This window comes from Rhizomonospora bruguierae (genome assembly GCF_018397995.1).
In the GTDB taxonomy this organism is placed as follows: Bacteria; Actinomycetota; Actinomycetes; order Mycobacteriales; family Micromonosporaceae; genus Rhizomonospora; species Rhizomonospora bruguierae.
This window is the reverse complement of sequence record NZ_BBQH01000011.1, coordinates 1-227,321: the sequence shown is the minus strand read 5'-3', so window position 1 is coordinate 227,321 and position 227,321 is coordinate 1. Positions and strand designations below refer to the sequence as shown.

Sequence of the window (227,321 nt, the reverse complement as noted above, 5' to 3'; positions counted from 1 at the left end):
TCATCCGGGGCCTGCCGCGCGAACTCGACGAGGCGGCCCGCATCGACGGCGCCGGCCACTTCCGCACCTACTACCGCATCATCCTGCCGCTCATGACCCCGGCGCTCGCGGCCACGGCGATCTTCACCTTCATCTGGACGTGGAACGACTTCTTCACCCAGTTGCTCTACCTGACCAGCCTGGACAAGAAGACCGCCGCCGTCGCGCTGAACATGTACCTCGACGCCTCGAGCACCTCCGACTACGGCGCGATGTTCGCCATGTCGGTGATCTCGTTGGCGCCCCTGTTCTTCGTCTTCCTGTTCGGCCAGCGGTGGCTCATCCGGGGCATCGCGACGACCGGCATCAAATGACCCGCCGCGCCGGCCGGCAGGTACCCGGCAAAGGAGTCCGCAATGGATAGTCCCACCCTCTCCTGGCTGCGCGTCGACGGCGACCGGCTGCGCGACGAGGCCGGCGCGGTCGTCCGGCTGACCGGCTTCGGCCTGGGCGGCTGGCTGAACATGGAGAACTTCATCACCGGCTACCCGGGCAACGAGCAGAACATCCGGCGGGTGATGTTCGAGGCGATGGGGGAGGAGGCTTACCGCGCCTTCTTCGACGAGTTCCTCGAGGGCTTCTTCACCGACGCCGACGCCGCGCTGCTGGCCGGCATCGGACTCAACTCGGTGCGCATCCCGGTGAACTACCGCCACTTCGAGGACGACGCGGCGCCCTTCGCGCTGAAGGAGGAGGGGTTCGCCCACCTCGACCGGGTGATCACGACGCTCGCCCGGCACGGCCTCTACTCGGTCATCGACCTGCACGCGCTGCCCGGCCGGCAGAACGAGCACTGGCACAGCGACAACGCCACGCACATCGCGGAATTCTGGGCGCAGCGCCACTTCCAGGACCGGGTCGTGCACCTGTGGGAGGCGCTGGCCGACCGGTACCGCAACCGGCCGGAGGTGGCCGGCTACAACCCGATCAACGAGCCCTCCGACCGCACGGGCCGGGTCCTGCCCGCCTTCTACGACCGGCTGGAGAAGGCGATCCGGGCCATCGACCCGCGCCACATCCTGTTCCTGGACGGCAACCGCTACTCCAGTGACTTCTCGGTCTTCGAAGGGTCCGACCCCCTGCCCAACACCGTCTACACCGCACACGACTACGCCCTGCCCGGCATCGCCGGGGACGCCACCGACTACCCGGGCACCGTGCGCGGCGAGTACTTCGACCGGTCGGTGGTCGAGCGGGCCTTCCTGCGCCGCACGACGTTCATGCGCGAGACCGGCACACCGATCTGGATCGGTGAGTTCGGCCCGGTCCACCCGCGGGAGCAGGAGTGGCGGTACCGCCTGCTGCGCGACCAGCTCGACATCTACCGCGACCACGGCGCCAGCTGGGCACTGTGGACCTACAAGGACATCGGGTTGCAGGGCATCGCCTACGCCAGCCCGGACAGCGGCTACCTGCGCCACGTCAAGCCGATCCTCGACACCAAGGCGCGGCTCGGCGTCGACGCGTGGGCCGGGCGGGACGACAACGTGCGGGACATCCTGGACCCCATCGAGGCGCTCTTCGACCGCGAGTTCCCCGAGTACCAGCCGTGGCCGTGGGGGCGCCGGCAGCACATCGCCCTGCTGGTGCGGCACATCCTGCTGGCCGAGCCGCTGGCCGAGCGGTACGGCGAGCTGTTCCGCGGCGTGCCGCCCGAGCAGGCACGGGAGCTCGCCGCGTCGTTCCGGTTCGAGAACTGCGTCCTGCGCGACGGCCTGGTCGAGACGCTGCGCGCGCACCTGGCCGCCGAGCACGCCGGCGAGCAGGCCACCGAGCAGCCGGACCGGTGAGCGGGGCCGACGGGACCGTGGACATCCTGCTGGCGAGGCTGCGGGCCAGCGACCCGCTCTCCCGCGTCGCGCTGCCGGTCGGGTCGCCGGGGGTCGCCGCGCTGGAGCAGGTCGCCGCCCAGGGCGTGCGGATGGCGGCGACCGGCGGCCCGCTCGAGGAGGTCTGGCACCGCGGGCTGCACGAGCTGGTCGCGGCCTGCGTCCAGCCCGGGCCCGGCGGTGCCGGCGTGCTGCGCGAGGGCGGCGCCTACCGCGGCACCTGGCTGGAGAGCACGGGCACGATCAGCGCCGAGGTGCTGGGCCGGTTCCTGCCGGCGGTGGCGACCGGGACGTTCCTGCTCTTCGCACACGGCATCCGCGAGGACGGGCTGCTGCCCTACCGGGTGAACGACGCGGGCCCGGCGTACCGGCAGATCCAGATCGTCACCCCCCTCGCCCGGTCGGTCTGGAACCACCACACCCTCACCGGCGGGGATCCGGCGGTGCTGCGCACGCTCTACGACGCCATGGCCCGCAACGACGACTGGCTCGCGCGGCACCGCGACACCCGCGGCACCGGCTGCGTCGAGGCGTTCTGCACCTTCGACACGGGCCACGACGCCTCGCCGCGCTTCTGGCACATGCCGGACACCACGCACGGCGACGACCCCACCCGGTACCACCCGGACTCACCGCTCCTGCCGCTGCTCGCCCCCGACCTGACGGCCAACGTGGCGTGCCAGCGCGCCTACCTCGCCCGCATCGCCGCGGCGCTCGGCGAGGACCCGGCGCCGTGGGCGGAGAAGGCCGCGCGCAGCACCGCCGCCCTCTTCGAGCACTGCTACGACCCCGCGGACGGCATGTTCTACGACCGCGACCGGCACGGCGAACTCGTGCGCGTGCAGTCCGATGTGCTGCTGCGCGTGCTCGCCTGCGAGATCGACGACGGTGTCGGCGGCGGCGGTGACGGCGGTGCCCGCGGTGGCGGTGTCGACGACGGTGTCGGCGGCGGCGGTGACGGCGCTGCCCGCGGGGAGGCGTTCTTCGCCGGGGCGCTGCGCCGCTACCTGCTCAACACCCGCAAGTTCTTCGCCCGCTACCCCTTCACCTCGATCGCGCTGGACGACCCGCGCTTCTCGCACGACTTCTCCCGCAACTCGTGGGCCGGCCCCACGAACTTCCTCAGCCTGATCCGGGCGCCGCACGCCTTCGAGCACCACGGCCACCACGTCGAGCTGACCTGGGCGACGATTCCGGTGCTGGCGGCGGTGAGCCGGATGACCCGGTTCCCGCAGACGCTCAACTCCTGGACCGGCGAGCAGGGCTTCACCGAGCAGTACTCGCCCGCGATCCTGTGGACCCTCGACGCGGTCGAACGCCTCGCCGGGGTGCTGCCCCGCCCGGACGGCGAGGTGTGGTTCACCGCCCTGCTCCCGTCCAACATGGACTACACCGGCGTCGCCGACGCCGTGGCCTACGCCAGGCGGGTGAACGCGTCGACGTACGAGTTCGTGCACGACGCGACGCGGGCCGTGCTCTACCGCAACGGCCGCGAACACGCGCGCTTCCCGCACGGCTGGCGCCTCGTAACCGACCGGTCCGGGAGGCTACGCGCGGTCGTCGGCATGTCCGCCCGCACGGTCGCGGGCACCCTCACCACCGAGGACTACCGCGTCGACCTGACGGTCGCGGGCAACGAACGGATCGAACTGGACGACGCTGGGGGCGTCGTGACCCGCACGGCGGTCGGGGTGGTACGCCCGACCAGCTGACGAGCCGACACCGCCGCACCCGTGCGCCCTCGCCGAAGCGGCGTCGCCCGGCGGTAACGCTACGAGTCCGTCATCGCATCGGGGCGAGGTCATCCTCGCGGCGGTAGCGGCCGATCTCGATCCTGGTGGCCAGCCCGTCTCGCACGCCGAACCGGATCGCCGCCAGGGGATGGCCCCCGGGCGCGATGACGGCGCCCACCGCCCGTTGACGACCAGCGGAACACGGCGTACACCCGCTGCGGCGGCAGCGACCGCAGTCGCGCGGCGATCAACCGCCCCCTCCACCGCACGCTGCTCCGCGCCGGCGGCCGACGCGGTGCGCAGCAGGTTCGTCACGAGACCGCGAGACCGCGAGACGGCAGGGGTGGCTGTACGCGTTCCGCACCCGCGCCACGGTCGACTGGGCGGCAACCGGGCCGGCCTCTGCTATTGACAGGCCAGAAACGCTGGTGAAACATGGGGCAACCGGTTGCAGCAACCGATTGCTGCAACCGGTGGCCGAGGAGGTGATGCCGGATGACCAGGTCCGGTTCCGTCGAGCCCGCGCGGCTGACCATCTACGACGTCGCGCGGCACGCCGGGGTTTCCTCCTCGACGGTGAGCCGGGTGCTGGCGGGTCGGGGCACGGTCTCCGAGGCGACCCGGCAGCGGGTCCTGGGCGTGGCGCGCGAGCTGGGCTACCGGCCGAATCATGTGGCGCGCAGCCTCGCCCGGCAGGACAGCGACGCGGTGGCCGTGCTGCTGCCGGACATCGCCAACCCGTTCTTCCCGAGTCTGGTGAAGGCGCTGCAGGACGAGGCGCAGCACCGCGGGTACACGGTCATCCTCGGCAGCACCGGCGACGACCCGGACAACGAGCGCCGGTACCTGGACACGATGCTCTCCCGGCAGGTGCGCCACGTGTTCGTGGTGGGCCTGAGCCTGCCGAAGGCGGAGGTCGAGGAGTACGCCAGGGCGGGCCTGACCTTCATCGGGCTGGACCGCGGCGTCGCCGGCGGCAACGGCTACCTGGTGCAGTCGGACAACCGCGCCGGCGCCAAGCTGGCCACCCGGCACCTCATCGAGCTGGGGCACCGGCGGATCGCGCACATCGCCGGCCCGCCGGGCATCTCGGTCAGCCGGGAGCGCCGGCGCGGCTTCCTGGAAGCGATGGCCGAGGCCGGCCTGCCGGTGGACGAGCGGCTGATCGTGACCAGCCCGTTCACCGAGGAGGGCGGTGCGGCCGCCTTCGTCGAGCTTGCCGGGCGGTCACCGGGGTACACGGCGATCTTCTCGGCGAACGACCTGATCGCGATCGGCGCGCTGTTCGCGGCGCACGAGTCCGGGCTGTCCGTGCCCGAGGACTTCTCCCTGGTCGGCTTCGACGACGTGTCCCTGACCCGGTACACCTCGCCGCAGCTGACCACCGTCCGGCAGGACGTCGCCCGGATGGCCCGGGCCGGCGTCCAGTTCATCCAGGCCGACCGGCCGGCGCCCCGGCGCCGCACGGTCACGCTGCCGGTCTCGCTGGAGGTCCGGCAGTCCACCACCAGTCCCACCGGCCGGCACCACGAACGGCCCTAGCAACCAGGAGGAGCATCCGTGGAACGGATGATCATCGACACCGACATCGGCACCTACTATGACGACGCGTTCGCCGTCCTGCTGGCGGTCAACTCACCGGAGGTGAAGCTGGAGGGCGTCACCACGGTCTACGGCGACACCAAGCTGCGCGCCGAGATCGCCTGTAAAATCCTGGAGTTCGTCGGCGCCCCCGAGGTACCGGTCTACGCCGGGATCGGCGACCCGCTCGGCGAGGCGGAGGCCCTCATGTTCGGCTTCGAGGGCGAGGGCGTCTTCGACGACGGCCGGCCCACGAAGCAGCCGGAGGCGGAGGGCGCCGTCGAGTTCATGGTGCGTCTGGTCCGGGAGAACCCGGGCGAGATCACCATCTGCACGCTCGGCGCGGTGAGCAACGTCGCCGCGGCGATCCGGCAGGACCCGGACTTCGTCAAGAACCTCAAGCACCTGATCATCATGGGCGGCGTCATCGTCCCGATCGTGGACGAGAAGGGCGTCACCCGGTCGCCGGTCGAGGAGTACAACCTCAACAACGACCCGGTGGCCGCGAAGATCGTGTTCGAGTCGGGGGCGAACATCACCCTCGTCCCGATCGACGTCACGCTGCGGGTGCCGATGACCCAGGCGCAGATCGAGTCGATGAGCACGGCGACCAGCAAGTCCGGCCAGATGGTGGACCGGATCCTCAAGCCGTGGCCGGAGCAGGAGCGGCTGATCTACCTCAGCGTCGGCATCCCGACCGAGCACACCGGCATCTGGCTGCACGACCCGCTGACCATCGCCGTCGCCTACGACCCGAGCCTGGTCACCATCGCCCGGCTGCACGTGGCCGCCGAGTACGCCCCGACGGTGATCCTGCGGGACATGCTCATCCGCGACGACATCCTGCGGACCATTCCCAAGAAGAAGGCGGCCAACATGAACGTCGCCGTCGACGTGGATGCCGACCGGTTCACCGCCCTCTTCGCCGACCGCATCATCAACGGCGGCCACTAAACGATCAACACCACCGTGCGGCGGGCGACCCGTCCGCGCACGCACGACGGGCCCGGCCGGAGCGCAAGCGGGCTTGCTTGGCGGCTATACCCCGCGAGCGTTCCGGCCGAGCACCACACCCTGCTCTGGCGAGCTAGTGCCTGCTCATTTTAAGGACTCGCGATGACGCGACACATCAGTGGCCCGGAGTTGTCCCGGCGCCGATTCTTCGGTACGGCCGCGTTGGTCGGCGGTGGCCTGGCCGTGCCCGGCCTGCTTGCCGCCTGCGGCGACGCGGCCGGACCGGCCGCCGGCCCCGTCGAGGTACCCACCGGACCGGACGCCTTCAAGGGCGTCACCGTGCGGGTGGCGGTCGGCAGCTTCATGTCCACCGGAGTCAAGATCTTCAAGGACCAATGGGAAGCGCAGACCGGCGGCCGGGTCGAGATCGTCGAGATCCCCTTCGGCGACCTGTACTCCAAGCTGTTCCAGGCCTTCTCCTCCCGCACCGACGCGTACGACGTGGTCATCTACGCCGGTGGCTGGGTCTCCGGCTTCGCCAAGGCGAAGTTCATCCGGTCGCTGGAGGACCTGCACAAGCGCTACACGACCAACTGGGACAGCGTGCTGCCCACCGCGCAGAAGCTGACCTACTTCGGCGACGAGCGGTACACCGTCCCGCTCGACGGCGATGTGATCATCATGTACCACCGCAAGGACGCCTTCGAGAACCCGGTGGCGAAACAGCGGTTCAGGGCCGAGAAGGGCCGCGAGCTGACCGTGCCGGAGACCTGGGCCGAGTACGTGGAGTGCGCGAAGTTCTTCACCGGCTGGGACTGGGCCGGCAACGGCAAGCCCTGCTACGGCGTGCTGGAGGCGCTCAAGCCGAAGGACGTCGGTGCGTACATCTTCGCCGCGCACGCGGCCGGCTACGCGGCGCACCCGGACCACAAGGGGCGCCTGTTCTTCGACCCGGAGACGATGGAGCCCGAGGTCGGCAACCCCGGCTGGGTGCAGGCGCTGTCCGACTGGGTGGCGCTCAAGTCGGCCGGACCGTCGCAGATGGTCACCTACGGCGGCGGCGACCAGCGCGGCAACTTCGTCGCCGGCAACTACGCGCTGGCCATCGACTGGCCGGACATCGGCGTGCTGGCGCAGGACAAGAGCCAGTCGATCGTCCAGGACAAGATCGGCTACTCGATCATCCCCGGCTCGAAGCGGGTCTGGAACCCGGCGGGCCGGACGTGGGACGAGCGCGCCGAGGTCAGCCGGGCGCCGTACATGGGCTGGAGCGGCTGGCACGCCTCGGTCACGGCGACCACGAAGAACCCGGCGGCGGCGTGGAGCCTAGCCAGCTTCCTGGACACCACCGAGAACGCGCTCAAGGCGGTCACCACGCCGGGTACCGCGCGCGGCCCCTACCGCACGGACCACTTCGAGCCGGGCAAGTGGACCGGCGGCGAGGTCAACTTCGTCGGCGCCGACGAGTACCTCAAGGCGCAGCTGGACTCCTTCCGGCACCCGAACGTGCAGTTCGACCTGCGCATCCCGGAGGCCGGCCGGTACACCGAGGCGCTGGACACCGCCGCGCAGCTGGCGCTGTCCGGGCAGCGGACGCCGGAGCAGGCGCTGAAGCAGTGCGCCGACGAGTGGAAGTCGATCACGGACCAGATCGGCAAGGACTCGCAGCACGAGCTCTACCGCAAGCTGCAGACGGAGGCGTGATGGCGGTCCCGCAGCAGCGGGCCGCGCGGGGACAGTGGTACAAGCACCTGCTGCTGTCCCCGCCGCTCGCCTTCTTCGCCGCCTTCGCGATCTTCCCGCTGGTCTTCACGATCTACGTGAGCCTCAGCAACTGGTCGATCACGGGCGAGCACAGCTTCGTCGGCTTCGCCAACTACGCGAACATCCTCGGCAGCGAGACGTTCCGGCAGAGCTTCCTCAACACGGTGATCTTCGCCGTCGTGACGGTCCTGTTCCAGTACGCGCTGGGCCTGGCCCTGGCCGTGCTGGTCTACCGGACCACCCGGGGACAAAGCGTGCTGCGGCTGCTGCTGCTGGTACCGATGATGTTCACGCCGGTCGTGGTCGGCTTCGTCTGGAAGACCATGTTCGACCCCAGTTACGGGCCGATCAGCTGGCTGTTCGACACGGTCGGCCTGCCCGCGGTCCCGTGGTTCAGCGAGCAGCTGCCGGCCATGGCGGCGATCGTCACCGCGGATGTCTGGCAGTGGACGCCGTTCATGTTCCTCATCCTGTTCGCGGCCCTGCGGTCGCTGCCCACCGCTCCGCTGGAGGCGGCCATGGTCGACGGTGCCTCGGGCTGGCGGCTGTTCATCGACCACATGATGCCGATGCTGCTGCCCGCGTCGATGACCGCGATCCTGCTGCGGGCCATCGAGGCGTTCAAGCTGTTCGACGTCGTGTACCTGATGACCGGCGGCGGGCCGGGTGTGAAGACCTCGACGGTTAGCCTGGCGGCCTACTTCACCGGCCTGCGCAGCGGTGACCTTGGTACGGCCGCGGCGATGACGACGATCCTGCTGATCGTTGTACTGATCGTCACGATGATCCTGCTGCGGCTGCTGATCTGGGCGGGGCGGCGGCGCCGACGCGCCGATGACGCGGCCGCGCTCCAGGTGGACCGGAACGACCCGGCGCTCGGGGACGCGGTCGAGCCGCCGGTCAGTGCGGGGGTGCGGTGATGGGTGCCAAGGGTTGGGGCCGCCGTTCGGTCCTGTTCCTCTGGATGCTGTTCGCCCTGTTCCCCGTCTACTGGACGCTGATCACGGCGTTCAAGCAGCAGGTGGACATCTACGACGGTCCGAAGTTCCTGCCGTTCGTCGACTTCACCCCCACCCCGCAGGCGTGGACGACGCTGTTCGGCGGCGGCGGCGACTTCCTGGGCAAGTTCTGGAACAGCATCCTGTTCTCCGGGGTCAGCTCGCTGCTTGCCGTGGTGCTGGGCGGCTTCGCCGCCTACGGGCTGGCGCGGTACCGGTACAAATACGGGCCGTACCGCAACGACGACCTGTCGTTCCTGATCGTGTCGCAGCGCATCATGCCGCCGATCGTGTCGGTGCTCGCGCTGTACGTCGTCTTCGTGAACCTGCGGCTGCTGGACACCGCGGCCGGCATGATCCTCGCGTACACCGCGATGAACCTGCCGCTCACGGTGTACTTGCTGCGCACGTTCTTCGAGGCGATCCCGGTCGAGGTTGAACACGCCGCCGCACTAGACGGGTACCCCCGGTCGCAGCGCCTGCTGCGGATCGTGTTCCCGCTGGCCGCACCGGGCCTGGCCGCGGCGTTCCTGCTGTCGTTCTTCTTCGCCTGGAACGACTTCCTGTTCGCGCTGATGCTGACGTTCAACAACGCGCAGACGCTCCCGCTTTACATCACCTCGCTCAACGCCCAGTCCCAGCCGCTGTGGTGGCTGATCTCGGCGGTCGGGCTCGTCGCGCTGATCCCGCCGGCCATCGTGACCGTGGTGCTGGACCGGTTCATGTCGCGTCAGGTCCTGATCGGAGGAATGCGCTGATGGAGGCGCTCACCATCACCGGGGTGACCAAGGGCTTCGGCGGCCCGCGGCCGGCCCTGTCCGACCTCAGCTTCACCCTGGCCGCCGGCCAGTTCGGTGTCCTGCTCGGCCCGTCCGGCGCCGGCAAGTCCACCGCGTTGAACGTCGTCGCCGGCCTGCTCACGCCGGACGCGGGCGAGGTGACGCTTGGCGGGTCCAGCCTGCACGACGTGCCGCCGGAGCGCCGGGACATCGCGATGGTCTTCGAGAACTACGCGCTCTACCCGCACTACAGCGTGCGGAAGAACCTGGAGTTCCCGCTGAAGGCGCCGGTGCGCCGGGGCAAGCTGACGAAGGCGCAGATCGCCGAGCGGGTCCGGCAGGTGGCCGACACACTGCGGATCGGTCACCTGCTGGACAGGCTGCCCTCGCAGCTCTCCGGCGGCCAGCGGCAGCGGGTCTCGCTCGGCCGGGCGCTGGTTCGCCGGCCACGGCTGCTGCTGCTGGACGAGCCGATCACCCACCTGGACGCCAAGCTGCGCCACGAGATGCGCACCGAGCTGAAGCGCATCCAGCGGGAACTGGGTGTCACCACGCTCTACGCCACCCCCGACCAGGGCGACGCCCTGGCCCTGGCGGACGTCGTCGTGGTCCTCGACTCGGGCCGGGCGCACCAGATCGGTTCGGCGCAGGACGTGTACGAGCGGCCGGCCGACGTGACCGTCGCCCGGTTCCTCGGCGACCCGCGGATGAACCTGCTCCAGGGCACCGGCTCAGCGGGTTCGGTGAGCGTGCTCGGCACGACCGTCGAGCTGCCCGGCGCGCCGGACGGACCGGTCCTGCTCGGCGTGCGCCCCAACCACGTGCGGTTCAGCGCCGAGCCGGTCGACGGTGGCGCGGCCGGCCGCGTGCTGCTCGCGCAGACGCTCGGCTACGTCGACGTCGTCTACGTGGACGTGGCGGGCACGACGGTCCGCGCAATCGTGCCGGCCGGCACCGGCGCGCATCCGGGAACCCCCGCCTGGGTGCGGGTGCCGGCCCGGCACGTGTACCTGTTCGAGCCGGACACCGGCCAGGCGCTGCGGCAGATGGAGGTGGCCTGATGGCCCGGGTCAGCCTGCGGGACGTGACCAAGCGGTACGGCGGCAGCAAGGCGGACGCGGTCAAGGGGATCAGCTTCGACATCGCCGACGGCGAGTTGCTGGTCATCCTCGGGCCGTCCGGCTGCGGCAAGACCTCGACGCTGCGGATGATCGCTGGCCTGGAGGGGATCACCTCCGGGACGATCAGCTTCGACGGCCGGGCGGTCAACGCGGTGCCGCCGGCGCGGCGCAACGTGGCGATGGCGTTCGAGAACTACGGCCTGTACGAGCACTGGACGGTCTTCGACAACATCGCCTACCCGCTGCGCCTGCGCGGTCGGCCGGCCGACGAGATCCGGCGCAAGGTGCGCGGGGTGGCCGAGCAGTTGCAGATCACCGATGTGCTGCGGATGCGCCCGGGCGACCTGTCGGGCGGCATGCGGCAGCGGATCGGGCTGGCCCGCGCCCTGGTCCGGGATCCGTCCGTGTTCCTGCTGGACGAGCCGATGTCTCACGTGGACGCGGACCTGCGCAACGAGCTGCGCGCGGAGATCAAGCGGATCCACCTGGAGGTGGGCTCCACGATGATCATCGTGACGCACGATCAGCTCGACGCGCTCACCATGGCCGACCGGATCCTGGTGATGAACGAGGGCCGCATCGAGCAACTGGACACCCCGGCGGCGGTGCACGAGCGACCGGCCACCGCGTTCGTCGCGGGCTTCATCGGCGAGCCGCCGATGAACCTGATCCCGGCGGCACCAGCGGGCGGCGCCCTCATCCTGGACGGCGGCGCCCAGATCGCGCTGCCGCCCGGACTGCGCGGCACCGTACCGGCCGGCGACCTCGTGCAGGTCGGCTTCCGGCCGCACCTGGTCCAGCTCGACGCCAATGCCGAGGACGGGCTGGTGCTGGACGCCACCGTTTACATGGTGGAGCCGCTCGGCGACCGCACGCTGCTGACCGCCCGGGCGGGCGATGTCCTGGTCAAGGTCGACCTGCCGGGGTCGCACCCGTACCCGGCGGACCGGCCGGTGCGGCTCGCCGTCCGGGCGGCCGACCTGCACGTGTTCGGCGCTGACGGCCAGCGGCTGGCGCCGGGCTCCCCCGCCGGCTCGGCGACGGGGACGGTGGCGGCATGACGGCTCGGCCGATGCCGGCGGGGGCGGGCACCGGCACGGTGGTCATCCTCGGCAGCATCAACATGGACATCGTCGTGTCGACGCCGCATATCCCGCGGCCCGGCGAGACCGTCCTCGGCGACGCCGCGCGATACCTACCCGGCGGCAAGGGTGCCAACCAGGCGGTGGCGGCGGGCCGGCTCAGCGCCGGTGAGGTGATCTTCATCGGCTGCACCGGTGATGACGACTTCGGCGCCCGGATGCGCGCCGGGCTGCGCAGCGCCAACGTCCGGGTCGAGCACGTGCGGACACTGTCCGACGCGCCGTCCGGGGTGGCGTTCGTGGCGGTCGACGCCCGCGGCGAGAACGTCATCGTGGTTTCCCCCGGCGCCAACGCCGAGCTGCGCCCGACGGACCTGGACGCGCAGGAGAACGTCATCGCCCAGGCCGGCATCGCCATCGCCCAACTGGAGACACCACTGCCCACGGTGCAGCGGTACGCCGAGTTGTGCCGGGCGCACGACGTGCCGCTGCTGCTCAACGCTGCGCCGTTCCAGCCGCTCTCCGGATCGTTGCTGACCCGCACGACGTACCTGGTGGTGAACCGAGCGGAGGCCACGGCGCTGACCGGGGTGCCGGCCGACGACCGGGCGGGCGCCCGCAAGGCCGCCGCCGAGGCCGCCGCGCTCGGCGTGCCGCACGTGGTCATCACGCTGGGCGCGGCGGGCTGCGTGGTGCTCACGGAGGGCCGGTACCTCGAGCTGGATGCGTTCCCGGTCGAGGTGGTCGACAGCACGGGCGCCGGCGACGCGTTCGTCGGCGGGCTCGGTGCCGCGCTCGCCCGCGGCGACCGGCTGGACGACGCGCTGCGCTTCGCCGCCGCCGCCGGTGCCCTGGCCTGCCGTCACCTCGGCGCGCAGCAGCACGGGATCAGCGCCGCGGACGTGTACGACCTGCTTGCCCGGCACCCGACGCACCGGACGGTCGCGTAGCGGCGGAAGGAGGTGGCGCGCGTCCACTGCTGTCCGCGTCACCTCGTCGCCGCCGGCGGTGTGCGAGGCGGTCGGGTGGCCGATTCGACGGAGGTCAGTACCTGGCGGCTGTGTCGCCTTGTCGGGCGGGACCTTCACCACCGTGCGTGGCTCGTAACTAACACGCTGCCGTGGATCCGTCAACGGCGGCGGATAACGGCCGGCGTCCCGGTCCACCAGGTGCTGCCGGCATCGTCCAGCCAGAACCGGTGGATTCCTGAATCGGTGACGCTCAGACCGAACCGGTGGCGGGGTGGCTGGCCGGCGTCGCGCCACCGTTGGTGCAGCCGCTCCAAGTCGTGCCACAGTCGTCGGGCGCCGTGTTGCCGGACCGTCCGGGTGGTCTGCTCGACGCAGGCCCAGGAGCCGTCGTCGGCGAGCAGCCAGCGTTGGGGGCCGGTGTCCGGCTCGAACCACAGCGAGGTGACCCCGGGCAGTCGAAGCGCGGCGAGCATGCCGAAGTCGGGGTGATCCAACGCGTCAGCGTCAATCGAGGTGGGCTTCGTCGCCACGTCGTCATCCACTGTGGTCAGAGCCGCGGTGAGTCGTTGTTCCGCGTCGGCCGGAGGGTCGCAGCGTACCGGCATGAAGGCGCCGTAGTCGGCCAGGAACCGGCCGTCCAACTGGCCGTCGTCGTCGCGGCGTAGCAGCACGAGGGCGCCACCGCCGAGGTCACGGTGCAGGTTGGTCAGCACCAGCCCGCCGGGCCGTACTTGGGCCGCCCATGCCGGTGGGATGGTCGCGGTAGAGCAGGTCGCGATGATCCGATCGTACGGGGCGCCATCGGCATGTCCGGCCGCCCCATCGCCGACCACCCGCGTCGGTGTGTATCCGCAGGCCAGCAGCGCCAGCCGGGCAGCCTCGGCCACCGTCGGGTCCACCTCGACCGTGGTCACCAGGCGGGCGCCGAGCCGATGCGACAGCAGCGCGGCGTTGTACCCGGTGCCGGTGCCGATCTCCAGTACGGTGTGCCCGTCGTCGATGTCCAGGGCTTCGAGCATCAGCGCCATCAGCCCGGGTGCGGTGCTTGACGACGTGGGCACGCCACGGGCGGGTCGTCCGGTCCGGGCGGCGGTGTCCCACCGGGTGGGGTCGTTGTCGAGCTGGGTGACCCAGGTGGCGTCGGTGTATACCGTTCGCGGCCAGTCCGGGTCGGACTCCCCGATCGCCTGCCATCCAGTGTGGTCCGGGGTCTGGCGGAAGAACCGGGGCAGGAACAGGTGCCGGGGCACGGTGGCGAAGGCTTGCACCCACTGCGGCGTGCGTAGCGTGCCGGCCGCCATCATGTGCTCGACCATCGCGCGCCGCAGCCCGTCCCTGTCGCTCACCTGTTCTCCCTTGTCAGTGCGTCCGCGATGGACGCGGCTATCGGTAGCCCGGTGGCATCTTGGATCCACGCCCACTGCCCGTTCGGGTTGATCTCCAGGAAGATCCACCGATCATCCGGGGTAACGACGAAGTCGAACGCCCCGAAACGTAGCCCCAGCCGGCCCATGAGCGCCGACACCCCGGCCCGGACGCAGGGTGGGACGTCCGGTAGCGGGGTGTAGGTCAACGCCTCGTAGTCGGCTCGCCAGTCGACGGCGGCGTCGTTGCTGCCCGCGTCGATGCGCGCGGCCAGGAACACGTCATCGACCACGGTCAGCCGGACCTCGTACCGCTTGTCGATCCACTCCTGCAACAGGTGGGCCGTCAGCCGGACCGACTCGTCCACGTCGCCCACCGCGACCGGGGTCGTGAAGACCACCCGGTGCGTATCCGCCTCAGTGATCCCGGTCGGAGTCAACGGCTTGTAGACGGCGCGCCCGGCGTGGGTCACGAACGTCGCCGCTGCGGTCGGGTCGTTGGTCACGATGGTGTCCGGCACGATCAGGCCGCAGGCACGCGCGTGGGCGAGTTGGACCGGCTTGTACTCGGCCGCCGCGATGGCGGCCGGATGGTTGAGCCACCGGGGCAGCGCGGACAGCACCCCACCGAGACCGATGCGCGCCTCTCCGGCCGCCCATCGGCGTACCTGCTCACTCATCCCCGCCGGAAGGTCGAACATGGTCGGGCGCCGATAGTAGGCGCACCCGACGTCGGCGAGGCTGACCTCCCGTTCGGGCAGGCGCAGGCTGCCCATCCAGCCCGCGCCCGTGCCATCAAGCCGCGCGGCCACGCTGAGCCGTTGGGGAAACTCACCCGGATCGCAGCGGAACACGGCGCCCCGCGCCGGTTCAGTTCGGCGACCACGTAGTCAGCGGTGGGGTCGAACGGGTGAGTCAAAACCAGCGTGACCGCGCGGTGCATCGGCTCAGTCCTCCCGCTGGTCGGTGTCGGAGTCCGGCCCCCTGTACCCATCCGGGTTGGTCGTGGTCCGCGTCTGCCCGGTGGTGTGGCGCAGCAACGGCACCGCGACCCCATCCTCGCCGACCACCGTGCCGATCTGCCGGTCGTGGTCGAAGCCGTACGCGGACAGGTCACCGACCTCGACCGCGGGTGCCACCACCGCACAGCGCAGCCCGAACGGCACCGCCTCGGACGTCGTCACCCCCTGCGACGCGTCCAGCAGCCCGAACGGGCGGCCCAGCCCGAACGCCCCGGAGTACGGGCACAGCGGGTCGGGTCGCGCCGGCACAGGCACGCCCGCCAGCCCTCGCATGTCCACCATCTCTCCTGCTCCTTCCTCGACCCCGGAGCGCCCGGGGGAATCCTTGCCCCACAACCCTTGGAGGACTGCGTGGTCAGGTTTCGCAAGCGCCCCTGAAGGACGAACCCCTGACTCGCCATGGTGACCACGGTGGCGCCGCCGAGTCGGGCGGTCGCTCCGCGCGACTCGGCACGACCACGAGGTCGGCTACGTCGTCGTCGCCGACAAAGACGACCATCTCGTCACCGCTGCCACCGCCGACCTTCTTCCCTGGCCCTGATCTCACCCGCCCCAACCCATCCAAGGAGTGTGCCGCCATGCTCGATCAGATCGCAGGCATCACCCGCGTGCGGATGCTGTACCTGCAACTGCTGTACAAGTGCAACTTCAGCTGCAAGCACTGCTTCCACGGGGAACTGCTCAGTACCTCGCCCCGGTCACCCTCGATCGTCTCGCGCCCGCTTTCCTCGCCGTTCTCGTCCGGTTCCGGGAACTCGTCGAGCCACACGGCGTCCCAGCGTGGCTTCCCCGATGATTCGGGCTGACGCGTGGGCGCGAAGACGTAGACGGTACCGTGCCCCGGTCGCGGTGTGGCAGTCGGCGGCCTCCACTCGGTTTCCGGCGCCAAATGCGAGTCATCCTCCATGTAACGGCGGCGTGGGATGTCGTTACTCATAACGTCTCATCCTGAACGGTGGCGCTCGGGTATCAAGCCGCCGCCACGTACGTGGCGGCGGTGCTGAAGTAGAGCCCTTCGCCGAAGCATCTGATCGCCCGCATCGCCCGGTCGAATTGACCCACCGCCCTTGACTTTAGTCGAGTAGCCCGCGTATGGCACTCGCGAGGTGGGCGAGTTTCTCGTCCGCGCGATGGCGTCGGTGTTTGACCCATTCCTTACCTTCGGCAGCGACACCTTCGAGGACGTGCAGGGTGTGACTGAGCCCAGCGGCGTCCAGCGACAGTTCAGCGATCTTGGTTGCGTTCTCGTCGTGCTGGAGTGTCTCGTTCTCGGGTTCGCTTACCCGAATTGAGATGGGCTCTCCGTTGAACAGCGTCAGCTCGAAGGTCTGCTGTTGGGTGGCGATGCCGTCGATCCGGACGGCGGCGACGGCGTCGAAGCGGTAGTTGAGTCGTTGGGTGGTGTGGCTTGCGGCGGTTTCGAAGTCGAGATCGATGTTGATCTGCCGGACGCCGTCGTCGGTGAGCAGGAACAGCAGCAGACGGTACCGGGAGTACCGCCATGGTCCCTGCGGGTACCGGGCCTTCTTGCAGGAGGGCGCCGGCGCCTCGATGAAGGCGTGTGCGATCACGTGGCTGGGGCGGAGCCGGTACTGCCGCATCGCTCGGTCGACCAGGACTTTGCGGTCGCTTTCCAACCAGGTGGCCATCTCGGTGTCCAACGGCTTGTCGGACAGCTTGTGGCACCACCGGTGGTATGCCGCCCAGCGGGCCGCGTCCTTGTCGTCCCTTTCCGCTTGATCGTCGACGACCCTGCGTCGCTCGGCGACGATCCGGAACGACGAGCGCACCGCCGGCACCGCGGACGCCACCGCGAGCAGGAAGCAACCCGTGCCGGACAAGGGGGCGCTGGCCATAACGGTAGGGATGGTCCAGAGGCTCCCCGCGGTGAGGAGAGCCAGTCCGCCGACGCGGAGGAGCCTGGTTCTGGTAGGGGTGCGCAGTTGCTGGCGGTACGCCGTGAGCGTGTCCTGTTCCCATTGCCTTCGGACGTCGCCCACCAGGTGTCGGACGAGCCAGGCGACTCGGTCGGCCTCGATGCGCTGTTCCCGGTACAGCTCGACCACCTCGTCGCGGAGGTGCCGCCGGATCCCTGTCGTCTGGTCGAGCCAGTAGGTTCGGTCGGCTCCTCGGGGCACGTACCGGCGGAAGTAGCGCTCGAAGAGCTGATCCACGTTGCGGGCGAAGCCTCCCGGTGGTGCCTCTCGTCGCCGCTGCTGGGGTAGACGGATCTGTGCCTCCTTCGCACGCAGCCGTGTCCCGCGGTAGTGCCGGTCCGCCCCGCCGACGCAAAACGCGGCCAGTCCGATTAGGCCGGCGAGTAGACCGAGAAACGGGTCGAGCGTGCCGTGCGCCGCCACCAGCACGATCATCTGCACCACGGCGAGGGCGAACACGGCAGCGCCGGCGCCGGCGCGTAGCCAGTCGCGCAGCGCAACAGCAGCGGGCTGTACCGGCAGGGTTCGAGGCGGTACCGGTGTGGGGTGGAAGAACTTCCAGATTCGGTTGAATCGGTCGCCCGCTGTGCGCTGCGAGTCCATCAGGGCGACGGACTTCCGCCACATCTCTTCTTCCATCGCGCCTTCGAGTAGGGCCTCGAGGTGGCCGTAGATTCCGTCGCGTTGGCGCCGGTTCAGCGCGTCGATCTCCTTGACCACGAGATCTGTCTCGGCGGAGCTGACGGGGGCCAGGAGGCGGACGATCACCTTCAACCCCGCCGCCCACTCGTCGTGGTCGTCGAGGTGGGGCAGGCTGGCGGAGATGGCGGTGAGGCGATCCAGTTCCTCGGGGGCGAGTTGGCGCAGGGTACGTCCGCTCAACAGGGCGATGAGCCGGTAGAACTGGACCTCGGTGGTCACATACCCACCGGCGACCGCCTTTTCGATCAGTTCGCGCGCCTGATCACGAACTCGTGCGTCGAGATACTTCAGGGCGAAGGCGAACTGCTCCTCCGGACTCGGGTTTGGCGGCTGCCGGTAGAAGTTGATGTCACCGTGGACTACGCCTGCCTGTACGTCGACGTGCGCATCTCCTTGGACGACGTTGGTCGTGGTCGGGGCCGTCATCGCATGCCCCGTACCACGACGATGATCGCCGCAAGCCGCGCCGCCAGCTCAGACACGTCGGCTACCAGGCCCCGCAACCGCTTGAGTGCGACCAGCAGACCGCCCTTCTTCTCGGGCGTGCCCGCCGAGAGGCATTCGGTTGCCGCACCCAGCTCCGACTCGGCGGCGGCATAGGTCTCCTCGTCCAGCAGCCCATCGAGGTGAGCCTGCTTAAGGTGCGTCCGCAGTTCGGCGATGCTCGTTGCGAGGTCGATCGGCCGCTCGCTGGCAGCGCCGACGGTGACGTTGCCGTGGATCTGCCCGGCTTGCACTCCAACGTGGGCGTTCCCGGTGGCGATGTTGCGGTTGGTCGTCGGCATCGTGGGGCTCCCGTCCCGGTCCGTGCCGTCTCGACTGGACGGCCCGTCGATGATCAGTTCTCGCGCCAGTGCGGTGGCGAACGCGGCGGCGTGGCGTGCGGCCTTCGGTTGCCAGTCCTGTCCGTCCGTGGCTGCCTTGCTGCCGTCGGCGTGATCGCTGATGCCGCGCACGACCACCACGGGCAGGGCACGGTTGAGATGGCCCGCCTGAGCCACACCGGCCGCCTCCATCTCGATCGCCACGGCGTCGTTGTAGTGCTGGCGGATCCAGCGGGCCTGTTCGGAGATCCCCGAATCCTGCACAACCTCGCCGGCGGCGATCGGCCCGAAATGGACACGGGGTGCCGCGCCTGCGGGAAGAACGTGACGCCATGCGGTGGACCTGGCGACGTGATGGGCAACCTGGTCGGCCTCATGCGGGATCTCCCACGCCTTCGGTCGGGCCTTCAAACCGTCGTCCTCGCTGGTTCCGCCGTGGTAGGCGTAGATCTTGCTGGCGACGACGACGTCGCCGAGCCGAATGTTGGGCCACAGACCACCGGCGACTCCCACGAACAGCACCGCGGCCGGGGAGAACTCGGCCATCGCCCGCTCCGCGAGCACCGCGGCCGGATGATTACCCTTGCCGACCAGCCCTAGCGCGACCCGGCAGTCACTCTGGCCGATCCGGCCGACCTCGAAGCGGGTGCCGGCCGGGTGCCGGCGTACCCGTAGGCCGGTCAGTTGGTCGCGAACCGCTGCGTACTCGAGGTTCAGCGCCGTGAGGATCACGACGAGACCACTGTTCGTGCTCACGCTGTCTCCTTGTCTGCCTGGCCCTGGGGTCGGGTCATCGGAGGGTGAAGAGTCGTGCGGGGCCCGGGGCGAAACAGCCGAGCGGGACGCCCCCCTTCGGCCTTGCGACTCGGGCCAGCGGAGACGATGAAGCCGTCCACGCTCTGCACTTTCCGGTAGAAGTTCCGTGGGTCCAGGCGCACGCCCCACACCGCCTCATAGACGTCCTGAAGCTCCGCGATGGTGAAGGTCGGACCGCAAAAGGCGGTGGCGAGCGCCGACCGCTCCAACTTCTCCCGCGCTCGGTCGATCCCATCGGTCAGGATCTGCTCATGATCGAAGGCGAGCTGCGCGTTACCGGATAACGCCTGTGTCACCGGGGTCCAACACGCCTGGGATGCGTCGGTGCCGGCAACCGGCTCGGGTAGCCGAGGAGCAATGGCCAGGTAAGCCGCAGAGACAACCCGTCCTCGGGGGTCACGGTCCGGCGCACCGTAGAGGCCAAGTTGTTCGAGGTGCAACTGATCCGGCCCCAAGCCAGCCTCCTCGGCAAGCTCCCGATGGGCGGCCGTCACGAGGTCTTCCTTCTCGTGGCCGAGGAAACCGCCGGGCAGGGCCAGGGCGCCCTGATAGGGCTCAATCCCGCGCTCGATCAACAGCACCTGCAGGCGGGATTCCCGCAAGGTGAGGATGACGAGGTCAACCGCAAGAAGAACGGTCGGCGGAACCCAGTGATCGTCAGACATGAATCAACCATAGACTTACTGTCACTCTGACAGGAAGGCCGCCGAGTGTCGGATTTCGGCATCCGCACGCGTGCGCTGGCTACTTTCGACGACGCGGAGCGCGCCTGACCCGGCCTGCGCGGGAGGATGGCGACGCCGATCGCCGCCGGGCGGCTACGCTGCGCCTGTGGGCACCGCCGACGGCGAATTGCTGGCCGCTTCCCTGGGGGAGCGGCTCGGCACGCTGACGTTCGCGGAGCTGACCACCGACCAGGTCACCGCCCGGCTCATCGAGACGGCCGCCGGCTGGGCGGCCGATCGTGGCTGGCGGGTGTACCGCCGGGCGCCCAGCGTGCTCCCGTTGCCCCCGCCGATGGACCGGCAGCGGTCCGTCCTGGATGTCGCCTGCGCCCGGCCGGACGGCCCGCCGATCGCCATCGAGGTCGACCACACCCACCGCCGCCGCACGATTGAGAAGCTGCTCGCCGAGGCGGCGGCCGGCCGGGTTCCACTGTGGATTCGGTGGGGGCCGGGGCGGTTCGGTGAGGCGCCGGAGCCGATCCACCTGGTGACGTTCGAGGTGGCCCGGCGCAGGGGCGCACCGGGCACGTACGCGCGCGTGCCGTCGGTCGACCGGTCGGCACCGCAGCACTCCACGGACCTCGCCGGCACCGCCACGCCGCTCGCCCTGCCCCTGGAACCGCGTTAGCTTGACTTCGGGGCCGATGATGGAGGCCGGCGCTGTGGGCCGCGGCCCGGGCGGAGCACGACAGCTGAGGAGAACGACGTGGAAATCAGCGGCATCTTCACCGCGATCATCATCGGCCTGGTCATCGGTTCGCTGGGCCGCCTCGTCGTCCCCGGCAAGCAGAACCTGCCGATCTGGCTCACCGTGGTCATCGGTGTGGCCGCCGCCCTCCTCGGGACGCTGGTGGCCAGCGTCGTCGGGGTGGCCGACACCCCGGGCATCGACTGGATCGAACTGTTCCTCCAGGTGGCGCTGGCCGCGATCGGCGTGTCCATCGCCGCTGGTAAGCGCGGGCGCCGTACACGTTAGCGCCCGCCCGCCCACCGGGGAGGTGGGCCACCGGGCACCCCTTCCAGAGGGCGACCGCATGGTCGCCCCCTGTTGGTGTCCGCGTTGCCTGAAGCGCCGCGCCCGTTGACCGGATCTTGATCGCCTGTTAGAAAGGTTGCAGACGAGAACCGGAGTTCATATATGGGAACCTTCTCCGGTTCCTCGGGCGCGGTGCCGTCGCGATGCGCTCCGGCCAGCTCCCCGGCGCCCGCGCCGGTCGGGTGCCGCGGCGCGTCCGGCCCGCCGCCTACCACGAATCGGAGAACCGGTCCTGATGCGAGCAGTCGTCTACACCGCCCCGCTCGAACTGAAGGTCATGGACGTGCCGGAGCCGGTCGCCGGCCCCGGCGAGGTGATCGTCGACGTCCGGGCGGTCGGCATCTGCGGCTCCGAGCTGGAGGGCTTCGCCTCGCGGAGCCCGTTCCGGGTGCCGCCGCTGATCATGGGGCACGAGTTCGCCGGTACCAGGGTGGACACCGGCGAGCGCGTGGTGGTCAACCCGGTGGTCTCCTGCCTGGTGTGCGACCTGTGCTCCCGGGGCCTGGTCAACGTCTGCCGCAAACGGGAGATCCTCGGCATCCAGCGGCCGGGCGGGTACGCCGAGCGGGTCGCCGTCCCCGCCGAGAACTGCCTCACCGTCCCGGCCGACGCGCCCTTCACCTCCCTGGCGCTGACCGAGCCGCTGGCCAACGCCGTCCACGCGGTCCGGCTGGTCCAGGCGCACGACCCGTGGCCGCAGCGGATCGGCATCATCGGCAGCGGCACGCTCGGCCTGGCCGTCGGGCTGGTGGCGAAGTCCCGCGGGGTACCCCACATCGAGATCAGTGACCTGTCGGCGGCGCGGCTGGCCGCGGCCGAGCGGGCGGGGCTGACGCCGGTCGACGGGGCGCTCGCGGGCGAGTACGACGCCGTGTTCGACACCGTCGGGTCGGCCGCCACCCGGGGCGCCAGCCTCACCCTCATCCGCCCCGGCGGCTCCGCCGTCTGGATCGGGCTGCACGGGCCGGAGGCCGACCTCGACGGGCAGGCGATGATCCGCCGGGAGGTCCGGGTGCTGACCACATTCTGCTACGACCGCACCGACTTCGCGGTCGCCGCCGGGTTGGCGCCGACGCTGCGCCCGGACTGGGTGGCGACCCACCCGCTGGCCGACGGCGACAAGGTCTTCCGGGGTCTGCTCGACGGGCCGGTGGCCGCCGTCAAATCGATGCTCGTACGGTAACCCCGACGGCCCTGCGCAGCCGTCGGGTCAGGGGGAGTCGATGAGCAACGCGGCTGAGAGCGCGACCGGCGGCGTGAAGTCCGCCCGCCGGGTCCTCGACGTGCTCGAACTGCTGGCCGCCAACCCCGACGGCCTGGCCTTCCCGGAGATCGGCGAGCGGCTCGGCCTGCCCAAGAGCAGCCTGCACGCTCTGCTGTGGACACTGGTCGACCGGCGGTGGATCGTGCTGGACGGCCGGCGCCGGTGCTACCGGATCGGCGTCCGCGTGTGGGAGGCCGGCCAGGGCTTCCAGGGCGCGGTGAACCTGGCCCGCACCGCGCAGCCGCACCTCCAAGCGGTCCGCGACGAGTTGGACGAGACCGTGCAGCTGGCCATCCTCGACGGGCTGGAGAACGTCTACATCGCCAAGGTGGAGGCCGATCAGCCGCTGCGGCTGGTGTCCCGGGTCGGCATGCGGCTGCCCGCGTACGCGACCGGGCTGGGCAAGGTGCTGCTGGCGTACCTGGAGCCGGCCGAGCTGGCCCAGCGGCTGGACGGCGTCCGGCTGGAACGGTTCACCGACCGGACGGCCGGCACCGCCGAGGAGCTGGTGGCCCGCCTCGCCGAGATCCGCGAGCGCGGCTACGGCGAGGACGACGGCGAGTACACGCCCGGGTTGGTCTGCCTCGCGGCGCCCGTGCGGGACCACACCGGCGCGGTGGTCGCCGCCCTGAGCTGCTCGGTGCCGAGCGCCCGGCTGGACCGCCTCGACATCGACCGCGGCCACATCCGCGACGCGGTCGTCAAGCACGCCCGGGACCTGTCGACCGACCTCGGCTGGCCCGGCTGACCCGCCGAGCGAGGAGCACCCTGATGAGCGCCCAGTCGCTGCCCGTACCGGCCGGTGTGCCGACCCCGGCCCTCGTCGTCGACCTCGACGTGCTGACCCGCAACCTGGACGCCATGGTCGCGCACTGCCGGCGGTTCGGCGTCGACCTGGCGCCGCACGCCAAGACGCACCGCACCCCGCAGATCGGGCTGCTCCAGATCGCCCGGGGCGCGCGGGAACTGTGCGTGGCGAAGCTGGGCGAGGCGGAGGCGTTCGCCGACGCGGGCGTGCGGCGGCTGACCGTCGCGTACCCGATCGTGGGCGCGGACAAGCTGCACCGCGCCTCGGCACTGGCCGGACTCGTGGCGCTGACGCTGGCCACCGACAGCGTCGAGGCGGGGGCGGCGATCGGCGCGCACTTCGCCGCCCAGGGGCGCACGGCGGACGTGCTGCTGATCGTCGACACCGGACTCGGCCGGGTCGGCGTGTCACCGGGCGAGGCGCCGGAGGTCGCCGCGCGCATCGACGCCGTGGCCGGGGTGCGGGTGCGCGGGGTGATGACCCACGAGGGCCACGTGTACGGCGCGCGGGACCGCTGCGAACTGGCGGCGCTGTCCCGGTCCGCCGCCGGCCTGATGGTGCGCACCGGGCGGGCGATCCGCGAGCGGGGCGTCGACGCCCCGGTGCCTCCCGCTGACCGGCGGCCCGCCACCCCACCCGGCTCAGCCGGCGGGCTGGATCCGCTGCTCCATGGTGCCCAGCCCGTCGATGCTCATCGTCACCACGTCGCCCGCCGTGAGGTAGGGGAAGCGACCGGACAGCGCCACGCCCTGCGGCGTCCCGGTGTTGACGATGTCGCCCGGCTCCAGCACCAGGTACTGGCTCAGCGACCAGATCAGGTGGTGCACGCCGAAGATCATGTCGGCGGTTGAGGAGTCCTGCCGGGGCTCGCCGTTGACCCAGCTGCGCAGCCGCAGCGCCTGCGGGTCGCCGACCTCGTCCGGGGTCACCAGCCACGGGCCCATGGGGTTGAACGTCTCACAGCACTTGCCCTTGGACCACTGGCCGCCGGAGACCTCGATCTGGAACGTCCGCTCGCTCACGTCGTTGCTGATCGCGTACCCGGCGATGACCCCGGCGGCGTCGTCCGGCGAGTCGAGGTACCGGGCGCGCCGGCCGATGACGACCGTCAGCTCCACCTCCCAGTCCACCTTGGACGAACCGCGGGGGAGCAGGACGGCGTCGTTGGGGCCGACGACGGTGTTCGGCGTCTTGAAGAAGATGACCGGGTGCTCCGGCGGCGCGGCACCGGACTCGGCGGCGTGCGCGGCGTAGTTCATGCCGATGCAGATGACCGCCCCGGGTCGGGCCACGGGCGCGCCGATGCGCTTGCCGGCGGGGTCGAACCGGGGCAGTGCGCCGGCCGCGACCGCCTCCCGGACCCGGTCGGGGCCGCCGCCGGCGAGGAAGGCGCCGTCGATGTCCCCGGTGAGCCGGCCGAGGTCGACGAACGTGTCGTCGTCGAGCGCCGCGACGGGCCGCTCCGCGCCGGCCGGCCCCACCCGCATCAGCCTCATCGCCCCGCCCCCGTCCGCTCGGCGACATCGCCGGCGGTGTCCAGCGTGCGGTCGATGTCCCCGGCCGGGTGCGCGCCGGAGATGTGGTTGCGTTTCGGGGCAAGGGGCAGCATCAGGAATCCTCGGTCGGTGATCATGCGGTGGACGCTCTGGTAGGCATCGTCGTCGGTGCGCAGCAGGTCGCGGAAGCCCCGGGGCGCGCCTGTGGCGAAGTCGACGGCGAAGATCATGCCCTCGCCGGTGACCCTGCGCCGGTATGTCCCGTTCGGCGGCAGCGCCCGGGCCGCCCGCCGCCCCGGGCCGGTCAGCCCCGGGCCGGTCAGCCGCGGGCCGGTCAGCCGCGGGCCGGTCAGCCGCGGGCCGGTCAGCCGCGGGCCGGTCAGCCGCGGGCCGGTCAGCCGCGGGCCGGTCAGCCGCGGACCGGCAGGCGCAACTCCTCGTGGTCCAGTTCGCGTTCGAGGACGCGCAGCCCCTTGTCCGGCAACTGGCCGGCGTCCCGCCAGCGCAGCAGCTCCTCCCGCTGCGCGTCGATGGCCGTCCGCCGGATGCGCACCGCCGCCTCGTAGCGCTGCGACGCCGGAACCTCGGTCGACTCGGCGGCCTGGAGCAGGTCGAGCCGGCCGCGGTAGCGGGCCAGCCGCCCGCGTAGCTGGGAGCGCATCGACTCGATGACCTCGGCGTTCTCGGGCTCCTCGGTGGCCAGTTGGGCGAGCCGGGCCAGGGCGGCCTCGACGGACGCCGACCGGGCCTCGTTGCGCACGCGCGACTGGTCCGCCTCGTCGGCGCGCAGGCCGAGGGCGCGCACCAGCGGCGCGAACGTGACTCCCTGGCCGACCAGCGTCACCAGCACGACCACGAAGGCGCAGAACAGCAGCAGGTCGCGGTCCGGGAAGGGCGCGCCGCTGTCGGTGGTGAGCGGCAGCGTGAAGATCGCGGCGAGGCTGATCACGCCGCGGGTGCCGGACCAGCTGAGCGCCACGACCTCGCGCCCGGTGAGCCGGCGGGCGTTGCGCGCCTCCCGCTGGGCCTGGCGGGCGGCGCCGGACCCGTCCTCGTCCTCGTCCTCCTCGGAGGCGCCGCCGAGGCGGGTGTGCAGCGAACGGGGCAGCGACTGGGTCAGCAGCAGCCACAGCGGGCGCAGCAGCAGCACCACGCCGACCGAGACCGCGACCGCGGTGACGACGGTGGTGATCTCGTACTGGCGCAGCCCGCGCACGACCGCGGGGAACTGCTGGCCGATCAGCAGGAAGACGAACCCTTCGAGCAGGAAGTCGACCAGCCGCCAGACGGCGCTGGTCTGCAGGCGGCTGGCGCCGGAGGCGAACCGGGGCGCCTCGTGCCCGACGATCAGCCCGGCGACCACCACGGCGAGGACCCCGGAGACGTGCAGTTCCTCGCCCAGCAGGTAGGCGACGAACGGGGTGGCCAGCGAGATGGCGTTGGCCAGCAGGGGGTCCGCGGCCAGCGGCCGGGCCAGGCGCACGGCCCAGGCGACCGCGCCGCCGACGGCGAGCCCGCCGGCCGCGGCGAGCACGAACTTGCCGGCCGCGGCGGGGAAGGAGAACCCGTTGCCGATGGCGGCGGTGACGGCCACGCTGAGCATCGTCAGCGCGGTCGCGTCGTTGAGCAGCCCCTCACCCTGGATGATGGTGACGAGCTTCGGCGGGAGGTTGACCCGCCGGCCCACGGCCAGCGCGGCCACCGGGTCGGGCGGCGCGACCGCGGCGCCGACCGCGATGCCCGCCGCCAGGGTCGCCCCGGCCACGAACAGGTGGAAACCGACCCCGACCACCAGCCCGGTGACCAGCACCAGCACCACCGACAGGCTGACCACGATGCGCAGGTTCCGGCGGATCGCCAGCAGCGACGAGTCGAGGGCCGCGCTGTACAGCAGCGGCGGCAGGACGATCGTGAGCACGATGCGGGGGTCCAGTCGGATGTTCGGCCCCGGCAGGAGCGCGTACACGAGGCCGATCACCGTCAGCAACGCCGCCGCCGGTACGCCGGCGCGCGCCGCGACCCAGCGCGCGATGACGACGACCGCAACGGCCCCCAGGACGAACAGCAGGATCCGCTCAGGACTCACCAGACCATTCCCCCCGCCTCCTGAGCAGCGGTTTACCCCAGCGTAACGGGGGGAAGACCAGCCATGTCGACCGGGGACAGCCGGCGGGGAACGGCGCCGTTCTCCCACCGGTTCGGGGTCCACTGTGGTCGGCGGCTCCGCCCCGCACCGTTCTGGTCAACTACCGGGACCGGGCGCCAACCACCCTCCGGACTTGTAGGAATCGGGGTAATTCGGGCGGCGTAATTCCCGGCGGAGCGGCGGGGGACGCCGGCCGGTCTGTGATTCTGCTCGTGTGGGCACGGGACCTGACGTCGGGGCGGTCGAGTTGCGTGTGCACGGCGTTTCGGGTGCGCCCGCCGAGACGATCCTGGACCACCCGATCGTGTCGCGGGTCGCCGGAGACCAGCACGCCGGGTTCTACCGCCCCCGGCCCGGAACCGGCCCGCCCGGCGGCTGCCTGCCGGGAGTCACCGTCGAGGCGTACCGCTGGGGGGCGCTGACCGCCGGTGCCGCGGCCCGCACCGGGGCGATGCTGCTGCTGTTGCCGTTCATGCTGGGCAACGTCGCGATCTGGCTGCGCCCGCCCGGACCGGACCGGGCCGGGGTGCTGGGCATACTGTGCCGGTTGCTGGCCGGCACCCTCACCGTCGCCTTCATGCTCTCGATGATCGGCGTCACGATGAACCTCGTCGGCTGGCAGTGCGTGCCGTACGTCGAGTGCCGCGCCGGCCGCCCATGGCTGTCCTGGCTCGCCCCGCTGCCGGTGGGCCCGCGCCTGATGTTGCTGTCGCTGCTCCCGCTGCTCGCGTTGCGCCTGTTCTGGGAGATCGGCGCCCGGTCGTCGCGGGCCCTGGAGGGGTTCACCGCGACCGCGCCGACGCCCGCGCCGCCACCGCAGGGCACCGGCCTGGCCAGCCCCGGATTCTGGGACGACGAGCGGATCGCCTACTGGCTGCGCCAGGTCCACGTGGGGCTCGGTGCCAGCACGCTCGACGCCGGCCTGCTCAACGGCCTCTCGGCCGGCCACCGGGGGGTGGTCGGCGTGATACTGCTCTATGCCGCCGGGGCGCTGGTGCTGTTCTGTACGCTGCTGCTCTGCCTGCCCGTGCCGACCGGCCGGACCCAGTCCCGAACCCTGCTGCGCGTGCTGTGGGTCGCCATCGTCGCCGTGACCGGCCTGACCCTCAGCTACGCCGGGCTCAGCGGCAACACCAGAATCGTGGTGGGGCAGTTGCCGGGCTTCGAGGGCAGCGCGGGCGGCCTGGTCACGGTGCAGGGCGTCCTCCTCATGATCATCGCCTTGGTCACGGTGCTGCGCCGGCGACCGGAGCTGTCCGGTGCCCGGCCGTTCCTGCGCGGGCTCGGCACGCCGCTGGTGGGCGCGTTGTCGGTCATCACCGGGACGGCCTTCAGCGCCACCCTGGATTTCCGGGTCGCCGACCTGCTCGACCGCGGTGACATCCCCGACCCGGTCCGGCCGAACCCGCCCACCTTCGGCCCGCTGGAGCCGCCGGTCGCGTACTGGTGGGCCGCGCTCGCCGGGTTGCTCGCGCTGGTGGTCGTCGTCACCGCCGCCGCCGCCACGCTCCTGGGCAGCCGCAGGCGCCGGCGGGCCCTGGCCGACCGCGTGGTGAAGCGGGACTACCCGGATGCGCCTCCGGAGGCGGCACCGCGCCTGGAGGTGGTGCGGCGGACGATCGCGAAGTCCCAGGTGACCGACCGGTTCGGCCCGGTGCTGGCCGCGTTCTTCGTGGTCTCCGCGCTGGGCCTGGCCACCATGGGCTTCGACCTGCTCGGGATCGGGCCCACCCAGCTCGTGGCCCGGGTCAGCGTGCACGGCCGGATGACCGCCGTGACCACCGCGTACGCCACCGACGCCGGCATCTGGGTGCTCAGCCTGCTGGTGCTCAGCCTGGTGATCGTCGGCTTCCGGGCGCGCCGGTCGACCGGGGTCCGGCGGCTGGTGGCGATCGTGTGGGACCTGGGCACCTTCTGGCCGCGCACCGTCCACCCGTTCGCGCCGCCCTGCTACGTCGCCCGCGCCGTACCCGAACTGACCAAGCGGGTGACGGCGCTCGCCGGGCAGGGGCCGGTGGTCATCTCCGGGCACAGCCAGGGCTCGGTGCTGGCCGTGGCCACCATCCTGCAACTGCCCACCACCGCCCTGCCCCGGGTCGCCCTGATGACCAACGGCTCGCCGCTGAGCCGGATCTACGCCCGGCTCTACCCGGCGTACCTGGGGCAGCCCGCGCTGTGCGACCTGGGCGAGCGGCTGGACTGGCGCTGGCGCAACCTGTGGCGGGACACCGACCCGATCGGCGGCGCCATCTTCGACCACCACCGCGGTGGGCAGCTGCCGTGTCCCGACCCGGCGGCCGACCAGGTCGACATCCGGCTCCGCGACCCCAGCGGGGTGACCGTCGACCCGGCGGACACCGTGCCGCCACCCCTGGAGCGGCACTTTCCGTACTACACGAACCCGGCCTACCAGAAGGCCATCCAGGACCTCATCGGCATGGTCAAGTGAGCGGCGCCGGGTGTAGGGGTTCGCGCCGCGTCAGGCCGGCGGCCCGTCGAGGCGCTCGCGTACCGCCGCGGACACGTCGGGCGGCAGCGGGCCCTTCCGGGCGGCGGTGGCGTTCGCCCGGACGTGCTCGGGCCGGGTCGAGCCGACGAGCGCCGAGTCCAGGTCCGGGTGGCTGAGGATGAAGCGGAGAGTACCTCCCTGGGCGGGAGGTTCCGCGCGATGAGGTCCGTTGGCTCCACCACCAGCCACGGCAGGCGCCGAAGCGGTGGCGCCTCGGCCGGTGGCGCCTCGGCCGGCAGTCGCTCGGCCGGCGGATCTGTGAGTGTGGGGCGTCGTGACGGACGACCGCCCCGACGAGGGCCATCACGCGGGAATTCGGCCCGTTTCCCCATCCAACCGATTCGATCGGCCGCCGCCGGCCGCGTCGCTCTCTCCAGCATGGCCGCCGTCCTCGTCGCCCCGTTGCGGGGATGCGGTAGAACGTCCTGGAGACGACGACGTTCGGGCCGGCGGGGGCACAGTGCTCGTTCGTCCAGAACCAACCGACCCGACCGGGTGTGCCGCCGCGCCGGGGCCGAGGAGGAGACTGACCGCATGAGAGCTGGAGTCGTGCTGCTGGCCGTGGTGGCCCTGCTGGTGTTGATCCTGCTGCTGGTACTGGGCTGGGCGGTGGTCACCTACAACCGGCTGGTCCGGCTGCGCACCCAGGTGAGCGCGTCGTGGGCCCAGGTCGACGTGCAGCTCAAGCGGCGGCACTCGCTGATACCCAACCTGGTCGAGACGGTCAAGGGGTACGCGGCGCATGAGCGCGGCACGCTGGAGGCCGTCACCGCGGCCCGCGTCGCCGCCTTGGGCAGCGCCGGGCACGGGCCGGGCCAGCAGGCCGGCGCGGAGAACGCGCTGACCCAGGCGCTGGGCCGGCTGTTCGCCGTCGCCGAGGCGTACCCGCAACTGCGGGCGAACGAGAACTTCCTCGCGCTCCAGTCGGAACTCGCCGGCACCGAGGACAAGATCGCGTACGCGCGGCAGTTCTACAACAGCGCGGTGCAGTCGCTGAACGCGACGATCCAGACGGTGCCGACGAACGTCATCGCCGGCATCGGCGGCTTCAAGCAGGAGACGTACTTCGAGGCCGTGGGCGACGAGCGCGCGGACGTGTCGGTTCGGTTCTGACCGGGCGAAGCCGGTAACGGTATGACCACCCTGCTCATCGAGGCGGGTACCCGCCGCGCCGGCCGCCACGGACCTGCCGGCACCCTCCTCTCGGTACTCGCGGGTTTCGCCGCCGGTTGGGCGCACTTCGTCCACCGCGACGACGGGGACTACCCGGGCCCGGCTGGGGCTGTTCATGGTCGTCACGGTGTTCCTGAGCGGCGTCGCCGGCGCGGTGGATGGGGAACGGGATACCGCCGCCGGTCGTGTGGTCACCGTGCGGGCCAGGCCCGTGGACGCGGCGGGTCATCGAGGTGGCGACCCCGCCGCCCGGCGCGGCGTGGCCGCAGCCGGCCAGCGGCAGCGGCCCGGCCAGCGCCAGCGCAGCGGCCCGGCCAGGAACCTCCGCTGGGTGTCGGCTACGGGGATGCGACGGTCGATGCGGTGGCCAGCACGGGCAGCAGATGCCGGACGCGGGCGTCGATGTCGGATGCCGCGAGATCGATCAAGCCGACTTGATCGATCTCGCGATCGGTGCGGTCACTCCCGGCTACCGAACTTCCTGGCGTGACTCCCGGGCGAGCGCGCGGGCGATGCCGGCGCCGAGTAGGCGGACGCCGCGGGTCGTCGCGGGGTGGAAGCCGGCGAGGTCCTGGGCGCGCCGGATGCGGTAGTCGAGGGTGCGCGGGTGGATGTTCAGGGCCGCCGCGGTGCGCAGGCGGCTCATGTCGTTGCGGTAGTAGACGGCCAGGGTGCCGATCAGATCCGGGCCGGTGGCGAGCCGCCGCACCAGGTCGTCCAGCCAACCATCCACTTCGGGCAGTTGTGCAACGGCGAGTTCGACGAACACGTCGGCCAGCGTGTGCAGGTGGTCCGGCCTGGCCTGGACGGGCGCCGCCCGGCTCACCCGGCGGGCCAGGTCGACGCTCCCGGCGAGGTGACCGGCCCGCCCGGCGGCCGCCCCGACCGAGCAGGGCCGGCCCAGGGCGTCGGCGAGGTTGCGGACCACGGACAGGGCCAGCGCCTGCTCCGCCGCCCCGATCGGCGCGGTCGCCTGCGCCGTGGGCGTCAGTACCACGAACTCGGCGGGTTCGCGCCACATCATCGGGACCCGGTTGGCGTGCAGTAGCGCCTCCACCGTCGCCGCGCGTACCCGTCCCGGGTACCCGCCGGTGTCGCCGTGGATGGTGACCACGGTGACCAGGCGGTGGCCGGCGTCCATGGCCAGGTCCCGGGCCAGGTCGGCGGCGGCGTCGTCGTCGCGGGCCAGCATGAGGGCCAGGCGCTGGACCCGGGACGCGAACGGGGCGGCGCGGCGCTGCCCGGCCAGGAACCCGCGCGTGTAGGCGTCCTGCGCGGTGATGCCCTGCGGGCCCAGCCAGCGCAGCATGCGCATCACCTCGTCGATGTCGTCCGGGCCGGCCGCCTCGTGGATCTCCTGGAGGGTCAGGGTCGAGTGCAGCATGAGGACCTGGCGCTGCGCGGCGGCCGAGACCCGCCGCTCGCCGCGCTCCTCGCCGACCGATTCCATGTAGCGCAGGTCGTCGTCGGTGAACGGTTGCCCGGCCGCGGCGAGGGCGACCGTGCGGCGCCGCAGGGTCACCGCGAAGTCGAGCATGGCGGCCGGCCCACCGCCGGTCACGTCCAGGGCGCGGTAGTCGGCCAGTTCGCGCCGGTACACCTCCACCGCGCGCCGGGCGTTCGCGTCGACTCGCCTGCCAAGCTGCTGGAACAGGTCTCCCACGGGCACCCGCCCTTCGGTCCGGCCGTCGCGCCTGAGCCCGTAGCCTAACGTCGATATTCGTGGTCCCGGCGCGGGCTTATTTACAGGGCTCGTGACTTGTCACAAGAGGGGCGCCCCGGCCTTGTCACGACGAACGGAGACAGCGCCGGCCGGCGCTGTCACGCTATTCGCGTTCGACGATGTGCGGGCCGCCCCGCCCCGTTGGCGGACGCCGGCGGACCCGCCGGCGAAGGGGGACCAGCATGAGGGTAAGACCGTTACGCGGCCTCGCCGCCTGCGCCCTGGCGCTGTCGGTGGCGCTGCTCGGCGCGCCGGCGCCGGCACGCGCCGACGACGGGACCGTGTCGGTCCAGAAGGTGGGCGACACGGTGCTGCGCCTGCTGCGGCTGTACAGCGATGGCGGGCTCTCGCCCGACGAGATCGCCGAACTGGTGAGCCAGGTCATCGGTGCGGTCCGGGGCGCCCAATCCGAGGTGATCACGCACATGGACGCCATCGCCGCGGCGCCGTGGCTCGGCGCGGCGCGGCACCACATCCTCGAGTTCCAGGACATCGAGGTGTTCGAGAACCCGGCGCTGTGGAACTGGACGCAGGCCGTCAGCGGGGACGCCGACACCGCGTTCAGCGTGTTCGAAGCGGTCTCGGACCGAAAGACCGCCAACAACCTCGGCTACGCCATCCACACGCTGTACCCGATCGCGCTGACCGCGCGCACCAAGGCCGGCTTCGGCACCACCCAGATGAAGGAGAACTACCGGCAGGCGTTGACCGCCATCGTGAACAAGCTGATGCCGGTGTGCACCTCCTCGCCCGGCGAGCTGGACTCCCACCCGCTGATCTACCAGGTGGTCCACGACTGCCGCACGCCCGACGGTCGGCGGGTCATTCTCCAGGACTACAAGGTCGGCGGCGATTGGGTGGAGGGGCCCTACACGGCGGAATCGCTTCTCGACGAGGCCGGCAAGAACACCAGCTGGGCGGTGGCCAAGGCCGTCCTGCAAACGATGGCGCAGTAGGAGGGCGACCATGTTGGCGACCATGAGGAAGCGACTCGCGGCGGGCGTCTCCGCCGCCGTGCTGGCCACCGCGGCGCTGGTGCCGACCGGGGCCAAGCCGGCCCGGGCGATCGACCCGGGCACGGTGATCACGATCATCCAGTTCGCCTCCGCCGCGTACTCGTACTTCCAGGGTTCACAGCGCGGCGGCCTGACCCTGGAGCAGGCGACCAGCCAGATGCTCAGCGCGGTGAACGCCTCCCGAGACGCGATCAACGCGCACGCGGACGCGCTGGCCGTGGCCGAGGCGACCGGCTGCGTCCGGCACCACGTGCTGGAGTTCGCCGACCTCGAGGAGTTCCCGCTCGCCCTCAAGCAGATGTGGGCGCAGGACGTGACCGCCTGCGTCACCCTGATCGACGCCCTGTGGGGCGCGGTCGGGGAGACGAACGCGCTGGCCAGGAACGAACTCGGGATCCTACTCGGCGCGATCGGTCCGATCGCGCTGATCGCCCGGGCGCAGGCCCGGTTCAGCACCACGGACCTGACCGCGCTGCTCGTCGCCGCGTTCAAACGGGCCCGCACGCACTTCACGCCGTACTGCTACGGCGTCTTCTACGGCGTCAACGAGGAGTTCTGGATGTACCACCCGGAGCCGGTCTGGCTGGACGGCGGCTACTTCTGCCAGGGCGGCTACGACGTCCCCACCCGCACCACGCTCGGCTCGGCCTCGGCCAGCGGCATCGGCCTGTTCCAGGGCGGCATGCTCGTCCAGTACGACTTCAGCCCGCTGATCGCGGCGTCCTCGAGGCAGACGGCGCACGGGGTGGCGGTCGCCGCCCTGGCCCAACTGGAGCCGTAGCCGCGGCTACGGCTGTGTCACGTCGGGTGCGGGCGGTTCGGTAACCCCTCGGCGGGCGCGGGTGGTGCCGCCCATGGGCGGCACCGCGGTCGATGAAGCGGAGGTCGGGCCGGCCCGGGCCCGGCCTACCGCGACCCGTCGTCGCCGTGCGGGTCTCGGTCAGCGGCGAGGCTGCTCCGGCGGCAGTGGTCCTCCGGCGAGACAGCGAGCCCGGGGGACTACTGCCCGTCGGGCGGGCGGCGGTAGACGGAGACGTGGGACGGCGACTCGGTGGTGAACGGCGTGCCCGCCCAGTCCGCGTGCCTGGACTCCAGGTCGAGGCCGGCGAGCCGGGCCATGAGGTCCAGTTCGGCGGGCCAGGCGTAGCGGTGCGGGCCGCGGAACACCCGCGCCGCGCGGCCCTCGCCGAACCGGAAGTGGTTCGAGACGAGGTGCTGGCGCACGACGTCGTAGGTGTCCACGCCCAGGTACCCCGGTTCGGACCAAAAGACCAGGGCGTCCTGCCCGGGTGGCACGCGGCGTAGCTGCGGTACCTCCAGTTCGATGACGAACCGGCCGCCGGGCGCCAGGTGCCGCGCCGCGTTGCGGAAGCAGGCAACCTGCTCGTCCTGGCCGAGCAGGTTGGAGATCGTGTTGTAGACGAGGTAGCGAGCGGGTACCTGCCCGGCGCGGTCGCGGTGCGCGGCCGATCCCGCACCCTGTCCACCGACTTTCCCGGGGCACGCCCCTCCCTGGCGCACGGCCGATCCGACAAGAGATTCTGTCTTGACAACAAAAGTTGTCGGTGACAGGCTATCCGCATGTTCGACGTGGCGGTGATCGAGGACCCGGCCGTGGCCGCGGTCTCGCTGGAGCCGACGCGGGCCCGGCTGCTGGCCCAGCTCGCCGAGCCGGCGTCCGCGTCGGCGCTGGCCGAGCGGGTCGGGCTGGCCCGGCAGAAGGTGAACTACCACCTGCGCGAGCTGGAGCGGCACGGCCTGGTGGAGCTGGTCGAGGAGCGCCGCAAGGGCAACATGACCGAGCGGGTGCTGCGGGCCACCGCGGCCTCGTACGTGATCTCCCCGGTCGCGCTGGCGGCGGTGGCACCGGACCCCGGTCGCGCCCCCGACCGGCTGTCGGCGCGCTGGCTGCTCGCCCTGGCCGCCCGGCTGGTGCGCGACGTCGGCACGCTCATCACCGGCGCGGCGCGGGCCAACCGGCCGGTGGCGACGTTCGCGATGGCGGGCGAGGTGCGCTTCGCCTCGGCCGCCGACCGGGCCGCCTTCGCCGACGAATTGGCCCGCACGGTCAGCACGCTGGTCAGCCGCTACCACGACGAAAATGCCGCCGGGGGGCGCACGCACCGGGTCGTCGTCGCGATCCATCCCGCGGTGCCCACCCGCGCGCCCGAGCCCGAGACGAGGGAGCCCTGAGATGGGTCACGCATGGGAGCAGCACGACGAGGTCGAGGTCGACGCGACGCCGGAACAGGTGTGGCAGGCGATCGCCACCGGCCCCGGGTACGACTCCTGGTTCATGGGGCGCACCGAGGTCGAGTCGGGCGAGGGCGGCGCCGTCCGCACCGACATGGGTGGCTACGTGATGGAGTCCACGATCACCGCGTGGGATCCGCCGCGGCGGTTCGCCTACCGCGAGAACGAAGGCCCGGACGGGCGCTTCGTCGCGTTCGAGTTCCTCGTCGAGGGGCGCGAGCGGGGCAGCACGGTGCTGCGCATGGTGAGCAACGGCTTCCTGCCCGGGGACGACTGGGAGGCCGAGTACGACGCGATGCGCAAGGGCGGGGCGATGTACTTCGCCACGCTCGTCGCGTACCTCACCCACTTCGCCGGCCGGACCGCGACGCCGGTCACCGCCGCCGGCCCGACGGTGCCGGACCTCGGCGCGGTGTTCGGCCGGCTCCCGGCCGCCCTCGGCCTGGCCGCCGCGCCGGCCACCGGCGACCGGGTGCGCGTTGCCGGTGGGGGCGTGCCACCGATCGACGGGGTCGTGGACTTCGTCAGCCCGGACGCGATCGGGGTGCGCACGCCGGACGCGCTCTACCGCTTCATCCGCGGCTTCTTCGGCCAGGTGGTGGTCACGCACCACCTGTTCGTCGAGGGCGTGGACCGCGCGGAGACCGAGCGGGCGTGGCGGGCCTGGCTGGCCCACCTGTCCGCCTGAGAAAAAACACGGAGGGAACCAGAAATGCGAAAGATCGTCAGTGGCCTGTTCATCTCGCTCGACGGCGTGGTCGAGGCCCCCAACACGTGGCACTTCCCGTATTTCGACGAGGAGATGGGCGGCGCCGTGCAGGCCATGACGGCCGGCGGCGACGCGATGCTCTTCGGCCGCCGCACCTACGAGGAGATGGCCGCCTACTGGCCCACCTCCACGGACGACTTCGCCGAGTACATGAACGGCAGCCCCAAGTACGTCGTCTCCAACACCCTGACCTCCGTCGACTGGCAGAACTCCACGCTGGTCAGCGGGGACGCGATGAAGGAACTGGCCCGCCTCAAGGAGGAGCCGGGCGGAAACATCAGCATGACCGGCAGCGGCACGCTCGTCCGTGGCCTGCTGCGCGAGGGCCTGCTGGACGAGCTGCACCTGCTGGTACACCCGATCCTGGTCGGCAGCGGCAGGCGGCTGTTCGACGACGGCCCGCAGGTGCCGCTGCGCCTGGCCGACTCGCAGACGTTCGGCTCCGGGGTGCTGCACCTGACGTACGAGCGGGCGGCGTAACCCGCCGAGGTGGTGCTACTGGGAGCCGGCCGGGCGCCGGCTCCCAGTACGTTTCGCGGAAACGGGGTGACCGCTGGGCGCCCGGCCGGTGAGAATGCCGCCCATGCCGCAGGCCGTTCCGCACACCCGCCGCATCCGGGCAGTTCTTGTCGATGGCCGCCCCCGGTGCTGCGCGGGTCGGTCGATCCCCGGGGCATAACGGTGGGCGGTCGCGCCCTTCGCCGGGTTCAATGGCCTGCGTCCCCGCTCGCGGGACAAGCCCGACCTGGAGGGACGATGCGGATCCTCGTGGTGGACGACGACGCGGCGGTGCGCGACTCACTCGCGCGGTCGCTGCGTTTCGAGGGGTACGAGGTGGCGATCGCGCCGGACGGGCAGGTCGCCCTCGACGCCATCGCCGGGCGCGAACCCGACGCGGTGATCCTGGACGTGAGCATGCCCCGGCTGGACGGGCTCCAGGCGTGCCGGCGACTGCGCGCCGAGGGATGCCTGCTGCCGGTGCTGATGCTCACCGCCCGGGACAGCGTCGGCGACCGGGTCGCCGGGCTGGACGCGGGTGCCGACGACTACCTGGTCAAGCCGTTCGCGATGCAGGAGTTGCTGGCCCGGCTGCGCGCCCTGCTGCGGCGCACACTGCTGGCGACGCCCGGCGGGGAGTCGCGCCCGGGGGCCGGCGGCAAGGTGCTCGCCTTCGCCGACCTGCGGCTGGATCCCGGCACCCGGGAGGTGTGGCGGGGCGAGCGCCCGGTGCGCCTGACCCGTACCGAGTTCTCGATCCTCGAGGTGTTCCTGCGCCACCCGCGGCAGGTGCTGACCCGCGCCGCCCTGTTCGAGCAGGTGTGGGGGTACGACTTCGGGGAGACCTCGAACAGCGTGCACGTCTACCTCGGGTACCTGCGCCGGAAGCTGGAGGCCGAGGGCGAGCCGCGCCTGCTGCACACCGTGCGCGGCGTCGGGTTCGTGCTGCGCGAGGAGCCGCTCTGATGGCGCCCCCGGTGGCCCTGTGGCGCCGGCTGGACCGGTGGTGGCGCCGGCGCACCCTGCGCGACCGGCTGGCACTGCTGGTGACCGGCGCGGTCGCGGTGGCGGTGCTGGGCCTGGCCGGGGTGGCCTGGGGCGCGGTGAGCATCATCCTGCACCGCCAGGTGGAGTCGGAACTCACCGCGGACGGGCGCACCATCGCCGCCGAGCCCGAACAGTGGCGCGCCGCGCCGGGCCGGCCGGGAAAGTCGGGCCAGCGGGAGAACCGCCGGCGGCTGCACCGCGAGCTCGGGTCCCGCTGGCAGATCCTGGCCCGGGACGGCGCCGTCACCAGCGCCGTCGCCGCCGAGCCGCTGCCGGTTACCGACGGCGCACGGCGGGTCGCCGCCGGCCGGGCCGACCGGTTCGAGGAACGGGTCCGCATCGACGACGATACGTACCGAATGCTGACCCTCCCGGCCCGCGGCGGCGGCGCGGTCCAGGTGGCCGTGAGCGAGGAGCCCACCACCACGTTCCTGACCGCCTTCGCCGTGCTGCTGGCCGCCGGGTGCGCCGTGGGCATCGCGACCGCCGCGCTGCTCGGCCGGATGGTCGCCCGCGCCGGGCTGGCCCCCGTGCAGCACCTGACCGAGGCGGTGGAGGGCGTCGCGGCCACCATGGACCTCACCCGGCCGGTCCCGGTCAGCGGCGAGGACGAGATCGCCCGCCTGGCCCGGTCGGTGAACACGCTGCTCGTCGCCATCGACTCCGCCCGCCGCGCCCAGCGCACGCTGGTCGAGGACGCCAGCCACGAGCTGCGCACCCCGCTGACCAGCATCCGCACCAACATCGAGCTGCTGCTGACCATCGAGCGGCAGCCCGAACTGGCCCACCGCCTGCCGCCGGAGGAGCGGGCGAAGCTGCTGCGCGACCTCGACGCGCAACTGGTCGAGCTGACCACGCTGACCAGCGAACTGGTCGAGCTGGCCCGCGAGGAGGCCACCCGGGAGACCCCGGAACGGGTGGACCTCGCCGACGTGGTCGAGGCGGCGGTCGCCCGGGTCCGCATCCGCGCGCCCGCCGTCACCGTCGCCACCGACCTGCGCCCGGTCGCGGTGCACGGCCGCCCCGGCGAGCTGGAGCGGATGGTGCTCAACGTGCTCGACAACGCGGCCAAGTGGAGCCCGGCCGGTGCCACCGTGCGGACCACCCTGCGCCGCGAGAACGCCGGCCACGCCGTCCTGACCGTGGCCGACACCGGCCCCGGCATCGACCCCGTGGACCTGCCGCACGTCTTCGAACGCTTCTACCGCGCCACCGCCGCCCGGGGTACGCCGGGCTCGGGTCTCGGCCTGGCGATCGTCGCGCAGACCGCCGGCCAGCACGGCGGCACGGTCACCGCGGGCCCGAACGCGCCGCACGGAACCATCGTCACGATCCGCCTGCCCGCGTTACCCGTCACCTGACGATGATTCCCCTCCCGCGCGGCGCTTGGCGGGGGCAGCCCGGGGCGAGATCTTGGTACGACACGCCGCATTTCTGGCCAGATCGAAAGCAGCGGGGTGGCCCCTTGCCTCGGGGCGCGCGGCGGGACAGGCTGGTGATTGTCAACGATGTTGTCGACTAGAGGGGGCGGCATGGCCGACGCGGGCCGGGTGTGCGTGGCCGTCCTGGGCCTGGGTGAGGCGGGCGGCGAGATCGCGCGGGACCTGGTCCGGGCCGGTGCCGAGGTGCGGGGGTACGACCCGGCCGTCGGGGCGCCGGAAGGCGTCACCGGATGCCGCGACGAGAGCGACGCGGTGACCGGCGCGTGCGTGGTGCTGAGCGTGAACAGCGCCGCCGACGCGCTCACCGCCGCCCGGCGCGGCGCGCCCGCGTTCGCCCCGGGCGCGGTCTGGGCCGACCTGAACACCGGGAGCGCCGGACTGAAGCGCGCCCTGGCCGGCGAGCTGGCGCGGACCCCCGGGCTGTTCGCCGACGTCGCCCTGATGTCGCCGGTGCCGGGCCGGGGGCTGCGCACCCCCATGCTGGCCAGCGGCGCCGGCGCGGAGGCGTACCGGGCGGTCATGGTGCCGCTCGGCGCGGCGGTGGAGGTGCTGCCCGGCGAGCCGGGCGACGCCGCCACCCGCAAGCTGCTGCGCAGCGTCTTCTTCAAGGGGCTGGCCGCGGCCGTGGTGGAGGCGCTGGCCGCGGCGCGGGCGGCCGGGTGCGAGGACTGGCTGCGTGCGAACATCGCCGACGAGCTGACCCGCGCCGCGCCGCAGACCGTGGACCGGCTGGAGCGCGGCTCCCGCCGGCACGCCGCACGGCGGGTCCACGAGATGGCCGCGGCCGTCGAGTTGCTGGGCGAGCTGGGTGTGCCGGCGCGGGTCGCGGCGGCCAGCCGGGATCTGCTTGCCGAACTGGCGGCCGGGCCGCCGGGTCACACCGATGCGGGCTGACGGACCGCGTACACCGCGCTGACGGCCGGCGTCACCGGCCGCCAGCGCGGCAGTGGACTTTCGGAAGGGCATGGTCGGCCGCGCGGACCCGGACGACGACCGGCGGCGTTGCCGGATCACCCGGTCTGCGGCTGCCTTGGCCGTGAGCGCCTCGGCGCCAAGGGCGACCGGGAGACAAACACCGCCTGCGCCCTGCCGGGATCGCCGCCCGGGCCTCGTGACCGACCACTCGCTATCCGATAGTGCAGGGCAGCCCGTTCAGCGAGAAGCCGGCCGGCGCGGCGTTGCTGGCCGTCCACTGCCCCTGGATGCCGAACGTCACGCTGCCGTCGGGCGCGATCCGGTTGTTCCATCCCAGGTTCCGCGCCGTGACGTCGGTGCCGGACTGGGTGACCGCGGCGCTCCAGTACGAGGTGACCCGCTGGTCGCCCGGGAAGCTGAAGGCCAGCGTCCAGCCGTCGATCGCGGTCCGGCCCGTGTTCGCGACCGTCACCGAGGTGACGAACCCGCCCGTCCACTCGGACTGCGTGTGGTACGTGACCCGGCAGGTGGGCGGCGGGAGGGTCGGCGTCACCGTCGGTGTGGCAGTCGGGTTGGTGGTCTCGACCGGGACCATGTTGGACGATGCTGACAGGTTGCCCGCCGCGTCCCGGGCGCGCACATAGAAGATGTTGCGGTACGCCGAGGAGGACAGCGCGGCCGGGTAGGTGGTAGACGACACGGTGGCCAGCAGCGTCGAGAGATACAACCCGTCGAACCGATACACGTCGTACCCCACCACGCCCACGTTGTCCGTGGCCGGCGACCAGGTCAGCACGACGCTGGTGGCGGTGACGCCCGAGGCGGCCAGGTTCGCCGGCGCGGTCGGCGGTGTGGTGTCCGGCCCGGTGTCGGTGGCCGGGGTGACGACCGAGATCGGGGTGCCCAGCGACTGGTGGCCCAGGCCGTCCCGGGCGCGCACCGAGAAGTGGTACTGGCCGGTGGCCCGGATGCCGGTGGTGATGGTCGCCGTGGTGACGTTGCCGAGGCGCACGCTCCACGCGATGTCGTTGAAGGACTCGGTGTAGGTGATGTCGTACCCCTCGATGGCGCAGCAGCCCGGGGTCGAGGCCGTCCAGGACAGCGTGACGGAGGTGGTCCGGACGCTCGTGGCGACCAGGTTGGTCGGGGCCGACGGCGGGAACGGCGAGGTGTTCGGCGTCGTGGGCGGGGGTGTGGGGGGCGGCGGCGCGACGGTCGCCGCGACCGGCAGCGGGGCCGGTGTGCTTCCGGCGCTCGCGCCGGGCACGGCGGCCAGGCCGATCGCGATCATCGCGGCCGGCAGGGTGAAGGTGGCCAGCAGCGCCGGCCAGAGACGACGGGGCGAGGATGCGGAGCGGGCACCAGACATCCCTCGACAGTGCGGCAAGGCATCGATATCCGTCAAGCTTCATCGGTCAGGTGGGCGGCGGGGCCGGATGGTGGCCCTATCTGCTGCATCCATCCCTCGATAGGGTAGGTTAGGGAGCGATGAGGAACGAGATGTACTCGGTCGAGCAGGTCGCCGAGCGGCTGGGGCTACACGTGCGCACGGTGCGTGGCTACATCCGGTCCGGGCGGCTGCGCGCGGTGCGGATCGGTAAGCAGTACCGGATCGCCCACGCCGACCTGGCCGCGCTGACCGGGCAGTCGGCGCCGGCGGCGGGCGGCTCGCCGGCAGCGGTGGAGGTGTCGAGCATCGTGCAGATCGGCGGCGTCGGCCCGACCGCCGCCGACCGGTTGGGCACGTTCATCCACGCCGCCGCGAACACCGGTGCCGGCGCGGGCCAGCCGCCGCCGCGCGTCCAGACCATCTACGAGGAGGAACGGAACCGGATGAGAATCGTGATCCTGGGCGGCCCCGCCGCGAGCGCCGAGCTACTCCGCATGATCGACTCGGTCGTCGACGCGATCCTGGACCGCGGCGACGGGCTGCCCGGCGGGGAGGTCGGCGGTGCCTGACGAGGTGCTCCAGCGGGCCGGGGTGACCGTGCTGGTCTGCGACCCGGCCGGCCCTCCGGTGGCGACCGTGCAGGACGCGCTCGACCTGATCGGCGCGGCGTTCCTCGGCGCCGAGGTGGTGGCCGTGCCGGCGAGCCGGCTGGACGAGGACTTCTTCGACCTCGGCACCCGCTTCGCGGGCGAGGTCATGCAGAAGTTCGTCAACTACCACCTGCGCCTGGCGGTGATCGGCGACATCTCCCGGCACCTGGCCGCGAGTTCCGCCCTGCGCGCCCTGGTCCAGGAGTCGAACTCGGCGGACCACGTGTGGTTCGTCCCCGACCTGGAGGCGCTGGACGAGCGGCTGCACGCCGCCCGGGAGCGCCTCGGGCCGCGCGGCCGGGCGCGGTAGCGGCCGATCAGCGCCGCGCCGATCCGGGCAGTCGCCCAGATGAGGTGCCACGTGGCCAGCTTCCGGTGCATCCTGCGGCACGCGTTCCGCGAGGGTTACCGGAGCGGGCAGCGCGCCTGTACCTTGTGGACCCACTCGCGGACGGGCGCCCTCTCGCTGTACGAGCGGGTAGGCATGAGCGTCCGCCGATCCTCCACCATCCACCGCAAGCCGCTCTCCTGAACCCGCCCCCGCTCCCATCGTGGGTCAGTGGGTGGGGTCCGGGGTGGGGGTGAAGGCGTTGAGGAAGCGGTCGCGGAAGGCGTTCATCGGCCACACCGGCGCGCCCGGGCCGGGTTTCAGGCCCGGTTGCCAGTTCCAGCCGGCGATCCGGTCCAGGACCGCCTGGTCCCGGGTCACGATCGTGATCGGCACGTCGTGGCTGGCGCCGTCGCCGCTGACGATCGGCGAGGGCTGGTGGTCGCCGAGGAAGACCAGCACGATGTTGTCGTCGCCGTACCGCTCGACCCAGCTGACCAGTGTCTCCAGGCAGTACTGGAGCGACCGGCCGTACTCGGTGCGCACCGCCGCCGGGTCCTGCCAGATGACGCTCTTGGGCTGGCCCTCCTCGGCGATCTCGGCGTACCGGGAGCCGTCGCCGAGCGCGTCCCAGTCCAGCGTCCGGGGCAGCGGGGCCCACGGCAGGTGGCTGGAGACCAGGTGGATCTCGGCCATTATCGGCGCGTGCGTCGGGCCGTGCTCCAGGGCCTGGAACCGGCGCAGGGAGAACTGGTCCGGCATGGGTGCCCAACTGAACTTCGGGCCCGCGTACCCGAGGTTGCGCGAGTCGTACACCTTGTCGATGCCGTAGAACCGGCTCTCCGGCCAGGCCCGCACCACGCCGGGCATGACGCCGACGGTCTGCCAGTCCGCCCGCCGGAAGGCCGCGGTGAGGGTCAGCCGGTCGCTGGAGACCAGGGTGCGGTAGCGCTGCTGGTTGTTGATCCACAGTCCGGACAGGAACGTGGAGTGGGCCAGCCAACTGCCGCCGCCGAAGGTGGGCGAGGTGAGGAAGGCGCTGCGGGCGTCGAAGCCCGCGGCGGCCAGGCGGTGGGTGCCGTCGGCCAGCACCGGGTCGACCTGGGCGGCCAGGTGCGGGTCGGTGAACGCGACCCGGCCGTAGCTCTCCACGAAGGTGACCAGCACGTCCTTGCCGCGCAGGGCGGACAGCAACCGGTCGGCCGGGACGTCGCGGAAGTCGTCCCGGTCGGCCTGGGCGGCGAACGCCCGCTGGTCGCGCAGGCCGGCGCTGACCTGGTGGACCCGGTTCTTCAGCAGGCCGGTCGTGGTGCGGGCGGCGACCGGCAGCCCGGGGACGAGTTGGGCGCCGAGCGCGGCGCACGCGATCCAGGCCACGGCGGCCACGCCGGCGCCCCGCGCGGTGGCGGTCTCGTGCCGGACCAGCAGGCGGGTCAGCCGCAGCACCGCCAGCGCCATCCCGGCGAGGACCGCCAGGACCAGCAGCACCAGGCCGACCGCCGCGGCGATCGCGCCCGCCCGGCCGAGCGAGTCGACCAGGAAGCCGTACGCGTCGTCGAACAGGACCCAGTCCAGGACCAGGTCGAACGGGCGGTTGAGGACCTCGTAGAAGCCCATGTCCAGCAGCTTGACCACGGTCAGCAGGCCAAGGCCGGCACCGGCCACCACGGCCGCCACCCGGCGCGGCGCGGGACGCAGGACCAGCAGGACCACGGCGCCGGCGATCGCCTCGACGGGGATGCGCGCGAACGCGCTGGGGTGCAGGCGGCCGAGCCGGTTCGGCAGCAGCAGGGCCGACAGGACGAGCACGGCGGCGGCGCCGGTGACGGTCCAGCGGAGCGCGACGCGAAGCCGACCGGGACCGGCCACCGGCCCCTCGGCGTCGCCCGCCGCGTCGGTCTCCCCGGGCTGCTCGGGCTCCCCGGGCGCCTCAGGCGCCTCGGGGTCGGCGTCGTCGGGCGTCGCGGATTGCTGTTTCGCTTGGCGCAGGCGCGTGATGAGCGACAATCCCCGAACCCTTTCCTCAGGCGATCACGTCAGTGGGCACCCGTGCGCGTGCCGCCGGCACCCGCCCTTGGTACGGCGGCCGGCGGTCGAGGGTTCAGTCCGGATCGTCGCTGTGCGACGACAAACCGGCGCGTTCGGGCCGCTACCGGGACCGCTTCCGGCGCACGGCCCGACCGTCCCCGCCGGCCGGACCGTGCGCCGAGGCCGTCATTCGTTGCGCGCGGTCTCCGGTCCGGTGATCCGGCGCAGGATCGGCAGCGTGGCGGCGATGATCCCGAGGGCGGCGGCGAGCCCGGCGATCGTGATCGCGTAGTAGCCGGCGCCGGGCGCGTGGACGGTGTAGCCCATCTGGGCGCGCAGGAACAGGTGCGCGGCGAAGAACCCGGTGCCGGCCGCGACCACCGCCGCGGTCAGCAGCGGCGCGGCGCTCTCCAGCCCCACCACGCGGCGCAGCACCCCGAGCGGGACCCCGGTCAGCCGCAGCATGCTGAACGGGCGCTTGCGCTCGGTGAGTCCACCCGCGACGCTGACCGCGAGGCTGCACCCGGCGATGGCGAGGCTCGCGAGGATCACCACGTTCGCCAGCTGCTGCCAGCCGATCATCGTGCGCGCGTTGGCGGCCCGCCACTCGGCCTCGGTGAACGACGTGAGGCGCTGCGGGAAGGCCGAACCGACCGCGGTGCGGGCCCGCTCGATCGCGCCCCGGCTGCCGTCGGTGGCCACCACGATGGACATCGCCGGCATCGCTGCGAGTGCCTCGGGGGTCACGTCCGCGGCGGGCCATAGCTCGGTGGCCGTCAGATCGGAGTCCACCCACGCCACGGTGGCGCCGGGCGCGCACCGCCCGAATGCCGGCACCCGGGCGATGTCCGCGCAGAGGGCGAGGTCTAACGGGTGCCACTGCTCGCCGGGCCGCGGCCACATGTCCTCCGGCGACACGTGCACGATCGCCGCGCCCTCGACGCCGTCCACCGCCGCCAAGGCCGCCGGTACCCGGGCGTTGGCCAGCGGCTCCGGCCGGAAGATCATGATGAGGTTGCCCCCGGCGTCGCCCTTCGGCGGCGCCCCCCGCTCGGCCACGATCGTGCCGATCACGCCGACCGCGACGCTGGCCACGAACAGGGCGAGGACCAGGCCGCTGATCGACCGGAAGCCGGCCTGCGGGTTGTCGGCCAGGCGCCGGGCCGCGATCAGCGTGGCGGGGCGGCGGGTGCGCCGCGCCAGCAGCCGGGAGCCGACCATGGTGAGCCAGGGACCGGCGATGACCAACCCCGCCATCACCATGAGGAAGCCGGGCAGGAACACCGCCACCTGGCCGCGCCCGGTCTGCGGCAGGTGGCCGAACAGGAACGGCAGGACCGGGTGGCCCGACCTTCCGATCATGAAGTAGGCCAGTTCGGCCAGGCCCAGAGCGAGCGGGATCAGCCGGTACGCCCGGGGCGGGCGCGGCGTGGCCCGGCGGGTGACCTCGCCCGCGTCGGGCACGAGGATGCCGGCCAGGCAGTGCAGCAGGGTGGACTTGCCGGAGCCGCTCGGCCCCATGACGGCCACGATCTCGCCCGCCTCGGCGGCGAGGCTGGCGCCGCGCAGGGCCGGCGTCCGGCCGAACGACAGGGCCAGGTCGCGGGCCTCGATCAGCGCGGTCACGGGCGTACCTGGGCGGCCAGGGCGTCCAGCCGGGCCGCGGTCAGCTCGATCCACCGCAGGTCGGCCTCCAGGTGGAACAGGGCGTGGTCGGCGAGGAGGGAGTCGACCAGCGTGCCGGAGCGGCGCAGTTCGGTCAGCTCCCGCATCCGTCGCAGGTGCGCGGCGCGCTGGGCGTCCAGGTACTCCTCCGCCGGGCGGCCGAGCAGCAGCGCCAGCCCGACCTTGGCGAACAGCACGGTCTGTAGGTGCGGCTCGGCCGGTTCCGGCTCGCGCAGCCATGCGTCCACCTCGGTGGCGCCGTGGTCGGTGATCACGTACCGCTTGCGCTCCGGCCCGGCGCCGGGCTCGACCTCGCTGATCACCACCTTGCCGTCCCGGGCCAGCCGGCCGAGGGTCGCGTACACCTGGCCGTAGGAGAGGGGGCGGTCGCGCCCGAACAGGGTGTCGTAGTCGCGCTTCAGGTCGTATCCGTGACTGGGCTCGCGTTCCAGCAGGCCGAGGAGGGTGAGGGGGACGCTCATGCGGCGGACTATATGCTGAGAGTATACGCTCAGCAAATAGTCACCCATTGATCATGCGGTCGGGGGGCGCTGCGATGATCGGACGCATGACCGCGACCGCACCGACCGTCCCGCTCCCGCACGGCGCCGCCCTGCCCATGCTCGGCCTCGGCACCTGGCCGATGGACGACGCCGAGGCCGAGCGCGTCGTCGCGGACGCCATCGGGGCCGGGTACCGGCTGATCGACACCGCCGAGAACTACGGCAACGAGCGGGGCGTGGGACGCGGGCTGCGCGCCGCGGGCATCCCGCGTGAGCAGGTGTTCGTCACCACGAAGTTCAACCGGCGCTGGCACGGCGTGGACCTGGTGCGCGAGGCGTTCGAGCGCGGCCTGGACCGCCTCGGTCTGGACTACGTCGACCTGCTGCTCATCCACTGGCCGAACCCGGACCAGGACCGGTACGTCGAGGCGTGGCAGGGGCTGGCGCGGCTGCTGGCGGCGGGCCGGCTGCGCGCCATCGGCACGTCCAACTTCAAGCCCGCCCACCTGGAGCGGATCATCGACGCCACCGGCGTGCTGCCGGACGTGAACCAGGTTCAGCTCAGTCCCCTGGTGACCCGGGAATCCACCCGGGAGTTCCACGCCAGGCACGGGATCGTCACGCAGTCCTGGTCGCCCATCGGCGGGCAGAAGACCGACGTGCTGCGCGAGCCGGTCGTCACCGAACTGGCCCGGCGCTACGGGCGCACCCCGGCGCAGATCGTGCTCCGCTGGCACGTCCAGCTGGGGCTGGTCGCCATCCCCAAGTCCAGCGATCCGCAGCGGCTGCGCCAGAACCTGGCCATCTTCGACTTCGCCCTCGCGGACGAGGACGCCGCGGCGCTCACCGCCCTCGACCGGGGCGACGCGGCGGGCGCCGACTCCGACGCCTTCGGTCACTGACCGCCCGCCCGGCGCCCCGATCTCGGGGCTACCCGGTCTCTCGGCGGCCCGGTCTCGGGGGCTGCCCGGTCTCCCCCGGCTAGCCGGTCTCCTCGGTGGGGGTGGCGAGGCCCGCGCGCTCGTCGCGTTCTGCCCACGCCAGCAGCGGCGCCAGCGAGTGGGCCACGTCGTCGATGCCGGCGTGCAGGTCGCCCAGCTTCGCGTACCGGGCGGGGACGGTGGCGATCGTGAAGTCGCGGGGGTCCACGTCGTCGATCTCCTCCCACCCGACCGGGGTGGAGACGGTCGCCTCCGGGTTGCCGCGCACCGAGTACGCGCTGGCGATGGTGTGGTCGCGGGCGTTCTGGTTGTAGTCCACGAACAGCGACCTCGGGTCGCGGTCCCGGCGCCACCAGGTGGTCGTTACGTCCTCCGGCGCCCGGCGCTCCACCTCCCGGGCGAACGCGAGCGCGGCCCGGCGCACGTCGCCGAAGCCCCACTCCGGCGCGACCCGGACGTACACGTGCAGCCCTCGGCCGCCCGAGGTCTTCGGGTACCCGGCGATACCCAGCTCGTCCAGCACCTCGTGGACCACGTGGGCGACCCGCCGGACCGTGGCGAAGTCGCACTCGGGCATCGGGTCCAGGTCGATCCGCCACTCGTCCGGGCGCTCGGTGTCCGCCCGGCGGGAGTTCCACGGGTGGAACTCGACGGTGGACATCTGCACCGCCCAGATGACCTCCGCGAGCCGGGTGACACACGGCTCGTCGGCGTGCCGCCCGTACCGGGGAAAATGCACCCGCACCGTGCCGAGCCACGGCGGCGCGCCCTGCGGTACCCGCTTCTGGTGGACCTTCGGCCCGCCGGTGCCGTCCGGGAAGCGGTGCAGCATGCAGGGGCGCTCGCGCAGCGCGCGGACGATCCCGTCGCCGACGCTCAGGTAGTAGTTGGCCAGGTCCAGCTTCGTCTCGCCGCGGGCCGCGAAATACACCCGGTCCGGGTTGGAGACGCGCACCGTGTGGTCACCGACCTCGAGTTCCACCGCTGGGGACTTGCCCGTGCCCGCCATCACCTCAACCTAGTGCCGCGAAGCGGGTCGGTCGCCCGAGCCCGGCCGGATCGGTAGCCTTCAGCGGGTGACCGATACCCCTGAGGCGCACGGGATACCGTCCGCGGCGATCGAGTCATTTCTGGACGCGGGCGAGGCGGGCATCGACGCCCTGCACGGCATGGTGCTCGCCCGGCACGGCCGCGTCGTGGCCGAGGGCCGGTGGCGCCCCTACCGGGCGGGGCTGCCGCACGCCCTGTTCTCGGTCAGCAAGAGCTTCACCTGGACCGGGGTGGGGCTGGCGGTCCACGAGGGGCGGCTGTCCCTCGACGACCCGGTGCTGAAGTTCTTCCCCGACGCGGCGCCCGCCGAGGTGAGCGACCGACTGGCCGCGATGCGGGTCCGGCACCTGCTCACCATGACCAGCGGTCATACCGGGGAGACCACCGAGCTGTTCACGCAACGGCGCGACGGCGACTGGGCCCGCGGTTTCCTGGAGCTGCCGGTCGAGCACGAGCCGAGCGTCCACTTCGCCTACAACAGCGGCGCCAGCTACCTGCTCTCCGCGATCGTGCAGCGGCGCACCGGCGAGACGCTGCTCGACTACCTGCGGCCCCGGCTGTTCGACTCGCTCGGCATCGCCGACCCGACCTGGGAGACCTGCCCGCGCGGGATCAGCGCCAGCGGCTGGGGCCTCGCCCTGCGCACCGGCGAACTGGCCCGGTTCGGTCAGCTCTACCTCAACGGGGGCGTCTTCCAGGGCCGGCAACTGGTCCCGGCGGAGTGGGTCCGGGAGGCAACCGCGTGGCAGGTCAGCAACGGCCGGCCGGACGCGCCGTCCGACTGGTCACAGGGGTACGGGTACCAGTTCTGGCGCTGCCGCCACGACGCGTACCGGGGCGACGGCGCGTTCGGGCAGTTCTGCCTGGTGCTGCCGGAGCAGGAGGCGGTGCTGGCGATGACCGGCGGCCTGTGGGACATGCAAGTGGTGCTTGACCTGGTCTGGGAGCACCTGCTGCCGGCCCTGGCACCCGGGCCGCTGCCCGCCGACGACGCGGCCGCGCGCCGGCTCGCGGAGCGGCTCGCCACCCTCGAACTGCCGCCGGAGCGCAGCCGGACCACGCCCGAGGTCTCCCTCGGCGCGTTCGCGGTACCGGAGCCGGCCCCGCAGGAGGCCCCGAGCCTGCGCCCGCCCGGCCCCGGCTGGCTGGAGCAGCCGGCGATCACCGGCCTCGCGCTGGCACCCCGGGCGGGCGGGTGGCTGCTCACGCTGCGAGAGGGCGACCTGGTGCACCACATCGACTGCGGCGACGGCGCCTGGCTTCCGGGCGAGTACCGCTCCCGGCCGGTGGCGACCAGCGCGGGCTGGGCGGACGGGCGCACCCTCGTGGTGCGCATGTGCTTCCCGCAGTCGCCGTTCGTGGCCGCCGTCACCTGCCGCTTCGACGACGCGGGGCTGACCGCCGAACCCCGACTCAACGTCGACTTCGGGTCGACCGAGTTCCCCGCGGTCCGGCTCCACCCGGCGCCGGTTCCGTAGGCGGCTGTCGGGTACCGGCGTTCTGACGCCCACCCGACCACGGAGGCCGCGACCGTGTCTGCCCACCCCACCCCGTACGCCGAGCACGCCCCCGCCGAGCGGCGCCGCCGCACCTGGCTGCGGATGTTCTTCACGGGATTGGTGCTGTGGCTGGCGACGGTCGTCGTCACGTTCGCCACCGGCAACCCGAACCTGATCCCGACCCTGGTGCTGCTGGGCAGCTTCCTGGTGCCGGTCACGTTCGTCGCCTGGGCCTTCGAGCGGCGCGACACCGGCGAGATAACCGCCGCCCTGGTGTTCAGCACGTTCGTGGCCGGCGGGGTCCTCGGCGTGCTCGGCGCCTCGGTGCTGGAAAGCTACCTGCTGCGCCCGTCCCCGCTGCTGTTCGTCGGGGTGGGGCTGATCGAGGAGGGCGCCAAGCTGCTCGCGCTGGCGCTGCTGACCCGCCGGCTGGCCGAGAAGTCGGTCCGGGACGGGATGATCCTCGGCGCGGCGGTCGGGTTCGGCTTCGCGGCGTTCGAGTCCGCCGGGTACGCGTTCACGGCGCTGTTCACCGAGCGCGGGCTCTCGCTGATCGAGGTGGTGCAGACCGAGATCCTGCGCAGCCTGCTGGCGCCGGTCGGGCACGGGCTGTGGACCGCGATCCTCGGCGGGGTGCTGTTCTCCGCCAGCGACCGCCGCCACTTCGCCATCACGTTCCGGCTGCTGGTCGCGTACCTCGCGGTCTCGCTGCTGCACGCCCTCTGGGACTCGATGCACACCATCGCCGTGTTCCTGACCCTGCTGCTCACCGGCGGCCTGCACCGGACCGCGTCGGGCCTGGTGCTGGTCCGCCCGACGGCCGGGCAGGCGACCCTGCTGCTGGCGATCGAGTGGTCCGGCCTGGCGGTGGTCTCCGCGATCGGCGTGGCCTGGCTGGTGCTGGAGTGGCACCTGGCCAAGCGCCGCCCGCCGGCCTCGGAGCGGCAGCCGCGCGGCTGGCGGGTACCGGTCGCCCGCGGCTGAGCCGGCGCCCGCGGCTCGACGCGGCCGCGGCCGCCCCCCAAATGCCGCGGCTGGCGGCGGTGCGGGGGGCGGCTGGCGGCGGTGCGGGGGCGGCTCATGGCCACCCCCGCACGGCGCCGGTCAGGCCGTGGCCACGGCGACGCGTTCGCGCTCGGTGTCGATGCGGCTGATCCTCACCGGGATGCGGGATCCGGCCTCGGGCCGGGCGCCGCCGGCGAACTCGGCGACGAGCAGGCCGGGTACGCCGCCCGCGACCTCGATGAGGGCGCCGAACGGGACGGGCCGGACCACCCGGGCCTCGATCGTGTCGCCCACGGCGTAGCGGGCGACGAAATCGTGCCATGCGGACATTCGCGATCACCTCCCTCCTCAGCGAAATTCCGCCGGTGCCGGAGGGAGGCGGCGGGCCCCGGGCCCGCGCGCGGATCACGACGTGGCCGGGTCACCCATCCACTCGCGGCGCGAAGCCGACCCGGCAGTCATGCCGGCATCGTAGCCCGCATCGCGTACGCGCGCAGGGCCCGCAGGAACTGCACCTGCCGGAAGCCGGGCCGGTACACCATGTCCTGGCCGCTCCGGCCGGCGTCCAGTTGCTCGGTGGACCCGACGGCGACGGTCAACTCGTACCCGGCGGACCGGGAGCCGGTGACCTCCTCGGCGAGCCACAGCGCCCGGCGGGTGGCGTCGGGGAGGGCGTCGAGGCCGCCGGCGAGGTGCAGGCGCCAGCGGTGCGCGGGGTGGGTCAGGCGCTGGGCGACCACCCGTTCGACCATCTCCAGCGGGTACCGGGCGGCGCTGCTGCGACCGAGGGCGACGGTGACGCGGCGGATGCCCGCGCCGGCGCACCAGCCGAGGACCGCGTCCAGGTGCTCGGGGCCGTAGCGCTGGCCGGCGCCGGTCCGGCCGGCGGGCTGCCGGGGCCCGTCCGTGTACACGTCCATGGCGATCACGACGTGCCGGGGGACGGGTGCGCCGGCCAGTTGGGCGCGCAGCCGCCGGACACATCGGCGGTCGAGCGCGTCCCGGAAGATCACGACCAACACCGTATCGCCTTCCGGCGTCGCCGTGGCGCCCGGTCGCGCGCACCGGTCCCCGGGGAACGGGGTCGGCGGGCGTACACCGCGGCTTCGTCCACAGCAGACTCTCGCTGTGGTGCGTGCGGTGCCAGTGGGACGGCGGCCATGAGATCCTCGTCGGGAAGACACCGAGCAGCCACCGGAAGGCGACCGAGCGGAAGTACCGCAAGCGGGCGAAGGGATGCCTGCCGAAACCACTGAGAGACAGCCCGCCCGATACGCGCCACTAGTAGCGGCCGAGGTCGTCCGTGGGACTCAGCACGATGCGGGGTTGCCCGGCCGGGTCCAGCCAGCGCAGCACGCCGACCAGGTGGTCGTGGGCGAGGCTCACGCAGCCCGCGGTCGGGCCCGGGCTCGTGCCGGACCGGTGCAGGAAGATGCCGCTGCCCTTGCCCGGCACCGGCGTCGGCACGGTCGGCGCCATGTTGTACGTGATGACCGCGAAGTGCGTGTACTGCGGACTGATCGTCCACAGTGCCTCGCTGCCGCCGCCCGGGTTGCTGCCATGGCGGAACGAGTTGTACCCGGGCGAGGCCGGATTCTCGTTCCACCAGTCGTTCTCGACGAGCCGGTGGTACCCGAACGCCACGCCCGGGTTGGCGGCGATGCCGTACATGGTGGGGCCGAACGCGTAGACGCCGGTCGGGGTGCTGCCGTCGCCCTCGACGCGGCTGCGCGGCTCCTTGAAGCCGCTGCGTCCGATGCGCGCCGGCAGCGGGGCGAAGACCGGCCCCCAGTGCCCGGTCCCGGTGCGCGCGAAGGTCTCCACCGTGGCCGATGTGGACGTGCCACCGGGGCCGTGCACGACGACCACCTGCGTGGTGGTCGGCGGCAGGCTCGGCAGAACGGGCCGGCGGACCGGCGCGATCGAGCCGACGAGGCGGGGCGGCACCGTGAGATCGGCGCGGGCCGGCGCGCCGGTGAACAGCGGCGCCGCGGCTCCCGCGGCGGCACCGACCAGCAGCGTTCTGCGCCTCACCCGCCCATCATGGCAGAACCACCCCCCGCCCCACTCCCGCGACGATCCTGGAGTTGTGGGCGGGTCGCGCTATTGGTCGGCTCTGGCTTGTGGTGCACGGCATGCTGGAGAGCGCCGTCGAGCGGCACCGGCCGGTGCGTGGGGAGATCCAGCGGCGGGTCTAGAGCTCCAGCGTCTCCGCCAGGGTGCGGTACCCGAGGAAGGGGTCCGCGTCGGTGGGCATCAGGAGCTGGACGGCGACGTGGTCGGCGCCGGCGGCGAAGTGCTCCGCCAGCCGGGCCGGCACCGCCTCCCCGGCGCCGTGCGCGACCAGGGCGTCCATCAGCGCCTCGCTGCCCGGCGGGCTGACCGCCTCGTCGCTCCAGCCGATACGGCGCAGGTTCGCCGTGTAGTTCGACATCCGCAGGTACGGCTCGACGCGCTCCCGGGCCAGCGCCCGGGCCCGCCCCGGGTCGCCGTCGAGCACGACCTTCTGCTCGGGGGCGAGGACGCGGTCCGGGCCGAGCAGGGCGCGCGCCCGCCGGGTGTGCTCGGGCGTCACCAGGTACGGGTGGGCGCCCGCGGTGCGCTCGGCGGCCAGGCGGAGCACCCTGGGCCCCAGCGCGGCGAGGACCAGGTCCTCCCGGCGCACCCCGCCCGCCAGCAGGTCATCCACGTACGCGCGCAGCGTCTCGTAGGGGGAGGCGTACTCCTCGGTGGCCTCCCGGTGGCCGATGCCCACGCCGAGCACGAACCGCCCCGGGTACGCCGCCGCGACCCGCTGGTACGCCTGGGCGGTGCCGTGACTGTCGCTGGCCCAGACGTTCACGATGCCGGTGGCGACGGTGAGCGTGCTGGTCGCGGCCAGCAGCGGGTCGACGGCGCCCAGGTCGCCGGCGGGGGAGCCGCCGAGCCACAGCGTGCCGAAGCCGAGCTTCTCCACGTGCGCGGCCAGCGCCGGGGTCACCTGCGTCCAGGTACGCCATACGCCGTACCGCCCGAGCCGGTCCTTCATGCCCCGACACTAACCCGCGAGCGTGGCCCACACGGCCGTTCCCGTCGCCGGAGCGGCGATCGGCCCCCGGACGGTGCCGGCGAGCCGGCCGCGCGTGAGGAGATGGCGAGCCGGCATGATGGGGGGATGGGTGAGGGGAACGCGCACGGGCATGCGCACGTGGACTGGGCCGTCCGGGGGCCGGAGATGATCCGGGGAGCCGAGGTCGTCGCGCCGATGGTGAACCGGGCGCTGGAGTGGCTGGCCGGCCGGGTGCCCGGCGCGACCGCGGTGCTCGACGTCGGCAGCGGGCCCGGCGTGGCCGCCTGCACCCTGGCCACGCTGCTGCCGGCGGCGAAGGTGCTCGCCGTCGACGGCGCCGGGCCGCTGCTCGACCTCGCCCGTGAGCGCGCCGACCGGCTCGGCCTCGGCGACCGCTTCGAGGTGCGCCGGGTGTCGCTGCCCGACGGGCTGGCCGACCTGCCCCCGGCGGACCTCGTCTGGGTGAGCGGCGTGGCCCACCACCTGCCCGACCCGGTCGGCACGCTGCGCGCCCTCGGCCGCCTGCTGCGCCCCGGCGGCCTGCTGGCCCTGCGCGAGGGTGGCCTGCCGCACCGCTTCCTGCCGGATGGCGTCGCGCCCGGGCTGCTGCCCCGCCTGGAGGCGGCGGAGCAGGAGCTGGTCGCCGCGCACGAGCACCCGATGGGGGTACACCCCACCCCGCGCGCCTGGCCGGAGCTGTTCCGCGAGGCCGGGCTCACCCCCGCCGGCACCCGCAGCTTCCTGCTCGACCTGCCCGCACCCCTGGACGAGCCGGCCCGCCGGCACGTGCGCGGGTGGCTGGAGGCGGCGGCCCGGCACGCCGGCGACCGCCTCCCGGCCGGGGATGCGGAGGCGCTGGACCGGCTGCTCGACGACGACTCGCCCGGGGGCGTCCTGCGCCGGCCGGACCTGTTCCTGCTCACCGCCGCGACCGTGCACACCGCGACATCCTGACCCGCCGGCCGCCTCGGCGGGCGGGTGCGAGATCTTGGTACCGATCCGGCCAGAACAGGCCAGAAAGCGACGTGTCGTACCAAGATCTCGCCCCGGGCTGCCCGCCGGGCGGCGGGGTAAAGGGTGGTGCTTGGGGGTGGGGTACGACACGGCGCCGGGTGGCGGCGTCGCGACGGTGTCGGTGGTAGGCGATAGGCTCGCCCGCGTGACTGCCCAGCCCGACACGTTGTACGGTGCCGACGATCTGACCCATCTCGAGGGGTTGGACGCGGTCCGCAAGCGCCCCGGCATGTACATCGGCTCCACCGACAGCCGCGGCGTGAACCACCTGATGAACGAGATCGTCGATAACTCCACCGACGAGGGCGTCGGCGGGCACGCCACCCGCGTCGAGGTGATCCTGCACCCCGACGGCTCGGTCCAGGTCGACGACGACGGGCGGGGCATCCCCACCGACATCAACGCCAAGTCCGGGCTGTCCGGCGTCGAGCTGGTCCTCACCCGGCTGCACGCGGGCGGCAAGTTCGGCGGCTCGGGGTACAAGACGTCGGGCGGCCTGCACGGGGTGGGTGCCTCGGCGGTCAACGCCCTCTCCGAGCGGTTCGACGTGACGGTCCGCCGCAACGGCAAGGTGCACCAGATGTCCTTCCGGCACGGGGTGCCCGGCGTCTTCGACGGCGCCGGGCCGGCCGCGCCGTTCACCCCGCAGCCGGGGCTCCGGGTGTCCGGCCGGGGCCGGCGCGGCGGCCCGGCCACCGGCACGTCGATCCGGTACTGGCGCGACGCCCGCTACTTCGAGGCCGGCGCCGCCCTGGACGTCGAGGCCGTCCGCGCGAAGCTGCGCAACACCGCGTTCCTCGTGCCCGGGGTCACCTACGTGCTGCGCGACCACACCGGCGAGGAGCCCGGTGAGGAAACCTTCGGGTTCCCGAACGGCCTCACCGACATGGTCGAGTACCTCACCCCCACCGGCGACCGCCCGGTCTCCGGCATCCTCGTGTTCACCGGCGAGGGCACCTACAAGGAGAACGCCGCCGACGCCAACGGCGTCATGCGGGCCAACGTGGAGCGCCGCGCCGAGGTCGAGGTGGCGTTCCGGTGGAGCACCGGGTACGACCGGGTGGTCGAGTGCTTCACCAACACGATCCGCAACGTGCACGGCGGCACCCACCGCCGCGGGTTCGAACGCGGCGCCGTCCGCGCGCTGACCGAGGCGATCCGCACCAACCGGGGCCTGCTGCGCCCCAAGGAGGACCCACCCACGCTGGAGGACGTGCTGGAGGGCATGACCGCCGTCATCCACGTCCGCATCCCCGAGCCGCAGTTCACCTCGCAGACCAAGGACGAGTTGTCCACCGCCGGCATCACCAAGGTGCTCCAGGGCGTGGTGGAGCGCGACCTCAAGGCGTGGATCGAGGGGCGGCGCACGAAGACCGAGGCGCGCACCGTCCTCCAGAAGATCGTGGATGCCGCCCGGGTCCGGCTCACCCAGAAGCAGCAGAAGGACGCCGCCCGGCGCAAGACCGCGCTGGAGGGCGCGGCCATGCCGGCGAAGCTCGTCGACTGCCGCTCCACCGGCGTCGAGCGCTCCGAACTGTTCATCGTCGAGGGCGACAGCGCGCTGGGCACCGCCCGCCTGGCCCGCTCCTCCGAGTACCAGGCGCTGCTGCCGATCCGCGGCAAGATTCTCAACGTGCAGAAGGCGACCCTCCAGCAGGTGCTGGACAATGCCGAGTGCTCCGCCATCGTCCAGGTCCTCGGTGCCGGCTCCGGGCGCACCTTCGACCTGAACGGGCTGCGCTACGGCCGGGTCCTCATCATGGCCGACGCCGATGTGGACGGCTCGCACATCCGCACCCTGCTGATCACGCTGTTCGCCCGGTACATGCGCCCGGTCATCGAGGCCGGCCGGCTCTACGCCGCCATGCCGCCGCTGCACAAGGTCGTGACCAAGGGCCGCGACCCGCAGACCACATACACCTATACGCAGCAGGAGATGGCGAGCACCGTCGCCCGGCTGGAGAAGGCCGGCAAGCAGGTCGTCACGCCGATCCCGCGGTTCAAGGGCCTCGGCGAGATGGACGCCGACGAGCTGTGGGAGACCACCATGAACCCCGCCACCCGGGCCGTGCGACGCATCACCCTGCACGACGCCGACGCCGCCGAGCGGGTCCTCGACCTGCTCATGGGCGAGAAGGTGGAGCCCCGCCGGAACTGGCTCATCGACTCGGCCGGCCGGGTCGACCGCGACACCATCGACGCCTGAGGGGAGGCGAAACATGGCACGCCGCAAGGGCACCGGCGCCAAGGTCGACCTGTCCGCGTTCGACCGGGCCGGCGCGCAGGTGCACGACAATCCGCTCACCACCGAGGTCGAAGATTCCTATCTGGAATACGCGTATTCGGTCATCCACAGTAGAGCCCTGCCGGACGCGCGGGACGGGTTGAAGCCGGTCCACCGGCGCATCCTGTACTCGATGCACGAGCAGGGCCACCGCCCGGACCGCCCATACGTCAAGTCCGCGCGCGTCGTCGGCGATTGCTTCGTGCGCGGCACGCTCGTCTCCACGCCGGAGGGCATGCGGCCGATCGAGTCCATCGCGGTGGGCGATCTGGTGCTGAACGGCGCCGGGACGCCGGTGCCGGTGACCGCCGTGTACGAGAACCCGCCTTCGGCGCTGGTGCGCGTTCGGTGGACCAACGGGCACACGATGCTTGTCACGCCGGGCCAGCGGTTCCGCACCGTAGCGGACGATGTGGCGCAGGAGTGGACAGCCGCGCACAACCTCACCGGCAAGCTGACCCTGGCGTACGGCGCGCGCCGTTCCGTGGCGCTGGCCGCTGCCGTCGACGCGGCCACCTACGCCTACGTGCGCGGCCTCCTCGTGGCCGAGGGTTTCCCGGTGGGTCGGGCCCGCGCCGCCGACCAGCGGGTGCGCATCCGCATGCGCGACCCGGAGCCCCTCGACGTCGCGCACGGGTGGGCCATGTCGGCCGGCCTCTCCGTGTCCCGTGGCAAGCGCGAGGCGACCGAGCCCACTGACCGCGACCAGCACATCCTCACGTTCGGCCGGCATCCGGGCCTGCTTGCGGCGGCCATGGGGCCGTCGGCCGACCGGGTCGTCCCCGCGGACGTCCTGGCGGATCGGTCGAGCTGGGCGCCGTTCCTCGCCGGCCTGTTCGACGGCGACGGCTACCTGCGCAAGCGCCACCGGGAGATCGTCTTCGTCGGCACCAGCGAGCGGTTGATTCGCCAGGTCTACTCGATGTTGGCCGATCGGGGAGTCCACGGGCAGCACTGGGCCCGACCGTCCAAGACCGGCCACCGGACGCTGGTGGGTCTTTCCATCTCGGGCCGCGACGCGGCTGCGCTGGCCCGCCTGCTGCTGCCCTGGCTCAAGGTCGGCTACAAGCAGGAGCAGCTGCGCCGGATTGTGGACGTGGATTACCGGTACGGCGGTAAGCGGGGCCATGACCGGCTGCGGCGGATCGAATCGCCGCTCGCGGAACGGCTCGACGCGCTGTCGGGCATGTCGTTCCTCCGGGTCGAATCCGTCGAGCCGGCAGATCCGGATGTCACGTACGACATTCAGGTCGGCAGCGACGAACACGCGTTCGTGGCCGAGGGGCTCGTGGTGCACAACTGCATGGGTAAGTACCACCCGCACGGTGACCTCGCGATTTACGACGCCATGGTGCGGCTCGCGCAGGGCTTTTCCCTGAATGCTCCACTCGTCGACGGGCATGGAAACTTTGGCTCCCCGGACGACGGGCCGGCCGCGTCGAGGTACACCGAAGCGCGAATGTCCCGCGAGGCGATGCTGCTCGTCGGCGAGCTGGGCGAGGAGACGGTCGCCTTCAAGTCGAACTACGACGGCTCGCTCCAGGAGCCGACCGTGCTGCCGGCGGCGTTCCCGAACCTGCTGGTGAACGGCACCTCCGGGATCGCGGTCGGGATGGCGACGAACATGATCCCGCACAACCTGGGCGAGGTGGTCGCGGCGGCGCGGTGGCTGATCAACCACCCGAACGCGACGCTGGACCGGCTGATGGAGTTCGTGCCCGGCCCGGACCTGCCGACCGGCGGGCTGCTGCTGGGCCTGGACGAGGTGCGCCGGGCGTACGAGACCGGCCGGGGCGTGGTCCGGATGCGGGGGCGGGTGGAGATCGGCCCGCTGGAGGGCAGCCGGGGCCGGCAGGCGATCACGGTGGTGGAGCTGCCGTACGGGGTCGGCGCGGAGAAGGTGATCGAGAAGATCACCGACGAGGTGAACAAGACCAAGCGGTTGCAGGGCATCGCGGACGTGAAGGACCTGACCGACCGGGAGAACGGGACCCGGCTGGTCATCGAGTGCAAAGTCGGGGTGAACCCGCAGGCGCTGCTGGCCGACCTGTACCGGCTGACCCCGCTGGAGTCGTCGTTCGGCGTGAACAACCTGGTGCTGGTGGACGGGCAGCCGCGCACGCTGGGCCTCAAGGAGCTGCTGGACGTGTTCCTGGCGCACCGGTACGAGGTGGTGACCAGGCGCACGACGTTCCGGCGGCGCCGGCGGGAGGAGCGGCTGCACCTGGTGGACGGCCTGCTGGTCGCGCTGCTGGACATCGACAAGGTGGTGCGGCTGATCCGGGGCAGCGAAAACGCGCAGGCGGCCCGGGAGGGGCTGATGCGGCAGTTCAAGCTGACCGAGATCCAGGCCAACTACATTCTGGACACCCCGCTGCGCCGGCTGACCAAGTTCGACCGGCTGGAGCTGGAGCAGGAGCGGGAGCGGCTGCGCGCGGAGATCGCCGAGCTGTCGGCGATCCTGGACGACGACCGGGTACTGCGGAAGGTCGTCTCGGACGAGTTGGCGAAGGTGGGCAAGGAGTTCGCCGCGCCGCGGCGTACCACGCTGATCGACGGGGACCTGAAGGAGGTGCTGGCGGCGTCGGCGCCGGCCGGTCCGCTGGAGGTGGCCGACGACCCGTGCCAGGTGATCCTGTCCGCGACGGGCTTGGTGGCCCGCACGGCGGCCGAGTCGGAGGAGTCGACCGAGGGCCGGCGGCGCAACGGGCGGGTCAAGCACGACGCGGTCCGGGCGGTGGTGCACACCACGGCCCGGGGGCAGGTGCTGCTGGTGACCAGCGCCGGCCGGGCGTTCAAGACGGACGTGCTGCCGCTGCCGGTCCTGCCCGAGCAGGCGGGCACCGTGTCGCTGCGCGGCGGCATGTCCGCCTCCGAACTGGTGCCGCTGCGGCCGGGCGAGCGGGTCGTCGGCCTGGCCCCGCTCGGCGGGACCGGCGCGGGCTCGCCCGGCCTGGCGCTGGGCACCCGGCTGGGTGTGGTGAAGGTGTGCGCGCCGGAATGGCCGGTCCGCTCGGATGAGTTCGAGGTGATCGGGCTCAAGGACGGCGACGAGGTGGTCGGCGCCACCTGGCTGACCGACGGGGCGGAGACGTTGACGTTCGTCACCTCGGCGGCGTCGCTGCTGCGGTTCGGGGCGAACCTGGTGCGGCCGCAGGGGCTGCGCAGCGGCGGCATGGCCGGGGTCGCCATGCCGGCCGGGGTGGAGGTGGTCTTCTTCGGGGCGATCCGCACCGACGATCCGGCGCACGGCGAGCCGATGCTGGTCACGTCCACCGGCGGCAGCGTCAAGGTGACGCCGTTCGCCCTGTACCCGGCGAAGGGGCGGGCCACCGGGGGTGTCCGGGTGCAGCGCTTCCTCAAGGGGGAGCGCCGCCTGGTGGTGGCTTGGGCGGGCCCGCGGCCGGTGGGCGCCAGCGCGACCGGCGACCCGGTCGAGCTGCCGCCCGCCGACACCCGGCGGGACGGCTCCGGCGCCGCGGTGTTCGGCCCGGAGGTGGTCGGCCACCTCATCGAGCGCGGCTAGGTTGGTGGCGGCCAGGCGCCGTCAGTCGGCCGCGGGGCGCGACCGGGTCCCGTCCTGCGCGCGGTCGGCGCGGCGGGCCAGGTAGCGGAGGCGGCGCTCGACCACCCGGTCCACGTGCAGGGCGAGCCACAGGCACAGCACCGCCAGCGGAAGCTCCACCAGGACCGCCGTGGCGAGCGCGCCGGGCAGCCCGTCGCGGGGGGTGGTGGCGATGTCGAACCAGCCGTCCACCACCAGCATCGTGCCGGTGGCGGCCGCGGCGAGTTCGGTCCGCCGGTGGCCGTGCCAGGCCAGCACCGCGGTGGCCAGCAACAGCGCCACCAACCCGCAGTCGAAGCCGACCCAGGCGAGGCGGTAGTGCCCGGTGAGCACGTGCCGGGGGAGTGTGGCGGCGAGGTAGCCGGTCCAGCCGACGGTGCCGGCGGCCAGCGTGGCGAACACCGGGGCAACCCAGCCCGGCACGGTCCGCGGCCGGCCCTCCTCGGTCACCGCCGGACTGGATGACACGCTCGCGGTCGGGCGGCCGTCAGGCGCTCGGGTCCATGAGGACCAGGCCGGACTCGGGGTCCCAGCGCTTGGTGAGTTCGGGCGCGACCTCGGTGACGATCAGTTCGAGGGTGGGCCAGACGGTGCCGCTGAGCAGGTGGCCGCCGACCGTGGCGCCGTCGCGCCGGCCGAGCACGGCGTGCAGGTGCGGCTCCGGGTGGCCGTCGTGCACGGCGATGTCGCCGAGCAGGGACAGCACCTCCACCTGCCCGTCCACCGGGATCCGCTCGTACTCGCGGCGCACCCGGTCGAAGTAGCCGAGCACGGCGGACTCGAAACCGCCGACCGCGGTCACCTGGGCGGCGGCGATGCCGTGCTCGCCGGCCGCCGCGGCGCAGGCGGCCACCGCCTCCTCCCGCTTGTCGGGTACCACGACCAGGACCCGCCGGTCGCCGGAGCGGAGTTCTCGGGTGCGCATGGCGGCCGGTTACCCCCGCGGCCACGGGCCAATCAGGCGCCGGGGAGATTGCCGGCGACCCGGGAACGGGCGGCCCTGGGCCGGCGGGTGGCCTCGGCGGAGCGCCCGGTGGCGCGTTTGTAGGCCCGGCTGAACGCGACCGCCGAGCCGTACCCGGTGGCGGCGGCAGCCTCCGCCGTGGACAGTCTCTCGTGGACGATGAGGTCGGTGGCGAGCCGCATCCGCAGGCCGGTGAGGTACGCCATCGGGGTGCTGCCGACCTGGTCGGTGAAGCGCTGGGCGAACTCGGAGCGGGACAGCCGCGCCTGCGCCGCCAGGCTCGCCACCGTCCACGGCCGGGTGGGGTGGCGGTGCATCGAGTCCAGCGCCCGGCCGAGGTGGTCGTCCCGCAGCGCCGCCGCGTACCCCCGCAGCGCCCGCGGGTGCTCCAGCAGCCAGACCCGGATCGCGTGCCCGACCAACCCGTCCATCAGCGCGGGGACCATCGCGGCGGTGTGCGGCGGCAGGTTCGCCGCCTCGGGGCCGGCCAGCAGCGGGCCGAGCCAGCCCTCACCGACCGGCACCACAAGCAGGTCCGGCAGAAGGGCCAGCGCGGCGGGGTCGGCCGGGTCGAAGGCGGTGCCGCCGCTGAGCAGCACGGTCCGCTCACCGTCGGGGTCGTGGCGCAGCCGGTGACCGAGCCCGTTCGGCACCACGACCAGGTCGCCGGCGTGCAGCCGGCGCGCCTCGCCCAGGCCGTGCACCGACGCCCGGCCGGTCGCCACGAAGTGGAACAGCGCCATCGGGACCGGGGCCACCTCCCGGGGCGCGGACAGCTCGTATCGACGGTGGTACCGGGTAACCGTGTGCAGCTCGGTCAGCAACTCGGTGACAACACTCACGGTGCTCGCCTTTCGTTCGCGACTGCGGTGCTTCCTGCGCGGTCGCCGGTCCTGCGGTCGGCGCGCTCCGCGCGCTCACGGTGTTTGCCTTTCGTTCGCGACTGCGGTGCTTCCTGCGCGGTCGCCGGTCCTGCGGCCCGGCGCGCTCCGGGCGCTCCTCGCGCTCACGAGTGGTCGATGGTAGCGGCGATCCCGGCCAGCAGGAGGGCCAGCCCACCCTCGAATTCCTCGTCCGGACCTATCGTCGCGGCGGTTCGGGCCGTCTCGGCGAGGAAGGGGTGGCGGCGGTCGGGCAGGGCGGCCATCGCCGCGGTGCCGGAGCCGGCCAGCGGCGCCCGGTACTCGTTCTCCAGCGCGCCGATGACGTAGCTGAGCACCGCCCGGAACACCACAACCCGATGCCGGCCGGCGAATCCGGCGTCGGTGAGCACGGCCAGCATCGCCTCGGCCCAGCGCAGCACGCCCGGCGAGTGGTGCCGGTGGGCCTGCACCAACGGTACGACGGCCAGGTGTGCCCGGACCGCGGCCCGGCACCGGCGGATCAGTTCGGTGAGGGCGGCGCGCCAGTCCGGGGTGGGTGGCGGGGTGATGTCGACGCCGTCGAGCACCAGGTCGACCACGAGCCGCTCCACGGTGCCCCGGTCCGGCACGTACCGGTAGAGCGACATCGTGCCGACGCCCAGTTCCTTGGCGACCGTCCGCATGGACAGGGCGTCGGGGCCGGCGCGGTCGATGACGGCGAGCGCGGCGGTGGCGATCGCGGTGTCGGTCAGGGAGCGGGGACGGGGCATGACCTTTTCGGTTTCTCCGGGATCCGTGCCGGCTCCCCGCCGGCCGGGCAGTTCAGCGTACAGAGTACGCCTATACTCGTAGGAGTACGTTGTACGCACACGGGGAGGGATCATGGACGACACGTGGGAGAGCGTCACCGGCGAGGCGGTGCCCGTTCCGGACCCGGAGCGCCTGGTGCACCTCCAGTTCCGCCGGTTCGCCGGCTGCCCGGTCTGCCATCTGCACCTGCGCCAGTTCGTGCTCCGGCACGCGGAGATCGAGGCCGCGGGCGTCCGCGAGGTGGTCGTGTTCCACACGCCGGCGGAGGAACTGCGCGAGCACGTCGCCGACCTGCCGTTCGTGGCCATCGCGGACCCGCAGAAGCGCCGGTACCGCGAGTACGGGATCGAATCGTCCCCGCGCGCCCTGCTCGACCCGCGGGCCTGGCCGGCCATCCTGCGCGGCGTGGGTCGCACCCTGCGGCTGCTGCTGACCGGCCGGGCGAAGGCGCCGTCCGCGCGCCCCGCCGGGGGGCGGTTCGGCCTGCCCGGCGACTTCCTCCTCGCGCCGGACGGCCGGATCGTCGCGAGCAAGCGCGGCGCGCACGCCGACGACCAGTGGTCGGTGGACGAGTTGCTGGCGCACGCGCGGGCGGCCCGCTGACGCGGGGGCGGGGAGGGTCGTGGGCGCCCCTCCCCGCCGTCACCCGCCGCTGCTATCCCAGGCGCCGGCTCTCCGGCGGCCCGAGGTAGCTGTCGGCGACGCCGCTACCCGCGGGTCCGCCCGTGTCGAGCACCAGGTTCTGCAGGACCACCGTCGGGTCCACCAGCCAGAACTTGATCGTGTGGACGCCCGGGCCGGCGAGCACGTGCGTCGTGGTCGTGCGGTTGACGTTGTCGGAGGTGTTGCGCTCCCACTGCCGGTTCATCGTGGTGTCGTTCGCGCCGGTCGCCGTGGTGATGTTGACGATCTGCGGCGCCTGGTCGTCCACCGAGATCGCGTACCGGAGCCCGGCCGGCGACAGCGTCGGGTTGCGCGGGGAGAGGTACGCCGTGATCGACACCGGCCCGCCCCGGGTGGTCGTGACCGTGTACTCCAGGCGTGGCGAGTTCCCGCCCGGCGTCACGCTCGGCGTGGTGACCGGGATCGCCGCCATGCCGGCGCCCGTGCGGCCGATGTCCGGGATCCGTTGCCACGTGACGCCGGCCCGGCCGGCCGCCGTGGTGTAGTGGTCCGCCTCGATCGACACGTACCCGTTGGCCTCGACGAAGCCGCGCACCCGCGCGCCGGCCAGCGAGTTGTCCACGATGGCCTCGACCACCACGCTCCTGCCGGCCCCGGTGACCGTGATGGGTACCCGGGTGATCCCGCGCGGTGCCCGCTGCCAGTCCACCGACACGGACGCACGGATCTGTTTCTCCACCCGGCCGGCGGCGCTCGACACCCGCACCCACGGCTGCCCGGCCCGGATGGTGTAGGTGAACGGCGTCGCGCCGCGGTTGAACACCTCGATGTACTGGCCCGGCTGGCTCTGGTACGGGCTGAACGAGGGCAGCACGGCCGGCGGCGGCGTATCCGGTGCCGCGGCGTCCGGCCACCACTGCCGCGAGCCGTCGATCGCCACGCCCAGGTCGGCCGCGGCCGGCACCTCGATCCGCCTCACCGCCGGGAAGATGACGTCCGGCAGCGCCTCGTTGTTCAGTTCGGGCTGCTGCCATGGCGCGTTCGGCCCGTACCGGGTCACGTCGCCGTAGCCGATGTGCGGCTGGGTCTGGAAGTCCTTCCACTTGCCGCCGGCCAGCGTGGTGTTGTAGTAGTCCGACATCGCCTGGTCGTCGGCGAACCGGGCCTCCGCGGTGGCCGCCAGGTCGTTGGTGGCGGCCCGCCCCTGCGCCGCGTACAGGATGTTGGTGAACTCGGCCTGCCGCAGCGCGTACAGGTTCGCCGTCGCCTTGATCTGGTAGAGCACCAGTTGGTAGTACGCGTCCTGCGCGGCCGCCGGCAGCGACCGGCCGACCGCCTGTGCCCTGGCCGAGAGCCGCTGCCACCGCGCGGTCACCCGGTCCATCTCCCGGTAGTTGGTCAGGCTGAACGGGTTGGCCTGGTCGTCGTAGACCACCGCCGAGGAGTCGGTGGTGATGTCCTTCGCCGGGGCCACGCTGATCTTGCGGTTGAGCAGTTCCGGCTTGCGCCGCGACTGGAGCGTCCCGTATTCGTGCAGCAGGTCGGCGATGGCGGCCGCCCGCTCGGGGCCGAAGTTCTGCGCCGCGTACCGCCGCTCCCAGTCGCCGAGCCGCTCCAGCGGGAGCTTCGCCGGATCCCACGCGTAGTCGAGGAAGAACTGCAACGGCAGCTCCTCGTTCTTCAGGTCACCGACGTTGACCACCCACAGCCGGTCCACGCCGTACCGGTACGCCTGGTTGAGCTGGTCCCAGGTGTTCGGCAACTGGGTGGTGTCGACCCACTTGTAGCTGCGGCCGCCGCCCACGTAGTCGAAGTGGTAGTACATCCCGTACCCACCGGCCCGCCGCGGCGCGCTCGGGTCGGGCAGCTTGCGCAGGTTGCCCCAGTTGTCGTCGGTGAAGACCACGGTCACGTCGTCCGGCGCCCGCAGCCCCTTGTCCCAGTACCGCTGCACCTCCTTGTAGAGGGTCCAGACCTGCGGGATCGAGGTGAGGTCCGCGCCGGTCTGGTCGGCGAGGATCTCGCGCTGGGCGGCGATGATCTGCTGCATCAACTCGATGCCGTCGCCGTCGGGCAGGCTCACGTCGCCGTTGCCGCGCATGCCGAGCGTGACCACGCCCGCGAAGTCCCCGTCCGCCATCCGCCGGACGCCGTCCCGCCAGTACGCCTTGATCGCCTCGGCGTTGCGCCGGAAGCTCCACTCGCCGGTGCCGCCGTACGGGTCGTGCCCGGGCACCGTGATGTTCCCGGCGGCGTCCCGCTGCGCGGCCACGGCGTGCCGGTTCCACTCCTCGATGCCGCGCATCATCGGCGCCTCGTGCGAGGTGCCCATGACCACGCCGTACGCCTTGGCCGTGGCGTGGTTGGCCGGGTCGTCCTCGGCGAACGCCCGGCCCCAGACCGCCGGCCACAGGTAGTTCGCCTTCAGCCGCAGCATCGTCTCGAAGACCCGGGCGAAGAACCCGCTGGTGAACCCGTCGGGGTAGCCGGGCGCCAGGCCCGGGCCGAAGAACCGGGGCGCCCACCGCCCGAGCGCCGGGTTCTCGTCGTTGATGAAGAATCCGCGGTACCTGACCGCCGGGGTGCCCTGGCTGTGCCGGCCCGGCAGCACGTACAGCGCGTCCTGGTGGCGGGGCACGACGTCGTCCCAGAACCAGTACGGCGAGACGCCGATCTGCTTCGACACGTCGTACGCGCCGTAGATCGTGCCGCGCTGGTCGCTGCCGGCGATGACGAACGCCCGGCGCAGGCCGGGCAGCGGGTCGGCGATGACCTGCTCGATCGTCGTCTCCCACCGGCCGGCGACGCCGCGCACGTCGAGGCGCCCGGTGCTCACCAGCCGGTCGATCAGCGGGCTGCGCCCGATCGTGCCGACCAGCACCACCTCGCCGGTCGTGGGCACGGTGTCGACCGAGATCGCCGGCTGCACGCCGGTCACCTTCTCGATGTCCGTCTGGAGGTCGCCGACGACCCGGAGCACGCCGGGGTGGTCGGCGGCGCTGACCACGATGGTCGCCGCCCGGCCGCCGGCGACCAGCGGGAACCGGTCCGGCTCGGGCAGCGTGGACAGGTAGCGGTCGGCCTCGGGCACCAGACCCATGAGCCCGTCCGTCGGGGCGTGGGCGGGGCGAGCCGCGGCGGGTGTGGCGCCGGCGGGGGCGGCGCTTCCGATGATCACCAGCGGCAGCGCGGCCGCGAGTAGCCGCGCGCCACGCACCGGTAAGCCAACGGGCTTGCTGGGCATGGCGAACCTCCGGGCGACGGGGACGCGGCGGGGATCCCGGCGCCGGACCGGCGCCGGGCGGCACGACCTTTCAGAAACATTTCGGAAATACCGGCACGGTAGTCAGTCGGTCACGGCGCGGTCAAGCATTTCTACGTGTCGATCAGTTTCGCCTCGGACTCCGAAACTTTCAGCGTCGCCGCCGGTCACGCCCCGCGTCGATCCCGGGGTTGCGCTGGCTCCAAGCTGGGCGAACGCGGCCGAACCGGGCACCGCACGACCGGGATCGGCGGATCGGCGTTGCCGGGGTGGACGGGCGTCGATGTGACCAACGCCACGTCGCCGTGCGTAGTCACTTGCGTATCAGGGGTCCGCCGGGTCGCACGACAAAAGCCACTAACCTGGCTTAATCGCACTTAAGGTGCGGGTTGGGCGCCGGAGGTCGGTGGCCGCTCGTGGGCCGGCTTGTGACACTATCTGTCGTGAAGGTGACCGAGCTGTTATCTGACCGATGCGCGGGACTATTTCGTGGCCGGCGCGTTGGAGCTAGCTTGTTCCTCACGGCGCGCATGGGCAGCCCTTACTTAGGTGCACGAAGGCTCAATGTGACGGCCTGATCTGGAGGTGCCACGCGTGGAGCCGACGCTCACGGGTCCTGACACTGCGCCCATGGGCGCTTCGTCCACGACCGTTGCGGCGGAAGAGGGGATGCCGCCCGTCCGCAAGGCGGAGAGCAAGTCCCCGACGAGGATCGCCCTGATCCGGCTTCGGCAGGACAAGGTGGCGATGACCTGTGCGGTCATCGCGGCGATCTACGTGTTGATCGCTATCTTCGCCCCGCTGCTGGCGAAGCTCGAGGGGCAGAGCCCGACCGCGTACCACATGGACATGATCGACCCGTTCGGCTACCCGACCATCGGGACGACCAGCGACCACTGGTTCGGCATCGAGCCGCGGCTGGGCCGGGACCTGTTCGCCCGATGGGTCTACGGCGCGCGCCCGTCGCTGATCGTCGGTGCCACGGCCACGGTCATCACCACGATCATCGGCATCGTGATCGGCCTGGTGGCCGGCTTCGTCGGCGGCTGGGTCGACCGGGTGCTGTCCTGGTTCATCGACCTCGTGCTGAGCCTGCCCTACCTGCTGTTCGCGATCGCCACGTCCGCGCTGCTGGTGCAGGCGTTCGGCGGCGCCGAGGGCGCACCGCCGGAGACCGTGGCGCGGGTCCGGTTCATCTCGCTCATCATGGTGCTGTCGTTCTTCGGCTGGGCCAGCCTCGCCCGCCTGATCCGGGGCCAGGTCCTCAGCCTCCGCGAGCGCGAGTTCATCGCCGCCGCCCGGGTGCTCGGCGTGCCGACCCGGCGGGTGCTCTTCCGCGAACTGCTGCCGAACCTGGTCGCCCCGATCGTCATCTCCACGTCGCTGGCGCTGCCGGCCTACATCGTCGCGGAGGCCGGCCTGACCGTGCTCGGCGTCGGCCTCGTGGAGCCCACCCCGTCCTGGGGCGTGACGATCTCCTCGGCCACCAACTACTACCGCGCGGACCCGCTCTACCTGTGGCTGCCCGTGCTCGGCATCACCATTCTCGTCCTGGCGCTGAGCCTGCTCGGCGACGCCGTCCGGGACGCCTTCGACCCGCGGACCCGTCGCTGACCGCGCTGGGTTCAAGTTCACCAGGGGAACGTTGAGATAGGAGCAAGAGTGAGACGATTGAACGTAGCCGTGGCGGTCGCCGCCGCGGTCGCCCTCGGGGCGGCTGGCTGCGGCAGTCCGTCCTCCAAGAACCAGGGGAGCGGCAACACCGACGGCGGCGGGGCGATCACCACCCAGCAGAGTGCCACGGACCCGAACGCCAAGGGCCCGGCGCCCGAGGTGCCCGGCGCGAAGAAGGGCGGGACCATCACGGTCTACTCCCAGTCGACGCCGAGCACGATGGACCCGACCGCCATCTACTATGTGGACTCGAACGAGATCGGCAAGCTGCTGTTCCGCACGCCGACCCAGTTCGCGCTCCGCGATGGCAAGCCGGTGCTGGTGCCGGACCTGACGGACCTGGGTACCGTCTCCGAGGACAAGCTGACCTGGACGTTCAAGATGCAGTCCGGGATCAAGTACGAGGACGGCAGCGAGGTCAAGGTCGAGGACCTGGCCTACGCGATCAAGCGGTCGTTCGCGCACGACGTGTACGCCGAGGGCCCCTCGTACCAGCTCTCCTACTTCAAGGACGCCGACAACTACAAGGGCCCCTACGCCAGCGGTGACAACTACACCGGCGTGGAGACCCCGGACGCGACCACCCTCGTGATCCACCTCGCGCAGCCGTTCCAGGACCTGCCGTTCTACATGTCCTTCCCGATGTTCACGCCGATCCCGCAGGCGAAGGACACCAAGCAGGAGTACAAGAACCACCCGATCTCGACCGGCCCGTACGCGTTCGACGCGTTCAGCCCGGGTACCGAGTTGAAGCTCAAGAAGAACCCGAACTGGGACCCGAACACCGACCCGGTGCGGCACCAGTACGTGGACTCCTGGGTGTTCAAGTGGGGCGTCGACGACGTCAAGAACCAGCAGCAGGTGCTCAACAGCAACGGCCCGGACGCCGCCGCGATCAACTACGGCAACCTGGACGCGTCGCTGATTCCGCAGGTGAACGGCGCCAAGTCGGCCCAGCTGCTCAAGGGCGACAGCCCCTGCACGATCGTGTGGCAGCTGGACACCCGCAAGATCCCGCTGGAGGTGCGCAAGGCGGTCGCCAAGGCGTACCCGTACGACCAGTTGTGGACCGCGCAGGGCCTGAACGAGTTCGTCGCGGAGCCGGCCAGCACGGTTCTGCCGCCGAGCGTGCCGGGCTACACGAAGTACACCCCGGTCGCGGACCTGACCGGTCTGGGCAAGGGTGACCCGGCCGCGGCCAAGAAGATGCTCGAGGCCGCCGGCAAGCTCGGCTTCGAGGTCAGCTGGTACTACGACAACACCAAGCCGGTGACCCAGCAGATCAGCCAGATCCGGGCGGACGCGCTGAAGGAGGCCGGCTTCACGGTCAAGGCGATCGGTGTGACCACCGCGGAGCTGCGCGGCAAGAAGGGCGACTACAGCGCCAACGTGAACATGGGTCAGTCCCCGGCTGGCTGGTGCTCGGACTGGCCGTCCGGCGGTAGCTGGTTCCCGGTGCTGTTCCGTTCGCAGAGCATCGACGAGGGCCAGAGCTGGGGCATGCTGAGCGACCCGGCGCTGGACAAGGAGATCAACGACACCGCCAACCTCCCGGCGGAGGAGTCCACGGCGAAGTGGGCGGCCCTGGACGAGAAGATCATGGGCCAGTACGTCGCCATCCCGCTGTACTACAACAAGATGGCCAACGTCATGGGCACCGCGATCGGTGGCGCCGAGGGTGACGGCACCGTTGGTATGCCGTTCTTCCCGAACATGTACGTGAAGAGCTGACGCAGTAATGGCGGTTCCGGCCGGCGCCCACCGCGGCGCCGGCCGGAACCACCCCAGCCAGACCCCCAGCCATCCCCCGCACCACCCCCACACGCAAGGAAGTTGACCGGTGCTCCTCTACATCCTGCGGCGCATCCTGATCGCCATCTCCGTCGTCGCGGTGACGCTCATCGCCTCGTTCGCGCTGTTCTACGTGGCGCCGACGGACCCGGCGGGCGTGCTCTGCGGCGAGCGCTGCACCCCGGCACGGTACGAGGAGATCCGGCGCTCGCTGAACCTGGACGAGCCGCTGCCCAGCCAGGTGGGCAACTACTTCAAGGGCCTGGTCGTCGGGCGCACCTACGAGTCCGGCGGCACCACCGTCGAGTGCGAGGCGCCGTGCCTGGGCTACTCGTACCTGCTCGGCCAGCCGGTCACCAAGCTGTTCGCGCAGGCGATTCCGGTCACGTTCTCGCTGGTCCTCGGCGGGGCCATCGTGTACGTCAGCGTCGGTCTGCTGGCCGGCGTGTTCGCCGCCCGAAGACGGGGCACCCTCTTCGACCGGGTGACGGTCGGCGTTTCGTTGATCTTGAACTCGATCCCGTACTTCATCGTCGCGCTGATCATCTCGCTGTACGCGACGTTCCTGCCGCCGACGCAGTACACAAAACTCTTCGAAAATCCGGCGATGTGGGCGTCGGGCCTGCTCGCCGCGTGGCTCTGCCTCGGCCTGGCCAACGCCGCCTCCTACACGCGGTACTCCCGCGGCTCCATGATCGAGTCGCTGGGCGAGGACTTCGTGCGGACCGCGCGGGCGAAGGGCCTGACCGAGCGCAAGGTGGTCTACGGGCACGGCCTGCGCGCGGCGCTCACCCCGGTCGCCAGCATCCTCGGCGTCGACCTGGCCTACCAGTTGACCAACACGGTCTTCACTGAGACGATCTTCGGCCTGCCCGGGGTCGGCCTGATGACCCTGCGCGCGTTCTTCACCTTCGACCTGCCGGTGCTGATGGGCGGCGTGCTGGTCGGCTCCATCGCGCTGGTCACGATGAATCTGATCGTGGACGTGCTGTACACCGTGCTCGACCCGCGGGTGCGGCTGTCATGAGCCAGTCATCCACGGCGGGCCCGCATGGAGGCGGAATGAGCGAGCAGGTTACCAACGGCGGCACCGCGATCCGGCGCCCCGAGACGGTTTCCCGGGCGGCGCGGTCCCGCGAGGCCAACCCGTCCGGCCTCGAGCCCTACCTGGTCGTGCGCGACCTGGAGGTGACCTTCCCGACGGCGGACGGCCCGGTCAAGGCGGTGCGCGGGCTGAGCTACTCGGTGCCGCTGGGCCGCACGCTGGCGATCGTCGGCGAGTCCGGCTCCGGCAAGAGCGTGTCCAGCATGGCCGTGATGGGGCTGCACAACCCGCAGAGCACCCGCATCAGCGGCTCGATCCGCCTGGGCGGCCACGAGGTCGTCGGCATGCGCCAGGAGGAACTGCGCAAGCTGCGCGGCAGCACCGCCGCCATGGTGTTCCAGGACCCGCAGTCGTCGCTGCACCCGTACTACACGGTCGGCAAGCAGTTGATCGAGGCGTACCGGGCGCACCACAACGTGGCCAAGGCCAAGGCCGCGCAGCGGGCCATCGAGATGCTGGCCAGGGTCGGCATCCCGAACCCGAAGAAGCGGATGGGCGACTACCCGCACCAGTTCTCCGGCGGCATGCGGCAGCGCGCGATGATCGCGATGTCGCTGATCAACGACCCCAAGCTGCTGATCGCGGACGAGCCGACCACCGCCCTGGACGTGACCGTGCAGGCGCAGATCCTCGACCTGATCATGGATCTCCAGCGGGACTTCGGCTCCGCGGTCGTGTTCATCACCCACGACCTGGGCGTGGTCGCCGAGATCGCGGACGACATCCTGGTCATGTACGCCGGGCGCGCGGTCGAGTACGGGCAGGTCAACAAGATCCTCGGCGCTCCGCTGCACCCGTACACCTGGGGCCTGCTGGAGAGCATCCCGGCGGTGTCCGGCGAGCCGGCCCGGCTGCACCCGATCCCGGGCGCCCCGCCGAGCCTGCTGGCGGTGCCGAGCGGCTGCCCGTTCCACCCGCGCTGCGAGTTCCGCGAGCAGGTCCAGGGCGACCTGTGCCGCACGGAGACGCCGGACCTGATCCCGCGGACCGCGGACACCAGCCGCACGTCGCGCTGCCACCTCCGCGAGCCCGACCGGGTCTTCGAGACCACCGTCCTGCCCCGGCTGCCGTAAAGGACCACGATGACCACCACCGCGATCGAAACCGGGTCCGGACGGGCCAAGCGTGGCGTGCCGAGGGTCCCCGGTGCCCCCCTGCTGGAGTTGCAGGATCTCGTCATGCACTTCGCCACCCGCGGCGACGGGCTGCTGGGTCGCAAGACCAGCAAGGTCCAGGCCGTGGACGGCGTCTCGCTGACCGTGCGCGAGGGCGAGTCGCTCGGCCTGGTCGGCGAGTCCGGCTGCGGCAAGTCGACCACGGCCCAGCTCATCACCCGGCTGCTGAAGCCGACCTCCGGCAAGATCCTGTACCAGGGCAACGACATCGCCCGGCTGAACGAGCGGGCGCTGCGCCCGTACCGCCGGGAGATCCAGCTGATCTTCCAGGACCCGTACTCGTCGCTGAACCCGCGGCACACGGTCGGCTCGATCATCGGCACCGCCCTGCGGACCCACAACATGACGGCCAAGGGCAAGGAGCTGGCCCGGGTCCAGGAACTGCTCGAGGTCGTCGGCCTCAACCCGGAGCACTACAACCGGTACCCGCACGAGTTCTCCGGCGGCCAGCGCCAGCGCATCGGCATCGCCCGGGCGCTCGCCGTCCAGCCGAAGATCATCGTGGCGGACGAGCCGGTCTCCGCGCTGGACGTGTCCATCCAGGCGCAGGTGATGAACCTGCTGGAGGACCTGCGCAAGGAGTTCGGCATCGCGTTCGTGTTCATCGCGCACGACCTCGGCGTGGTCCGGCACTTCTGCGACCGGATCGCGGTCATGTACCTGGGCCGGATCGCCGAGATCGGCAACCGCGACGACATCTACGGCGCCCCCCGGCACCCGTACACCCAGGCGCTGCTGTCCGCCGTGCCGGACCTGGGCACCGTGCGCGGTACGCCGCCGAAGGCGCGCATCCGCCTGGTCGGTGATCCGCCGAGCCCGATCAACCCGCCGTCCGGTTGCCGGTTCCGCACCCGCTGCTGGAAGGCGGCCGAGGTCTGCGCGAAGGAGGACCCGGCCCTGACCCGGCGGAACTCCCCGCAGGAGGTGGCCTGCCACTTCGCGGAGGCGCCGGAGGAGTCCATCATCGCGGACCTGCGCGCCGACGCGTGACCCCGCCCCGCCGGGCGGGCGAGAGCGGAGGGTGAGGGGATGAAGGTCGCCGTGGTGGGCGGCGGGTCGACGTACACCCCCGAGCTGGTCGACGGGTTCGCCCGCTCCGCCCCGGGCCTGGCCGAACTGGCGCTGGTCGACCCGGCGGCGCAGCGGCTGGCCGTGGTGGGCCCGCTCGCCGGCCGGATCATGCGCCACCACGGGCACCCGGCCGAGGTCACCTGGACCGGCGACCTCGACGCCGGCCTGGACGGCGCCGACGTGGTGCTGCTCCAGCTGCGGGTCGGCGGGCAGGCGGCGCGGATCAGCGACGAGACGTTCCCGCTGGTCTGCGACTGCCTCGGCCAGGAGACCACCGGCGCGGGTGGGCTGGCCAAGGCGCTGCGCACGGTACCGGTGGTGCTCGACATCGCCGCCCGGGCCAAGCCGGGCGCCCTGATCGTCGACTTCACCAACCCGGTCGGGATCGTCACGCGGGCGCTGCTGGACGCGGGGCACCGGGCGGTGGGGCTGTGCAACGTGGCGATCGGGTTCCAGCGCCGGTTCGCCGGGTGGCTCGGCGTCGCGCCCGAGCGGGTGGTGCTGGACCACGTGGGGCTCAACCACCTCACCTGGGAGCGGGCCGCCACGGTCGCCGGCGTCGACCGGCTGCCCGAGCTGCTGACCGGGCACGGCGAGGAGCTGGCAACCGCCGTGGGACTGCCGGTCCGGCTGCTGCGCCTGCTCGACTGCGTCCCCTCGTACTACCTGCGGTACTTCTACGGCCACGACGAGGTGGTACGGGAGGAGCGCGGGCGGCCCACCCGGGGTCAGCGGGTCGCCGAGATCGAGGCGGAACTGCTGCGGATGTACGCCGATCCGGCGCTGGAGACCAAGCCGGCGCTGCTGGGCGAGCGCGGCGGGGCGTACTACTCGGAGGCGGCCGTGGGCCTGGTCGGCGCCCTGACGGCGGGGGAGCGTGGCGTGCACTCGGTGAACGTGCGCAACCGGGGCACGTTGCCGTTCCTGCCGGACGAGGCGGTGATCGAGGTGTCCTGTGAGGTGTCCGGCGCCGGTCCGGTCCCGTTGCCCGTCGCGCCGCTCGCCCCGGACCAGGCCGGGCTCGTCGCGGCCGTCTCCGGGTACGAGGAGCTGGCCCTCGCGGCGGCCGTCCACGGTGGAGCCGACCGGGTGTTCCGGGCGCTGCTGGCGCACCCGCTCGTCGGCCAGTACGAGTACGCCGAGCGGCTGACCGCCGAGCTGATCGCGGCGAACCGGCGGTACCTGCCGTGGGCCCGGTGAGCGCCCCGCTGTACCTGGCGGTCGACGGCGGCAACTCCAAGACGGACGTGGTGTTCGGCGACGCTGGCGGAGGGGTCCGGGCGTTCCTGCGCGGGCCGACCGCCTCCCCGGACATCCTGGGCGTGCCCGGCGCGATGGCCATGCTCGACCGGCTGGTCGGTGCGGCCCGGACGCGTGCCGGACTGCCCGCAGGCGCACCGGTCGCCCGCGCCGACCTGCTGCTCGCCGGCGCCGACCTACCCAGCCAGGTGGCGCGGCTGACCCGGGAGGCGGCCGCCCTGGGCTGGGCGGCGGCGGTGCGGGTCGACAACGACGCGTTCGCCCTGCTGCGCGCCGGCACCGCCCACCCGGACGCGGTGGTGGTGGTGTGCGGGGCCGGGAGCAACTGCCTGGGCCGGCGGGCGGACGGGCGCACCGCCCGGTTCCCGGCGTTCGGCCCGCTCTCCGGGGACTGGGGCGGCGGCCACCACCTCGCCGAACTGGCGCTCTGGCACGCCGCCCGCGCCGAGGACGGCCGGGGACCGGCGTCCGCGCTGGTGGCGGCGGTCACCGACTACTTCGGACTGGCCACGGTGGAGCGGGTGAGCGCGGCGCTGCACCTCGGTGAGGTGCCCCGGGAGCGGCTGTACGGGCTGAGCGAGGCGCTGTTCGCGGTCGCCGCGGCCGGTGACCCGGTGGCCGCGAAGGTGGTCCGCCGCCAGGCCGACGAGGTGCTCGCCCAGATCCGGGTGGCGGCCGGGCGTCTGGACCTGCTCGGCCGGGCGTTCGCGGTGGTGCTCGGCGGGGGCGTGCTCGCCGCCCGCCATCCGCTCCTGCACGACGCGATCGTGGCTGGCCTGGCCGACCTCGCGCCCGCGGCCACCGTCTCCGGCGTGGCCGATCGACCGGCCGCCGGTGCGGCGCTGCTCGCGGCGGACGCGCTGCACGGCGGGGCCACCCCGGCTGAGGTGGAGGAGCGGGTGCGCTCCGCGCTGCGGGAAAAGCCGGCACAATACCTCGGGTGACCGACCCGCGTCTCATCGTCGTACTCGGCCCGCCGATGGCGCGCCTGCGGGAGCTGCTCGGCCGGTACGGCTCCGCGTACTGGTTGGACACCCATGGCGAGGCCGCGGTGCTGCGCGCGGTGGCGGAGGCGACCCGGGGCGACCGCGAGGCGGTGATCGCCTTCCCGCCCGACCGTCCCGGCGCCGTGGCCGAGATGATCGGCGCACTGCTGGCCGGGGGTGTGCGGGTGGTGGTCGGGCTGACGAGCGAGGCGTGGGCGGAGGTGCGCCCGATGCTGCCCGCCGGCCGGTGGCCGCGGCACGTCGAGGTGGTGCGGGTAGCGGCGTTGCCCATCGGGCCGGGGCCGGGTCCGGGCGCGGCGCCGACCAAGTTCTGGGCGGGGCCGGACGACGACAACGCCCCGTCCGGGCCGGGTCCGGGCGCGGTGCCGCCGGAGATCTGGGCGGGGCTGGACGGCGACGAGGAGCCGTCCAGCCCCGCGAATCTGCCGCCCCCGCTCAGGATCCGGGAGGAGCGGATCGCGCTCGGTGTCGAGCCCGAGGAGCGGCCGGGGCCGCCGCCGGTCGACCGCCGGCACGTGAACGTTGTCGTGGCCGGGAAGCCCGGCGGTGCACCGCTCTCGGGGCCCCTGGCGCGTGACGCCACCTACCTGGCGCGCTTGTCGATCGGGCCGCTCGCGGCGGATTCCGTCGTCGTGGACCCACCGGACTTCCCGCACGAGCACCTGCCCCGCTCGCCCGCGGGCTGGTGGCTGACCGTGCTGGCGACCGGTGACGCCCTCGCCTACGGCGACCAGTTCGCCGAGGCGTACTTCCTGCCCCGCGTCGGGTCGGGGTACCGCTGCGGTTGCCCACCGGGCACCGAGCACCACTGCCGGCCCGCCGAGCGAAGCCCCACCGTGGACGTTCCGGTGCGGACCGGCACCCTGCACCTGTCGGTGTACCTGGCGGGAAGGGTGCTGGTCCAGGCGCTGACCGTGGACCTGCCGGCCGGCGGGCGCCCGGCCGGGCGGGTGGTGTGGTCGCTCGACGTCGGCGTGGCCGACCTGGACCGGCACGCCCGCCGCTCGGCCAGCGTCTACGAGGCGGGCGGCCCGGACGGGCGGCACCGCCTCGTGGTGGGCGACGGCGCCGGGGAGCAGGTCCGGTTCGAGCTGGGCGAGGCGCAGGCGGCGAGTCTGGCCCGGCGGCTGCGCACCGGCCTCTACGAGGCGCAGTTCGACGGCCGGCGCAGCCGCTTCGACGGGACCCTCGGCAAGCCCGACGGCGCCTACCTGGCGGACCTGCGGGCGCTCGCGGTGGCCGGCGCGGAGGCGTACCGGACGATGCTGACCGACCCGGACGCCCGCGACCGGCTCAGCGGCTGGCTGGCGGCGGACGCGGCGCGCCGGGGCCGCCCCGCCGTGGTGCAACTCGCCCGGGCGGCGAACACTCGGCTGGCCTTCCCCTGGCAACTCGTCTACGACCTGCCCGTGATCGGCGACGGCGCCGGGCTGACCCCGTGCCCGAGCGTGTGGGCGTTCGGTCCACACCGGACGACGGCGGAGGTGCCCCCGGTCTGCCCGCACGCGGACGCCCACCTGGACGGGGACGGCCAGCTCTGCCCGTACGGCTTCTGGGGGCTGGCGCACGTGCTCGAGGTGCCGCCGTTCACCGCGGCCGGCCTGGTGGCGGTGACCGGCGACCCGCCGCCCGCCACGCTCGCCGTCGGCTTCAACGCGGACCTGTCCGGCCCCGAATGGGAGCGGCACCGGGCCGCCCTGGCCGCGATCGCCGGCGCGCGTCCCGCGGTCACCACCACCGTCGACGCGCTGCGCACCGCACTGGTCCCCGGCGCCGACGTGGTGTACCTGCTCTGCCACGGCATCCGGGCGGCGGGCGTGCCGGGCGGCCCGCCCACCGTGCTGCTGGACTTCGGCGGTGGGGGCCGGATCGCGCCGGGCGACGTGGACGCGTGGGCCCGGCTCACTCCCCGGGTGCGCTGGTCGGCGCGGCGCCCGCTGGTGGTGCTCAACGGCTGCTTCACCGGCGAGGTGCTGCCGGACACCACGGTCGAGTTCGTCGCCGCCTTCGTCGGCCAGGCCGGCGCGGCCGGCGTACTGGCCACCGAGGTGACGGTGGAGATGCGGCTGGCCACCCGGGCGATGGAACTGTTCCTGGCGGCGCTGTGGCGCGGCGCCGGGGTGGGCGAGGCGCTGCGGGCGGCCCGCTGGGAGCTGCTGCGCCACGGAAACGTCCTCGGCTTGGCATACTCGCCGTACTGCGACGCCGACCTGCGCGTGCCGGGCGCCGCTCCCGGTGGCACCGGGAGCGAGGCCACGGACGGCGGCCCCGCCGGGGCCACGCCGGGCGGGCCGGCGCCGTCCACACGGGAGGGGAGCCCACGATGATCGGCAACCTGGGTGCGGCCTGCTTCGGCCTGGTCGCCGGGTACCTGGCCTACCGGACGCTGGTCCGTTCGCCGGGCGCCCAGATCTCCGACCTGGCCGCGGTGCTGTCCGCGATCGGCGGCGGGGCCACCGTGGCCGTGTCCGGCCGGGGCACCGACGCGTTCGGCTGGTACGCGATCGGCCTGGCCGCCGGCATGGCCGTCTACTTCGGACTCTTCGCCTGGCTCAACGGCCGCCGGAAGGCGGCGGTGGTGCTCGGCGGCGAGGGTGGGCCCAGGGCCGGCGGCGAGGGCGCCGAGGACGGCGGGTCCGCCAGGCCGCGCTGACGGATAGGGTGTCCCCATGCGGGTCTTGTTCATCGGTGGCAGCGGCATCATCAGTTCGGCCTGCTCCCGCCTGGCCGTCGAGCGCGGCATCGACCTGTACACGCTCAACCGCGGCAACGAGGAGCGCCGGCCGCTCCCGGCCGGGGTGACCCGGCTGCGGGGCGACATCCGGGCGCCGGAGTCGGCCCGTGCCGCCCTGGGCGACCTGACGTTCGACGCGGTGGTCGACTGGGTGGCGTACACGCCCGGGCACGTCCGGGCGGACATCGACCTGTTCACCGGGCGTACCGGGCAGTACGTGTTCATCAGCTCCGCCTCGGCGTACCAGACGCCGCCGGCACGGCTGCCGGTCACCGAGTCGACCCCGCTGCGCAACCCGCACTGGCGCTACTCGCGCGACAAGATCGCCTGCGAGGACGCGCTGGTGGCGGCGTACCGGTCGGCCGGCTTCCCGGTCACGATCGTGCGCCCGTCGCACACCTACGACCGCACGGCGGTCCCGTTCGACGGCGGCTGGACGGCGATGGCCCGGCTGCGGCGGGGCAAGGAGATCGTGGTGCACGGCGACGGCACGTCGCTGTGGGTGCTGACCCACCACGAGGACTTCGCCCGGGGCTTCGTGCCGCTGCTCGGCCACCCGGCGGCGATCGGCGAGGCCGTCCACATCACCACGGACGAGGTGCTGACCTGGAACCAGATCGCCGAGACGCTCGCCGCCGCGGCCGGGGTGCCGCCGCGGATCGTGCACGTGCCCTCGGCCGCGATCGCCGCGGCGGACCCGGGGTGGGGCGCCGGCCTGCTCGGTGACAAGGCGCATTCGATGATCTTCGACAACGCCAAGCTCAAACGCCTGGTGCCCGGGTACGTGGCGACCATCCCGTTCCACCGGGGGGCGCGCGAGATCGTCGCCTGGTACGACGAGGACCCGGCCCGGCAGGTCGTTGACGAGCGCCTGGACGCGGTCATGGACAAGCTGGTCGCCGACTACCGGCCCCGCTGAGCCGGCGATCAGTCGCCGCTGAGGCGGTCAATCCCCGCTGAGCCGGCGGTCAGTCGCCGACCACCAGGTCCCGGCCGCCGTGCTTGGCGGTGTAGAGGTGTTGGTCGGCCCGGCGCAGCAGCGTCGAGTAGTCGTCGTCCGGTCGCACCTCGGTGACGCCCGCGCTGGTGGTGACCCGCAGCCCCCGGCCGACCCCGGACCAGTCCTGGTCGGCGACCGTCCGGCGGACGCGCTCGCAGTGCTCCCGGGCCGCCGCCCCGCCGAGCGGCAGGACGAGCAGGAACTCCTCCCCGCCCAGCCGGACCGCGCGCCCGTCCGGCCCGGCGGTGTCGCGCAGGATCTGCCCGACCACGCGCAGCACCCGGTCGCCCGCCTCGTGCGAATGCCGGTCGTTGACCTGCTTGAAGTGGTCCAGGTCGAGGATCGCGACGCTGAGCGCGCCCCGGGCGGCCGGCGCCAGGCCCAGCAGCCCGTTGAGGTGCTGCTCGCACTTGCGCCGGTTCCACAGCCCGGTCAGCGGGTCCCGCTCGGCGAGCCGCTGGTACTCCCGGCTGGTCCGCCGGGCGTGCTCGATGTCGAACACCGCCTGGACCACGGAGGCGGCGGCCTCGCTCTGCTCCGAGCGCAGCCGCGTCCACTCGCCGTGGAACGCCACCATGTGCTCGTACGCCGAACGGTAGTCCCCGGTCGCGGCGAAGCAGGCGGCCAGCTCGTGCAGGGCCCGCGCGCTGCTCTCCGCCATGCCGGCCCGCACGCTCATCTCGCGGGACCGGGTCAGGCTCGCGACCGCGCCGGCCAGGTCGCCCCGGCGGCGCTGGATCTCGGCGAGGGTGAGCAGGCAGCTCGGGATCGCGTCGGGCTCGGTCTCGTCGGAGAACCCGGCCAGCGCGGCCTTGATGACCTCGGTGGCCTGCCCCGGGTCGCCCGACTCCAGCAGCACCCGGGCCAGTGTGTCCACACAGGACGCCGTGAGCCGGTGCCCGGTGTGCTCGGCCAGCCGGCGCATCCGGGTCACCAGCTCGACCGCGCCGGCCAGATCGCCGCGCTCGTACTGCACCCAGGCCCAGTTGTTCAGGTTGACGATCCGCATGCTGGGCCGGCCCAGCCGGTCGGCCAGCTCCTGCGCGTACCGGAACGCGGCCACCGACCGGCCGCCGATCCGGTACCCGTAGATCTGCGCGGCCAGCACCATCGCGTGGTCGACCCGCAGGCAGAGCGGATCCTCCTCGGTCAGCAGCCGGAACGCCTTCTCGGCGTGGCTGGCGGACTCGCTGATCTCGCCCAGCCGCCACAGCCCGCCGGAAATGATCGCGTGCGCGCGGGCGGCCACCACGGTGTCGGCGGTGGACTCCAGCCGGCGCTGGGCGATGCCGGCGCCCTCGGGCGCCCGGCCGGTGCGGTTGTAGACATCGGCGCGGGCCAGCTCGGCGAGCGCCACGTAGCGCCCGGAGCCCGCCGCGGCGGCCCGCGCGGCGAGCGCGTCGGCCCGCTCCAGCAGCCCGTCATGGCGCGTGTAGGTGTCCGCGATCAGGTCGGTCAGCTCGGCTTCCAGCGCCTTCTCGGCCCGCCGGTCGCCGGCGACCAGCCGGGACGCCTCCGCGTAGCCCGTCACCGCGAACCCGCCCGGCGGCGTTCGCGCATCCCAGTACCGGTCATCGACGGCCCCACGTCCCGCGCTGCGCGCACTCAATGATCAGCGGATCGGCCGTTGACGAGCGTAGCTGAGCGGTTCCCGTTCCTGACAGTGCGTAGGCGGCCGACGGGTGCCGGCCAACGGGACCGTGGCGAGATCATCCGCCCGGTGCGGGACCTCAGCCGACCAGCCCGGCCTCCTCTGCTGGTCCAGATCCCGCGCCAGCGGCGGCGCACCACGCCCACGGTCCCAAACCAGGGTGGCGGCGGCGGTCTCGACCAGCGGCGTGGCGGGCATCCCCGCGGCCCGGGCCCGGCCGGCGCCGCGCCGGAACATCGGCTCCCACGCCGACGGCACGATCAGGGGGAGCCGGCCGGGCACCCGTTCCGGCTCCACCGGCACCATCTCGACCCCGGTGCCGGCCGCGGCGGCGCACGCCTCGATCAGCCCGGCCATCGTCGTCGGCTCCGCCGGGCCGACGGCGTTGTAGACGCCCGGCCGGTCGGCGGCCAGCAGCGTGGTGACCAGCCGGGCCAGATCCCGCGAGTCCACCACCTGTACGGGCTGCTCCGGCCGGCCGGGCAGCGCCACCCGGCCGCCCCGCGCCGCCCGGCGCACCCACCGGGTGAACCGGTCCGTCGGGTCGTGCGGCCCCGCCACCACGCCGGGACGCACGATCGTCCCCCGCTCGCCGTACCGGACCAGCACGTCGTCCTCGCAGGCCACCTTCAGCGGGCCGTAGGTGGCGTCGGTGACCTCCTCGGTGCCGCGCTCCGGCGGCAGCCGGGCCGCGTCCTCGTCCGACCGCTCGGGCAGCCGCGCAGGATGCGCATGCGAAGATCCTAACGGGGTACCGCGCAGCCCATGACCCTCGACGAGGCCCGCCGGCGCTTCGCGGCCGCCCGGGTGGCCCGCCTGGCCACCGCCGGCGCAGACGGCCGCCCCCACCTGGTACCCCTGGTGTTCGCCATCGCCGGCGGCACCATCTACAGCGCCGTGGACGCCAAGCCCAAGCACGGCACCGAGCTGCGCCGCTTCGCCAACGTCGCCGCCAACCCGCGGGTCGCGCTGCTGGTCGACGAGTACGCCGAGGACTGGACCGCCCTGTGGTGGGTCCGCGCCGACGGTGACGCCCGGGTCCTGGCCGCGGAGACCGCCGAGGGCACCGACGCGGTCACCCGCCTCGCGGACCGCTACCCCCAGTACCGCGACCAGCCCCCGTCCGGCCCGGTCCTCGCCGTCGACGTGGACCGCTGGTCATCCTGGTCGGCCGCGGACTGAGCGGCCCCGCCGTGCTCGGTCGAGCGAAGCGGCCGCGCTACACGTCCGTTTCGGCGCTGTCCGGTACCCGCAGCTTGCGCCGGGCCCGCTGGTAGAAGGTGGTGGTGCCCAGGCGCACCACCCGGGCCGCGGCGCGCGCCGCCCGGACCGTGATCCGGTCGCCGGGGCCGAGGTGGCCGCCGATCCCGCCGTCGACCTCCACCGCGAGCTGCCCGCTGGTGGGCAGCAGGTCGAGGGTGACCTGCTCGTCGGCGGAGAGCACCAGCGCCCGGTTGAACGCCGAGTGCGCCGAGGCCGGCACGACCAGCACCGCCTCCACGGTGGGGGAGACGATCGGGCCGCCCGCGGAGAAGCTGTACGCGGTGGACCCGGTCGACGTGGCGACGATGACCGCGTCCGCCGCGTACCGGATGAACGGCTGGCCGTTGACGGAGACCTCGATCGCGGCCAGGCCGTCCCCGGGTACCCGGACCATCGCGATGTCGTTGAAGGCGGTGACCGGCGAGCCGTCCGGCAGGGTGCTGGTGACCGCCATCCGGGGCTCCACCGTGTACCGGTGTTCGTCGATGCATGACAGCGCCGCGGGCAGCTCCTCGGCGTCGATCTCGGCCAGGAACCCCAGCCGGCCGAGGTTCACGCCGAGGACCGGGGTGGCGGTGTTGGCGCCGAGCCGCATGGTGCGCAGCACCGTCCCGTCCCCGCCGAGGCTGACCAGCAGGTCCGCGCGGGCCACCAGCGCGGACTGGTCCACCGGGACCGCCTGGCAGTCGATGCGGCCGACCTCGTCGGGCAGGCCGAGCACGGTCGCGCCGTGCCCCCGGGCCCAGTCGACGATCGTGTCGATCGCCGGCTTCGAATCGCGATTGGGGTGCAGGACCAGCCCCACCGTCGCGATCATCCCCATGCCGTCACTGTACGGAAGCGGACCCGTTCGGGCGGTCGGTCTCGGGGTGCAGCGGGGTTCCGCCCACCGCGCAGTGGCTGCGGACCGGCGAGGGTCGGCGCGCCGGGCGCCCGGGCACGCCGAGCACCGCGATCACCGCGGCGGCCCCGAACAGCCCCGCGCAGATCAGCATGGCGGTCGGGTAGGCGCGGGCCAGCGCGGCCGGGTCGGTCAGCCGGCCGGTGCCGATGCCGGCCGCCAGCGGCAGCACCGCGACCGCGAGCAGGCCACCGGCCCGGGCGACCGCGTTGTTGACGCCGCTGGCCAGGCCGGCGTGCCGCTCGTCCACGGCGCCGAGCGCGGTGGCGGTCAGCGGCGCGACCGTGGCGGACAGGCCCAGCCCGAGCACGACCGCTGCCGGCAGCACTCCGGTCAGGTAGGCCGTGCCCGCGCCGATCCGGCTGAGCAGCACCAGCCCCACCGCGCCGACCAGCGGCCCCACGGTCATCGGCAGCCGCGGCCCGATCCGCCCCGCGAGCCCGCCGGCGGGCGCGGAGAGCAGCAGCATCAGCACGGTGATCGGGATCAGTGCGGCGCCCGCGACCACCGCGGCGTAGCCAGCGACCACCTGAAGCTGGATCACCACCAGGAAGAACACCCCGCCGAGGGCGGCGTAGAGGGCGAACGTAGCCAGGTTGACCGCCGTGAACGTGCGGGACGCGAACAGGCCCAGCGGCAGCATCGGGTGCCGGGACCGGTGCTCGGCGAGCACGAAGCCGGCCAGCGCGGCGGCACCGACCACCAGCCCGGCGAGGACCGGTGCCGCGCCGGGGCCGCGCCCGGGCCAGAGCGTGAACGCGTACGCCAGCCCACCCAGGGCGGCCGCGGCGAGCGCCGCGCCGGTCGCGTCCGGCCGGTGCGTGGCGCCCGGGTCGCGGGACTCGGGCACGTGCCGCAGCGCGACCGCGATCGCCACCGCGGCGAGCGGCACGTTGATCAGGAACACCAGCCGCCAGGACGCCGCCTGCACCAGCCAGCCGCCGAGGAACGGGCCGACCGCGCCGGCGATGCCGCCGAGGCCGGACCAGGCGCCGATCGCCCGCCCCCGGTCCGCCGGGACGAACACGGCCTGCAGGATCGCCAGCGCACCCGGGGTGAGCAGCGCCCCGCCGACCCCCTGCAGGACGCGGGCGCCGATCAGCACCTCGACGCTGGGCGCCACCCCGCACAGCAGCGAGGCGAGGGCGAACCACGCCATGCCGATCGTGAAGACCCGCCGCCGGCCGTACCGGTCGCCCAGCGAGCCGCCGAGCAGGATCAGCGCGGCCAGGCTCAACGCGTACCCGTTCACCGTCCACTGGAGAGCGGCGGCGTCCGCGCCGAAGCGGCGGCCGATGGCCGGCAGCGCCACCGTGACCACGGTCGCGTCGACGAACGCCAGCGCGGAGCCGAGCACGGTGGCCAGCAGCACCCAGCGCCCGGCGGCCTGGCGGAGGCGGACCCGGTCCGGTGCGTGGTCCATCGCGCCAGGCTAGAGCAGATTCTCCACGGTGAGCGGCAGCGCGCGCAGTCGGCGGCCGGTCGCGTGGTGCACCGCGTTGGCGACCGCCGGCGCGACGCCCACCACCCCCACCTCGCCCACGCCCTTCACCCCCATCGGGGTCAGCGGGTCGGGGCCGCCGACGAACAGCACGTCCACGTCGGGCACGTCGGCGTGGACCGGCACCAGGTAGTCGCCGAGGTTGGCGTTCATGATCCGGCCGCTGCCCGGATCGGGCGTGGTGCGTTCCATCAGGGCCATGCCGAGGCCGCCGACCGTGCCACCGATGATCTGGCTCGCGGCCAGCTTCGGGTTCATGATCCGGCCGCCGTCGACCGCGGTGACCAGCCGCACCACCCGCAGCTCGCCGAGGTCGGGGTCGACGCGGACCTCCGCGAAGACGGCGGCGAACGCGCCGGAGGGCGCCACGTCCTCCCGCTCGGGCGGGGCGCTGGCGCCCTCGGCCCGCACGTCGGTGCCGCGCGGGTGCCCGTTCCGGACGATCTCCAGCAGGTTCCGGCAGGCGTCCTGCACGGCGTTGGTTACGGCGGCGGTCAGCCCCGAGCCGCCCGCCGCGGGCGCCTTGGGCAGCCGGGTGTCGCCCAGCTCCACCCGCACCCAGTCGGGGGGCAGATCGAGCAGGTCGGCGGCGAGCTGGGTCAGGATCGTGTACGTGCCGGTGCCGATGTCCGTCGCCGACGTGGCGATCGTGGCCGTGCCGTCCGGGTGCAGCGTCGCCGCCGCCCGGCAGGGCATCATCGTCCAGCCGAACGTCACCCCGGCCATCCCGTACCCGACCATGCGGTGCCCGTCCCGCATCGAGCACGGCGCGGGGGAACGCCCGTACCAGCCGAAGCGCTCGGCGCCCACCCGGTAGCACTCGCGCAGCCCGGTGGTGGTCCACGGCCGCCCGTTCTCCGGGTCCACCTCGGCGACGTTGCGCAGGCGCAGGTCGACCGGGTCGATGTCGAGTCGGAAGGCCAACTCGTCCAGGGCGCACTCCAGCGCGAACAGGCCCTCGGCCGTCCCGGGTGCGCGCATGTGCCCGGTCGGCGGGACGTTCAGCCGGACCTGCACGTCCCGCGCCGCGAAGTTCGGGCAGGCGTAGGCGCCGGCGCCGCGCGGCGTCACCCGGTACCGCACGGCGTCGTCCATGGCGGCCGGGTACTCGGCATGGTGGTCGATCGCCACCAGTCGCCCGTCCACAGTCGACCCCAGGCGGATCCGCTGCACCGTCGACGGCCGCCCGCCGGTACCGGTGAACATCTCCGGCCGGGTCAGCTCCAGCGCGACCGGCCGGCCCACCACCCGGGCGGCCATCGCGGCGACCGTCACGTGGGGCCACGAACGCAGCCCGGCCCCGAAGCCGCCACCGACGAACGGGGCCAGCACCCGCACCCGCTCCTCGGGGATGCCGAACACGCCGGCCAGCGCCGACCGGGTGTTCGCCGTGTGCTGGGTGCTGTCGTGGACGGTGAGGTCGTCACCGTCCCACCGGGCCACCGTCGTGAACGGGCCGAGCGGATTGTTGGTGAGGTGGGGAGTGGTGTAGGTGGAGTCCACCCGCACCTCGGCGGTGCGCAGCGCGCCGGCCGGGTCGCCTCGGGTCGTGTCGAAGTGCCACGGGTTCTCCTCGCGCTCCGCGCGCGGGTCCTCGGTCCGCAGCACCGGCTCGTCGACCTCGTACCGGACCTCCACCAGGTCCGCCGCGGCGACCGCCTGCTCCCGCGTCCCGGCCACCACGACCGCCAGATACTGCCCGTCGTAATCGACGCGGTCACCCTGCAACGGCGGGGTCGGCTGCGGACCGATCGACGTCGCCGGCCCCCTCGACAGCCGCGGCGCCGTCAGGTGAGTGATGACCGTGAGCACCCCCGGCGCGCCCTCCGCGCCCTCGGTCTCGATCCCGGACACCCGCCCCGCCGAAATCGTGGCCCGCACCAGCGCCGCGTACGCCAGGTCCGGGTAGCGCACGTCGTTCGGGTACGGCGCGGCGCCGGCCACCTTCCGGGCCCCGTCGACCCGATCCAGGGCGGCGCCGACCAGGGGCGCCAGGGTGCGGGTCACGGTACCTGCCTTTCGTTCGCGACTGTGGTGCTTCCTGCGCGGTCGCCGGTCCTGCGGCCCGGCGTGCTCCGGGCGCTCCTCGCGCTCACGGTGTCTGCCTTTCGTTCGCGACTGTGGTGCTTCCTGCGCGGTCGCCGGTCCTGCGGCCCGGCGTGCTCCGGGCGCTCCTCGCGCTCACGGTGTCTGCCTTTCGTTCGCGACTGTGGTGCTTCCTGCGCGGTCGCCGGTCCTGCGGCCCGGCGTGCTCCGGGCGCTCCTCGCGCTCACGGTGCCGCCCAGGTGCTCAGTGCGCGGATCAGGGTGCGCCGGGCCAATTCCACCTTGTACCCGTTGTCCCGGCGCGGCTCGGCGTCCGCGAGTTCCGCGCCGGCCGCCGCCACGAACGCCTCCGGCGCCTCCCGCAGCACCGCCTCGGCCCGGCGCGCCCGCCACGGCACCGTCGCCACGCCGCCCAGCGCCACCCGGGTACGGCCAGGGTCGGCCACGACCGCCGCCGAGGCCAGCGCGAAGTCGTACGAGGCGCGGTCGCGCACCTTCAGGTACCCGGAGCGGGTGCCTTGGGCGGGCAGCGGGATGTCCACCCCCGTAACCAGGTCGCCGTGCCGGAGCACGGTCTCCAGCCGGGGCGTGTCGTCCGGCGGGAGGTAGAACCCGGTCAGCGGCACCGTGCGCGGTCCGTCCGGCCCGAGGAGCCGCACCACGGCGTCCAGCGCCACCAGCGCCACCGCCAGGTCCGACGGGTGGGTGGCGATGCAGTGCGGGCTGGTACCGAGAATGGCGTGGTTGCGGTGCACTCCCTCCAGGGCGGCGCAGCCGGCACCCGGGTCGCGCTTGTTGCACGCGGTGGCCACGTCCCGGAAGTACGGGCAGCGGGTGCGCTGGAGCAGGTTCCCGCCGATCGTGGCCGCGTTGCGCAACTGCACGGACGCCCCCGCCAGCAGCGCATCCCGCAGCACCGGCAGCCGCTGCGCCACGACCGGCTCCCGGGCCAGCCGCTCCATCGTCACCAGCGCGCCGACCCGCAGGTCGCCGCCGTCGAACGTCACGTCGCGCAGCGGCAGCCGGGTGATGTCCACCAGCCGGCGCGCGGTCACGGTGCCGATCTTCATCAGGTCGAGCTGGGTGGTGCCCCCGGCCAGGAACGCCGCCGCCGGGTCGGCGGCCAGCTCCGCGACCGCCTGCGCCGGCTCGCCGACCCGCACGTACTCAAGCGTGCGCACCCGAGGCGACCTCCCGGATCGCGGCCAGGATGCGCGGGTACGCCCCGCACCGGCACAGGTTCCCGCTCATGTACTCGCGGATGTCCTCGTCCCGCCCGGCGCGACCCTCCCGGATCAGCGCCGCCGCGGAGACGATCTGCCCCGGCGTGCAGTACCCGCACTGGAACGCGTCGTGCTTGATGAACGCCGCCCGCAGCGGGTGGTCCGCCAGCCCCTCGATCGTGGTCACCTGCCGCCCGTCACACTGGGCGAACAGGGTCAGGCAGGACAGCACCCGCCGCCCGTCCACCAGTACCGTGCAGGAGCCGCAGGTGCCCTGGTCGCAACCCTTCTTGGTACCGGTGAGGCCGAACCGGTCCCGCAGCGCGTCGAGCAGGGTGACCCGCGCGTCCAGGTTCGCCACCAGCCGGGCGCCGTTCACCGTGACCGTGGTCGTGGGTTCTCGCACGCCGGGGCCCATACCGCGGCGGCGCCGGCTTAATCCGCGCCGACCGGTGCCGGGCGCGCTCAGACCCGGCTTACGCGTCGGCCAGCACTGGGCGCGCGCCGGGCGTGCTCCGGCCCGGCTTTCGAGCCAACCTCCGCCGGCGCTGTTCCGGGCGGCTCTGGCTCGCGGTTTTCGAGCCAACCTCCGCCCGGCGCCGTTCCGGCGGCTCTGGTCCGACTTACGCGCCGCCCGGCGCCGGGCGGGTGCCGGGCGTGCTCAGGTGGCGATGAGCGACCGCACGAGGGATGCGGCCCCGTCCAGCCCGGCCTTCTCGGCCGCCGACAGCGTCGGGTTGTCGCGCCGCATCTCGACCGCCGTCGCCAGGCCGCCCAGCGGGTCGCCACCGGCCGCGGCGAGGAACGCGGCGAGCACCGCGCGCGCGGCCCGGGGCAGGTCCGCCGGTGCCGCGGGCACCTCGATGCTGCCGGTCGCCACCTCGGCCAGGATCAGCGCGGACAGCGCCAGGTCCAGCCCCGGGGACCCCGGCGCCGCGTTCCGCCAGTCGATCAGGACCGGGCCGTCGGCGGTGAGCAGCACGTTCTCCGGGTGCAGGTCCAGGTGCAGGATCCGGGCGCCGGGCGGGAAGCCGGGCATCGGCGGCAGCGCGTGCAGGTCGGCCGCCAGCCGGGCCAGGATCGCTCCGGCCTCGTCCAGGTCCAGGCCGCCGGCGAGCGCGCCCAGCATCGTCGGCCCCTCCACCCGCTCCATGACGAGGTCCGGCCCGCCCGCCTCGTACACCCGCGGCGCGGGGAAGCCGAGCCCGGCCACGTACCGCATGACCTCGGCCTCCGGCGCGGTGTCCCCGCCGTCGCGGTACCGGCGCAGCACCCGCCCGCCGGGCAGTGCGAAGACGTCGGCGTCGCGGCCACGGGCGAAGGGGGCGGCGTCGATCACGCGACGACCATACGCCAGGGTGGGGGTGGCGGACGCCCCGCCGATCTTGGAGTTGCGGCGGCCGCGGGTGGGAGATCTTGGTACCGATCTGGCCAGAAAAGCGGCGTTTCTTACCAAGATCTCGCCCCCAGGGGCTGCCCTTGGGGCGGCGGTGAAGGGCCTGCGATGTCCGTCGGCCAAAAGTCCGAAAGCCGAGGTGGCTATCACAGCGCGGATTCAGCCGTGCTCCCGGCATCATCAGTCCAAGATCGGCGAGGGAGGGGAGCGGCGATGCGGCGGGCGATCCGGTCGGAGGAGAGCGGCCGGCCGAAGTAGTAGCCCTGGCCGACGTCGCAGCCGGCCTCACGCATCCGCTCGGCCTGTTCGGCGGTCTCGATGCCCTCGGCGGTGACGGTGAGGCCGAGGGTGTGGCCGAGCGCGACGACGGTGGCCAGGAAGGCGCGGTCGGAGGCCGCCGCCGCGGGCGGGCCGACCAGCGCGGCGGCGAGCTTGATGCCGTGCAGCGGGAGGGTGCGCAGGCAGGCGAGGTTGGAGTACCCGGTGCCGAAGTCGTCGACGACCACGCGGACCCCCAGCGCGCCGAGCGCGCGGAGGTTGGCGAGCACCTCGCGGGTGGGTTCGATCAGCGCGTACTCGGTGATCTCCAGGTGCAGCCGGTGCGGCGGCAGGCCGGTGCGGTCGAGGATCTGGGCGACCAGCCCGGCGAGGCCGGCGCGGTACACCTGCGGCGCGGCCAGGTTGACGTTGACGTGGGGCGGGTCGGTGCCGTCCGGGGTGCGCCAGCCGGCAGCCTGCTGACAGGCCAGTTCGAGCAGGTGGTCGCCGAGCGGGACGATGAGGCCCGCGTCCTGGGCCAGGCCGATGAACCGGTCGGCGCCGAGCCGGCCCTCGACCGGGTGCCGCCACCGGGCCAGCGCCTCGGCGCCGGTCACGCGGGCCGCGCCGCCGGTGAGGGCGACCAGCGGCTGGTAGTCCAGGGTGAACTCGCCGCGGCGCAGCCCCGCCGGGATGGCGGCGGAGAGCCGGTACCGGGCGGCGTCGGCGGTGCTGCGGGCGTCGTCGAACAGTCGCCAGCAGCCCCGGCCGTCGGCCTTGGCCCAGTGCAGCGCGATGTGCGCGGCGCGGATCAGTTCGGCGGGCTCGCCGCCGGCCGGGCGCTCGACCACGCCGGCGCTGGCGGTCAGCGGAACCTCGGTGCCGTCCACGTGGAACGGTTCGGCGAGCACGGCCAGCGCCCGGTCCGCCATCTTGATGGCGTCCTCACTGCCGGCCGTGTCGGCGAGCAGGATCGCGAACTGGTCGCCGTCCAGCCGCAGGAGCCGGTGGCCGCCGGCGGCCACCAGGGCGCGGAGCCGGTCGGCGGCGGCGCCCAGCAGGCGGTCCCCGACGCCCGGGCCGAGGCTGTCGTTGACCCCGGCGAACCGGTCGAGGTCGATGCAGCACAGCCCCACCCGGTCGCCGGCGGCGGCGAGCAGCCCGGCGAGCGCGGCCCGGTTCGGCAGCCCGGTGAGCGGGTCGTGGGTGACCAGGTGCCGGATCCGGGCCTCGCTCTCGCGCAGCTTCCGCTCGGCCCGGTCCCGGGCGGTCAGCGCCGCCAGCCGGATCGACTCCTGCGCGTCGAGGCTGCGCTCGTGCACGGCCGCGGCGAAGCCCGCCGCGAGGCTCTCCACCAGCGCCGTGACCCGCTCCTGCGGAACCTCGCCGCCGAGGGCCCCGGGCAGCCGGGTACGCAGGACGGTGAGGGTGCGGCCGAGGGCCTCCGGGGCGGCGTACCCGGCGGCGACCAGGTCGGTGCCCACCCAGTACCCGGCGGCGGGGTCGAAGGCGGGCGCGGCAAGCGCGCCGGCGAGGCGTTCGGCCAGCCCGGCGAGGAGCGTGGTGCGCTCCGGCGGGGTCAGCGGCGCGTACGCCACCGCCCGCAGGGCCCGGCCCCACGCGGCGACGAAGCCGGGCAGCCCGCTCACCCGGGAACCCTCGCCACGCCGGCGTAGAAGCCGCTGCGCCCCGGGCGCTCGAACGTCTCGTCCGGCTCCTCCGGCCGCCACAGCACCGACCAGACCAGCCCGGGCTCCACCAGCTCCAGGCCGGCGAAGAAGCGCTCCACCTCGGCCCGGGGCCGGCCGGTGATCGGGGTGGTGGTGCGGCCGGCCAGTTCGGTCATCTCGTCGGCCTCCTCGACCAGGTCGTCGAGGGTGCCGTGGCTGATCGCCACGTAGCTGCCCGGCGGCAGTGGCTTGACCAGTTCGCGGACCATCCCGTACGGATCGTCCGCGTCGGGGATCGCGTGCAGCACCGAGCAGAGCAGCAGCCCGACGGGCCGGTCGAAGTCCAGCAGCGCCCGGGTGGCGCGGTGGGTCAGGACGGCCGAGGGCTGGCGCAGGTCCGCCATGATGACGGCCGCGCCGGGTTCGCCCTTGAGGATCTGCTCGCTGTGCGCGACCGCGACCGGGTCGATGTCCACATAGACCACCCGGGAGCCGGGCGCCGCCCGCTGCGCGATCTCGTGCACGTTGCCGACCGTGGGGATGCCGGAGCCGATGTCGAGGAACTGGCGCACCCCCTGGTCCACCATGAACCGCACCGCCCGGTGCAGGAACGCGCGGTTGGCCTGGGCCATCAGCCGCAGGTCCGGCACGGCGGCCAGAACCTGGCGGGCCCAGTCCCGGTCGATCGCGAAGTTGTGCGAGCCGCCCAGCCAGTAGTCGTACGCGCGGGCCACGCTCGGTCTGGTCAGGTCGATGCCCTCCGGCGCCCAGTCCGGCCGATCCATCGTGGTCCTTCCCCACCGTCCGACGTTTTCTGAAGAGTAGCGGCACGACGGGGTCAAAGCACACCTACGGGATATGTTGATCCGGTGATTGTCCGGGTGGCCATGTGGTCGGGCCCGCGTAACGTCTCGACCGCCCTCATGCGCAGCTTCGGCGCCCGCCGGGACACGCTCGTCGCGGACGAGCCGTTGTACGCGTACTACCTGAACGCCACCGGGTTGGCGCACCCGGGGCGGGAGGAGATCCTGGCCAGCCAGCCCACGGGGTGGCCGGCGGTCGCGGCGGCGCTGACCGGGCCGCTCCCGTCCGGCGTGCGCGTGCACTACCAGAAGCACATGGCCCACCACCTGCTGCCCGCGGTCGGCCGGGAGTGGCTCGGCGGCCTGCGCCACGCGTACCTGATCCGGGAACCGGCGCAGGTGGTCGCGTCGTACGCGCGGGTGCGCGGCGAGCCGACGTTGGACGACCTCGGCTACCCGCAGCAGGTCGAGCTGTTCCGGGCGTACGGGGGACCGGTGGTCGACGCCGCCGACCTGCTGCGCGACCCGCCCGGCGTGCTGGACCGCCTCTGCGCGGGCCTCGGCCTGGCGTTCGACCCGGCGATGCTGCGCTGGCCGCCGGGGCGTCGGGAGACCGACGGCGTGTGGGCGCCGCACTGGTACGCCGCGGTCGAGGCGTCGACCGGCTTCGCCCCGTACGCACCCGCCGTGCCCGAGGTCCCCGAGCGGCTGCGCGACCTGGTCGCCCGGGCCGAGCCCTACTACGCCGAACTGGCCGGGCACCGGATCAGATGACCGGCGTCCCGTTGGCCCGCGCGTGCGTCACGTACCGGTCGGCGATCCGGGTGGTGACCGGGCCGACCCTGCCCGTGCCGATCGGGCGGCCGTCGATGGCGGTCACCCCGGCGATCTCGCCCATCGTGCCGGTGCAGAACGCCTCGTCGGCGGCGTAGAACTCGGTCAGGCTCACGTCCCGGGCCTCGGCCGGGATGCCGTCGGCGCCGGCCAGGTCCAGCACCGTGGCGCGGGTGATGCCCTCCGGGCAGGCCACCGCGAGCGGCGTCACCAACCTGCCGCCGACGACCGCGAACAGGTGGGTGGCGTTGGTCTCCGCCACGAACCCGCGCCCGTCCAGCATCAGCGCGTCGTCCGCGCCCGCCGCGTTCGCCTCGATCTTGGCGAGGATCGAGTTCAGCAGGTTGGCGTGGTGGATCTTCGGGTCGAGCACGTCCGGGCCGGGCCGGCGCACGCTGGCGGTGACCAGGCGCAGGCCGCCGGTGTCGTAGACCGGTGCCTTGTGCTCGGCCAGCACGATCAGGGTGCAGCCGGACCGGTTCAGCCGCGGGTCCATGCCGCTGGTCACCTTGACCCCGCGGGTGAGCGTGAGCCGGACGTGTACGGCGTCCCGCATCCCGTTCGCCCGCAGCGTTTCGGTCACCGCCGCGGTGATCTCCCCGTCCGACGGGATCGCCTCGAAGCCCAGCGCCAGCGCGGAGCGGCGCAGCCGCGCCAGGTGCGCGCCGAGCCCGAAGATCCGCCCGTCGTACAGGCGTAGCCCCTCCCAGACCGCGTCGCCACCCTGCACCGCCGAGTCGAACGGGGAGATCCCCGGTTCGTCCCGGTGCCGCAGGACGCCGTTCACCCAGTACCGGAGGTCGGCGTTGCGCTCGTCGTACCGCTGAAGCATGCCCCGATCCTGTCACGCGGCCGGCGGGGAGGCGGCTGTCCAAAGGCGCCGGTCGCATCGCTGGAGCGGCGCGCGCGGCGGGAGAAACGCCGCGCCGGGTGCCCCGGGTGGCGTGTGACGGGGCACCCGGCGCGGACCGGGGAGGAGTGAGGCTTCTTGTGGTGTGGAGCTTGTGGTGGGGGTATGCCGCGGACGGCTCAGTGCCGCGTGGTGCCCAGCGGTAGGTCCAGCCGGCGCAGTTCGAGCTTGGTGTCCAGCAGCGGGTCGGGCTCATTGCGTGGCAGCACGTACGTGGCGGTCAGCGTGTCGACACCCGTCCCCCGGCTGCGTTCCGGCCGGTAGGTCACGGTGGCGGCGAGATCGGAGGCGGCCTCGATGACACCGGCCCGCCAGGTGCCCCCGCGGTACACCCACACCCGGTCCGACGGACGGTAACTGTCCGTAGGTGCCACCTCGCGAGGATCGCGTCGATGCGGGTCGATCGTAGGCATTGACATGTGATTTGACCTCCTGGCGTCCGGAAGACCGGTCACAGAGAGTAATCAACCGGGCACACCTGCACAGCGCTATCATGCTCGCTGTCCCTTGCATACGCAAGGGCGGATGCACGTGCATCCGATTCGTGCAGCGTGTGCGGGCGACCCCGGCCGGCACCTGAGACAGGAAAGTGGGACCGCCAGTGATTCACACGGGAATGTCCGCGGGTGAACTCCCAGACCTGGAATGGCGTAAGAGCCGGCGGAGCAACCCGAACGGCAACTGCGTCGAGTTGGCCGAACTGCCGGACGGTTCCGGCGTAGCCGTGCGCAACTCCCGCGACCCGTTCGGGCCGGCGCTCATCTACACGCCCGCCGAGATCACCGCATTCATCCTCGGCGCCCGGGACGGTGACTTCGACGACCTGCTGACCTGACCGGTCGTGACGACCACGCTACCGCTGTATTGATCCGCCTAACGGTCGGGGTAAGTTGGCGCGGGCGGTTCATGTGGCTGCGCTTCGCACATGGCATGCTTACCGCGCGGAGCCGGCCCGACCCGGGCGGGTGACCTCGCCGCCGCCCGGTGGCGCAGGACGAGCAGGGGTAGAGGGACGGTCGCGTGACGACGGCGCAATCCGAGAGCGGGGCGGCCAGCGGCCCTACCGTGCTGCGGATGCTGCTCGGCTCCCAGTTGCGCCGTCTACGCGAGGCCAAGAACATCACCCGGGAGACGGCCGGCTACGAGATCCGGGCGTCCGAGTCCAAGATCAGCAGGATGGAGCTGGGCCGGGTCGGCTTCAAGGAGCGTGACGTCGCCGACCTGCTCAGCCTGTACGGCGTGAAGGATCGGGCGGAGCGTCAATCGCTGCTGGAGCTGGCCCGGCAGGCCAACAGCCCCGGCTGGTGGCACCGGTACAACGACGTGCTCTCCGGCTGGTTCTCGCCCTACATCGGGCTGGAATCGGCCGCCGCGCTGATCCGCACGTACGAGGTGCAGTTCGTCCCGGGTCTGCTCCAGACCCGGGAGTACGCCCGCGCCGTGGTCAGCCTCGACCAGGGGCGCACCTCGGAGGAGGAGGTCGAGCGCCGGGTCGAGTTGCGGATGGACCGGCAGCAGCTGCTCATCCGCCCGGACGCCCCCCAACTGTGGGCGGTGGTGGACGAGGCGGTGCTGCGCCGGCCGATCGGCGGCGCCCAGGTGATGCGCGGACAGATCGCCGCGCTCGTCGAGGCCACCAAGCTGCCGAACGTGCGGATCCAGGTGATTCCGTTCCACGCCGGTGGGCACGCCGGGGCGGGCGGGGCGTTCACCCTGCTCCGGTTCGCCGAGCAGGACCTGCCCGACATCGTCTACATGGAACAGTTGACCAGCGCGCTCTACCTGGACAAGCGGGACGACCTGGACTACTACGCGGCCGCCATGGAGCGCCTCTGCGTGGAGGCGGACCCGCCCGGGCGCACCGGTCAGATTCTCGAGCGCATCCTCGCCGACCTCGACGCGCTCGGCTGACCCGCTACGCCGGCGCCGGCGGGCAGAATGCGGCCGCGAGCGCGGCGATGACAGCGCATCGCCTACGCGCCGAAGACGCCGACCCCGGAGGCGGCGGCCCGGAGGCGGCGCGCTCCATCTACGCGGCCGGCAGGTCGAAGCGCGCCCGCTCGTCCACCGGCACCAGATCCAGGAACTCGGGGTGCTTGCCGATCCAGCCGCGTACGAATGGGCAGTACGGCAGCACGGCCAGGCCCTCGGCGCGGGCGGCGTCCAGCGCGCCCCGGACGAGCGCCGAGCCCAGCCCTTTGCCCTCGTACGCCTTGCCGATCTCGGTGTGCGTGAGCGCCAGGCCGTACCCCGTCCGGTCGTACGCGGCGAAGCCGGCCACCTCGCCGTCCACCCGGATCTCGAACCGCTGCTCGGCGGCGTTGTCCGCCACGGTGCTCTCCATGGGACCATCCTGCACCCGCTCGGGCCGGCGGTCGACGCCGCGCCGGGCCCCGTGACCGGGTAGCACCGCACCGGCGCCCGACCCGAGCCGCCCTGCGGGCGCAGTCCGGCCGGGCGAAAGCCCCGGCCACGCGGAGGCCCAGCCGCGCGGTGGGTCCGGCCGCGTGAGGCCCAGCCACTTGGCGGCCAGCGGCGCGGTGGTCCAGCCGGGCGGTGGTCCGGCCGCGTGGAGGCGCGGCTGCGCGGTGGCTCGGTCAGGACATGGCGCCCAGGACGTTCAGGAGAATGAGCAGGAAGACCAGCGCGAACGGTATGGCGAGCCCGATGATCGCCGCCGGGCGGGTCATCAGCGGCGCGCCCGGGTCCATCGGCTGGCGGCTGTTGCCGTCCGGGGCCGGGCGCGGCGCCGGCAGGCCGGCCACCTTGCCCCGCCGGATCAGGTTCATCACGATCGTGATCGGCGTGATGATGAACGAGCCCACGCCGTACCAACCCTGCCACAGCGTGTTCGCCGTCATCGAGCGGAACGTCGACAGCCCGCAGTCCCGGCAGAACGGGCCCTCCAGGTGCAGGAACCGCATGATGACGATGAAGCCCTGGTGCCCCCGGAAGGTCGCCTTCGCCGCTGGCACCGAGCCGCAGAACCGGCACCGGGTCGAGGTGTCCACCATCTCCTGCGCCTGCTGTGCCGCACCGTACCCGTACTGCGGAAGCGGCGGCTGGCCGTAGCCGGGCTGGCTCTGCTGTGGATAGGCCGGCTGACCGTGCTGCGGGTACCCGGGACTCTGCTGTGGATACGCGGGCTGACCGTGCGGCTGGTGCCCGGGCTGACTCTGCGGCGGGTACGCGGGCTGGCCCTGCGGCGGGTACCCGGGCTGGCCGGGCGGCGCCTGGACCGGAGTGTTGCTGCCGTACTGCGCCGAGCCGCCGCCGTACTGCGCCGAGCCGCCGTACTGGTTCCCGCCGTACTGGGCACCGGAATACTGGGGCGCCTCCGGCTGAGGTGCGCCGTACGTTCCGGAGCCGTACTGACGCGCGTGCTCAGGCTGCTGCTGCGGGTATGACATGGCCGCCCCTCGTCAACTCTCGGCCCTCGATCATTGGCCGCGCCATGCTATTCCACCGGCCGGCGTCCGTGGGGGCACCCAACCGCCCGTGCGTGACGTCGACCGTACCGATCGGCGGGTGGCTGGCTACTACGCTCTCGCTGCCGGCAGCGTCGCCCCGGCCGATGCCTCCCCGCGGTTGACGCGGGGCACGGGCCGTTACCACCGGCCGGTGGTGATTCTGGCCCGGCTTGGCGTCGACCGGGCCGCCCAGGGTGCCGGGCTGGGGCGGGCCTTGGTGGTCGACGCCCTGCGGCGGATCGCCGTCGCCGCGGAGGTCATCGGCGTACGGGCGGTGCTCATCCACCGCGAGAGCGACACCGCCCGTGACTTCTCCCTGCGGCTGGCCAAGTTCGAGGCCAGCCCGACCGACCCGATGCACCTACTGCTGTTGATGAAGGATCTTCGCCGGGCGCTCAACGGCTGACGGACCGGGCCGGCCGCGCACGGCCGGCCCGGTCCGTTGGCTCAGGAGACGGTGCAGGCGGCGCCGTTCAGGGTGAACGAGGCGGGCCTGCCGGTGTTGCCGGTGTGGTTCGCCTGGAAGCCGATGTTCGTCGAGCCGTTCGGCGGGATGGTGCCGTTGTAGCTGACGTCGGTCGCGGTCACCGCGCCGCTGGTGGGCGAGTAGGTCGCGTTCCAGCCGGAGGTGATGGTCTGGCCGGACGGCAGGGTGAAGGCGAGCCGCCAGCCGTTGACGGTCGAGCCGCCGGTGTTCGTGATGGTGATCGACGCGGTCAGGCCGGTGTTCCACGCGTTGATGTCGTACGCGACCCGGCAACCCCCCGGGCCGCCCGTGGGCGGGTTGGTCGGCGGTGTGGTGGTGGGCGGCGTCGTCACCGGCGGGGTCGTCGGCGGTGTCGTCACCGGCGGGGTGGTGGGCGGGGTCGTCGGTCCGCTCTGGTCCAGGCCGAAGAACGAGATGGCCCGGGCCGCCATGCCGCTCGTCGGCAGGCTGTGGCCGACGCCCTGCACGCTGATCGCCTCGACCGGCGCCTGGGTGGTGTTGTTGCCGTATCGGGTGCGGGTCCAGCCGCCCTGCGGCGAGTCGGTCAGCACCGGGGTCTGGCTGACGCCCAGCACGTTGGTCCACTGCTTGATTTCCTCACCGAAGTTCGGATACCGCAGCGTCGTGTCGTCGGTGCCGTGCCAGACCTGCATCCGCGGGCGCGCGCCGGAGTACCCGGGGTAGGCGCCGCGGGCCAGGTCGCCCCACGCCTGCGCGGTCTTGATGATGGTGCCGTTCGCGCAGTCACTGTTCCAGGTGGAGCCGCCGGTCGTGGCGAAGCAGCCGAAGGGTACGCCCATGAAGGCGGAGCCGGCCTTGAACACGTCCGGGTAGTCGCCGAGCAGGACGTTGGTCATCATGGCGCCGGACGACGCGCCGGTGACGAAGACCCGGTTGGTGTCGGTGCTGTAGTGGCTCTGGACGTAGCGGACCATGCTGACGATGCCCACCGGGTCGCTGTTGCCGTTGTGGGTCAGGGCGCCCTGGGTGTACACGTCGAAACACTGCCCGCTGCGGGTCGCCGACGGGTAGATGACGATGAAGCCGTACCGGTCGGCCAGTGACGCGAACTCGGTGCCCGAGTAGAACCCCGGGCCGGTGCCGGTGCAGTAGTGCACGGCCACCAGGATCGGTGCCTGCTGTTGGGCGTTGTTGGGCACGTAGAGGTGCATGCGCAGGTTGGTCGGGTTCGTGCCGAAGTTCGTGATCTCGGTCAGCGTGGCGGCGCTGGCCGGCGCCGCGAAGACCAGCGAGGCCAGGACCAGCACGAGCGCCACCAGACCGCCGAGCGCGGTCGAGCGTGTCTTCATGGGTTCTCTCCACAGGGGACGGTGGGTTCAGCCGCGCTTCGCCGCCTGAGGGGCCCGACACATTCAGCGAAACATTTCAAAGTATGGATTGATAGTTTTCAGTGCGCAAGCCGGGGCGGTGCGGTGCTCTGCCGGACCACCAGTTCGGTGGCCAGCTCCACCCGGCGCTGCTCCAGTGGCTCGCCGGAGGCCAGCACGAGAAGCATCTCGGTGGCGGTCGCGCCCATCCGCTCCAGCGGCTGGCGCACGGTGGTCATCGGCGGGCCGGACCACTGGGTGAAGGACAGGTCGTCGAAGCCGACGACGCTCAGGTCCTCGGGAATCCTCCGCCCGGCCAGCCGGGCCGCCTCGTACACGCCGAGCGCCTGCAGATCATTCGTGCAGACGATCGCGGTGGGTGGCCGCGGGCCGGCCAGCAGGGCGCCGCCGTCGCGCAGGCCGCCCTCGACGTACAGGATGCTGTCGCGGACCAGCTCCGGCTCCACCGGGACGCCGGCGGCGTCCATCGCGGCCCGGTAGCCATCCAGCCGGGCGCGGCAGCACGGCCACCGCACCGGCCCGGTGAGCATGGCGATCCGCTCGTGCCCCAACTCCAGCAGGTGCCGGGTGGCGGCCAGCCCGCCGGACCAGTTGGTCGCGCCTACCGACGGGGTCTCGTGCAGCGGCTCACCGGTCGGGTCCAGGGTCACCAGCGGGATGGAGCGGGTGGCCAGCTGCGTCTGCTGGTGCGGGGTCAGCTCGGAGAAGACGGCGATGACGCCGGTCGGGCGGCGGGTGAGCACCTGCTCGGTCCACGCCTTGCCGGGCGTGAGCCGGCCCTGCATCTCGGTGAGCACCACCGCCAACTCGTGCTCCCGGGCGACCCGCTCCACACCCCGGATGATCTCCAGCGCCCACAGGCTCTCCAGCGCGTGGAAGACCAGCTCGAGGATCGCCACGGACGCGCTGCCCTCGGGGCGCCGGTACCCGTGCTGGCGGATGACCTCCTCGACCCGCTGCCGGGTGCTCAGCGCGACCCCGGACTGCCCGTTGATGACGCGCGAGACGGTAGGCGCCGAGACGCCGGCGAGCCGGGCGATGCGCGCCACAGTCATCTGCCGCCGCCGGCCGCCCGGGGATTGCTCTGCGTCGCTGGAGCTCACCGCCGCAGTGTACGTGCTCGGCCCGCCCGCATAGCGATGCCGGCGGCCACCTCAGAGCAGCCAGACGGGCAGCGCCACGATCACGACGACCGCCACGACGGCGATCGGGACGAGGCCCAGCGCAGTGCGCGACCTCGTGCCTTGCCTCGTCGATCGCCGGCCCACCATCAGGGCGGCAAGCGCGCGCCTTCGCGGGTGCGAGGCGAGCGCGGGAGGGCACGGCGCGGGAGGGCGGGCGGGGTCAGGAGGTGGGGTCGAGGCGGAGGGCGAGGGTGGGGCAGTCGGCGACGGCGCGCTTGGCGTGGGCGACCAGGTCCGGCGGCAGGGGGTCGCCGTTCAGGATGGGGTAGCCCCACTCGTCGAGCTTGACGTACTCGGGGAGCAGTTCCGCGCACATGCCGTGCGCCAGGCAGGTGATCGGGTTGACGGCCAGCCTCGGGCCGGTGCCGCGGCGGCTCACCGCCACTCCCGGTCGCGGTCCTCGGGGTCGGGCAGCGGGAGCACGGGGTGCTGGCGCAGGCCCGTGCAGGTGTAGCCGGCCAGGTGCATGTCCAGGTCGGCGGCGAAGGCGTCCAGCGCGCTGGCGACCAGGCGGATCGCGCCGTCCGGATGCTTGCACGCGCCCCGGCCGGCGATGACGCCGAGGCGGGTACGCAGGCGGTTGCGGGTACCGGGGTCGGCGCGGCCGTGGATGACGGCGGCCATGTCCTCGGCGACGGCGGGCAGGCCGAAGTGGCAGGGGCCGCACTGGTTGGCACTTTCCGCGGCGAGGTACCCCAGGACCCGGGACGTCTCGGCCAGCCCGCAGGAACCCGCGGGAAGCGCGACGATGGCGCCGGCGCCGAGGGTGGTACCGGCGGGACCGGTGGGGTCGTGGGAGAGGGGCAGATGGACCGCCTGGGGGAGCGGGACCCAGGTGCCGAAGTACCCGCCGACCAGCGCGGCACCGAGGGGCTCGGTCGGACCGCCGGCCGCGTCCAGCATCTCCCCGAGGCTGGTGCCGGGGGCCACCTCGAACACGCCGGGGTTGGCGACCGCGCCGGCCACCGTGACGAGGGCCGAACCCGGGTCGCTCCCGGTGCCCACGGCGCGGAACCAGTCCGGGCCGTGGTAGGCGATGAGCGCCAGGTGCGCGAGGGTCTCAACGTTGTCGATGAGGGTGGGACGGTCCTCCACCCCGCGCTCGTACGGGCGGGGCGGGGACGCGAGCGGCCTGGCCTCGCCGTCGTTGAGGAAGTGGACGAGGGCGGATTCCTCGCTGGCCACGTACCGGCGGGGCACTGGGACGACGTGCCAGCGGACCGGATCGTCGCGGCGCTCGTCGAGGTGCCGCTCGAGGCGCTCGCCGTGGCCGGTGCCGCGTTCGACGCAGAGGAAGACCCGGTCGGCGCCCACGGCGTGGGCGGCCAGCGCGGCGCCGTCGAGGACCAGGTGCGGCGCGTACCGCAGCAGCACCCGATCCTTGCTGCTGGCCGGCTCGGACTCGCAGCCGTTGGCGACCACGACGGGGGTCTTCCTGCCGGCCGCCACGGTGGCGAGCTTGCGTCCGGTGGGGAAACCGGCGCCACCCCGACCGCGCAGCCCCGCATGGACGATCCCCTCGACGAGGCGGCGCCGGCCGGCGGTGCCGGTGAACGGGGCGAGCGGCAGCGGACCGAAGCGGGCGCGGTGGGCGGCGAGTTCGCTGTCCCCGGTGAGCAGGCGGGGCAGCAGGTCGGCGGTGTCGACCGCCGGACGGTCCAGCGTGGCGGTCACACGACCCTCCCGGCGAGGCGCCTGCGGGCGGCGATCCGCCAGATCACCGCGGCGAGCACGGCCAGCGCGCAGAGGACGCCGAGCAGCAGCGGCCAACTCCCGGCCGCGTCGGTGCCGCCGCCCAGCGCGTGGATCAGCGACAGCGGCCAGCACAGGTACGCCAGCCAGTGCAGCGACCGCCACAGCCGCAGGTTGATCCGCTGGCGGAGCAGGCTGGTGACCACCAGCGCGATCAGCACGTCGAACGCGGCCACCCCGAGGCCGGTCCACAGTGGCTGGTACGCGCCGAGGAACGGCACGAACGCGTCGACCGGCCGGAACGGCACGTACGAGTCGACCACGACGGTGGCCGCGTGCACGCCGAGCACCGCGAGGGTGAGCAGGGAGATGTTGCGGTGCAGGCCGGCCAGCGCGAAGCGCGGCCAGGCCGGCGAACCGACCCGCAGCGGCCCGAGGACGCCCAGCAGCACGGTGCCGGTCAGCAGCAGCAGCGACACGATCCCCGTGGACCGGGCGGCATACCAGAGTATCGGTCCGTTCATGACCCTCCCGTCGACGGCCACCCCGCCGCGGTGACCACGCGCCCGTCCGGGCGCACCAGTCGGGCCGGCAGGCCGAGGCCCGCCAGCCAGGTCGCCGCCGGCTCGCCGCGGACCATCGCGGCGGTGGCGGCGGCGTTCGCGTCCACACAGGTGCCGGCGGCGACCGAGACGGTGCGCCAGGCGGCCGGGGCGGTGTCGCCGGTGCGCGGGTCGACGATGTGGTGCACGGTCCGGCCGCCACGCCGCCAGCTGCGGTTGGTGACGCCGGAGGTGGCGAGGCCGCCCGCGGGCACGGTCACCGTCGGGTCGCCGGGCGCGCCGGACCGGTGGTCGTCGGAGACGCCGACCAGCCAGCCGCCGGGCGGCCCCGGCCCCGCGGTGGCCAGGTCCCCGCCGAGCGAGACGAGCACGCCGCAGCCCAGCGCCGCCGCGATCCGCCCGGCGGCCAGGTCGGCGGCGTACGCCTTGCCGGTCGCGCCCAGGTCGACCAGGACCCCGCGCGGGATCAGCACCTCGCCGGCCGCCTCGTCCAGCAGGATCCGCCACCAGCCGGGCGCGGGCGCCAGCGGTACCGGGCGTGGGTCGTCGCGGACGGCGGCGAAGTCGCGGTCGTAGCCGAGGCGGGCGACGGCCCGGCCGACCGTGGGGTCGACCAGGCCGTCGGTGGCCTCGGCGGCGCGCAGCGCGGCGGCGAGCGCGCCGGCCAGCAGGGGGCTGATCCGGGCGGACCGGCCGGCGTGCCGGGCGAGCCGCATCAGTTCCGAGTCGGGGCGGAAGCGGCTGTACGCGGCGTCGACGGCGGCCAGGTCCGCGCGCAGCATCCGCTCCGCGACGGGCAGCGCCGCCGGCTCGGTGACGAGCACGACGGCGGTGCTGCCCAGCGCGGGGAAGGCGGCGCGGGCCGGCGCCACCCGCGTCATCGTCATGAAGCACCCGTCCTGGTGTGTGGCGGGGGCGGCGCGGGCTCGGCCGTGGTCTGCTTCGGGGCCGCGGGCGGCGGCGTGAGCTGCGCCTTGCCTGTCGGCGCGGTCTTCGCGGGCGCCTTCGTCGGGGGCGGCGTGGGGGCCGGCGTCGACTCCACCGTGCCGGTCGAGCCGCCGTTGCCCGCCGCGGCGGCATCCGGCCGCGCGAAGATCCACCCGAACCCGGCGATCAGCGCCGCGCTGCCCACCGCGGACCACTGCGTGATCCGGCGCTGGCGGCGTATGCCCTGGTCGCGCCGGTCGACGTGGCGGGGCTGGCTGCGCTCGACCATGGTGCTCCCTCGTTCGCCGCGGGCTCGTTCGCCGCGGGGCCGTCGCCCGGTGGTACGGGCGGCGGACGCGAAGGGTTCAGCCACCGCCCGGCCGTCGCCGCGGCGCCGCCCGCCGCGCCACGCGCGGGCCCGGCGGCCGCCGAGCCGCGCCACCCGTACCCTGAGCCGGTGCGGATCCTTGTCTACACGCGCACCACCGAGTACCGGCACGAGTCGATACCGGCCGGGGTGGCGGCCCTGAGCGAGCTGGGCGGCGAGCACGGCTTCGCCGTCGAGCACACGGAGGAACCGGGCGCCTTCGCCGCCGACCGGCTGGCCGGGTACGCCGCCGTCGTGTTCCTGAGCACCAGCGGCGACGTGTTCGACACCGACGCGCAGCGGCACGCGTTCGAGGGCTTCGTCACCGGCGGCGGTGGCTTCGTCGGCATCCACTGCGCCGCCGCCACCGAGTACGGCTGGCCGTTCTACGGTGACCTCGTCGGCGCCTGGTTCGACCGGCACCCCGAGGTGCAGCCGGGCCGGGCGGTGGTGGAGGACCGGGAACATCCGGCCACGGCACACCTGCCCGCGTTCTGGGACCGGGTGGACGAGTGGTACGACTTCCACACCAACCCGCGGGGACGGGTCCGGGTGCTGCTCAGCGCGGACGAGGCCAGCTACGCCGGCGCCGGCATGGGGCCGGACCACCCGCTGGCCTGGTGCCACGAGAACTGCGGCGGCCGGTCCTTTTACACCGCCCTCGGCCACACCCAACAGTCGTACGCCGAGCCGGAGTTCCGGGCCCACCTGCTCGGCGGCATCCGGTATGCGGCTGGCTAGCCCTCCGCGAGCCGCGCCGGGAACCCACCCGTGGCCACCGGCCCCCAGGAGTCGATCGTGATCCGGATCAGCGACTTGTCCTGCCGGCGCATCGCCTCGCGGTACTCGGTCCAGTTCGGGTGCTCGCCGGCGATGACCCGGTAGTACTCGACCAGCCCGTCCAGGGCGTGCGGCATGTCGAGCACCTCGCCGGTGCCGTCGAGCTGCACCCACGGGCCGGTCCAGTCGTCGGAGAGCAGGCAGACGGTCACCCGCGGGTCCCGCCGGACGTTGCGCGCCTTCGCCCGCTCCGGGTAGCTGGCGACCACGAGCCGACCCTGCCCGTCCAGGCCGGCGGTGACCGGCGAGGTCTGTGGCCGGCCGTCCGCCCGGGTGGTGATCAGAATGGCCCGGTGGCGGGGGCCGACGAATTCGTTGAGCGCCGCGCGATCGACGCGAGTATTGGTCGCGATGGTCGGTGCCATGGCCCCACGCTAGTTCACCGGGTGTGCGCGGCGAGGAAGGCGCCCACCCGGTCGGGAATGTCCCGGCCGGTGTTGGAGCAGGTCGCAGCCGTGGGTGGTGCCGGGACGCACGACCCGGCATGGCAGCTATATAAGGCGTGTCACGGTCCGGTTGACGGGGCGTGCTTGACCTCGCCGGACGCCGCAACCCCGGCCCGCCAATCGTGGGACGGCTCGGCGGGAGCGGCCTGGGCTGCGGCAGGATGGGCGATGGCGCGGCGGGCGCCAGCCCCGGCCACATCCGTCGACGGAGGAGTTTCATGCAGCAGCAGGCGCAGATCGGCATCACCGGCCTGGCGGTGATGGGACGCAACCTCGCCCGCAACCTGGCCCGGCACGGCCACGCGGTCGCGGTGCACAACCGTTCGTCCGCGCGCACGAAGGATCTGGTGGAGCAGTTCGGCCACGAGGGCACGTTTGTGCCGGCGGAGCGCGCCGAGGAGTTCGTGGCCTCGCTGGAACGGCCCCGCCGCCTGGTCATCATGGTCAAGGCCGGGGCGCCCACCGACGCGGTGATCGACGAGTTCGCGCCGCTGCTGGAGCCCGGCGACATGATCGTGGACGGGGGCAACGCGCACTTCCTGGACACCCGCCGGCGCGAGGCGACGCTGCGCGAGCGCGGCCTGCACTTCGTCGGTACCGGCGTCTCCGGCGGCGAGGAGGGCGCCCTCAACGGCCCAAGCATCATGCCCGGCGGCTCCCGCGAGTCCTACGACGCGCTCGGTCCGCTGCTGGAGGACATCTCCGCGAAGGTCGACGGCGCACCGTGCTGCGCCCACGTCGGCCCGGACGGCGCCGGGCACTTCGTCAAGATGGTGCACAACGGCATCGAGTACGCGGACATGCAGCTCATCGCCGAGGCGTACGACCTGCTGCGCCGGGTCGGCGGGCTGTCGCCGGCCGAGATCGCCGAGGTGTTCCGCGGCTGGAACGGCGGCCGGCTCTCCTCGTACCTCATCGAGATCACCACCGAGGTGCTGGCGCACGTGGACGCCGCCACCGGCAAGCCGTTCGTCGACGTGGTGCTCGACCAGGCCGAGCAGAAGGGCACCGGTCGGTGGACCGTGCAGACCGCGCTCGACCTGGGCGTGCCGGTCAGCGGCATCGCCGAGGCGGTGTTCGCCCGCTCCCTGTCCGGCCACGCCGACGTGCGCGCCGCCGCCCGCGCCCTACCCGGCCCGACCGCCGCGGCCGGCGACGCCGGCACCCTGGTCGAGGACGTGGAGCAGGCGCTCTACGCGTCCAAGATCGTGGCGTACGCGCAGGGCTTCCACCAGATCGCGGCGGCCAGCGCCGAGTACGCCTGGAACGTGAACCTGGGCGCCATGGCCAGCATCTGGCGCGGCGGCTGCATCATCCGGGCCGGCTTCCTGGACCGCATCCGCGCCGCCTACGACGCCACCCCGGACCTGCCGACGCTGCTCACCGACGACTCCTTCGCCGCGGCGCTCGGCGGCGCCCAGGACGCGTGGCGCCGGGTGGTGGCCCGCTCCGCCCAGGTGGGCGTGCCGGCGCCGGGCTTCGCCGCGGCCCTGTCGTACTACGACGGTCTGCGCGCGGACCGCTCCCCGGCGGCCCTGATCCAGGGCCAGCGCGACTTCTTCGGCGCGCACACCTACCGCCGGGTGGACCGCGACGGCAGCTTCCACACGCTCTGGGGCGCCGACCGCGGCGAGCAGCCGGCCTGACCGCACCTCATTCCCGCGCCGGGTCGGCCCCGCGGTCGGCCCGGCGGGGAGGGGCGCTGGAACGGCCGGGGCGGGTGGCGTTACGCCGCCACCGGGGCGCGCCGGGCCCGGCATGCCTCCGCGTACGCGGCCGGGGTGAGCCCCACCGCGCGGGTGAAGTCGCGGATGAAGTGAGGCTGGTCGAAGTAGCCCAGGTCCGCGGCGACCGCCGCCCAGCCGCCCCGGGCAGCCACCCCCTCCGCCAGCCGGGCGGCCGCCTCGTGCAGGCGGTACCGGCTCAGCACCCACTTCGGGCTGACCCCCACGTACCGCTGGAAGAGCCGCTGGAGGGTGCGCGGTGACGTGCCGAACCGCGCCGCCGCCTCCTCGACCCGGGTGACCGTGCGGTCGTGCAGCAGCGCGCGCACGATCCGGCCGACCCGTTCCACCTCCGGATCGGGCGGCGGCCGGTGCGCGCGCAGGTGCCGCTCGGCGGCGGCGACCAGGGCCGGCAGATCCGGCGCGGCGGACAGGTCGGCGGCGAAGGCGGCCACGTCGCCGGCCGGCCAGAGCGCGGTCAGCGGGCGGGTCTGGCCGGTGATCGTGGTGAGCGGCGCGCGCAGGAACGGGTGGAACGCGCCGGGCCGGAACTTCACCCCGAAGACGCGGCCCTCGCCGGCGAGCGGGTAGTCGAACCGTTCCCGGCCGACGCCGGCGACGGCGAGGCGCCCCCGGTCGAAGACGAGATTGACGCACGGGTGGGGCAGGTGCGTCGAGGTCGCCGCCCGCCCCGGGGGCAGCGACCAGCGCACCAGCCAGTACCGCTCCACCAGCTCGGCCAGCTCCGCCGACGGCGGCTCGCGGAGCAGCTCGAAATCCTCGCCCCGCACCGCGCTGGCGCCCAGCACCCCCAGCTCGCTGGTCGTCGCGTCCGCATGCCGTCGCATTCTTGCAATCCCCACCCCGGTCATCCGCGCAAGCATGGCCCACATGACCGACAATTTCCCGGCCCCGGCCGGCACCCACAGCTTGACCACGTACCTCTCGGTCGCCGGCTGCGCCGCGGCGATGGAGTTCTACCGGGAAGCGTTCGGCGCGGCGGTGGTCCACCGGATGACCACGGCGGACGGCGTCGTCATGCACGCCGAGATGCGGCTCGGTGACTCGACGTTCCAGCTCGGCGAGGCGTCGGCCGGGACGGGGCTGCTGGCGCAGCCGGAGAACGGCAACGCGTTCACGATGACCTTCTGGACCGCGGAGGTGGACCACCGTTACGAGCGGGCCGTCAAGCTCGGCGCGACCGCGGTCTCGCCGGTGGCGGACACCTTCTCGGGGGACCGGATGGGCGTGCTGCGCTGCCCGGCCGGGGTCCGGTGGTGCCTGGCCCGGCACGACCGGGACGTGCCCGCCGAGGAGATCGAGGCGGCGGCCCGGCGGTGGATCGCGGCCAACCCGGCCGGCTGACCCCGGCCGCGCCCCGCGCCGCCCGCCGCCGGCTCAGGTGGTGCGGCGCGTGACCCTGGCGCGGGCCCTGGCGGGCAGGGCGTCGGCCGCCAGCAGGCGGGGCAGCAAGTCGGGTTCGAGGGTCAGCGCCCGGAAGGTCAGCCCGATGGTGACGGCGTGGTCGGGGCGGTCCAGCACGGTGACGGGGTCGCCGGCGCGGACCGCCCCGGGCGCGACGACGCGCAGGTAGGCGCCGGGGACGGCACGCGCGGTGAACCGCTTCTCCCAGCGCTGCTCGCCGAGCCAGTGGGCGAACGTGCCGCACGGGATGCGGGGAACGCAGACCTCCAGCACGACCTGCTCGCCGACCCGCCAGCGCTCGCCGATCAGGGCGCCGGTGACGTCCACGCCCGCGGTGGTCAGGTTCTCGCCGAAGCAGCCGCCGGGCAGGTGGCGGCCCAGTTCGGCGCCCCACGCGTCCAGGTCCTCCCGGGCGTACGCGTAGACGGCCTGGTCGGCGCCGCCGTGGTGGGCCACATCGAAGATCTTGTCGCCGGCCAGGCCGCTGCCGCCGGGCCCCGGCGCGCGCACCTCGACCGGGCCCTCCACGGGACGCTTGTCGATGCCCGTGACGCCCGTTGATTTGGCCGGGTTTGCCCGGGGAACGGCGATGTTTACCGATATCACGTGCGCCACGCGCTCACGGTAGAGGCGCCCCCACCCCGGCACAAACCCTTTACGGCGACTTGAGGCCGGCCCCGCACAGCGGCACGACCACCGACTCGGCGCGCAGGTGCGGCAGCGCCCCCGCCCACGTGGCGCCGGCCGGCGCCGTGCCCGCACGGGCGGCGAGCAGGGCCGCCCAGCAGACCGCCGAGGTGGGCTCCACGAACAGCCCCTGCGCCGCCAGATCGGCGCGGGCCGCCCCGGTCCCCTCCTCGTCCACCGTGACGATCGTGCCGCCCGTCTCCCGGACCGCGGCCAGGATCTGCGCGCCCCGGGCGGGCCGGGCGATGGCGATACCGTCCGCCGTCGTCGGCGTGGTGGTGACCGGCACCGACTCGTCCGCCCCGTCCGCCATCGCCTCGGCCAGCGGCGGGCACGCGGCGGCCTGCACGCCGATCAGCACCGGCGGCCGGTCGATCAGGCCGTGCGCGGCCAGCTCCGCGAAGCCCAGGTGGGCGCCGAGCAGCAGGGTCCCGTTGCCGACCGGGACCACCACCGTCCGCGGCAGCTCGCCCCGGGTCTGCTCCCAGATCTCGTACGCGTAGGTCTTCGTCCCGTGCAGGAAGTACGGGTGGTACACGTGACTGGCGTAGAAGACGTCGGGCTGGGCGGCCGCGACCGCGGCGGCGGCCGCGACATCCTCGCGCGTCCCCTCGACCGCCCGGATCGTCGCGCCGTGCGCCGCGATCTGCGCGAGCTTGCCGGCCGGGGTGGCGGCGGGCACGAACACCTCGCAGCTCACGCCCGCCCGGGAGAGGTACGCCGCCACCGCGGTGCCGGCGTTGCCGCTGCTGTCCGCCACCGCCCGCCGCACGCCCAGCTCCCTGGCCAGCGTCGCGAGCACGGCCGCGCCGCGGTCCTTGAACGACAGGGTCGGCATCAGGTAGTCGACCTTCAGCGTCACCCCGGGCAGATCGGGTACCGGCAGCAGCGGCGTCATCCCCTCGCCGAGCGAGACGGCGTCCTTCCCGGGTACCGGGAGCGCCGACGCGTACCGCCACATGCTGGCCGGACCGCCCGCATCGAGCCGGGGTGGCTCCCGGTCGAACGGGGTCACGTCGAGGAGCCCGCCGCAGGCGCACAGCCAGTCCAGGCTCCGTACCGGGTGCCGGCGCCGGCAGCGGGCACAGCACAGGTCGGGGAGGGGCATGGACCGAACCCTATCCGCAGCCGCTCCCACGGCGACCCCGGGCGCGGGGTGGCTCCGGGCGGGTGGGGTGGCTTCGGGGCGTGCGGGGTGGCTCCGCGGTGCGGGGTGGTTCCGGGCGTGCCGGGGTGGCTCCTGCGTCCGCATAGTAGATCTTGATACTGATCTGACCGGAAATCGGCGTGTTCGTACCAAGATCTCATCAGTCTTGCGCTTTCCGGCGTGGGGCGGGCCGCGCCGTGTCGGTCCCGGTGGTTAGGGTCCGGGCATGTCGGTGTGGGCGGTCGAGCGGGTGCTCGGGTTGGCGCCCGACGCCGCCTCGCAGCGGGCGGCGCGGGGGCTTGCGACGCCCCGCCCCTGGTCCGGCACGGGTTACCAGCCCGAGGTCGCCGTCTGGGGGCTGTGCCAGGGCAGCGGGCGCACGCCGTACCAGACCTGCGTGGAGCTGGCGGGCCCGGCGTACCACTGCTCGTGCCCGAGCCGGAAGGTCCCGTGCAAGCACGCGCTGGCGCTGCTGCTGCGCTGGGCCGGCGGGGCGGTGGAGGAGGGCCTGCCGCCGGAGTGGGTGCAGGAGTGGCTGGCCGGTCGCGCCGAGCGGGCCGAGCGCGCCGCGGCGCGGGCCGTGGCCGGTCCCGGCAGGCCGAACGAGAAGACCGTCCAGCGCCGCGCGGAGCGGGTCGACGCGGGCCTGGCCGAACTGGACCGGTGGCTCGCCGACCAGGTCCGCCAGGGCCTCGCCGCCGCCGCCCGCGCCGGCTACCCGCACTGGGACGCGATGGCCGCCCGCCTGGTCGACGCGCAGGCGCCCGGCGCCGCCGGGGCGGTCCGCCGGCTGGCCGGCGCGGCCCGCTCGCCCCGCACCCTGCTCACCGAGCTGGCCCTGCTCCGGCTGCTGGTCGCCGGCCACCGCCGCCGCGCCGAGTTGCCCGCGCCGCTGGCCGCCACGGTGCGCGCCCGGATCGGCTTCACCGTGCCGGCCGAGGAGGTGCGCGCCGCCCCGCCGGTCCGGGACCGGTGGCACGTGCTCGCCCTGCGCGACGAGTCCGACGACCGGCTGACCACCCGCCGCGTGTGGCTGCACGGGGCGTCCGGCCGGCCCGCGCTGGTGCTCTCCTTCGCCCCACCCGGCGCCCCGCTGGACAGTGCGCTGGTGCCCGGCCTGGCGTACGACGCCGACCTGCGCTTCTACCCGGGCGCGCAGCCGCTGCGCGCGGTCGTCTCGCAGCGCTACGGGCCGCCCGAGCCGGCCCCGCCGCCGGCCGGCGAGCCGGTCGCCGGCGCGCTGCGGGGGTACGCCGAGGCACTGTCGCGGGAGCCGTGGCTGGAGCGGTGGCCGCTCCTGCTGGCCGGCGTCCGCCCGGTGGAGGTGGGCGGCTGGCACCTGGTGGACGAGGCGGGCGACGCGCTGCCCCTGGAGCGGTACGTGGCCGAGCCGTGGCCGCTGGTGGCGCTGTCCGGCGGCGGGCCGCTGACGGTCGCGGGGGAGTGGACGACCGCCGGCCTGCGCCCCCTGGCGGCCTGGTCCCCGGACGGCCGGCTGGTCCCCCAATGACGCCGCCCGTGCCCGGCGAACCCGCGCCGCCTTCGCCCGCGCCGCCAGGGCCTGGCGGCGCCGCGCCGCCTTCGCCCGCGCCGCCAGGGCCTGGCGGCGCCGCGCCGCCTACGCCTGTGTCGCCCGTGCCTGGTGGGGCCGCGCCGCTCACGACCGGATCGCCTACGGCCGCGCAGCCCTCGTCTGAGACCTCGTCATCCACGCCCGCGCCGCCTACGCCCGCGCTGCCCGCGCCCGCACCCGCGCCGCCCGCGCTCGCGGCGCCTACGGCCCGGCCGGCGTCGGGCAAGCCCGAGCCGGCGGACGGGCCGGGTGGGCCGCGCTGGAGCGAGTTGGTGGCGGCGGCGACCGTCGGCACGGATCGGCGCGGGGGCGACCCCGACGCGCTGCTCGACGCCGCCGTCGCCGCCGCGCTCTTCCGGCGGGCCGGGGTGCGTCCCGTGCGCCTGGCCGCCGGCCAACTGCCCGCGCCCGCGCCGTCCGAGTCGTCGCCGGTCGCGCCGCCCGCCGCCGCGTCCCGGCTCGCCGGGCTGGTCGACGGCCCCGGTACGCCGGACGGCGAGCAGCGGGTACCCCTGCTGGCGGAGTGGCTGCGGATCGCGGCCGAGCGGGGGGTGCTGGCGCCGCCCGAGCGGTTGCCGGCCCTGCTGGACGAGGGCCGGCGCCGCCCGGACCTGCGGCCCGCGATCCGGGCGGCGGGCGGCGAGCGGATCCGCTGGCTGGCGGCGCGGCGCGCCGAGTGGGGCTACCTGGCCGGCACCGAGGACGAGCGGGCCGCGGACGACCCGGTCACCTGGTCGACCGGGACGCTGGGGCAGCGCGCCGGCTATCTCGCGGCGGCCCGGAGGCGGGATCCGGCCAAGGCCCGGGAACTGCTCGCCGAGGACTGGCCCGGGCTGCCGCCGGACGACCGGGTCCGGCTGATCGGGGTGCTGCCCGCCGGGCTCGGGCCGGGGGACGAGGCGTTCCTGGAGGCGGCGCTGGACGACCGGCGGCGCGCGGTGCGCGAGGTGGCGGCGGAGCTGCTGTCCCGCCTGCCGGCCTCGGCGTACGCGGCCCGGATGGCCGAGCGGGCGCGCCGCGCGATCCGGGTCTCCGGCCGGCATGCCGAGGTGACGCCGCCGGAGGAGTTCGACGAGCCCATGCGGCGGGACGGCATCCCCGCGCGCCCGCCCGCCGGCGTCGGCCCCCGGGCGTACTGGCTGACCGAGATCCTGGCCCGCACCCCCCTGTCCACGTGGGACACCGGCGTGCTCGCCGCCACCCGGGGCGACGACTGGGCCGAGCCGGTGCGCCGTGGCCTGGCCCGCGCGGCGGCCGCCCAGCGGGACCCGGTCTGGGCGGCGCTGCTGCTGCCGCTGGTGGGAGGCGGTGGGCCGGCGGCCGACCGGGAACTCGTCGAGGCGCTGTACGCGGCGCTGCCGCCCGCGGAGCGCATGGCCCGGCTGGCCCGCGCGGTGCGGGCGGAGCCGGGCGCGTCCGGGCTGGACCGGCTGCTGGCCGCCTGTCCGGCGCCCTGGCCGGAGCCGTTCGCCGCCGCCGTGCTGGCCGGCATCGGGGCGCTGGCCGCCTCCGGGTCGCTGGCCTACCAGTTGGACGCGGTCTGCCGGGTCGCGGCGCTACGGTTGCCGCCGGCGGCGGCCGAGCCGGTCCGGGCCCTGATCGACGAGGTGAGCCGCCAGCCGTCCGCGAACTACCGGCTCCGGGCGCTGCACCGGCTGCTGGACACGCTGCGCTTCCGGCACGACATGATCCGGGAATTTATCGAGGAGATCCGATGACCGCCGCGCCCGCCGCCGTGCTGCGTCCGCACGCCGAAGACGAGTACGCCGCCGAACTGGCCGCGCTCGCCGCGCTCGACGACCGTCCCCGCCCGCCCGGCTGGCGGCTGTCCCCGCAGGCGGTGGTCACGTACCTGATGGGCGAGGGCACCGCGGTCACGCCCAAGTACGTGGGCTCGCGCCGGCTGATCGAGGTCGCCGTCGCCACGCTGGCGACCGACCGCGCGCTGCTGCTGCTCGGCGTGCCCGGCACCGCCAAGACCTGGGTCTCCGAGCACCTGGCGGCGGCGATCAGCGGGGATTCGACGCTGCTCGTGCAGGGCACCGCCGGCACGCCGGAGGAGGCGATCCGGTACGGCTGGAACTACGCCCGGCTGCTGGCGCACGGACCGTCGCGGGCCGCGCTCGTGCCCAGCCCGGTGCTCACGGCGATGGCGGAGGGGCGGATCGCCCGGGTCGAGGAGCTGACCCGGATCCCGTCCGACGTGCAGGACGCGCTGATCACCGCGCTGTCCGAGAAGACGCTGCCGATCCCGGAACTGGGCGAGGAGGTCCAGGCGGCGAAGGGCTTCAACATCATCGCGACGGCGAACGACCGGGACCGGGGGGTGAACGAGCTGTCGTCGGCGCTGCGCCGCCGGTTCAACACGGTGGTGCTGCCGGTGCCGGCCACCGCCGACGAGGAGATCGCGATCGTCTCCCGCCGGGTCGCGGAGCTGGGCCGGTCGCTGGAACTGCCCGAGGTGCCGGCCGCCGCGGAGGAGATCCGCCGGGTCGTGACGGTCTTCCGGGAATTGCGCTCGGGCGTCACCGCGGACGGGCGGACCAGGCTGAAGCAGCCGTCCGGCACGCTCTCCACCGCCGAGGCGATCTCCGTGCTGACCAACGGGATGGCGCTCGCCGCGCACTTCGGCGACGGGGTGCTGCGCCCGGCCGACGTGGCGGCCGGCATCGCCGGCGCGGTCGTCAAGGACCCGGCCGCCGACCCGGTGGTGTGGCAGGAGTACCTGGAGACCGTGGTCCGGGAGCGCGAGGGCTGGCGCGACTTCTACCGTTCGGCCCGCGAGGCGGCTCTGTGAGCGCGAGGAGCGCCCGGAGCGGGCCGGGCCGAAGGACCGGCGACCGCGCAGGAATCGCCGGCGACCGCGCAGGAAGCACCGCAGTCGCGAGCGAAAGGCTGGCTCTGTGAGCGCGAGGAGCGCCCGGAGCGTGCCGGGCCGGAGGGCCGGTGGCCGCGCAGGAAGCACCGCAGTCGCGAGCGAAAGGCTGGCTCTGTGAGCGCGAGGAGCGCCCGGAGCGTGCCGGGCCGGAGGGCCGGTGGCCGTGCAGGAAGCACCGCAGTCGCGAGCGAAAGGCTGGCTCTGTGAGCGCGAGGAGCGCCCGGAGCGTGCCGGGCCGGAGGGCCGGTGGCCGGGCAGGAAGCACCGCAGTCGCGAGCGAAAGGCTGGCTCTGTGAGCGGCGAGCCGCCGGACCGGGACGCGCCGGCCACCGTCCTGCTCGGCATCCGGCACCACGGGCCGGGTTCGGCGCGGGCCGTGCGGCGGGCGCTGGCCGCGTACCGGCCGGAGGTGGTGCTGATCGAGGGGCCGCCCGAGGCGGATTCCCTGGTCGCATACGCCGCCTCGCCGCAGCTGCGCCCACCGGTCGCGCTGCTCGCGTACGCCGACACCGGGCGGCCGGCACCCGGTAAGCCGGCTCCCGCCAGGTCCGCCGTGTTCTGGCCGTTCGCGGAGTTCTCGCCCGAGTGGCAGGCGATCCGCTGGGCGGTGGACGCCGGGGTGCCGGTGCGCTTCTGCGACCTGCCCGCCGCCAACCGTCTCGCCCTCGGCGACCCCACCGACCAGCCCGCGAAGAACCCCACCGACCAGCCCGCGAAGAACCCCACCGACCCGGCCGCCAAGGAGGGTGCCGGGGAAGGCGCGGAGCGGCCCGCCAGGGAAGGCACGGAGAAGGCCGCCGAGCTGGGCGCGGAGGAGGCCGCGGAGCCGGGCGCCGGGAAGGGCGCCACGGACGGCGCCGAGCGGGGCGCACAGAAGCCCGTCGAGGAAGGGGCTGCGGAGCGGGCGGTGCCGGCCAGCCGGGTCGACCCGATCGGCGCGCTCGCCGAGGCGGCCGGGTACGACGACCCGGAGCGCTGGTGGGAGGACGTGATCGAGCACCGGCTGGAGGAGGCCACCGCGGGCGAGGACGAGCTGAGCGCCGCGCTCGCCCCGTTCCAGGCGATCGCGGAGGCGATGGCCGAGGTCCGCGCCGCCGCGCCCGCGCTGCCCGAGGCGCACCGGGTCGACGAGGAGCGGCGCGAGGCGGTCATGCGCAACGCCCTCCGCGCGGCGGCCAAGCGGTACCGGCGGGTGGCGGTCGTCTGCGGCGCCTGGCACGTGCCGGCGCTGGCCCGCGCCGTGACCGCCGCCGCGGACGCCCGCACCCTCAAGGGGCTGCCGAAGGTGCGCGCGGCCGTCACCTGGGTGCCGTGGACGCACGGGCGGCTCGTGTACTGGCCCGGCTACGGCGCCGGCGTCGCCTCGCCCGGCTGGTACCACCATCTGTTCACCGCGCCGGACGAGCCGGTCACCCGGTGGCTGGTCGAGGTGGCGCGGGTGCTGCGGGCGGAGGGGTTCACGCCGTCCAGCGCGCACGTGATCGAGGCGGTCCGGCTGGCGGAGGCGCTGGCCACCCTGCGCGCGCGGCCGCTGGCCGGGCTGGCCGAGGTGACCGAGGCGACCCGCGCGGTGCTCTGCGACGGCGACGAGTTGCGGCTGCGGCTGGTGCACCGGCGGCTGGTGGTGGGCGAGCGGCTCGGCACGGTGCCGGCCGACGCGCCGGCCGTGCCGCTGGCCCGCGACGTGGCCGCCCGCCAGCGCCGCCTGCGGCTGCCGCCGTCCCCGCTGGAGTCCATCCAGGATCTGGACCTGCGCAAGGAGAACGACCTGGCGCGCAGCCACCTGCTGCACCGGCTGCGGCTGCTCGGGGTGGGGTGGGGTACGCCGGCCGCCGAGGGGCGCCGGGGCAAGGGCACCTTCTGGGAGTCCTGGGAGCTGCGCTGGCGGCCCGAGTTCGCCGTCGACCTGGTGGCGGCCAGCCCGTACGGCACGACCGTGCCGGCGGCGGCCACGGCCAAGGCGGTCGAGGAGGCCGCCGCGGCCACCTCGCTCGGCGAGGTGACCGCGCTGGTCGAGCGCTGCCTGCTGGCCGACCTGCCGGCGGCCCTGCCGGTGGTGCTGCGCGCCCTGGACGAGCGGATCGCGCTGGACGCCGACGTCACGCACCTGATGGCGGCGCTGCCCGCGCTGGCCCGGTCGCTGCGGTACGGGGACGTGCGCGGCACGGACCTGTCGGCGCTGCGCGAGGTGACCACCGGCCTGGTCGTGCGCGCCTGCGTCGGGCTGGCCGGCGCGGTCACCGGCCTGGACGAGGCCGCCGCCCGCCAGGTCCGGGCCCAGCTCGACGCGGTGGACGGCGCGCTCGGGCTGCTCGCCGACCCGGCCCTGCGCGAGCGCTGGCTGGCCACCCTGGCCGCCCTGGTGGACCGCCCGGACCTGCCGGGTCTGCTCGCCGGCCGGATCTCCCGGCTGCTGTTGGATGCCGGCCGGCTGGACCGGGACGACGCCGGCCGGCGGATGGCCCGGGCGCTCACCCTGGGCGTCCCGCCGGCCCGCGCCGCGGCCTGGGTGGAGGGCTTCCTGGCCGGCAGCGGCCTGCTGCTGGTGCACGACGATCGGCTGCTGGCGCTGGTCGACGCCTGGCTGGCCGGGATTCCGGCGGAGCTGTTCACCGAGGTCCTGCCGCTGCTGCGGCGCACGTTCGGCACGTTCGCGGAGCCGGAGCGGCGCGCCGTGGGGGAGCGGATCCGGGCCGCCCGCCCCGGCTCCCCACCCACCGCCGCCCCCGACGACGACGTGGACCCCGAGCGGGGAGCCCTCGTCCTGCCGACCGTCGAACTCCTCCTCGGCAAGGGGGCAGCAGCATGAGTGAGGAGCGGTTGCGGCGGTGGCGGCTGGTGCTCGGCGGGGGTGACGCGGACGGTACCGGGCAGGGCCTGACCGGCGAGGATGCCCGGATCGACGAGGCGCTGTCCGCCCTGTACGACGCGGACGCCGGTGGCGTGGGCGGGCCGGGGGAGGCCGGCGAGCGGCGTTCCGGCGGGCTGGCGGCCAGCGCGCCGCGGGTGGCGCGCTGGCTGGGCGACATCCGCGGGTACTTCCCGAGCAGCGTGGTGCAGGTGCTCCAGCAGGACGCGATCGACCGGCTGGACCTGACCCGGCTGCTGCTGGAGCCGGAGATGCTGGCGGCGGTCGAGCCGGACGTGCACCTGGTCGGCACGCTGCTCGCCCTGGCCCGTGTGCTCCCGGAGCGCACGAAGAGCACGGCCCGGGCGGTGGTGGCGAAGGTGGTGGCGGACCTGGAACGGCGGGTCGCCCAGCGGACCCGGGCGGCGGTGAACGGGGCGGTGAACCGGGCCGCCCGGGTGGCGAGGCCCCGGCACAGCGACATCGACTGGGAGCGGACGATCCGCGCCAACCTGCGGCACTACCAGCCCGAGTACCGGACGGTCGTTCCCGAGCGGCTGATCGGGTACGGGCGGCGGGGGGCCGCCGTGCACCGGGATGTGGTGCTGTGCGTCGACCAGTCCGGCTCGATGGCCGCGTCGGTGGTGTACGCGTCGGTGTTCGCGGCGGTGCTGGCGTCGGTCCGGTCGCTGCGCACCGCGCTGGTGGTGTTCGACACCGCCGTGGTGGACCTGACCGAGAAGCTGGCCGACCCGGTGGAGGTGCTGTTCGGCACCCAGCTCGGCGGCGGCACCGACATCAATCGGGCGGTCGGGTACGCGCAGGGCCTGGTCACCCGACCCCGGGAGACGGTCCTGGTGCTGATTACGGACCTGTACGAGGGCGGCAACCGCACCGAGCTGCTTCAGCGGGTGGCCGCCCTGGCCGCCGCCGGCGTGCGGGTGATCGTGCTGCTGGCGCTCTCCGACGACGGCGCGCCCTCGTACGACCACGAGAACGCGGCGGCGCTCGCCGCGCTCGGTGTGCCCGCGTTCGCCTGCACGCCGGATCTGTTCCCCGAGGTGATGGCCGCCGCGATCGAACGCCGCCCGCTGCCGGTTCCATCGACGGCGGCCGGCGGGGCGATTGGCGGGCGGGTGGCCGCTGCGGGCACCATGGATCAGCCATGACGCTTACCGATCAGCTTCCGCCGCGCGGGAACACCGACCCGGACACCGTTTTCGACGCCTTCGCCGGTTGGGCGACGGCGCGGGGGTTCACGCTGTACCCGCACCAGGAGGAGGCGCTCATCGAGATCGTCTCCGGCGCCAACGTGATCCTCAACACCCCGACCGGCTCCGGTAAGAGCCTGGTGGCGGCCGGCGCGCACTTCGCCGCGCTGGCCGGGGAGCGGACCACCTTCTACACCGCGCCGATCAAGGCGCTGGTCTCGGAGAAGTTCTTCGCCCTGTGCGACATCTTCGGCGCGCAGAACGTCGGGATGCTCACCGGCGACGCCAGCGTCAACGAGGACGCCCCGATCATCTGCTGCACGGCGGAGATCCTGGCCAACATCACGCTGCGCGAGGGCGCCGAGGCGGACGTGGGCCAGGTCGTCATGGACGAGTTCCACTTCTACGCCGAGCCGGACCGCGGCTGGGCCTGGCAGGTCCCGCTGATCGAACTGCCGCAGGCGCAGTTCGTGCTCATGTCCGCCACGCTGGGGGACGTCACCCGGTTCGAGGCGGATCTGACCCGGCGTACCGGCCGCCCCACCGCCGTGGTCCGCTCGGTCGAGCGCCCGGTCCCGCTGATCTTCTCGTACGCGCTGACGCCGCTGCACGAGACGCTGGAGGAACTGCTCAGCACGAAGCAGGCGCCGGTGTACGTGGTGCACTTCACCCAGGCGCAGGCCCTGGAGCGGGCGCAGGCGCTGATGAGCGTGAACGTGTGCACCCGGGCCGAGAAGGACATGATCGCCGAGACGATCGGCAACTTCCGGTTCACCGCCGGCTTCGGCCGGACGCTGTCCCGGCTGGTCCGGCACGGCATCGGGGTGCACCACGCGGGCATGCTGCCCAAGTACCGGCGGCTGGTGGAGACGCTCGCGCAGGCCGGGCTGCTCAAGGTGATCTGCGGGACGGACACGCTCGGCGTGGGCATCAACATCCCGATCCGCACGGTGCTGTTCACCGCGCTGTCCAAGTACGACGGGACGAGGGTGCGGCTGCTGCAGGCCCGCGAGTTCCACCAGATCGCCGGGCGGGCGGGGCGGGCCGGGTACGACACGATCGGCACGGTCGTGGTGCAGGCGCCGGACCACGTGATCGAGAACGAGCGCGCGCTCGCGAAGGCGGGCGACGACCCGAAGAAGCGCCGCAAGGTGGTCCGCAAGAAGCCGCCGGAGGGGTCGATCGGCTGGGGCCAGCCGACCTTCGAGCGGCTGGTCGCGGCCGAGCCCGAGCCGTTGCGGTCGAGCTTCGCGGTCAGCCACGCGATGCTGCTGAACGTGATCGCCCGGGGCGGCGACGTGTTCGGCGCGATGCGGCACCTGCTCACCGACAACCACGAGGAGCGGCCGGCGCAGTTGCGCCACATCCGCCGCGCGTTCGCCATCTACCGGGCCCTGGTGGCCGGCGGCGTGGTGGAGCGCGGCGCGGACAGCGGCTTCCGGCTCACCATGGACCTCCAGTTCGACTTCGCGCTGAACCAACCACTGTCGCCGTTCGCCCTGGCCGCGATCGAACTGCTGGACCGGGAGTCGCCCGGCTACGCGCTGGACGTGCTATCGGTGATCGAGTCCACGTTGGACGATCCGCGGCAGATCCTGGCGCAGCAGCAGTTCAAGGCGCGCGGCGAGGCGGTCGCGCAGCTGAAGGCGGACGGCGTCGAGTACGAGGCCCGGATGGACCTGCTCGAGTCGGTCACCTACCCGAAGCCGCTGACCGACCTGCTCGAGGACGCCTACGAACTGTACCGGCGGGGCCACCCGTGGGTAGCCGACTACCGGCTGTCCCCGAAGTCGGTGGTCCGCGACATGTACGAGCGGGCGATGACGTTCGTCGAGTACGTCGGCTTCTACGGCCTGTCCCGCTCCGAGGGCCTGGTGCTGCGGTACCTGGCGGACGCGTACAAGGCGCTGCGCCAGACGGTGCCCGACACCGCCCGCACCGAGGAGTTGAGCGACCTCATCGAGTGGCTGGGCGAGCTGGTCCGCCAGGTGGACTCCAGCCTCATCGACGAGTGGGAGCGGCTGCGCAACCCGACCGACCAGCCCGCGGCGGTCCTGGCCGAGAAGCCGCCCGCCGTCACCCGCAACGTCCGCGCCTTCCGGGTACTGGTCCGCAACGCGCTGTTCCGCCGGGTCGAACTCGCCGCGCTGCGCCGGTACGACGAACTGGGCGAGCTGGACGGCGAGTACGGCTGGGACGCGGACGCGTGGGCCGAGGCGCTGGAACCGTACTTCGACGAGTACGACGGGATCGGGACCGGCCCCCAGGCGCGCGGCCCGGGGCTGATCCTGATCGACCAGGGCGCGGCGACCTGGACGGTCCGGCAGATCTTCGACGATCCGGCCGGGGATCGGGACTGGGGCATCGCGGCCGAGATCGACCTCGCCGAGTCGGACGCGGCCGGCGCGGCCGCGGTGCGGGTCACCGCGGTGGGCCCGCTGACGTAACGCGGGCTACGGCGTTCCGCGACCGGCACGCACCAGCAGCAGCACCCGCACCCCCCGGAGCCGGTGGTCGGCCACGATCGTGAAGTCCCGGCGCAGCAGCACCGAGCGGGGGCCGGGCATGTCCGCGAACGGGTCCTGGGAGAACGTCGTGGTGACCAGCCATAGCCGGCGGTGGTCGCCGAGGCACGGCACCGGGTCGGGGCATTCGCCCATCTGGTATCCGGTGATGGCCGGTCCGGGCGGCGCGAGGAACACGTCGGCCGGGTGGGGCCCGCGCAACTCGTACCGGAACGGGGTGCGCGGGTGGCGGAACGTGCCGCCGAACGAGATGGCGTCGCCGGGGTGCTGGTCGGCGGCCACGATGGCGGCGGCGCCGTGCAGGTCGGGTTCCCCGGCCGGCACCGGGCTGCGCAGCCGTTCCTGGCCGGGCGCGGCGAACCGGACGACCAGCGCCAGGGTCACCGCCGCGGCGGCGGCGACCAGCAGCGCCCGCCGCCCGGCCGCGGGCGCCGAAGGCAGGCGGCCCGCCGCCACCACCGTCATCGCGGCGAGCAGCGACCACGCGGGCAGCGTGAACAGCACGTACCGGTACAGGAACAGGTGCAGCAGCGGGAACGTGACGTAGGTGAGCAGCGGCGGCAGTACCGCCCAGGCGGCGAGCGGGAGCGTGGCGCGGCGGGCGTGGCCGGCGGCGACCAGCGGGGCGAGCAGGCCGAGCCCGACGATCAGCAGGGCGAGGCTCCCGGTGCCGAACAGCATCCCGGGCGTGTCCCGGACGGTCCCGGGGTCGGCGCGGATCCAGCCGATCGCGTCGGCCTGCCCGTGCGCGGACACCGCGAGCGGGGTCGCCGCGGCGAAGACCAGCGCCAGCGCGCCGAGGAACTTCCACAGGCGCACGTCCCGGTCCGCGGCGCGGTAGGCCCGCCAGACGAACGCGGCGTGGCCGGCGACGAGCAGCAGCGCCACCAGGTGCAGCCAGCCGAGTACGACCATGCCGATCGCGTACGCGATCCAGCGCGGCCACACCGGTCGGTCGATCGCCCGCAGGAGCAGCAGGGTGGCCAGCAAGGCGCCGGCGATGACGAACGCGTACGGGCGGGTCTCCTGCGCGTACCGGGTGGTGGTGGGCAGCAGCGCGAAGATGCCGCCGGCGAGCAGGCCGGCCGGCGTGCCGGCGAGCCGGCGCCCGAGCAGCGCGGTGAGCCCGGCCGCGCCGGCCATCCCGACCACCGAGGGCAGCCGCAGCACGCTGGGCGAGTCGCCGGCCACGGAGATCCACACGTGCATGAACGCGTAGTACTCGGTGAGCGCCCGGTCCACGTGGTCGAGCAGTTGGGCCAGCCCGTGCCAGGGCAGCGTGGCCGCGTACCAGCTGGCGTACTCGTCGCCCCACATGCGCCGCTGGTCGAGGCCGACGAGGCCCAGCACCAGGACCAGCAGCGCGGGCGGCGCGGCCACCCCCGCCCGGGCCAGCCACCGGCGCACCCGGACGGGCAGGCGCGGCGGCGCCGCGTGCCGGCCCGGCAGCACCCGGACCGGCGGGTCCACCCGCGTCTGCCCCGGTGCCGTCGCGGTCACCGCCGCCGGCCAGTCGGCGAACCGGGCCAGCACGACGGTCTCGTCCTCGGGCGTGGGGTGCGCGCCCGTGTCGACGGCCTCCTGCCAAGCGAGGACGCGCGGGCGTCTCACGCCGGCCGCCCGCCGGTCAGGGCGAGCTGGGGCAGGGGGACGGTGATGGGCTCGGCCGTCTCGTGGGCGGGCGCCGTCGCGGGCCGGATGCCGTGCGCGGGGGCGAGTAGCGGCGCGACGACGTAGAGCTGGATCCCGGCCAGCACGATGGCGCCCCACAGCGGGCCGGGGCCGTGTTCGGGCAGCCGGACCGCGATTCCCGTCCAGAGCGCGACCTGGGTCACCACGATCCAGCCGCGCAGCAGGCGGGACACCCGCCGCGGCGATTGCCCCACCCGGGCGCGCAGGGCGTCGGCGAGGGCGACCGCGTGGCAGGCCGAGTTGATCAGGCACAGCCGCAGGACGGCGAGTCGGCCGCCCCGGGCCAGCAGCGGTACCGCCGCCACGGCGGCGAGCATCGCCGGTACCAGCGGCAGGTAGGCGTCCGGCAGCACCCGCTCCGGGAAGCCCCACACCGTGGCCAGCACCGGGAACGGCACGGTGAACAGCAGCCCCGCCGAGGCCAGGTAGGACAGGAACGTGACCCAGTGCGCCGCCCGCGCCCGCCAGCCGAGCCGGGTCCGCTGGAACCGCTTGTCGGTGGTCAGCAGCAGCGCCGCCCGGCACCGCCGCGTCCGCTCGTCGGCGATCTCCGGCCAGCTGTCCGGCGCCACCCCCTTGGCCAGCACCAGCGGCACGTACCGGGTCTCCCAGCCGCCGGCGGGCAGCAGCACGGCGGTGGTCACGTCCTCGCCCTGCGGTACCCGGGCGAAGCCGCCGACCGCGCGTACCGCCTCCCGCCGGTACACCACGTTGGTGCCGACCGGGGTCGCCGCCCGCCACCCGTCCCGGGCGGGCTGGAGCCACTTGAAGAAGAACTCCTGAAGGGTGCCGGCCGCCCGCTGCGCGTAGTTCAGCCAGGGATCCACGCCGCAGCGCGGCGCCGTCTGGACCACCGCGGTGCGCCGGTACACCTGGAGGTACGGAACCGTCTCCCAGAGGAAGTCCGGGCGGGGCGCCACGCCGGCGTCGAACACCACGCCGTACCGGCCCATCGAGGCGTCGAACCCGTTGATCAGGTTGCCGGTCCGGCCCAGCCAGCCGCGCTCGCCCTCGCGGATCGGGCCACCGGGCGCCGGCTCCCGGCGGCGCACGTAGACGAACCCGTGCTCCAGCGCCAGCCGTTCCACCTCGGGCCGCACGGGGCCGTCGTCCAGCAGGTACCGCATGATCGGCGCGTGCCAGCGGAGGTCCGCGACCGCCCGGCAGGTGTTGCGCAGCGCCGCGAGCGGTTCGCCGTCGGCCGGCACCCAGATGTCCACCGTGTCCGCCGTGTCCCACCGATATCCGGCCAGGATCACGCGGTGGCGGCCCAGTCCGGTGCGGGGCCGGTGCGCCACCAGCCCGGCGCCGAGCGCCACCGGCAGCATCACCAGGGGGAGGAGGAGCAACGCGGGTGTGGTCCACGGGGCCTCGGTGGCGACCCGCAGGTAGCCGTACGCCACGGCGAGGGCGGCCACCAGCAGCCAGCCGAGCAGCCACCGACCGGCGCCCCCACGGCGCTCGGTGAAGTAGCCGTACTTCTCGTGCTCGTTCGGCGGCTGGGGAAGGTAGGGGTGCGCGTCGCGCATCCTGGCGTCCCTTCCGGCGTCGGGCGGCGTGTCCCCGCGTCGGCCAGGCTCGTTGATGGGCGTGAACCCCGCCGGGGTACCGAGGCGCGTACCGGGGTAAACCTGAGCTTCCGCTCATACCCGGGCGTTATGGATGATCGGCCTACGCCGTTCGGGTGACGCCCGGACCGCCGTCACTCCAGCCACGGGCGCGGCCCGGGATCCGCCTGGATCCCGGGCCGCGCGGTGGTTGTCAGGTGGTGTCAGGAGATGGGCTTCCAGGGGCCGTACTGGTCGCCTGGTTGCTGGTTGCGGGTCCACCACTTGGCCTCGTAGAGCTGGCCGTCGTGGGTGACCCGGTCGCCGGTGTCAAATACGCGTGACGGGGTCCAGACGGTGGTGCCGTCCAGGGTCATGGCCAGTTCCTGCCAGGCGCCGTAGGGGTCCCCTGGAGCCTGGTTCTTGCTGTACCAGCCGGCTACGTAGACCTTCCCGTTGTGCGTCACCTGGTCACCCGTGTCGTAGGTGGTGGACGCCTTCCAGCTGGCCGGGAGGTTCACCGTGACGGTCACCGTCGTCTGGCCCGGAGCGAGACTGTCGCTGCCGGGGTAGGACACGGTCACCGTGTGGGTGCCGCCGGGCAGGCCGGCCGGGAGGGTGATGGTGGCCTTGCCGTTGGTGAGCGTGCCGGTGCCGAGGGTCGTGGTGCCCTCGCCGAGCCGGATCGGACCGGTCAGCGGTTCATCCGGGCCCGCGCTGACGGTGACGGTCACGGTGGCGGCGGTGCCCCAGCCGGTCGGGGCCGACGTCGCCGTCACCAGGGATGGGCCGGTCGGCGGCTTCTGGTAGCCGTGCGCGGTCAGCTTCCAGTCGGGCCGCACGGCGCACGGTGCGCAATCGGGCCAGTAGTAGGTGGGCAGGCGCCCGCTGACCGGGTTGCGGTAGTGGAACCACATCGGCACGATGCCGGGCCAGGCGATGTAGCGGGGGGAGCCGCCCTGGAAGCCCCGGGACCGCTCGCCCACGGCGCTGAGCAGGACGTCCGGGGGATACAGGGTGACCAGCGAGCTCGGCCCCGGGTCGGGCAGGCTGGGGTCACGCGGGTTGGCCGCCGCCCAGCCGCCGGCCCAGTTGACCGACTGCCAGTAGAACTCGTCGATGGTCAGGCTCCAGATCCGCCAGATGCCGTTCTCCAGGACGAACTCGTCGTTGTACATGGCGCCGTTGAAGGTGCCGGCGGAGGTGTTCGACGTGCGCGGCTGCAACAGGCGGGCGCGCAGCGTGGCCGACCGGCCGTCCTGCGACACCGAGACCACCGGCTGCGGGCGCCAGTGCATGGACAGGCTGCCGCGTACCGTCGGCGGGTTGGTCCCGTAGACCGTGACCCCGGCCTGCAGGATGCGCGCCGGGCCCTGGAACCAGCCGGCGAACGGCGACAGCTTGTGGCCGGCCGCCGCGTGGATCTGTGACATTTCCAGGATGCGCAGGTCGTCCAGGTAGGCGGAGTAGGCCATCGAGACGTTCTCGGCGCCGTCGAAGGCCGACGAGCGGCCCAGGCGCCGCTTGAGGTCGGTCGGGTCGGTGGTCGAGGCGATGCCGGGCACCGGCTGGGAGCTGCGCCCGTCGACGTCCAGGAAGGCTGGCACGCCGGTCGCCGCCGGCGCGGTACCGCCGTTACCCCACCCGGTCGCGTAGTCGGCGATGACCAGCGGGGTGAGGTTCATGTCCTTGATCTTCCACAGCCCGTTCTCCTTGACGAAGCGGTTGCGGAAGACCGTGAACTCCCAGGACGCCGCCCGGGTGTTGGCGTCGCCCACCATCGCGAGCTCGATCCCGCGGGCGGTCGCCTCCCGCCCGTTCGGGTTCACGTCGACGATCGTGTCGAACTGGATGCGGTTGTTGAGGATGCCCTGCGCGAGGTTCTCCGGCCCCATCCGCTCCATCGCCCGGCGGACGCCGGCCGGGCCGTGGTAGACCCCGACGTTGTCGATGCCGAGCGTGGCGTCGGCGGTGAACAGGTCGACCACGTCCGTCCACATGCGCTCGTCCACGTAGTAGCCGTAGGCGTGCTGGAGGTTGCGGACCTCGTCCTCGTTGTTGAGGCGGTCGATCCGGTTCGCCACCTGAGCGACGGTCGCCGTGGTGGCCGGAGCGGCGCCCTCGGCCGGCGGGATCGGGATGCCGGCCTCGTCGGGCGTGAAGTGGTAGGGAACGATCGGCAGCGAACCGCCGACGTTGCGCCAGCCGTCGGCGTACGTGCCGGCGTAGAGCGGGTAGTAGCGCAGCAGCGAGATCCGCCACTGGTCGCCGTCGAGGACGTACTGGTTCTCGTAGATGCCGCCCTCGATCCGGGCCTGGCCCTGGCCGTCGCCGAGGAAGCGCAGCCCGTTCCAGCGGCCCTTCGCGCTCCGGCCGTCGACCGAGAGGTTGATCAGGGGCTCGTCGATGATGACCGTGTGCAGCGAGCCCGGCTTGATGCCGTCCATGGCGCCGGCGTCGGTCTCCAGCCACGTCTTGATGGCCGCCCGCCCGACCACCGGCGGGCCGGCGTCGAGGCCCGACGTCCCCCACTGCAGGGCGCCGTCGTCGGCGAACAGCGCCGCCATGTCCGCCCACCGCCCGAACTGGGCTAAGTGCGCGTACGTGCGCTGGACATCCTTGATCTCACGCAGCGACTCGACCCGCTCCAGATCGCGGGCCAACTCGCTGATCGTCGGGGCCGCCGCCGCGGCCGCGGCCGCCGGTTTCGGCGGCGCTTGCAAGCTCAGACCTAGCGCGGCGACCAGGGCAAGCGCCGCCGCTCCTCTCGCTAGTTTCATGGATGTATCCCCTTCTCTTTCCCGTCGTGTGCGGAAGCCGTTCCGCGTGAATGTGATGGGGACCGGGACATCGCCATCTCTGGAAGGTGGAGGCGATGCTGGAAACGTACTGGAAATGTTCGCATAGCGGTAGACGTATTTCAGTAGATGAACATCGCCGAGCGCGGGCGCCGTGCCCACAACGAAGAGGGCCGGCCAGGGCGGACGGGATCCGCCTGGCCGGCAATGTTCCGGGCAGGAAAAGGCACAGCTACGCCCGCCATCCGGTGGCGTGAAATGGCGAAAGGCGGCGCGTTAAATTGTCACGCGGTCAGTGCGATGTACTTCTCCTCGAGAAATTCCAGGATGCCTTCCGAACTGCCTTCGCGGCCGAGACCGCTCTGTTTGACGCCGCCGAACGGGGCGGCCGGGTCACTGACCACGCCCCGGTTCACGGCCACCATTCCGGCCTCGAGGCGGCGGGCGACGCCGATGGCCTCCCGCTCCTCGCCGAACACGTACGCCATCAGCCCGTACACGGTGTCGTTGGCCATCCGGACGGCCTCGTCGACGTGGTCGAACCGGACCACCGCGGTGACCGGTCCGAAGATCTCCGTGACGTTGATGGTCGAGCCGTGCCGGACGTCGGTGAGCAGCGTCGCGTCGTAGAACGCGCCCTCGGCCGACGCCCGGCCGCCCCGCACCACCGTCGCCCCGTCGACCACCGCCGCGTCCACAAGGGACGCGATCTTGTCGCGCTCGGCCACGGAGACCAGGGCACCGAGGTCGTTCGAGCGGTCCAGCCCCGAACCGACCGACACCTCGGCCAGCGCGGCATCCATCCGGCGAACGAACTCGTCGTGTATCGAACTGTGCACGTAGAACCGGTTGGCCGCGGTGCACGCCGAGCCCCCGTTGCGCATCTTCGCCAGCAGCGCACCGGCGACCGCCTCGTCCAGGTCGGCTCCCGGCAGCACGATGAGCGGGGCGTTCCCGCCGAGCTCCATCGACGCGCTCACCACGGTGTCGGCGCACGCGTGCAACAGGTCCCGCCCGACCTCGGTGGAGCCGGTGAACGAGAGCTTGCGGACCTCGGGCCGGTCGAGCATCAGCTTGACCAGCGGACCGGTCGGCACCGGGGTGACCAGGTTGACCACGCCGGGCGGTACGCCGACCCGGCGCAGCACCTCGACGACGTACGCCGCGGTGAGCGGCGTCTCCCGGGCCGGTTTGAGGATCGTGGTGCAGCCGGCGGCCAGCGCCGGGCCGAGCTTGCGCGTGGCCATCGCGGCCGGGAAGTTCCAGGGGGTGATGAGCAGCGACACGCCGATCGGTTGCCGGTCCACGATGATGCGCTTGTCGCCGGACGGGGAGAGCCGGTAGTCGCCCGGCACCCGCACCGCCTCCTCGGCGAACCAGCGGAAGAACTCCTTGGCGTAGGTGGCTTCCCCGATGGCGTCCGCCCACGACTTGCCGTTCTCGCGGACCATGATCTCCGCGAACACCTCGAGCTCGTCGGTGAGGATCTCGTACGCCGCGCGCAGCAGCTCGCTGCGCTCGCGCGCAGCGGTGGCCGCCCATCCGGGCTGGGCGGCGGCCGCCGCGTCGACCGCGTCCAGGCAGTCCCGCTCGGTCGCGATCGCGAAGCGGCCGATCGTCGAAGAGTCGGCCGGGTCGATGACGTCGAAGCGGCGGCCGGCCGAGCCGGGCCGCCACCGCCCGTCGATGAACAGGTCTGTCAGCAGGTTCAAGCGACCCTCCGATCGGTGAGAACTCCGTGCCGGGCCCGGTTCAGGATGTCGAGCAGCCGCTCCCGGGTCGGCTCGATCGGGGCGATCGCGATGAGCCGCGCCGACTTCAACGCCAGGTCGGCGATCTGCGGTAGCTGCTCGCGGGTGACCCCGATCTCGGCCAGCGTCGCCGGCACGCCGATCGCCCGGATGAGCTCGGCGACCCGGGCCACCGTCCGCCCGGGCGAGGACCGGGTGACCGGGATCCCGTCGAGCGCGGCCCCGATGGCCGCCACCCGCTCGGCAATCCCGTCCTCGGCGCTGATCGCGTCGAGGACGTAGGGCAGCATGAGGCCGGTGCCGAGACCGTGCGGGGTCTTGGTCAGCGCCCCGATCGGATACTGCAAGGCGTGGCACAGGTGGGTTCCGGTCGAGCCGAACGCGATCCCGCCCAGCAGCGACCCCATCGCCACCTCGTGCCGGGCCCGGCGGTTGGCCGGCTCCCGGACGGCGACCTTGAGCCACGGACCCAGGTGGCGCGCGGCCCGCAGCGCGATCGGCTCGATGAGGGCGTTGCGTCCGGTGAACACCGGCAGGGCGGCCGACCAGTCCAGCTCGAACTCGCGGGCCGTGTACGACTCGGCCGCGTGCACCAGCGCGTCGATGCCCGAGTACGCGGTCACCGTGGCCGGCGAGCCGAGGGTGAGCTCCGGGTCGACGACCGCCGCGGCCGGCACCAGGAACGGGCTGGAGACGCCCACCTTGAGCTCCCGGGCCGGGTCGGTGACCACCGCGACCGGCGTCACCTCCGAGCCGGTCCCGGCCGTGGTCGGCACCGCCACGACCGGCACCACCGGGCCGGGCACCAGGTTCTCGCCGTAGTACCGGTTGAGCGGACCGCCGTGCGTGGACAGCAGCGCGATCAGCTTGGCCGCGTCGAGGGCGCTGCCCCCACCGATCGCCAGGATCACGTCCGCCCCGTACTCGCGGGCGACCGTGGCGGCGGCGTCGAGCGTGTCGACCGGCAGCTCCGGCGTGATGTCGGAGTAGACCCGCACGTCGAGCCCGGCGGAGGTCAGCGCGCCCACCGTGTCGGGCAGGTAGGGGGTCCGGGTGAGGAACGGGTCGAGCACGGCCAGCACCCGCCGGCCGTGTACCCGCACGACCTCGGGCAACTGGGCCCGCACGCCGTAGCCGAAGTGCACCCGTGCGGGCAGCCGCAGGGTTCCCGTGGCGCCGAGCGCGGCGCGTGGCTGCTCAGGCAACGAACCCACCGTCGACCGGGAGGATGACCCCGCTGAGGTGACTGGCCCGGTCGCTGAGCAGGAACGCGACCGCGTTGCCGACCTCGGCCCCGGTGCCCGCCTTGCGCAACGGCGTTGCCGCGATGCGGGCCTCCACCCCGCCGGGGATCGCGAGCCGGGTCTGCTCGAGCATCGGCGTCTCGGTCGGCCCGGGAGCGACCACGTTGACCCGGATGCCGAGCGGGCCGACGTCGTGGGCGGCGGTGCGGGTCAGGCCGATCACGGCGTGCTTGCTGGCCTGGTACGCGCCCATCCCCGAACTGCCGCGCAGCCCGCCGATGCTGCTCACGTTGACGATCGCGCCGGCACCGTTGGGCAGCATGACCCGCACCTCCTCCCGGATGCACAGCCAGGTGCCCTTCACGTTGACCGCCATGATGCGGTCGAAGTCCGGTTCGCAGACGGCGTCCAGCCGGCCGGCCTGGGTCATCGCCGCGTTGTTGAACGCCCCGTCGAGCCGGCCGAACCGCTCGACCGTCGCGTCGACGAACCGGGCCACGTCGGCCGCGTTCGCCACGTCGCCGGTGGTGTACGCGACGTCGTGCCCGGCCGACTCGAGCTCCTTGGCGACCGCCGCGAGCGGTCCCTCGGACCGGGCGACGAGCATCAGCGAGGCACCGTCGGCGGCGAGCACGCGGGCGGCGTCCGCCCCGATCCCGGCGCTGGCCCCAACGACGAGGACGACCTTGCCGGCCAGCAGCGGCCGGCTGATCTGTGGGTCAGGCATCTGGTTGTCAGCCCCTCCTGTCGGCGAACCGTACTGACCGGGCGGCCTCGACCGCGCTCTTCGCGGCGGCTCCCAGCAGGCTCGCGTCGTTACTCACCATGACGAACGTGAAGCCGGCGTCGACGGCCGCGCGGACGCCGGCGACCTCGGCACCACGGGCGGCGCCGATCGGCTTGCCGGCCGCACGGGCGTGGCCGACGGCACGGGCGACCAGTTCGGCGACGGCCGGATCCTGCTCGGTCCGCCCCATGCTGACCGACAGGTCGGCGACGCCGACCAGCAACGCGTCCACCCCCGGCACCGCGGCGACCCGGCCCGCGTTGGCGACGCCGGTCGCGCTCTCGATCTGGGCGATGAGCACGACCTCTTCCTGGCCGTAACGCAGGTACTCCTCGCGCGAGCGGGCACCCCAGGCACCGGCCCGGCTGGTGGAGCCCATGCCCCGGGACCCCAGCGGCGGGAAGCGGACCGCCGACACCGCCGTCCGGGCCTGCTCCACGGTGTCGACGTGCGGCACCATGATCCCCTCGGCCCCGGCGTCGAGCACCCGCTGGATGAGCCCCGGGTCGAGGCCGGGGACCCGCACCAGCGGCGCGACCCCGGTGAACAACGCGGTTCCGATGAGCCGGTACGCCGTCTCCAGGTCGATCGGTGAGTGCTCCAGATCGATGACGGCGAAGTCGAAGCCGGCCAGGGCGACCAGTTCCATGGCCTCCATCGCCGGCAGCTTGACCCACGTCCCCAGGGCCGGGGCGTCCGGGCCGGCCAGGGCGGCGCGCAGGAGGCTGCGCCCCGCGAGCGGGCCGGTCATCCGGCCGGGTAGTCGTCGGCGTTGAGGACCCACCCGGAGGCGGAGAAGTCCGCCCGCGGCGGGGAGAAGATGTCGATCAACTGCTGATGGCCGCCGATGCCCTGGGTGGTGTGGACGGTCGGTGGCGGGATGACGCAGATCGACGGGGTGGCGATCTCGCGGTTCTCGTCGGCCCGCCACCGGGTCGAGTCCGGGCCCCACGGGTAGCGGATGTGGTGCTTGAAGCGGCCCTTGACGGCCAGCGAGATCTGCTCGAAGTCGTCGTGGTGGTGCGGCGAGAGCTTGTGGACGTCGCGCGGACCCGGCTCCTCGGCGAGGAAGTTCACCATCAGGTTGGTCGTGCGGAAGATGCGCCCGAACCGGCCCGGGGCGATCGGCGTGTCGGCCAGCCGGTAGACGCGCAGCGCGAACCCGCCGACCGGGTCCGGCCACGGCTCCAGCGGCGCCGCCCGCTGGTCCGGCTCGGCGTACGCGCCGGCGTTGAGCGCGCCCTCGCGCAGGTCGTCGGCCCGGGCCGAGAACAGCCGGATGAGGGTCCCGTCGCCGTCGACCCGGATCTCGCTGTCGCCCGGCGGTACGACCACGAAGGACTCCTCGGCGACGGACTCCGTGCGGCCGCCGCCGGTCACGGTCACCGGAGCGCTGTCGGAGTACATCAGCACCGTGTACTCGTCCGGCTGGCCGGTGCGGGCGAACACGTCCCCGGCCCTGGCCTCGGTGTAGGCGAGCACCAGGTTGGCCGCCCGGGCGATCCAGGTCCGGCTGCCGTTCGGGGCGACCTCGGACGGGGGGAGGTGGTGGAACTCGATCCACTGCGAGGGTTTGATGGGCGTGGCCGGGTCCACCGCCCGGGCGGGTGTCGGGGCCGCCAACTGCGACCGGATGTCGTCTGCCGCGTACGTGGTCATGCGAGCGCGCTCCCGTCTGTGGCCGCGATGCCCTCGGCGCCGCGCAGCGCGAGCATGGCGCGGGCATCGGCTGGTGTGGCGATTTCCTTGCCCAGGTCCTCGATGACGTTCCGGATCTTGGTGACCTGCTGGGCGTTGCTCTCGGCGAGGCGCCCCTTGCCGATCCACAGGCTGTCCTCGAGCCCGACCCGCACGTGCCCGCCGAGCCAGGCGCTGTGCGTGCCGAACCGCATCTGGGCCCGCCCGGCGGCGAACGCGGAGAACGAGTAGTCGTCGCCGAACAGCTTGTCGGCGATCCGCACCATGTGCTCGAGGTTCTCGTGGTCCGCGCCGATGCCGCCCAGGATGCCGAACACGCCCTGGATCAGCAGGGGCGGCGTGGCCAGGCCCTTGTCGACGAAGTAGGCCAGCGAGTACAGGTGCCCGATGTCGTAGCACTCGTACTCGAACCGGGTGCCGACCTCACCGAGCGTGCGCAGGGTGTGCTCGATCCGGTCGAAGGTGTTGACGAACGGGTGGGCGTAGGTGTTGCGCACGTACGGCTCTTCCCACGCGTACTTCCAGTCGGTCACCCGGTCGGCGATGTCGGAGTACACGAAGTTCATCGAGCCCATGTTCATCGATGCCAGCTCGGGCCGGAACCGCACGGCGGCGGCCAGCCGCTGCTCCATCGACATCGCCGACGAGCCGCCGGTGGTGATGTTGATGACGGCGTCGGTGCGCTCGGTGATCCGCGGGATGATCTGCTCGAAGACCTCGGGCTCGAACGCCGGCCGGCCGTCGGGGTGCCGGGCGTGCAGGTGCACGATGGCCGATCCGGCCTCGACCGCCCCGAGGGCGGCCCGCACCACCTGGTCGGCCGAGAGCGGCAGGTGGGGGCTCTGGGAGGGGACGTGGACGGAGCCCGTCACCGCCGTGGTGATGATGACCTTGTCGGCCCCGCGCATCAGTTCGTCTCTTCCAGGCCGAGCAGGAAGGCCGTGTTGCGGCAGATCATCTGGCGCACGTCGGCCGCGGAGATGCCGTGGTCGAGCAGCTGCTGCACGATCAGGAGGTAGGCGTCCACCGGCAGCGGGTTGCCCTGCTGCCCGAGGTCGGAGTTGATGACCGTCCGCTCCGGGCCGATCTTCCGGATCCAGTTCACCAGCCGCTCGATCTTGAAGCCGGGCGCCGGCACCGCGGGGTGGTACATCGACAGCTCGTGCTCGACGAACGCGCCGTAGCCCAGCATCTCCTCGATGTCGGCGTCGGAGGCGTTGACGATGAAGTCCGGGTGGTGCAACAGGATCCGCTTGACGCCGTTGGCGCTGGCCGTCTTGAAGAACGCCTTCATCGACTCGCCGTCGAGGTGGCCCCCGGTCAGCAGGATTCCGGCCTCGGCGACCAGGCGGGTGACCAGGTCGGTCTCCGCGGAGACGGCTCCGGAGGCGTCGAAGATGGACACCTCCTTCTCGTACAGGTTGCCGGTCGCGCTCGGGAAGCCGTCGTCGTGGCTGTGCGCGTGGATGTGCTGGGCGGCCGACACGGTGGGGCCCCACACGCAGCGCCCGCCCATGGTGATGGCCACCGCGACGGCGGAGGGGTTGATCCCGCCGACCTCGGAGTTGAGCGCGACCCCGCCGTACATCGGCGTCGGGGCGTCCGCCAGCGGGGTGCGCATGGCCAGCAGGTCCATGACGGTGTTGTGGTGGTGCGACTTGCACAGGATCGCCCGCATGTTGATCCGCGCGCCCTCGTACGAGGCTTCGACGTGGTCGAACCGGCGGGGGAACGGGCTCGGGCCGGAGTGGCAGTGGAGGTCGACGGCGCCGTGCAGAACCTTCAGCAGCCCGGGTGACGGTGTGCGTGCCTGCTCGGCGGTCAGCATCCGAGAGCCTCCTCATGTTCGGATTGTGTGATCGCGGTTCATATTACGATCAGGAGGTACCACTGTCCACCTCACCTTCCGACGTGAGAGCTGCGATCGGCCGGTTGACTGTTCACAATGCGACATCTGGGGGTTGCATCACGAACTTCCGGCTGCTCTACTGACACCACTCCAAACCGAGGACGACCCGCACGAGGAGGTGGGAGTATGCGCATCGGCCACGACACCGCTGGCCCGGCTCCCGCCGACCCGCCGCCGGTCACACTGGACCCCGACCGAACCGAGATCCAGTCGATCGAGCGGGCGGCGAACGTCCTCGCGCTGCTCAACCAGGACACCCGCAGCCTCACGGCCGCGCTGGTGGCCGAGCGGCTCGGCATGAACCGCACGACCGCCCGGCGCTACCTCCAGTCCCTGCAACGGGCCGGCTTCCTGAGCACGTCGTTCGGCCCCGGCCCGCTGCTCGACCAGCTCTCCGCGCTGGTGTCGGTCCGCCAGCAGGTCCTCACGTTCGCGCCGGCCATCATGCGGCATCTCTCCGACGCCACCGGCCTCACGACGGTGCTGAGCTTCCTGGGCCGCTCGGGCGCGGTGGTGACCCTGGTCGAGGAGGCATGGGAGGGCACCATCATCCTGACCGTCCGGGTCGGCACGGTGCTCGAGCTCAAGGCGGCCCAGACCCGGGTGCTGCTGGCGTTCCAAACCGACCCGGCCGCGGTGACCCGCGCCCACGCGACCCTCAGCCCGGCCGAGGCCGCCAAGGAGCGCGAGGTGCTGGCCGGCGTGCGGCGCCACCGGATCGCCTGGGCGGCCCTGCTCGACCGGGAGGGTCTGGCCTCGGCCGCCGTGCCGGTCTTCGCCGCCAACGAGGTGCAGGCCGCGATGGCGCTGCTCGGCACGACCACGATGCTCAACGCCGACCACGGAGGGGAGCGCGTCGAGGCGCTCGAGCGGGCGGCACACACCCTCAGTTCGATGCTCGCGGGTTAGCCATGCACGACGGGCGAGCCCGCGACGGCGGGAGGAAGGCGGAGGTGACCATGGCGCGTGCCCCGAAGCGGTGGCGCACCCCGAGCCCGCACTGGCTGTTCCTCGTGCCGGCGCTGGCCCTGCTCACCGCGATCCTGCTCGTGCCGCTGGTCAACAGCGTGTACCGCAGCGTCGGACGGTCGGACTTCACGCTGGAGCACTACGCGACGCTGTTCACCGACGGCGTCACCCTCAAGGTGCTGCTCCGCACGGCCACGACGGCCGCGATGGTCACCCTCATCGCGTTCCTGCTCGGCTACCCCTACGCGTACGTGATGACCCGGGTCGGGCCCCGGCTGCGCGGCATCCTGCTGGTGATCGTGCTGATCCCGTTCTGGACCTCGGTCATGGCCCGCAACTTCGCCTGGATCGTCATCCTGCAGCGCAACGGGCCGGTGCACTCGTTCCTCAAGCTGTTCGGCCTGGACGTCGTGCTCTACGGCTCGGTGGCCGGGGTGACCGTCGCGATGAGCCAGGTGCTGCTGCCGTTCATGGTGCTGCCGCTGTTCAGCGCGCTCAGCGGCATCGACCGGCGGCTGCTGCTGGCCGCCCGCGGCCTCGGCTCGCATCCGCTGAAGGCGTTCTGGAAGGTGTACTGGCCGCTGTCGCGCGGCGGCGTCGTGGCCGGCCTGATCCTCGTGTTCACGCTCAGCCTCGGCTTCTACGTCACGCCGGCCCTGCTCGGCACGCCGAAGGAGTCGCTGGTCGCCCAGCTGCTCGGCCAGCGCACGACCCAGCTGCTCGACTTCGCCGGTGCCGGCGCGCTGGGCTTCCTCGTGCTGGTCATCACGCTCGTGCTCGTGGCCTGGGCCAACCGCTTCGGCGGCACGATCTCGGCCATCGGCGTCGTCGCGGCCTCCCGGACGAAGGACAGGACATGACCACGGCGTTGCGTGACACCGACACCGAGCCGGCCGAGGTCCGAACCGCCCGCCGGCCGCGCCGGCCCCGGCGCCGCGAGCGCGGGGTGGACCCGATCCCCTGGTGGCTCCGGATCGTCGTCGCCCTGGTCGGGCTGTACTTCATCCTGCCGACGCTGTTCGTCATCCCGATGAGCTTCAGCACGGCCACGACGTTCCAGTTCCCGCCGAAGGGCTTCTCGTTCCAGCTGTACGAGAACTTCTTCACGCACAAGGTCTGGCTGCAATCGCTGCGCAACTCGGTGCTGGTGGCCCTGCTGGCCGCCCTGCTGGCCACCGTGGTGGGCACCGCGGCCGCGCTCGGCCTGCACCACCTGACCGGCCGGCTGGCGCGGCTCGTGCGGACCCTGCTGATGATCTCGATCGTCACGCCGGCGATCGTCATCGCGGTCGCGGTGTACATCTCGTTCCTGAAGTGGCACCTGGTCGGATCGCTCGGCGGCTACGTGCTGGCCCACGCCGTGATCGGCGTGCCGTTCGTGCTCGTGTCGGTGACCAGTGCCCTGGGCGGGTTCGACCCGAAGCTGCTGCGCGCGTCCGCCTCGCTGGGCGCCCCGCCGTGGCGGACGTTCCTGCGGGTCACGATGCCGCTGATCAGCCGGGGCATCGTCACCGGCGCCATCTTCGCGTTCGTCACCTCGTTCGACGAGGTGGTGATCGCGCTGTTCCTGCGCTCGCCGCGGTTCCAGACGCTCCCGGTCCAGATGTACAACAGCGTCACCGTCGAGATCGACCCGACGATCGCCGCGTCGTCCAGCGTCGTGGTTATCGCGGTCACCGTCCTCTGCCTCGTCCTGCAGTTCGTGGGCACCCGGAGAAAGTCCAGATAGGAGGGAGCGCCGATGTCCGTCACCACGTCCCACGCTGCCGCTCCGGCGCCGCTACCGCCACGGGCCGGGACCCGGATCCGTCTGGCCAACGTCACCAAGGACTACGGGCTGGCGGTCCCGGCCGTCGACGACGTGTCGCTCACCATCGAACCGGGTGAGTTCATGACCCTGCTCGGGCCGAGCGGCTCCGGCAAGACCACCACGCTCAACCTCATCGCCGGGTTCGAGACCCTCACCGCGGGCACGATCTCGCTCAACGGGGCCGACGTGAGCGAACTGCCCTCGCACAAGCGGAACCTGGGCATGCTCTTCCAGAACTACGCCCTGTTCCCGCACATGACGGTCGCGCAGAACGTCGCCTACCCGCTCAGGGAACGCAAGCTGCCCAAGGCCGACATCACCCGCAAGGTCGCCGAGGTGCTCGACCTGGTGCAACTGACCGGCCGCGACGGCCACTTCCCGGCCCAGCTGTCCGGCGGCCAGCAGCAGCGGGTCGCGCTCGCGCGGGCCATCGTCTTCGGCCCGAAGGCGCTGCTGCTCGACGAGCCGCTCGGGGCGCTGGACCGCAACCTGCGCGCCACGCTGCAACTGGAGATCCGGCGCATCCACCGGGAAGTGGGTTCGACGTTTGTCTTCGTCACTCACGACCAGGAGGAGGCGATGAACCTGTCCGACCGGATCGCGCTGTTCAACAACGGACGCATCGAGCAGGTCGGCACCCCCGAGGCCCTTTACCAGAGCCCGGAGACGCTGTTCACGGCCAGGTTCCTCGGCGACTCGAACGTCTTCGAACTCTCCCGGGTGGCCGAGGGCACCGGTACCTGGGAGGACCAGACCTGGCCGGTCGACTCCCGCACGGTGTCGCCCCGGGTCGGGGCCGGCGGGCGCAGCGCGCTGGTGGTACGACCCGAGGACGTGCGCCTCGTGGCCGGCGATGGCGTCGTACCACCGGGGGCCACCTCGGTGCCGGCGACCATCCGCGACATCGAGTACATGGGCGCCTACCGCACGGCCGTGCTGTCCCTGGGCCGGGGCAACGCGGTCGGTCGGGCCCGGCTCGACGCCACGGAAAGCAAGCTGGGCATCGGCCAGCCGGTGCTCGCGTGGTGGCTCGTCGAGCGGCAGCGCATCGTCGCCGCCTAGATCCCTCACCTCTCCCGTACACCAACGCACACCTGGTCAACGACGCTAGCCGGTTCCCTGGTGCCGCCCCACCTAACCGAAGGAATGACGAATGGTTTCCCGAACCGCCCGCACCGTCACGGCCGTCAGCGCGACGGTCATCCTGTCCTTACTGGCGACCGCCTGCGGTAGCGACGAGCCGCCGGCCCAGTCCGATCCTGACGGGCCGGTCTCGCTGACGTTCGTCGCCTACGGCGGCGCCGGCCAGCAGGCGATGATCGACAAGTGGCAGACCCCGTACACCGCGGCCCACCCGAACGTCACGTTCGTCAACACCTCACCGCCGGACGTGGCGCAGGTGAAGGCGCAGGTCGAGAGCGGCCAGGTGGAATGGGACGTGGTGGCCACCTCGCCGGCGGCCGCCGCCCAGAACTGCGGGACGCTCTTCGAGCCGCTCGACTTCCCCGGGCTGGACACGAAGGAACTGGTCGAGCAGGCCGTGGGCAAGTGCTACATCGCCAACTTCATCAACGCCACCCCGTTCGCCTACCGCACGGACGCGTTCCCGGACCCGAGCAAGGCGCCCCGGACGATCGCCGACTTCTTCGACGTGGCGCGGTTCCCGGGCCAGCGGGGCATCCTGACCAACCTGCAGAACGGCATCCTGGAGTACCCGCTGCTCGCCGACGGGGTGGCGCCGGACAAGCTCTACCCGCTCGACATGGACCGGGCCCTGAAGAAGCTGGACTCGATCCGCAAGGTCACCACGTTCGCCCCGAACGTGGGGGCGCTCCAGCAGGCCGTCGGCGCGAAGCAGGTCGACCTGTTCTTGGCGCCCGATTCGCGGCTGGTGCCGCTGATGGACTCCGGCACCGACGTCACCGTCGTCTGGGACGTGACCGTGACCTCCATCAATGCCTTCGCGGTGCCGAAGGGGTCGCGTAACGTCAAGGCGGCCACCAGCTTCGTGGCCAGTGTGGTCAGCCCGGAGGCGACGGCCGGCATCGCCGAGGCCCTCGGGGTCGCGCCGGTGAACCTGGGCGCCAAGCCGAACCTGTCGGCGAACGCCAAGAAGGTCGAGGTGTACGGCCCGGTCAACACCGGCAAGACCGTGCTGCAGGACGTCGACTGGTACGCCACCAACTTCAACGAGGCCACGACCAAGGTGACGAACTGGCTCGCCGGCTGAACCACCGGTCGCATGGCGGTCGTGGCAGCGTCCGGATGTCGCCAGGTGAACTACGATCCTGGAATGGCGAACTTTGATCCGAGCGAAGCCTCGAGTGCCGATATCCGGGCCGTTGCCCGCGTGGGCCAGATCTGCGCGCTCTTCGGCCCCCGGGTACTCGAGCTCACGGCGGCCGACATCGCCGAACGCACGGGTCTGAACCGCACCACCGCCTACCGTTACTGCACATCGATGGTTGCCGCCGGGATTCTGGACCGGGGCCCGCGGCGGGGGACCTTCACGCTCGGTGGGCTCATGATCGAGCTGGGGACCCTGGCCCTGGGGCGCCAGCGCATCGTGGAGATCGCCAGCCCCTACCTGCGGAAGCTGAGCGCCGCCGTTCGGATGACGGCGGTGCTCAGCGTCCCGGGGGTCCAGGGCCCGATCGTCGCTCTGGTCGAGGAGGATACGAGCCGGATGGTCGTGGTGACCGTGCACGCGGGTACGAGGCTCGATGCCAGCGCGGCGCAGACCCACCTGTACCTGGCGTACGCCGGCCCCGCGGCGATGGACGCCGTGGCGGCCGGCATGCCGCTCGCCGAGCGGGCCCGCCTGGAGGTGGATGTCTCCGCCGCCCGCAAGCAGGGGTTCAGCCTCGTGCGCCACGGCGGGGGATCGTTCGCGGTGGCCGCACCGATCTTCGACGAGAAGGGATTCTGCGCCACGGTAGCGCTCCTGGCCGGGGACCTGGGCGACCTGTCGCCGGCCCTGGAACAGCTGCGGGCGACGGCCGCCGCGTTGAGCGAAGAGGTCGGAGCGCCCGGGGAGGGACCACCACGTGCCGACGTATGACGAGCTGGCCTCGGCCGAGCCGCCCCGTTCCAGCTGGGCGGTCTTCGGCCGGGACGACGAACTGGGCACGGTCAACCTGCTGACCCCCTCCCGCGTCGCGGCGGCGGCCAGCCTCATCCAGACCGGTCAACGCTTCAATCTCGACTATCCGCTGAACGCGTTCGAGCCGTACCCGACCGGTACCCGCCCGGCCACCCGGCATCACGTGTTCGCCAACAACGAGTTCCACCGCGACGACTGGCTCGACTCGTTCTATCTACAGTCGACCTCGCAACTGGATTCGCTGCGCCACATCGGCCACCCGCGGTACGGGTTCTACAACGGACTCCCGGCCGCCGACAACACCGCCGAGTCGACGCGGCTGGGCATCCACAACTACGCCCAGGCCGGCATCGCGGGGCGGGGCGTGCTGCTCGACGTGGAACGCTTCTTCGTGGCCGAGGGCCGCGAGTACGACCGCGAGACGACCGTCGGGCTCGACGCGGCGACCCTGGACGCCATCGCGGCCGCCCAGGGCGTCCGGTGGCACGGCGGCGACATCCTGCTCCTGCGCACCGGCTGGGCCGAGAACTACGTGGCGAAGACCCGGGAGCAGCGCATCGAGTTCAACACCCGCAACGCCTCCCCCGGGCTGGCCCAGCGGGAGGAGATCCTGCGCTGGCTGTGGGACCACGAGATCGCCGTCGTCGCGAGCGACACGCCCGCGGTCGAGGCCGACCCGGTGCTCGAGTCCGACTTCCGCGGGTCCGACGACCGCCCACCCGAGCGCGGCGTGAACCACAGCGGCATGCTGCACCGCCCCCTGATCGCGCTGCTGGGCATGGCCATGGGGGAGCTGTGGAAGCTCGACGAGCTGGCCGCGGACTGCGCCCGCGACGGGCGCTACGACTTCTTCCTCACCTGCAAGCCGCTGAACATCGTGGGCGGGGTCGGCTCCCCACCCAACGCGTTGGCCATCAAATGAACCTCCAAAGAGGACGCATATGGCCACTGTGGACCGAGTGGTGCCGTGCCGCGGGGTATTGACGGTTGCCCCGTACGTCGCTACCGTCTCAATATCTACGATGGACACCGTCGTCACCTGGCGTTTCCGGATATGGCGGCGATGTCGTTAGTGCGCTCACTGAATGGGTCAACCCAGATCGGACCGGCACAGCGGCAGCACTCGGATGGATCAGGGCATCGGGCACTGGTCCGAGAATCGGCCGGTGCTGCGCAGTAGGAAGATTCAGGTCTGCCTACCCGCTGGCTGCCGCAGATGGCGTTGGCCAAACGACGGCAGATGGGGGAGCTGGTTCGTGAAGAGTTGGCGGACGCGATTGGGCGCGGCGATGCTGGGCCTCGGCATGTTCTCGAGCGTATTGGTGGTCACGGCGGAGCCAGCCCTGGCTGCGGCCTATACCACGTGCTACACCGGCGGACAGTGGAACGACACCGCCGCTGTCCCCGCCACCGGCGGATGGGTTGGCTACGGGGTAAATGTTTCAAGCTGGGGTCGCTTCAGGATCTTCGACCAGACCACCAACCCGGACACGAGAGTGCGGATCCCGGGCGAAGACAACTATGGCTGGGTGAACGTCGAAAGCGGCCCCAAGACCGTCACCGGTAAGGTCACCGGCCTCAACAGCAGCCACAACTATTACCTGCGGCTTGACTGCAACAGAACAGCAACCGGGTACATCTCGTGATGCGCCCGGTCTGAAGCAGCGCACCAACGCGCGGTGTCGGCAGTTCGTTTAGCCAGCTCCAGAGCGCGCCGCGCGCCACGCAAGTGAGCGTCGCTTGTCCCCGTCCTGTCAGCGAAGGGAGGGGGGCAAGCGACGCCGGCTTAGCGCCCTATCAACGGTCAGGACGAAGTCCTGTCCTGCGCGGCGTCGACCTTAAGCAGCCGCGGGCGAGATGCGGAACCGGAGCCCCAGGTCGCCCTCGTCGACCACGTCGTCGCCGGTGCCGGGGTCGCGCTGGGCCACCGAGGTGGCGAGCACGGCCTCGGCGATCTCGCCGCCGTGCTCGCGGATCGCCTCCGTGATCTCCGGCTCGCCGGACCAGACCAGCGAGATCCGGTCGGTGATGGCCAGGCCGGCCCGCTTGCGCGCCTCCTGGACCAGCCGGATCACCTCGCGGGCCAGCCCGGCGCGGCGCAGGTCCGGGGTGATCGTGGTGTCCAGGGCGACCAGCACGTCCCGCTGGCTGGCAACCGCCCAACCGCTGCGCGGCGCCTGGCTGACGATCAGCTCCTCCGGGCTCAGCGTGACCCGCTCGCCCGCCACCTCGACCGTGACCTCACCGCCGGTCGCCAGCGCCGCCGGGTCGGCGGCGGCGATCGCCTTGGCGACGAGCTGGGTGCGGGGGCCGAAGCGGCGCCCCAACTCGCGGAAGTTCGGCTTCACGGTGATGTCGACGACCTCACCGGCCGTGTGCAGCCCGGCCAGCTCGCGCACGTTCAGCTCGTCCGCCACGTAGGCCAGCAGCTCGGGCGGCAGGTCCGCGCCCGGTACCCCGACCAGGCCGCGGGCCAGCGGCTGGCGGACGCGCACCCCGCTCGCCTTGCGGGCCGCCCGGCCCGCCTCGACCAGCGCCCGCACGCTGGTCATCTGGGCGCGCAAATCGTCGTCGGCGCCCCGGGTCGCCGCGGGTGCCGGCGACGGCCACGAGGCCAGGTGCACCGACTCCGGTGCGGACGGGGTGCCGGGGCGCACCGCCACTTGCCACACGCGCTCGGTGAGGAACGGGATGAACGGCGCCAGCAGCCGGGTCAGCACGTCGATCGTCTCGTACAGGGTGGCCAGGGCCGCCGGGTCGCCGGTCCAGAACCGCTGCCGCGACAGGCGCACGTACCAGTTGGACAGGTCGTCGATGAACTGGCCGAGCAGGCGACCGGCGCCGGCGGTGTCGAAGTTCTCCATGGCGGCGTCCACCGCGCCGACCAGGTGGTGCAGTTCGGCCCGCAGCCACCGGTCCAGCGCGGAGGGCGTACCGGTCGAGCCCGGCGTCCAGCCCGCGGTGGACGCGTACAGGGTGAAGAACGAGACCGTGTTCCAGTAGGTCAGCAGGGTACGCCGGACGATCTCGTCCAGGGCGGCGTCGCCGATCCGGCGGGACACCCACGGCGAGCCGGAGGTGGCCATGAACCAGCGCAGCGCGTCCGCCCCGTGCCGCTCCATCAGCGGCACCGGCTCCAGGATGTTGCCCAGGTGCTTGCTCATCTTGCGGCCGTCGGCGGCCACGATGTGCCCGAGGCAGAGCACGTTCTCGTACGAGGACCGGTCGAAGGCCAGCGTGCCGACCGCCATCAGCGTGTAGAACCAGCCGCGGGTCTGGTCGATCGCCTCGCAGATGAACCGCGCCGGGTAGGCCCGCGCGAACTCCTCCTCGCTGCCCGCCACGAACGGGTACCCGAGCTGCGCGAACGGCATCGAGCCGGAGTCGAACCAGGCGTCGATCACCTCGGGGACCCGGGTGGCGGCGGCGCCGCAGGACGGGCAGGCGAACGTCACCTCGTCGATGTACGGGCGGTGCGGGTCCAGGTCGGCCAGGTCACGCCCGGCCAGCCGGCCCAGCTCGGCGCGGGACTCGACGCAGGTCAGGTGCCCCTCCGGGCAGCGCCACAGCGGCAGCGGCGTGCCCCAGTACCGGTTGCGGGACAGCGCCCAATCGATGTTGTTCTCCAGCCAGTCGCCGTACCGGCCGTGCTTGATGTGCTCCGGGTACCAGGTGGTGCGCTCGTTCTCCCGCAGCAGCGCGTCCCGGATCTTCGTGGTGCGGATGTACCAGGACAGCTGCGCGTAGTACATCAGCGGGGTGTGGCAGCGCCAGCAGTGCGGGTAGCTGTGCTCGTACGGCTGGGCCCGCAGCAGCAGCCCGCGCCGCTCCAGCTCCTTCACCAGCGGACCGTCGGCGTCCTTGAAGAACTGCCCGCCGACCAGGCCCACCCCGGGCAGGAACCGCCCGTCCGGGCCGATCGGGTTGACCACCGGCAGCCCGTACCGGCGGCAGGTGGCCAGGTCGTCGGCGCCGAACGCGGGTGCCTGGTGGACCAGGCCGGTGCCGTCCTCGGTGGTCACGTACTCGGCCAGCACCACGACCTGCGCGTCGGGCACGTCGACCAGGTCGAAGGGGCGCCGGTACGGCAGCCGCTCCAGCTCCCGCCCGGGCAGGGTGGCCAGCACCTCGGCGTCGTCGCCGAGCGCGGCGCGGACCAGCGGCTCGGCGACGACGAACGTGCCCGCACCGGTGCGCGCGACCGCGTAGGTCACCTCGGGGTGCACCGCGACGGCGGTGTTGGACACGAGGGTCCACGGGGTGGTGGTCCAGATGAGCAGGTCGACGCCCTCGATGCCGGCGACCGGGCCCACCGCCGGCAGCCGCACGTAGACGGACGGGTCGACCACCGTCTCGTACCCCTGTGCGACCTCGTGGTCGGACAGGCCGGTGCCGCAGCGGGGGCAGTACGGCGCGACGCGGTGGTCCTCGGCGAGCAGACCCTTGTCGAAGATCTGCCGCAGCGCCCACCAGACGCTCTCCACGTACCGGGGGTCCATCGTCCAGTACGCGGCGGACAGGTCCACCCAGTACCCGAGGCGGTCGGTCATCGCCGCGAACTCGCCGACGTGCCGCTGCACCGACTCCCGGCAGCGGGCGTTGAACTCGGCGATGCCGACCCGCTCGATGTCCCGCTTGCCGTTGAGCCCCAGTTCCTTCTCGACCGCGATCTCCACCGGCAGGCCGTGGCAGTCCCAGCCGGCGCGGCGCGGCACCGAGTACCCCTTCATGGTCCGGTAGCGGGGGAACACGTCCTTGAACACGCGCGCCTCGACGTGGTGCACCCCGGGCCGGCCGTTCGCGGTGGGCGGGCCCTCGTAGAAGACCCAGCGGGGGCCGCCGGCGGTCTGCTCCAGGCTGCGGCGGAACACGTCCCGCTCCCGCCACAGGGCAAGCACCTCATGGTCGACGGCGGGCAGGTCCACCCGGGCCGGCGCGGGCGCGAAGGCGGAAGTCTCTGACACGGTCTGCTCCTCAGGACGAGCGGGGCGCGACCGAGCCTAACTCCCGGTCCTCGGGCTCGTCCGGCCGCCGTTCGTCCGGCCCCTGCCCGCTGGTCCGCGGCTCGTCGGGCCCGCGCCCGTCCTGCCGGCGCCCCGACCGGCGCGGCCGGGCCAGGACGGCGGCGACCAGCCCCAGGGCGATCGTGGCGACGGCGGAGAGCAGGACGGTGCCCCGCCCGCCGAACACGGTCGCCAGTGGACCGCCGGCCAGCGTGCCCATCGGCAGGGCGACCACCAGCAGCCCGCCCTGCGCGGCGAGCACCTGGGGCAGCTGATCGGTACTGGTGCTGCGCTGGAACAGCGCGGTGGACGTGGCCGGGTACGGCGCCCAGATGAGCCCGCCGAGGGCGAACGACACCATCGTGACCGCCGCGGGCGCGCCGAGCCCGAGCGGCAACAGGCAGACGCCCCACCCCAGCACGATCCCGATCGTGACCGGCCACAGCGGCGCGGCGCGCAGGTACCCGGCCAGCAGCGCGCCGGCGAACGCCCCGACGCCGAAGACGGTGAAGTAGGTGGCCAGCAGCGTGGCGGGGGCGTGCAGTTCGTCCGCCACGTGGATCGGCAGGGCCACCTCGACCGGCCCGTACAGCGCGAAGAACCCGAAGCTCAGCACCAGCAGGCCGAGCAGGCGCGGGTCGGCGCGGATCACCCGCCAGCCCTGGGCACCCGCACCCGGGCTGGGCGCCGCCGTGGGACGCCGCCGGTCGGTGGGCACCCCGAAGCGGTACGCGGCGGCCAGCGCCAGGAACGTGGCGGCGTCGACGGCCAGCACCGCGGGGGCCCCGACCGCCGCGATGACCAGCCCGGCCAGCGCGGGGCCGAGCAGGACACCCAGCTCGTTGAAGATCGATAGCAGCGCGTTGCCGGCGAGCCGGTGCTCGTCCGGAAGCAGCTCGGTCAGCAGCGTGTACCGGCCCGCCTGCCCCCACGAGTGCAGCACCGACGCCGCGCCCAGCAGGGCGACGTAGGCGGGGAGGGTCAGCGCGCCGAGCAGGTGCAGCACCGGGATCGCGCCCAGCAGGACGCCGCGCAGCACCGCGTCCCACAATCCCAGCTGGGCGGCGGGCCGGCCGCCCAGGTACCGGCCGAGCAGGACCACCCCGGCGGCGCTGGGCAGCGAGTACGCGGCCAGCGCGACGGCCACCCAGGCGGGGCCGCGGCCGGGTGGGGCCAGGTCCAGGGCGAGCCAGCTGATCCCGACCAGGCTCATCCCGTCGCCGACCGCGGACACCGCGAAGCCGGGCAGCAACCGGCGCAGCACGGGGTGGCGCAGCACCGGGCGGTACGGCGAGGGCACGTACAGAATGTACAGTTCGGCCGCCCTGGCGCCCGTGACGCTCAAGGTCCCGGTGGCCCAGGCCCGTGCCCAACTGGCCCACCTGGTGAACGGGGTGGGCGGCGGTCAGTCGGTGCTGCGGGCCCGTTCCGCGTCGGCCTCCGCGTCCGCGCGGCCCACCGGCACGCCGTCCGAGTCGCGGGTGGCGCCCCGCAGGTCACCCTCGGCGCCGGCCCGAATCGCGTCGGCCTCCGCGTCGCTCGCGCCGACCGTCTCGCCGGTCTCCTCATCCTCCCGGTCGCGTCGCGCCGCGGCGGCGACGACGGCGGGCACCAGGGGGTAGCCGGGCTGCACTGTCATCGTGGCCTCCTTCATTGACGCGGCCTACCCGGAAGGCGGGGCGGCAAACCGCTCAGCGTGAACCCCGAACGCCTGGCCACAACTCCCTCGCCGCCGCCGGCTGACCAACGTCACCCCTCCTCGCTGACCCCGGTGGGGCGAGGGGCGCCGTCAGGTGACCGGAGCGGCTCGTCCCCGAAATCCGCGATCATTTTCGGCGGTACCGGCGGGGTACCTCCTGGTGGGAGAGGGTGTCGCGCTCGATCTGCCTCGTTCGCGTCTTGCTCGACCCGGCCGGTCACCCCGTTTTGCCTGTGCCTGACCGACCCGCCCCGGGGCTGCCCTTCGGGCGGCGATGTAAGGGGTGGCGGTGCTTCCTATCGGGAAGCAGAGCAAAGCGCCGTGCACCACAACCCCACCCTCCGCGCTGCGTCGCGTCGCGCCGCGTCGGGCCGGGCCGATAGCGCGCGACCTCGTGCCTCCGCCTCGTCGATTGTCGGCCCACCCGTCGGAATCGCCGACACGTGCCTTTGCGGTACGAGGCGGGCGCGGGAGGGTGCGGCGCGGGAGGGCGTGGGCTGTGGGCCTGCCGCTGCGGGATCGGGGCAGGTCAGGCGAGCGCGGGGCCGGGTGGGGTAGGGGTTCGCTAAGTATCGATGAACTGGCGCGAAGTGTCTGTTACGGGTGTGGCTCGTTATCCTATAGGTCTAGTAGGTTTTTGGCATGCCTACGACCGCACCGCACAGTCCTCCGGCGCTGAACCGGCGCGCGTTCCTCTCGGCGCTGACCGGCGCCGCCGCACTTCCGCTGCTGGCCGCGTGCACCGCCGCGCGGGGTGCCGGCGGCGGGTTGGCGGCGGACGCGCCGCTGCCGACCGCCGTCGCCAGGGACACCCGGCTGACCGTCTCCATCCACACGACGGAGAAGCAGTTGGAAGGCGCCGGGCTGCTGGGAGACCTGCCGTTCACGGTCGCCGGCTGGCCGAACATCTCCGCCGGGCCGGACGTGATCCAGGCGTTCCGGGCGCGCTCGGTGGACGTGGCGTCCAACGCCGGGGTGCCGCCGATCCAGGCGGCGGCCATCGGGTTCGCGGCCCGGATCGTGGCGGTGGTGACCAAGCCGGTGCCGATCTACCAGTTCGGCACGGCGCCCGGCACCGCCATCACCACCCTGGCGGACCTGCGCGGCAAGCGGATCGCGTTCTCGCAGGGCCAGGCGCAGGGCGTGGTGGTGCTGCGCACCCTCAAGGAGCTTGGACTGTCTACTAAGGATGTCACGCTGACCCCGTTGACCAGCAACCAGTTTCTCACCGCGCTCCAGGCGCGCCAGGTGGACGTGGCGCCGCTGTCCGAGCCGAGCACCACCAAGTATCTCCAGCAGTACGGGCGGGACGGCGCCCGCGCGCTGGACATGCACGCCGTCGACTACCTGACCGTGCTGTGGTCGCCGGTCGAGGTGCTCACCGATCCCGCCAAGGCCGCCGCCGTGCGCGCCTTCATCCCGTACTGGGTGCGGGGGCAGATCTGGGCGTACGAGAACCCGGAAAAGTGGATCGACCTGTACTACGTCAAGGACCAGGGGGTGAGCGCCGCCGACGGTCAGCGGATCGTGGCGACGACGCCGAAGCCGGTCGTGCCCGCGTCGTGGGAGCGGGCGATCGCCTGGGAGCAGGAGACCGCCGATCTGCTCGCCGAGGGCGGGTTCGTCCCGCGGGTGACCGCCTCGGAGCTGTTCGACCGGCGGTTCGAGCGGGTCGCGGCGGAGGCCGCCACCCCCCAGTACCGGGAGTAACGATGACCCTGACCATCCAGGCCACCACGACGGGGGCCGCCCCGCCCGGGGCCACGGCGACGGGGGCCACGGCGATCGGGCCGCCCCGGCGGCGCCGGCTCGGGCTGGGCCGGCCCATCCCGTACGGGCGGGTGCTGGGCCCGCTGCTGCTGCTGGCGGTGTGGTCCGCCGGCTCGGCGAGCGGCGCGCTGGACCCGCGCATCCTCTCCGCGCCGTGGACCGTGCTGCGCACCGCCGGTGCCCTGACCGCCGACGGCCGGCTGCCGGACAGCCTGCTCACCTCCCTCCAGCGCGCCGCCCTGGGCTTCTCGGCGGGCTTGGTCATCGGGACCACGCTCGCGCTGGTCGCCGGGCTCAGCCGGCTCGGCGAGGCGGTCGTGGACGGCTTGGTGCAGGTGCAGCGCTCGGTGCCGGTGCTCGGGCTGATCCCGCTGATGATCCTCTGGCTGGGCATCGGCGAGGCGTTCAAGGTGGTGATCATCGCGATCGGCGTCTCGATCACCATGTACATCCAGACGTACGCGGCGCTGACCGGCATCGACAGCCGGTACGTGGAACTGGCCGAGGTGGTCGGGCTGAGCCGCTGGCGCTTCGTTCGCCAGGTGGTGATCCCCGGCGCGCTGCCCGGCTTCTTCGTCGGGCTGCGGCTGGCGGTGACCGGCTCCTGGCTGGTGCTGATCGTGCTGGAGCAGATCAACGCGACCAGCGGGATCGGGTACCTGATGTTCCAGGCGCAGAACTACGCGCAGACCGACGTCATCCTCGTCGGCCTGGTCGTGTACGCGCTGTTCGGTTTCGGTTCGGACGCGGGCGTCCGGTTGATCGAGCGGAGGGTGCTGTCGTGGCGGCGGACCCTGGCCGGGTGAGTGCGCGGGCGTCCGCGCTGATCCGGGGCTTCGGCGGGCGGACCGTGCTGGACGGGCTGGACCTGGAGATCCCGGACGGGCAGTTCGTGGCGTTGCTCGGGCGCAGCGGCTCGGGCAAGAGCACGCTGCTGCGCGCGTTCGCCGGGCTCGACTTCGGCGTCGCCGGGTCGGGCGAGGTGGCGGTCCCGGACCGGGTTTCGGTCGTCTTCCAGGACTCGCGCCTGCTGCCCTGGCGGCGGGTGCTGGACAACGTGGTGCTGGGCCTCGCCGGCGGGGGTACCGCGCGCCTCGCCCGCCGGAGCACCGCGCGCCTGGGTGGCCGGGGCACCGCTGGCCGGGGCACTGGGGGCCCGGGCGGCCGGAGCGCCGGGGGCCTGACCGCGCGGGACGCCCGGGAGCGGGGGCGGGCGGCGCTGGCCGAGGTGGGCCTGGCCGGCCGGGAGCGGGCCTGGCCGGCCGAACTGTCCGGGGGCGAGCAGCAGCGGGTCTCGCTGGCCCGGTCGCTGGTCACCGAGCCGCGACTGCTGCTGGCCGATGAGCCGTTCGGCGCGCTCGACGCGCTGACCCGGATCCGGATGCACGGCCTGCTGCGCCGGCTGTGCGAGCGGCACCGCCCCGCCGTCCTGCTGGTCACCCACGACGTGGACGAGGCGATCGTGCTCGCCGACCGGGTCGTGGTGCTGGACGCCGGCCGGATCGGCCTGGATCTGACCGTGGACCTGCCCGGCCGCCGCTCGCCGGCCGACCCCCACTACCTGGAGTACCGCGGCCTGCTGCTGGACGCGTTGGGCGTCCGGGAGCCGGGCGCGAAAGAGAGCGAAGGAGTACCGGCATGACCCGCCGACAGTTGCACCTGAACGCCTTTCTGATGAGCGTGGGACACCATGAGGCGGCCTGGCGGCTGCCGGAGAGCGACCCGTTCGCCGCGATCGACATCCGGCACTACCAGAACCTGGCCCGGATCGCCGAGCGGGGCAGGTTGGACTCGGTGTTCCTCGCGGACAGCCCGGTGCTGTGGAACAGTATCGGCCGCCGCCCGGGCGGGACGCTGGAGCCGACCGTGCTGCTCACCGCGCTCGCCGGCGTGACCGAGCACATCGGACTGATCGGCACCGCCTCGACCACGTACAACGAGCCGTTCAACCTGGCCCGCCGGTTCGCCTCGCTGGATCACGTCAGCGGCGGCCGGGCCGGCTGGAACATCGTCACCACCGCCGGGCTGGACGCGGCGCGCAACTTCAACCTGGACGAGTTGCCCGCGCACCGGGAGCGGTACGAGCGGGCGGCCGAGTTCATCGAGGTCTCCCTGAAGCTCTGGGACAGCTGGGAGGACGACGCGGCGCTGGGCGACAAGGAGCGCGGCGTCTGGGGCGACGACTCGAAGATCCATCCGGCCGGGCACGCGGGCCGGCACTTCCGGGTGGCCGGCGCGCTGAACGTGCCCCGGCCGCCGCAGGGGTACCCGCTGCTGGTGCAGGCGGGCTCCTCCGAGGACGGCAAGGAACTCGCGGCCCGGTACGCCGAGGCGGTGTTCACCGCCCAGCAGACGCTCGACGAGGCGCAGGCGTTCTACCGGGACCTCAAGGCCCGCGCGCTCGGCCTCGGCCGGGACCCGGACACCATCAAGATCCTCCCCGGGATCGTGCCGGTGATCGGCTCGACCGAGGCCGAGGCGCGCGCCCTGGACGAGGAGCTGGACCGGCTGATCCGCCCCGAGTACGCGCTGCGGCAGCTCGCCCAGACGCTCCGGGTGCCCGAGGCGGAGCTGCGGCTGGACGCCGAGCTGCCGGCGGACCTGCCGGCCGAGGACGAGATCGAGGGCGCCAAGAGCCGGTACACGCTGATCGTGACGCTGGCCCGGCGGGAGCGGCTGACCGTCCGGCAGCTGATCGGGCGGCTCGGCGGCGGCCGGGGGCACCGCACCTTCGCCGGCACCCCCGAGCAGGTGGCGGACGCCATCGAGCACTGGTTCGCGCAGGGCGCCGCGGACGGATTCAACATCATGCCGCCGGTCCTGCCGTCCGGGTTGGCGGCGTTCGTGGACCACGTGGTTCCGATCCTCCAGCGGCGCGGGCTGTTCCGGACCGAGTACCGGGGCACCACGCTGCGCGACAACTACGGCCTGCCCAGGCCCGATCGACGTCAATCATTGGGAGCGCTCCCGCAATTGATATGACCTGATGTAGGCTCCGGTCGTTCGATCGACGAAAGGGTCGCGTGATGCGCTGGAGCGTGGGTGCCGCGGTGGGGATCGCCCTGCTGGCGCTGGTCACCGGTTGTGGCACGGAGTTGACACCGCCCGGGGCGGCGACCCCGCCCGTCGCGGGCGCCCCGGGCGCCGGCGGCGACGGGGAGGCCAGCCCCACCAGGTCGCCCATCTCGGTCAACACCGCCGAGGCGCTCGAGGTGGCCAACAAGGAGTTCGACCTGCTCGCCCAGCAGGACTGGGTGGGCGCGTGGAAGCTGTGGTCCACGGATGCCCAGAAGGAGGTCCCGCAGAAGGAGTTCGTGAAGGCGAACACCACCTGCCCGGTCTCGCCCGGGGCCGGCTTCCAGCTCCAGAAGGTGGTGCCGATCAGCGAGGTGCTGGTCGAGCTCGCCTGGCGCCGGGAGGGCAGCGGCCGGGTCGGCCGGGGGTCGCTGCGACTGGTGGACGGAAAGTGGTACTTCCAGCCCGACGGGCAGACCCTCGCCGAGTACTCGTCGGGCGCGGCGAAGGCGATCTCGAACCGCCGCGAGAACGGCACCTGCGGCAAGTAGCGGGCGAGGCCGGGGCCGCGGATCGGGCGGTTCCGTATTCGCCGGCACGCGTTGCGGCGATCGCGCCGCGGGTAGCGGGTCTAGGCTGGGCCGCATGAGCCTCGAACGAGCCGTCCCCCCGGATCCGTACGATGTCCTGCCCCCGGTGCCGTCGTTCACGCTGACCAGCACGGACCTCACCGACGGCGGCCCGAAGGGCGACCGGTACGCGCACGCCAGCGTCGGCGGCCAGAACGTCTCACCGCAGCTGAGCTGGTCCGGCTTCCCGGAGCAGACCCGCGGCTTCGTGGTCACCTGCTTCGACCCGGACGCCCCGACCGGCAGCGGCTTCTGGCACTGGGTGCTGGTCAACCTGCCGGCCTCGGTGACCGAGTTGCCGGCCGGGGTGGCCAGCGAGGGCGATGACCAGCTCCCCGACGGCGCCTTCCACGTCCGCAACGACTACGGCGAGCGCGCCTACGGCGGCGCCGCCCCACCCGCCGGCGACCGGCCCCACCGGTACGTCTTCGCGGTGCACGCGATCGACGTCGACAAGCTCGGTGTGACCCCGGACGTGGCGCCCGCCGTGGTCGGGTTCAACCTGGCGTTCCACACCCTGGCCCGGGCCACGCTGCGGGTCACGTACCAGGTCAAGCAGTGAGCGGCGGCCGGCGCCCTCGGCGCCGGCCCGCTACTGAAATCGCCATGATCCGTAGGAACGGCGTCCCGCGGCTCAACGGTGGCGGGCCGCTGCGGAACGCCACTGTCGGTCACGCGTGTACCCTCCGAGAGTGCTCTGGCCGGGAGGCGAAGTCCGCCCTTTTCCTCGAGGATGAGCGTGAACACTTCGCGGACCGGGTCGAGCTCTACGGAGACGGTCTCCACGCCGACGCCGACAAGGTCCGAGAGTCGGCCCGCGACGCGCGCGTAAACCGCGTCCGGATCGGCGGCGCCCGTGGCGCGGTCCTTCTCGTGCGCGATTCGGTAGAGCGTGGCGGCCAGGTGGCGCCCGTCCACGCCCAACGAACGCGGGTCCGTCAGATTATCCGGCGCGCGGAGGGCCGACGGTTCCAGCGCGAGCCGTCGCCAGCTCTGCATTTCACGGCGGGCCGCCAGGATGGTCGGATAATCATTGGTGGTTACAGTGCTCAACACCGTTCGGCCGGCGCGCGCCGCAGCGCGGGGTTGTGGCTTGCCGAAGCTGCCGCCGTCACCATGCACGTTGACTACGGTCCCGCTCGCACGCTTCTGCGTTGAGAGGAAGGCGCCACCGCGGCCAGGCTTATCTTTCTCTGGTGATCGCGGTAACCGTCCCAGAACAGGTCGCGAGGATCGCCGCCACGGACGCCGGTTGCGCTTCGCCCACGCTGGGAGGCTTCGACAAGAGACTCGCTTGCCAGGTATGAGAGGAACTCGATCGCGTCGAAGACGTTGGATTTGCCGATTCCGTTGGCGCCCGCGATACAGGTAAAGGGCCCGAAATCCACGGTGACGTCCAAGAGATTCTTGAACCCCTGGACCTCAAGGCGAGTCAGCATGGGGAAAGCTTACTCATCCAATCAGCTGGGCACGCCAGGGTGCGGAGGGTGACGCGGTGCTCGACTTAACGATCTTGCTGGTCGTTCAATCCTCCCGGGTAACCCGGGTCAGTCGACGGCCGCGCCGGTGTCCGGGTCGTAGAGGCGCAGGCGGTCGGGGTCCACGGCGAGCCACACGGGGTCGCCGGGCTTGCTGCGGACCGTCGGTGCCGTCTGCACCTTGAGCTGTTGCCCGGCGACCGAGACGGTCAGCAGGATCGTGGCCCCGGTCGGCTCCACGACCTCGACGGTGCCCGGCATGCGGTCCGGGGCCTCGTCGGTCGCCACCTGGATGTTCTCCGCCCGGACCCCGAGGGTGACGCGGTCGCCGTCCCGGGTGAGCAGGGTGGCGGGGGCCGGCAGATCATGGTCGCCGAGGCGGAGGACGGCGTCGTTCCCGGCCCGGCGCACGTGCGCGGCGACGAAGTTCATCGGCGGGGCGCCGAGGAAGCCGCCGACGAACGTCTCGCAGGGCGCGTCGTAGACCTCCAGCGGCGGGCCGATCTGGGCGATCCGGCCCTCCCGCATGACCGCGACGCGGTCGCCCAGGGAGAGGGCCTCGGCCTGGTCGTGGGTGACGTACACGGTGGTGGTGCCCAGCTCGGCGACGATTTTCTTCAGTTCGGTGCGGAACTGCATGCGCAGCAGGGCGTCCAGGTTGGACAGCGGCTCGTCCATCAGCAGGACCCCGGCGTCGACGACGATGGCGCGGGCGACGGCGACGCGCTGGCGCTGGCCGCCGGAGAGGTGGGCGGGGTAGCGGTCCAGGTACTCGGTGAGGTGCAGCAGGTCGGCGGCCCGCTCGACCCGGCGGTCGATCTCCGGCTTGGGCACCTTGCGCATGGTGAGGCCGAACGCGATGTTCTGCCGGACCCGCAGGTGCGGGAAGATCGCGTACGACTGGAAGACCATGGACAGGTCGCGCTGGCGGGCCGGCAGCGCGGTCACGTCGCGGCCCCCGATGTGGACGGCGCCCGCGTCGGGCAGCTCGAGCCCGGCGATCATGCGCAGCAGGGTGGTCTTGCCGCAGCCGCTGGGCCCGACCAGCACCAGGAACTCGCCGTCGGCCACCGTCAGCGAGACGTCGTCGGTGGCCCGGTTCCGGCCGCCCGGGTACGTCTTGACCAGGTTGCGCAGGTCGATGTCGGCCACGTGGCTCCTCCCGGGGCTCAGCGGATGGTCGTGCTCCACATGTTCAGCAGGTACCGGCGCATGATCGCGATGAATACGAGCGCCGGCAGGACCAGCGCGAAGCCGCCGGCGAACCGGTACGCCAGCGGCGAGTCGGGCAGGGTGAGCAGCACCTGCGCCGGCAGGGTGCGCCGGTTCAGGGTGAGGATCGCGGCGCCGAGCACCTCGTTCCAGGAGGTGACGAACGTGAAGATGGCGGCGGCCGCGATGCCGGGCAGGGCCTGCGGCAGCACGACCCGCAGGAACGCCCGCAGCGGGGTGGCCCCGAACACGACCGCCGCCTCCTCGTGTTCGACCGGCACCGCCACGAAGACGGCCGAGGTGATCAGCACGGTGGTGGGCAGCGCCAGCGCGGTGTGCAGCAGCGCCACGGCGTAGGTCGTGTCGTACAGGTCGGTGGTGAGGAACACGCTGGCCAGGGGCACGGAGAGTACGACGATCGGCAGCGCCCGGGTGAGCAGCAGGAACAGTTGGTACGGGTCCCGGCCGCGGAAGGCGTAGCGGGCCACGGCGTACCCGGCGGGCACCCCGACGGCAAGCGAGAGCAGCAACGTGATGACGCCGACCTCGACCGAATTTTGGAAGCCGCCGATGACGCCGGTGGCGGACAGGAACGCCCGGAACGTCTCGGTGGAGACGTCGGTGGGCAGCAGCGGCAGCGGGAACCGGTTCAGCGACTCCCGGCTGGACAGCGCCGCCAGCGCGATCAGGTAGATGGGTAGCGCCATGAACAGCGTGACCAGCGCGCAGGTGGCCTGGAGCAGGACGACGCGGCGGCGCCGGCGCCCGCGGACGGTGGCGGTCACCGGCGAACCTCCACCGCCGGATCGCGCAGCACCCGCAGGTAGACGATCGCGGTCACCATCGACGCGGCGAGGATGACCAGGGCGATGGCGGCCGCGACGTGCTCGTTCTGCAGGACGATGTACCACTGGTACGCCTCACCGACCAGCAGCGGGAAGTTGCGACCGGTCAGTGCCTGCGCGACCGCGAACGTCTGCAACCCGAGGATCGTGCGCAGGATCAGCGCGACCTGGAGGCTGGGCCGCAACTGGGGCAGGATCACGTACCGCAGGCGCTGCCGGTACGAGGCGCCGAACACGGCCGCCGCCTCGTCGTAGTCGCGGGGCACGTTCTGCAGCCCGGCCACCACGATCACCAGCACGAGCGAGGTGGAGCGCCACAACTCGGCGACCAGCACGGCGAGGAACATCGTCAGGTCGTGGTCGTAGTGCAGCCACCCGTACCCGTCGCTGAGGCCGAGGCCGGACAGCAGGGAGTTGAGGTACCCGCGGTCGGTGAAGATCGCCAGCCAGACCAGCCCGGCGGCCAGGTCGCTGATCGCCAGCGGCACGGTCCACAGGTAGAAGTACAGGCCGGACAGCCGGGGCTTCTCGCGCAGCAGCAGGGCCATGGCGATGGCGAACGCGAACTGGAGCGGGATCAGCACCACGATCAGCAGGACGGTGTTGCGCGTGGCCGGCCAGAAGTACGGGTCGTCGACCATCCGGCGCAGGTACCGGGTGGTGCCCCCGCCGTCGTCGGTGACCGCCTGCCCGATGCCCACCAGCAGCGGCCACAGGAACAGCGCCGCCAGGAACAGCACCGACGGGGCGATCAGCAGCAGTGGCGTGGGCAGGCGTGGGCGTGCCCGGCGCGGTGCGGCGGCGGGTGCGCCGGGCGACCCGGTCGCCGGCTCGGTGGCCGGCTCGGTCGCGGTCACCGCACCCGGCAGGTCTGCCCTGCCTCCACCGGGTCGGGGCGCCAGCACGGCACCTTCAACTCGTCCAGGATGGAGTTCAACTGGCGGGCCTGGGTGTCGAGCGTCGGCTGGACCGGGCGGTTGTCCAGGCAGATCTCCTTGAACGTGTTCTTGAAGACCTGGGAGACCTCGCCGTCGCGGCTGCCCACCCCGATCGGCGGCAGCGCCACCACCGCGTCGCTGGCGCCCTGCTGCCTGGCGACCGCGTCCGCCTCCAGCTTGATCGCGGGCGGCAGGTCGGGCGGCAGCGCGGCGGTGACCACCGGGAAGAACGCGTTCTGGCGCAGCACGTCCAGTTGCGTCTGCACGGCGGTGAGCGCCGTGAGTACCTCCTTAGCCCTGGCCTCCTCGGGTGCGCCCCGGGGGATCGCGATCCCGGCGATGATCAGCATGTAGCCGAGGCCCTTCGGCCCGCGCGGGGCGGGCGCCATCACCCACTCGTCCGGCTTGTCCTTGGGCGCGCCGACCAGCCGGGCCACGTGGTCCCAGGCGACCAGCACCTCGCCGCGCTGCAACGGCTCCTGCATGTAGTCGTAGTTCGTGGAGGCCGTCGCCGTGTTCGCCCACAGGTCCTTCATGTACTGCCAGGCGGTCGCCGCCTCCGGGCCACGGAAGCCGGTCACCTGCGCGCCGGTGAAGCTGGGCAGCAGGTACCCCTGGAAGAACCGGTGGTAGAGGCCCTTCGGACCGCAGGGCAGGCCGAGGACCGGCCTGCCCCCGTTGCCCTGCCGCGCCCTGGTCATCCAGTCCAGGAACTGGTCGTAGGTGAGGCGCTGCACGTCGGCCCCGGGCGGCAGCCACTGGAGCGCCTTCTTGTTGACCGCCAGCACGTACGACGCCTGCATCCACGGGATGTACTTGGTGCTGCCCCCGCCGAGCTTGGCGAGCGTGGCGATCTCGTCGGGGAAGCCCCGATCGCCGAGCGCGCCCATCACGTCGTCGAGATCCTCGAACCGGTTGGCGTACGGCGCCAGGTCGCCGTGCACCCCGCCGGCCAGGCTCACCTGCACCTTCTTGGCGTCCACCTGGGACGTGAGGGTGCTGGCGAACACGCCCGCCTCGACGGGGTTGTACGCGACCGGCACGTCCGGGACGCGGTCCTTCAGGATCGCCTCGAAGCGCTGCCGCTCCTCGATCGGGGTGAACTGGGTGGACAGGAACGACACGGCGCCGGACCCGGTGTCGGCGCCGGTGGTGGAGGCGCCCCCGCAGGCGGACAGCGCGGGCGCCGCGGCGGCCGTCAGGCCCAGACCCAGCAGCGTGCGGCGGTTGAGGTGGATGCTCGACGCGTCGATCATGGCGCCTCCCCGTCGGACCGGGCACCGCTGCCCGGATGATCAGTGTGAACCCGTGGAGGTCCAGGCTGTCAACCCGAGGTCACGTTTGGGTCATCGACGTAGTTCGCTGATCACCGTGGCGGTCAGTGCCCCGATGTCGTCGAGTACGGCGCTCGCCACCGCCAGCGCCGACTCCGCCGGCGGGTACTCGGGGCGCGGCACGGCGATGACGGCCATCCCGGCGGCGGCGGCCGACAGCAGCCCGTTGCCGGAGTCCTCCACGGCGGCGCACCCGGCCGCGTCCACGCCGATCCGGCCGGCGGCGGCCAGGTACACGTCCGGGGCGGGCTTGCCGGCGGGCACCTCCTCCGAGGAGGCCCAGCCGCGCATCAGCCCGGCGAGTCCGGTGGCGTCGAGCACCGCCTCGATGAGCCGCGGCGGCGACGAACTGGCCACGCCGATCGGCCACCCGGCGGCGATCCGGCGGACCGCCTCGACGGCGCCGGGGATGAGCGGCAGGTGCCGGTGGTACTCCTCGGCCATCGCCCCGATCACGCCCCGGGCGACCTCGCCCGGCTCCTCGTCGATGCCGAAGTCGCTGGCCAGGTAGGCGGCCCACTCCGGGGTGCTCATCCCCATCAGCCGGTGCTGGGCGTCCGCCGGCCAGTGCCCGGCGCGCTCCGCCACGTACCGGCGGCGGATCCGCTCCCAGATGACCTCGGAGTCCACGATGACCCCGTCCAGGTCGAAGACGACGGCCTCGATCACGCGACACCCGCCGGCGCCGGCGACTGCGCACCCGTCCGCTTGGGAGCGAAGGCGCAGAACTCGTTGCCCTCCGGATCGCGCAGCACCCACCAGTAGATCTCGTCGTCGGGGGACCGGTCCAGCGTCGCCCCCGCCTCGACCAGCGCGTCCGGGGTGGGCACGGCCGTGGTCACGTCCCAGTGCGCCCGGTTCTTGACCGTTTTCGGCCCCGGGACCGGCTGGAAGATCCAGGTTGGCCAGGGGAGGTCGGCGGCGTCCCGGATACCGGCCGCCCCGCCGTCGAGCTGCTCGACCGTGCCGCCCACGATCCCCGGGTCGAGGCGGACCCGCGTCCTGCCGGTGCGCGGCTCGGGCATCGGGTTCACCCAGATCGCCTCCGTGCGCGGGCGACCGGGCGGTGGGTCGATCCGGCACGCCCCGTCGCCGAGGTCGGTCACCGTGCCGCCGAGCGCGCCGGCCCAGAACCGGCCCAGGCTCAGCGCGTCGGTGGCGTCCATGCAGAGATCCTTGAATCGCGCCGTGATCATCGGCTCATCGTAGGGCCGGCGGTGCCGCTGGTGGCGGCTGATTATCAGGTGACCCGATGTGCCAGCGGTGGCGGGAGCGCCTGCTGCGCTCAGGACGGCACCGTCACGTCTGCGCGTTCAGGAAGCCGATGATGACGGCGGTCCACCAGCCGGCCTGGGAGATGCCGGCGGCCGTCATGCTGCGCAGCAGCAGCGCCCGGGGGACCGGGGTGCCGTCGCCGTAGCGGGACAGCCGCTGCTGGATCTGGCCGGCGTACAGGCCGTTGAGCGCGACGATCAGCACCGCGCCCAGCTTGACGGCGGTCCGCGGCGACGACACGTGGGGCGACAGTAAGGCGCCGGTCACGGCCAGGCCGGCGAGGCCGAGCCAGATCGGCAGGTGCGCGGTGTGCGCGGCCTGCGCCACGGCGGACAGCGTGCGTTGCCGCAGGATCCACAGCAGCCCCACCCAGTCGACGGTGAGTACCGCGCCGAAGCCGAGTACCACGGCGGCGAGGTGCAGGAACAGGGCCGCCTCGTGGATCGCGGGGTTCACGTGCAGGTGAGCGGCGGACACGACGACGGCGATCCAGGCGGCGACGATTCCGACGCTGAGGAGCAGGAGGGTGGGGCGGGTCGCCGAACGGGGCCGCCGGTCGGGTGCCGCGATCGTGGCGGTCGCCGCCAGGGCGGGCTGCTCTGCGGTACCGTCCGCGGGTGGGTCGAGGATAGTCACGATGGCTCCAAGGCTTCTCGATCCCGGTCACCGATGCCCATTCGGTGGCAGGGGATTTATGCTCTTGAATGCCCGGACGCTCGCATCATAACCGGGTCGGCACTTCCCGTGGGAGCGCTCCCGGCCGGGAATTTACCCGGAGGCGTCCCCGGATGCCGCCCCGCGATCAGATGCTGGACACTGGTCGGAATGACCATCACGCTGGCGATCGACTGCGGTGGCGGCGGCATCAAGGCCTCGGTCCTGGACGAGGCGGGCACGATGCGGGCCCAGCCGCTGCGGGTGCCGACGCCGTACCCGCTGCCGCCCGAGTTGTTCGTGCGCACCCTCGTCGACCTGGGCGGCAAGCTGCCGCCGGCGCAGCGGGTCACGGTCGGGATGCCCGGGATGATCCGGCACGGCGTGGTGGTCGCCACCCCGCACTACGTCACCCGCAACGGGCCCCGCACCAAGGTCGACCCGGACCTGGTCGCCCAGTGGTCCGGCTTCGACGCGCGCACCGCGCTGGCCACCGCGTTCGCCGTGCCGACGCTGGTGCTCAACGACGCCGAGGTGCACGGCGCGGGCGTGGTCGCCGGCATCGGCCTGGAACTGGTCCTCACCCTCGGCACCGGCCTCGGCTCGGCCGTGTTCGACGGCGGCGTGCTGGCGCCGCACCTCGAGTTCTCCCACGCGCCCGTGCGGTGGGGCCAGACGTACGACACGTACGTCGGCGAGCACGAGCGGCGCCGGCTCGGCAACGCGTTCTGGTCCCGGCGGGTCCGCGGGGTGATCGAGGGGCTGCGCCCGGTCTTCCACTGGGACCGGCTGTACCTGGGCGGCGGCAACTCCCGGCACATCCTGCCCGTCCAGCTCGAACGCATGGGCGACGACGTCGTGGTGGTCCCGAACACGGCCGGCATCATCGGCGGCGTGCGCGCCTGGTCGATCAAGGGCACCAACGGCGAATTCGGCCGCAGCGCCACCTGACCTGGGGGCTCCGCGCGGGCGGCGGGTGTGACGACGCGGTGCCGCCCGCGCGGAGAACGCGGTCAGGCGGCGGTGCTCCACATGGCGGAGAAGGCGGCGGCCTCGCCGGCCAGCCAGCGCTCCACGTCCGCCGGCTTGACCGCCGGGTCGAGCCGGTGCACCTCGCCGCGGCGCACGTCCACCAGGACCGGCTCGGCGTGCGGCAGGACCCGCTCGGCCTGGCTGGCGAGCAGGTGCAGCGTGGCGGTGACCGTCTCCCGGCTGGGCGGCTGCTCGTCGAAGTGCAGGCGGACCACCTCGCAGCGGCCGTCCGCGTAGCGCAGCCCCAGGTGCGGGTTGACCTTCACGGCGAGCCCGCCGACCACGGCCAGGGCATCGTGCGTGCGGGTCAGCCACACCTGGCTCGGGTCGCCGAGGGAGGCCAGGTACGCGCGGGCGCCGCCGGTGAGCGCCTCGTAGAGGGGGCGCCAGCGGGGCTTGACGGTCTGGGCGACCTGCTCCAGGTGGGTGCCGCCGGTGCGGAACTGGATGTCCGCCTTGAGCGCCTTCACCAGCGGGCCGTGCGGGTTGAAACCGGAGCCGCGCTCGCGCTGGCGGCGCAGCCCGCCGACGAACGTGGCCTTGGCTGGACCGGTCCGGTTGACGTACCGGGTGAAGCTCAGCAGGGTCGCGTACGGCATCGAGGTCGCGGGGGCGGGGGTGGCCACGTGGTCCTCCTCGCGGATCGGGTTCGCGCAGCTCAGCGGCGATCTTTCGTACATACATTCTAATCGCTGAGCGCCCGCCTGCCCACCCCGTCGGGTCACCGCTTCAGGTGCGCCACCAGGGTTTCGCCGGTGTCCAGCGCGGTCAGGTACCGGTGCAGCCAGGCGTGGATGTCGTGCTCGGCGAGGTGGGCCCGCATCGCCCGCATCCGCTCCGCCACGTCGGCCGGGTCCGCCTCGATCGCCCGGATCAGGGCCCCCTTGAGGCCGTCCAGGTCGTGCGGGTTGACCAGGTACGCCCGGTCGAACTCGGCGGCGGCGCCGGCGAACTCGCTGAGCACCAGCGCCCCGGTGTGGTCGAAGCGGGTCGCCACGTACTCCTTGGCGACCAGGTTCATCCCGTCCCGCAGCGGGGTGACCGCCATGATGTCGGCGACCCGGTAGAGCGCGGCCAGTTCGGCGCGGTCGAACGGGCGGTTCAGGTAGTGGACGGCCGGCTCGCCGACCCGGCTGAACTCGCCGTTGATCCGGCCGACCTCGCGCTCCACCCGGTCACGCAGGATCCGGTACTGGGCGACCCGCTCCCGGCTCGGCACGGCGACCTGCACCATCACGGTGTCGTGCACCTTGACGTGCCCGCCGGCGATCAGCTCGCTGTACGCCTTGAGCCGCTGCTCGATGCCCTTGGTGTAGTCCAGCCGGTCAACCGCCAGGATGACCCGGCGCGGATCGCCGAGGTCGTGGCGGATCTGGGTGGCGCGGGCGGCCACCTCGGGGCGCTGGGCGAGGGCGGCCAGCTCCGCCATGTCGATCGAGACCGGGAACGCCCCGATCCGGACCAGGTGCCCGTCGGCCAGTTCGATCCGGCGGTCGGTGGCCCGGGCGCCGAGCACCTTCGTGGCCAGTTGGGCGAAGTTGTGGGCGGCCTGCTCGCGCTGGAAGCCGACCAGGTCCGCGCCCAGCATCCCGGCCAGCAACTCGGCGCGGCGGGGGAGTTGGACGAACAGTTCCGGCGGCGGGAACGGCACGTGCATGAAGAAGCCGATGCGCAGGTCCGGGCGGCGCTCGCGGAGCAGGCCAGGCACCAGTTGCAGGTGATAGTCCTGCACCCAGACCGTCGCGCCGGGTTCGGCGCAGGCGTCGGCCGCCTCGGCGAACCGCTCGTTGACCTGCCGGTACGTCTGGAACCACTTGCGGTGGTAGACCGGCTGCTCGACCGCGTCGTGGTACAGCGGCCAGAGGGTCGAGTTGGCGAAGCCCTCGTAGTGCTCGGCGAACTCCTCTTCGGACAGCGGCACGGCGTGCAGCCGGACGCTGTCCAGGTCGGGCAGTTGGGGGGCCGGGCCCGTGCTGCCCGTCCAGCCGATCCAGGTGGTGGGCGTGTGCTGGAGGATCGGGTGCAGCGCGTTCACCAGCCCGCCGGGGCTGCGCCGCCACTCGCAGGCACCGTCGCGGGCCACGTCGTCGTCGATCGGAAGCCGCATTGCCACCACGACGAGCGAGCTCTGCCGCATACCTTCGGCCACCCTCCGCACCGCGACCGCCCGCCTGGCGGTCGCGCACCGTCACCAGCTCGATGCTCTCGCCAGTATTCCTACTCACTGCGAGTTACGCGAGTGTTACCGGGTCACCGACGGTATCGAAAGGTGGGAAATGATCGACATTGACGGGTACCCACGACAGAGGTGTGCGCGGGGCGGTTCGATGCGAAAATCGAGGCTCCAACGGCCGCCGGAAAGGGGGCGCGGTGCGGAGCCTGTCGCTGCTGGGCCTGCTGTTGATCACGCCGGTCACGGTGCCCAGCACCTCACCTGGTCCGCCCCCGGGGGTGTTCGTCGAGGTGACGCCAAGTACCGCCCAGGTCGGGCGCCTGGTGGGCATCCGGGCCGGTTGTCCGGAGAACGGCAAACCGGCCACCGTGTCGTCCACTGTGTTCGGCCAGATCACCGTGCACCCGCAGGACGGCTTCCTCACCGCGACCGCGACCGTCCCGCAGTCGGCCCGCGCCGGCGACTACGTGCTGCGGCTGCGCTGCCCGGGCGGCCGCTCGGCCACCACCCGGCTGCACGTGCTGGACAGCGGGCGCCCCACCCGGGGCCCGGCCACCGGGTTCGGCGGGATGGCGCACGGCGGGCCACCGCCGGGCCTGCTGCTCGCCGGCGGCGGCGCGGTCGCCATCGCCGCGGGGCTCTGGATCGGTCGCCGCCGGCGGCCCAGCGCCGGCTGACCACCCCGTCCCGCCGACCATGGCCGCCGGTCCCCGCCGCCCGCTCGCGCTGCTGCTCGTCCTCGCCGGCGCCGTCGCGGTCTGCGCCGGCCTGGTGCAGGCCACCGGCCTGACCTGGCCGCACCTGTCCGGCGGCGGTGATCCGCCGCCCCCGCGCGCCTTCCCGGTCCTGGAGCCGAGCCGGCCGGTCAAGCTGTCGATCCCGTCGATCGGGGTGAGCGCGCCCGTCTTCGGCGTCGGCCTGGCCGGCGACGGCACCATCGCGGTGCCGCCGGTCCACCGACACCACGAGGTCGGCTGGTACGTCAAGGGGCCGACGCCGGGGCAGTTCGGCCCCGCGATCATCGTCGGCCACGCGGACACGAGGAGCGGTCCGTCCATCTTCTACCGGCTGCCGAAACTGCGCCCGGGCGCGAAGGTCGAGGTCACCCGGCGCGACCGCAGCATCGCGGTGTTCCAGGTGACCTCGGTGGAGCACTTCGACAAGGCGAAGCTGCCCGCCGAGCGGGTGTACGACGACTACAGCCGGCCGGGGCTGCGCCTGATCACCTGCGGCGGGCAGTGGAAGGGCGGCGGCATCGGGTACGCCGACAACATCGTGGTGTTCGCCACCCTGGTCGACGCCCGGGAGCCGTGAGCTACTGCGACGTGGAGGCGTCGCTGGTCGAGCCGCCGACCGACGTGCTCATGCCGCCGGTCCCCGCGTCGCCGGTGGTGGTCGGGGCCACCTTCGTACCGTTCTTCTTCTCCGGCTGGCGGGCCTTGCGGCCGAAGCTGGCCCGCCCCGCCCGGCCCCCGGTCGTGCTCAGCCGGCCGGGGGTGCGGGTCGGGCCACCGTCGCGGTCGAAGTCGGGGTCGGCATCCTCGCGCTTGGTCATGGCGTCAGCCTGCCCGGCGCGAGCGCCGGCAAACCCCGGCCGGACCCGCCTAGGACCCCGCCGGCGGGTCGTTGCGGGGCTGCTCGGCCAGGAAACGCTCCAGTTCGGCGCCCAACTCCTCGGCGGTCGGCAGCCCCGCCTGCGGGGCCAGCAGGTTCGCCGACCCGCGGCCGCGCAGGAACGCGTCGTACTGCTCCTCCAGCGCCTTGACCAGGGCGGACGCCTCCGCGTCGGCCTCGACCTGGCGGTCCACCGCGGCCCGGGTCAGCTCGCCGGCGGTGCGCAGCTTCTCGGTCGGCAGCAGCAGGCCGCTGGCCCGGGAGACCGAACCGAGCAGCAGTTCCGCCGCGTCCGGGTACTCGGCCTGGGCCAGGTAGTGCGGGACGTGCACCGCGAAGCCGATGGCGTCCCGGCCGCCCTCGCCCAACCGGTACTCGAGCAGGTTGCCCGCGCTGCCCGGCACCTGGACCCGCTGGAGCCACGGGTCGTGCGCGGCGAGCAGCTCCGGCCGGGTGGCGTGCGAGGTGACCCCCGCGGGGCGGGTGTGCGGGACGGCCATCGGTATCGAGTTCAGCCCGACGGTCAGGCGCACGTTGAACCGGCCGATCAGCCGGCTCACCGCGGCGATGAACCGCTCCCACTGCAGGTCCGGTTCCGGGCCGGACAGCAGCAGGAACCCGGTGCCGCCGGCGTCGCGGACCAGGTGCAGGGCCAGGTGCGGTGCGTCGTACCGGGTGAACCGGTCCTCCACGAACGTCATCATCGGCCGGCGGGAGCGGTAGTCCAGCAGCTGGTCGATGTCGAACTCGGCGACCTGGCGGGCGTCCAGCTCGGCGAGCAGGTGCTCGCGGGCGAGCCGGGTGCCGTTGCCGGCGTCCACGAACCCGCTCAACGCCTGGATCAGTACCGGCCGGTCGAGTTCGGGCAGCTCACCCGGGTCCACCAGCTCGTACAGCCCGTCGGGATCCAGCATCGGTCGGCACCTCCGGTAGGGGACTTCTCGCCGTCAGCCAACGCGCGCACCCGCGGCCCGCATTCCGCAATCGTAGACGCGCGTCGCGGGAACCCCGCCGGGGCCGGTTACCGGGGGCGCATCGCGGCGCTGCCGGTGCCCTCGCCGGCGGCCATGCCGGCGAGCAGTTCCCGCAGCGCGTAGCGGGCGTCGTGCCGCGGCTGCCAGCCCAGCTCCCGCCGGGCCCGGGAGCTGTCCAGCAGCGGCGCGGAGGCCGCCAGCCGCACCCAGCCCGGGTCGGTCGGCTGCAACCGGAGCAACCAGGTCAGCCCGGCGCCGACCCGCAGCACCGCCGGCGGGACGGACACGGTCCGGCCGCGTACCTCGGCGGCGAGCACGTCGCCGTCCAGCGGCGGGTCCGCGGCCACGTTGAAGGCGCCGGTCGCCGCCGACCGGATCACCCGGGCATACGCGTCCGCGACATCGTCGGCGTGCACCGCGTTGGCCCGCAGCGCCGGATGGTGCGGCACCACCGGCACCCGGCCCAGCCGCAGCGCGCTGGTCGGCACGAACGGACCCAGGAAATACCGGGCCACCTCCGCACCGGCGTCCCGCTGGAAGGTCAGCCCCGGCCGCATGCGGGCGATCGCCAGGCCGTCACCCTCGGCGTCGAGCAGCCGTTCCGCCGCCGCCTTGTGCTGGCTGTACCCGGACCCCGCCACCCCGGTCGCCGGCCACGTCTCGTCGACCGTGGCGTCCTTCGGCCCCGGCGCGTACACCCCCAGCGACGACGCGTGCACCAGCCGCCGCACCCCCGCCCGCCGCGCCGCCGCGAGCACGTGCGCCGTACCGTCCACGTTGGTCCGCCGCTGCCGCTCCCGGTCGTGGCTGGGCGCGATCTGCCACGCCAGGTGCACCACCACGTCGGCGTCGGCGAACCACTCGGTCAGGGCGCCGACGGCCGCGGGATGCCCCACGTCGGCGGCGTGCCAGCGCACCCCGTCGTACGGCGCGCCCGCGCCCGGCACGGGCGGCCGGCGGACCACCCCGGTCACGGTCACGTCCGGCTCGGCGGCGAGCCGGCGCAGCAGGGCGGTACCGACGTTCCCGCTGGCCCCGGTGATGGCGACGCGCATGGGGCGGGGGTTACCCGCCGCCGCGCCGAGCACTCGCTAACGGCCGGCCCATTCGTGCGCGGCGCCCCGGTGGAGGCCGGCGTAGACCCGGTCGCGCAGGTCGTTGGCCTCGGCGGCGGGCAGCGTGCGGTCCAGGTCCCGCAGCACGATCCGCAGCAGCACGTTCTTCTGCCCCGGCCGCACGCCCATCCGCTTGCGGGCGCTCTCCGGCAGGTCGTCGTACCCCGTCTCGCTGAGCACGATCGCCTCCTCCACCGCGCCGGCCCGCTCCCCGAGCAGGTCACGGACCCGGTCGCCGAGCAGTTCGGTGTCCAGGGCGGCGTCCACGGCCAGGGAGAGGTCCCGCCGGATCGGCGGCATGGCGGAGACCGGGCGGTACGGCGACAGGTCCACCATCTGCGCGGCGACCCGCGGCTCGACCGAGCGCAGCAGGCGAACGTCGGGGATGCCCTTGGCGAGCATGGTGAGCCGGTCCAGGCCGACCCCCATGGCGAGCCCGCTGGCGGCCGGCGGCGGACCGTCGAGACGGATGCGCCACAGGTCCATCTGGTGCGGGGCACCCACGTGGTGCCGGTCGATCACGTCCCGGCGGTGGCAGATACCCGGCAGGCTGAGCAGCACCTCGGGCGGCCCGCCGGCGGCGGCGAGGGCGCGCAGCAGCGGCGGCACCCCGGCCGAGGTGTGCGAGCGCAGCATCCGCCCGTCCGGCAGGTAGTGGCTGTAACGGCCGTCGCGGGTGATGGCGTCGGCACTGTAGCGGAGCCGGTCGTAGTTGTCGGCGACGTCGACCACCCGGGGGCCGGGCTCGCGCCGGACGGGGAGGCCCCAGGCAGCGGCGAGCGCCTTCTCGGTGGCGTCGACGACGAGTTGGATCGCGTGCGACCCCTGCGCGGGGTCGGTGAGATCGCGGACGGGCACAGGCATGAGGCACCTTCGGTGAAAGAAGAGGAAAACGATCCGGGCATGACAAAGCCCCCGGCCGTGACCGGGGGCGCGCCGTACCCGCACCGCGAGGTGCGCTCAGCCGAAGGGCATGCGCCGCCGCCCGGTCACCCGGGGGCGGATAAATCGCCTGCCAACCACGCGGCCATTGTGCCCGCCGGGAGGACCGGCGGGCAACCGGCCCGCCGTCACCCCTCGTGCGGCGGCACGTCCGCCTGGTCGGCATCCGCGTCCTGCTTGGCCCGGTGGACCGTGCCGGGACGGTGGTCGGGCGGGCCGTACACGGTCGCGATGCGCAGTGGTTCGCTGCCCGTGTTGAGGAAGTTGTGCCGGGTGCCCGCCGGCACCACCACCACGTCCCCCGGGCCGAACGGCTGCCGGTCGCCGTCCAGCTCGCTGGCGCCGCTGCCGGAGACGGCGATCAGCACCTGGTCGATGCCCCGGTGCACCTCCTCGCCGATCTCCCCGCCCGGCGGGATCGTCATCACCACCAGTTGCGTGTGCCCGGTGGTGGCGAGGACCTTCCGGAAGTTCTCGTTCGCCCGTACCTCGCCGAACAGGTCACCACGGTAAGCACTCATGCCCGGGGGGTTACCCATCCGCTCGGGTCGGCACGCGGGAGCCGAGCAGGAGGTTGCCCTCCGGGACCGTGATTTCCAGCGGGCCCCGCTGCGCGGGGACCCCGGCGCCGCGGCCGGCCCACTCGTACGCGTGGGCCGTGGCGGCGGCGACGGTCGGCCACGTGTACCGCCGCTGGACCATCGCGCGGGCCTGCCGGGCGACGCCACGGGCCAGGTCGGCGTCGAGGACCAGGGCGCTGACCGCGTCCGCCAGCGACTGCGGGTCCCGGGCGGGGAAGGTCATCCCGGTCACCTTCGGCTCGACGATCTCCGGCAGCCCGCCGGTGGCGGCCACGGCGAGCGGCGCCCCCGCGGCGGCGCTCTCCAGCGCCACCATGCCGAACGGCTCGTAGATGCTCGGCACCACGAAGCCGTCCGAGGCGGCCATCAGCGCGGGCAGCTCGTCGTCGCGGAGGAAGCCCGCGAAGGTGACCACGTCCCGCAGGCCCAGCGCGTCGGCCGTGCGCTCCAGGTGCGGCTTGTACGGCCCGTCCCCGGCGATGACGGCGCGCAGGCCGCGGTGCCGGGACCGCAGCGCGGGCAGGCCGGCCAGCAGATCCTGCACGCCCTTCTCGTAGACCAGCCGGCCGGCGAACGCGATCAGCGGGCCGTCGCCGGCGAACCGGCGCCGGGCCAGGGCCACCTGGTCGGGCAGCGCCCGCCAGCGCGCGGCGTCGACCCCGTTCGGCACCACCGACAGCTTCTCTGGCGCCACCCCGAACAGCCGATTGACCTCCCACTTCATGTACCCGGAGCAGACCACCACCCGGTCCGCCTCGTGGCCGAGCCAGTGCTCGACGGAGTGGATCGCGCGGTTCATCTCGCCCGGCAGCCAGCCCTGGTGCCGGCCGGCCTCGGTGGCGTGGATGGTGGCGACCAGGGGCAGCCCGAGGTGCTCCTTGAGGGTCAGTGCGGTGTGGGTGACCAGCCAGTCGTGCGCGTGGATGAGGTCGTACCGCCCGGTGCCGACCGCCCGCAGCGCGGCCCGGGTCAGCGTGTGGTTGAACGCCATGGTCCAGGCCAGCAGGGACTCGGTGGCCAGCGGGAACCTCGGCGGGTCCTCCGGTGCCCGCACCACCCGGACGCCCTCGCGCAGGTCGTCCAGTGCGGCGCCGGGCGCGTGCCGGGTGACGACGGTCACCTCGTGGCCGGCGGCGGCGAGCGCGCCGGCCAGTGCGTGCACGTGCCGCCCCAGCCCGCCGACCACCACGGGTGGGTACTCCCACGAGAGCATGAGGACCCGCTTCGGGGGCACCGAGGTCGCGTCGACTCCGTACGGTGGCGTGAGCGTCATGCGGCGCCCTCCTCAAGGTCGGTGCCCGTGTGGTGGCGGAACGCTTGCGGTGCGCGATGCCCTGCTCGCGACAAACGGCGCCCATGGTTACCGGATTGGCCAAACTCAAACCCGGGGCTCCGGCGAACGGCCTGTCGGTAACTTGACACTCGTGGCCGTCCCCGGTGTCCGCGATTAAGCCGTGACCGGTCTGGGCACATCGCTCCGGGCACATGCGGCCCCGTTCGACGACAGGGGCGTTCGACGACAGGTGGGGTGGTGAGCATGCTGGTGTGGCCGGGGCGGCGCTACCCGCTGGGCGCCACCTACGACGGCACCGGGACGAACTTCGCGCTGTACTCGGAGGTCGCCGAGAAGGTCGAACTGTGCCTGTTCGACCGGGCGGGCCGCGAGCGCCGGGTCCGCCTGCACGAGGTCGACGCGTTCGTCTGGCACTCCTACCTGCCGGGCGTCGAGCCGGGCCAGCGGTACGGGTACCGGGTGCACGGCCCCTACGACCCGGCGCAGGGCCTGCGCTGCAACCCGAACAAGTTGCTGCTGGACCCGTACGCCAAGGCGGTCGACTCGGACGTCGACTGGGATCCGGCGCTCTACGGGTACGAGATGGGCCACCCGGAGCGGATGTCGACCACCGACTCGGCGCCGTTCATGCCCAAGGGCGTGGTGGTCAACCCCTACTTCGACTGGGACAGTGACCGGAAGCCGGACACCCCGTACCACCACTCGGTGATCTACGAGGCGCACGTCAAGGGGCTCACCCAGCGCCACCCGGAGATCCCTCCGGAACTGCGCGGCACCTACTCGGCGATCGCCCACCCGGCGATCGTCGACCATCTCCGGCGGCTGGGCGTGACCGCGATCGAGTTGATGCCGGTGCACCAGTTCATGCACGACAACCGCCTGGTCGACATGGGCAAGCGCAACTACTGGGGCTACAACACGCTGAGCTTCTTCGCCCCGCACCACGGGTACTCGGCGATGGGCAGCCGGGGCCAGCAGGTCCAGGAGTTCCGGGGCATGGTCAAGGCGCTGCACCAGGCCGGCATCGAGGTGATCCTCGACGTGGTCTACAACCACACCGCCGAGGGCAACCACCTCGGCCCCACCGTGTGCTGGCGGGGCATCGACAACCACGCCTACTACCGGCTGGTGGACGGCGAGCCCGAGCACTACCTGGACTACACCGGCACCGGCAACAGCCTCAACGCCCGCAACCCGCACACCCTCCAGATGATCATGGACTCGCTGCGGTACTGGGTCGAGGACATGCACGTGGACGGGTTCCGGTTCGACCTAGCGGCGACGCTCGCCCGGGAGTTCCACGACGTGGAGCGGCTCTCCACCTTCTTCGAGGTGATCCAGCAGGACCCGGTGGTCAGCCGGGTCAAGCTGATCGCCGAGCCGTGGGACGTGGGCCCCGGCGGGTACCAGGTCGGCAACTTCCCGCCGGTGTGGACCGAGTGGAACGGCAAGTTCCGGGACACCGTGCGCGACTTCTGGCGCGGCGAACCGGCCACCCTGGCGGAGTTCGCCAGCCGCATCTGCGGCTCCGCGGACCTGTACCAGGACGACGGGCGCAAGCCGTTCCACAGCATCAACTTCGTCACCTGCCACGACGGGTTCACCCTGGCGGACCTGGTGTCCTACAACGACAAGCACAACGAGGACAACGGCGAACAGAACCGGGACGGCGAGTCGTACAACCGGTCCTGGAACTGCGGCGTCGAGGGCGAGACCGACGAACCGGCGATCCTCGCGCTGCGGGCCAAGCAACGGCGCAACTTCCTGGCCACGCTGATGCTCTCCCAGGGCGTGCCGATGCTCTCCCACGGCGACGAAGGGGGCCGCACCCAGCGCGGCAACAACAACGGCTACTGCCAGGACAACGAGCTGACCTGGATCGACTGGCACAACGTGGACGAGCGGCTGCTGGCGTTCGTCCGCGCGCTGACCGCGTTCCGGGCCCGGCACCAGGTGTTCCGCCGGCGGCGGTTCTTCACCGGGCAGCCGGTCAACGCCCGGGTCGCCGGCAGCCCGCTGCCGGACCTGTCGTGGTTCACCCCGGACGGCCGCGAGATGACCATGGCCGACTGGGGCAACGACTTCGGCCGGTCGATCGCGCTGTTCGTCAACGGCGAGGGCATCAACGAGCGCGGCCGGTACGGCCAGCGGCACGTCGACGACTCGTTCCTGCTCTGCTTCAACGCGCACGACGCGCCGCTGGAGTTCGTGCTCCCCGGGCCCGAGTACGGGCAGAAGTGGCAGCCCGTGATCCAGACCGCCGAGCCCGACCGGCACGCCCGCGGGGTGTTCGAGGCCGGCGGCACACTGATCGTGCCGGATCGGTCGCTGACCGTCCTCGACCGGGCGGTGTGACGTGCCGCCGGCGCCCCACGGTACGTACCGGGTCCAGGTGCGGCCCGACTTCGACCTGTACCGCGCCGCCGACCTGGCCGGGTACCTGCGCGAACTGGGGGTCAGCCACCTCTACAGCGCGCCGCTGCTGACCGCCGCGCCCGGCTCGCGGCACGGGTACGACGTGGTGGACCACCGGGCCGTGAACCCGGCGCTGGGCGGGGAGGAGGGCCGGCGCCGGCTGGTCGGGGCGCTGCGCGAGCAGGGGCTCGGCCTGGTCGTGGACATCGTCCCAAACCACGTCGGCGTGGCCGACCCGCACGCCAACCCCGCCTGGTGGGACCTGCTCACCCACGGGCCCGAGTCGCGCTACGCGAACTGGTTCGACGTGGACTGGTCGGCCGGCCGGCTGCTCATCCCGGTGCTCGCCGACGACGACGCGGTCACGGACCTGCGCGTCGAGGACGGCGAACTGCGGTACCACGAGCACCGGTACCCGATCGCGCCCGGCACCGGCGACGGCACCCCCGGGCAGGTGCACGACCGGCAGCGGTACCGGCTGATCTCCTGGCGGCGCGGCGACGCCGAGCTGAACTACCGCCGCTTCTTCGCCATCAGCGACCTGGCCGGCCTGCGCGTCGAGGACCCCGAGGTGTTCGACGCCACGCACGCGGAGATCCTGCGCTGGCACGCGGCGGGGGAGCTGGACGGCATCCGGATCGACCACTCGGACGGGCTGCGCGACCCGGGCGGGTACCTGCGCGGGCTGCACGCCGCCGCGCCGGACACCTGGATCGTCGTGGAGAAGATCCTCAAGGCGGGGGAGCGGCTGCCCGACTGGCCCGTCGCCGGCACCACCGGCTACGAGGCGCTCAACCTGGTCACCGGTGTCTTCGTGGACCCGGCCGCCGAGGCCGAGTTCACCGCGCTGGACACCCGGCTGAACGGGCGGCCGGTGTCCTGGGAGGAACTGGCGCACGACACGAAGCGGTGGGCGGCGACCGGCCTGCTCGCCGCCGAGCTGACCCGCCTGGCCCGGCTGGCCCCCAACGGCGACCAGGCCCGCGAGCAGGCCGAGGACGCCCTCGCCGAACTGGCCGCCTGCTTTCCCGTCTACCGGACGTACCTGCCCGCCGGCGGAAGGCACCTGGCGATGGCCCGCTCCGAGGCGGGTCGGCGCCGGCCGGACCTGGTACCGGTGCTGGACGAGATCACCGGGCGGCTGCGCGACCCGGCCGACGACCTGTCCGCCCGGTTCCAGCAGTTCACCGGCCCGGTCATGGCCAAGGGCGTGGAGGACACGGCCTTCTACCGGTACGCCCGGTTCACCGTCCTGAACGAGGTCGGCGGCGACCCGTTCCGGTTCGGGGTGCCGGCCGCCGAGTTCCACGGCGCCAACGCCGAGCGGCAGCGGCTCTGGCCGGTCGCCATGACCACGCTGTCGACCCACGACACCAAGCGCTCCGAGGACGTGCGGGCGCGGCTGGCGGTGCTCTCCGAGTTGCCGCAGGAGTGGGGCCGGGCGGTGCAGCGGTGGATGTCTGCGGCCCCGATCCCCGACCCGTCCTTCGCGCACCTGTTCTGGCAGGCGGTCGCCGGCGCCTGGCCGATCGAGCGGGAGCGGCTGCACGCATACGCGGTGAAGGCGGCCCGGGAGGCGAACGGCGCGACCCGCTGGGCCGACCCGGACGAGGGCTTCGAGGCGTACCTGCGCCTGGCGGTCGACCGGCTCTACGACGACGCCCGGCTGCGCGCGGAGGTGGCCGGGTTCGTCGCCGGGATCACGCCGCCCGGGTGGTCCAACGCGCTCGGCCAGAAGCTGCTCCAGCTCGCCATGCCCGGGGTCCCCGACGTGTACCAGGGCACCGAGCTGTGGGACAACTCGCTGGTCGACCCGGACAACCGCCGCCCGGTCGACTTCGCCGCCCGCCGCGACCTGCTGGCCCGGCTCGACGACGGCTGGCAGCCGCCCGTGGACGGCGGCGGCGCGGCCAAGCTGCTGGTCACCAGCCGCACCCTGCGCGCCCGCCGGGACCGCCCCGACCTGTTCACCGGCTACCAGCCGCTGCGGGCGACCGGGCCGGCGGAGGACCACGTCATCGCGTTCGACCGGGGCGGCGCGGTCGCGGTCGCCATCCGCTTTCCGGTGAAATTGGCACGCCGGGGTGGTTGGAGTGTCACTACGCTGACACTGAGTAGTAACGTTTGGCGCGAATCGTTCACGGGGCGGGTCTACCGTAGCTCCAGGCTGGACCTGGCCGATCTTCTCGACCGCTATCCCGTCGCGCTCTTGGTGGCCGAATGACCGAATTTGCCGTCTGGGCCCCCGACGTCTGCCGCGTCCGGCTCCGCACCGCCGACGGTCCCGGCATCGACACGTCCTACCGGGACCGGGAGCTGACCCGGGACGGGTCGGGCTGGTGGCGGATCGACGTGCCCGACGCGGGCCCCGGCACCGACTACGGGTACCTGATCGACGACAGCGAGAACGCGCTGCCCGACCCCCGCTCGCTACGCCAGCCGGCCGGGGTGCACGGCCCGAGCCGGCTCTACGACCACTCCGCGTTCGCCTGGTCCGACGCCGGCTGGACGGGGCGCCAGCTGCCCGGCAGCATCCTGTACGAACTGCACGTCGGCACGTTCACCCCGGAGGGCACCTTCGACGCCGCGACCGAGCGCCTCGACCACCTCGTCGAACTCGGCGTGGACCTGGTCGAACTGCTGCCGGTCAACGCGTTCAACGGCGAGCACAACTGGGGCTACGACGGCGTCTGCTGGTACGCCCCGCACGAGGCGTACGGCGGCCCGGACGGGCTCAAGCGCCTGGTCGACGCCTGCCACGCCCGGGGCCTCGGCGTGATCCTCGACGTCGTCTACAACCACTTCGGCCCGTCCGGGGCCTACGCGCCGCAGTTCGCCCCGTACCTGGCCGAGGAGGGCAGCAACGCCTGGGGTCGACGGGTCAACCTGGACGGCCCCGGCTCGGACGAGGTTCGCCGGTACATCGTCGACAGCGTCACCATGTGGCTGCGCGACTACCACGTGGACGGCCTGCGCCTGGACGCCGTGCACGCCCTGGTCGACCGCCGCGCCCGGCACCTGCTGGAGGAGTTGGCCGTCGAGGCGGCGGCGCTGTCCACCCACCTCGGCCGGCCGCTGTCGCTGATCGCCGAGTCCGACCTGAACGACCCGCGGCTGATCACCGGGCGCGAGGCGGGCGGCTACGGCCTGCACGCCCAGTGGGACGACGACGTGCACCACGCCCTGCACACCCTGCTGACCGGGGAGCGGCAGGCGTACTACGCCGACTTCGGCTCGCTGGAGTGCCTGTCCGACGTGCTGGAGGGCGCCTTCTTCCACGCCGGCACCTGGTCCGGCTTCCGCGGCCGGGTCCACGGCCGCCCGGTCGACCGCGAGCGCATCCCCGGCCACCGGTTCGTCGCGTACCTGCAGAACCACGACCAGATCGGCAACCGGGCGACCGGCGACCGGATTTCCGACTCGCTCTCCCCGGCCCTGCTGAAGGTCGGCGCGACCCTGCTGCTGACCGGCCCGTTCACGCCGATGCTGTTCATGGGTGAGGAGTGGGCGGCCACCACGCCCTGGCAGTTCTTCACCAGCCACCCCGAGCCCGAACTCGCCGTCGCCGTCGCCACCGGCCGCCGCAGCGAGTTCGCCGCGCACGCCTGGGGCACCGCCGAGGTCCCCGACCCGCAGGACCCCGAGACGTTCGCCCGCTCCAAGCTCGACTGGTCCGAACTCGACAAGCCCGAGCACCGGGAGATCCTCGACCTCTACCGCCGGCTGATCGCCCTGCGCAAGAGCCACCCGGACCTGTCCGACCCGCGCCTGGACCGGGTGCACGTCTGGCACGGTAACCAGTTCGTGGCGATCCGCCGCGGCGCCTGCGCCGTGGCCGCCAACCTGGCACCCCACCCGCAGCGCGTCAGCCTCCGGTCCACGATCCGCACGGTCCTGTTCGCGACCGCGCCCGGCGCCATGCTGTTCCGCGACAGCGTCGAGCTGCCTCCCGAGTCCGCCGTCGTCGTCTCCTACGCCTGACCACCCCACGACCACCCTTCACGCCCCGCCGCACTGCCCCGGGGCGGCCCTGCCTTGCGTCGGCGGCGAGGGTGGCCTCTGGATGCCCCCCGGCGGGGAGGCGCCCGCCGCACACCCGGCTACCTGCCCGGTGGTCATGGGGTCACGGAAGCCTGTGCGTCCCGCGTACGGGACATGCGCGCCACGCACAGCCTCCAGTCGAAGAATGTCAGCTGGAGATAAGTGCCGCCGCCGGCGAGAGCGCCGCGGTGGTGTAAGGGGCGGTGGGAGCGGGCGAGGGTATCCGGGGTGGGGGCGGTCACCAGGTGAAGCGGGTTGGCCAGGTGGCCTTGGCGAGGCGGCTCTGGCCGGTGACGTTGGGGTGGAAGAAGTCGATGCCGTTGATGTCGTCGAGGGTGAACCGGACCCGGTGGACGGCGCCGCCGTCGTAGCGGCACTTGCGGCCGTAGGCGCGGCAGGCGGCGGCGAGTTCGCGGTTGTAGGCGTCGACGCGCGCGGCGAAGGCGCGGCGGCGGGCGGTGTCGGCGGGGGCGGTGCTGGTGGGGTTGGCCAGCAGGGCCGGGCAGAGGCCGTGGGACCAGGCGTTGCGGGCCAGGCGGCTGTCGTGGCCGACCTCCCACAGGCGGTTCAGGTCGGGGATGCTGGCCACCAGCACGCGGGCCGAGGGGAGGCCGTCCTTCAGGGTGGCCAGGCCGCGGTCCACGGCGGAGCGGAAGTCGGCGACCGGGGTCATCTGGTCGATGGTGCCGTGGCAGGCGTCGTTGGCGCCGATCAGGATCGTGACGTACGCCGGCCTGGCGGCGACCGCGCGGGTGGCCTGGTCGGCGAGGGCGGCGGCGCGGGCCCGCGCGGCGGCGAGGTTGGTGGCGTGGCCGCGGATCGCGGGGTTGCCGGCGCGGATGCGGCGGTAGTGGCTGTCCACGATGCCGCCGTCGCCGGTGGACCAGGAGTTGCGGCCGCAGGTGACCAGGGCGACGCAGGAACCGTAGCCGGCGGTGATGGAGTCGCCGAGGGCGGCCATGGAGGACGGTAGGCCGGCGCTGGGACGGGCGGCGGAGTTGCCGGCGGAGGTGCGCGGGTCGCAGCCCGCGGTGCCGATCGCGACGAGGGCCGCGAGCGATGCGGCCGCGGTGGCGGTCCAGCGTCGGGGCATCGGCTCCCCACCCCCCGATCTCCGCAGGGATCTACAGAATGCGATATCTCACTGACTCTACGCCAGCGTGTCCGCCGCCGGTCACCCCATGGCGGTCTGGGCATAGAGTCAGTGGGGAGTCGCTCGCCCCCGACGCCACCCGGAGCAGCCCGTGACCGAACCGACACCACCCGCCGGTACGGAAGACGCCGAGTTGGCGCCGCCGCGCGGGCTGTGGGCGCGGATGCGCGAGGACCCGCAGTACGCGCCCGAGCACCTGGCGCTGGAGGCGGTGCGGCGACTGGGTCCGGAGGCGCGGGACTGGGCGCGCCGGGTCCGGCACGAGCGCCCCGAGTTGGGGGCGGACGCGCTGGCCGAGGTGGCGGTCAAGAGGTTCCTGACCCTGGCCCGGCTGTCCGGTGCGGTCTCCGGCGCGGCCGGGCTGCCCGGCGCGGTGGTGGACGTGGGGGTGCTCGCCTGGACCCAGGCGCGGATGGTCCTGCACGTCGCGGCGGCGTACGGGGTGGATCCGGTGCACCCGGAGCGGGCGGCGGACCTGCTGGTCCTGCAACGGGTGCACAAGGCGGCGGGGGGTGCCCGGATCGCGCTCGCCGTCGCCGCCGGCCGGGAGCGGGCCAGCGTGCTGCTGGCACGGGCGGCGGTGAAGCCGCTCGGGCAGGCGATGCTGCGGCTCGGGGTGAAGCTGGCGCAGATGGCGGGCGTCCGCGCCGCGAAGCGGGTGTTCGCGAAGTTGGTGCCGGGGGCGGCGATCGTGCTGGGCACGTGGGTCAACTCCAGCGCCACCGCGGCGCTGGCCCGGCGCACGGTCGCGCACTACCGCGCGGTCAGCCGACCCGCGCTGCCACCGGCCACCGCTTCCTGATCCGGCGGCCTTCCGCGGGCCGCCCGGTCACCCACGCCACGCGTCGACCCGTCCGGAGGCGTCGTGCTGGGCGGCCGCCGGCCGGTCGGACCTCGAAGAGAAGGCCGGAACCCGTCCCCTCTGGACACCCACGGCTGCGGCGGTTCCCCGAGGTGCCGTTCCGCTGCGGCGGGGCTGGCGAGCAGTAGCTGTCCGGCGCCGGCCACGCTCTCGTCGGCCTGCCCGTCACGTCATGAGCAGTGACTTTCCGACCGTGACCCGGTCCTCTACCGCCCGGTGCGCGGCCGCCGCCTCGGCCAGCGGGAAGCGCTGGCCGACGATCGGGCGCAGCCGGCCCGCGGCCGCCGCGGCGAGTGCCCGGGTGGCCAGTTCGAGGGCGGTGGCCGGGGCGCCGATCGACCGCAGCTCGGCGAAGCCGATCAACCGCACCGCGCGGGCGGCCAGGTCGGCCGGGTCGGTGCCGAGCGGCCGCCCGCTGGCCAGCCCGAACTGGACCAGCCGGCCGCCGGGCGCCACCAGGTCGAGGGCGGCGGCGCCGATCGCGCCGCCGACCGACTCGAACGCCGCGTCCACGCCCCGCCCGCCGGTCGCGGCCCGAACCTGCCGCGCCCAGTCCGGCGCCGTGTAGTCGATCGCGACCTGCGCGCCCAGGTCCCGGGGCACACCGAGTTTGGCCCGACCGGCGGCGGCCACCACGGTCGCGCCGGCCGCGAGCGCGAGCTGCACCAACAGCGTGCCCACCCCGCCGGCCGCCGCCTCCACCAGCACCGTCTCGCCCGGTCGCACGCCGGCCCGCGCGAACAGGCCCAGGGCGGTCCGGCCGTCGGTCAGCATCGCCACCGCCGGATCCAGGTCGAGCCCGTCGGGCACCGGCACCAGGCCGCCGGCCGGTACGGACACCCGCTCGGCGTACCCGCCGCTGCCGCCGGTGGTGCTGACCACCCGCCGGCCGAGCAGGCCCGGGTCCACGCCGGGACCGGTCCCGGCGACGGTGCCGCCGACGCCGTTGCCGGGCACGTAGGGCGGTTGGACGGCGCCGCCCGGTCCGCGTCCCGCCCGGGTCATCGTGTCGGCGAAGGTCACGCCGCAGCGTTCCACCGCCACCACCACCCGGCCCGGCCCGGCCGCCGGATCGGGCAGTTCCACGGGTACCAGCACCTCCGGCGGACCGAACTCCGCCACCTGAATCGCTCGCATCCCGCGGATTCTGATAGCTGAAGCGCGGTTGAGGTCAACCCCGCCGTCCACTGAGCGCCGGGCGATCGACGCACTGTGGCCGGGCGGTGACGGCACGAGGTGTCCGGGTCTCGACCGTTCACTTCGGCCCCGGATCGGGTAATGTGACCGGCGGTCACCACCCAGGGGCGCCCATCGGCGCCGGTGGTGGCTGCCGCCCAATCGCCGCGAGGCGAGCCGGGGAACCACGTACCCGGGGTGAATCCGCGCCAGCGGTAGGGGTTGTTCCGTCCCGAACCCGTCAGCTAACCCGGTCGGCGGCGCGACGGAAGGAACAACACGAGAGTGTCCACGGTCACCGCACGCCGGTGGTTGATTCCGGTGGTGGCATTTCTCATGGCCGCCACCGCGTCTGTCGTCGTATCTCCCGCCCCCGGGCTCGCCGAGCCGGGCACCCCGGGCACCCCCGCCAAGAACGGCGGCGATACCGGCGACGAGGGCGAACCCAAGACGGTCAAGGACCTCATCGAGTCGGCCAACCGGGGCTTTGTGGAGGCACGCGACGCGTACAACGCCTCCAAGAAGCGCCAACTGGAACTCCAGCTCAGGCTGGGCCAGGTGCAGCAGCGGCTGGACGAGGTCAGCCAGGAGGTCTCCGGCATCGCCGCGATGGCGTACCGCACCGGCCGGCTGCGCCCGGTCGAGGCGATGCTGAACGCCAGCAGCCCGGACACGTTCCTGGCGCGGGTCTCGACGATGGAGATGATGACCAGCCTGGACGACCAGAAGCTGCGCCGGCTCAACGAGGCGCGCACGGAGGTCGCGCGGACCAAGGCCGCGGTGGACGCGGAGGCCGCGCAGCAGGCCAAGCAGCTGGCCATCATGCAGAAGAAGCGCAAGGAGGCCAACCAGGCCCTGGTGGACGTCGGCGGGCAGACCACCGGCGGACTGGTGGACGTCACCTCCCCGGTCGCGCGCCCGGCGCCGCGCAACTCCTCCGGCGGCTTCAGCGCGCAGAGTTGCAGCGAGAAGGACCCGACCACGAGCGGCTGCATCACCCCGCGCACCCTGCACGCGATGCAGGAGGCCCAGCGGCTGGGCTTCAAGCGGTTCGTCTCCTGCTTCCGCCCGGGCGGCCCGTTCGAGCACCCGAAGGGTCGCGCCTGCGACTTCTCGGTCATCAAGAGCAACGGCTTCGGCGGGGACGCGACCGGCGGGGACAAGGTCTACGGCAACAACCTGGCCATGTTCTTCGTCCGCAACGAGGACCGGCTCGGCGTGCTGTACGTCATCTGGTACCGGCAGTTCTGGTCACCGGCGACCGGCTGGAAACGGTACAGCCGCGCCGGTGGGGACCCGTCCAGCGACCACACCAACCACGTACACCTCTCCATGATTTAGCAGCACGACGACGCGTGGGGGCAGGACCGGGCCGGTCCTGCCCCCACGCGTGCACTTGTCTCCCGGCTAGTCGCGCTGCTCGATGGGCACGTACGCGCGCTCCGGGGCGCCCACGTACAACTGGCGCGGGCGGCCGATCTTCGTGGCCGGGTCGTTGATCATCTCGCGCCACTGGGCGATCCAGCCGGGGAGCCGGCCGAGCGCGAACAGCACCGTGAACATCTTGGTGGGGAAGCCCATCGCCTTGTAGATGAGCCCGGTGTAGAAGTCGACGTTCGGGTAGAGCTTGCGGGCGACGAAGTAGTCGTCCGCCAGCGCGATCTCCTCCAGTTGCATGGCCAGGTCCAGCAGCGGGTCGGGCTGGCTCATCCGGCCCAGCACCTCCTGCGCCGCCTGCTTGACGATGGCCGCGCGCGGGTCGTAGTTCTTGTAGACCCGGTGCCCGAAGCCCATCAGCCGGACGCCGTCCTCGCGGTTCTTCACCTTCCGCACGAACGCCGGCACGTCGCCGCCGTCGGCCTGGATGTGCTGGAGCATCGCCAGCACGGCCTCGTTGGCGCCGCCGTGCAGCGGGCCGAACAGCGCGTTGACCCCGGCGGAGACCGACGCGAACAGGTTCGCCTGCGCCGAGCCGACCAGTCGCACCGTGGACGTGGAGCAGTTCTGCTCGTGGTCGGCGTGCAGGACGAACAGCATGTCCAGCACCTTCGCCACGACCGGGTCGACCTCGTACCCGGTGGCCGGCACGCCGAACACCATGCGCAGGAAGTTCTCGACGTACCCGAGCGAATTGTCCGGGTACAGGAACGGCTGCCCGATCGACTTCTTGAACGCGTACGACGCGATCGTGGGCACCTTGGCCAGCAGCCGGACCGTGGAGATCTCAACCTGCTCGGGGTCGAACGGGTCGAGGCTGTCCTGGTAGAAGGTGGAGAGCGCGCTGATCCCCGAGGACAGCACCGCCATCGGGTGCGCGTCGCGCGGGAAGGCGTTGAAGAAGTTCTTCATCTCCTCGTGCAGGAGCGTGTGTACCCGCACCCGGTTGCTGAACGCCGCCAGCTGCTGCGCCGTCGGCAGCTCACCGTAGATGAGCAGGTACGTCGTCTCCAGGAACGAGGACTTGCCGGCCAGGTCCTCGATGGGGTACCCGCGGTAGCGCAGCACGCCCGCATCGCCGTCGATGTATGTGATCTGCGACGTGCAGGACGCCGTGTTCACGAACCCGGTGTCCAGGGTCACATGGCCGGTCTGGCCGAGCAGCTTGCTGATGTCCAGCCCCGACGGGCCATCGACCGCCGAATTCACGGGAAGCGCGAGGCTCCCCTCGCCGTACTCGAGTTTGACCTCGGCCATTCCCGCTCCTCGCTGCTGTGCTTCGTTGCCCAAGCTCCAACCGTAACGCGCGTACTGTCAGCCCTTCACCCCGCCCTCGTTGGCCCCGCGCACGAAGTAGCGCTGGAAGACGACGAACAGCGCCGCGACCGGGATGGTCGCCATCAGTGCCGCGCCGAGTTTCAACGGGTACTGCGAGCCCTTCCCGAGCGAGCCGGTCACCAGGTCGGCCACGCCCCGGGGCAGGGTGAACAGGCTGGGGTCCTGCACCGCCACGACGGTGTGCGGGAACTCGTTCCAGGAGCCCTGGAAGGACAGGATGGTCAGGGTGATCAGGGCCGGACGGGCCATCGGGAGCACCACCGACCAGAAGGTGCGAAACACCCCGGCGCCGTCGATCCGGGCCGCTTCCTCCACGCTCACCGGGATCGACGCCGCTGCTGGCGGACGCGGCCGGGGTGTTCATCATGAAGCAGTTCTTCGAAACGATCAGCGCCAGGTAGCTGTCGTAGATGCCGAGCTGGTTGAGGACCAGAAACTTCGGGATCAGCAGCACCACGCCGGGCACCGCCAGCACGGCGATGACCGCCGAGAACACCCCGGCCCGCCCCCGGAACCGCAGCCGGGCCAGCGCGTACCCGGCCATCGAGTCCAGCAGCACCCGACCCGCGGTCACCAGCACCGTCACCAGCAGCGAGTTGCCGAGCCAGAGCGGGAAGTTGGTGCTGGCGAACAGGCGCGTGAACGAGTGCGTGTCGATGGGTGAGGGGATCGGTGAGAGCGGGTTCGCCGCCGCGTCCGGCTCGCTCTTGAGCGCGCTGGCGAGCTGGATGACGAACGGGTACAGGAACACCAGCGCGAAGAACACCAGGATCGCGTACCCGACGAACAGGTTGACCGTCCTTCTCATCGGTCCGCCCTCCGCTCCCGCAGCAGCCACCGTTGCAGCACGGTCATCGCGATGATGATGGTGAACAGGATGAACGAGATGGCCGCGCCCGAGCCGTACTCGAAGCCCTTCAGTATCCGTGCGTTCACCAGCAGCGCCAGCCCGAGCGAGAGCGCGGTCTGGATCGGCACCACGATCAGCACGTAGTAGAGGTTGTTGCGGATGCTGGTCATGAAGTCCTGGCGGGCCAGCCCGTCCACCGTGAGCAGCCTCGTGTAGTTGCGCGCCCCCACGACCGGCACCCCCGGCTGGAACGGGTTGCCCTGCCCGTTCCAGCCGGTGATGCTCACCCAGAGGGCCATCAGGATCGGCAGCAGCAGGAACAGGCTGGTCAACGGCGGTCATCGCGTCGACGAACTTGATGGCCTGCTCCTTGAACTTGCTCTTGGCGGAGATGCCCCAGCAGTTGGTGAACGACAGGGTGCCCTTGCCCTTCGGGCCGGCCGGCAGCTCGTGCACCGTGTACGTGACGTTCGGGAAGTCGTTCTGCATGGCGCCCTTGATCCAGTTGCCCTCGATCGTCATGGCCGCCTTGGCCTTGCCGAACGCCTCGCCGCCCCAGCCGGCGTCCACCACCTTCGGGTACTTGGCCAGCCCCTGCTTCAGCAGCCCCCGCACGTACTGGAGGGCGGTCAGGTTCTCCGGGGTGTCCGCGGGGGCCTGCTTGCCGTCGGTGCTGGTGATCCAGCCGCCGGCCTGCACCATGAACGCGCCGACCCGGTCCCGGGTGTCGCCGATGACCAGCGGGGTGACGCCCTTGGCCGTCAGCTTCTGGGCGACGCTGGTCAGCTGCTCCCAGGTGGTGGGCACGTCGGCGTCGGTCAGCCCGGCCTTGTGCCACAGGTCCGTGTTGATTTCCAGGGCGAGGGTGGAGAAGTCCTTCGGCGCGCAGTAGAACTTGCCGTCGTAGGTGAAGGTCTGCTTCAGGCTCGGGTAGAAGTCGCCGTGCGGGTGTCCCCGTGGTGGGTGCTGGTCAGCACGAAGCCGTCCAGGTCGTACGCGCTGAGTAGCTCGTCGTAGGTGGCGATCTCGGCGGCGTCGTCCTCGGCGGTGTAGAGCACCACCCGGTACCCGGCCGGCGCCGCCGCCTCGGTGAGCCCGTGCAGGAACCGGTCCAGGACCGTGCCGTTGATCCCGTCCCGGGTGGGTTCGATGCGGACCGCGATGAGCTGGGACCGTCCGGTCCGCATCTGCCGGGCGGCCTGGCTGACCCGGTACCCCAGTTGTTCGATGGCCGCGCGGACCCGCGATCCAATTCCGGTCCGTCATCATTGGATCGTTCAAGTTGCCGGGGTGTTTCGAACTTTCCCGCGCCGCCAGTCTCGTGTCAAGCGGTGCTACCAAGGTGAGACATGCTTGCCCCGGTCACTAGCCCGGCCACGAACCCGGTCGATGCGAGGAGTTGTCATGACGTCGACAGAGAGTGAAACGTCGGCATCGACGGGCGTGCACCGGTACCTCCAGCCGCTGCTGAACGCGCTCGTGTCGACGACCACCGCGCCGACCACCGCGCTCGGCGGCCCGGACGGCCAGATCCGCCCGGCCGGCGTGCAGGGCGTCTTCCACGCCGACCTGCGGGCGCTCAGCCTGGCGCTGCTGCGGGTCGACGGCGACGAGCCCGAGCCGATCATGCACGCGCCGCACGGGCCCGGCCGGGCCGTCTTCGTCGGGCTCGCCCGCCGCCTCGGTGACCCCGGACCCGACCCGACGGTGCGGGTGCTGCGCCACCGGCGGGCGCGCGGTGACGGCCTCGCCGAGCGGGTCGAGGTGGTGTCCACCGCCGCCGATCCGATCCGCGCCACCGTCACCCTGGACGTGGCCTGCGACCTGACCCCGGTCTCCGAGGTCAAGGCGGGGCGCGCGGACGGGCGCGCGCCGGTGCCGCCCACCCGCGACCAGAGCGGCGCGCTGTGCTGGCACTCCGACGGCGTGGACGTCACCCTCGATCCGGGCGAGGCGCGGGTCGCGCTCGCCGGCGGCGCCGAGGGCATCGCCCGCCTGACGTGGATCGTCGAGCTTCCCGCCCGGGGCAGCGCCACGCTCGCCTGGGGCCTGCGGATCGCGGACAAGCACGCCGTCGTGCTGCCGCCGGTGCGGCCGGTCGAGTGGAGCCGCCCGGCGGTGGTGGCCGACGACGCCCGCCTGGTGCGCCTGATCGAGCGGTCGCTGGACGACCTGGAATCGCTGCGGCTGACCCCCGCCGACCGGCCCGGCGACACGTTCCTCGGCGCCGGCGTGCCGTGGTTCCTCACGCTGTTCGGGCGGGACAGCCTGTGGGCGGCCCGGATGATGCTGCCGCTGGGCACCGGGATCGCCGCCGGGACCCTGCGCGTGCTGGCCGCGCGGCAGGGGCGCCGGCGCGACCCGGCCACCGGCGAGGCGCCCGGCAAGATCATGCATGAGCTGCGCCGGGGCGACTTCGAGGTGTTCGCGCCCCGCGGCGGCGGCGGTGAGATCCGGCTGCCCGCCACCTACTACGGCACGGTGGACGCCACCCTGCTGTGGATCAGCCTGCTGCACGACGCCTGGCGCTGGGGCATGCCACCGGCCGAGGTCCGCGAGCTGCTGCCGCACCTGGAGGCCGCGCTCGGCTGGCTGGCCGGGTACGCCGACCCGGACGGGGACGGCTTCGTCGAGTACATCGACGAGTCCGGGCACGGGCTGGCCAACCAGGGCTGGAAGGACTCCGGCGACGCGGTCCGGTTCGCGGACGGGCGCCGGGCGGCGCCGCCGATCGCGCTGTGCGAGGTGCAGGGGTACGCGCACGAGGCGGCCCTGCACGGCGCCGCGCTGCTGGACGCGTTCGACCGCCCCGGCGGCGACCGCTGGCGCGCCTACGCGGCGGAGTTGAACGACCGGTTCCGCGCCCGGTTCTGGGTCGACGGCGGGTACCCGGCCCTTGCCCTGGACCGGGACAAGCACCCGGTCGACGCGCTGACCAGCAACATCGGCCACCTGCTGGGCACCGGTCTGCTGACCGCCGAGGAGGAGGCCCGGGTCGCCGCCCGGCTCGCCGAACCGGACATGGCGGGCGGGTTCGGGCTGCGTACGATGTCCGGCCGGGCGGGCGGGTACAGCCCGATGTCGTACCACTGCGGCTCGGTCTGGACCCACGACACCGCCATCGTCCTGGGCCGGCTCGCGGCGGCCGGGCACGCCGAGGTCGCCGCCCGGCTCGCCGGCGGGCTGCTCGCCGCCGCCGAGGCGTTCGACTACCGCCTGCCCGAACTGCACGCCGGCGACGCCCGCCTGGACCTGCCCCGCCCGGTGCCGTACCCGGCGGCGTGCCGGCCGCAGGCGTGGTCCGCCGCGTCCGCCATCGTGCTGCTCAACGTCGCCCTCGGCGTGACGCCGGACGTGCCGGCCGGCACCGTGCGCCTGGCACCGCTGCCGGGCGCCCCGCTCGGCGCGGTGGCGGCGCGGGGCCTACGCGTGGCCGGCGTGCCCATCGACGTGGCCGTGGACCGCGCCGGGGTCGCCGAGTTGACCGGCCTCCCGGACCCGGTGCGGGTACCGGCGCAGCGCACCGGCGCCCCCACCGGGGTCCCCCGCGAAGCCGTCTAGGTTTCCGCACGGCCTACCCTTCATGCCGTGGACGCGCTGCTTCCCGCCCTGACCGGTGCGTTCGGCGACCATCCCGAGGCGGTACGGGTGGGCGACCGGACCCTGTCGTGGTCCCAGTTGGCGGATCGGGCGGGGACGCTCGCCGAACGCCTCGCGGGCGCGCCCGCCGTCGCGGTGCTCGCAACGCCCACAGTGGACACGGTGGTGGCCGTCGTCGCCGGGCTGCTGGCCGGCGTCCCGGTCGTGCCGGTCGCGCCCGACGCCGGCCCCCGGGAGCGGGCGCACATTCTCGCGGACGCCCGGCCCGGCCTGTTCTTCGGCGCGGCCGATCCGCTCCCCGCGCCGGCGCCGACCCCGCCCGATGCGGCCCTCATCCTCTACACCAGCGGCACGACCGGCCCGCCGAAGGGCGCCCTGATCGGACCCGGTGCGATCGCCGCCGACCTCGACGCGCTCGCCGGGGCGTGGTCGTGGACGGCGGCCGACACCCTCGTGCACGGGCTGCCGCTGTACCACGTCCACGGGCTCGTCCTCGGGGTGCTCGGTGCGCTGCGTATCGGCTCCCGGCTGGTGCACACCGGCCGGCCCACCCCGCGGGCCTACGCCTCGGCCGGCGGAACCCTCTACTTTGGAGTACCCACGGTCTGGGGTCGGGTCGCGGCGGACCCGCCCGCCGCCCGGGCCCTGCGCCGGGCGCGCCTGCTCGTTTCCGGCAGCGCCGCCCTGCCCGGCGCGACGTGCCTGGCCCTGGAGGAGTTGACCGGCCAGCGGCCCATCGAGCGCTACGGCATGACCGAGACGCTCATCACGCTCAGCGCGCGGGCGGATGGCGCCCGGCTGGCCGGCGCGGTCGGCACGCCGGTCACCGGCATCCAGACCCGGGTCGTGGACGACACCGGCGCGCCGCTGCCGCCCGACTCCCTCGGCGAGCTGGAGGTGCGCGGCCCGACCCTGTTCAATGGGTACCTCAACCGGCCCGACGCCACCGCCGCGGCGCACACCGCGGACGGCTGGTTCCGCACCGGCGACGTGGTCACCGTGGACGCGGCCGGGGTGCACCGCGTGGTCGGGCGCTCGTCCACCGACCTCATCAAGAGCGGCGGGTACCGGATCGGGGCCGGCGAGGTGGAGGAGGCGCTGCTGGCCCACCCGGCGGTGCGCCAGGCCGCCGTGGTCGGCGCCCCGCACCCGGACCTCGGGCAGGAGATCGTGGCGTACGTGGTCGCGGACGGGGTCGGCGAGTCGGATCTGATCTCGTACGTGGCGGCGGACCTGGCGGTCCACAAGCGGCCGCGCCGGGTGCGATTCCTGGACGATCTGCCCCGCAACGCGATGGGGAAGGTCCAGAAGCGGCTGCTCGGTTAGGGGACGGGTGCGCCGCGCGCGCCCGTCCCTGGCCCCGTGCCCGCCGCCGTCAGCGCAGCGGTTCGATCGGTTCCTCGACCTCGGCGACGCCGTACACCGGCTCCACCGTCGCGTTCCGGGCCGCCATCGCGCGCCGGAGCGCGGTCGCCGCGACCCAGCCGATCGCCAGGCCGGCCGCGGTGGCGGCGAGCAGCATGCTCAACGGGGGAGCCGGGCGGCGGCCGGACAGCGCGTTCAGCGCCGCCGTGGTGCGCCGGCGGGCCTCGTCCTTCACCGCGCCGACTTGCTCGCCGACGTCCGCGACCCCGGTGGCCTTCGAGACCGATCGGGCGATCTTCTCGGCCTTCGTTGTCCCGTGGGTTCCGAGCATCGTCTCCTCCTCCAGTTCACCCCACCGCTCATCCTCCCGTGCCCGCAGCGGGCGACCGCCAAACGCCGCCACCCGATCCCGCACGATCTTGGACTTGTGGTGCCTCCCGACTTTCGGACCCTGTCCAGCGGTCGAGGGTTACCTCCCGCCCCAGTTGGCCCGCGCGGGAGGTGCCTGTCGGGAAGCAGAGCAACGCGCCGCGGTGGCGTGATTGCCGGTGCGCCAGGCGGGTACGAAGCGGGTAGACCGGGTGCGGGGTCGTCCCGCTCCCCGGCGGTCAGGAACCACCCCCCCCGATCGAGATCGGTCACCCCCCAAGAGGTCGACGGGCGCCCCCGGCCCGATGCGGGCGGACGGCACCGCGAGCGGCACGCCAAGAGCGATCCGCCGGGTCGGACGCCCACCGTCAGCCCCATCCCTCAGGCGAAGGAGAACCGCCATGACCACCGAGATCATCCCGGCCGCCGAGGCGGAGAAGACGGCCGCCCCGCTGCTCGACGGGGGATCGGGCCTGATGGTCTCGACCGCCCTGCTGGTGCTCATCGGCGTGATCGTCATCATCCTGATCGCCTCGTAGCGGGCGGTACCGTGGGCGCGTGGACGATCTCGACCTGGCGGACTGGCGGGAGCGGGTCGCGCGGCTGTACCTGTCCGGCGCCGACCTGGCCGGCTTCCGTGCCGGCCGGGATGAGCTGTTCACCGGCCATCCACAGTCGCCCATCCCGCCCGGGGTCCGCCCCGGCTTCACCGGCCTGCGCTACCACCCGCCCGCCCCGTCTGCCGTGGTCGAGGTGCCGCTGGCTCCCGCCTCCGGCACGCTGACCATCGACACCGGCGGCCCGGACGGCCCGGTCCGGTACCGCCGGGTCGGCGTCGCCGGCACGCCGTTCGGCCCGCTCACGCTGTTCTGGATCGAGGCGTACGGCGGTGGTCTGTTCCTGCCGTTCCGCGACGGTACCAGCGGGGCCACCACGTACGGGGCGGGTCGCTACCTCACCGACACGGTGAAGGGCACCTTCGGGCGCGGCGTCGTGCCGCTGCCCGGCCGTCGGGTGCGCCTGGATTTCAACTACGCGTACAACCCGAGTTGCGCGTACGACGACCGCTGGGCGTGCCCGCTGGCGCCGGCGGAGAACCGGTTGACCGCGGCGATCGAGGCGGGCGAGTTGACGTACGGGTGAGGGCCGGGCGGTGACGCCCGGCCCTCACCATTGGGCCGGTCAGGTGCAGGCCCGCCCGTTGAAGGCGAAGTTGGTCGGCGGGGCGAGCGTCGTACCGCTGTAGGTGCCCTGCAGGCCGATCGTCACCGAGGCGCCGCTGCCCAGCGGGCCGTTCCACGCCGCGTTCGTGGCGGTGAACTGGCCGCCGGACTGGCTCCAGGTGCCGTTCCAGCCGGTGGTGAGCTGGGCCGAGTTGCCCAGCGAGAACGTCAGCGTCCAGGAGGTCACCGCCGCGCCCCCGTTGGTGATCGTCAGGTCCGCGGTGAACCCGCCCGGCCAGATGTTCGGCGTCCACACCACCCGGCAGCTACCGGCCGGTGGCTGGGTCGTGGGTGGCTGGGTCGTGGGCGGCTTGGTGGTGGGCTGCTGGGTCGGCGGTTGGGTGGTGGGCTGCTGGGTCGGTGGCTGGGTGGTGGGCCGCTGCGTGGGCGTCTGGGTGGGCTGCTGGGTCGGCGGGTTGGTCGCACCGGCGGCGATCGCCAGGTCGTACGCCCGCTGCGGGACGAACTGGCCGGCGCCGGCGAGGCAGCCGTCCGCCTCGCCCGGCAGCTTGATCCACAGGTACGCGTCAATCGCCGAGTCACCGGTCTGGTTGGTGCTCGGGATGCCGATGGCGCGGCCCGCCGGGTCGCACCACTCGGAGCCGGCCGGCCCGTTGCCGTTGCGGCTGCTGTCGATGACCGCCTTCAGCCGGGACACGCCGGTGGCCTGGATGACCGACTTGGCGTACGGGATCAGCTCCGAGTTGGCCCGGTAGTTGGACACGTTGACCGAGATGCCGTCCGCGCTGTTCGCGATGTCCGCGCCGACCAGCCGGGACGCCATGTCCGAGGCGGACAGCCACGCCGAGTGCGCCGCGTCGAAGTAGACCTTCGCCTGGCTGGACGCCGCCTTCAGCTTCTTGCCCGCGTACGCCATGGACGCCTTGACGTCGTTCTGCTGGCTGGCGTTGAGGCAGTTGCTCATCTGCGCGAGCACGTCCGGCTCCAGGATGATGGTCGCCGCGCGGCCGTTGAGCCCGGCCGCCACCTGGTCGATCCAGGCCCGGTAGCTGGCGTGGTCCGGGGCGCCGCCGCTGCTGGCGCCGCTGCAGTCCCGGTTCGGGATGTCGTAGACCACCATGATCGGGATCTTCCCGGCCGCGGCGGCCGCGCCGACGAACGCGTCGACCTGCGCGCGAACGGTGGACGTGTTGGTGGTGGTGAACCACCGTGCCTGCGGGACGTTGGCGATGCGGTCCCGGATCACCGGGGTCTTCGGGTCGTTCGGGTTGGCCGCGACCCACTTGGCGGCGGCGGTTTCCGGGTCCACGTAGAACACCGAGTCGGCGGCCGACGCGGACTGGGGCTGGAGAATGCCCACGGCCACCGCCGCCGCGGCGGCGACGGTCGCGGCCAGGGCGGCGACGGTCGCGGCTGATCGTCTGCGCATTGCTGTCCTTTCGCGGGTGGACCGCAGGTCCACTGGTGGGGGCTGCGTCGCCGGCGCTGGCGGATGTGTCGCACGATGCGCGGTGACGCGTGCCGGAACCCGCGAGCCGGTACCCGCAAAGGAAAACTCCCGCGGCGGCCGGTGTGCGGCGGGCCGGTCGCCGCTCGCCCGCGGCGCGCCGGCCCCGCCCGGCACTAATGACCGTCGATGGGAGCGCTTCGGACAGAATACGCAACCCCCACCTGCCCTGGGAAGAGGCGGAACCGGGAAACCGGCGGACACGCCCGGCTGCCGCCGGCCTCGTCGAGGCGTGTCCGCACCGCGGCTCCGTGCGGCGGTTTCGGGCCGGAGGGCAGCGGGTAACAGGGCGGCTCACGACAGGCAGCAAAGCCCCCGCGGCCGCTGGCGAAAGCGGTGGCGGCGGGCACTGGATGAAGGGTCCGGTACCTATGCTTGACAACACCACCGCGGTGCCGACCGCGGCCGGCGCTACCGTCGCCCGCACCCCCACCCAGCCGCATCCGGTCCGTCCGGTCCATCCGGCCGGCACGGGGCGCGCGCGCAGCGCCGCGGACACCGACCGGATCCGGCAGCTGCTGCTCGGCCGGCACGAGGAGCTGCGCGGGGAGTACGAGCGGGCGCTGGCCGACCACCAGTTGGTCCGCTCGCAGCACCAGTTGGACGCGGCCGGCGACGACGAGGCGGACACCGGTGCGAAGACGGCGGAGCAGGCGTGGGAGCTGTCCCTGCTGCGCAGCATCGCCGAGCGGCGCGGCCAGGTGGAGCTGGCGCTGCAACGGCTGGACGATGGCGGCTACGGCATGTGCGAGGGGTGTGGCGAGCCCATCCCGGTGGAGCGCCTGGAGGTGTTCCCGTCCGCGACCTCGTGCGTGGCATGCAAGCAGGTGGGCGAGCGGCGTGCGGCCTGACCCGCGCGCCGGCCGAGGGGTCCACATTGTGGACGGCTCGGCCCGTGCCCGGTCGGACCAGGCGGAGTCTGGCCGTTCGTACTACGGTCGACTCCGCCCGGTTTCCGGCATTATTTGCGGATGCGTTCAGGCCCCGGTCTTCTCACCGCCCGCCAGCGCCGGTTCGCGTGGCTCGCCTTCGTGTTGCTCGCGGCCCAGGCGCCGGTCTCGGCCCGGCTGCTGGCCGACGCGTCGTGGCTGTTCTCCGTGTGCGTCGGCATGATGGTCGCCACGGTCATCCTGGCCGACGACGCGGCCCGCCGGCTGGGCCGCGACGAGGCGCGCTGAGCGCCCCCGCCGCCAGATCCGCCACCCGTGAGTGAGCCGCTGCGCGTGCGCGGGTCGTTCGCGATCCCGCGGGCGGAACTGTCCTGGCGCTTCTCCCGCTCCAGCGGCCCTGGCGGCCAGTCCGTCAACACGGCCGACTCCCGGGTCGAGCTGAGCTGGGACGTGGCCCGCAGCCGGGCCCTGCCGCAGCGGCTGCGCGAGCGGGCCCTGGAGCGGCTGGGCAGCCGCCTCGTCGACGGCGTCGTCACGGTCGTGGCCGCCGAGCACCGCGCCCAGTTGCAGAACCGCCGGGCCGCCGAGGCCCGCCTGGCCGCCCTCGTCGCCGAGGCGCTGGCCCCGCCGCCGCCCTCGCGCCGGGCCACCCGGCCCTCGAAGGGTGCCGTGCAGCGGCGATTGGAGTCCAAGCGCCGCCGTGGCGAGCTCAAGCGCGGCCGCCGTTCCCTCGGCGAGTAGCGCCGAGCGCGGTTCCCGGCGGGCGTGGGAAGCGTCACGGTCGGCCGCCGTTAGGAGATACCTCTGTGTGCGAGGTATTTTTCCGGGGTGGCGAGCGAGGAACTGATCGGCGAGTTGATGCGGCTGGCCGCCGGCCTGCGCCGGGTGTCCCGCCGGCGGCTGGCCGGCACCGTGCCCGGTCCACGGCTGCCCGAGGCCCAGCGCGAGTTGCTGATCGTGGTCGAGCAGCGGCCCGGCATCGGGGTCTCGGCGGCGGCCCGGCACCTGCACCTGGCCGGGAACTCGGTCAGCACCCTGGTCAACACGCTGGTCGAGAACGGCATGCTGCGCCGGGAGAACGATCCCGCCGACCGCCGGGCCGCGCGGCTCACCCTCACCGCCGCCGCCCGTGCCCGCCTCGACGCCTGGCGCACCGCCCGGGCGGCCCTGCTCGGCGCCGCGCTCGACCGCGCCGACCCGGCCGACCCGGCCGCCATCGCCGCCGCCCTCCCGGCCCTGCGCCGCCTCCTGGCCGAGGTGGGCGAGTCGGAGGGTGCCACCTCTGCCGGCTACGGCGGGACTGACGGTGGGGCCCACGGGAGCGGCCAGGGCGGCACCGACGCCGGCGGCATCCTCGACAGCGCGGTGGGAGGAAGACCATGAGCGACGATGCCGTGCGGTGCCGCGGCCTGCGGTACCGGTTCGGTGCCACGGTGGCGGTGGACGGCGCCGACCTGACCGTCCGGGCGGGGGAGATCTTCGGGCTGCTCGGCCCGAACGGGGCCGGCAAGACCACCACGATCCGCGCGATCATCGCGCTGCTGCCGGTACCCCCGGGTGTGATCTCGGTGTTCGGCCGGGACGTGGCGCGGCGGCGGATGGCCGTGCGCCGGCTCATCGGGTACGTGCCGCAGCAGTTGTCCGCCGATGCCGCGCTGACCGGCGCGGAGAACGTGGCGCTGTTCGCGCGCCTGTTCGACGTGCCGCGGGGGCAGCGGCGGGCCGCGGTGGACGGCGCGCTGGCGATGATGGGCCTGTCCGATGTGGCCGGACGCCGGGCGGCCACCTACTCGGGCGGCATGATCCGGCGGCTGGAACTGGCGCAGGCGCTGGTCAGCGCGCCTCGGCTGCTGATCCTCGACGAGCCCACGATCGGCCTGGACCCGGTCGCCCGGGCCGGCGTGTGGGAGCGGATCACCGCCGTGCGCGCCGAGACCGGCATGACCGTGCTGGTGACGACCCACTACATGGACGAGGCGGAGCAGTCCTGCGACCGGGTGGCGCTCATGCACCGGGGCCGGGTGGGTGCGCTCGGCACGCCGGCCGAGTTGATCGCCGGCCTGGACGGCGCCGGGACCAGCCTGGACGACGTGTTCCGCGCCTACTCCGGTGAGCCGGTCGAGACCGAGAAGGGAGGGATCCGCGATGTCCGCGCCGCCCGCCGCACCGCCGGCCGCCTGGGCTGACGCCGCGGTCGACCGCCGGATCGGACCGCGCACGCTGCTGTCCCGGGTCGCCGCGATGTGCCTGGTCGAACTGCAGAAGCTCAGCCACGACCGGACCGAACTGGTCACCCGGGCGATCCAGCCGTGCCTGTGGCTGGTGATCTTCGGTACGACGTTCACCCGGATCCGGGCCATCCCCACCGGGGACGTGCCCTACCTGGACTACCTCGCGCCGGGCGTGCTGGCCCAGTCCGCCCTGTTCGTGTCCATCTTCTACGGCATCCAGATCATCTGGGAGCGGGACGCCGGGGTGCTGGCCAAGCTCATGGTCACGCCGACGCCGCGCTCCGCGCTGGTCACCGGGAAGGCGTTCGCGGCCGGCGTGCGCGCGCTGGCCCAGGCGGTGGTGGTGTTCGTGCTGGCCCTCGTGCTCGGCGTGCACCTGACTATGAACCCGTTGCGCCTGGCCGGCGTGGTGGTGGTCGTGCTGCTGGGCGCGGCCTTCTTCTGCTGCCTGTCCATCACGATCGCGGGGCTGGTGCTGTCCCGGGACCGGATGATGGGCATCGGCCAGGCGATCATGATGCCGCTGTTCTTCGCCTCCAACGCGCTGTACCCGGTGGCGCTGATGCCCGGCTGGCTCCAGGTCATCAACCACGTGAACCCGCTCAGCTACCAGGTTGAGGCGCTGCGCGGGCTGCTCCTCGGGGTGCCCGCCCGGCTGCCGCTGGACTTCAGCGTCCTGGCCGGCGCCACCGTCCTGGCCATCGCCGGTGCCTCCGCGTTCCTGGCCCGCCTGGCCCGCTGACCCCGGGCTGCCCGTTCCGGGGGTCCGCCCCGCGCCGGGCGGCGCCGCCCGGGCCGGCAAGCCCCGGGTCAGGGGCGTTCCACGCGGCCGGAGTCGCGGGAGCGTTCGGCGGCGGCCAGGACCGCCACCACCTCGCGGCCGAACCGCACCCCGCACGGGTGGTCGGTACGGCGGGCGGCGGCGTCCGCGATCAGGGCGTCGATCGCCGCGCCGAAGGCCGCGACCGAGGTGCGGTCCCCGGCCGGTACCCGGGCCAGGCCGCGCTCGCCGAAGAACACGAACTCGCGCTCGGTGGCGGCGGGCGGGGCGTCCAGGGTCAGCGACATGGTGCCGGCCGCTCCGGAGGCGTGGCGTAGCAGCACGTGGGTGGTGTCGCGGGGGCCCCGCACCGCGCAGACCTCGGCCACCGGGCCGAGGATCGGCAGGATCACCGCCAGGGCGTGCGGGCCGATGTCCCACAGCCCGCCCTTGTGGCGCCGCCACGGCGACTCGGCGTACGGGTTGCCGGGCTGGAAGATGGCGGCGAACTGGTTCGCGCTCACCCCGTCCCACGGGCCGTTGGCCACGCAGTCGGCGATGAACGCCTCGACCGCGGGCTGGAAGCGGCGGGTGAAGAACACCACCGAGGCCAGTCCGTTGCGCTCGGTGGCGGCCACGACCCGGTCCGCGGCCTCGACGGTCAGCGCGACCGGCTTGTCCAGCAGCAGGTGCCGGCCCGCCTCGGCGGCCCGGGCGGCCAGGTCGGCCTGCACGTCCGGCGGGAGCGCGATGGCGACCGCGTCCACGTCCTCGAACAGGGCCTCGGGGCGGTCGTAGGCGCGGGCGCCGTACCGCGCCGCCAGCGCGCCGGCCTTCTCCGCCGAGCGGCCCCACACCCCGACCAGGTCCGCCTCCGGGTGCGCGGCCAGCGCCCTGCCCTGCGTCTCGGCGGCCCAGTACCCGGTGCCGAGCAGTCCGAATTTCATCACGGGACCCTATCCCGGCTGCGGTTCTGGCCGGCCGGCGGGACGATGGCGGGGTGGGTGAGATCCTCGTCGGCACGGCCTCCTGGACCGACCGGACGCTGCTCGCCTCCGGCTGGTACCCGGAAACGGCCAACACCCCCGAGAAGCGGCTGAACTACTACGCGCGGCGGTTTCCGCTCGTGGAGGTCGACTCCACGTATTACTCGCCGCCGGCCGAGCAGACCACCAGGCTGTGGGCGCAGCGCACGCCCGCGCACTTCGTCTTCAACATCAAGGCGTTCAGCCTGCTGACCGGGCACCCCACCAAGGTCTCCGCGCTGTACAAGGATCTCCGCCCGGAGACGGACAAGAGGAACATCTACCCGGACGCGCTGCCGCCGCAGGCGTACGAGGAGGTCTGGACCCGGTTCCTGTCCGCCCTGGACCCGCTGGTGGCGGCCGGCAAGCTGGGCGTGATCCTGTTCCAGTTCCCGCCCTGGTTCACCATCCGGCGGGCGAACAAGGAGTACCTCATCGAGGTGCGGAACCGGTGCAGCCCGCTGCGGGTGGCGGTGGAGTTCCGCAACGCCACCTGGTTCGACGGGGACAACCGCGCGGAGACGATGGAGTTCCTGCGCCGCCACGACCTGCCGTACGTGGTGGTCGACATGCCGCAGGGGTACAGGTCGTCGGTGCCGCCGGTGGTGGAGGCCACCTCGGACCTGGCCGTCGTCCGTTTCCACGGGCACAGCGACAAGTGGAACAGCCGTGACATCTACGAGCGCTTCGGCTACGAGTACAGCGAGCGTGAACTGAAGGACTGGGCGCCCAGGCTGCGCGCGCTCGGCGACGCGACCGGCCAGACACACGTGCTGCTGAACAACTGCTACGCGGATTACGCGCAGCGCAATGCGAGCACCCTCGTCGACCTGTTGACGGACTGAGGCGGTACCGAGGTACTACCGGGACTGAGTACCCGGGTATCACGACGGCGGCCGATCTTGCCTCGTACCCTGGTCCGGTGAGCGGTAGCGGGGCCTGGCGGTCCCTGGTGACGGTGGTGACGGGCGACGACCCGCCGCTCTCGCCGCCCGCCGGCCGGTTGCGCCGGGTGCGGGCCGCGCTGCCGACGGTCATGCCGATCGTGGCGTTCCTGCTGTCGCTGGCGACCCTGGCCGACGTGCGGGCGCGGATGAGCACTGCCGGGGTGATCGCGTCCGTGGTCGGGGTGGCGTCGCTGGGCCTGCTGCCCCGCCGCACCCTGCTGGCCTGGCGCGTCTGCATCGCGGCCGCGCTCGCGGTCAGCCTGTTCGACCGGCCGGGACCGTGGCTGACGTTCCCCTGGAGCGCCGGGCACCTCATCGCGCTGCTCGCCATCCTGGTCGCGGTGGGGTTCCGGCACGACCTGGCGGTGCTGCTGTGGGTGGGCGCCAGCACCGCGCTGCTGTTCCTGCTGTTCGTGGCCCCGGGCAACGGGCCGGGCATGGTGCTGCTGGTGGCGGTGCTGCTGGCGGTGCCCTACCTGGTCTCGCGGCGGGCGTCGGCGCAGCGGCGACTGGCGCAGGAGGAGGAGCGCTCGGCGCTGCTGACCGAGCGGGCCCGGATCGCCCGGGAGTTGCACGACGTGGTCGCGCACCACATGTCGATGATCGCGGTGCGGGCGGAGACGGCACCGTACCGGCTGGCCGGGGCGCAGTTGCCGGAGCCGGTGCGCACCGAGTTCGCGGAGATTGCCGTGGCGGCGCGCCGGTCGCTGACCGAGACGCGGCGGCTGCTCGGGGTGCTGCGCAGCGAGGCGGACGACACCGCGCCGACGGCACCCCAGCCCGGCCTGGACGACCTGCCGGCGCTGGCCGAGTCGGCGCGCGACGCCGGGGCCGTGGTGACCCTGGAGACGGAGGGCGACCTGACCGGCCTGCCGGCGGGGGTGGACGTGTCGGCGTACCGGATCGTGCAGGAGGCGCTGTCGAACGTGGCCCGGCACGCCGCGGGCGCCCCGGTCCGGGTGGTGGTGTGCCGCGACGGCGACCGGCTGGAGATCCGGGTCGTCAACGGCCCGGGGCGGCCGGGTCCGGCCGGCGGTGGCGCCGGGCACGGCCTGCGCGGGATGCGCGAGCGGGTGTCCATGCTGGAGGGCCAACTGATCGCCACGCCGACCGGTGACGGCGGCTTCGAGGTGCACGCGCTGCTGCCGACGACACCGGGACCGGCGACGTCAGGGCCGGCGGGCGCGTGATCCGGGTCCTGCTCGTCGACGACCAGGCGATGGTCCGGGAGGGCTTCGGTGCGCTGCTGACGGCGCAGCCCGACATCGTGGTGGTCGGCGACGCCGAGAACGGAGCGCGGGGCGTCGCGCTGGCCCGGGAGCGGGACCCGGACGTGGTGCTGATGGACGTGCGGATGCCGGTGCTGGACGGGCTGGCGGCGACCGAGCGGATCCTGGCCACGGCGCCCGGCGCCCACCGGCCCCGGGTGCTCATGCTCACCACGTTCGACCTGGACGAGTACGTGTTCACCGCGCTGCGCGCCGGGGCGAGCGGGTTCCTGCTCAAGGACGCGCCGGCCGCGGAACTGGTGCACGCGGTACGGGTGGTGGCGGCCGGGGACGCGCTGCTGGCGCCCTCGGTGACCAGGCGCCTCATCGCGGACTACGCCGCGCGCGGCCGGGCACAGCGCCCGCGCCGGGTGCCGGAACTGGCCTCGCTGACCCCGCGCGAGTTGGACGTGCTCCGGCTGGTCGCGCGTGGACAGTCCAATCAGGAGATAGCGGCCGGCTTGGTGCTCGCGGAGCAGACCGTCAAGACGCACGTCAGCCGGGTCCTCACCAAGCTGGACCTGCGGGACCGGGCGCAGGCGGTCGTGGTCGCCTACGAGAGTGGGCTGGTGAACCCGGGGGAGTAGCACCCCGGTACGGGGTCGGATGACCACCGTGGAGCGACGCGCCGGCCGGTACCCGCTCCATAACTTGCCCGGTCATGAGGACCTGGCTCGCGCGGCTGCTGGCCGCGTCCCTGCTTCTGACGGCGCTGCGCCCGGTGGCGGCGTTCGCGCCCGCGCCGGTGCCGGCCCCGCTGCCCGGGGTCGCCGGCTGGCTGGCCGACCCGTCCCGCCCGGACCCGGCCACCACCGCGCCGGCCGAGGCAGCCCGGTACTTGGCCGGCCTGTCGCCGGCCGAGCGGGCTTCGCTGGTGGCCGGGTTCCCCGGGGTGGTCGGCAACCTCGACGGGGCCCCGGTCGCGTTGCGGTACGCGGCCAACGCGGCGGCGGGGCCGCAGGTGCTCGCGTACGATCCGCGCGGGGACGGGCGCCGGGTCCAGGTGGTCGGGGACCTGGCCACCGCCGACCGGGTCGCCGTGCTGATCCCGGGCGTGGACACCACCGCCGCGAACTTCGCCACCGGGCTCGGCGGCGTGCTGCGGCGTGCCCCGCAGTGGCAGGCCGAGCAGGTGTGGGGCGCCGCGGGGGACCCGGGGCTCGCGGTGGTCGCCTGGCTCGGGTACGACCCGCCGGAGGGGATCGGGTTGGCCGCCGTCCGCTCGGACCGGGCCGTCGCCGGCGCCGAGGCGCTGCTGCGCTTCCTGGCCGGCCTGGCCGCGGTCCGGCCGTCCGCCTCCGTCGTCCTCATCGGACACAGCTACGGGACGCTGGTGCTGGCGCACGCGGCCGGCCGACTGCCGGCGAGCGTGACCGATCTGGTCCTGCTGGGCAGTCCCGGCATGGACGGTGCCGACGCCGACGCGCTGGGCCACCACGCGGGCCGCGACGCCCGGGTCTGGACCGGCAGCGCCCCCGGCGACTGGACCCGCTGGCTGCCGGACCTTCGGCTGCTCGGCCTCGGCCACGGCACCAACCCGGCGCGGACCTGGTTCGGCGGAAACCGCCTCGACACCGACGGCGTGGCGGGGCACGACGGGTACTTCGTACCGGGCACCCCGTTCATGCGTGAGCTGGCGGCCATCGTGGCCGACCCGGCCGCGGCCGCCGGGCCGCGGTGATCCGGTCTACCAGGCGCCCTCCGCGACCCCGTCCAGGTTCTCCTCGCGGCCGACCTCGTTGGCGCCGGTGCGGGCGCCCTCCCGCAGCCGGCCCGGGTCGACCTCGCGCTCCGGGTGGCGGCGCAGGTACTCCGCCTCCAGCTCCGCCATCCGCCGGTTGTTGTTGACCAGCGAATCGGACGAGCCGAACCGGAGGGTGTCGGTGCGCCTGGTGTGCACACTGGACAGTTCGCGCACCAGGGCGTCGTCGGACAGCTCGGGCGTCGGCACGCCGAGCCCGATGTCCGGTGTCGTCGGGTCCATCGGGGGTTACCTCCTCCGCGTCAGTTCGGGCCCGTCCGGCCGGTCGTCGAGGGCCGCAGCCGCCGGCCCAGCTCGGTGTCCGGGTCCGGGTCCCGGTCGCCGGTGGGCGGCTCGTCGTCGAGGTCCAGGCCGCCCTCGGCGGGGCCGCCCGCCACCCCGGGCGCGTGCCCGAAGGCCGCCTCGGCGCCCGCGTCGCTGCCCGTCACGTCGTCGGTCTGCCCCTCGCCCGCGGAGGTGGCCACCGCCTTGTCCAGTTCGCTGAGCGGCAGCCGCCGCTCGTCCCGCCAGACGCCGTCGGATTGGTCGCTCATGACATAGGCCCTACCCGTGGCGGGTGGGCCCAAACGCGGTGAGGGGCCCCTCACCGCACGTTGGCCGGTGGGTTACGGCGCCGGGCGGTTCACCTCGCCGCGCCACGCGCCGGTCTCGGTGCCGCGCGCCTCGATGAACTCCTTGAACCGGGTCAGGTCGCCCTTCACCCGCACCTTGAGCAGACCGACCTTGTCGCCGACCCGCTCGATGATGCCCTCCGGGTCCACCTCCACCCGGGTGGTGACCCGGGTGTGCCCGTCGTCCAGGCGCTGGAACGTCACCATGCCGTTGTGCTTCGTGCCGCCGGTGGAGGTCCAGGCCACCCGCTCGTCCGGGATCTGCTCGGTGATCTGGGCGTCGAACTCGCGCTTGACGCCGGCGAGCTCGACCTCCCAGTGCGTCATCGTGTCGGACGTCTGCTCGATCCGCTTCACGCCCTCCATGAACCGGGGGAACTCCTCGAACTGGGTCCACTGGTCGTATGCGGTGCGCACCGGGACGGCGACGTCCACCGATTCGACGACAGAACTCATGACTCGACCATCCCTTCGTCGGGTTACCAGCGGTGGGTCTCGTTGGCGTGTCCGAGCGCCGCCCAGACCTCCGCCACCGTGCGGTAGTGGCGGTCCTCGGGCAGCCGGTCCAGCAGCGCCAGCACCCGGTCGGGTGCCTTCCGCTCGCGGGCCGCGGCCCGCAGGCCGGCGGCGTCGCCGGGCCAGTCCGACATCGGCAGGAAACGACCCAGCTCGCTGCGCTGCTCGACCTCCTCGGCCGTCATGCCGGCCGGTGCGCTGCCGCGCCGCTCGCCGTCCGGGATCAGGGTGGCCTCCGGCTGGTCGTCGCCGGCGGGCTCCGGCTCGTGCCACTCCTCGGCCCGGGCGCCGGCGGGCGCGTTGCCCTGCGTCTGCCCGCGCACCTCGGCGGCCATCTGCTCGTCCACCCGCGGTCCGTGCTTGCTGCTACCCCGTTCCATGCCTGTTGTGCCTACCCGGGCGCCGCCCACTCAAACGCCGGCGGCCGGCTCCCTGGTCGGCAGGACCGGCTCGCCGGCCCGGATCCGCCGGCCGCGCTGGAGTTCCGCGTTGACCTCGACACCGAGCAGTACCGCGCAGTTGGACAGGTACAACCGGACCAGGAACGCGGCCACCGCGCCGAGGCTGCCGTAGGTGGCGTTGTACGAGCCGAAGTTGGCCACGTAGAGACCGAAGCCGACCGAGACGGCGGCCCAGCAGATCAGGGCGACCGCGCCGCCGATGGTCAGCCACCGGAACCGGGGCCGCCGGACGTTGGGCGTGACCCAGAACAGCAGCGACAGCAGCACACCCAGCACGAGAACCAGCACCGGCCACTTGCCGGCGCTCCACACCTGGCGCGGGGTGTCGCCCAGGCGCAGCGCGTCGCCCATCGCGTCGGTGACCGGCCCGCTGACGACCAGCACCAGCGCGACCACCGCCATCAGCACCAGGGCGATCCCGGTCAGCCCGAGCTGGAGCGGGCGCAGCTTGTAGAACGGGCGGTCCTCATCGACCTCGTACACCGCGTTCGAGGCCCGGGTGAACGCGCCGACGTACCCGGAGGCGGACCACAGCGCACCGAGCAGACCGAAGCTCAGCAGCACCTTCGCGGAATTCTTCGCCAGCACGACCGCGCGGATCGGGTCCCGCAGGTTGCTCACCACGCCGCCGGGGACGAGCTGGCCGGCGAGATCCATCAGGGCGTCCAAGTGCCGGACCAGCGCGCCGGGGGAGGCGTCCGTCCGTCGTGCCCTCGGCGTTGCCATCCGCGCCTCCCGCCATCCACCGCGTCCCGGATACCCCATACGTACCATCCGGAAACGTCGCGCGAGCGCTTATGCCGGCCCAGCCGGGTCGTTCGTCAACCGGGTACGCCGATGTGCACCGCCTTCGTCGCGGTCATCTCGTCCAGCAGTTCCGGGCCGTAGCCGTACCCGGAGCCGCTGCCCCGCCGCGGGTGCGCCGCGCCGCCCGGCGCCCCACCGAACACCGAGTTCACCTTCACCGTGCCGACCGGCAGCTCCCGCCAGGCGCGCTGCGCGTTGGCCATCGAGCCGGTCAGCACCGTGGCGGCCAGCCCGTACGGCGACCGGGCGGCCCGGGTCAGCGCCTCGTCGAAGTCGTCCACCACGACCACCGGCGCCACCGGTCCGAAGGTCTCCTCCCGGACCACCGCCATGTCGTCGGTGCACGCGGTGAGCACGGTCGCCGGGTAGAACGCCCCCGACCCGTCCGGCACCTCGCCGCCGGTCACCGGTCGGGCGCCGTCCCGCATCGCCGCGGCGACCTGCGCGTGCACCGCGTCGCGCAGCCGTCGGTCCACCAGCGGGCCCAGATCCGTGCCGGGATCCATGCCCGGGCCCATCGTCAACGCCGCCGCCCGCTCGGCCAGCTCCGCGATGAACGGCTCCGCCACCGCGCGCAGCACGTAGATCCGCTCCACCGCCACGCAGATCTGCCCCGCGTTCGCGAACGCGCCCAGCGCCGCCTGCCCCGCCGCCCAGCCCGGGTCCACGTCGGCGGCCACGATCAGCGGGTCGCTGCCGCCGTTCTCCAGCAGCGCCTTCGCGCCGCTCAGGGCGCACGCCGCCGCGATGGAGCGGCCGGTCTCGGTCGAGCCCACGTGCGCCACCACGTCCACGTCGGCGCCGGCCAGCGCCGCACCGGCCGCGCCGTCCCCGGTCACCAGCGACAGCACCCCGGGCGGCAGGTGCGCGGCCAGCAGCCGGGCCAGCGCGTGCCCCGCCGCCGGGGTCCGCTCGCTCGGCTTGTAGACCACCGCGTTGCCGGTCACCAGCGCCGCGCCGAGCAGGCCGCAGGAGACCGCCACCGGGTCGTTCCACGGCGTGATCGCCGCGACCACGCCGCGCGGTTCGTACACCATCAGGTCCGTCGCGCCGAACCCGCCGGCCAGCAAGCGGCCGCGGTGCAGCGGCCCCAGCTCCGCGTACTGGCGCAGCGTGCCCACCCCGGCCGCCACCCCGCCGCGGGCGTCACCGATCGGCTTGCCCATCTCCCGGGTGACCAGTTCGGCGAGGTGGTCCGCCGCCGCGGCCACCGCGTCCGCCGCCGCGTGCAGCGCGGCCGCCCGCGCGGCGGGTGCCGTGCGCGCCCACTCCCGTGACGCCTCCCGGGCGCACTTCACGGCACCCTCCACGTCGGCCGGCGTGGCCACCGGCGCCCGGCTGACCGGGCTGTCGTCCGCCGGGTCGGTCACCGTCAACCAGCGCTGCGCGGCGCCGGTACCCCACTGGCCCGCGATAAGCTGTTCCACCTCGTACATGGGCGGCACCATGCCCGTGGCCGATGCGGCGAAACGTTTCCGGCGGGTGGTACGGGGGTACGGCGGCGCAGATGGGTGCGGCGGACGCGGTCGTGATCGGTGCGGGGCACAACGGGCTGGTGGCCGCCAACCTGCTCGCCGACGCCGGCTGGGAGGTACAGGTCCTCGAGGCGGCCGGCGCGCCCGGCGGCGCGGTCCGCTCCGGCACCGTCACCGCCTCCGGTTACCTCTCCGACCTGTACAGCGCCTTCTACCCGCTCGCCGTCGCGTCCCCGGTCCTGCGCGCGCTGCGGCTCACCGACCACGACCTGCGCTGGCGGCACGCCCCCGACGTCCTGGCCCACCTGTTCCCGGACGGCCGGGCCGCGGTCCTGAACCGGGACCCGGTGCGCACCGCCGAGTCCGTCGCCGCCTTCGCGCCCGGCGACGACGAGCGCTGGCTCGCCGCGTACGCGCAATGGCGGGAGGTGTCGGAGAAGCTGCTCGACGCGCTGTTCACCCCGTTCCCGCCGGTGCGGGCGGGGGTGGCCCTGCTGCGCGGCCTGCGCACGGCGGGCGCCCTGCGGCTGGCCCGCCGGGTGGTGCTGCCGGCGCGCGCGTTCGCCGACGAACTGTTCAGCGGCGAGGGCGCCCAACTGCTGCTGGAGGGGTGCGCCATGCACACCGACCTGTCGCCCCGGGACGCCGCCGGCGGAATCTTCGGCTGGCTGCTCGTCGGGCTCGGCCAGCAGTACGGCTTCCCGGTCCCCGAGGGCGGCGCGTACAGGATCACTCAGGCGCTGGTCGACCGCCTGCTCGCCCGCGGCGGCCGCATCGAGTACGGCGCCCGCGCCGAACGCGTCCCCGTCATCCGGGGCGCCGCCGCCGGCGTGCTCACCGCCGACGGCCGCCGCTGGCGGGCCCGGCGCGCCGTCCTCGCCGACGTCCCCGCCCCCGCCCTGTACCTCGACCTGGTCGGCGCGCAGTACCTGCCGCCCCGGTTGGCCGAGGACCTGGACCACTTCCGCTGGGACGGCTCCACCGTCAAAATCGACTGGGCGCTCTCCGCCCCCGTCCCCTGGCGCACCCCGGCCGTCGCCGGCGCCGGCACCGTCCACCTCGGCGTGGACCGCGCCGGCCTCGACGACTACGCCGCCGACCTGGCCCGCGACCAGGTCCCCCGCCGCCCCTTCCTGCTCACCGGCCAGATGACCACCGCCGACCCGACCCGTTCACCGGCCGGCACCGAGTCCATGTGGGCCTACACCCACCTCCCGCACCGCCCCACCTGGTCCGCCCAGGACGTGCTGGAGCACGTCGACCGGATCGAGGCCACCATGGAGGACGCCGCACCCGGCTTCGCCGCCCTCGTCGCCGGCCGCCACATCGCCGGCCCCGCCGACCTGGAGCAGGAGAACCCGAGCCTGGTCGCCGGCGCCCTCGGCGGCGGCACCTCCGCCGCCTACCAGCAGCTCTTCCTCCGCCCGATCCCCGGCCTCGGCCGCGCCGACACCCCCGTCGACCGCCTGTACCTGGCAAGCTCGTCGGCCCATCCCGGCGGCGGAGTGCACGGCGCCCCCGGCGCGAACGCCGCCCGCGCCGCCCTCTCCCGCAACCGCCTGCTCACCGGCCCCCTCTACCGCGCCGCCCTGGCGACCGCCCACCGCAGCATCTACGCCAGCTAGTCTCGCGGGCAGTGGCTGAGCGGTGACACCCACGCGCCAGCGCCCACCACGCGCCGCCACCGTAGCGGCACTACCGCGTCACGAGGGCTTCGGGCCGCGGTGGACGGCGAAGTCGGCGAGGCGGCGGAGGGACTCGCGGTTGCGGCCGTGCAGGACGAGGTCGTTGATCTTTGTGCGGAGCCACTGGAGCGGGCCGGCGGCGAACTCCTCGGACATGGTGACGCGGGTGCGGCCGCCGTCGAAGGCGGCGAGGCTGATGTGGATGACGGCCTCGCCCAACGGCCAGAAGCGGGCGCGCATGAGCAGGCGGCGGCCGTTGTCATGCTCAAGGACGACGGTGTGGTCCCGGATGGACAGCGGCCACGGGCCGACCTTGTGGTGGATGCGGGAGCCGGTGGTGGGCCAGCCGGGGTCGACGTCGCGGATGTGTGCCGTGCCGACCACCCAGTCGCTGTAGGACCAGCCGTCGGCGAGCACGTGCCACACGCGCTCCGGAGGTGCGTCGACGATCTGCTCCGTCACGGCCACGCGGCGCTGGTACCCGGGTCCTGGTCAGCTAATCGGGCCGGTGGGCGGCGAGTACTGGATCATGGGGATAATGCATCCGCCCAGCCCGGAGGCCCGTCGCGACACGCCGGTGCCGCGGCAGGTGATGTTTAGCATTTCCCGGCCCGGGCACCCGTAGCTCGTGTTGCAGCCGCCGCCGGACCAGACTCGCCCGGGCGCCGAACCGGGCGCGCGCCCGGCCGTGCTGCTCGACGCAGTCCTGTTCGAGGCCGTCCTGTTCGACCGGGACGGCACCCTCATCGAGGACGTGCCCTACAACGGCGACCCGGACCTGGTCCGGCCGGTGCCCGGCGCCCGCGCGGCGCTGGATCGGCTGCGCGCCGCCGGGCTGCGCCTCGGCGTGGTGACCAACCAGTCCGGACTGGCCGGGGGACGGTTCACCGAGGACGACCTGGCGCGGGTGAACGCCCGGGTGGAGGAACTGCTCGGCCCGTTCGACACCTGGCAGGTGTGCCCGCACGACGGCGATGCCGGATGCGCGTGCCGCAAGCCGGCGCCGGGGCTCGTCCTGGCCGCCGCGGCGGCGCTCGGAACCCGGCCGGACCGGTGCGTGGTGGTCGGTGACATCGGCCGGGACATGGCCGCCGCGGGGGCGGCGGGAGCCACCGGCATCCTGGTGCCCACGGAGGTCACCAGGGCGGAGGAGGTGGCCGCGGCGCCCGCCGTGGCCGGCGATCTCGATGCCGCGGCCGGGTTGATCCTCCGCCGGCAGCGGATACTCAAACCGGCGACCGGAAGCGTGGGGGCGGGGCACGGGCACCGTCCCCGCACCTTGCTCGCCGTGCGCGCCGACTCGGCGGGCGACGTGCTGGTCACCGGGCCGGCGATCCGGGCCCTCGCGGCCGGCGCGGACCGGGTGGTGCTGCTGTGTGGGCCGCGCGGCCGGGCGGGTGCGGAGCTGCTGCCCGGCGTCGACGAGATCATCGAGCACCGGCTGCCGTGGATCGACCCCGATCCCGAGCCGGTGCGCCGCCACGGGATGGAGGCGCTGATCGACCGGCTGGCCGCGGTGCGGGCGGACGGGGCGGTGGTGTTCACCTCGTTCCACCAGTCGGCGCTGCCGCTGGCCGTGCTGCTGCGCATGGCCGGGACGCCGCGGGTCGCGGCGATCAGCGACGACTACCCCGGCACGCTGCTGGACGTGCGGCACCGCGTGCCGCTCGGCATCCCCGAGGCGGAGCGGGCGCTGTCGCTGGCGGTGGCGGCCGGGTACCCGCTGCCGCCGAACGACGACGGGCGGCTGCGCCTGCGCGCCGACCGCACCCTGGACCGCATGCCGCCCGGCGAGGCCGCCGAGCCGGGTTTCGTGGTCGTGCACCCGGGCGCCAGCGTCGCCGCCCGGGCCTGCCCGCCCGATCGGTGCGGGGAGATCGTCGCCGCGCTGGCGGCGGCCGGGCACCGGGTGCTGGTCACCGGCGGGCCGGGGGAGCGCCGGCTGACCGCCTCGGTGGCCGCGCGCGGCGGCATCGACCTGGGCGGGCGCACCGACATGGGTCAGCTCGCCGGGGTCATCGCGCGGGCGTCCTGCCTGGTGGTCGGCAACACCGGGCCGGCGCACCTGGCGGCGGCGACCGGCACCCCGGTGGTGAGCCTGTTCGCCCCCACCGTCCCGTTCGGACAGTGGGGGCCGTACCGGGTGCCCTGGGTCCGGCTCGGCGACGCCACCGCGCCCTGCCGCCACACCAGGGCGTCGACCTGCCCGGTCGCGGACCATCCCTGCCTGTCCAGGGTGGACCCCGCCGAGGTGGTGGCGGCCGTGCACCGGTTGGCGCACCGGATGCCCCAGCAGGCGCTGGAGGAGGTCGCGTGAACATCCTGCTGTGGCACGTCCACGGCTCGTGGACGACGGCGTTCGTGCAGGGCAAGCACCGGTACCTGGTGCCCGTCACCCCGGACCGCGGCCCGTACGGGCTGGGCCGCGCGCGTACCTACCCGTGGCCGGAGACGGTGGTCGAGGTGACGCCGGGCGGGCTGGCCAACGCCGACATCGACCTGGTCATCCTGCAGCGCCCCGAGGAGGAGGATCTGGTCCACGCGTGGACCGGGCGGACCTTCCCCACCGTGTACGTGGAGCACAACACACCCAAGGGTGCGGTGCCCGAGACCCGCCACCCGATGGCGAACCGGGACGACGTGCTGCTGGTGCACGTCACCGACTTCAACGCGCTGATGTGGAACGCGGGCGGTACCCGGACCGCCGTCGTGGACCACGGCATCTGCCCGCCGGCCGCCTCCTGGACCGGCGACCTGCACCGGCTCGGGATGGCCGCCAACGAGCCGGTCCGCCGGCTCCGCGTGCTCGGCGCCGATCTGCTGCCCCGGTTCGCGGCGGTGGCGCCGGTCGACGTGTACGGCCTGGGCGTGACCGGCCTGCCGGGCCGGCTGGGCCTGCCACCCGAACGGCTCGCCGTGTACGACGACCCCACCCAGGCGCAGATGCACGCCCAACTGGCGCGGCGCCGCCTGTACCTGCACCTGCCCCGCTGGACCTCGCTCGGGCTGAGCCTGATCGAGGCGATGGCGATGGGCATGCCGGTGGTGGGGCTGGCCACCACCGAGGCGGTGGTCGCCGTGCCGCCGGACGCCGGGGTGCTGGCCACGAAGGTCGACACCCTGGTCGAGGCGGCCGAGTGGCTGCTGCACGACGAGGCGGCGGCCCGCCGGCTCGGCGCCCGCGCGCGGCGGGTGGCGCGGGGCCGCTACGGGCTGGACCGATTCCTGGCCGACTGGGACCGCATTGTGGAGGAGGAGAGATGCGCATCGCGATGATTTCTGAGCACGCGAGTCCCCTTGCCGAACTCGGCGGGGTGGACGCGGGCGGGCAGAACCTGCACGTCGCCGACCTGTCGACGGCGTTGGCAGACCTCGGCCACGAGGTGCGCATCTACACCCGCCGGGACGCGGAGGACCAGCCGGTCGCCCAGCCGATGGGCGACGGGGTCAGCGTGGTCAACGTGCCCGCCGGCCCGGCCCGGTACGTGCCGAAGGACCTGCTGCTGCCGCACATGAAGGAGTTCGGCGACTGGGTCGGCGAGCACTGGCGGGACGACAACTGGCAACCGGACGTCACCCACGCCCACTTCTGGATGAGCGGGCTGGCCGCGATCGCCGCGAGCCGGCCGATCGGGGTGCCGGTGGTGCAGACGTTCCACGCGCTCGGCTCGGTGAAGCGGCGCCACCAGGGCGCCATGGACACCAGCCCGCGGCTGCGCATCGGGTACGAGCGGGCCATCGGCGGCGCCGTCGACCGGGTCGTCGCCCAGTGCCAGGACGAGGTGCGGGAGCTGATCCGGCTCGGCGTGCCGCGCACCCGGATCAGCCTGATCCCGTCCGGGGTCGACGCCGAGCGGTTCACCCCGGACGGTCCGGCGCAGACGCGCGACCCGGACCGGCCGGTGATTCTCTCGGTGGGGCGGATGGTCGAGCGCAAGGGCTTCGCGGACGTGATCCGGGCGATGCGGGTGGTGCCGAACGCCGAGTGCGTCATCGTCGGCGGTCCACCCGGCGCCGAGCTGGGTCGGGACCCGGTCGCCAAGGGACTGCAGGCGCTGGCCGCCGAGTGCGACGTGGCGAACCGGGTGCGGCTGGTCGGCGCGGTGCCCCGCGAGGACATGCCGCGCTGGTACCGCTCGGCCGACGTGCTCGCCAGCGCCGCCTGGTACGAGCCGTTCGGGCTGACCCCGCTGGAGGCGATGGCCTGCGGCGTGCCGGTGGTCGCCAGCGCCGTGGGCGGGATGCTGGACACGGTCGTGGACGGGCTGACCGGCACGCTGGTGTCGCCGCGCGACCCGCGGGCGCTGGGCAAGGCGCTGCGCCGGCTGGTGGACGACCGGGTGCGCCGCCTGGCGTACGGCACCGCCGCCCTGGACCGGGCCCGCAGCTGCTACTCGTGGAAGCGGGCGGCTACCCAACTGTCCTCGGTGTACGCCTCGCTGTGCCGGCTGCGCCGGCCGACCGGCGCGGTCGCCTGATGGGCGGGCAGCGGCAGACTCTCCTGGACGACCACGTCGACGCGCTGGCCGCCGCCCTGGGCCCGTTCCGCCGCTCGGCGCCGCTGCTGGCGCGCTGGGGCACGGCGCTGGCCTGGACGGTGGGTCAGGGCGGGCGGCTGCTGGTCGCCGGCAACGGTGGCAGCGCGGCGGAGGCGCAGCATTTGGCCGCCGAACTGGTGGGCAAGCTGCGTGACGACCGGCCGGCGCTGTCCGCGATCGCGCTGCACGCCGAGACCTCCTCGCTGACCGCGATCGCCAACGACTACGGGTACGCCGAGGTGTTCGCCCGGCAGGTGCGCGCCCATGGCCGGCCGGACGACGTACTGCTGCTGATCTCCAGCAGTGGCCGCAGCGCGAACCTGCTGGCCGCCGCGGCGGCCGCTGCCGAGCTGGGGATGCGCCGCTGGGCGTTCACCGGGCCGGCGCCGAACCCGCTGGCGTCCGCGTGCGACGAGGCGCTGACGGTGCCGTCCACCGACGGGCAGGTGGTGCAGGAACTGCACCTGGTCGCGGCGCACGTGCTGTGCGAGCAGGTCGAGGTGGCACTGCCCACGGTGCTCGGCCTGATTCGGTCCTATTCGGAAGCGCGGGTTGTCCCGTGAGCGGGAGGCGGACTCTGTGAGCGGGCCGCTGGTGGTGATCGGGGATGTCCTGCTGGACCGGGACGTTGACGGGACCGTGGATCGGCTCTGCCCGGACGCCCCGGCGCCGGTGCTCGCCGAGCGATCCAGTGTGGACCGACCTGGCGGGGCCGGGCTCGCCGCGCTCCTGGCCGCCGGGCGGGGGCACGACGTGGCGCTGGTGACGACGCTGGGCGACGACGAGCCGGCGGTCCGCCTGCGCGAGCTGCTGGCCGCCGCGGGGGTGCAGGTGTGTGCGCTGCCGACCCGGCGCCCGACGGCGGAGAAGATCCGGCTGCGGGCGAACGGCCGGGTGCTGGTCCGGCTGGACCGGGGCGGCGACGGGTCCGCCGCGCCGCGCCGGGTGCCGGCACACGTGATCGAGCTGCTGCGTTCGGCGTCGGCGGTGCTCGTCAGCGACTACGGGCGGGGGACCGCCCGGTCGGAGCCGCTGCGGGCCGCGCTCGCCGACCCGGCGGTGCCGGTCGTCTGGGACCCGCACCCGCGCGGCCCCGAGCCGACGCCGGGCGCCCGGCTGGTCACCCCGAACGAGGCGGAGCTGCGGCGGTTGACCGACGCGGACGGCGGGCTGCGGCTGGCGGCGGCGGCGCGGGGCGCCGCGGAGCTGCGCCGGCGGTGGCGGGCCGGCGCGGTGGCCGTGACGATGGGCGCGGACGGCGTGCTGCTCAGCCACGCCGGCCCGACCCCGCTGGTGGTGCCGACCCCGTTCCGGGCCACCGGAGACGCCTGCGGCGCGGGCGACCGGTTCGCCTCGGCGGCGGCGGTGGCGCTGGCCGGCGGCGCCCTGGTCTCGGAGGCGGTGGAGGGCGCGGTCACCGAGGCCACGGACTTCGTGGCGGTCGGGGGCGCGGCGGCGGTCCGGGTGGACGCGTCCGCGGCCGAGCGCGCCGAGGACCGCCCGGACGACGCGGCTGACCTGGTGGAGCGGGTCCGCGCCCGGGGTGGGACGGTGGTCGCCACCGGCGGCTGCTTCGACCTGGTGCACGCCGGGCACGTCGCCACCCTGGAGGCGGCCCGCCAGCTCGGCGACTGCCTGGTCGTCTGCCTCAACTCGGACGCCAGCGTGGCCGCCCTGAAGGGTCCCGAGCGCCCGGTCGTCCCGCAGGCGGACCGGGTGCGGCTGCTGGCCGCGCTGGGCTGCGTCGACGCGGTGGTGGTGTTCGACGAGTCGACGCCGCACGCGGTGCTTTCCCGGCTGCGCCCGGACGTGTGGGTCAAGGGTGGCGACTATTCCGGCGGCAGCCCGTCGGACACCCCGGATCTGCCGGAGGCCGAGCTGGTCGCCGGTTGGGGCGGGCAGACCGTGATCGTGCCCTACCTGGCGGGGCGTTCCACCACCAAGATCATTGCCAGCGTTAAGGAGTGATGCGATGTCGCGGACCGTACTCGTCACCGGCGGCGCCAGCGGCCTCGGCGCCGCCGTGGTGACGGAGGTGACCAAGGCCGGCGGCCGGCCGTACGTGCTGGACCGCCAGCGCCCCGCCGAGGGCGTCCCGCACCTGCTGGTCGACCTGGCCGACACCCGCGCCGCGGAGAGCGCCACCCGGCGGTTGGCCGAGGAGGCCGGCGGCCTGGACGCCGTCGTCACCGCCGCCGGCATGGACGTGCCCGGCCGCCTCGCCGACGTGCCGGGGGAGACCTGGGAGCGGATCGTGGCCGTCGACCTGCTCGCCACCGCCGCCGTGGTCCGGGCGGCGCTGCCCCACCTGGAACAGTCCCGTGGCACCGTGGTGACGATCGCGTCCACGCTGGGCGTCAAGGCGGTCAGCGACGCCACCGCGTACTGCGCGGCCAAGTTCGGGGTGGTCGGCTTCACCCGGGCGCTGGCCGCGGAACTGGCCGGCACGGTCGGCGTCACGCTGCTGATTCCCGGTGGCATGAAGACCAACTTCTTCGAGGACCGGGATCCGCGGTACAAGCCGGGGCCGGACGCGATCCTCAACGACCCGGCCAACGTGGCCGCCGCTGTCATGTTCGCGCTGACCCAGCCGCCCGGCAGTGCCGTACGCGAGTTGGTCCTCTGCGCGCCGACCGAGACGTCGTACCCATGATCCTCGTGCTGCGCGCCCTGGGCGTGGGCGACCTGGCCACCGCGGCGCCGGCCCTGCGCGGGCTGCGTCACGCCCACCCGGAGCAGGCGATCGCGCTGGCGGCGCCGCCGGCGCTCGCGCCGCTCGCCGTGCTGACCGGCGCCGTCGACCGGATCGTCCCGGTGGACCTGGACGACCTGCGGCCCCGGCGGTTCGAGTTCCGCCCGCCGCGCCTGGCGGTGAACCTGCACGGCCGCGGCCCGCAGTCGCACCGCCTGCTGTCCGGCGCCGCCGCCGACCGGACGTACGCGTTCGCCTGCCCGGCGGCGGAGTTCACCGATGGTCCACAGTGGCAGGACGAGGAGCACGAGGTCGAGCGGTGGTGCCGGATGCTGAGCTGGTACGGCGTCGAGACCGACCCGCACGACCTGGACCTGCGCCGCCCCGAGCCGAGCGGGCGGCCGGAGGTGCCCACCGGCGCCACGGTGATCCACCCGGGGGCGAAGGCGGCGGCCCGCCGCTGGCCGCCCGAGCGGTACGCCGAGGTGGCCCGGTCCCTCGCCGCCGACGGGCACCGCGTGGTCATCACCGGCACCAGTGGCGAGTACGACGCGTGCCGGCAGATCGCCGACCGGGCCGGGCTGCCCGACCGGGCGGTGCTGGCCGGGCGCACGGACGTCGGTGACCTGGCCGCCCTGATCGCCAACGCCCGGCTGGTGGTCAGCGGCGACACCGGCGCCGGTCACCTGGCCACCGCCTACCGGACGCCGTCGGTGCTGCTGTTCGGCCAGGTGTCACCCGGCCGCTGGGGGCCACCGGAGGACCGGCCGTGGCACCGCGTGCTCTGGCGCGGCGAGCGCGCCGCCGAACCCGCCCCCGCCTCCGGCCCGCATCCGGCGCTGGCCGCTATCGACGTCGAGGAGGTGCTTGGCGCGGTGGCCCGGGCGGAACAGGCGGCGGCCCCCGCGCCGGCGAGGTAGCGCTCCGCCATGCGCCTGCGGCGCAGCAACCCCTCGGCGTCGGGGTACACCCGGCGCCGCCGCGGTCGCGGGGTGACGTTCCTGGACCTCTCGGGGAACCCGATCCGGGAGCCGGAGGAACTGGGCCGCCTGCGCGACCTGGTCATCCCGCCGGCCTGGCGGGACGTGTGGATCTGTCCCGATCCGCGCGGCCACATCCAGGCCACCGGCATCGACGCCGCCGGGCGCCGGCAGTACCTGTACCACCCGCGGTGGCGCGCGAAGCGGGACGCCGCCAAGTTCGACCACGTGCTGGAGGTGGCCGAGCGGCTGCCCCAGTTGCGTAAGCGCGCCACCGAGGACCTGCGTCTGACGGGGATGCCGCGCGACCGGGTGCTCGCCCTCACCGCCCGCCTGCTGGATCTGGGCCTGTTCCGGGTGGGCGGCGACGAGTACGCCAACGGGGACGAACCCAGCTACGGCATCGCCACGCTGCGCCCCGAGCACGCCCGCGCCGCCCGCGGCTGCGTGGTCTTCGAGTACGTGGCCAAGGGCGGTATCGAGCGGGTGCAGACCGTCCGCGACCCGCAGGTGTGCGAGGTGCTCAACGCGCTGCGCCGGCGTCGCCGCGGCGCCGAGCGGCTGTTCGCCTACCGGGACGGCCGGCAGTGGCGGGACGTGCACAGCGACGACATCAACGGCTACCTGCGGGAGGCCAGCGGCGGGGACATGACCGCCAAGGACTTCCGCACCTGGCACGCGACCGTGCTGGCCGCCGTGGAACTGGCCGGCGCCGGTCCGAAGCGGTCGGAGCGGGCCCGACGCCAGTCCATCACGGCCGCCATGCGGCTGGTCGGCGAGCAGTTGGGCAACACGCCGACGGTGGCCCGTACCTCCTATGTGGACCCCCGGGTGCTCGACCTGTACCGCGACGGCGTGGTGGTGAGCCCGCACGGCGTGCCCGCCGGCACCGGCCAGACCCGGGGGGAGCGGGACCAACACGCCGCGGAGCAGGCCCTTCTGGGCCTGCTCCGGGAGGAAGCCGACTGAGGCGCCCGCGCGTCAGGCGGTCGGCACCGGGACGTTGCGCTGGCCCGGCTTCCACTGGCCGCCGTTGGTCCACTGGCCGCCGGAACCGTCCTGCGGGAACGGGATGGCGCCATGCTCCGAGGTGCCCAGGTCCGGCTGGCCGGAGATGGCCGTCTCGGTGATGCTCAGCATCGACTGGGCCGCCTCGTTCGCCGCCTTCCAGTCCGCCAACATCTGGGTGACCATCAGGTTGAGGGTCGCGGTCAGCGCCTTCACCGGGTCGTCCACGCTGCCGGTGAGGCTGTTCGCCGCGTCGCTGACCGCCTTGATCTGGTCGATGAGTTGACCGATCTTCTCAAACCCGACCTTGGCGTACGCCAGCATCAGCTTGTCGATCGTGTCGGCGGCCTTCTTGCCCTCGTCCGCCAGCCACTTCATCTCGCCACCCACCCCGTCGAAGTACCGCAGGATGTTGTTGGCGTGCACGAAGTACGCCTGCGACGCGCTCTCGCTGGCCCAGTACAGCTTGAGCGTGTCCGTCTCGAGCGCCATCTCCTTGCGCATCTCGTCGTAGTTGTTCTTCGCGATGTACAGCAGGTCGGCGCGGTTCTTGATGATGCCCGGGTAGGCGTTGACCACGTCGTCGATGAAGTCGGTGGACGGCCGCTGTGTGAGCCCGCCCCCGTACTGCTCGACCATGTTCTCCGCCTTGGTCAGCGTCTCGTAGTGCTCGTTGACGAAGTTCGTCAGATCCCGGTGGCCCGGGGTCTCCAGCGCCTCGACGATGTCCGTGAACGAGTGCTTGAAGCCGGGCGGCCCCATCTCCGCCGGGATGTGGTTGAGCTGGCCGTCCTTCCACAGGTAGTTCAGCCGCTTGCCGTCCGGGTTGTCGTCCGGGATGTTCACGCCGTAGTTCCCGCCCGGGAAGTACGCCGGGGGGCCGGCGTGCCCGCCCGGGTGCCCGGAGACCGAGTCGCCGGCCTTCTTCGTGCCGAGCAGGAACGGCGTCAGCGCGGAGTTCTCCGCCGAGATATCGAAGTCGAGCTTCGCCTCGATGTCCGAGTGCGAGTAGTCCGCCGCCACCTGGATCAGGTTCCCGCCCGTGGTGCCGAGCGTGTCCCGCATCGTGCCGGCCTCGGTGATGCGCGACTCGACGGCGGTATGCCAGTCGGCCTTCCACTTCGCCGACCACGGCATCTCACCCCAGGCGAAGTCCGGGACCGCGCCCACGTGCCCGACGTACTGTTTGATCGCGTCGCAGACGATCGCGTCCTCGTACCGCTCCTTACCGTTGTTGACCAGGGCCTGGAGTTCGACGGTCAGGCTCATTCGGCCACCCCCAGAATGTCGCGCTCGAAGTCGGCGCCGACCAGTCGCCGCCGCGTCTCATGGCTCTTCCTGCTGTACTCGCGCAGCGCCGCCTCCAGCCCTCCGCTGATCTCCGCCGCGAGTTCCTCGTGGTTCAGCCGGCGCAGGGCCTGGTTGCGCAGCTTCACGCTGATGTCGCCATTCTCGGCGCGGTCCACCTCCACGTAGCCGCGCGCCGACGTCGCGTGCACCGGCAGCCGCTCCACGAGTTCGACATGCCGTTCCGCGGCGGACTTCATCGGATCCTCCCCTAGCTCAACTCGCTCAGCACCGCGCGACCGATCCGGTCGGCGGCGGACTCCAGCCGGGCGCGGGGCAGCTTGCCGCTGACCTGCGCCCGCAGCACCGCGCCGCCGCCGGCGCCGACGACCACGGCGCCGAGGTCGGTGGCGCAGCGCTTGCCGCCGTCGCCGCCCGCCCAGGCCGCCGCGGCCGCGCCGGGGCACCCCTCGGCGATCAGCGCGTCGGTCTGCTTCGGCTGCCAGGCCGCCACCGGGATGCCCCGGTACGGCTCGGTCTTCGGCCGATAGATCGTGATGACGGTGGTGAGCACGACCTCACCGTCCGCCGCCGCGTACCCGGCGGTGTTGCAGTACCGGTACTCCAGGTCGTCCGACGGCGGCGCGCCCGTCTCGCCGGGGTACGGCCCTACCGACCGGTAGATCCCCTGTGGATAGTGCTTGACCATCGTCTCGCAGTCGGGCAGCGGCGCGGCGAACGCCTTCGGCGCCGGCCCGCCGCTCTCCGGCCCGCCGGCCGGCGCGGTCGCCGTGCTCGCGGTGGGGTCCGGCGCCCTGTTCTCCGCGGCGTCCCCGGTGCACGCCCCCGCCGCCAGGCAGAGCAGCGCGGTGGCGACGGTGGTGGCGGTCCGCCTCACGACGGCTGCGCGCTCTCCGGGAAGGCGACCTGGTACGCCCGCGACATGGCCTGCTTCAGCGCCGCCGCGGCCACCCGCACCGTCGCGTTCAACTGCCGCTGGAGGGACTCGTCCGTGTGGACCCGGGCCACGTCCGGCGCCAGTTCCACCCGCACCTGACCCCGCCCCGTCGCCGTGATCGAGACGGTACGGTCGGGCGACTTGGCGGTCACGGAAATGCGGTCGTAGACGTCTGCCAGCTTTCCCACGCCGGGCAGTCTACGAGAATGGACCAACTTCGGGTGGTCCCGTCACGTCTCGGGACAGCTACGGGCAAAGGCAAAGGTAACGGCGCCGGCACCCTCGGTACCGGCGCCGCCCCCGTCGCCCTTACAGGTCGTCCTCGCCGATCTGGTGCATCGCCCGCTCCTCCGGGAGTTCGCCGGTCCGCTCACCGGAGTCCAGGGCGATCTCCTCCTTGTCGGTGTCCTCACCGAACCCGGAATCCGGCTGCACCAGCCGGCCCACCGCGGGATCCGCCCCACCCGGCACGTCCGGCCGGTCGTACAGCGACACCGGCGAGCCCGGGTTCGACGCCAGCGGCGGCCCGTCGTCGAGCACGTCCGCGTCCCGCGTCGACTCCTCGGTGGCCCGCTCCGCGGTCGCCTCGTCGGTCAGCCGCCGGCTCGGGTCGCCCGCGGGGGAGCCGACCTCGACGTCCGGCTCCTCCTGCGCCAGCTTCGCGTCCAGATCCTCGCCGACCCGCTGCTCCTCGGCGGTCGTCCCGAACCGGTCGACCGCGTCCGGCGCTCCGCCGGGCACCGCCGGCGGCCCGTCCTCCAGCCCCCGCTGCCCCAGGTCGTCGTACGCGTCGGTGTCCTCGTCGGCGTAGGGCGGGATGCCGTCGGACTCAATGTCCTTGGTCGTCTCGATCTCATCCGGTCGGCGCATGCGACCCCCTTACCCACTCACCCCGCCCTCACTCGCCCCCTCACCCTCCCCGCTCACTTCCCCGGCGACCTTGGCGTCGTGGTGCCTGGATCGGGTGGGGCGCGGGGTCAGGCGCCCAGGGTCGTGGAGAGGTCGGCGACGAAGCGTTGCTCCGAGGGGCTCACCTGCTCCCCGCCCAGGCCCAGCAGCCCGCCCGTGGCCGCCGCCTCGGCGACCGCCTCCGCGACGCCCACCAGCCAGTGCCGGTAGGCCGCCGCCTCCTCGGGCTCCGCCTTCTCCGCCAGCAGCCGGGACGCCTCCCGGGCCCGGTCCAGCACGTCCCGCACCAGGCCGTCCGGGTCCGCCGGGCGGATCGGCGGCAACTCCTCGACGCCCTGCCCGCCCGGGAGCAGGTCGTCCGGGTCGCCCAGTTCACCCACGATCGCCGTGGCCACCGCCTCCACCAGCGGGCTCCCCGAGTCCCGCCCGTCCGCGATGGTCTCCAGCCCGGCGTTCGACTCGGCCGCGGTGCGCCGCACGCCGTCCGCCTCCACGGCGCTGGCCGCCGCCACCACGCTCTGCGGCAGCCCGACGAGCAGACCCCACTCCTGGTCGGTGTATCCCGATCGAGTCACCGTCACGTCTTCCCTCGCGGATCGCCGCCGGCCGCGATCGTAGTTCCTACCCCGGGCCGCCGGCGCCCAACCCGCGGCGGTCGCGTCAACGAGCGTCGAACGAGGACCGCGCGAGCGGGGCGGGGTCGTCAGCCGGCCAGCGAGCGCACGTAGGCGAACAGGCCCAGCACGACGAGGGCGACCGGGACGACGGCGATCGCGAGCACGAACTCGAGCGCGTCCACGAGCCGGGCCAGTTGCGGGCTGGGGCGGCGGCGGGAGTACCGGGCGCCCGCGGCGACCACCGCCAGCGCGATCGGCAGCAGGACCGCGGCGACCAGGATCGGGCGGACGGACTGGGGTTGCGACAGGACGATCGCCGCGGCGCCGAAGGACAGGCCGAGGGCGCCGCTCACCAGCAGCGGCGCGCGGTGCCGGGGTCGGGTCAGCGACCGCGACCGGATCAGCAGCAGCACCGCCACGATCGCGGCGAGCAGCCGGGCCGAGGGGCCCCCGAAGACCAGGTACGCCTGGGCGGCCAGGGCGGTGACGGCGGTGCCGAGCAGCATGCCGGCGAAGACCTCGTCGGCCCGGGCGACCGTGGCGAAGACGTGCTCGCGGGGCGGCAGCGGCTTGTCGGCGAGCAGTTCCTGGGCGTTCTGCGGCAGGTCCGGCATGGGCAGCCGGGCCAGCCGCACGGACAGCAGCGCCGACAGCGGCATGACCAGCAGCGCCACGCAGACCACGCCGGCGGCGGCGCCGACCGCGTCCAGCGGGGTGAGGGCGAGCAGGGCGGCGAGCGCGGCGTGCAGGGCGGCCACCACGCCGGCCACGAACAGCCAGAGCCGGTCGGCGACGCCGAAGAAGCCGATGACGCTGGCCAGCAGCAGCACCGCGGCGCCGGCCAGCAGGTGCGCCGGCCCGAGGGCGGCGCGGCCCGAGGTGCCGGCCAGCAGCAGCGCCCCGCCGACGAACGCGTACGGCAGGCCCGCGGCCGCGATGGCCGCACCGGCGCCGGCGTCGGCCGCGGCGCGGGACAGAACGGTGCCGGTCACCAGCGTCACCAGCGCCACGACGAGCGCGCCCAGCGCGGCGCCCGGCCACGGTGGACCGGACAGCGCCAGCACGACCAGCCCGACGAGCAGGCCGGCTGCGGCGCCGGCGACGGCGGCGGAGCGGGTCAGGCCGCCGTGCCAGGCGGGGCCCAGCCGGCGGGTGCCCTCCGCGACGGCCAGCACCAGGTCGTCGTAGTCCGGCTCCGGCCAGTCCTTCTCCCGGGTCGCCAGGTGCAGCACCTCGCCGTCGCGGACCTGCTGCGCGGCGAGCGAGCGCTGGTACAGCAGGCGGCTGCCGTCGGTGCGGCACAGGTTCCACCCACTGGTGTCTGCCTCCGCGTCGCGCATGCCCTCACCGAGGTGATGCAGGAGCGTCGGCATCAACTCCGCCAGCGGCAGGTGCTCCGGCAGCGCGATGTCGATTCGTCGGCCTGGCGCGGCTATGGTTACCCGCGCGAGGCCGAGTCCGGTTGGGGCGCTCATCAGGCGAACTCCAAATAGACAGCCGCGAACGTGAAGTGCAGGCGGGGCGGCGCGAGGTGCCCCGGTGCCGTCAAACTAGCAGTGGGGCGCCGCCCGCCGCCGCCCGCGGCGGCCAACCGAACGGGGAGGAACACGGTTCATGGGCATCCAGGTCGTCAAGCGGCCGCCGCGCCGGCCGGGGCCGCCGCTGCCCGAGGGCGACGTGTCGCTGGAGGCGCCGCCGACGCTGGCCACCAATCAGGGCGCGGCGTGGACGCAGATGGTCATGGTCGTGCCGATGCTGGCCGGGTCCGCCGCGATGGCCCTGATGTTCACCTCCGGCCGGGGCGGCACCCTCCAGTACGTGACCGGCGGGCTGTTCGGCGTGTCCATGCTGGGCATGGTCGGCGTGACGATGCTCGGCCAGAGCGGCAAGGTGAGCAAGCGCGAGTCGCTCGGCCTGCGCCGGGACTACCTGCGCCGGCTCGGCCAGTTGCGGCGCGGCGTGCGGCGCACCGTCCGGGAGCAGCGCCGGGCGATGTTCTACCGGCACCCGGACCCGGACACGCTGTGGTGGGTCGCGGACGGCCCCCGGCTGTGGGAGCGCCGCCCGACCGACAGCGACTTCGGCGTGCTGCGCATGGGGCTCGGCCCGCTGCGGCTGGCCACGCCGCTGCGCCCGTCGCCGACCGCGCCGGTGGACGAGTTGGAGCCGTTGTCCGCGGCCGCCCTGCGCCGGTTCGTCACCACCTACGCGGTGGTGAAGCAGCTACCGGTCGCGGTGGCGCTGCGCGGCTTCGCCCGCGTCTACGTGCGCGGTGACGCGGAGCGGGCGCGCGCCCTGGTCCGCGCGATGGTGGCCCAGGCGGGCACCTTCCACGCCCCGGACGACCTGTACGTGGCGGTCTGCTGCGCCACCGAGTACCTGTCCCGGTGGGAGTGGCTCAAGTGGCTCCCGCACGCCCTGCACCCCACGAAGACCGACGCGCTGGGCCAGGTCCGGCTGATCAGCCGCGGCGCCAGCGCGCTGGAGTCGCTGCTGGAGGACGTGCTCGGCAGCCGGCCCCGGTTCAACCCAAACAACCCACCGCTGGACGGGCCGCACCTGCTCGTGGTGCTGGACGGCGGGGAGACCACCGGCTCGGCGCACCTGATGACCGAGGGCGGCATCGAGGGCGTCACCGTCATCGACGTCGGCGGCCAGCCGCCGCGCACCCTCGACGACAGCGTGCTGATCCTCGACATCGACGCGGCCGGCCAGCTCAGCACGATCACGATGGACGCCGCGAAGGTGGTGGGCAGCCCGGACGAGCTGTCCGTGGAGCAGGCCGAGGCGCTGGCCCGGCAGATGTCCCCGCTGCGGATGTCCGCCGCCTCCCGCACCGACGAGCCGCTGGCTACCGTCACCACCCTCACCGAACTGCTGGAGCTGGGGGACCCGTTCCACTACGACCCGGCCGCCCACTGGCGCCCCCGCCCGAACCGGGACAAGCTGCGCGTCCCCATTGGACTGTCGCCGGACGGGCTGCCGGTCGAGCTGGACATCAAGGAGTCCGCGCAGGACGGCATGGGCCCGCACGGCCTGCTGGTCGGCGCGACCGGCTCGGGCAAGTCCGAGCTGCTGCGCACCCTGGTGCTGGGGCTGGCGGCGACGCACAGCTCCGAGGTGCTCAACTTCGTGCTGGTCGACTTCAAGGGCGGTGCGACCTTCACCCGGCTGGACCGGCTGCCGCACACCTCCGCGGTCATCACCAACCTGGCCGACGAGATCTCGCTGGTGGACCGCATGGAGGCGGCCATCAACGGCGAGTTGATCCGGCGCCAGGAACTGCTGCGCAAGGCGGGCAACTACGCCTCGCAGCGGGACTACGAGCGGGCCCGGGCGGCCGGCGCCGCGCTCGCGCCGCTGCCCAGCCTGTTCATCATCTGCGACGAGTTCTCCGAGCTGCTGACCGCCAAGCCGGAGTTCATCGACATGTTCGTGCAGATCGGCCGGGTGGGCCGGTCGCTGGGCGTGCACCTGCTGCTGGCCTCGCAGCGCCTGGAGGAGGGCCGGCTGCGCGGCCTGGACACCCACCTGTCGTACCGGATCGGCCTGCGGACGTTCTCGGCCATCGAGTCCCGGGTGGTGCTCGGCGTGCCGGACGCCGCCGAGCTGCCCCGCTCGCCGGGGCACGGGTACCTCAAATACGGCGCGGAGCCGCTGGTGCGGTTCAAGGCGGCGTACGTCTCGGGCACCTACGCGGGTACCGAACGGCGCGTCGGCCGGGCCGGCGGGCAGCCGATCATCCCGGTGGCGCTGTACGTGCCGGAGGAGGTGGAGCCGGCGGTCCAGCCGGAGCTGCCGCCCGAGCCGCAACCGGCGGACGACGACGTGCTCGGCGAGAGCATGCTGGACATCCTGGTCGGCCGGATGGAGGGGCAGGGCCCGCCGGCGCACCAGGTCTGGCTGCCGCCGCTGGACCTGCCGCTCACCCTGGACCAGTGCCTGTCCCCGCTGGTGACCGACCCGGCGCGCGGCCTGACCACGAGCCGCACCGAGCTGGCCGGCCGGCTCCAGGTGCCGGTCGCCATCGTGGACAAGCCCCTGGAGCAGCGGCGCGACCTGCTGTGGCTCAACCTGGCCGGCGCGGCCGGCCACATCATTATCATCGGCGGCCCGCAGTCCGGTAAGAGCACCGAGCTGCGCACGCTGGTCGGCTCGCTGGCGCTGACGCACACCCCGCAGGAGGCCCAGTTCTACTGCCTGGACTTCGGCGGTGGCGGCCTGCTCGCGCTGCGCGGGCTGCCGCACGTCGGCGGCGCGTGGACCCGGCTCGACGCCGACCAGGTGCGCCGCACCGTCGCCGAGGTCTACCAGCTGATGGAGAACCGCGAGGCGCAGTTCGCCCAGCACGGCATCGACTCGATGGAGTCGTACCGGAACCTGCGCCGGGCCGGCCGCTACCCGGAGGACCCGTTCGGCGACGTCTTCCTGATCATCGACGGCTGGCGCACGCTGCGCGGCGAGTTCGAGGAACTGGAGCCGACCATCACCGACATCGCCACCCGGGGCCTGTCGTTCGGCGTGCACGTGGTCGGCGCGGCCACCACGTGGATGGACCTGCGCCCGCAGATCCGCGACCTGTTCGGTACCCGCCTCGAGCTGCGCCTCGGCGACCCGGTGGATTCCATGCACGGGCGCCGGGCCGCGGCGAACGTGCCGGTGGAGCGCCCCGGCCGGGGCCTGACCCCGGAGGCCATGCACAGCCTCACGATCCTGCCCCGCATCGACGGGCGCAGCACCTCGGAGGATGCCAGCGAAGGGCTGGAGGGCCTGGTGGAGGCGGTCCGCGAGAGCTGGAAGGGCGCGCCCGCCCCGGCCGTGCGGCTGCTGCCGGACAAGGTGGCCTTCGAGAGCCTGCCGCAGCCGCCCCGCCGCGGCACGTCCAAGTGGAGGGTGCCGATCGGCATCGCGGAGGCCGACCTCGGCCCGGTCCACCTGGACTTCGCGAACGAGCCGCACTTCCTGCTCTTCGCCGACGTGGAGTGCGGCAAGACCACGTTCCTGCGGGCGATGGCGCGCAGCATCGCCGAGCGGTACACGCCGGACGAGGCGGCGATCATCGCGATCGACTACCGGCGCGGGCTGCTCGGGGCGGTCTCCGAGGACCACCTCATCGGGTACGCCAGCAACTCGCAGGCCACCGAGGACGTGGTCCGGCAGGTGGTCGCGGCGATGCGGGAGCGGCTGCCGGGCGGCAGCGTCACCGCGGAGCAGTTGCGCAACCGCAGTTGGTGGACGGGTCCGGAGCTGTTCCTGCTGATCGACGACTACGACCTGGTCGCCGGCGGGTCGATGAATCCGCTGATGCCGCTGCTGGAGTACGCCATGCAGGCCCGCGACATCGGCCTGCATCTGCTGGTGACCCGGCGCAGCGGCGGCGCCGGCCGGGCGATGTTCGAGACGTTCATCGCCCGCCTGCGGGAGGTGGGTTCGCCGGGCATCGTGATGTCCGGCCAGCGGGACGAGGGTGTGCTGCTGGGCGGCGTCCGGCCGACCCGGATGCCACCGGGGCGGGGTTGGCTGGTGACCCGCCGCGAGGGCGCCCGCCTGGTCCAGCTCGCCTGGCTGCCGCCCAGCGACATCTGAGTCACCGCCGCCGGACCTCACCGCTCGACGGCACGGCGGTACCGGCCGCCGGGGTCGAACTCCAGCCGGGCCGCCGGGGATCTCACGCCGGGCGGCCGAGGCCCGGGAGCACCGCCTCCAGGTCAGGAGTCCGCGTACTCCTTCGCCACGCGCGGGTCGCCGGCGCAGCTTGGGTCCAGGTATGCCGAAGACCCCGGCGGCCTCGTACGCGTAGAGGCCGCCGGGGTTCTTCGGGTAGCCGGGTTCTTCGGGTACCGGGGTCCGCTGATGTCAGGCGGGGGCACCGCTGCGGCGCCGGCGGCGTACGGCGGCCCGCACCACGAGCGCGACCAGCCCGCCGACCACGAGCAGGAAGCCGGCCACGGCCGCGATCGTGATGCCCAGCTTGGTGCCGAGGCTGCGCCCCTCGTCCGCGATCGGCGGCGGCGGGGTGAACGTCGAGCGCGGCGTCGCGCTGGCGGTGGGCTTGCTGCCGGGCGGCGTGGTGAGCGCCGCCATCAGGTCGATCGACCCCCAGCCGTACTTCACGTCGTACCCGGGGTCGCCCTTGTCGACCGCGGTGTCCTTGAGCTGCTGGAAGATCTGCTCGGCGGACAGGCTCGGGTACCTGCTGCGCAGCAGCGCCACCGCGCCGGCGGCGATCGCCGACGAGAAGCTGGTCCCATTGCCGGGGTAGTAGCCGGAGTCCTTGTCGTTGGGCACCATGATGTCGGTCGCCGGGGCGGCGAAGTCGATGCCGTGCGCCCACACCGACGCGTTGCTGGCCCAGTCGCCCTTCCGGTTCGTGCCCGAGATGGCGATCGCCTCGTTGCACGAGGCCGGCGCGATGATTGTCGCGTCGTCGGGATTGCCCGCGGACGCCACCACCGGTACGCCCCTGTCGTACGCGTACTTCACCGCCGCCGTCAGGGAGTCGTCGCCGGACCCGCCGCCGGCCACCAGGATGACCGTCGCGCCGTGGTCCGTCACGTACCGGATGCTGACCGCGAGATCCTTCGCGCGGCTGCCGAGCTGGCCGGGCGGCCACACGCCCATCGGCAGGATCTTGGCCTTCGGCGCGATCCCGAGGATGCCGGCCGCGCCGCCCGCGCCGTGGCCGTGCCCGGCGGCGATCGCCGAGACCTTGGTGCCGTGGCTGTTCTCGGTGACCCAGCCCTTCCGGTCCCTGGTCCACGTGTCCACGCCGGGCAGGACGCTGCCGGCCAGGTCCGGGAAGTTCTGGTTCACGCCGCTGTCCAGGACCGCGATGACCTGGCCCTCACCCTGGGTGATCTGGTGCGCCTCGGTGACGCCCATCGCGTCCAGGTACCACTGTGCCGCCCGGACTTCGTCGGCGCGGACCTGGGCGGTCGCGGCGTGGGCGGCGGCGGGGTGGGCGATGGCCGGTGCCGCCGTGGTCGCCAGCGGCGTGGCGGCGAGCGTGGCGGTGAGCGTGACGGCGAGGGCCCGGGGCGACCTGCGCCCCGAGCCCGCCCGGAAACCACGGATCATCGGCGGTGACCGCTCCCGCCCAGGTGCGGTCCGGCCTGGTCGGCGGAGCCGTCGTACGGCGCGACCGGCTCGGTCACGGCCGGCACGCCCTCGTCCGCTACCGCGAACAGGTCCTCTTCCGTCCCCGCGCCGCTGGCGAGGGGCCGCTCGTCCTCGCGGCGCCGGCGACCGTGCCCCGCGGTGCCGCCG

General features: G+C 73.3%; 208 protein-coding genes, 7 pseudogenes and 1 riboswitch (1 of these 216 running past the window's edge). Of the genes and pseudogenes, 109 read left to right on the top strand and 106 right to left on the bottom strand.

The annotated features are described in order from the left end of the window. From KJS59_RS02970 to KJS59_RS02920, 11 genes are all read left to right on the top strand, one after another. Positions 1-353, top strand: the end of a protein-coding gene (locus KJS59_RS02970; protein ID WP_249713819.1) for a carbohydrate ABC transporter permease. The gene continues 541 nt to the left of window position 1, outside the view; only the last 353 of its 894 coding nucleotides appear in the window; its start codon lies beyond the left edge, outside the window; its stop codon occupies positions 351-353. A gap of 42 nt (positions 354-395) precedes the next feature. Further along, positions 396-1,829, top strand: a complete 1,434-nt coding sequence (locus KJS59_RS02965; RefSeq protein ID WP_213450663.1) for a glycoside hydrolase family 5 protein — start codon at positions 396-398, stop codon at positions 1,827-1,829. Then, entirely contained in the window at positions 1,826-3,580 is a 1,755-nt protein-coding gene (locus KJS59_RS02960; protein ID WP_213450662.1) for an MGH1-like glycoside hydrolase domain-containing protein, read from the top strand. The genes KJS59_RS02965 and KJS59_RS02960 overlap by 4 nt, the downstream gene beginning before the upstream one ends. Before the next feature lie 516 nt (positions 3,581-4,096). Then, positions 4,097-5,143, top strand: a complete 1,047-nt coding sequence (locus KJS59_RS02955) for a LacI family DNA-binding transcriptional regulator (RefSeq protein WP_213450661.1) — start codon at positions 4,097-4,099, stop codon at positions 5,141-5,143. A 27-nt stretch (positions 5,144-5,170) separates the two neighbouring features. Then, entirely contained in the window at positions 5,171-6,136 is a 966-nt protein-coding gene (locus tag KJS59_RS02950; protein WP_249713834.1) for a nucleoside hydrolase, read from the top strand. A gap of 162 nt (positions 6,137-6,298) precedes the next feature. Next, positions 6,299-7,840, top strand: a complete 1,542-nt coding sequence (locus KJS59_RS02945) for a sugar ABC transporter substrate-binding protein (protein WP_213450659.1) — start codon at positions 6,299-6,301, stop codon at positions 7,838-7,840. Further along, positions 7,840-8,820 (top strand): carbohydrate ABC transporter permease, encoded by a 981-nt coding sequence (locus KJS59_RS02940; protein ID WP_213450658.1) that lies wholly within the window; start codon positions 7,840-7,842, stop codon positions 8,818-8,820. Before KJS59_RS02945 ends, KJS59_RS02940 begins: the two co-directional genes overlap by 1 nt. Then, positions 8,820-9,656, top strand: a complete 837-nt coding sequence (locus tag KJS59_RS02935; RefSeq protein ID WP_213450657.1) for a carbohydrate ABC transporter permease — start codon at positions 8,820-8,822, stop codon at positions 9,654-9,656. The genes KJS59_RS02940 and KJS59_RS02935 overlap by 1 nt, the downstream gene beginning before the upstream one ends. Beyond that, on the top strand, positions 9,656-10,738 hold the full coding sequence (locus KJS59_RS02930) for an ABC transporter ATP-binding protein (RefSeq protein WP_213450656.1): 1,083 nt from the start codon (positions 9,656-9,658) through the stop codon (positions 10,736-10,738). The genes KJS59_RS02935 and KJS59_RS02930 overlap by 1 nt, the downstream gene beginning before the upstream one ends. Then, complete coding sequence (locus KJS59_RS02925; protein ID WP_213450655.1) at positions 10,738-11,859, top strand: ABC transporter ATP-binding protein; 1,122 nt, start codon at positions 10,738-10,740, stop codon at positions 11,857-11,859. Before KJS59_RS02930 ends, KJS59_RS02925 begins: the two co-directional genes overlap by 1 nt. Further along, positions 11,856-12,830: a ribokinase gene (locus tag KJS59_RS02920; RefSeq protein ID WP_213450654.1), complete on the top strand. Its 975-nt coding sequence runs from the start codon at positions 11,856-11,858 to the stop codon at positions 12,828-12,830. The genes KJS59_RS02925 and KJS59_RS02920 overlap by 4 nt, the downstream gene beginning before the upstream one ends. 179 nt (positions 12,831-13,009) lie before the next feature. Here the strand turns inward: KJS59_RS02920 and tgmC are convergent, their stop codons facing one another. The 3 genes and pseudogenes from tgmC to tgmA form a co-directional block, all read right to left on the bottom strand. Next, complete coding sequence (gene tgmC / locus KJS59_RS02915; RefSeq protein ID WP_249713818.1) at positions 13,010-14,197, bottom strand: ATP-grasp peptide maturase system methyltransferase; 1,188 nt, start codon at positions 14,195-14,197, stop codon at positions 13,010-13,012. Then, positions 14,194-15,158: pseudogene (gene tgmB / locus KJS59_RS02910) on the bottom strand (ATP-grasp ribosomal peptide maturase). Before tgmB ends, tgmC begins: the two are co-directional and overlap by 4 nt. A 4-nt stretch (positions 15,159-15,162) precedes the next feature. Then, the gene (tgmA, locus tag KJS59_RS02905; RefSeq protein WP_249713817.1) at positions 15,163-15,519 is read right to left on the bottom strand and encodes a putative ATP-grasp-modified RiPP; all 357 of its coding nucleotides are present in this window, start codon (positions 15,517-15,519) and stop codon (positions 15,163-15,165) included. 296 nt (positions 15,520-15,815) lie between these two features. Between tgmA and KJS59_RS02900 the strand changes: the two genes are divergently transcribed. Then, on the top strand, positions 15,816-16,043 hold the full coding sequence (locus KJS59_RS02900) for a hypothetical protein (RefSeq protein ID WP_213450653.1): 228 nt from the start codon (positions 15,816-15,818) through the stop codon (positions 16,041-16,043). A gap of 267 nt (positions 16,044-16,310) precedes the next feature. On the opposite strand, the gene KJS59_RS02895 is transcribed toward KJS59_RS02900, so the two are convergent. The 3 genes from KJS59_RS02895 to KJS59_RS02885 are packed head-to-tail and all read right to left on the bottom strand — an operon-like array spanning position 16,311 to position 20,181. After that, entirely contained in the window at positions 16,311-18,302 is a 1,992-nt protein-coding gene (locus KJS59_RS02895; protein WP_213450652.1) for a hypothetical protein, read from the bottom strand. Then, positions 18,299-19,456: a 5'-methylthioadenosine/S-adenosylhomocysteine nucleosidase family protein gene (locus KJS59_RS02890; protein WP_213450651.1), complete on the bottom strand. Its 1,158-nt coding sequence runs from the start codon at positions 19,454-19,456 to the stop codon at positions 18,299-18,301. The genes KJS59_RS02895 and KJS59_RS02890 overlap by 4 nt, the downstream gene beginning before the upstream one ends. Then, on the bottom strand, positions 19,453-20,181 hold the full coding sequence (locus tag KJS59_RS02885; protein ID WP_213450650.1) for an NUDIX hydrolase: 729 nt from the start codon (positions 20,179-20,181) through the stop codon (positions 19,453-19,455). The genes KJS59_RS02890 and KJS59_RS02885 overlap by 4 nt, the downstream gene beginning before the upstream one ends. 166 nt (positions 20,182-20,347) lie before the next feature. On the opposite strand from KJS59_RS02885, the gene KJS59_RS02880 reads away from it, so the two are divergent. From KJS59_RS02880 to KJS59_RS30855, 5 genes and pseudogenes are all read left to right on the top strand, one after another. Continuing rightward, positions 20,348-20,869 (top strand): hypothetical protein, encoded by a 522-nt coding sequence (locus tag KJS59_RS02880; RefSeq protein ID WP_213450649.1) that lies wholly within the window; start codon positions 20,348-20,350, stop codon positions 20,867-20,869. Positions 20,870-20,947: 78 nt separating this feature from the next. Further along, positions 20,948-21,217 carry a GlsB/YeaQ/YmgE family stress response membrane protein gene (locus tag KJS59_RS02875; RefSeq protein ID WP_213450648.1) on the top strand — a complete coding sequence of 90 codons (270 nt, stop codon included), beginning with the start codon at positions 20,948-20,950 and terminating at the stop codon, positions 21,215-21,217. 295 nt (positions 21,218-21,512) lie between these two features. Next, positions 21,513-22,460 (top strand): alcohol dehydrogenase catalytic domain-containing protein, encoded by a 948-nt coding sequence (locus KJS59_RS02870; RefSeq protein ID WP_213450647.1) that lies wholly within the window; start codon positions 21,513-21,515, stop codon positions 22,458-22,460. 40 nt (positions 22,461-22,500) lie between these two features. Then, the gene (locus KJS59_RS02865; RefSeq protein WP_213450646.1) at positions 22,501-23,289 is read left to right on the top strand and encodes an IclR family transcriptional regulator; all 789 of its coding nucleotides are present in this window, start codon (positions 22,501-22,503) and stop codon (positions 23,287-23,289) included. A 23-nt stretch (positions 23,290-23,312) separates the two neighbouring features. Next, a pseudogene (locus KJS59_RS30855) lies at positions 23,313-23,837 on the top strand (alanine racemase); the annotation flags it as partial. Between the two features lie 153 nt (positions 23,838-23,990). Here the strand turns inward: KJS59_RS30855 and KJS59_RS02860 are convergent. The 3 genes from KJS59_RS02860 to KJS59_RS02850 form a co-directional block, all read right to left on the bottom strand. Further along, positions 23,991-24,845 (bottom strand): fumarylacetoacetate hydrolase family protein, encoded by an 855-nt coding sequence (locus tag KJS59_RS02860; protein ID WP_213450645.1) that lies wholly within the window; start codon positions 24,843-24,845, stop codon positions 23,991-23,993. Continuing rightward, positions 24,842-25,075 (bottom strand): hypothetical protein, encoded by a 234-nt coding sequence (locus tag KJS59_RS02855; RefSeq protein WP_213450644.1) that lies wholly within the window; start codon positions 25,073-25,075, stop codon positions 24,842-24,844. Before KJS59_RS02855 ends, KJS59_RS02860 begins: the two co-directional genes overlap by 4 nt. A 179-nt stretch (positions 25,076-25,254) precedes the next feature. After that, on the bottom strand, positions 25,255-26,931 hold the full coding sequence (locus KJS59_RS02850; RefSeq protein ID WP_213450643.1) for a cation:proton antiporter: 1,677 nt from the start codon (positions 26,929-26,931) through the stop codon (positions 25,255-25,257). A 274-nt stretch (positions 26,932-27,205) separates the two neighbouring features. Here KJS59_RS02850 and KJS59_RS02845 point away from each other — a divergent pair, with 274 nt between their 5' ends. Together KJS59_RS02845 and KJS59_RS02840 are read left to right on the top strand one after the other, a co-directional pair. Beyond that, on the top strand, positions 27,206-29,440 hold the full coding sequence (locus KJS59_RS02845) for a hypothetical protein (protein ID WP_213450642.1): 2,235 nt from the start codon (positions 27,206-27,208) through the stop codon (positions 29,438-29,440). A 594-nt stretch (positions 29,441-30,034) separates the two neighbouring features. Next, positions 30,035-30,613 carry a LemA family protein gene (locus KJS59_RS02840; RefSeq protein ID WP_213450641.1) on the top strand — a complete coding sequence of 193 codons (579 nt, stop codon included), beginning with the start codon at positions 30,035-30,037 and terminating at the stop codon, positions 30,611-30,613. Positions 30,614-31,142: 529 nt separating this feature from the next. Here the strand turns inward: KJS59_RS02840 and KJS59_RS02835 are convergent. Then, entirely contained in the window at positions 31,143-32,336 is a 1,194-nt protein-coding gene (locus KJS59_RS02835; RefSeq protein ID WP_213450640.1) for a PucR family transcriptional regulator, read from the bottom strand. Positions 32,337-32,578: 242 nt separating this feature from the next. Here KJS59_RS02835 and KJS59_RS02830 point away from each other — a divergent pair, with 242 nt between their 5' ends. Together KJS59_RS02830 and KJS59_RS02825 are read left to right on the top strand one after the other, a co-directional pair. Then, a complete protein-coding gene (locus KJS59_RS02830; RefSeq protein ID WP_213450639.1) occupies positions 32,579-33,352 on the top strand; it encodes a hypothetical protein in 774 nt (257 codons plus the stop codon). A 22-nt stretch (positions 33,353-33,374) separates the two neighbouring features. Next, entirely contained in the window at positions 33,375-34,193 is an 819-nt protein-coding gene (locus KJS59_RS02825; protein WP_213450638.1) for a hypothetical protein, read from the top strand. Positions 34,194-34,411: 218 nt separating this feature from the next. Here KJS59_RS02825 and KJS59_RS02820 read toward each other — a convergent pair whose 3' ends face one another. After that, positions 34,412-34,933: a hypothetical protein gene (locus KJS59_RS02820; RefSeq protein ID WP_213450637.1), complete on the bottom strand. Its 522-nt coding sequence runs from the start codon at positions 34,931-34,933 to the stop codon at positions 34,412-34,414. Between the two features lie 60 nt (positions 34,934-34,993). On the opposite strand from KJS59_RS02820, the gene KJS59_RS02815 reads away from it, so the two are divergent. From KJS59_RS02815 to KJS59_RS02790, 6 genes are all read left to right on the top strand, one after another. Further along, positions 34,994-35,605: an ArsR/SmtB family transcription factor gene (locus KJS59_RS02815; RefSeq protein WP_213450636.1), complete on the top strand. Its 612-nt coding sequence runs from the start codon at positions 34,994-34,996 to the stop codon at positions 35,603-35,605. 1 nt (position 35,606) lies between these two features. Then, entirely contained in the window at positions 35,607-36,353 is a 747-nt protein-coding gene (locus KJS59_RS02810; RefSeq protein ID WP_213450635.1) for an SRPBCC family protein, read from the top strand. Positions 36,354-36,377: 24 nt separating this feature from the next. Next, the gene (locus KJS59_RS02805; protein WP_213450634.1) at positions 36,378-36,914 is read left to right on the top strand and encodes a dihydrofolate reductase family protein; all 537 of its coding nucleotides are present in this window, start codon (positions 36,378-36,380) and stop codon (positions 36,912-36,914) included. A 276-nt stretch (positions 36,915-37,190) separates the two neighbouring features. After that, positions 37,191-37,898, top strand: a complete 708-nt coding sequence (locus KJS59_RS02800; RefSeq protein WP_213450633.1) for a response regulator transcription factor — start codon at positions 37,191-37,193, stop codon at positions 37,896-37,898. Further along, positions 37,898-39,340 (top strand): sensor histidine kinase, encoded by a 1,443-nt coding sequence (locus KJS59_RS02795; RefSeq protein WP_213450632.1) that lies wholly within the window; start codon positions 37,898-37,900, stop codon positions 39,338-39,340. The genes KJS59_RS02800 and KJS59_RS02795 overlap by 1 nt, the downstream gene beginning before the upstream one ends. Before the next feature lie 171 nt (positions 39,341-39,511). Further along, the gene (locus KJS59_RS02790; protein ID WP_213450631.1) at positions 39,512-40,315 is read left to right on the top strand and encodes an NAD(P)-dependent oxidoreductase; all 804 of its coding nucleotides are present in this window, start codon (positions 39,512-39,514) and stop codon (positions 40,313-40,315) included. A 232-nt stretch (positions 40,316-40,547) separates the two neighbouring features. Here KJS59_RS02790 and KJS59_RS02785 read toward each other — a convergent pair whose 3' ends face one another. Beyond that, complete coding sequence (locus KJS59_RS02785; RefSeq protein ID WP_213450630.1) at positions 40,548-41,705, bottom strand: cellulose binding domain-containing protein; 1,158 nt, start codon at positions 41,703-41,705, stop codon at positions 40,548-40,550. 119 nt (positions 41,706-41,824) lie between these two features. Between KJS59_RS02785 and KJS59_RS02780 the strand changes: the two genes are divergently transcribed. Beyond that, positions 41,825-42,295 carry a helix-turn-helix domain-containing protein gene (locus KJS59_RS02780; protein WP_249713816.1) on the top strand — a complete coding sequence of 157 codons (471 nt, stop codon included), beginning with the start codon at positions 41,825-41,827 and terminating at the stop codon, positions 42,293-42,295. After that, complete coding sequence (locus KJS59_RS02775) at positions 42,288-42,686, top strand: DUF4180 domain-containing protein (protein ID WP_213450629.1); 399 nt, start codon at positions 42,288-42,290, stop codon at positions 42,684-42,686. The genes KJS59_RS02780 and KJS59_RS02775 overlap by 8 nt, the downstream gene beginning before the upstream one ends. 246 nt (positions 42,687-42,932) lie before the next feature. Here KJS59_RS02775 and KJS59_RS02770 read toward each other — a convergent pair whose 3' ends face one another. The 4 genes and pseudogenes from KJS59_RS02770 to KJS59_RS02760 all read right to left on the bottom strand — a co-directional run bounded on the left by KJS59_RS02770 (position 42,933) and on the right by KJS59_RS02760 (position 46,879). Then, positions 42,933-44,711, bottom strand: coding sequence for an alkaline phosphatase family protein (locus KJS59_RS02770; RefSeq protein WP_249713815.1), 1,779 nt, complete (start codon positions 44,709-44,711; stop codon positions 42,933-42,935). A 207-nt stretch (positions 44,712-44,918) separates the two neighbouring features. Further along, the gene (locus KJS59_RS32095; protein WP_376771114.1) at positions 44,919-45,953 is read right to left on the bottom strand and encodes an ABC transporter permease; all 1,035 of its coding nucleotides are present in this window, start codon (positions 45,951-45,953) and stop codon (positions 44,919-44,921) included. Positions 45,954-46,175: 222 nt separating this feature from the next. Beyond that, positions 46,176-46,358, bottom strand: a pseudogene (locus KJS59_RS02765) (ATP-binding cassette domain-containing protein); the annotation flags it as partial. After that, positions 46,355-46,879: a PadR family transcriptional regulator gene (locus KJS59_RS02760; RefSeq protein WP_213450628.1), complete on the bottom strand. Its 525-nt coding sequence runs from the start codon at positions 46,877-46,879 to the stop codon at positions 46,355-46,357. The pseudogene KJS59_RS02765 and the gene KJS59_RS02760, both read right to left, overlap by 4 nt. 86 nt (positions 46,880-46,965) lie before the next feature. Here KJS59_RS02760 and KJS59_RS02755 point away from each other — a divergent pair, with 86 nt between their 5' ends. Then, the gene (locus KJS59_RS02755; RefSeq protein ID WP_213450627.1) at positions 46,966-47,802 is read left to right on the top strand and encodes an aldo/keto reductase; all 837 of its coding nucleotides are present in this window, start codon (positions 46,966-46,968) and stop codon (positions 47,800-47,802) included. A 79-nt stretch (positions 47,803-47,881) separates the two neighbouring features. Here KJS59_RS02755 and ligD read toward each other — a convergent pair whose 3' ends face one another. Further along, positions 47,882-48,850, bottom strand: a complete 969-nt coding sequence (gene ligD, locus KJS59_RS02750) for a non-homologous end-joining DNA ligase (RefSeq protein WP_213450626.1) — start codon at positions 48,848-48,850, stop codon at positions 47,882-47,884. Between the two features lie 67 nt (positions 48,851-48,917). On the opposite strand from ligD, the gene KJS59_RS02745 reads away from it, so the two are divergent. Continuing rightward, positions 48,918-50,369 (top strand): serine hydrolase domain-containing protein, encoded by a 1,452-nt coding sequence (locus tag KJS59_RS02745; RefSeq protein WP_213450625.1) that lies wholly within the window; start codon positions 48,918-48,920, stop codon positions 50,367-50,369. Between the two features lie 54 nt (positions 50,370-50,423). Next, positions 50,424-51,374, top strand: a complete 951-nt coding sequence (locus tag KJS59_RS02740) for a PrsW family intramembrane metalloprotease (protein WP_249713814.1) — start codon at positions 50,424-50,426, stop codon at positions 51,372-51,374. A 120-nt stretch (positions 51,375-51,494) separates the two neighbouring features. Here the strand turns inward: KJS59_RS02740 and KJS59_RS02735 are convergent, their stop codons facing one another. The 4 genes from KJS59_RS02735 to KJS59_RS02720 form a co-directional block, all read right to left on the bottom strand. Beyond that, the gene (locus KJS59_RS02735) at positions 51,495-51,725 is read right to left on the bottom strand and encodes a S1 RNA-binding domain-containing protein (RefSeq protein WP_213450624.1); all 231 of its coding nucleotides are present in this window, start codon (positions 51,723-51,725) and stop codon (positions 51,495-51,497) included. A gap of 128 nt (positions 51,726-51,853) precedes the next feature. Then, a complete protein-coding gene (locus tag KJS59_RS02730) occupies positions 51,854-52,408 on the bottom strand; it encodes an undecaprenyl diphosphate synthase family protein (protein WP_213450623.1) in 555 nt (184 codons plus the stop codon). Positions 52,409-52,676: 268 nt separating this feature from the next. Next, complete coding sequence (locus tag KJS59_RS02725) at positions 52,677-53,429, bottom strand: L,D-transpeptidase family protein (RefSeq protein ID WP_213450622.1); 753 nt, start codon at positions 53,427-53,429, stop codon at positions 52,677-52,679. A gap of 160 nt (positions 53,430-53,589) precedes the next feature. Next, positions 53,590-54,423, bottom strand: a complete 834-nt coding sequence (locus tag KJS59_RS02720) for an LLM class F420-dependent oxidoreductase (protein WP_213450621.1) — start codon at positions 54,421-54,423, stop codon at positions 53,590-53,592. Positions 54,424-54,549: 126 nt separating this feature from the next. Between KJS59_RS02720 and KJS59_RS02715 the strand changes: the two genes are divergently transcribed. The 5 genes and pseudogenes from KJS59_RS02715 to KJS59_RS02705 all read left to right on the top strand — a co-directional run bounded on the left by KJS59_RS02715 (position 54,550) and on the right by KJS59_RS02705 (position 61,268). Continuing rightward, complete coding sequence (locus tag KJS59_RS02715) at positions 54,550-55,398, top strand: class I SAM-dependent methyltransferase (protein WP_213450620.1); 849 nt, start codon at positions 54,550-54,552, stop codon at positions 55,396-55,398. 205 nt (positions 55,399-55,603) lie between these two features. Then, positions 55,604-57,664, top strand: a complete 2,061-nt coding sequence (locus KJS59_RS02710; protein ID WP_213450619.1) for a DNA gyrase/topoisomerase IV subunit B — start codon at positions 55,604-55,606, stop codon at positions 57,662-57,664. 13 nt (positions 57,665-57,677) lie between these two features. Further along, positions 57,678-57,938: pseudogene (locus KJS59_RS31980) on the top strand (DNA gyrase subunit A); the annotation flags it as partial. Between the two features lie 6 nt (positions 57,939-57,944). Then, a pseudogene (locus KJS59_RS32090) lies at positions 57,945-58,754 on the top strand (LAGLIDADG family homing endonuclease); the annotation flags it as partial. 174 nt (positions 58,755-58,928) lie between these two features. Beyond that, positions 58,929-61,268 carry a DNA topoisomerase (ATP-hydrolyzing) gene (locus KJS59_RS02705; RefSeq protein WP_376771113.1) on the top strand — a complete coding sequence of 780 codons (2,340 nt, stop codon included), beginning with the start codon at positions 58,929-58,931 and terminating at the stop codon, positions 61,266-61,268. 21 nt (positions 61,269-61,289) lie between these two features. On the opposite strand, the gene KJS59_RS02700 is transcribed toward KJS59_RS02705, so the two are convergent. From KJS59_RS02700 to KJS59_RS02685, 4 genes are all read right to left on the bottom strand, one after another. Then, a complete protein-coding gene (locus tag KJS59_RS02700; protein ID WP_213450617.1) occupies positions 61,290-61,757 on the bottom strand; it encodes a hypothetical protein in 468 nt (155 codons plus the stop codon). Positions 61,758-61,794: 37 nt separating this feature from the next. After that, positions 61,795-62,232 carry a PPC domain-containing DNA-binding protein gene (locus tag KJS59_RS02695; protein ID WP_213450616.1) on the bottom strand — a complete coding sequence of 146 codons (438 nt, stop codon included), beginning with the start codon at positions 62,230-62,232 and terminating at the stop codon, positions 61,795-61,797. A gap of 32 nt (positions 62,233-62,264) precedes the next feature. Then, entirely contained in the window at positions 62,265-63,113 is an 849-nt protein-coding gene (locus KJS59_RS02690; RefSeq protein WP_213450615.1) for an AraC family transcriptional regulator, read from the bottom strand. A gap of 164 nt (positions 63,114-63,277) precedes the next feature. Beyond that, entirely contained in the window at positions 63,278-63,904 is a 627-nt protein-coding gene (locus KJS59_RS02685) for a TetR/AcrR family transcriptional regulator (RefSeq protein WP_213450614.1), read from the bottom strand. 112 nt (positions 63,905-64,016) lie between these two features. Between KJS59_RS02685 and KJS59_RS02680 the strand changes: the two genes are divergently transcribed. Beyond that, complete coding sequence (locus KJS59_RS02680; protein WP_213450613.1) at positions 64,017-64,547, top strand: peroxiredoxin-like family protein; 531 nt, start codon at positions 64,017-64,019, stop codon at positions 64,545-64,547. Between the two features lie 52 nt (positions 64,548-64,599). Here the strand turns inward: KJS59_RS02680 and KJS59_RS02675 are convergent, their stop codons facing one another. Next, positions 64,600-67,812, bottom strand: coding sequence for a glycosyl hydrolase 115 family protein (locus KJS59_RS02675; protein WP_213450612.1), 3,213 nt, complete (start codon positions 67,810-67,812; stop codon positions 64,600-64,602). A gap of 648 nt (positions 67,813-68,460) precedes the next feature. Between KJS59_RS02675 and KJS59_RS02670 the strand changes: the two genes are divergently transcribed. The 10 genes from KJS59_RS02670 to KJS59_RS02625 all read left to right on the top strand — a co-directional run bounded on the left by KJS59_RS02670 (position 68,461) and on the right by KJS59_RS02625 (position 80,566). Beyond that, positions 68,461-69,444 (top strand): ABC transporter permease, encoded by a 984-nt coding sequence (locus KJS59_RS02670; RefSeq protein WP_213450611.1) that lies wholly within the window; start codon positions 68,461-68,463, stop codon positions 69,442-69,444. A 48-nt stretch (positions 69,445-69,492) separates the two neighbouring features. Further along, positions 69,493-71,235: an ABC transporter substrate-binding protein gene (locus KJS59_RS02665; RefSeq protein ID WP_213450610.1), complete on the top strand. Its 1,743-nt coding sequence runs from the start codon at positions 69,493-69,495 to the stop codon at positions 71,233-71,235. Positions 71,236-71,344: 109 nt separating this feature from the next. Next, positions 71,345-72,322 carry an ABC transporter permease gene (locus KJS59_RS02660; RefSeq protein WP_213450609.1) on the top strand — a complete coding sequence of 326 codons (978 nt, stop codon included), beginning with the start codon at positions 71,345-71,347 and terminating at the stop codon, positions 72,320-72,322. Between the two features lie 35 nt (positions 72,323-72,357). Further along, positions 72,358-73,473, top strand: coding sequence for an ABC transporter ATP-binding protein (locus KJS59_RS02655; protein WP_213450608.1), 1,116 nt, complete (start codon positions 72,358-72,360; stop codon positions 73,471-73,473). Positions 73,474-73,482: 9 nt separating this feature from the next. After that, positions 73,483-74,565: an ABC transporter ATP-binding protein gene (locus KJS59_RS02650; protein ID WP_213450607.1), complete on the top strand. Its 1,083-nt coding sequence runs from the start codon at positions 73,483-73,485 to the stop codon at positions 74,563-74,565. Positions 74,566-74,604: 39 nt separating this feature from the next. Further along, positions 74,605-75,846: a 6-phospho-beta-glucosidase gene (locus tag KJS59_RS02645; protein WP_213450606.1), complete on the top strand. Its 1,242-nt coding sequence runs from the start codon at positions 74,605-74,607 to the stop codon at positions 75,844-75,846. Continuing rightward, the gene (locus KJS59_RS02640; protein ID WP_213450605.1) at positions 75,843-76,850 is read left to right on the top strand and encodes an N-acetylglucosamine kinase; all 1,008 of its coding nucleotides are present in this window, start codon (positions 75,843-75,845) and stop codon (positions 76,848-76,850) included. The genes KJS59_RS02645 and KJS59_RS02640 overlap by 4 nt, the downstream gene beginning before the upstream one ends. Further along, positions 76,847-79,240 (top strand): CHAT domain-containing protein, encoded by a 2,394-nt coding sequence (locus tag KJS59_RS02635; RefSeq protein ID WP_213450604.1) that lies wholly within the window; start codon positions 76,847-76,849, stop codon positions 79,238-79,240. The genes KJS59_RS02640 and KJS59_RS02635 overlap by 4 nt, the downstream gene beginning before the upstream one ends. Continuing rightward, positions 79,237-79,566 carry a hypothetical protein gene (locus KJS59_RS02630; RefSeq protein WP_213450603.1) on the top strand — a complete coding sequence of 110 codons (330 nt, stop codon included), beginning with the start codon at positions 79,237-79,239 and terminating at the stop codon, positions 79,564-79,566. Before KJS59_RS02635 ends, KJS59_RS02630 begins: the two co-directional genes overlap by 4 nt. Before the next feature lie 16 nt (positions 79,567-79,582). Then, complete coding sequence (locus tag KJS59_RS02625) at positions 79,583-80,566, top strand: SDR family oxidoreductase (RefSeq protein ID WP_213450602.1); 984 nt, start codon at positions 79,583-79,585, stop codon at positions 80,564-80,566. A gap of 49 nt (positions 80,567-80,615) precedes the next feature. Here KJS59_RS02625 and KJS59_RS02620 read toward each other — a convergent pair whose 3' ends face one another. Then, on the bottom strand, positions 80,616-82,178 hold the full coding sequence (locus tag KJS59_RS02620; protein WP_213450601.1) for a diguanylate cyclase domain-containing protein: 1,563 nt from the start codon (positions 82,176-82,178) through the stop codon (positions 80,616-80,618). A gap of 81 nt (positions 82,179-82,259) precedes the next feature. Beyond that, entirely contained in the window at positions 82,260-83,147 is an 888-nt protein-coding gene (locus tag KJS59_RS02615) for an NAD-dependent epimerase/dehydratase family protein (RefSeq protein WP_376771110.1), read from the bottom strand. Between KJS59_RS02615 and KJS59_RS02610 the strand changes: the two genes are divergently transcribed. Then, the gene (locus KJS59_RS02610) at positions 83,064-83,480 is read left to right on the top strand and encodes a TIGR03668 family PPOX class F420-dependent oxidoreductase (protein WP_213450599.1); all 417 of its coding nucleotides are present in this window, start codon (positions 83,064-83,066) and stop codon (positions 83,478-83,480) included. The genes KJS59_RS02615 and KJS59_RS02610 overlap by 84 nt on opposite strands. Positions 83,481-83,517: 37 nt before the next feature. On the opposite strand, the gene KJS59_RS02605 is transcribed toward KJS59_RS02610, so the two are convergent. The 8 genes from KJS59_RS02605 to KJS59_RS02570 all read right to left on the bottom strand — a co-directional run bounded on the left by KJS59_RS02605 (position 83,518) and on the right by KJS59_RS02570 (position 93,341). Beyond that, a complete protein-coding gene (locus KJS59_RS02605) occupies positions 83,518-84,384 on the bottom strand; it encodes an NAD(+)/NADH kinase (RefSeq protein WP_213450598.1) in 867 nt (288 codons plus the stop codon). 4 nt (positions 84,385-84,388) lie between these two features. Beyond that, positions 84,389-85,885, bottom strand: a complete 1,497-nt coding sequence (locus KJS59_RS02600) for an MFS transporter (RefSeq protein WP_213450597.1) — start codon at positions 85,883-85,885, stop codon at positions 84,389-84,391. A 9-nt stretch (positions 85,886-85,894) separates the two neighbouring features. Further along, positions 85,895-87,970 (bottom strand): xanthine dehydrogenase family protein molybdopterin-binding subunit, encoded by a 2,076-nt coding sequence (locus tag KJS59_RS02595; RefSeq protein ID WP_213450596.1) that lies wholly within the window; start codon positions 87,968-87,970, stop codon positions 85,895-85,897. 263 nt (positions 87,971-88,233) lie between these two features. Then, a complete protein-coding gene (locus KJS59_RS02590; RefSeq protein ID WP_249713813.1) occupies positions 88,234-89,190 on the bottom strand; it encodes an FAD binding domain-containing protein in 957 nt (318 codons plus the stop codon). After that, a complete protein-coding gene (locus KJS59_RS02585; protein ID WP_213450595.1) occupies positions 89,177-89,650 on the bottom strand; it encodes a (2Fe-2S)-binding protein in 474 nt (157 codons plus the stop codon). Before KJS59_RS02585 ends, KJS59_RS02590 begins: the two co-directional genes overlap by 14 nt. A 243-nt stretch (positions 89,651-89,893) precedes the next feature. Continuing rightward, complete coding sequence (locus KJS59_RS02580; protein ID WP_213450594.1) at positions 89,894-90,571, bottom strand: phosphotransferase; 678 nt, start codon at positions 90,569-90,571, stop codon at positions 89,894-89,896. A 203-nt stretch (positions 90,572-90,774) separates the two neighbouring features. Continuing rightward, positions 90,775-92,535 carry a putative bifunctional diguanylate cyclase/phosphodiesterase gene (locus tag KJS59_RS02575; RefSeq protein WP_249713811.1) on the bottom strand — a complete coding sequence of 587 codons (1,761 nt, stop codon included), beginning with the start codon at positions 92,533-92,535 and terminating at the stop codon, positions 90,775-90,777. Continuing rightward, entirely contained in the window at positions 92,532-93,341 is an 810-nt protein-coding gene (locus tag KJS59_RS02570) for an SAM-dependent methyltransferase (protein WP_213450593.1), read from the bottom strand. Before KJS59_RS02570 ends, KJS59_RS02575 begins: the two co-directional genes overlap by 4 nt. A gap of 84 nt (positions 93,342-93,425) precedes the next feature. Between KJS59_RS02570 and KJS59_RS02565 the strand changes: the two genes are divergently transcribed. Further along, a complete protein-coding gene (locus KJS59_RS02565; protein WP_213450592.1) occupies positions 93,426-94,133 on the top strand; it encodes a sulfotransferase-like domain-containing protein in 708 nt (235 codons plus the stop codon). On the opposite strand, the gene KJS59_RS02560 is transcribed toward KJS59_RS02565, so the two are convergent. Further along, positions 94,126-95,025 carry an aminotransferase class IV gene (locus KJS59_RS02560; protein ID WP_213450591.1) on the bottom strand — a complete coding sequence of 300 codons (900 nt, stop codon included), beginning with the start codon at positions 95,023-95,025 and terminating at the stop codon, positions 94,126-94,128. The two genes, KJS59_RS02565 and KJS59_RS02560, sit on opposite strands and share 8 nt — an antisense overlap. Positions 95,026-95,222: 197 nt before the next feature. Continuing rightward, positions 95,223-95,477, bottom strand: coding sequence for a hypothetical protein (locus KJS59_RS02555; protein ID WP_249713810.1), 255 nt, complete (start codon positions 95,475-95,477; stop codon positions 95,223-95,225). Between the two features lie 242 nt (positions 95,478-95,719). Here KJS59_RS02555 and KJS59_RS02550 point away from each other — a divergent pair, with 242 nt between their 5' ends. Continuing rightward, the gene (locus KJS59_RS02550) at positions 95,720-95,938 is read left to right on the top strand and encodes a DUF397 domain-containing protein (protein ID WP_213450589.1); all 219 of its coding nucleotides are present in this window, start codon (positions 95,720-95,722) and stop codon (positions 95,936-95,938) included. A gap of 239 nt (positions 95,939-96,177) precedes the next feature. Further along, entirely contained in the window at positions 96,178-97,014 is an 837-nt protein-coding gene (locus KJS59_RS02545) for a helix-turn-helix domain-containing protein (protein ID WP_376771112.1), read from the top strand. Between the two features lie 118 nt (positions 97,015-97,132). Here KJS59_RS02545 and KJS59_RS02540 read toward each other — a convergent pair whose 3' ends face one another. Then, positions 97,133-97,447: a GNAT family N-acetyltransferase gene (locus tag KJS59_RS02540; RefSeq protein ID WP_213450587.1), complete on the bottom strand. Its 315-nt coding sequence runs from the start codon at positions 97,445-97,447 to the stop codon at positions 97,133-97,135. A 253-nt stretch (positions 97,448-97,700) separates the two neighbouring features. Continuing rightward, on the bottom strand, positions 97,701-98,513 hold the full coding sequence (locus tag KJS59_RS02535; protein ID WP_213450783.1) for a hypothetical protein: 813 nt from the start codon (positions 98,511-98,513) through the stop codon (positions 97,701-97,703). Between the two features lie 211 nt (positions 98,514-98,724). Between KJS59_RS02535 and KJS59_RS02530 the strand changes: the two genes are divergently transcribed. Continuing rightward, the gene (locus KJS59_RS02530; protein WP_213450586.1) at positions 98,725-98,979 is read left to right on the top strand and encodes a GNAT family N-acetyltransferase; all 255 of its coding nucleotides are present in this window, start codon (positions 98,725-98,727) and stop codon (positions 98,977-98,979) included. A gap of 41 nt (positions 98,980-99,020) precedes the next feature. Here KJS59_RS02530 and KJS59_RS02525 read toward each other — a convergent pair whose 3' ends face one another. The 7 genes from KJS59_RS02525 to KJS59_RS02495 all read right to left on the bottom strand — a co-directional run bounded on the left by KJS59_RS02525 (position 99,021) and on the right by KJS59_RS02495 (position 105,064). Continuing rightward, positions 99,021-100,370, bottom strand: coding sequence for an extracellular catalytic domain type 1 short-chain-length polyhydroxyalkanoate depolymerase (locus KJS59_RS02525; protein WP_213450585.1), 1,350 nt, complete (start codon positions 100,368-100,370; stop codon positions 99,021-99,023). A gap of 98 nt (positions 100,371-100,468) precedes the next feature. Continuing rightward, positions 100,469-101,512 carry a LacI family DNA-binding transcriptional regulator gene (locus tag KJS59_RS02520; protein WP_249713809.1) on the bottom strand — a complete coding sequence of 348 codons (1,044 nt, stop codon included), beginning with the start codon at positions 101,510-101,512 and terminating at the stop codon, positions 100,469-100,471. Between the two features lie 241 nt (positions 101,513-101,753). After that, positions 101,754-101,972: a ferredoxin gene (locus KJS59_RS02515; protein ID WP_213450584.1), complete on the bottom strand. Its 219-nt coding sequence runs from the start codon at positions 101,970-101,972 to the stop codon at positions 101,754-101,756. Beyond that, positions 101,969-103,267, bottom strand: coding sequence for an NADH-ubiquinone oxidoreductase-F iron-sulfur binding region domain-containing protein (locus KJS59_RS02510; protein WP_213450583.1), 1,299 nt, complete (start codon positions 103,265-103,267; stop codon positions 101,969-101,971). The genes KJS59_RS02515 and KJS59_RS02510 overlap by 4 nt, the downstream gene beginning before the upstream one ends. Next, entirely contained in the window at positions 103,264-103,809 is a 546-nt protein-coding gene (locus KJS59_RS02505) for a ferric reductase-like transmembrane domain-containing protein (RefSeq protein WP_213450582.1), read from the bottom strand. Before KJS59_RS02505 ends, KJS59_RS02510 begins: the two co-directional genes overlap by 4 nt. Continuing rightward, positions 103,806-104,735 carry an FAD:protein FMN transferase gene (locus tag KJS59_RS02500; RefSeq protein ID WP_213450581.1) on the bottom strand — a complete coding sequence of 310 codons (930 nt, stop codon included), beginning with the start codon at positions 104,733-104,735 and terminating at the stop codon, positions 103,806-103,808. The genes KJS59_RS02505 and KJS59_RS02500 overlap by 4 nt, the downstream gene beginning before the upstream one ends. After that, positions 104,732-105,064: a hypothetical protein gene (locus tag KJS59_RS02495; protein WP_213450580.1), complete on the bottom strand. Its 333-nt coding sequence runs from the start codon at positions 105,062-105,064 to the stop codon at positions 104,732-104,734. Before KJS59_RS02495 ends, KJS59_RS02500 begins: the two co-directional genes overlap by 4 nt. A 168-nt stretch (positions 105,065-105,232) precedes the next feature. Here KJS59_RS02495 and KJS59_RS02490 point away from each other — a divergent pair, with 168 nt between their 5' ends. Next, positions 105,233-105,883, top strand: coding sequence for a ThuA domain-containing protein (locus tag KJS59_RS02490; protein ID WP_213450579.1), 651 nt, complete (start codon positions 105,233-105,235; stop codon positions 105,881-105,883). Here KJS59_RS02490 and KJS59_RS02485 read toward each other — a convergent pair. Continuing rightward, positions 105,880-106,347, bottom strand: a complete 468-nt coding sequence (locus KJS59_RS02485) for a PPOX class F420-dependent oxidoreductase (protein WP_213450578.1) — start codon at positions 106,345-106,347, stop codon at positions 105,880-105,882. The two genes, KJS59_RS02490 and KJS59_RS02485, sit on opposite strands and share 4 nt — an antisense overlap. A gap of 299 nt (positions 106,348-106,646) precedes the next feature. Between KJS59_RS02485 and gndA the strand changes: the two genes are divergently transcribed. Beyond that, positions 106,647-108,074: an NADP-dependent phosphogluconate dehydrogenase gene (gene gndA, locus KJS59_RS02480; RefSeq protein WP_213450577.1), complete on the top strand. Its 1,428-nt coding sequence runs from the start codon at positions 106,647-106,649 to the stop codon at positions 108,072-108,074. Positions 108,075-108,154: 80 nt separating this feature from the next. On the opposite strand, the gene KJS59_RS02475 is transcribed toward gndA, so the two are convergent. Then, entirely contained in the window at positions 108,155-109,000 is an 846-nt protein-coding gene (locus tag KJS59_RS02475) for a helix-turn-helix domain-containing protein (protein ID WP_213450576.1), read from the bottom strand. Positions 109,001-109,043: 43 nt separating this feature from the next. On the opposite strand from KJS59_RS02475, the gene KJS59_RS02470 reads away from it, so the two are divergent. Further along, complete coding sequence (locus KJS59_RS02470) at positions 109,044-109,517, top strand: VOC family protein (RefSeq protein WP_213450575.1); 474 nt, start codon at positions 109,044-109,046, stop codon at positions 109,515-109,517. A gap of 33 nt (positions 109,518-109,550) precedes the next feature. On the opposite strand, the gene KJS59_RS02465 is transcribed toward KJS59_RS02470, so the two are convergent. Together KJS59_RS02465 and KJS59_RS02460 are read right to left on the bottom strand one after the other, a co-directional pair. Then, positions 109,551-110,192, bottom strand: coding sequence for an MOSC domain-containing protein (locus KJS59_RS02465; RefSeq protein ID WP_213450574.1), 642 nt, complete (start codon positions 110,190-110,192; stop codon positions 109,551-109,553). Positions 110,193-110,232: 40 nt separating this feature from the next. Beyond that, positions 110,233-111,372 (bottom strand): threonine synthase, encoded by a 1,140-nt coding sequence (locus KJS59_RS02460; protein WP_213450573.1) that lies wholly within the window; start codon positions 111,370-111,372, stop codon positions 110,233-110,235. A gap of 265 nt (positions 111,373-111,637) precedes the next feature. Between KJS59_RS02460 and KJS59_RS02455 the strand changes: the two genes are divergently transcribed. The 6 genes from KJS59_RS02455 (at position 111,638) to KJS59_RS02430 (ending at position 122,368) form a co-directional block, all read left to right on the top strand. Then, on the top strand, positions 111,638-112,921 hold the full coding sequence (locus KJS59_RS02455; protein ID WP_213450572.1) for an SWIM zinc finger family protein: 1,284 nt from the start codon (positions 111,638-111,640) through the stop codon (positions 112,919-112,921). Positions 112,922-113,256: 335 nt separating this feature from the next. After that, positions 113,257-114,702 (top strand): DUF5691 domain-containing protein, encoded by a 1,446-nt coding sequence (locus KJS59_RS02450; RefSeq protein WP_213450571.1) that lies wholly within the window; start codon positions 113,257-113,259, stop codon positions 114,700-114,702. After that, positions 114,699-115,781: an ATP-binding protein gene (locus KJS59_RS02445; RefSeq protein WP_213450570.1), complete on the top strand. Its 1,083-nt coding sequence runs from the start codon at positions 114,699-114,701 to the stop codon at positions 115,779-115,781. Before KJS59_RS02450 ends, KJS59_RS02445 begins: the two co-directional genes overlap by 4 nt. A gap of 373 nt (positions 115,782-116,154) precedes the next feature. After that, positions 116,155-118,671 (top strand): DUF5682 family protein, encoded by a 2,517-nt coding sequence (locus KJS59_RS02440; protein ID WP_249713808.1) that lies wholly within the window; start codon positions 116,155-116,157, stop codon positions 118,669-118,671. After that, on the top strand, positions 118,668-119,879 hold the full coding sequence (locus KJS59_RS02435) for a VWA domain-containing protein (protein WP_213450569.1): 1,212 nt from the start codon (positions 118,668-118,670) through the stop codon (positions 119,877-119,879). The genes KJS59_RS02440 and KJS59_RS02435 overlap by 4 nt, the downstream gene beginning before the upstream one ends. Next, on the top strand, positions 119,876-122,368 hold the full coding sequence (locus KJS59_RS02430; RefSeq protein WP_213450568.1) for a DEAD/DEAH box helicase: 2,493 nt from the start codon (positions 119,876-119,878) through the stop codon (positions 122,366-122,368). Before KJS59_RS02435 ends, KJS59_RS02430 begins: the two co-directional genes overlap by 4 nt. 6 nt (positions 122,369-122,374) lie before the next feature. Here KJS59_RS02430 and KJS59_RS02425 read toward each other — a convergent pair whose 3' ends face one another. The 10 genes from KJS59_RS02425 to KJS59_RS02380 all read right to left on the bottom strand — a co-directional run bounded on the left by KJS59_RS02425 (position 122,375) and on the right by KJS59_RS02380 (position 135,791). Next, positions 122,375-124,057, bottom strand: coding sequence for a glycosyltransferase family 39 protein (locus tag KJS59_RS02425; RefSeq protein ID WP_213450567.1), 1,683 nt, complete (start codon positions 124,055-124,057; stop codon positions 122,375-122,377). Then, positions 124,054-125,667, bottom strand: coding sequence for a glycosyltransferase family 2 protein (locus tag KJS59_RS02420; protein ID WP_213450566.1), 1,614 nt, complete (start codon positions 125,665-125,667; stop codon positions 124,054-124,056). Before KJS59_RS02420 ends, KJS59_RS02425 begins: the two co-directional genes overlap by 4 nt. Before the next feature lie 242 nt (positions 125,668-125,909). Beyond that, positions 125,910-128,465 carry a nuclear transport factor 2 family protein gene (locus KJS59_RS02415; RefSeq protein WP_213450565.1) on the bottom strand — a complete coding sequence of 852 codons (2,556 nt, stop codon included), beginning with the start codon at positions 128,463-128,465 and terminating at the stop codon, positions 125,910-125,912. 302 nt (positions 128,466-128,767) lie between these two features. Beyond that, positions 128,768-130,195, bottom strand: a complete 1,428-nt coding sequence (locus KJS59_RS02410) for an NAD-dependent succinate-semialdehyde dehydrogenase (protein WP_249713807.1) — start codon at positions 130,193-130,195, stop codon at positions 128,768-128,770. Next, complete coding sequence (locus KJS59_RS02405) at positions 130,192-131,439, bottom strand: iron-containing alcohol dehydrogenase (RefSeq protein WP_213450564.1); 1,248 nt, start codon at positions 131,437-131,439, stop codon at positions 130,192-130,194. The genes KJS59_RS02410 and KJS59_RS02405 overlap by 4 nt, the downstream gene beginning before the upstream one ends. Beyond that, the gene (locus KJS59_RS02400) at positions 131,432-132,205 is read right to left on the bottom strand and encodes an SDR family NAD(P)-dependent oxidoreductase (protein WP_213450563.1); all 774 of its coding nucleotides are present in this window, start codon (positions 132,203-132,205) and stop codon (positions 131,432-131,434) included. Before KJS59_RS02400 ends, KJS59_RS02405 begins: the two co-directional genes overlap by 8 nt. Positions 132,206-132,212: 7 nt before the next feature. Continuing rightward, a complete protein-coding gene (locus tag KJS59_RS02395) occupies positions 132,213-133,016 on the bottom strand; it encodes an HpcH/HpaI aldolase family protein (protein ID WP_213450562.1) in 804 nt (267 codons plus the stop codon). Further along, positions 133,013-133,924 carry a cupin domain-containing protein gene (locus KJS59_RS02390; protein ID WP_213450561.1) on the bottom strand — a complete coding sequence of 304 codons (912 nt, stop codon included), beginning with the start codon at positions 133,922-133,924 and terminating at the stop codon, positions 133,013-133,015. Before KJS59_RS02390 ends, KJS59_RS02395 begins: the two co-directional genes overlap by 4 nt. Continuing rightward, a complete protein-coding gene (locus KJS59_RS02385) occupies positions 133,921-134,871 on the bottom strand; it encodes a BKACE family enzyme (RefSeq protein WP_213450560.1) in 951 nt (316 codons plus the stop codon). The genes KJS59_RS02390 and KJS59_RS02385 overlap by 4 nt, the downstream gene beginning before the upstream one ends. Beyond that, positions 134,871-135,791, bottom strand: coding sequence for a DUF6282 family protein (locus KJS59_RS02380; RefSeq protein ID WP_213450559.1), 921 nt, complete (start codon positions 135,789-135,791; stop codon positions 134,871-134,873). Before KJS59_RS02380 ends, KJS59_RS02385 begins: the two co-directional genes overlap by 1 nt. Positions 135,792-135,998: 207 nt before the next feature. On the opposite strand from KJS59_RS02380, the gene KJS59_RS02375 reads away from it, so the two are divergent. The 8 genes from KJS59_RS02375 to KJS59_RS02340 all read left to right on the top strand — a co-directional run bounded on the left by KJS59_RS02375 (position 135,999) and on the right by KJS59_RS02340 (position 143,400). Further along, positions 135,999-136,781, top strand: coding sequence for an IclR family transcriptional regulator (locus tag KJS59_RS02375; RefSeq protein ID WP_213450558.1), 783 nt, complete (start codon positions 135,999-136,001; stop codon positions 136,779-136,781). Between the two features lie 50 nt (positions 136,782-136,831). Continuing rightward, positions 136,832-137,701 (top strand): ABC transporter permease, encoded by an 870-nt coding sequence (locus KJS59_RS02370; RefSeq protein WP_213450754.1) that lies wholly within the window; start codon positions 136,832-136,834, stop codon positions 137,699-137,701. After that, positions 137,698-138,570 carry an ABC transporter permease gene (locus KJS59_RS02365; RefSeq protein ID WP_213450557.1) on the top strand — a complete coding sequence of 291 codons (873 nt, stop codon included), beginning with the start codon at positions 137,698-137,700 and terminating at the stop codon, positions 138,568-138,570. The genes KJS59_RS02370 and KJS59_RS02365 overlap by 4 nt, the downstream gene beginning before the upstream one ends. A 12-nt stretch (positions 138,571-138,582) precedes the next feature. Further along, positions 138,583-139,713 carry an ABC transporter ATP-binding protein gene (locus KJS59_RS02360; RefSeq protein ID WP_213450556.1) on the top strand — a complete coding sequence of 377 codons (1,131 nt, stop codon included), beginning with the start codon at positions 138,583-138,585 and terminating at the stop codon, positions 139,711-139,713. 91 nt (positions 139,714-139,804) lie between these two features. Continuing rightward, positions 139,805-140,881 carry an extracellular solute-binding protein gene (locus KJS59_RS02355; protein WP_213450555.1) on the top strand — a complete coding sequence of 359 codons (1,077 nt, stop codon included), beginning with the start codon at positions 139,805-139,807 and terminating at the stop codon, positions 140,879-140,881. Between the two features lie 63 nt (positions 140,882-140,944). After that, positions 140,945-141,712, top strand: coding sequence for an IclR family transcriptional regulator (locus KJS59_RS02350; RefSeq protein ID WP_213450554.1), 768 nt, complete (start codon positions 140,945-140,947; stop codon positions 141,710-141,712). After that, positions 141,699-142,676 carry a cyclase family protein gene (locus KJS59_RS02345; protein ID WP_213450553.1) on the top strand — a complete coding sequence of 326 codons (978 nt, stop codon included), beginning with the start codon at positions 141,699-141,701 and terminating at the stop codon, positions 142,674-142,676. Before KJS59_RS02350 ends, KJS59_RS02345 begins: the two co-directional genes overlap by 14 nt. A gap of 334 nt (positions 142,677-143,010) precedes the next feature. Beyond that, positions 143,011-143,400 carry a hypothetical protein gene (locus KJS59_RS02340; RefSeq protein WP_213450552.1) on the top strand — a complete coding sequence of 130 codons (390 nt, stop codon included), beginning with the start codon at positions 143,011-143,013 and terminating at the stop codon, positions 143,398-143,400. A 192-nt stretch (positions 143,401-143,592) separates the two neighbouring features. On the opposite strand, the gene ileS is transcribed toward KJS59_RS02340, so the two are convergent. From ileS to KJS59_RS02325, 3 genes are all read right to left on the bottom strand, one after another. Then, positions 143,593-146,718 carry an isoleucine--tRNA ligase gene (ileS, locus tag KJS59_RS02335; RefSeq protein WP_213450551.1) on the bottom strand — a complete coding sequence of 1,042 codons (3,126 nt, stop codon included), beginning with the start codon at positions 146,716-146,718 and terminating at the stop codon, positions 143,593-143,595. 10 nt (positions 146,719-146,728) lie between these two features. Beyond that, positions 146,729-148,057, bottom strand: coding sequence for an MFS transporter (locus tag KJS59_RS02330; RefSeq protein ID WP_249713806.1), 1,329 nt, complete (start codon positions 148,055-148,057; stop codon positions 146,729-146,731). A 105-nt stretch (positions 148,058-148,162) separates the two neighbouring features. Further along, entirely contained in the window at positions 148,163-148,396 is a 234-nt protein-coding gene (locus KJS59_RS02325) for a hypothetical protein (RefSeq protein ID WP_213450550.1), read from the bottom strand. A gap of 702 nt (positions 148,397-149,098) precedes the next feature. Between KJS59_RS02325 and KJS59_RS02320 the strand changes: the two genes are divergently transcribed. From KJS59_RS02320 to KJS59_RS02295, 6 genes are all read left to right on the top strand, one after another. Further along, the gene (locus tag KJS59_RS02320) at positions 149,099-150,166 is read left to right on the top strand and encodes an ABC transporter substrate-binding protein (protein ID WP_213450549.1); all 1,068 of its coding nucleotides are present in this window, start codon (positions 149,099-149,101) and stop codon (positions 150,164-150,166) included. 2 nt (positions 150,167-150,168) lie between these two features. Further along, positions 150,169-151,032, top strand: a complete 864-nt coding sequence (locus KJS59_RS02315; RefSeq protein ID WP_213450548.1) for an ABC transporter permease — start codon at positions 150,169-150,171, stop codon at positions 151,030-151,032. Beyond that, positions 151,029-151,868: an ABC transporter ATP-binding protein gene (locus tag KJS59_RS02310; RefSeq protein ID WP_213450547.1), complete on the top strand. Its 840-nt coding sequence runs from the start codon at positions 151,029-151,031 to the stop codon at positions 151,866-151,868. Before KJS59_RS02315 ends, KJS59_RS02310 begins: the two co-directional genes overlap by 4 nt. Continuing rightward, positions 151,865-153,208 (top strand): LLM class flavin-dependent oxidoreductase, encoded by a 1,344-nt coding sequence (locus KJS59_RS02305; RefSeq protein ID WP_213450546.1) that lies wholly within the window; start codon positions 151,865-151,867, stop codon positions 153,206-153,208. Before KJS59_RS02310 ends, KJS59_RS02305 begins: the two co-directional genes overlap by 4 nt. Before the next feature lie 44 nt (positions 153,209-153,252). Then, entirely contained in the window at positions 153,253-153,792 is a 540-nt protein-coding gene (locus KJS59_RS02300) for a hypothetical protein (protein ID WP_213450545.1), read from the top strand. Between the two features lie 94 nt (positions 153,793-153,886). Continuing rightward, the gene (locus KJS59_RS02295; RefSeq protein ID WP_213450544.1) at positions 153,887-154,432 is read left to right on the top strand and encodes a YbhB/YbcL family Raf kinase inhibitor-like protein; all 546 of its coding nucleotides are present in this window, start codon (positions 153,887-153,889) and stop codon (positions 154,430-154,432) included. A gap of 565 nt (positions 154,433-154,997) precedes the next feature. Here the strand turns inward: KJS59_RS02295 and KJS59_RS02290 are convergent. The 8 genes from KJS59_RS02290 to KJS59_RS02255 all read right to left on the bottom strand — a co-directional run bounded on the left by KJS59_RS02290 (position 154,998) and on the right by KJS59_RS02255 (position 161,588). Then, entirely contained in the window at positions 154,998-155,309 is a 312-nt protein-coding gene (locus tag KJS59_RS02290) for an AAA family ATPase (RefSeq protein WP_213450543.1), read from the bottom strand. 108 nt (positions 155,310-155,417) lie between these two features. Then, positions 155,418-156,500 carry an ABC transporter ATP-binding protein gene (locus tag KJS59_RS02285; protein ID WP_213450542.1) on the bottom strand — a complete coding sequence of 361 codons (1,083 nt, stop codon included), beginning with the start codon at positions 156,498-156,500 and terminating at the stop codon, positions 155,418-155,420. 17 nt (positions 156,501-156,517) lie between these two features. Further along, complete coding sequence (locus KJS59_RS02280) at positions 156,518-157,345, bottom strand: carbohydrate ABC transporter permease (protein ID WP_249713805.1); 828 nt, start codon at positions 157,343-157,345, stop codon at positions 156,518-156,520. Beyond that, complete coding sequence (locus tag KJS59_RS02275) at positions 157,342-158,262, bottom strand: carbohydrate ABC transporter permease (RefSeq protein ID WP_249713804.1); 921 nt, start codon at positions 158,260-158,262, stop codon at positions 157,342-157,344. The genes KJS59_RS02280 and KJS59_RS02275 overlap by 4 nt, the downstream gene beginning before the upstream one ends. Further along, entirely contained in the window at positions 158,259-159,599 is a 1,341-nt protein-coding gene (locus tag KJS59_RS02270; protein WP_213450541.1) for an ABC transporter substrate-binding protein, read from the bottom strand. The genes KJS59_RS02275 and KJS59_RS02270 overlap by 4 nt, the downstream gene beginning before the upstream one ends. A 90-nt stretch (positions 159,600-159,689) precedes the next feature. Next, the gene (locus KJS59_RS02265; protein WP_213450540.1) at positions 159,690-160,346 is read right to left on the bottom strand and encodes an HAD family hydrolase; all 657 of its coding nucleotides are present in this window, start codon (positions 160,344-160,346) and stop codon (positions 159,690-159,692) included. Further along, positions 160,343-160,873: a VOC family protein gene (locus tag KJS59_RS02260; protein WP_213450539.1), complete on the bottom strand. Its 531-nt coding sequence runs from the start codon at positions 160,871-160,873 to the stop codon at positions 160,343-160,345. Before KJS59_RS02260 ends, KJS59_RS02265 begins: the two co-directional genes overlap by 4 nt. A 103-nt stretch (positions 160,874-160,976) precedes the next feature. Beyond that, a complete protein-coding gene (locus KJS59_RS02255; RefSeq protein WP_213450538.1) occupies positions 160,977-161,588 on the bottom strand; it encodes a hypothetical protein in 612 nt (203 codons plus the stop codon). Between the two features lie 189 nt (positions 161,589-161,777). On the opposite strand from KJS59_RS02255, the gene KJS59_RS02250 reads away from it, so the two are divergent. Next, complete coding sequence (locus KJS59_RS02250; protein WP_213450537.1) at positions 161,778-162,557, top strand: ROK family protein; 780 nt, start codon at positions 161,778-161,780, stop codon at positions 162,555-162,557. Positions 162,558-162,619: 62 nt separating this feature from the next. Here the strand turns inward: KJS59_RS02250 and KJS59_RS02245 are convergent, their stop codons facing one another. Both KJS59_RS02245 and KJS59_RS02240 read right to left on the bottom strand, forming a co-directional pair. After that, on the bottom strand, positions 162,620-163,264 hold the full coding sequence (locus tag KJS59_RS02245) for a hypothetical protein (protein ID WP_213450536.1): 645 nt from the start codon (positions 163,262-163,264) through the stop codon (positions 162,620-162,622). A gap of 95 nt (positions 163,265-163,359) precedes the next feature. Further along, the gene (locus KJS59_RS02240; RefSeq protein ID WP_213450535.1) at positions 163,360-164,775 is read right to left on the bottom strand and encodes an alpha,alpha-trehalose-phosphate synthase (UDP-forming); all 1,416 of its coding nucleotides are present in this window, start codon (positions 164,773-164,775) and stop codon (positions 163,360-163,362) included. A gap of 233 nt (positions 164,776-165,008) precedes the next feature. Between KJS59_RS02240 and KJS59_RS02235 the strand changes: the two genes are divergently transcribed. Next, positions 165,009-165,488, top strand: coding sequence for a hypothetical protein (locus tag KJS59_RS02235; RefSeq protein WP_213450534.1), 480 nt, complete (start codon positions 165,009-165,011; stop codon positions 165,486-165,488). A 19-nt stretch (positions 165,489-165,507) separates the two neighbouring features. Further along, positions 165,508-166,125, top strand: coding sequence for a class F sortase (locus tag KJS59_RS02230; protein WP_213450533.1), 618 nt, complete (start codon positions 165,508-165,510; stop codon positions 166,123-166,125). Between the two features lies 1 nt (position 166,126). On the opposite strand, the pseudogene KJS59_RS02225 reads toward KJS59_RS02230, so the two are convergent. The 6 genes and pseudogenes from KJS59_RS02225 to KJS59_RS02200 all read right to left on the bottom strand — a co-directional run. Then, positions 166,127-166,345 (bottom strand): annotated as a pseudogene (locus tag KJS59_RS02225) (hypothetical protein); the annotation flags it as partial. Between the two features lie 70 nt (positions 166,346-166,415). After that, complete coding sequence (locus tag KJS59_RS02220) at positions 166,416-167,339, bottom strand: proteasome assembly chaperone family protein (RefSeq protein ID WP_213450532.1); 924 nt, start codon at positions 167,337-167,339, stop codon at positions 166,416-166,418. 107 nt (positions 167,340-167,446) lie between these two features. Beyond that, positions 167,447-168,454 carry an NAD-dependent epimerase/dehydratase family protein gene (locus tag KJS59_RS02215; RefSeq protein ID WP_213450531.1) on the bottom strand — a complete coding sequence of 336 codons (1,008 nt, stop codon included), beginning with the start codon at positions 168,452-168,454 and terminating at the stop codon, positions 167,447-167,449. Positions 168,455-168,490: 36 nt separating this feature from the next. Then, positions 168,491-169,378, bottom strand: a complete 888-nt coding sequence (locus KJS59_RS02210) for a tRNA ligase subunit PheS family protein (RefSeq protein ID WP_213450530.1) — start codon at positions 169,376-169,378, stop codon at positions 168,491-168,493. A 206-nt stretch (positions 169,379-169,584) separates the two neighbouring features. Further along, positions 169,585-169,977 carry a cupin domain-containing protein gene (locus KJS59_RS02205; RefSeq protein ID WP_213450529.1) on the bottom strand — a complete coding sequence of 131 codons (393 nt, stop codon included), beginning with the start codon at positions 169,975-169,977 and terminating at the stop codon, positions 169,585-169,587. A 10-nt stretch (positions 169,978-169,987) separates the two neighbouring features. Next, positions 169,988-171,310, bottom strand: a complete 1,323-nt coding sequence (locus tag KJS59_RS02200) for a glycosyltransferase family 4 protein (protein ID WP_249713803.1) — start codon at positions 171,308-171,310, stop codon at positions 169,988-169,990. Between the two features lie 264 nt (positions 171,311-171,574). Between KJS59_RS02200 and glgX the strand changes: the two genes are divergently transcribed. Genes glgX through treZ form a run of 3 tightly spaced genes read left to right on the top strand, consistent with a single transcriptional unit; the run spans position 171,575 to position 177,727 of the window. Beyond that, entirely contained in the window at positions 171,575-173,686 is a 2,112-nt protein-coding gene (gene glgX, locus KJS59_RS02195) for a glycogen debranching protein GlgX (RefSeq protein WP_213450749.1), read from the top strand. A gap of 1 nt (position 173,687) precedes the next feature. Then, positions 173,688-175,970 carry a malto-oligosyltrehalose synthase gene (gene treY / locus KJS59_RS02190; RefSeq protein ID WP_213450528.1) on the top strand — a complete coding sequence of 761 codons (2,283 nt, stop codon included), beginning with the start codon at positions 173,688-173,690 and terminating at the stop codon, positions 175,968-175,970. Beyond that, positions 175,967-177,727, top strand: coding sequence for a malto-oligosyltrehalose trehalohydrolase (treZ, locus tag KJS59_RS02185; RefSeq protein ID WP_213450527.1), 1,761 nt, complete (start codon positions 175,967-175,969; stop codon positions 177,725-177,727). The genes treY and treZ overlap by 4 nt, the downstream gene beginning before the upstream one ends. A 298-nt stretch (positions 177,728-178,025) precedes the next feature. Here the strand turns inward: treZ and KJS59_RS02180 are convergent, their stop codons facing one another. Then, positions 178,026-178,880, bottom strand: coding sequence for an SGNH/GDSL hydrolase family protein (locus KJS59_RS02180; RefSeq protein WP_213450526.1), 855 nt, complete (start codon positions 178,878-178,880; stop codon positions 178,026-178,028). A gap of 151 nt (positions 178,881-179,031) precedes the next feature. On the opposite strand from KJS59_RS02180, the gene KJS59_RS02175 reads away from it, so the two are divergent. Next, on the top strand, positions 179,032-179,742 hold the full coding sequence (locus KJS59_RS02175) for an EcsC family protein (protein WP_249713801.1): 711 nt from the start codon (positions 179,032-179,034) through the stop codon (positions 179,740-179,742). 225 nt (positions 179,743-179,967) lie between these two features. Here the strand turns inward: KJS59_RS02175 and KJS59_RS02170 are convergent, their stop codons facing one another. Beyond that, a complete protein-coding gene (locus KJS59_RS02170; protein WP_213450525.1) occupies positions 179,968-180,939 on the bottom strand; it encodes a zinc-binding dehydrogenase in 972 nt (323 codons plus the stop codon). Positions 180,940-181,123: 184 nt separating this feature from the next. After that, positions 181,124-181,255, top strand: a riboswitch (cyclic di-AMP (ydaO/yuaA leader). Positions 181,256-181,263: 8 nt separating this feature from the next. Between KJS59_RS02170 and KJS59_RS02165 the strand changes: the two genes are divergently transcribed. After that, a complete protein-coding gene (locus KJS59_RS02165; protein WP_213450524.1) occupies positions 181,264-182,319 on the top strand; it encodes a coiled-coil domain-containing protein in 1,056 nt (351 codons plus the stop codon). A 66-nt stretch (positions 182,320-182,385) separates the two neighbouring features. Here the strand turns inward: KJS59_RS02165 and KJS59_RS02160 are convergent, their stop codons facing one another. Together KJS59_RS02160 and KJS59_RS30850 are read right to left on the bottom strand one after the other, a co-directional pair. Continuing rightward, positions 182,386-183,672, bottom strand: coding sequence for a citrate synthase (locus KJS59_RS02160; protein ID WP_213450523.1), 1,287 nt, complete (start codon positions 183,670-183,672; stop codon positions 182,386-182,388). Positions 183,673-183,729: 57 nt separating this feature from the next. Beyond that, a complete protein-coding gene (locus tag KJS59_RS30850) occupies positions 183,730-184,074 on the bottom strand; it encodes a carbohydrate ABC transporter permease (RefSeq protein WP_249713800.1) in 345 nt (114 codons plus the stop codon). Between the two features lie 89 nt (positions 184,075-184,163). Here KJS59_RS30850 and KJS59_RS30845 point away from each other — a divergent pair, with 89 nt between their 5' ends. Further along, the gene (locus KJS59_RS30845) at positions 184,164-184,616 is read left to right on the top strand and encodes a hypothetical protein (RefSeq protein WP_249713799.1); all 453 of its coding nucleotides are present in this window, start codon (positions 184,164-184,166) and stop codon (positions 184,614-184,616) included. Here the strand turns inward: KJS59_RS30845 and KJS59_RS02150 are convergent. The 3 genes and pseudogenes from KJS59_RS02150 to KJS59_RS30835 form a co-directional block, all read right to left on the bottom strand. Continuing rightward, positions 184,558-184,935 carry a hypothetical protein gene (locus KJS59_RS02150; RefSeq protein WP_249713798.1) on the bottom strand — a complete coding sequence of 126 codons (378 nt, stop codon included), beginning with the start codon at positions 184,933-184,935 and terminating at the stop codon, positions 184,558-184,560. The genes KJS59_RS30845 and KJS59_RS02150 overlap by 59 nt on opposite strands. Before the next feature lie 61 nt (positions 184,936-184,996). Continuing rightward, positions 184,997-185,527: pseudogene (locus tag KJS59_RS30840) on the bottom strand (ABC transporter substrate-binding protein); the annotation flags it as partial. Further along, on the bottom strand, positions 185,524-185,790 hold the full coding sequence (locus KJS59_RS30835; RefSeq protein WP_249713797.1) for a type 1 periplasmic-binding domain-containing protein: 267 nt from the start codon (positions 185,788-185,790) through the stop codon (positions 185,524-185,526). The pseudogene KJS59_RS30840 and the gene KJS59_RS30835, both read right to left, overlap by 4 nt. A 217-nt stretch (positions 185,791-186,007) precedes the next feature. Here KJS59_RS30835 and KJS59_RS02140 point away from each other — a divergent pair, with 217 nt between their 5' ends. Next, positions 186,008-188,164 carry a glycogen debranching N-terminal domain-containing protein gene (locus KJS59_RS02140; RefSeq protein WP_213450522.1) on the top strand — a complete coding sequence of 719 codons (2,157 nt, stop codon included), beginning with the start codon at positions 186,008-186,010 and terminating at the stop codon, positions 188,162-188,164. Positions 188,165-188,191: 27 nt separating this feature from the next. Further along, positions 188,192-189,529: an AMP-binding protein gene (locus KJS59_RS02135; RefSeq protein ID WP_249713796.1), complete on the top strand. Its 1,338-nt coding sequence runs from the start codon at positions 188,192-188,194 to the stop codon at positions 189,527-189,529. Positions 189,530-189,578: 49 nt separating this feature from the next. Here KJS59_RS02135 and KJS59_RS02130 read toward each other — a convergent pair whose 3' ends face one another. Beyond that, a complete protein-coding gene (locus KJS59_RS02130) occupies positions 189,579-189,899 on the bottom strand; it encodes a hypothetical protein (RefSeq protein WP_213450521.1) in 321 nt (106 codons plus the stop codon). A gap of 439 nt (positions 189,900-190,338) precedes the next feature. Here KJS59_RS02130 and KJS59_RS02125 point away from each other — a divergent pair, with 439 nt between their 5' ends. Further along, positions 190,339-190,476, top strand: a complete 138-nt coding sequence (locus tag KJS59_RS02125) for a hypothetical protein (protein ID WP_213450520.1) — start codon at positions 190,339-190,341, stop codon at positions 190,474-190,476. A gap of 19 nt (positions 190,477-190,495) precedes the next feature. Then, on the top strand, positions 190,496-191,080 hold the full coding sequence (locus KJS59_RS02120) for a DUF1684 domain-containing protein (protein WP_213450519.1): 585 nt from the start codon (positions 190,496-190,498) through the stop codon (positions 191,078-191,080). 39 nt (positions 191,081-191,119) lie between these two features. Here the strand turns inward: KJS59_RS02120 and KJS59_RS02115 are convergent, their stop codons facing one another. After that, positions 191,120-192,550: a glycoside hydrolase family 6 protein gene (locus KJS59_RS02115; RefSeq protein WP_213450518.1), complete on the bottom strand. Its 1,431-nt coding sequence runs from the start codon at positions 192,548-192,550 to the stop codon at positions 191,120-191,122. Between the two features lie 449 nt (positions 192,551-192,999). Here KJS59_RS02115 and KJS59_RS02110 point away from each other — a divergent pair, with 449 nt between their 5' ends. From KJS59_RS02110 to KJS59_RS02085, 6 genes are all read left to right on the top strand, one after another. After that, positions 193,000-193,479 carry a TraR/DksA family transcriptional regulator gene (locus KJS59_RS02110; RefSeq protein WP_213450517.1) on the top strand — a complete coding sequence of 160 codons (480 nt, stop codon included), beginning with the start codon at positions 193,000-193,002 and terminating at the stop codon, positions 193,477-193,479. 120 nt (positions 193,480-193,599) lie between these two features. Continuing rightward, positions 193,600-193,806: a hypothetical protein gene (locus tag KJS59_RS02105; RefSeq protein WP_213450516.1), complete on the top strand. Its 207-nt coding sequence runs from the start codon at positions 193,600-193,602 to the stop codon at positions 193,804-193,806. A gap of 27 nt (positions 193,807-193,833) precedes the next feature. Continuing rightward, on the top strand, positions 193,834-194,259 hold the full coding sequence (gene arfB / locus KJS59_RS02100) for an alternative ribosome rescue aminoacyl-tRNA hydrolase ArfB (protein ID WP_213450515.1): 426 nt from the start codon (positions 193,834-193,836) through the stop codon (positions 194,257-194,259). 87 nt (positions 194,260-194,346) lie between these two features. Further along, positions 194,347-194,901, top strand: coding sequence for a MarR family winged helix-turn-helix transcriptional regulator (locus tag KJS59_RS02095; RefSeq protein ID WP_249713795.1), 555 nt, complete (start codon positions 194,347-194,349; stop codon positions 194,899-194,901). Beyond that, positions 194,898-195,704: an ABC transporter ATP-binding protein gene (locus tag KJS59_RS02090; protein ID WP_213450514.1), complete on the top strand. Its 807-nt coding sequence runs from the start codon at positions 194,898-194,900 to the stop codon at positions 195,702-195,704. The genes KJS59_RS02095 and KJS59_RS02090 overlap by 4 nt, the downstream gene beginning before the upstream one ends. After that, positions 195,664-196,491: an ABC transporter permease gene (locus KJS59_RS02085; protein ID WP_213450513.1), complete on the top strand. Its 828-nt coding sequence runs from the start codon at positions 195,664-195,666 to the stop codon at positions 196,489-196,491. Before KJS59_RS02090 ends, KJS59_RS02085 begins: the two co-directional genes overlap by 41 nt. Positions 196,492-196,559: 68 nt before the next feature. Here KJS59_RS02085 and KJS59_RS02080 read toward each other — a convergent pair whose 3' ends face one another. Beyond that, positions 196,560-197,459, bottom strand: coding sequence for a Gfo/Idh/MocA family protein (locus tag KJS59_RS02080; protein ID WP_213450512.1), 900 nt, complete (start codon positions 197,457-197,459; stop codon positions 196,560-196,562). A gap of 50 nt (positions 197,460-197,509) precedes the next feature. On the opposite strand from KJS59_RS02080, the gene KJS59_RS02075 reads away from it, so the two are divergent. The 4 genes from KJS59_RS02075 to KJS59_RS02060 all read left to right on the top strand — a co-directional run bounded on the left by KJS59_RS02075 (position 197,510) and on the right by KJS59_RS02060 (position 201,430). Further along, positions 197,510-198,379 carry a DUF72 domain-containing protein gene (locus tag KJS59_RS02075; protein ID WP_213450511.1) on the top strand — a complete coding sequence of 290 codons (870 nt, stop codon included), beginning with the start codon at positions 197,510-197,512 and terminating at the stop codon, positions 198,377-198,379. A gap of 77 nt (positions 198,380-198,456) precedes the next feature. Then, positions 198,457-199,671 (top strand): sensor histidine kinase, encoded by a 1,215-nt coding sequence (locus KJS59_RS02070; protein WP_213450510.1) that lies wholly within the window; start codon positions 198,457-198,459, stop codon positions 199,669-199,671. Further along, on the top strand, positions 199,668-200,336 hold the full coding sequence (locus KJS59_RS02065; protein WP_213450509.1) for a response regulator: 669 nt from the start codon (positions 199,668-199,670) through the stop codon (positions 200,334-200,336). The genes KJS59_RS02070 and KJS59_RS02065 overlap by 4 nt, the downstream gene beginning before the upstream one ends. Positions 200,337-200,410: 74 nt before the next feature. Further along, positions 200,411-201,430: an alpha/beta hydrolase gene (locus tag KJS59_RS02060; protein ID WP_213450508.1), complete on the top strand. Its 1,020-nt coding sequence runs from the start codon at positions 200,411-200,413 to the stop codon at positions 201,428-201,430. A gap of 6 nt (positions 201,431-201,436) precedes the next feature. Here the strand turns inward: KJS59_RS02060 and KJS59_RS02055 are convergent, their stop codons facing one another. The 6 genes from KJS59_RS02055 to KJS59_RS02030 all read right to left on the bottom strand — a co-directional run bounded on the left by KJS59_RS02055 (position 201,437) and on the right by KJS59_RS02030 (position 205,342). Beyond that, the gene (locus tag KJS59_RS02055) at positions 201,437-201,733 is read right to left on the bottom strand and encodes a DUF6158 family protein (protein ID WP_213450507.1); all 297 of its coding nucleotides are present in this window, start codon (positions 201,731-201,733) and stop codon (positions 201,437-201,439) included. Between the two features lie 20 nt (positions 201,734-201,753). Beyond that, a complete protein-coding gene (locus KJS59_RS02050) occupies positions 201,754-202,044 on the bottom strand; it encodes a hypothetical protein (RefSeq protein ID WP_213450506.1) in 291 nt (96 codons plus the stop codon). A gap of 72 nt (positions 202,045-202,116) precedes the next feature. Continuing rightward, positions 202,117-202,578 carry an SRPBCC family protein gene (locus KJS59_RS02045; RefSeq protein ID WP_213450505.1) on the bottom strand — a complete coding sequence of 154 codons (462 nt, stop codon included), beginning with the start codon at positions 202,576-202,578 and terminating at the stop codon, positions 202,117-202,119. Between the two features lie 23 nt (positions 202,579-202,601). Next, positions 202,602-203,018, bottom strand: coding sequence for a DUF2795 domain-containing protein (locus KJS59_RS02040; protein WP_213450504.1), 417 nt, complete (start codon positions 203,016-203,018; stop codon positions 202,602-202,604). Positions 203,019-203,048: 30 nt separating this feature from the next. Continuing rightward, positions 203,049-203,825, bottom strand: a complete 777-nt coding sequence (locus tag KJS59_RS02035) for a YihY/virulence factor BrkB family protein (RefSeq protein WP_249713794.1) — start codon at positions 203,823-203,825, stop codon at positions 203,049-203,051. A 95-nt stretch (positions 203,826-203,920) separates the two neighbouring features. Continuing rightward, positions 203,921-205,342 carry an aldehyde dehydrogenase family protein gene (locus KJS59_RS02030; RefSeq protein ID WP_213450502.1) on the bottom strand — a complete coding sequence of 474 codons (1,422 nt, stop codon included), beginning with the start codon at positions 205,340-205,342 and terminating at the stop codon, positions 203,921-203,923. A gap of 71 nt (positions 205,343-205,413) precedes the next feature. Here KJS59_RS02030 and KJS59_RS02025 point away from each other — a divergent pair, with 71 nt between their 5' ends. Further along, positions 205,414-207,006, top strand: a complete 1,593-nt coding sequence (locus KJS59_RS02025; protein WP_213450745.1) for a phytoene desaturase family protein — start codon at positions 205,414-205,416, stop codon at positions 207,004-207,006. Between the two features lie 78 nt (positions 207,007-207,084). On the opposite strand, the gene KJS59_RS02020 is transcribed toward KJS59_RS02025, so the two are convergent. Next, positions 207,085-207,534 (bottom strand): SRPBCC family protein, encoded by a 450-nt coding sequence (locus KJS59_RS02020; protein ID WP_213450501.1) that lies wholly within the window; start codon positions 207,532-207,534, stop codon positions 207,085-207,087. Between the two features lie 160 nt (positions 207,535-207,694). Here KJS59_RS02020 and KJS59_RS02015 point away from each other — a divergent pair, with 160 nt between their 5' ends. The 8 genes from KJS59_RS02015 to KJS59_RS01980 are packed head-to-tail and all read left to right on the top strand — an operon-like array spanning position 207,695 to position 216,245. Further along, the gene (locus KJS59_RS02015; protein ID WP_376771109.1) at positions 207,695-209,383 is read left to right on the top strand and encodes an HAD-IIIA family hydrolase; all 1,689 of its coding nucleotides are present in this window, start codon (positions 207,695-207,697) and stop codon (positions 209,381-209,383) included. Further along, positions 209,380-210,342: a glycosyltransferase gene (locus tag KJS59_RS02010; protein WP_213450500.1), complete on the top strand. Its 963-nt coding sequence runs from the start codon at positions 209,380-209,382 to the stop codon at positions 210,340-210,342. Before KJS59_RS02015 ends, KJS59_RS02010 begins: the two co-directional genes overlap by 4 nt. Then, on the top strand, positions 210,327-211,544 hold the full coding sequence (locus tag KJS59_RS02005; RefSeq protein ID WP_213450499.1) for a glycosyltransferase: 1,218 nt from the start codon (positions 210,327-210,329) through the stop codon (positions 211,542-211,544). The genes KJS59_RS02010 and KJS59_RS02005 overlap by 16 nt, the downstream gene beginning before the upstream one ends. Further along, positions 211,544-212,167, top strand: a complete 624-nt coding sequence (locus KJS59_RS02000; RefSeq protein WP_213450498.1) for a D-sedoheptulose-7-phosphate isomerase — start codon at positions 211,544-211,546, stop codon at positions 212,165-212,167. The genes KJS59_RS02005 and KJS59_RS02000 overlap by 1 nt, the downstream gene beginning before the upstream one ends. A 16-nt stretch (positions 212,168-212,183) precedes the next feature. Beyond that, on the top strand, positions 212,184-213,572 hold the full coding sequence (locus tag KJS59_RS01995; protein WP_213450497.1) for a PfkB family carbohydrate kinase: 1,389 nt from the start codon (positions 212,184-212,186) through the stop codon (positions 213,570-213,572). Positions 213,573-213,576: 4 nt separating this feature from the next. Beyond that, positions 213,577-214,257, top strand: coding sequence for an SDR family oxidoreductase (locus KJS59_RS01990; protein ID WP_213450496.1), 681 nt, complete (start codon positions 213,577-213,579; stop codon positions 214,255-214,257). Continuing rightward, complete coding sequence (locus tag KJS59_RS01985; RefSeq protein WP_213450495.1) at positions 214,254-215,216, top strand: glycosyltransferase family 9 protein; 963 nt, start codon at positions 214,254-214,256, stop codon at positions 215,214-215,216. Before KJS59_RS01990 ends, KJS59_RS01985 begins: the two co-directional genes overlap by 4 nt. 9 nt (positions 215,217-215,225) lie before the next feature. Beyond that, the gene (locus KJS59_RS01980) at positions 215,226-216,245 is read left to right on the top strand and encodes a DNA topoisomerase IB (protein ID WP_213450494.1); all 1,020 of its coding nucleotides are present in this window, start codon (positions 215,226-215,228) and stop codon (positions 216,243-216,245) included. Between the two features lie 12 nt (positions 216,246-216,257). Here KJS59_RS01980 and KJS59_RS01975 read toward each other — a convergent pair whose 3' ends face one another. From KJS59_RS01975 to eccD, 7 genes are all read right to left on the bottom strand, one after another. Further along, a complete protein-coding gene (locus KJS59_RS01975) occupies positions 216,258-217,553 on the bottom strand; it encodes a hypothetical protein (RefSeq protein WP_213450493.1) in 1,296 nt (431 codons plus the stop codon). Next, positions 217,550-217,831, bottom strand: coding sequence for a hypothetical protein (locus tag KJS59_RS01970; protein ID WP_213450492.1), 282 nt, complete (start codon positions 217,829-217,831; stop codon positions 217,550-217,552). The genes KJS59_RS01975 and KJS59_RS01970 overlap by 4 nt, the downstream gene beginning before the upstream one ends. An 11-nt stretch (positions 217,832-217,842) precedes the next feature. Next, a complete protein-coding gene (locus KJS59_RS01965; protein ID WP_213450491.1) occupies positions 217,843-218,469 on the bottom strand; it encodes a hypothetical protein in 627 nt (208 codons plus the stop codon). Further along, complete coding sequence (locus tag KJS59_RS01960) at positions 218,466-218,717, bottom strand: YbaB/EbfC family nucleoid-associated protein (protein ID WP_213450490.1); 252 nt, start codon at positions 218,715-218,717, stop codon at positions 218,466-218,468. The genes KJS59_RS01965 and KJS59_RS01960 overlap by 4 nt, the downstream gene beginning before the upstream one ends. Before the next feature lie 121 nt (positions 218,718-218,838). Then, entirely contained in the window at positions 218,839-219,399 is a 561-nt protein-coding gene (locus KJS59_RS01955; RefSeq protein ID WP_213450489.1) for a DUF5709 domain-containing protein, read from the bottom strand. Between the two features lie 107 nt (positions 219,400-219,506). Beyond that, on the bottom strand, positions 219,507-220,013 hold the full coding sequence (locus KJS59_RS01950; protein WP_213450488.1) for a hypothetical protein: 507 nt from the start codon (positions 220,011-220,013) through the stop codon (positions 219,507-219,509). A 128-nt stretch (positions 220,014-220,141) separates the two neighbouring features. After that, a complete protein-coding gene (gene eccD, locus KJS59_RS01945) occupies positions 220,142-221,530 on the bottom strand; it encodes a type VII secretion integral membrane protein EccD (RefSeq protein WP_213450487.1) in 1,389 nt (462 codons plus the stop codon). Between the two features lie 139 nt (positions 221,531-221,669). On the opposite strand from eccD, the gene eccCa reads away from it, so the two are divergent. Beyond that, positions 221,670-225,641, top strand: a complete 3,972-nt coding sequence (gene eccCa / locus KJS59_RS01940) for a type VII secretion protein EccCa (protein ID WP_213450486.1) — start codon at positions 221,670-221,672, stop codon at positions 225,639-225,641. A 270-nt stretch (positions 225,642-225,911) separates the two neighbouring features. Here eccCa and KJS59_RS01935 read toward each other — a convergent pair whose 3' ends face one another. Together KJS59_RS01935 and KJS59_RS01930 are read right to left on the bottom strand one after the other, a co-directional pair. Next, complete coding sequence (locus KJS59_RS01935; protein ID WP_213450485.1) at positions 225,912-227,132, bottom strand: S8 family serine peptidase; 1,221 nt, start codon at positions 227,130-227,132, stop codon at positions 225,912-225,914. Beyond that, on the bottom strand, positions 227,129-227,321 hold a 193-nt coding region (locus KJS59_RS01930; RefSeq protein ID WP_213450484.1), incomplete at its 5' end, for a hypothetical protein. The genes KJS59_RS01935 and KJS59_RS01930, both read right to left, overlap by 4 nt.

Excerpts from the sequence above, each read along its gene's own strand:
- KJS59_RS02965 (WP_213450663.1), top strand. The coding sequence starts at position 396 with ATGGATAGTCCCACCCTCTCCTGGCTGCGCGTCGACGGCGACCGGCTG.
- KJS59_RS02955 (WP_213450661.1), top strand. The coding sequence starts at position 4,097 with ATGACCAGGTCCGGTTCCGTCGAGCCCGCGCGGCTGACCATCTACGAC.
- KJS59_RS02950 (WP_249713834.1), top strand. The coding sequence starts at position 5,171 with ATGATCATCGACACCGACATCGGCACCTACTATGACGACGCGTTCGCC.
- KJS59_RS02945 (WP_213450659.1), top strand. The coding sequence starts at position 6,299 with ATGACGCGACACATCAGTGGCCCGGAGTTGTCCCGGCGCCGATTCTTC.
- KJS59_RS02940 (WP_213450658.1), top strand. The coding sequence starts at position 7,840 with ATGGCGGTCCCGCAGCAGCGGGCCGCGCGGGGACAGTGGTACAAGCAC.
- KJS59_RS02935 (WP_213450657.1), top strand. The coding sequence starts at position 8,820 with ATGGGTGCCAAGGGTTGGGGCCGCCGTTCGGTCCTGTTCCTCTGGATG.
- KJS59_RS02930 (WP_213450656.1), top strand. The coding sequence starts at position 9,656 with ATGGAGGCGCTCACCATCACCGGGGTGACCAAGGGCTTCGGCGGCCCG.
- KJS59_RS02925 (WP_213450655.1), top strand. The coding sequence starts at position 10,738 with ATGGCCCGGGTCAGCCTGCGGGACGTGACCAAGCGGTACGGCGGCAGC.
- KJS59_RS02920 (WP_213450654.1), top strand. The coding sequence starts at position 11,856 with ATGACGGCTCGGCCGATGCCGGCGGGGGCGGGCACCGGCACGGTGGTC.
- tgmA (WP_249713817.1), bottom strand. The coding sequence starts at position 15,519 with ATGGTGGACATGCGAGGGCTGGCGGGCGTGCCTGTGCCGGCGCGACCC.
- KJS59_RS02900 (WP_213450653.1), top strand. The coding sequence starts at position 15,816 with ATGCTCGATCAGATCGCAGGCATCACCCGCGTGCGGATGCTGTACCTG.
- KJS59_RS02895 (WP_213450652.1), bottom strand. The coding sequence starts at position 18,302 with ATGACGGCCCCGACCACGACCAACGTCGTCCAAGGAGATGCGCACGTC.
- KJS59_RS02885 (WP_213450650.1), bottom strand. The coding sequence starts at position 20,181 with ATGTCTGACGATCACTGGGTTCCGCCGACCGTTCTTCTTGCGGTTGAC.
- KJS59_RS02870 (WP_213450647.1), top strand. The coding sequence starts at position 21,513 with ATGCGAGCAGTCGTCTACACCGCCCCGCTCGAACTGAAGGTCATGGAC.
- KJS59_RS02865 (WP_213450646.1), top strand. The coding sequence starts at position 22,501 with ATGAGCAACGCGGCTGAGAGCGCGACCGGCGGCGTGAAGTCCGCCCGC.
- KJS59_RS02860 (WP_213450645.1), bottom strand. The coding sequence starts at position 24,845 with ATGAGGCTGATGCGGGTGGGGCCGGCCGGCGCGGAGCGGCCCGTCGCG.
- KJS59_RS02855 (WP_213450644.1), bottom strand. The coding sequence starts at position 25,075 with ATGATCTTCGCCGTCGACTTCGCCACAGGCGCGCCCCGGGGCTTCCGC.
- KJS59_RS02840 (WP_213450641.1), top strand. The coding sequence starts at position 30,035 with ATGAGAGCTGGAGTCGTGCTGCTGGCCGTGGTGGCCCTGCTGGTGTTG.
- KJS59_RS02830 (WP_213450639.1), top strand. The coding sequence starts at position 32,579 with ATGAGGGTAAGACCGTTACGCGGCCTCGCCGCCTGCGCCCTGGCGCTG.
- KJS59_RS02825 (WP_213450638.1), top strand. The coding sequence starts at position 33,375 with ATGAGGAAGCGACTCGCGGCGGGCGTCTCCGCCGCCGTGCTGGCCACC.
- KJS59_RS02815 (WP_213450636.1), top strand. The coding sequence starts at position 34,994 with ATGTTCGACGTGGCGGTGATCGAGGACCCGGCCGTGGCCGCGGTCTCG.
- KJS59_RS02810 (WP_213450635.1), top strand. The coding sequence starts at position 35,607 with ATGGGTCACGCATGGGAGCAGCACGACGAGGTCGAGGTCGACGCGACG.
- KJS59_RS02805 (WP_213450634.1), top strand. The coding sequence starts at position 36,378 with ATGCGAAAGATCGTCAGTGGCCTGTTCATCTCGCTCGACGGCGTGGTC.
- KJS59_RS02800 (WP_213450633.1), top strand. The coding sequence starts at position 37,191 with ATGCGGATCCTCGTGGTGGACGACGACGCGGCGGTGCGCGACTCACTC.
- KJS59_RS02795 (WP_213450632.1), top strand. The coding sequence starts at position 37,898 with ATGGCGCCCCCGGTGGCCCTGTGGCGCCGGCTGGACCGGTGGTGGCGC.
- KJS59_RS02790 (WP_213450631.1), top strand. The coding sequence starts at position 39,512 with ATGGCCGACGCGGGCCGGGTGTGCGTGGCCGTCCTGGGCCTGGGTGAG.
- KJS59_RS02785 (WP_213450630.1), bottom strand. The coding sequence starts at position 41,705 with ATGTCTGGTGCCCGCTCCGCATCCTCGCCCCGTCGTCTCTGGCCGGCG.
- KJS59_RS02780 (WP_249713816.1), top strand. The coding sequence starts at position 41,825 with ATGAGGAACGAGATGTACTCGGTCGAGCAGGTCGCCGAGCGGCTGGGG.
- KJS59_RS32095 (WP_376771114.1), bottom strand. The coding sequence starts at position 45,953 with ATGGTCGGCTCCCGGCTGCTGGCGCGGCGCACCCGCCGCCCCGCCACG.
- KJS59_RS02760 (WP_213450628.1), bottom strand. The coding sequence starts at position 46,879 with ATGAGCGTCCCCCTCACCCTCCTCGGCCTGCTGGAACGCGAGCCCAGT.
- KJS59_RS02755 (WP_213450627.1), top strand. The coding sequence starts at position 46,966 with ATGACCGCGACCGCACCGACCGTCCCGCTCCCGCACGGCGCCGCCCTG.
- ligD (WP_213450626.1), bottom strand. The coding sequence starts at position 48,850 with ATGGCGGGCACGGGCAAGTCCCCAGCGGTGGAACTCGAGGTCGGTGAC.
- KJS59_RS02735 (WP_213450624.1), bottom strand. The coding sequence starts at position 51,725 with ATGTCCGCATGGCACGATTTCGTCGCCCGCTACGCCGTGGGCGACACG.
- KJS59_RS02720 (WP_213450621.1), bottom strand. The coding sequence starts at position 54,423 with ATGAAGGACCGGCTCGGGCGGTACGGCGTATGGCGTACCTGGACGCAG.
- KJS59_RS02715 (WP_213450620.1), top strand. The coding sequence starts at position 54,550 with ATGGGTGAGGGGAACGCGCACGGGCATGCGCACGTGGACTGGGCCGTC.
- KJS59_RS02705 (WP_376771113.1), top strand. The coding sequence starts at position 58,929 with ATGTCGTTCCTCCGGGTCGAATCCGTCGAGCCGGCAGATCCGGATGTC.
- KJS59_RS02695 (WP_213450616.1), bottom strand. The coding sequence starts at position 62,232 with ATGCGCACCCGAGAACTCCGCTCCGGCGACCGGCGGGTCCTGGTCGTG.
- KJS59_RS02685 (WP_213450614.1), bottom strand. The coding sequence starts at position 63,904 with ATGCCCCGTCCCCGCTCCCTGACCGACACCGCGATCGCCACCGCCGCG.
- KJS59_RS02680 (WP_213450613.1), top strand. The coding sequence starts at position 64,017 with ATGGACGACACGTGGGAGAGCGTCACCGGCGAGGCGGTGCCCGTTCCG.
- KJS59_RS02675 (WP_213450612.1), bottom strand. The coding sequence starts at position 67,812 with ATGCCCAGCAAGCCCGTTGGCTTACCGGTGCGTGGCGCGCGGCTACTC.
- KJS59_RS02670 (WP_213450611.1), top strand. The coding sequence starts at position 68,461 with ATGGGCGCTTCGTCCACGACCGTTGCGGCGGAAGAGGGGATGCCGCCC.
- KJS59_RS02655 (WP_213450608.1), top strand. The coding sequence starts at position 72,358 with ATGAGCGAGCAGGTTACCAACGGCGGCACCGCGATCCGGCGCCCCGAG.
- KJS59_RS02650 (WP_213450607.1), top strand. The coding sequence starts at position 73,483 with ATGACCACCACCGCGATCGAAACCGGGTCCGGACGGGCCAAGCGTGGC.
- KJS59_RS02645 (WP_213450606.1), top strand. The coding sequence starts at position 74,605 with ATGAAGGTCGCCGTGGTGGGCGGCGGGTCGACGTACACCCCCGAGCTG.
- KJS59_RS02630 (WP_213450603.1), top strand. The coding sequence starts at position 79,237 with ATGATCGGCAACCTGGGTGCGGCCTGCTTCGGCCTGGTCGCCGGGTAC.
- KJS59_RS02625 (WP_213450602.1), top strand. The coding sequence starts at position 79,583 with ATGCGGGTCTTGTTCATCGGTGGCAGCGGCATCATCAGTTCGGCCTGC.
- KJS59_RS02610 (WP_213450599.1), top strand. The coding sequence starts at position 83,064 with ATGACCCTCGACGAGGCCCGCCGGCGCTTCGCGGCCGCCCGGGTGGCC.
- KJS59_RS02605 (WP_213450598.1), bottom strand. The coding sequence starts at position 84,384 with ATGGGGATGATCGCGACGGTGGGGCTGGTCCTGCACCCCAATCGCGAT.
- KJS59_RS02600 (WP_213450597.1), bottom strand. The coding sequence starts at position 85,885 with ATGGACCACGCACCGGACCGGGTCCGCCTCCGCCAGGCCGCCGGGCGC.
- KJS59_RS02585 (WP_213450595.1), bottom strand. The coding sequence starts at position 89,650 with ATGGGCCCCGGCGTGCGAGAACCCACGACCACGGTCACGGTGAACGGC.
- KJS59_RS02570 (WP_213450593.1), bottom strand. The coding sequence starts at position 93,341 with ATGGATCGGCCGGACTGGGCGCCGGAGGGCATCGACCTGACCAGACCG.
- KJS59_RS02560 (WP_213450591.1), bottom strand. The coding sequence starts at position 95,025 with ATGCTTCAGCGGTACGACGAGCGCAACGCCGACCTCCGGTACTGGGTG.
- KJS59_RS02550 (WP_213450589.1), top strand. The coding sequence starts at position 95,720 with ATGTCCGCGGGTGAACTCCCAGACCTGGAATGGCGTAAGAGCCGGCGG.
- KJS59_RS02545 (WP_376771112.1), top strand. The coding sequence starts at position 96,178 with ATGCTGCTCGGCTCCCAGTTGCGCCGTCTACGCGAGGCCAAGAACATC.
- KJS59_RS02540 (WP_213450587.1), bottom strand. The coding sequence starts at position 97,447 with ATGGAGAGCACCGTGGCGGACAACGCCGCCGAGCAGCGGTTCGAGATC.
- KJS59_RS02535 (WP_213450783.1), bottom strand. The coding sequence starts at position 98,513 with ATGTCATACCCGCAGCAGCAGCCTGAGCACGCGCGTCAGTACGGCTCC.
- KJS59_RS02525 (WP_213450585.1), bottom strand. The coding sequence starts at position 100,370 with ATGAAGACACGCTCGACCGCGCTCGGCGGTCTGGTGGCGCTCGTGCTG.
- KJS59_RS02505 (WP_213450582.1), bottom strand. The coding sequence starts at position 103,809 with ATGAACGGACCGATACTCTGGTATGCCGCCCGGTCCACGGGGATCGTG.
- KJS59_RS02500 (WP_213450581.1), bottom strand. The coding sequence starts at position 104,735 with ATGACGATGACGCGGGTGGCGCCGGCCCGCGCCGCCTTCCCCGCGCTG.
- KJS59_RS02495 (WP_213450580.1), bottom strand. The coding sequence starts at position 105,064 with ATGGTCGAGCGCAGCCAGCCCCGCCACGTCGACCGGCGCGACCAGGGC.
- KJS59_RS02485 (WP_213450578.1), bottom strand. The coding sequence starts at position 106,347 with ATGGCACCGACCATCGCGACCAATACTCGCGTCGATCGCGCGGCGCTC.
- gndA (WP_213450577.1), top strand. The coding sequence starts at position 106,647 with ATGCAGCAGCAGGCGCAGATCGGCATCACCGGCCTGGCGGTGATGGGA.
- KJS59_RS02475 (WP_213450576.1), bottom strand. The coding sequence starts at position 109,000 with ATGCGACGGCATGCGGACGCGACGACCAGCGAGCTGGGGGTGCTGGGC.
- KJS59_RS02470 (WP_213450575.1), top strand. The coding sequence starts at position 109,044 with ATGACCGACAATTTCCCGGCCCCGGCCGGCACCCACAGCTTGACCACG.
- KJS59_RS02460 (WP_213450573.1), bottom strand. The coding sequence starts at position 111,372 with ATGCCCCTCCCCGACCTGTGCTGTGCCCGCTGCCGGCGCCGGCACCCG.
- KJS59_RS02455 (WP_213450572.1), top strand. The coding sequence starts at position 111,638 with ATGTCGGTGTGGGCGGTCGAGCGGGTGCTCGGGTTGGCGCCCGACGCC.
- KJS59_RS02445 (WP_213450570.1), top strand. The coding sequence starts at position 114,699 with ATGACCGCCGCGCCCGCCGCCGTGCTGCGTCCGCACGCCGAAGACGAG.
- KJS59_RS02435 (WP_213450569.1), top strand. The coding sequence starts at position 118,668 with ATGAGTGAGGAGCGGTTGCGGCGGTGGCGGCTGGTGCTCGGCGGGGGT.
- KJS59_RS02430 (WP_213450568.1), top strand. The coding sequence starts at position 119,876 with ATGACGCTTACCGATCAGCTTCCGCCGCGCGGGAACACCGACCCGGAC.
- KJS59_RS02420 (WP_213450566.1), bottom strand. The coding sequence starts at position 125,667 with ATGCGCGACGCGCACCCCTACCTTCCCCAGCCGCCGAACGAGCACGAG.
- KJS59_RS02415 (WP_213450565.1), bottom strand. The coding sequence starts at position 128,465 with ATGAAACTAGCGAGAGGAGCGGCGGCGCTTGCCCTGGTCGCCGCGCTA.
- KJS59_RS02400 (WP_213450563.1), bottom strand. The coding sequence starts at position 132,205 with ATGCCTGACCCACAGATCAGCCGGCCGCTGCTGGCCGGCAAGGTCGTC.
- KJS59_RS02395 (WP_213450562.1), bottom strand. The coding sequence starts at position 133,016 with ATGACCGGCCCGCTCGCGGGGCGCAGCCTCCTGCGCGCCGCCCTGGCC.
- KJS59_RS02390 (WP_213450561.1), bottom strand. The coding sequence starts at position 133,924 with ATGACCACGTACGCGGCAGACGACATCCGGTCGCAGTTGGCGGCCCCG.
- KJS59_RS02385 (WP_213450560.1), bottom strand. The coding sequence starts at position 134,871 with ATGCGCGGGGCCGACAAGGTCATCATCACCACGGCGGTGACGGGCTCC.
- KJS59_RS02380 (WP_213450559.1), bottom strand. The coding sequence starts at position 135,791 with ATGCTGACCGCCGAGCAGGCACGCACACCGTCACCCGGGCTGCTGAAG.
- KJS59_RS02375 (WP_213450558.1), top strand. The coding sequence starts at position 135,999 with ATGCGCATCGGCCACGACACCGCTGGCCCGGCTCCCGCCGACCCGCCG.
- KJS59_RS02370 (WP_213450754.1), top strand. The coding sequence starts at position 136,832 with ATGGCGCGTGCCCCGAAGCGGTGGCGCACCCCGAGCCCGCACTGGCTG.
- KJS59_RS02365 (WP_213450557.1), top strand. The coding sequence starts at position 137,698 with ATGACCACGGCGTTGCGTGACACCGACACCGAGCCGGCCGAGGTCCGA.
- KJS59_RS02360 (WP_213450556.1), top strand. The coding sequence starts at position 138,583 with ATGTCCGTCACCACGTCCCACGCTGCCGCTCCGGCGCCGCTACCGCCA.
- KJS59_RS02355 (WP_213450555.1), top strand. The coding sequence starts at position 139,805 with ATGGTTTCCCGAACCGCCCGCACCGTCACGGCCGTCAGCGCGACGGTC.
- KJS59_RS02350 (WP_213450554.1), top strand. The coding sequence starts at position 140,945 with ATGGCGAACTTTGATCCGAGCGAAGCCTCGAGTGCCGATATCCGGGCC.
- KJS59_RS02325 (WP_213450550.1), bottom strand. The coding sequence starts at position 148,396 with ATGACAGTGCAGCCCGGCTACCCCCTGGTGCCCGCCGTCGTCGCCGCC.
- KJS59_RS02320 (WP_213450549.1), top strand. The coding sequence starts at position 149,099 with ATGCCTACGACCGCACCGCACAGTCCTCCGGCGCTGAACCGGCGCGCG.
- KJS59_RS02315 (WP_213450548.1), top strand. The coding sequence starts at position 150,169 with ATGACCCTGACCATCCAGGCCACCACGACGGGGGCCGCCCCGCCCGGG.
- KJS59_RS02305 (WP_213450546.1), top strand. The coding sequence starts at position 151,865 with ATGACCCGCCGACAGTTGCACCTGAACGCCTTTCTGATGAGCGTGGGA.
- KJS59_RS02300 (WP_213450545.1), top strand. The coding sequence starts at position 153,253 with ATGCGCTGGAGCGTGGGTGCCGCGGTGGGGATCGCCCTGCTGGCGCTG.
- KJS59_RS02295 (WP_213450544.1), top strand. The coding sequence starts at position 153,887 with ATGAGCCTCGAACGAGCCGTCCCCCCGGATCCGTACGATGTCCTGCCC.
- KJS59_RS02290 (WP_213450543.1), bottom strand. The coding sequence starts at position 155,309 with ATGCTGACTCGCCTTGAGGTCCAGGGGTTCAAGAATCTCTTGGACGTC.
- KJS59_RS02270 (WP_213450541.1), bottom strand. The coding sequence starts at position 159,599 with ATGATCGACGCGTCGAGCATCCACCTCAACCGCCGCACGCTGCTGGGT.
- KJS59_RS02260 (WP_213450539.1), bottom strand. The coding sequence starts at position 160,873 with ATGATCACGGCGCGATTCAAGGATCTCTGCATGGACGCCACCGACGCG.
- KJS59_RS02250 (WP_213450537.1), top strand. The coding sequence starts at position 161,778 with ATGACCATCACGCTGGCGATCGACTGCGGTGGCGGCGGCATCAAGGCC.
- KJS59_RS02240 (WP_213450535.1), bottom strand. The coding sequence starts at position 164,775 with ATGCGGCAGAGCTCGCTCGTCGTGGTGGCAATGCGGCTTCCGATCGAC.
- KJS59_RS02230 (WP_213450533.1), top strand. The coding sequence starts at position 165,508 with ATGGCCGCCGGTCCCCGCCGCCCGCTCGCGCTGCTGCTCGTCCTCGCC.
- KJS59_RS02220 (WP_213450532.1), bottom strand. The coding sequence starts at position 167,339 with ATGCTGGATCCCGACGGGCTGTACGAGCTGGTGGACCCGGGTGAGCTG.
- KJS59_RS02215 (WP_213450531.1), bottom strand. The coding sequence starts at position 168,454 with ATGCGCGTCGCCATCACCGGGGCCAGCGGGAACGTCGGTACCGCCCTG.
- KJS59_RS02210 (WP_213450530.1), bottom strand. The coding sequence starts at position 169,378 with ATGCCTGTGCCCGTCCGCGATCTCACCGACCCCGCGCAGGGGTCGCAC.
- KJS59_RS02205 (WP_213450529.1), bottom strand. The coding sequence starts at position 169,977 with ATGAGTGCTTACCGTGGTGACCTGTTCGGCGAGGTACGGGCGAACGAG.
- KJS59_RS02200 (WP_249713803.1), bottom strand. The coding sequence starts at position 171,310 with ATGACGCTCACGCCACCGTACGGAGTCGACGCGACCTCGGTGCCCCCG.
- glgX (WP_213450749.1), top strand. The coding sequence starts at position 171,575 with ATGCTGGTGTGGCCGGGGCGGCGCTACCCGCTGGGCGCCACCTACGAC.
- treZ (WP_213450527.1), top strand. The coding sequence starts at position 175,967 with ATGACCGAATTTGCCGTCTGGGCCCCCGACGTCTGCCGCGTCCGGCTC.
- KJS59_RS02180 (WP_213450526.1), bottom strand. The coding sequence starts at position 178,880 with ATGCCCCGACGCTGGACCGCCACCGCGGCCGCATCGCTCGCGGCCCTC.
- KJS59_RS02170 (WP_213450525.1), bottom strand. The coding sequence starts at position 180,939 with ATGCGAGCGATTCAGGTGGCGGAGTTCGGTCCGCCGGAGGTGCTGGTA.
- KJS59_RS02160 (WP_213450523.1), bottom strand. The coding sequence starts at position 183,672 with ATGGCCGAGGTCAAACTCGAGTACGGCGAGGGGAGCCTCGCGCTTCCC.
- KJS59_RS30845 (WP_249713799.1), top strand. The coding sequence starts at position 184,164 with ATGCCGAGCTGGTTGAGGACCAGAAACTTCGGGATCAGCAGCACCACG.
- KJS59_RS30835 (WP_249713797.1), bottom strand. The coding sequence starts at position 185,790 with ATGCGGACCGGACGGTCCCAGCTCATCGCGGTCCGCATCGAACCCACC.
- KJS59_RS02140 (WP_213450522.1), top strand. The coding sequence starts at position 186,008 with ATGACGTCGACAGAGAGTGAAACGTCGGCATCGACGGGCGTGCACCGG.
- KJS59_RS02130 (WP_213450521.1), bottom strand. The coding sequence starts at position 189,899 with ATGCTCGGAACCCACGGGACAACGAAGGCCGAGAAGATCGCCCGATCG.
- KJS59_RS02125 (WP_213450520.1), top strand. The coding sequence starts at position 190,339 with ATGACCACCGAGATCATCCCGGCCGCCGAGGCGGAGAAGACGGCCGCC.
- KJS59_RS02115 (WP_213450518.1), bottom strand. The coding sequence starts at position 192,550 with ATGCGCAGACGATCAGCCGCGACCGTCGCCGCCCTGGCCGCGACCGTC.
- KJS59_RS02110 (WP_213450517.1), top strand. The coding sequence starts at position 193,000 with ATGCTTGACAACACCACCGCGGTGCCGACCGCGGCCGGCGCTACCGTC.
- KJS59_RS02105 (WP_213450516.1), top strand. The coding sequence starts at position 193,600 with ATGCGTTCAGGCCCCGGTCTTCTCACCGCCCGCCAGCGCCGGTTCGCG.
- KJS59_RS02090 (WP_213450514.1), top strand. The coding sequence starts at position 194,898 with ATGAGCGACGATGCCGTGCGGTGCCGCGGCCTGCGGTACCGGTTCGGT.
- KJS59_RS02085 (WP_213450513.1), top strand. The coding sequence starts at position 195,664 with ATGTCCGCGCCGCCCGCCGCACCGCCGGCCGCCTGGGCTGACGCCGCG.
- KJS59_RS02060 (WP_213450508.1), top strand. The coding sequence starts at position 200,411 with ATGAGGACCTGGCTCGCGCGGCTGCTGGCCGCGTCCCTGCTTCTGACG.
- KJS59_RS02055 (WP_213450507.1), bottom strand. The coding sequence starts at position 201,733 with ATGGACCCGACGACACCGGACATCGGGCTCGGCGTGCCGACGCCCGAG.
- KJS59_RS02050 (WP_213450506.1), bottom strand. The coding sequence starts at position 202,044 with ATGAGCGACCAATCCGACGGCGTCTGGCGGGACGAGCGGCGGCTGCCG.
- KJS59_RS02045 (WP_213450505.1), bottom strand. The coding sequence starts at position 202,578 with ATGAGTTCTGTCGTCGAATCGGTGGACGTCGCCGTCCCGGTGCGCACC.
- KJS59_RS02040 (WP_213450504.1), bottom strand. The coding sequence starts at position 203,018 with ATGGAACGGGGTAGCAGCAAGCACGGACCGCGGGTGGACGAGCAGATG.
- KJS59_RS02035 (WP_249713794.1), bottom strand. The coding sequence starts at position 203,825 with ATGGCAACGCCGAGGGCACGACGGACGGACGCCTCCCCCGGCGCGCTG.
- KJS59_RS02030 (WP_213450502.1), bottom strand. The coding sequence starts at position 205,342 with ATGTACGAGGTGGAACAGCTTATCGCGGGCCAGTGGGGTACCGGCGCC.
- KJS59_RS02025 (WP_213450745.1), top strand. The coding sequence starts at position 205,414 with ATGGGTGCGGCGGACGCGGTCGTGATCGGTGCGGGGCACAACGGGCTG.
- KJS59_RS02005 (WP_213450499.1), top strand. The coding sequence starts at position 210,327 with ATGCGCATCGCGATGATTTCTGAGCACGCGAGTCCCCTTGCCGAACTC.
- KJS59_RS02000 (WP_213450498.1), top strand. The coding sequence starts at position 211,544 with ATGGGCGGGCAGCGGCAGACTCTCCTGGACGACCACGTCGACGCGCTG.
- KJS59_RS01990 (WP_213450496.1), top strand. The coding sequence starts at position 213,577 with ATGTCGCGGACCGTACTCGTCACCGGCGGCGCCAGCGGCCTCGGCGCC.
- KJS59_RS01985 (WP_213450495.1), top strand. The coding sequence starts at position 214,254 with ATGATCCTCGTGCTGCGCGCCCTGGGCGTGGGCGACCTGGCCACCGCG.
- KJS59_RS01980 (WP_213450494.1), top strand. The coding sequence starts at position 215,226 with ATGCGCCTGCGGCGCAGCAACCCCTCGGCGTCGGGGTACACCCGGCGC.
- KJS59_RS01975 (WP_213450493.1), bottom strand. The coding sequence starts at position 217,553 with ATGAGCCTGACCGTCGAACTCCAGGCCCTGGTCAACAACGGTAAGGAG.
- KJS59_RS01970 (WP_213450492.1), bottom strand. The coding sequence starts at position 217,831 with ATGAAGTCCGCCGCGGAACGGCATGTCGAACTCGTGGAGCGGCTGCCG.
- KJS59_RS01955 (WP_213450489.1), bottom strand. The coding sequence starts at position 219,399 with ATGCGCCGACCGGATGAGATCGAGACGACCAAGGACATTGAGTCCGAC.
- eccD (WP_213450487.1), bottom strand. The coding sequence starts at position 221,530 with ATGAGCGCCCCAACCGGACTCGGCCTCGCGCGGGTAACCATAGCCGCG.
- eccCa (WP_213450486.1), top strand. The coding sequence starts at position 221,670 with ATGGGCATCCAGGTCGTCAAGCGGCCGCCGCGCCGGCCGGGGCCGCCG.
- KJS59_RS01935 (WP_213450485.1), bottom strand. The coding sequence starts at position 227,132 with ATGATCCGTGGTTTCCGGGCGGGCTCGGGGCGCAGGTCGCCCCGGGCC.